This is a genomic window from Erythrobacter sp. A6_0 (assembly GCF_017744235.1).
In the GTDB taxonomy this organism is placed as follows: Bacteria; Pseudomonadota; Alphaproteobacteria; order Sphingomonadales; family Sphingomonadaceae; genus Qipengyuania.
In genome coordinates this window covers 905,271-1,135,956 of sequence record NZ_JAGHQR010000001.1, presented here as the reverse complement: position 1 = coordinate 1,135,956, position 230,686 = coordinate 905,271, and the positions used below count along the sequence as shown (strand labels likewise).

Below are 230,686 nucleotides of genomic sequence, written 5' to 3'. Positions count from 1 at the left end.
GTGACCGCGCGGGGGCGACGCTAATCACGCCCCACCCGCTTCCCCACAGCTTCCCACGCAGACCCCGTTGCAGCGCTCCGCCACACTTCCCATATTCGGGGCATGAACCAGACATTCCCGCTTCTCCCCCTTCGTGACATCGTCGTCTTTCCCGGCATGGTCGTCCCGCTCTTCGTCGGGCGTGACAAGTCCGTGGCCGCTCTGGAAGCGGCGATGGAAGGATCGAAGGATATCTTCCTGCTCGCCCAGCTCGATCCGGGCTGCGACGATCCCGCGCGTGAGGATCTGTACGATGTAGGCGTGGTCGCGCGGGTGCTTCAGCTTCTGAAGCTGCCCGATGGGACTGTGCGCGTGCTGGTCGAAGGGTCGGACCGCGCGAAGATCGAATCCTTCGAGGTCGAAGGCGATTACGTGGTCGCATCGGTCGAAGTGCGCGAGGAACGCACGGCATCGGGCAGTCAGGTCACTGCCACCATGCGGCAGGTAATCGAGCAGTTCGGCGAATATGCGAAGCTCAACAAGAAGCTGGGCGAGGGTGCCGGCGACGAGTTGGGCGATATCGACGATGCGGGCGAACTCGCCGACACCATCGCCGCCGCCGTGGCCGCTAAGGTCTCCGACAAGCAGAGCCTGCTGAGCGAGGAAGACCCGCTCAAGCGGCTGGAAATGGTTATGTCCTTCATGGAAGGCGAACTGTCGGTTCTCCAGGTCGAGAAGAAGATCCGCGGCCGCGTGAAGCGGCAGATGGAGAAGACCCAGCGCGAATATTACCTCAACGAACAGTTGAAGGCGATCCAGAACGAGCTGGGCGACGGGGACGAGGACGGCATCAACGAGATCGCCGAACTGACCGAGACGATCGCAAAGACCAAGCTGAGCAAGGAAGCGCGCGCCAAGGCGGAAAGCGAGCTCAAGAAGCTCAAGGGCATGCAGCCCATGAGCGCGGAGGCGACCGTCATCCGCAATTATCTGGACGTGTTGCTGGGCCTGCCGTGGGGCAAGAAATCGAAGCTCAAGAAGGATATCGGCGAGGCGCAGCGGGTGCTCGACGCGGATCACTACGCGCTCGAAAAGGTCAAGGACCGGATCGTCGAATATCTCGCAGTGCAGGCGCGCACCAACAAGCTCAAGGGCCCGATCCTGTGCCTCGTCGGCCCGCCCGGCGTCGGCAAGACCTCGCTCGGCAAGTCGATCGCGCGGGCGACGGGGCGTGAATTCATTCGCCAGTCGCTGGGCGGCGTGCGCGACGAGGCCGAGATTCGTGGCCACCGGCGCACCTATATCGGGTCGCTGCCGGGCAAGATCGTCACCAATCTCAAAAAGGCGGGCAAGAGCAATCCGCTCTTCCTGCTCGACGAGATCGACAAGCTCGGCCAGGACTTCCGCGGCGATCCGGCGTCGGCGCTGCTCGAAGTGCTCGACCCCGAACAGAATTCGAAGTTCCAGGACCATTACCTCGAACTCGATATCGACCTCAGCGACGTGATGTTCGTCTGCACGGCCAACTCGCTCAACCTGCCGCAGCCGCTGCTGGATCGGATGGAGATCATCCGGCTGGAAGGGTACACGGAAGACGAGAAGGTCGAGATCGCGCAGCGTCACCTGCTCGACAAGCAGGTCAAGCAGCATGGCCTCAAGGATGGCGAATTCGAGCTGACCGAAGAGGCTCTGCGCGATCTGATCCGCTATTACACGCGCGAGGCCGGGGTCCGCACGCTGGAGCGCGAGATCGCCAAGCTGGCCCGCAAGAGCCTGCGCCGCATTCTCGAAGGCAAGACGACAAGCGTAACAATCACGCCCGAAAACCTGGCCGATTTCGCCGGTGTCCGCCGCCACAAGCACGGCATGGGCGAGGAAGAGGCGCAGATCGGTGCGGTTACGGGCCTTGCCTGGACCGAAGTGGGCGGCGAATTGCTCACGATCGAGAGCGTCACCACGCCGGGCAAGGGCGAGGCGAAGACGACGGGCAAATTGGGCGAAGTGATGAACGAAAGCGTCGCCGCCGCCTTCAGCTTCGTGAAGGCCCGCGCGCCCGCCTATGGCATCAAGCCGAGCCTGTTCCAGCGCAAGAATATCCATATCCACCTGCCCGAAGGTGCCGTTCCCAAGGACGGGCCAAGTGCGGGGATCGGAATGGTGACGTCGATCGTGTCGACGCTCAGCGGCGTGGCCGTGCGGCCCGACGTCGCGATGACGGGCGAGGTCACTCTACGCGGCCGGGTGCTGGCGATCGGTGGGCTGAAGGAGAAACTGCTCGCCGCCCTTCGGGGGGGCATCAAGACGGTGCTCATCCCGGAAGAGAACGTGAAGGACCTCGCGGAGATTCCCGCCAATGTGAAGGAAGGGCTGGAGATCATTCCGGTCAGCCATGTCGATCAGGTGCTTGAGCGGGCGCTCGTAGCTCCGTTGGACGCGATCGAATGGACCGAGGCGGACGATCTGGCCAGCCAGCCGATCACGGCGGGAGGCGCTGCCTCTCCTCCCACGGCGCACTGACGTCCTGATAAGTTTGTAAATTCTGCAATTCTCGACCCGGCGCATCCCTGGTGCGCCGGGTTAACCATATTCGGCGTCGTTTCGACCGATTTGCAGGGCTTTGACGCCGATTTACCTTTGACAGGCCCCGCCGGATGCGCTCACTCTTCGCGCGCTCGAGCCGGTGATTCACCGGTTCAACGTCAAACCGATCAGTTCGTCATGAAGGCGAAATCTCAATCTTGGGGGATCCAACACAATGAACAAGAACGACCTTATCACCGCGGTTTCCGAATCCAGCGGCCTGTCCAAGAACGACGCGTCGAGCGCGGTCGAAGGCGTGTTCGATGCCATCACCAAGGCGCTGTCGAATGGCGACGAAGTGCGCCTGGTCGGCTTCGGAACCTTCTCGGTCGCCAAGCGCAAGGCATCGACCGGTCGCAATCCGCGAACCGGCGAACCGATGACGATCAAGGCTTCGAACCAGCCCAAGTTCAAGGCCGGCAAGGGTCTCAAGGATTCGGTCAACTAAGACCGGATCTTCGGAACACGAAACGCCGCGTCGATCCATTGGGGTCGGCGCGGCGTTTTCGTTTTATGGCGGCCTTATCGCGCGGCGATGGCGTACAATGCGATCGCAGCGGCGTTTGAGACGTTGAGGCTTTCAACCGAATCGCCGATCGGCAGGCGCGCCAGAGCGTCGCAATGCTGGCCGATATTGTGGCGCATGCCCGGCCCTTCGGCCCCGAGCACCAGTGCTACCGGCCCTTTCGGCAGGGCCTCGGCCAGAGTCGCCTCCGCTTCGCCCGCCAGGCCAAGGCGCCAATATCCCGCCTCCGCGATATCGTCGAGCGCGCGGGCCAGATTGACCACCCGCACCCAGGGCAGGATTTCCAGCGCCCCGGAAGCGGTCTTGGCGATCACGCCGCCTTCGGGCGGGGCGTGGCGATCCTGCGTGACGATCGCCGCCGCGCCGAAAGCTGCCGCGGAGCGCATGATCGCGCCGACATTGTGCGGATCGGTCACCTGATCCAGCAGCACGATGGGCCGCGTCGGATCGCCGTCCAGCACGTCGTCGAGGAACACGTCGTCGAGCGGAGCGCAGTCGAGCACCAGGCCCTGATGCGGCGCATCGCGCGACACCAGCCGGTCGAGATCGGAAGGCGCGGCGTATTCCACCGCGAAATCCTGCGGCAGCTCGCCGTCGAGTTCGGCGATCGCTTCGCGCGTCGCCCACAATTTGTGATGGCGCCGGGCGGGGTTCATCAGCGCAGCCTCGACCGCATGGTGGCCCCACAGGCGCACTTGGCCCGTGCTAGCGCGCCCGCTGCCGCGGCCACCCTTCATACGTCCGGCGCGGCCGCGCAGGGCTCGCTTGCGTTCCGGTTTGGCCATAGCGGTAAATCCTTCCTTGTGTCGGCGCGCCCTGTGCCAGCGGCCCCATTGACAGGCAAGCGCCGCTTCGCCAAAGGGGCGCCTCCCGGCGGCTCAGCCCGCCGCAGCCCGTCGCGTATTCCGCGATATCGGCAAGCCGATGGACAGGTGGCCGAGTGGTTAAAGGCAGCAGACTGTAAATCTGCCCGCGCAAGCGTACGCTGGTTCGAATCCAGCCCTGTCCACCAGTTTTCTCCCGATCTACCGCTTCGCTGTGCTTTCGGCGGGACGGCAGTCCCCATGACGTCGGTCTTGCCCGCGCGCTGCGCGAGGCCTAACCGGACGCGATGACTCACTCCAACGCGACCCATCATCCGGTCATTTCCGCCACCGGATTGTTTACGCCCGAACACAGCATTTCGAACGCCGAGCTGGTCGAAAGCTTCAACGCCTTCGTCGAGCGGCACAACACCGCGCACGCCGATGCAATCGCTGCGGGCGAGATGGATGCACTCCAGCCGAGCTCGGTCGAATTCATCGAGAAGGCGAGCGGTATCAAGGCTCGCCACGTCATGGCAAAAGACCCGGTTCTCGATCCCGAGACGATGGCGCCGCGGTGGAACGCGCGCGGGAATGACGAGCTTTCGATGATGGCCGAGATCGGTGTTTTGGCGTGTCGTCAGGCGCTGGAGCGGGCAGGGCGCGACGCGGCGGATGTCGATGCGGTGCTGTGCGCGGCGTCGAATATGGAGCGGCCCTATCCGGCGATGGCGATCGAAATCCAGCAGGCGCTGGGGATCGACGGGTTTGCCTTCGACATGAATGTCGCGTGCTCTTCCGCCACCTTCGGTATCCAGACTGCGGCGGACTATATCCGCGCGGGCAACGCGAAAAGCGTCCTGGTCGTCAGCCCGGAAATCACCAGCGGGCATCTCAACTGGCGCGACCGGGACAGCCACTTCATCTTCGGCGATGTCGCGACCGCCGTGCTGGTCGAGGATGCGAGTATCGCACCTGCCGGCCACTGGGACATTCTCGGCACGAAGCTCAAGACCGTGTTCTCGAACAATATCCGCAACAATTTCGGTTTCCTCAATCGCGCCACGCCCGACGACACGGACACGGCGGACAAATTGTTCGTCCAGGAAGGACGCAAGGTCTTCAAGGAGGTCGTCCCGATGGTGGCGGAGATGATCGTTGCCGAAGCGGAGCGGCTGGATATCGATCCGCAGGGGCTGCGCCGCCTGTGGCTCCATCAGGCCAATGCCGGGATGAACCGCCTGATCGCCCAGCGCGTTCTGGGCCACGAGGCGAGCGAGGATGAAAGTCCGACCGTGCTCGATACCTACGGGAATACGTCGAGCGCGGGGTCGATTATCGCGTTCCACCTGAACAGCGACGATCTGGAAAGCGGCGATAGCGGCCTGATCTGCAGCTTCGGCGCAGGATATTCCGCCGGGACTGTCTTCGTGCGCAAGATGGGATGAGATGGCCCCGGCGCTTGCCGGGTGCCCCGCGCGTCTCTAGACGCAGACTATGCCAGGTGAACTGCTAGACAATCACGGGCGGGGCGATGCCAGCTGGTCCTTGCCCTCGATCCATCCGGAAGGGCGCAAGTTCGGACTGATTGCCGTGGGCATCAGCCTGATATTCCTGTTGCTGCTGGACTGGGACTGGATCGGCTGGCCCCTGCTGGCTCTCGCAGGCGGCGTCTTCGCCTTCTTCCGCGATCCCGAGCGCGTTGTTCCGCAAAACGATGTAGCCATCGTATCGCCTGCGGACGGGCTCGTGACCCTGATCTCCCAGGTCGAGCCGCCCGAGGAATTGCGGATCGACGATGGCAGCGGGATCGAAGGCCTTCCGACAGGCCCGGTGACACGCGTTTCGATTTTCATGAGTGTGTTCGACGTCCACATCAATCGCGCCCCGATCGGCGGTGTCGTGCGGCGGCTGGTCTATCTGCCCGGCAAGTTCCTCAACGCCGATCTCGACAAGGCGAGCGAAGAGAACGAGCGCCAGCACATCATGATCGAACGGGCCGACGGAGTAAGGATCGGCTTCACACAGATCGCAGGTCTCGTCGCGCGGCGGATCGTGCCCTTCGTCAAGGTCGGCGACACCATGGGTGTGGGCCAGCGGGTCGGCCTGATCCGCTTCGGTAGCCGCGTGGATGTGTATCTGCCCGCGGGAACCGATTCGAAGGTCCTCCTGGGCCAGCGCGTAATCGCGGGCGAAACGGTTCTGGGCGAAGTCGGCACACGCAAGCTCATCGAAGGAATTGCGCAATGACGTCCCCCTCTCCCGAAGAACGCCCGCGTCTGGGCCCGAAAGCCACCGAGGACGAGCCGTTCGATGCTGCACCCGTTCCGGTGCGGCGCGGTCTTTCGCTGCGCGCTTTGTTGCCGAATGCGATTACGGCGGCGGCGCTGTGCTCTGGGCTTACGGGCGTTCGATTCGCCATTGCGGGCGATTGGGGCTTCGCCGTTCTGGCGATCATCTTCGCCGGCGTTCTCGACGGGATCGACGGGCGAATCGCGCGGCTCCTGAATGCGCAATCGCGATTCGGAGCCGAACTCGACAGTCTGGCCGATTCGCTCAGCTTCGGTACTGCGCCCGCGATCATCGTCTATCTGTGGTCGCTTCAGGATCTGTCGCGTTTCGGCTGGTTCGCAGCGCTCGCCTTCGCGGTGTGCTGCGCTCTGAGGCTCGCACGCTTCAACGCCCAGATCGATACCGACGTGCAACCGCACAAGTCGCTGGGTTTCCTGACCGGTATTCCGGCTCCCGTAGGAGCGGGCCTGGTCTTCCTGCCGTTCTATCTGTGGATTGCGACCGGTGAGGCGCTGTTCCGCTCGCCCTATCTGGTCGGGCCGTGGGTGGCGTTGATCGCGGCGCTGATGATTTCGAACCTTGCGACGCTCAGTTGGACGTCGCTTCGCCCACGTCGGAATGTTCGATTGGAATTGCTGGCGTTCGCCGGACTGTTCTTCGCGGCCTTGCTGTTGGAGCCGTGGTGGACGCTTGTCGGCATCTGCGCAATCTATCTCGCGCTCCTACCCTATGGATGGTTCCGTTACGCCAGGATCAGGCGGCAGCGCGCTTGACCGAAACGGCGAGCGGCTTACGGCAAGTCGCGGCACGAACGCGGCTTGTCTTGCGCGTGCGAATTCCGGTCGAATGAATGCGACCCTCTTTCGATCCCGCAAGTTCACTGCGCAGTCGCCCGAAAGCAGACCACCAGCGCAGTCCGCTATCGGCGAGGACCGCCGCACTGGCGAAGGCCAGAACGACAAAGGCGGCGACAAGAGCGAGTGCGAACATCGAAATATCTTTCTATCAAACCCGATCCGGAAATCTTGGGTTGTCGACAGACCGATTGACAGCCTGTGGACAGTATGTGGATAACATTGGTTGTCCGCTGGGGTTCCAGCGTTAAGGCCGGTGTTCTCTATTTGTTCCGTTCCGTCAAGCGTTTTTCGCGATGAAATGCTGCAATTGCACGATGAGTAGAGACTGGATTTTCGCTCCAGAACGCGCTAAGCGCCGCGCGTTCGTCATGAGCAGCCCCGTCCGGGGCCGGTTCGAAACGGGCAAAAATCCACATGGAAGGCACACATACCGGTGCCCGCCGCGGGACATGACCGCATACGGGTTCCAGCTTTCCAGAGGCACAACCGGAAAGGAATTATCTATGGCGGCTCCTACCGTCACGATGCAGCAATTGATCGAGGCCGGCGCGCATTTCGGCCACCAGACCCACCGTTGGAACCCGCGCATGAAGCCGTATATCTTCGGCGCGCGCAACGGCATCCACATCATCGACCTGTCGCAGACCGTGCCGCTGTTCGCGCGCGCGCTCGACTTCGTGCAGCAGACCGCGCGTTCGGGCGGCAAGGTGCTGTTCGTCGGCACCAAGCGCCAGGCGCAGGATGCGATTCGCGAAGCTGCGCTCTCTTCGGGCCAGCACTTTGTCAATCACCGCTGGCTGGGCGGCATGCTCACCAACTGGAAGACGATTTCGGGTTCGATCAAGGAACTCAAGTCGCTCGAAGAGCAGCTCGCCGGGGACACCAGCGGCCTGACCAAGAAAGAGGTGCTGAACCTCACCCGCAAGCGCGACAAGCTCGAACTGTCGCTCGGCGGCATTCGCGACATGGGCGGCATTCCCGACGTGATGTTCGTGATCGATGCCAACAAGGAAGACCTCGCCATCAAGGAAGCCAACGTGCTCGGCATTCCGGTGGTCGCGGTGCTCGACACCAATACCGATCCCTCGGGCATCGCCTTCCCGATCCCCGGCAATGACGACGCCAGCCGCGCCGTGCGCTTGTATTGCGATGCGATCGCCGACGCCGCCCGTTCGGGCAAGGGCGCAGGCGTCCAGGATTCGGGCCAGGATGTCGGCGCGATGGCCAATCCGCCGGAAGAAGCCGCGGCCTGATCCAGCGGATTTGCGCGGGCGTCACGCCTGCGTAACCCAATATTCCTAAGCGCCGGGCCGCCAGACGAGGCGGCCCGGCGCCGCAATTCTATCCAAGAGGAACACGAACCATGGCGAATTTCACCACCGCCGACATCAAGGCGCTGCGCGAACGCACCGGCGCGGGCATGATGGATGCCAAGAAGGCGCTCGTCGAAACCGATGGCGATCTGGAAGCAGCGGTCGACGCGCTTCGTGCCAAGGGTCTCGCCACCGCGCAGAAGAAGTCCAGCCGCACTGCGGCCGAGGGCCTGATCGGCGTTGCCGTGGAAGGTACCAAGGGCGTTGCCGTCGAAGTGAATTCCGAAACCGACTTCGTCGCCAAGAACGACAAGTTCCAGGATTTCGTCCGCTCGGTCACCGATGTCGCGATCACCACCGATAGCGACGATGTCGAGGCGCTGAAGGCCAAGGATTATCCCACCGGCGGCACCGTTTCGGACAAGCTGACCGACAATGTCGCCACCATCGGCGAAAACCAGCAGATCCGCCGCATGAAGACCGTCTCGGTCGAGAACGGCGTGGTCGTACCCTACATGCACAACGCGGTTGCGCCGAACCTCGGCAAGATCGGCGTGCTCGTCGCGCTCGAAAGCGAGGCGGACAAGGACACGCTGGAAGCTCTGGGCAAGCAGATCGCGATGCACATCGCCGCCGCTTTCCCGCAGGCGCTGAATGCCGACGGTCTCGACGCCGACCTGATCGAGCGCGAGCGCGCCATCGCCAAGGAAAAGGCTGCCGAAAGCGGCAAGCCCGAAAACGTGCAGGACAAGATGGTCGAAGGCGCCGTGGCGAAGTTCGCCAAGGAAAATGCGCTCCTCAGCCAGATCTTCGTGATGGACAACAAGACCCCGATCTCGGAAGTCGTCGCCAAGGCCGGCAAGGATGCGGGCAAGCCGATCGAACTGAAGGACTATGTTCGCTTCCAGCTCGGCGAAGGTATCGAGAAGGAAGAAACCGATTTCGCGGCGGAAGTCGCTGCGGCGGTCAAGGGCTGACCCTTCCGAACCTGAAAATGCGGACGGCCGCCGGACCTCTTGGGTTCGGCGGCCGTTTTCGTTTCGCGCCGCAACGGTCGAATTTTTAAGGCAATTTTGAGGATTTCATGCTCAAACTGCGAAAGGTGAAATGAGCGGACAAGTTGAGGGAGGAGATCATTGGCTGATGCATCAAGCGACGAACCCGTTCGTCAATCGCCCGACGCCGATTCGCTTTCGACTGTCCGTTCGGTCGGTCTAAACGGAGACGATCTGGCGCTGTGCCTGCTCGAACAGAGCGAGGATTGCGTCAAAATTCTCAGCATCGACGGCACGCTGGACTTCATGAGCTGCAACGGTTTGAGCGCGATGGAGATCGATGATCCCAGCAGGGTCCTGGGACAATTGTGGTGGACTCTCTGGCCCGATAACTCCCGCGCGATGGTGGAGGATAATTTCAAGAACGCGCTCGGTGGCCGCACGGTGACTTTCGAGGCATCCTGCCCGACGGCGAAGGGCAATCCGCGCCATTGGTCGGTCAATCTCAAGCCGATGATCGCGCGCGATGGGCTGGTGGTGTCGGTGCTGGCCACCTCGCGTGAGATCGGCTGATCTGACGGGGCATTGCGCCGCCATACCCTTTGCGCCGATCCGCCTTCGCGGTTAAGGAACCCCGTTCCAACCGCTTGACGAGATTGCCGCACCGATGCCCATGCCCCCGATGAAACGCGTCCTCCTGAAACTTTCGGGCGAGGTGCTGATGGGGGATGCGCCATACGGAATCGATCCCGATTTCGTGCTGGAGCTCGCCCACGAAGTGAAGCGCGCCAAGGAGACGGGGCTGGAAATCTGCCTCGTCATAGGCGGCGGCAACATCTTTCGCGGCATGGCGGGCGCGGCGCGCGGCATGGACCGGGCGCAGGCCGACTATATGGGCATGCTCGCCACCGTGATGAACGCGCTGGCGATGCAGAACGCGCTGGAACAGATTGGCGTGCCGACACGGGTGCAGTCCGCCATCCAGATGGATCAGGTGTGCGAGCCGGTGATCCGCCGCCGCGCGGAACGGCATCTGGAAAAGGGCCGCATCGTTATTTTCGCCGCTGGTGTCGGCGCGCCCTATTTCACCACCGATAGCGGGGCGGCGCTGAGAGCTGCGGAAATGCGCTGCGACGCGCTTCTGAAGGGCACCAGCGTCGACGGAGTCTACAGCGCCGATCCCAAGCAGGATCCGGACGCGCAGCGTTTCGATACCGTAACTTACGACCGCGTTTTGGCTGACAATCTCAAGGTCATGGACGCCAGCGCGGTGGCGCTGTGCCGCGACAACGACATTCCGATCGTGGTCTTCTCGATCCGCGAAAAGGGCAATCTGGCGCGTGTGCTTTCGGGCGAAGGTGTTCAGACCATCGTCCAGACCCGCCCTTAGACAGAATACGAAACAGAGGAAGCCGATCATGGCCAAATACGATAAATCCGATATCGACCGCCGCATGCAGGGTGCAGTCGAAAGCCTGAAAGGCGATCTTTCCGGCCTGCGCACCGGCCGCGCGAACACCAGCCTGCTCGATCCGGTCGTGGTCGAAGTCTACGGCGCGATGATGCCGCTGGCCCAGGTGGCGACGGTCAACGCGCCCGAGCCGCGCATGCTGTCGGTCCAGGTGTGGGACAAGGCGAATGTGACTGCTGTCGAGAAGGGGATCGCCAAGTCCAATCTCGGCCTCAATCCGATCGTCGACGGCCAGACCCTGCGCCTGCCGATGCCCGACCTCACCGAAGAGCGCCGCAAGGATCTCGCCAAGCTGGCGGGCGAATATGGCGAGAAGGCCAAGATCGCCATTCGGAACGTCCGGCGCGACGGGATGGAAGCGCTCAAGGAAGACGAGAAGAAGAAGGAAATCTCCGAGGACGACCGCAAGCGCAGCGAGGACGACGTCCAGAAGATGACCGACAAGCATGTCGGTGAAGTGGACGATGCAGTCGCGAAGAAGGAACAGGAAATCCTGACGCAGTGAGAACTGCGGCCGGCGCGTCCCTTCATGTCTGATTTCTCCGGATCACGCGCGCGCCATGTCGCCATCATCATGGATGGCAATGGCCGCTGGGCGAAGCGCCGCGGCCTGCCGCGCGCGCTCGGCCATCGGCGCGGGGTCGAGGCGGTCCGCAAGCTGGTCCGCGCGGTCGAGCCATTGGGGATCGACTGCCTGACGCTTTATGCCTTCAGCAGCGAGAACTGGAAACGACCCGAAGACGAGATCGACCATCTGATGGGGCTGCTGAGGCGCTTCATCGAGACCGATCTGCCGGAATTCATTGCCAACGATGTTCGGCTGAAAATAATCGGCGATTACCGGGCACTTGCGCCCGATATCGTCGAATCGATCGAGGATGCGATCGAGCGTACGTCAGAGGGTAAGCGCATTCTCGCCGTCGCGCTCAATTACGGATCGCAGCAGGAAATCGCGCGCGCCGCAGCGCTCGCCGCGCAGGAAGGCGAGGTCAGCGAGGCGAGCATTGCGCGCCATCTCTACACCGCCGATCTCCCCCCGCTCGACCTCCTAATCCGCACCAGCGGAGAAGTCCGCCTGTCCAATTTTCTCTTGTGGCAGGCCGCCTACGCGGAGATGGTGTTCACCGACGTGCTCTGGCCCGACTACACGCCCGAGCACTTGAAGGCTGCGCTCGATGCGTTCGCGGCACGGGAGAGACGTTTTGGCGGCAGGTGAGCTGGCGGACAACCGCAAGCGAGACAGAGTAAAGGCGCTCGCCATGCGCGCGATGGCCGTTCCGCTGTCGGTGCGGACCAGCGATCTGCCGAGGCGCGCCGCTTCCGCCGTGGTGATGCTGACGCTGGCGGGCGCGGCGCTCTGGCTGGGCGGGCTGTGGTTCGACGGCTTCGTGATTCTCGTTTCGGCGGCTTGTCTGTTCGAAGCTGTGCGCCTGATCCGCAGGGCCGGTCGCAACGCATCCGGCGCGCTGGTGGTGGCCGGGTGTGCGGCGGCGATCATCTATATCGGCGCGGCGGCGGGGATGTTGATCGAATTGCCGATCCCGGTGGTGCTGGGCGTGATCGCGGTCGTGGTTGCGACAGACACCGGCGCCTACTTCAGCGGGCGGACGATCGGCGGGCCCAAGATCGCGCCCCGGATCAGCCCGTCCAAGACCTGGGCCGGGCTTGGCGGCGGCATGGTGGCGGCGGGGCTCGTCTCGCTCGGCTTCTTCTATTCCAATGTCGGCGATCGTGCCTTTTCGGCAATGGGGGCAGGGGCCTTCGCCGTCGGCGCGGGGCTTGCCGTGCTGGCCCAGACGGGCGATTTCCTCGAAAGCTGGCTCAAGCGCAAGGCGGGCATGAAGGACAGCTCGAATCTGATCCCCGGCCATGGCGGCGTGTTCGACCGGGCGGACGGAATGCTGCCGGTGGCGATCGTCGCCGGGCTGCTGTGGTTCTTCGCCCACCCATGACCGATCGGCGATCCATTAGCATTTTGGGCGCGACCGGTTCGGTCGGCGGCTCGACGCTCGATCTGATCCGGCGCGATCGCGAGGCGTGGGATGTCGTCGCGCTGACCGCTCACACGAATGTGGACGATCTGGCTCGTCTGGCCCGCGAATTCGATGCGCGCCTGGCTGTGATCGGCGAGGAGCACCGGCTGGAGGCGCTGCGCGAGACGCTTGCAGGGACGAATATCGAAGCCGCTGCGGGTACGCAGGCACTGTGCGAGGCTGCGGCGCGGCCCGCCGATATCACCGTGGCTGCCATCGTCGGCTGTGCCGGGCTCGGCCCGGTCATGGCGGCGATCGAGCGCGGCGGCACAGTGGCGCTCGCCAACAAGGAAGCGCTGGTCAGCGCGGGCGACGTGATGACTCGCGCGGTCGAACGTCACGGGGCAAGACTGCTTCCGGTCGATTCCGAACACAACGCTATCTTTCAATGCCTTGCGGACAACAGTTTGGACGATGTCCGCTGGATTACTCTGACCGCGAGCGGGGGGCCGCTGCGGCTGGTTGAGGATCTGGATGCAGTCACCCCGGAACAGGCGGTCGCGCATCCGAACTGGGACATGGGCGCCAAGATCAGCGTCGATTCGGCGACCATGTTCAACAAGGGCCTCGAACTGATCGAGGCACATCACCTATTCCCCGTCGGGCTCGATAGATTGCGGATCGTGGTCCACCCGCAAAGCGTTATCCATTCGATGGTCGAATATCGCGACGGGTCGACTCTGGCGCAGCTCGGCCCGTCCGACATGCGCGTGCCGATCGCCTCCTGCCTTGCTTGGCCCGAACGCATGGACACGCCCTGCGAACCGCTCGATCTGGCGGCCATCGGCGAATTGTCCTTCTTCGCGCCGGACGAGACGCGCTTTCCGGCTACGCGTCTGGCACGCGAAGCGGCGGAGGCGGGCGGGGCGGCCCCGGCGGTTCTCAACGCCGCCAACGAAATCGCTGTTGCCGCTTTCCTCGCCGGTCAGATCAAGTTCAGCCGGATTTCCTTATTGGTCGCCGAGGTGCTGGACGGCGGCAATCTACCGCCTGCCCCGCAATCCCTCGAAGACGTGCTGATGGTGGACCGGGCCGCGCGGGCGCGGGCCGCCGAATTGCTGGAGACCGCCTGACTTGGAAAGTGCCATCCCTCTGTGGGTCTATTACGTGCTCGGCTTCCCCCTGCTGCTCGGGCCGCTGGTGACGCTGCATGAGCTCGGCCATTATCTGGTCGGGCGCTGGTTCGGGGTGGAGGCGGAAGCGTTCTCGGTCGGTTTCGGTAAGGAAATCACCGGCTTCACCGATAAACGTGGCACGCGCTGGAAACTGTGTGCGCTTCCCTTGGGTGGGTACGTCCAGTTCAAGGGCGATATGAACCCGGCCAGCATGCCGGACGGAGAGGCGGCGGCCCAGACAAGCGAGGAAGAGAAGCGCGGCAGCTTCCACCATGCGGCCTTGTGGAAGCGCGCGCTGATCGTCTTCGCAGGTCCGGCGACCAATATCCTGATAACGTTGGCGATCTTCGCGGCGTTCTTTGCCAGTTTCGGCCAGCCGGTCGCCGCCGATCCCGAACAGACCAATGTCATTCAGAGCTTCGCGCAGGACTCGGTTGCGGAGGAAGCAGGCATGCGCGAGGGCGACCGTGTCGTCGCCATCGACGGGGAGCCGGTGCGGCAATTCTCCGACATTACCGATCGCGTGATGATGTTCCCCGGCAGGGACGTCACCATCGATGTGGAACGCGCGGGCGATCGCATTTCCATTCCGCTGACGATTGGATCGACGGTGGAAGAGGACAGCTTCGGCAATGCATCGCGCATCGGGCGGCTCGGCATCTACTCCGCGCCCATCGCGTGGGAGCCGGTGGGCCTGCTTGCCGCAGGTCCGCTGGCGGTGGAGCACAGCCTCAAGCTGGTCGACATGATGGTGACCGGTATCGCGCAAATTTTCACCGGCGAACGGTCGGTCAGGGAACTGGGCGGACCGGTCAAGATCGCCAAATATTCCGGCGAACAATTGAGCCTCGGCCTGACCTCCTTCGTCAACTTCGCGGCGCTGATCTCGCTTAACTTGGCATTCATCAACCTGCTGCCAATTCCCGCCCTCGACGGCGGGCACCTGGCATTCTACGCGGCCGAAGCGGTCCGTCGGAAGCCGGTGGGTCCGCGCGGTCAGGAACTGGCGTTTCGCACCGGCATGGCCCTCGTGCTCATGCTGATGATATTCGTCACGATAAACGATCTGGTGAGCTTGCCGATTTTCGGTAGCTGACCGGGGACAGGACACGGCAGCGGACTTTATCAACCGCCACGGCGCTTGAAAGGTTCCGGTGCATCGGGCAAGGGGCGGCGCACTTCGTCGCCTCGTCGGGAAATCCCGATCGCCGGGCAGACGAAACGCCACCGGGTCCGACGTATGAATGGGACGGGTTTTCCTTGTCGAAGATGGGATATTTGATGGCCGCCGAGGGATCGAAACTGACCGGGCGGATGCCCGCACTATTGCTGGCCGGCTCTATGCTGGCAGGCGTTCCCGGGATCGCAGCGGCGCAGGAAGCCGCCGCCGAACCGGTGGCGCAGCCAGCCACGCAGCAGGCCCAGCAGATCGTGCGCACGATCTCCGTCTCGGGCGCACAGCGGCTCGAACCGCAGACGATCCTCTCCTACATCCAGCTGCGCCCTGGGCAGGAATGGAACCAGGTCGTGGGCGACCAGGTCCTGAAGGAACTCTACGCCACCGAATTGTTCGCCAATGCGAGCGTCAGCTACGATAATGGTACGGTGCTGATCGAGATCGTCGAGAATCCGGTCGTCAATCGCATCATCCTGGAAGGCAATGAGCGGATCAAGGACGACAAGATCGTCCCCGAAATCCGCCTCGCGCCGCGCCAGATCTTTACGCGCAGCAAGGTCCGGGCCGATGTCGCGCGCATCATCGAGCTCTACAAGCGCCAGGGCCGATTTGCCGCCACGGTCGAACCGAACATGGTGCAATTGGCGCAGAACCGCGTCGATGTCGTGTTCGAGATCAATGAAGGGCCCAAATCCAAGGTCCGTCAGATCAACATCATCGGCAACGAGGTGTTCTCGGACGGTGATCTCAAGGGCGAAATGGTAACGAAGGAGGCCCGTCTTCTTTCGATCCTCAGCTCCAACACCAGCTACGATCCGGATCGCCTCGCCTTCGACCAGGCGAAGCTGCGCGAATTCTACCTGACCGAAGGCTATGCCGATTTCCGCGTGGTGTCCGCGGTGGCGGAGCTGACGCCAGACCGGCGCGATTTCATCATCACTTATGTGGTGGAAGAGGGCGAGCGCTATAAATTCGGCGATGTCGCCGTGGATAGCCAACTGCGCGATTTCGACAGCGACGCGATGAGCCGCAATCTGCCGATGAAGACCGGCGAATTCTACAATGCCAAGCTGATCGAAGACACGGTCGAGCAGTTGACCGAGCTGGCCGGATCGTTCGGCTATGCCTTCGCGGACGTCTCGCCGCGCATTTCCCGCAATCCGGAAACGCGCACGATGGACGTGAACTTCATCATCCAGGAAGCGCCACGCGTCTATGTCGAGCGAGTCGACGTGAACGGCAATACGCTGACGCAGGACAAGGTCGTGCGCCGCGAATTCCGCCTGGTCGAAGGGGATGCCTTCAGCACGCTCCAGGTCGCCCGCTCCGCAGCGCGCATCAACTCGCTGGGTTTCTTCCAGGAAGGGCTTGAAATCAATCAGGTCGAAGGCAGCGCGCCCGACCGGATCGTACTCGAAGCCAATGTCGAGGAACAGGCGACCGGCGAATTGCAATTGTCCGCAGGCTTCTCCTCGATCGAGAACTTCATTCTCGCCGGCTCCATCCGCCAGCGCAATTTCCGCGGACGCGGCCAGACCGTGGGCCTCAGCGTCAATTACTCGCGCTACGCCCGATCGGCGGAAGCCAGCTTCTCCGAACCCTATCTGTTCGATCGCAACATTTCGGCGGGCGTCGATGTCTATCGGCGCGATTACAGCAGTTTCAATTTCAATCGCAGTGATCGCAACACCACCTACAAGCAGGCGACCACCGGATTCTCGCTGCGCGCGGGCGTTCCGTTGACCGAATACAGCTCGCTCATCGGCAGCTATACGCTCAATTACGACGACGTTACCCTTGATGAGAATCAGTTCTTCTCGGATCTCGATGGCGATGGCGTGCGTGAATGCGATCCCTTCCGCGCCGGACGCTATCTATGTGAAGCGATCGGCCAGCGGACGAGCTCGATCCTCGGCCTCAGCTTCAATCTGGATGCCACCGACAGCCGCCTGCGCCCGACGCGTGGCCGGAACCTGTCGCTGACCGCGCAATATGCGGGGCTCGGCGGGTCGGTCGAATATCTCAGCATTCGCGGGCGCGCAGGCCAGTACTGGCCGCTTGGCGGCGGCTTCGTCTTCTCGCTGACGGCGGAAGGCGGGGCGATCCGCGGTTTCCGTGACGAGGACGGCGACGGCACCAACGATGTCCGCCTGACGGACCGCTTCTTCCTCGGATCGCCGCAGATCCGCGGCTTCGACATTCGCGGCGTCGGCCCGCGCGTGCTGCGCCGCCCCATCATGGCGGGTGAAGACGGCAATCCGGTCGTGATCACCGAACGCGACCGGATTCAGGACGATGCGATCGGGGGCACGGCCTATTATCTCGGACGGGCGGAAATCGATATTCCGCTGGGTAGCGGCGCGCGTTCGCTGGGCCTGCGTCCGTCGGTGTTCGTCGATATCGGCGCGGTCTTCAATGTCGAGGATCCGGTGCTGATCCAGAATCCGTTCGGAGCGGAGCGGTTCTTCCCGGAGAGAAACGCGGGCGGCGTACCCCTGTATTTCAACAATCAGGGCACGCCGGAAAACCGAGAAGACGACGTTACCCTCGCAATTCCTGACGGTCAGGCCATTCCAGACGGTTTCGTTGCACTAGGCCAGGGTACCAACGCATTCGAAGAAGTCTTCCTCGGCGACACGCCGAGCCCGCGCATCTCCGTCGGTGTCGGGGTCAACTGGAACTCGCCCTTCGGCCCGTTCCGCATCGATCTCGCCTATGCCCTGAAGAAGGTCGAAGGCGATGACACCAAACTCTTTTCCTTCAACGTAGGAACGCAATTCTGATGAACACGATTTCGAAGATTCTCGCCGGCGCCAGCCTTGCCGCCGCTTCCTTGACCGCGCTGCCTGCCAGCGCGCAGGTGACGGGCTCCATCGGCGTCGTCGGTGCGCCGGGCGTGGTCGCTTCGACCAACGCCTTCCGCACAGCCTATCAGCAGATCGGCACCACCTTCCAAGCGCAGTCGACGCAGATCCAGCAGAAGAACCAGCAGGTGCAGACCCTGCTGCAGCAGCTCGACACGAACAATGACGGCAATCTGGACGAGGCCGAGCAGCGCGCCGCGCAGACCGCGCCGCAGGCCCAGCAGATCCAGACGCTGGAAACCGAAGTCGCTCAGCTGACCAATCAGATAGAAGCGGCGCGCGTCTATGCGATCGAGCAGATCCTGCGCCAGTACGGTGCTGCCATTCAGGACGTGCAGCAGCAGAACAATCTGCAGGTCATCCTGGACCGCGATGCGGTGGTGACGGCGCAGCCCGCCGCCTTCATCGACGAAAAGGTGGTCGCCGCGCTCAACACCCGCGCGCCCAGCGTTCAGATCACGCCTCCGCAGGGTTGGCAGCCGAGCCAGCAGGCAGTGAACATGTACCAGCAGATCACCCAGATCCTGATGGTGGCCAATGCTCGCCGTCAGGCCGAACAGCAGGGCCAGGCGCAGCCGGCCCAGCAGCAGCCGACCGGCCGCTAAGCGAATACGGGCAGGGGATAGCGATGAGCGACAGCGCGAACGACACGAGCGGGAACGGCGGGGCGACGAGCCTCGACATCGTGCAGGTGCTGAAAGCGCTGCCGCATCGCTATCCCATGCTGCTGGTCGACCGGGTCCAAAGCCTGGTTCGCGATGAGCAGATCCACGCGATCAAGGCGGTCAGCTTCAACGAGGATTTCTTCCAGGGCCATTTCCCCGGCGCGCCGATCATGCCCGGCGTGCTCCAGATCGAAGCGCTGGCGCAGGCCGCCGGCGTGCTCGCGGTCGAAAGCCTCGACCTCGCCGGATCGGGCAAGCTCGTCTATTTCATGGCGATCGAGAACGCCAAGTTCCGCAGCCCGGTAACGCCGGGCGTGTTGCTCGATCTCAAGGCTGAATTCGTCCAGAAGCGCGCGCGCGTGTGCAAATTCGCGGGCGAAGCGAGCGTCGACGGGAAAGTTACCTGCGAGGTCAATTTCACGGCCATGATTGCAGACGCGCCGGACGCCTAGCGTCCTGATTTCCGTCCGCGCGCTGCGGACCGGTTTTCGACGACGATACTTGCAAATTCGGCGCGTCGCTGTATGGGGCGCGTCTCTCTTACAAACAGCTGGACCGGTCGGAACCGTTCCGAAGCTCGAAGGACATATGCCATGAAGGCCGATGCGCACCCCCAGTACCACATGATCACCGTCAAGATGACCGACGGCACCGAGTTCCAGACCCGCTCCACTTGGGGCAAGGAAGGCGACACGCTGACGCTCGACATCGACCCGACGAGCCACCCGGCCTGGACCGGCGGCAAGCAGCAGCTTCAGGAAGGTGGCCGAGTCGCCGCGTTCAACAAGCGCTTCGGCGGTCTCAGCCTCAAGAAGTAAGCGCGGGCTTTCTCTGCGAGATCAGACAAGATCAAAAAAGGGCGGTCCTGCGGGGCCGCCCTTTTCTTATGCGTGATACCCTCACCAGCCCCACGGCTTCTCGCGATACCATTTGGTGATCACGTATTTGACGCCCTTGCGCACCTTCATGCCGTGATGGATCGTATTGGGGTTGGGGCGCAGATCGGGACGGCGGTTGTTCCAGCACACCAGCTTGCCGGTCTCGGGCTGGAAGCTTTTGCGGATCGCCTTGAACCGCGTCGCGCCGCCGGATTCGACTTCGTTCAGATAGACCATGAAGGTCCAGGTCCGCTGGCCCGCGACCGAGCAGTATTTCTCGTAATCCTGGCCGTCGGGATTGAACCAGTCGCAATGCGGCTTGAACTCCTGCCCGACATCGTAACGCTGGCCCTGCAGAGGTTCTCCGTAAGCGGGATCGATTCCGCTGAGCGCTGCAAGCTTCGCCTCCATCGCGATGGTCGCGGGATCGTCGGGCGGAAGGTCGCAGGTTTCGCTGGTGCGGAAATAATCGTCGCCATTGGGGTCGGCCAGAGTGGAAGGGCGCCGATTGGTCTCGATCCGAGCGATCAGATTCGCGCACAGATCCGGCTCCGCGAACCCGCGCAACTGGAACAGATCGAGTTTGTCGGTGGGGAAGCGCTGCGCCCCTTCATGGTCGAGAATGGTCTTCGCGCTAGAATCGCCTGGGCCCGTCATGACATGCGACCATATGCAAACGCCCGGGCGGGGCAAGCCGGTTGCAGTGCCCTTTCCAAGTGCTTGCAAGATAGTTGCGTTGGCATTGGCTTTGACGCGATTTTTCCTTTGCTTTCGAAGCATCGTGTGCAACAGGCGCGTGCGTGTCGTTCGGTCCCTTGACGGGCCGACGCGGCGCAGTATCAGCCCCGGTTCGCGGTTCGGATCCGTCCGGACCCAGGGTATGTGGCGATCGTAGCTCAGTTGGTCAGAGCGCCGGTTTGTGGTACCGGAGGTCGCGGGTTCAAACCCCGTCGATCGCCCCATTTCCCTCCTTTTTGCGTGTAACGGGGCATTGGCAGCATGACCGCATTCTGGACCGAGCCGGACTATGACGACCACGAATTGGTCGAAGTGGTGCGTGAACCGAAATCGGGCCTCACGGCGATCATCGCGGTCCATTCCAGCCATCTCGGCCCGGGCGCGGGCGGCACGCGGTTCTGGCACTATGCCGAACCCAAGAATGCCATGCGCGACGCGCTGCGCCTCAGCCGGGGCATGAGCTACAAGAACGCGATGGCGGGCCTGCCCATGGGCGGCGGCAAGGCCGTGATTCTGGCCGACGACAAGGGCACCAAGACACCCGAAATGCTCATTGCCTTCGCCGATGCGGTCGAGGCGCTGGGAGGGCGTTACGTTACGGCGGAAGATGTCGGCATCAGCGAAGCCGACATGGCCCGCGTTGCCGAGCGCACGCAATACGTCTCCGGCCTCCCTGTCGAGGGCAAGGATGCGGCAGGCGGCGATCCCGGCCCGTTCACTGCGATGGGAATCTATCACGGCATCAAGGCGGCGGTGCGCCACAAATTGGGCAAGGATTCGCTCGACGGCGTGCATGTCGCGATCCAGGGCACGGGCAGCGTCGGCGGCGGTGTCGCGCGTCTGCTTGCCAAGGACGGAGCCAGGCTCACGCTGGCCGATATCGACGCCGCGCGCGCCGAAGCGCTCGCCCGCGAACTGGGCGGCAAAGCGGTCGCATCAGACGCGATCATGAGCGTATCGTGCGACGTTTTCAGCCCCAACGCATTGGGCGCGATTCTCGACGACGAGGGCATCGCGCGGCTCGATTGCAAGATCGTGGCGGGCGGGGCGAATAACCAGCTCGCGCGCGCCCATCACGGGCCGATGCTGGCGGAGCGCGGCATCCTCTACGCGCCCGATTACGTTATCAACGCCGGCGGGATCATCTCGGTAACGCTCGAATATCTCGCGCGGACCGATGGACAGGCTTGCGACATCAACGACGTGCGAGAGCGCATCGCGACGATTCCCGGGCGGCTGGAGCAGATCTGGCAGGAAAGCGACCGATCCGGCGTTTCACCCGATCAGGTAGCCGACCGCATGGCTCAGGAGCTTATCGGACGGTAATCTCGGCGCAGGGGGCGCCGGCGCCGCCATCCGGCCTCGATTTAGCGACCCTCGGCGAAGTCTCGCCGCGCTTAGCAAACTGTGTGATGCACTGTGCCCAGCGCGTCGGCGACGAGACAGCATGACGATTTGTGCCGATCCCATGAAGCCGGACTTGCCCCCCGGCTCCGCGCCTGCCAAAGGCCTTGCGGATAAATCACCCATGCATGTCTTCGCCAATCCCAAGCGCTTCCTGTCGCTGGCGCAGTGGCTCACGCCGCTGTTGCTCGTGAGCGGCGTGGTATTGGCAGGCGGAGCGCTGGCATGGGGGCTGTTCGTGGTCCCGCCCGACCGATTGATGGGCGAGACGGTCCGCATTCTCTTTCTTCACGTACCCACCGCCTGGCTCGGCATGGGCGGGTGGAGCGCCATCGCGCTCTCCAGTCTCGTCTATCTCGTCTGGCGCCACCCTCTGGCCGCGCTTGCTGCGCGGGCGGCGGCGGTGCCGGGCCTTGTGTTCACTCTGATCTGTCTCATTACGGGTTCGATCTGGGGCAGGCCCACCTGGGGGACGTGGTGGGTTTGGGATGGTCGGCTGACCAGCATGCTGGTGCTGGCATTCCTCTACGTCGCCTATATCGCGCTGGCCCAGGCTGCCGAGCGCGAAGGTGTGAGCGCACGGATACCCGCCATTTTCGGCCTGCTGGGCGCAGTCAATATCCCGATCATCAATCGCAGCGTGGTGTGGTGGAATTCGCTGCACCAGCCGCCGAGCATTACGATGGGGCGCAGTTCCATCGATGCCGCCTTCCTCACGCCTTTGCTGGTCAGCGTGCTGGGCTTCTCGCTGCTGTTCGGCGCAGTCGTGTTGATGCGAATGCGCGCTCTGTTGGCGGACACGCAGGCCGAGGCCCGGTTGCGGCGCCGGGCGATGGAGTCGGCGTGATGCGCGAGGCGCTCGACCAGTGGGACTTCGTGATCGCGGCTTATGCCGTCGGGCTGCTGGGGACGGTCGCCATGCTCGTCTGGAGCTGGCTGGCGATGCGCCGGGCGGAACGGCGGCGGGACGAGGTGCGCCGCCGATGAGCGCGCGGTTCAAGCCCAAGCACCAACGGCTGGTGCTCGCTCTGATCGCGCTTGCCGTGCTGATCGCAGCGGGCCTGCTCGCGGCCTATGCGCTGCGCAGCCAGGCGAGCTATTTCTATCTGCCCGAGCAGATGCGCGACGATCCGCCGGAGATCGGGCAGGCAGTCCGCCTGGGCGGCATGGTGCAGCAGGGATCGCTCAGCACGCTTTCCGACGGTGTGACCGTGGCCTTTACCGTCACCGGACGGGAAGAATCCGCCATTCCCGTGCGCTTCACGGGCATCCTGCCCGATCTGTTCGTGGAAGGATCGGGTGTGGTCGCGGAAGGCAGGCTGGGGGCCGATGGGACATTCATCGCCGACAATCTCCTCGCCAAGCATGACGAGAACTACATGCCGCGCGAACTGGAAGGCATGAGCGAAGGGCAGGCCGCCGAAATGGCCGAGGAAACCACTGTGGGCCTGCAATGATCGCCGAACTCGGCCTTGCCGCCCTATGGCTTGCCGCTGCGCTGGCGGCGCTGCAATTGGTCACCGGCGCGCTTGCCGTGCGGCAGGATGCGCGCAAAGGCGAGGCCGCCATCGCCGACCTAACCCGGCCCGCCACGGTCGTGCAGGGTTTGCTGGCCGCGCTTTCCTTCGCGGCTTTGCTGTACGTCTTCGCCGTCACCGACCTGTCGGTGAAACTGGTCGCGGACAATTCCCATTCGCTTAAGCCGATGATCTACAAATTGTCGGGCGCGTGGGGCAATCACGAAGGCTCGATGCTGCTGTGGGTCACCGTGCTTGCCGCGTCGGGCGCGCTGATCGCGCTGGTCGAGCGGCGCCTGCCGGAACGCACCATGCAGGCGGTGCTGGCGTCGCAGGGCTTCGTGGCGCTGGGCTTCTATGCGTTTCTGCTCTTGAGCTCCAACCCCTTCGAAAGATTGCCGATTCCTGTCGAGGAAGGGGCAGGGCTCAATCCGCTGCTGCAGGATATCGGCCTCGCCTTCCATCCGCCGACGCTTTATCTCGGCTATGTCGGCCTGTCGGTCGCTTTCAGCTTCGCCGTGGGCGCGCTGGTGACGCGGCAGGTGACGCCAGATTTCGCCCGCGCGATGCGGCCCTGGGTGCTGGGCGCCTGGGTGTTCCTCACGCTCGGAATAACGGCGGGCAGCTATTGGGCCTATTACGAGCTGGGCTGGGGCGGCTGGTGGTTCTGGGATCCGGTCGAGAACGCATCCCTGATGCCGTGGCTCGCTGCGACTGCTCTGCTCCATTCCGCCAGCGTCCTTGCCGCGCGCGATGCGCTGCGCGCTTGGACGATCATGCTGGGCGTCGTCGCTTTCTCGATGAGCATGCTTGGCACGTTTCTGGTGCGGTCCGGCATCCTAACGAGCGTGCACGCCTTCGCAGTCGATCCCGAGCGGGGGACGTTCATCCTGTTCCTGCTCGCCATCTACATCGGCGGGGCTTTGTTGCTGTTCGCATTGAGAGCCGGCGCGGTGAGCGAAGGCGCGCGGTTTGCCGTCGCCAGCCGCGAAGGGGCGCTGGTGGTCAACAACGTGCTGCTCTCCGCGATCCTCGCGGTGGTATTGCTGGGCACGCTCTATCCGCTTCTAACCGAAGCGTTCGACGTGCGGGTGTCTGTCGGGCCGCCTTACTTCAATCCCGTCGGCGCGATCTTCGCTCTGCCGATGGTGGCGGTGATGGCGGTCGGACCGCTGCTGCGCTGGCGCAAGGACGGGTTCGGACGTATCCGCAAGGAATTGGCGCTGTTGGCGGCGCTTTTGCTGGCAGTGCTGATCCTGGTCTCGCTGCTCGGCGACGTCGCCTTGCTGCCGCTTCTGGGGCTTGCGCTTGCAGCGGTGCTTGCCGTGGGCAGCGTGATGCCGCTGAAGGGGCGCAATCTGCGCCGCGTGCCGATCGCGACATGGGGGATGGTGTTCGGCCATCTCGGCCTCGCGGTCGCTCTGTTCGGAATGGCGAGCGAAAGCGCCTTTACCAAGGAACGCCTCGCCGCGCTGGCGCCGGGCGAAGCGACCACGGTTGGCCCCTGGACGGTGGAGCTGGAACAGGTCGCTCCGGCAGCGGGCGCGAATTGGACGGCGATGGAAGCACAGCTGTCCGCGCGGCAGGAGGGCGGGGAACCTGTTTCGCTTAACCCGCAGCATCGCACCTTCTGGGCACCGCCGCAGCAGACCGCCGAAAGCGTTCTCGAAACGCGCTGGAACGGTCAGCTCTACGCCGTGATCGGCAATCAGGCCGAGGCAGGGGCGGACGGGCCCGCGCGCTGGCAGGTGCGGTTGTGGTGGAAACCGTTCGTGACCTGGATTTGGTATGGCGGCGTGCTGATCGCGATCGGCGGGGCTCTCGCTCTGATAGGCCATGTGCGTCACGATCTTCGCCGCCGCTTCGTGCGCCGCAAGGCTGCGGCCAGGCGCAAGGAGATCGCGGCATGAGCTGGCGCCTGTGGGTTCCCCTGCTTGCGTTCGCTGGCTTTCTCGGCCTTGCCGCCTATCAGTTGACGCAGCCGCGCGACGAGGTGGTGGAAAGCCGGATGGTGGGCAAGGCATTGCCCTATTTCGATCTGGAGCCCGCCACTTCTGGTCTGCCCGGCGCGGCGAGCGACGATTTCAAGGACGGCAAGCCGCGCCTTCTAAATATCTGGGCGAGCTGGTGCTTGCCCTGCATCGCCGAAGCACCGCAGCTGGAACGGCTTCGCGAGGAGGGTGCAACCATCGTCGGCGTCGCGATCCGCGACCGGCCGGAAGATGTCGCGCAATTCCTCGAGCGCCACGGCAATCCCTATGCCGCGATCGGATCGGACGATTTGTCGGAAGTCCAACTCGGCATCGGATCGTCGGGCGTGCCCGAAACCTTCGTTATCACCGGCACCGGCAAGATCGCCTATCAGCATATCGGCGACATTCGCGAGCGCGACGTTCCGATCCTGCTTGAGAAACTGCGCGAGGCGGCGGAATGAAGGCGCGCCTTCTTCCGATCGTCCTTGCGCTGGTCGCGGCCGGGCCGCTGGCGGCCCAGCAATCGCTGCCGCCTGCGCCCTTTGCCTATCGTCAGCTGGACGATGCCGCGCAGGAAGCGCAGGCGCAGGATCTGATGGAAACGCTGCGCTGCCTCACCTGCCAGTCGCAGTCCATCGCGGACAGCGACGCGCCGATGGCGGGCGATATGCGCCATCAGGTCCGCATTCGCATCGCAGCGGGGGAAACGCCGGAGGAAATCCGTAGCTGGCTCGTCGAACGATACGGCGATTACGTCAGCTATCGTCCGGAAGTCGGTGCGACCACCTGGCCGCTTTTCGCGGTGCCGGTGCTGATCCTGATCGCCGCGCTGGCGATTTTCCGTCGCCGGTTCGCGAGGCGGGGATGAGCTGGCTGGCCATCCTCGCGCTTGCGGTCGCAGGCTTTGCCTTCGCGGCATTCGTGCTCAAACTGCCGCGTTCGTCGTGGACGCTGTTTGCCGCCGCTCTCCTGTTCGGTCTCGCCGGTTACGCAACGCAGGGCGCGCCCGACCAGCCCGCCGCGCCGAAAACGGCGCAGGCGCTCGATCCGGGATCGGGCGAAGCGATGGTGGAAGCGCGCAAGGAATTTTACGACGAGGGCGTCCTGCCCTCCCGCTATGTCGTGACGGCGGACGGGTTTGCGCGGCGGGGCCAGTATCGCGACGCGATCGATTTCCTGCGCAATGCGGTCGCCGAGAACCCCAACGACTCGCAAGCCTGGGTGGCGATGGCGAACGTATTGGTCGAACACGCCAACGGCACGCTGAGCGAAGCGGCCGAATTCGCCTATGCCCGCGCCAGAGCGACCGATCCCGACAATGCCGCCGCCGATTACTTCCAGGGTATCGCCATGATCCGCAATTCCCGCTTCGAAGAAGCGCGCGAGCTGTGGGCCGCCGCCCTTCGAGCGGCACCCGAGGATGCCCGGTATCGCGCCGATCTCGCCGCCCGCCTTGCCGCGCTCGATCTGGCGATCGCGCGGATCGAGCAGGAACGGCGGGCCGAATGAGCGCGGCGCTGGCGTGTTGCGGGTGCGAAGCCGCAGTGCTAGACGCGCGCTCCTTGCGGCTCGGTCCGGCGATTTTGCCGTAGTGGCGGGCGTGAACGAGAGTTCGATTGCAGCATGAGCGACACCGTCCCAACCCAAACCTCCGCCGCGCCATCGTCCCTTCCGGGCGAACCGGCCTCGCTGGAAAGCGCACCGGGCTCCGCCGATCGCGGCCACGGCCATTCGGGTTCGAAGACGGCGCTTGCCGTCGGCGCGATCGGGATCGTGTTCGGCGATATCGGTACCAGCCCCCTCTACGCCTTTCGCGAGACATTCTCGCCGCAGAACAGCTTCCAGATCGCGATCGACCGGATGCATGTCCTGGGCGTCGTCAGCCTGATCTTCTGGTCGATGCTGCTGGTCGTCGCGATCCAGTATGTCACCATTCTGATGCGCGCCGACAATAAGGGGCAGGGCGGCAGTCTGGCCCTCGTCGCATTGCTTAGCCGCCATATCGGCAAGTCGAGCTATGGCTGGCTGGTCGTTCTGCTGGGCGTCTTCGCGACAGCGCTGTTCTACGGCGACAGCATGATTACGCCCGCAATCTCCGTGCTATCGGCGGTGGAGGGGCTCACCGTGGTCAATCACCGGCTCGATCCGCTGGTGATACCGATCGCGCTCGTCCTGCTGGTCGCGCTGTTCCTGTTGCAGAAGCGCGGCACGGCCAAGGTCGGCGCGCTGTTCGCGCCGGTGATGATCGTCTACTTCTTCACGATCGCCGGGCTGGGGATCAACCAGATTTGGCAGAATCCGGACATCCTGTGGGCGCTCAACCCCTATTACGCGGCGATGTTTTTCATCACCGATGGGACGATCGCCTTCCTCGCTCTGGGCGCGGTAGTGCTGGCGGTTACCGGATCGGAAGCGCTCTATTCCGACATGGGACATTTCGGGCGCGGGCCGATGCGCCTTTCCTGGTTCGGCTTCGTCATGCCGTGCCTGCTGCTCAATTATTTCGGCCAGGGTGCCATGATCGCAGGCCTGCCAGCGGATCAGGCGGCCGAAGTGGTGCGCAATCCCTTCTTCCTGCTGGCGAGCGAGGAGTGGCGGCTTCCGCTCGTGATCCTGGCCACGATGGCGACCTTCATTGCCAGCCAGGCGGTGATTTCGGGCGCGTTCTCGATCACGCATCAGGCGATGCAATTGGGCTTTATCCCGCGCCTGTCGATCCGCCACACCAGCGAGACCGAAGCGGGCCAGATCTACATTCCGGTGGTGAACTGGGCGCTGATGGTCGCAGTGATCGTGCTGGTGCTGACCTTCCAAACCTCGTCCAGCCTGGCGGCGGCTTATGGTATCGCGGTGACGGGCGCTGTGACGATCGACACGCTGTTGATGGGCGTATTGTTCATCGGGGTGTGGAAATGGAAGTGGTGGTACGCGCTACCGGTCGTGGTGCTGTTCCTCATCGTCGATGGGGCCTATTTCGCGGCAAATCTCGTCAAGATACCCGATGGGGGCTGGTTCCCGCTGGTGGTGGGCGTGGTCGCCTTCACGCTGCTGACTACCTGGGCGAAGGGCCGCACCCTGATGCGCGACCGGATGAGCGAGATCGCCCTGCCGATCGAGATCTTCGCCAAGAGCGCCAAGAACAGCGCCACGCGCGTACCCGGCACGGCGATCTTCATGGCCAGCCAGACCGCAGGCGTGCCATCTGCGCTGCTGCACAATATCAAGCACAACAAGGTGTTGCACGAACGCGTCGTGATCCTGACCGTGCTGATCGACGACACGCCCTATGTGGACGAGCACGAGCGGTGCGAAATGGTGGATCTGGGCGATGGCTTCTACCGCGCCGTCCTCCATTACGGCTTCATGCAGGAAACCAACGTGCCCGAAGGCCTGAAGCAGATGCAACGCTGCGGGGGCGAGTTCGACATGATGGATACGAGCTTTTTCCTCAGCCGCCAGACCCTGCTGCCGAGCGAGAAGCCAGGCATGCCGATCTGGCGCGAGAAGATCTTCGCCTGGATGCTCAGGAACGCGGCGACTGCGATGGATTTCTTCCGCCTGCCGACCAACCGCGTGGTGGAGCTTGGGAGCCAGGTGGAGATTTAGAACGGTCTTCGGGTTGTTGCCGTCCTGAGGTTCAGATGACGACTGTCGACTGCTCGGCCTGGCTGTCCCAGAGGCTGAACTGGTTCCTGCCCCGTCGCTTGGCGCTGTAAAGCGCGGCATCGGCGGCGTGCAGGAGATCCTGCGGTGATCCGGTGGCACCCCAGCTTGCGCGCGCGACGCCGATGCTCACTGTCACGATGCCCAGTCCGTCGCTGCGCGCGGGATGGACGATGGCCAAGTTCGTGACATCGCGCAGAATCAGTCGGGCCAGTCGCGCGGCGACGAGTTCGCCGCGATCCTGAAGGAGGAAGGTGAATTCCTCCCCACCGAAACGCGCGCAAAACGCACCGTCCGTATTCGCGGCGATCCGGGCGAAGCAATCCGCGACCCGGCGCAGGCAGTCGTCTCCAGCCGGGTTGCCCAGCGTGTCGTTATAGGACTTGAAGTGATCGATATCGATCATCAGCGCGGCCAATGGGCGACGCTGGCCGAAAGCCTTTTCGAGCTGATCGGTCAAGCTGCGGCGGTTGGGGAGCTGCGTGAGCGCATCGGTGAGCGAGAGATCCCGATAGGTTCGGGTCGCTTCATGCGCGCCGCTGGCTTCGAGCTTGGCGGACAGAGTCGCGAGATAGTCGAGCGAGCGCCGCCTTTCCTCGCGATAGTTCGCATACAGCGCGAAGGCACAGGCGGTGAGGACCTGGACGGTGAAGGCGAAGGCAAGCGGGGTGCCGAGGTCGCTTTTCGACGCGATCGCCAGCAGCGTGACCGCCAGAGCGCCGGACGTGAAGAGGATCGCGTAGAAAAACCGCAATGTCAGCAACATATTGGCGAAGATGATGGTCAACGACAATTCGCCGAAGGTGAACAGGCCCAGCGGCGAATGCGAATTCCAGAACAGGAATACCGGCACGACGTATGTGCCGAAAACCGCTGCTGCGACGAACCGCTCGGTCCAGAGCGGGGAAATGCGCCCAATCGCCCAGACCAGCGCCAGCGCCAGGGGAGTGACCATGCCGAGGCGAAGGATCAGCGAAAGGCCGATAGTGTCCGGCAACAGGGCGAAACTGGTGATATTGTAGAGATTGTAGAAGACGAGGCCGACCAGGATGGCGGAGCGCAGGTCGGCGACACGCTCCGCAGAATGCTCCGCATCGTAACGCGCCGCGATGGGCGCCTCGAAGCGCAGCAGGCGATCGAGCGCAGGGCGCCCCTTCAGATCGAAATGTTCCTCAAGCCCCGCCCGGTTCATGACAGTTTCTCAGTGGTCCCGAAGGGACTTTCACACAAATTCGTAAACGAGCCTTGAACGTCTTGATCGCTGCACCTTTTTGAAGGTCAGGGCGTCGCATCGGTCGGTAAAAGCGTCTTCGCCAGGTAATGCGAGGCGTGTCCCCTGGGCCTGCCTTCGAGCCTCGCCAGCAATTCGTATCCATTTCGCTCGTAGAACGGGCGCGCCTGCCAACTGGTTGTTTCGACCAGCGCCTTTTCACAGTCGTTCGCGACCGCGAAAGCTTCCGCGCTTTCGATCATCTGTCGACCGATTCCGGTTCCGCGTGCGTGATCAGCCAGCCACAGCAGTTCGATGTGAAGCGTGTTCCAGTAACATGCGCCGCGCAGGCCGCCGACAAGGTCGCCCGCTTCATCGGTAGCGATCGCGTGGAAGCGGATCTCGGCCTCGCTCGGTTCGAGATCGGGAATAGTGTGGCGGTTGAACCCGCGATGCCCTTGCTGAGCGCGGACCGGATGGCTTCGGGTGGATCGCGATCGATCGTGACGGGCATACGCCTCCTACCGTTCAGCCCCTAGGCCGTCGGCGGCTCGTCTTTCACCACGTCCTTTTCATCCTCCAGCGCCAAGCCGTGGCGCAGGAGCATCGGGATTTGCGAGAGGGTGAAGACGAAGCTCAGCGGCAGGAACACCCACAGCTTGGCCCATAGCCAGCTTTCGAAGCTCATCGTGCGCACCAGCACTTCGTTGAGCGCGGCCATGGCAAAGAAGTAGATGCCCCAATTGCGCGACAGTTTGAGCCAGCCTTCCCGGTCGACGCCTTCGAAAGCGGCTTCCAGCAGCACTTGCAGCATCGCCTTGCCGCGCAGCCAGCCTCCGATCAGCACGATGCCGAACAGGAGATAGATGGCGGTCGGTTTGAACTGGATAAAGCGTTCGTCGCGCAGCCAGATGGTCAGCGCGCCGAAGCCGACGATCAGCGCGGTCGAGAGCATCAGCATCGGGCTGATCTTGCCGAATTTCCATTTCGAGAAGGCGAGCGCCACGACGGCGGCGATCATGAAGGCGATCGTGCCGTAGATGACGGCCGCGATCTCGCCGAAGGTGGATGTTTCGGGCGGCTGGTAGAATTTGTAGACGCCAAGGAAGACGAGCAGCGGCCCGTAATCGACGAGAGTGTTGAGCCAGCCGGATTTGGGCTTGGTTTGCGGTTCGCTCATTTCAGGCCACTCCCGCAATCACGCGCGCGACCAGATCGGGATCGAAGGGGCGCAGATCGTCGATCTTCTCGCCCACGCCGATGGCATGGATGGGCAGACCGTATTGCTCAGCCGCGGCGACGAGGACACCACCGCGCGCCGTGCCGTCGAGCTTGGTCATGACGAGACCGGTCACGCCCGCGACTTCCTTGAAAACGTCGATTTGGTTGAGCGCGTTCTGGCCGTTGGTCGCATCGAGTACCAGGACGACATCGTGCGGCGCTTCGGGGTTCAAGCGCCCGAGCACCTTTCTGATCTTGGCCAGCTCGTCCATCAGCTCGCGCTTGTTCTGCAAGCGGCCTGCCGTGTCGACGATCAGGGCATCGGTGCCCTTGTCGGTGGCAAGTTTGACCGCGTCGAACACAATGCTGGCCGGATCGCCGCCTTCGGGGCCGCGCACCAGCGGTACGTCGATCCGTTCCGCCCAGGTGGCGAGCTGGCCGATGGCCGCGGCGCGGAACGTGTCGCCCGCCGCGAGCATGACCTCGTAATCGTCTTCCTGAAACAGGTGGGCGAGCTTGGCGATGGTGGTGGTCTTGCCGCTGCCGTTGACGCCGATCACCAGCACGACCTGGGGGCGCGGAAAGGCCGTAACTTCCAGAGGCTTTGCCACCGGACGCAGGATCGCGGCGATTTCCTCGGCCACGGCTTCCTGCAATTCGCGCTGGCTGATTTCGAGCCCGAAGCGTTTTTCGCGCAGGCGTTCGCGAATGCGGCGCGCGGCGGTGGGGCCGAGATCGGAGAGAATCAGGGCATCCTCGACATCGTCCAGCGTCGCTTCGTCCAGCCGCGCGGTGCCGACCACGTCGAGATTGGCGGCCAGCCGCTCCGACGTCTTGCGGAAGCCACCGAACAGGCGTTCGCTCCAGCTGGGTGAACTCATACGAGAAGTCTGCCTTCGATTGCGCGCGGGGTGAGGGTCGCGATGGTCCCGGCGGCCATGCCGTCGGGAAGCGCGATCCGGGCGAAGTTTTCCGCATAGCCGCTGCCGTCGCGTTCGGCGAGGACGCTGAGCGGTTTGTCGACGAGCGTCGCCAACCACTCGGCCTGCGTAGCGGCGGCCACCGCCCGCAGTTCGGCGGCGCGGGCCTTCACGATCGCGCGATCGACCTGCGGCATGCGCGCGGCAGGCGTGTTGTCGCGCGGGGAATAAGGAAAGACGTGGCAATGGACGATCTGGAGCTCGCGGACGATCGAGAGATTGGCCTCGTGATGCTCATCGCTTTCAGTCGGGAAGCCCGCGATGAGGTCCGCCCCGACTGCAAGGTCCGGACGTCTCGCACGCAGATCGGATACCAGCTTTACCGCTTGAGCGCGCGAATGGCGGCGCTTCATGCGCTTCAGGATCAGATCGTGCCCGTGCTGGAGCGAGAGGTGGAGATGCGGCATCAGCCGCTTTTCGCTCGCAAGCAGTTCGAAGAGCAGCGGATCGATCTCGATCCCGTCGAGCGAGGACATGCGCAGGCGGGCCAGGTCTGGAAAACCCTCGAGAATCGCATGGACCAGCGCGCCCAGCGGCGGGCGGTCGGGCAGATCGTGGCCCCAGCTCGTCACATCGACGCCGGTGAGGACGATTTCCGGCGCGCCTTCCATGAGATGCCTTTCCACCTCGCGCAGCACTTCGGCAATGGTCAGCGAACGGCTGGCCCCGCGTCCCTGCGGGATCACGCAGAAAGTGCAGGCGTGGTCGCACCCGTTCTGCACCGCCACGAAGGCGCGGGTGCGGTGCTTGGGCGCGGGCGGTGCAGTTTCGGGCAGGTTCCAGGCGCGCGGATCGAGCTTGGCCGCATTGGCGACGAGTCCGTCCACTTCGGGCATGGCGGCGATCGCCTCGCGCTCGGTCTCGGCAGCGCAACCGGTTACGATCAAACGTGCGGCGGGATTGGCGCGACGGGCGCGGCGGATCGCCTGCCTTGTCTGCCGCACCGCCTCGCGCGTGACGGCGCAGCTGTTGACCACCACGAGATCGCGCTCGCCCGCCATCATGGCGCGCATGCGCTCGCTCTCGGCGATGTTGAGACGGCAGCCCAGCGTTACGAGTTCGGCACCGCTCACGCGTAATCGTCCCACTCGAAGCTGCCGCGATAGCTTTCGGTCGCGGGGCCGGTCATGCGGATGCGGCCATCCTGCTGCCAGGCGATCGTGAGTTCGCCGCCGGGCAATTCCACCGCGACCTCACGCTCCACAAACCCTCGGCGCATGGCCACCACCGCTGTCGCGCAGGCGCCCGTGCCGCAGGCGCGAGTGAGACCGGCGCCCCGCTCCCAAACGCGGAGGCGTATCCGCGTCCGGTCAATTATGGTCGCAACATTCACGTTGACGCGTTCGGTAAACAGCGGATCGATCTCGATCTCCGGGCCGATCCGGTCGAGCGCGATGGCATCAATATCCTCGACGAAGAACACCACATGCGGATTGCCGACACTGGCGGCACCGGGATCGCGCAAATCGTCCCACCCGACCGGCATGGTCAACGTATCCATCGGATAATCGAGCGGGATCGCGTCCCATTCGAAGCGCGGCACGCCCATATCGACGCTTGCGCCCGTCTCGGTTGGCTCCAGCGCGATAGTTCCGCCTGCGGTTTCGACCGAGGCGGGCGCGCCGTGCAGGATGGCGACCGCACGCGAGGCATTGCCGCACGCGCCCACTTCGCCGCCATCGCTGTTAAATATCCGCATTAGGAAATCGGCGCTGTCGCTCGGTTCGAGCAGGATCAGCTGATCGCATCCGATCCCTTCCCGGCGGTCGGCCAGAGCCGCCGCCATGCGCGGTTCGATCGCGGGTAGGGCATCGCCGCGCGCATCGAGCACGACGAAGTCATTGCCCAAGCCGTGCATTTTGGTGAAAGGAACGCGCATAATCGCCACCGCGTCTAAATCGCTCGGCTACTCGGGTCCAGCCTCTCGCGTTTCCGGGCCTGCGGTATCAGGCTCCACCGCTCTTATTGTTTGGTGCGATCAGGCTCCGCCGATCGTGATCTTTGCTGCGATCAGGCTCCGCCGATCCGGCGGGTTTTCGCGATCAGGCTCCGCCGATCGCCATGCGGGGAGCGCTGCCCAGCTCATTATCCGGGGCTGCGAGCAGCCCATGCTCGCGCAGCCGGTCGATCACTGCGGAGGCCGTTTCGGGGCGACCGTAATGATACCCTTGGCCCTTGAGCCCGCTCATGGACCGCAGGGAGTTCAGGATATCCTCGTTCTCGATCCCTTCTGCGGTAATCGGCATTTTGAGCCCCGCACCCATCGCCACGATCGCATCCACCAGCTTGCTGCTGGCCTCGCCATTGTTGATCTCGCGGATGAAGCTGCGGTCGATCTTGATGCGATCGAATGGCAACGTGCGCAATTGCGAAAGGCTGGCATAGCCGGTGCCGAAATCGTCGAGGCTGACGCTGACGCCCTGATTGCGCAGCGAAGCGATCATCGTGCGGACCGACGATATGTTATCGTGCAGGCAGCTTTCGGTAATCTCGATTTCCAGGCGGGAGGCAGGGAAATTGTGCTGGATCAGGAGTTTGAGGAATTTCTGCGAGAACCACGGATCGCGAAGCTGGATGGGCGAGATATTCACCGAGAGCGTAAGGCTGGGATCCCATTCGCGAGCATCCTTGAATGCCTGGATTATGAGGCATTCGGACAATTCGTCGATCACGCCGATTTCCTCGGCGATGGGGATGAAGATATCCGGGCCGACCAGGCCGAGCGCAGGCGATTGCCAACGCGCCAGCATTTCGAAGCCGACCAGTCGGCCGCTTTCGATATCGACCTGCTGTTCATAGAAGGGAACGAACTCGCCTGCTGCGATCCCGGCGCGGATGCCGTTTTCGAGCTGGCTGCGGAATTTGAGTTCCTGCTCCATCACGGGTTCGAACCAGACATAGCGGTTCTTGCCGTGTTTCTTGGCGTGATACATGGCGATGTCCGCCTTGTGCATCATTTCGTTCGGCCACTCGTCCATAGAGAGGCCCGGCGCGACGTCGCGGCACCCGACGATACCGACCGACATGCTCGTCGCGATCGCGATATCGTCGCGCACGATCGGTTTGGCGACCGCTTCGATAAGCAGGGAGACCAGCCTTTCGACATCCTGGTTGGCGGAGCGATCATGGCTGAGAGCGATTGCGAATTCGTCACCACCAATGCGGGCAAGCAAAGCGTCCGCCGGCAGGAGATCGCGCATCCGCTGCGCCGCCTGCCGCAGCACGTCGTCGCCAAAGGCATGGCCGTGCACGTCGTTGATGTGCTTGAAACCGTCGAGATCGACCAGAACGACCGCAACGCGGCGATCCTGCGTCTCGGCACGACGATGCAAATCGCTCATGGCGGGGGCGATACTGCGGCGGTTGTGACAGCCGGTGAGTGGGTCGATAAGCGCCTCACGGCGCGCTTCGGCTTCGGAAAGGGTCCGATTTTTCAGTTCGTTCGACACCGTGTTGTAGCGCCGCCAACCAATCAGGATGATTGCGATGTTCAGAAGCATCGCGCTCGCCAGCGCTTTGTCCGGCGCATCGGTTAGCCCGCGCCACGCGCTCAGCAATTGGGGGATTACGGTTCCGCCGATCGCGGCGAACAGCATGACGGCGGCAAGCGCCACGCCAAGGGTGACGATCTCGCGCGTGGAACGGAAACGCGTTCCGTCGTGAACTGCATCATCGCGAAATGTCCCGGATCCAGGCGTCCGGCTGGGTTTTTCAGTCTGTGTGGGCATAGCCGCCGCTCGCTGCAAAATCTTGGCCGTATATTGCGCGATAGGTTGAAGAAGCGGTTAAAGGCCGCCGGTTTCCGATGGCTTCCACAGGGTAGCGGGCGGCGCGGCAAGGCTCTATCGCGGGCCGGACCCCCGCACTTTCTTAAGGATCGATTGAACGATGGCGCGATACTGGCTGATGAAATCCGAACCCTTCAAATACAGCTGGGACGATCTGGTCGCGGAAGGGGAAGGGACGTGGGACGGCGTGCGCAACCACCGCGCCAAGAACAATCTCGCCGCGATGGAAGTTGGCGATCAGGCTTTCTTCTATCACTCGCGCGAAGGGCTGGAGATCGTCGGCATCTGCGAGGTGAGCGTGGCCGGGATCACCGATCCGACCGATCCGGAAGGCAAATGGGCTGCGGTTAAGGTCAAACCGAAAACCAAGCTGGAGAATCCCGTGACCCTTAAGGCGATCAAGGCAAATCCCGATCTTGCAGAGTGCGAGCTGGTCAGGCTTTCCCGCCTGTCGGTGGCCGAAATCACGGAGCGGGAATGGGGTATTATTCTGGAGATGGCAGGAGCTTAAAAAGTCCCTCCGCCTTTTTTATTAGGGAACCGTCTGAATTACCGGATGTTTATCTTACTATAGCGCGAAACGATTTCGTGCGGCGATAAGGAGACATCCCGTGGGTGAACTGACCGACAAGATCAAAGGCAATGCCAACGAAGCCATCGGCAAGGGCAAGCAGGGCGTGGCGGATGCCACCGACAACGCATCGCTCGACGCCGAAGGCAAGAACCAGGAAACCAAGGGCAAGGCCCAGCAGTTCGAAGGTGAAGTCAAAGGCAAGCTCGGCGACGACATCTAAGTTGCCGCAGTGCTTAATCGAAGGGCCGTTCTCCGTCAGGAGAGCGGCCCTTCGTCGTGTCAGGCCTGCTCAAGTGCAGATCGCAGCGCGCTGACGCTCAGACCGCTTGCCGATAGCTGCTCGATATCGATCAGGCAGTGGATCAGCCGCAGCCCGCTGCGGCCCTTGGCATCCGTCAGCGCCTGTTTGAACGTTTCGGTGGTTTCTACCCGAACCGACCAGGCGCCATAGGCTTCCGCCAATTTTGCGAAGTCCGGATTGGTGAGTTCGGTGGCCGAAATCCGGGCGGGAAACTCGCGCTCCTGATGCATGCGGATCGTGCCGTAGGTTCCATTGTCGACCACGATCACGAGCAGGTCGACGCCGTATTGCGCGGCGGTCGCCAATTCCTGTCCGTTCATCATGAAGTCGCCATCGCCGGCAACTGCCACGACCATGCGATCGGAGTGGCGGCGTGCGGCGGCGATGGCCGCGGGCACGCCGTAACCCATTGCGCCCGCAGTAGGGGCCAATTGGGTGGGAAATCCTTCGTAGCGCCAATAGCGATGCCACCAGCCGGAAAAGTTACCGGCCCCGTTGCAGATAATCGTATCGACCGGATAGGTATCGCGCATGAACTGGACGCAGGCCGCCATGTCGAGCGCATGATCGCCGTCAGCACGGTCTGGATTCGCCGTGGCCCAGTCTTCCCATTCCGCGTGAGCCTCGGCCCCGGCGTCGAAATCGAGCGCGTCGTCATCGGCCCAGAGCGCTGCGGCTTCCGAAAACTCCGCCGGATCGGCGCAGATCGCCAGATCGGCGGGATAGACGCGGTTCAATTCCTCCGGATCGGGATGGACGTGGATCAGTTTGCGATCCTTGTCGATCAGCGGTGGCACCGTGTAGCCGTCCGTCGTCGCCTCGCCCAGCCGCGCGCCCACGGTCAGGATCAGGTCGGCATCCTTCACCCGCGCGACGAGTTTCGGATTGGGCCCGTAACCGAGATTGCCGGCATAGACCCGGCTGGAAGGGCTGATCGCATCCTGACGGCGGAAGGCGGTGGCCGTGGGGATGCCCAGCCGTTCGGCGAAGAGCTGAAAGAACTCGCGCGCCTTCGCATTCCAGCCTGCCCCGCCGATGATTGCGATGGGCGATGCCGCATCCTCGATCAGGGCGAACAGCGTCTGCATCGCGTCGGGGCAAGGGGCCTGCGCCGGCCGCTCTACCGAGGGGCGCGGAAGGGCCGAGGCGGCATCGTGCAGCATGTCTTCGGGCAGCGCGAGCACCACGGGGCCGGGCCGCCCGGCCATCGCAGTCGCATAGGCGCGCGCGACATATTCGGGGATGCGCTCCGCATCGTCGATCCGCGCCGCCCATTTGCACGCCGGGCCGAAGAAGGCTGCGAAGTCGAGCTCCTGAAAGCCTTCCCGATCGCGCATGCCGCGCGCCACATCGCCCACGAACAAGATCATCGGCTGCGAATCCTGCATGGCGACATGGACGCCGATGCTGGCATTGGTCGCACCCGGACCGCGCGTGACGAAGCAGATGCCGGGCCGCCCGGTCATCGCGCCATCGGCACAGGCCATGAAAGCCGCGCCGCCTTCCTGGCGACAGGTGACGACGTCGATCGCGGTCTGCCCGTGCAGCGCGTCGAGCACGGGGAGGAAGCTTTCCCCCGGAACGGTGAAGATCCGGTCGCAGCGCTGTTCGATCAGGCAATCGACGAGCAAACGTGCGGCGGCGGGCGTGGGAGCAGGCGTTTCGGTCATGGTGCGGCGTTACCGCGCCCGTTCGGCGCAGGCAATCGCTGGCGCGGTCGCCACGGTTTCCCTGTCGGGTAAAGCGCGATCTGAGATGGTTGTCGTCCCGAAACGAGGCGGCCTTGCGATTTCGGGGAGCGGAATGGTTACGATCGCGTTAAGGTCGCATCATGAGACGCTCCCTTGTCCTGACCGATGAAGCCGCCCGGCACCCGTTCCGCGCCTCGCTTCCCCCGCATGTCCGCACCGAGGACGCTTCCGCGCATGACGAATCGATCTGGCGCGTCACGGCAAGCGATGTGCGCGGGGTGGCGACGGCCTATTTCGCCTGCCTCGCCGCGACTCTCGCGTTCATTTTCTGACTTCGATCAGCTGACTTAGATCAGGCGGGCAGTTCCGCCGCCCGCTCTGCGCGCACGAGTCTGCGCGCCAGCCAGCAGCTTATCAGGCACATGCCCGCGCTCATCAGCACCTGATCGGTGATGCCTATTCCGATGGCGGTCAGCCCCATCGCCAGCACGGCGCCGCCCACCATTGCTCCCGAATTGACGATATTGTTCGCCGCGATCGTGCGCGAGGCCTGTTCGGGCGCGACACGCGTGGTCAGGAACGCATAGAGCGGGACGACGAACATGCCGCCCGCCACCGCGATCCCCAGCAGGGAGGCCAGCAGCGGATAGGCCATCGGGACGGACAGGAATTGCGGCACGTCCAGCAGTGGTCCTTCGGTCGGCACCGGCCAGATCCGCGCGACGAACCAGAACGCCACCACGAAACCCGCCATCACGATGACCGCGAAAGGGGCGAAGCGCGCCGAAACTGTGCCCTTCAGCAGATGGTTCACCGCGACCGATCCGATCGCCACTCCGACCGAGAAGATGACGAGGAAGAGGCTCGCCACTTCCTTACTTGCCGAAATGACGTTCTTGGCGAGCGGCGGGAACTGGATGAAGAGCACCGCTCCGATCGTCCAGAAGAAGCTGATCGCAAGGATCGCGTAATAGATCTGGCGATCGTGCATCGTCTTGCGGATCAGCGCGATGGAGGATCGCAGGATGTGCCGATCGATGCGCTCGATCTCGCCCAAGGGCGGCGCGCTGGGCACCTGTCGTGCGGAGGCGTATCCGACCAGCGAGGTCACGATGATCAATCCCGCAGCCCATTCGACCGGGATCCAGCCCGCCAGGATCGTGCCGGCCAGGATCGCCACGTAAGTCCCTGCCTCGACAAGGCCGGTGCCTGCCAGCACTTCTTCCTTGCGCAGATGCTGGGGAAGGATCGCGTATTTGATGGGGCCGAGGAAAGTCGACTGAACCCCTGTCAAAAACAGCGCGAACAGCATCAGCACGATGGGAAACGTCGTATCGATGGTGGTGAATCCCAGCGGAATCGACACCGGCAGATCGTACCCTCGCCAGGCGAGATAGAGCCCGCTCGCCCCGATCAGCATCAGTCCGATCTCGCAGAATTTCACGCGGCGGATGATCGCCGCCTTGTCGCGCATATCGGCCAATTGGCCTGCGAGCGCGGACAGGAGGAAGAAGGGAAGGATGAACAGACCCGAAGCGACCGCGCTGAACATCCCTTCCGCATCGGCGGAATCGTAGACCTGATAGACCACGAACAGGACCATCGCGGTCTTGTAGAGATTGTCGTTGAAGGCATTCAGCAGCTGGGTGCAGAACAGGGGCAGGAATCGCCGCGTCCGCATCAGATGGGTGGTGATCGTCAAAATCTGTCCCCTGCCGCTCCGGTGCGGCTCCGCCCGCTCCCTAGAACACGCTGAGCCGCGCTTCAAAGCCCTTTAGGCGGCGGAAATGACACAAGCGGGGCAAGACGCGGCTTTTGCTTCCCAGGACGAGGCGCTAGGGGAGGGACCGATGTTGAGCCTTCCCAATATCCTGACGCTCTCGCGCATTTTCGCGATTCCCTTGCTCGCCTGGTTCCTGTGGTGGCCGGACTGGGCGACGGGTTTTCTGGTGGCGTTCGGCCTTTACTGCCTGATGGGCATCACCGATTATTTCGACGGCTATCTGGCCCGCGCCAGCGGGGCGGTCTCGAAACTGGGCATCTTCCTCGATCCGATCGCGGACAAGATCATGGTCGCGGCGGTGATTCTGGTGCTGGCGGCCCAAGGCGTGCTGCGCGGGCCGTATGTGGGCGATGCGCATGTGATCGCGGGATTGATCATCCTTGTACGCGAAATCGCGGTATCGGGCCTGCGCGAATTTCTGGGCGGATTGCAGGTCTCGATGCCGGTCAGCCGCCTCGCCAAATGGAAGACGACCTTCCAGCTTGTGGCGCTGGGTTCGCTGATCCTCGGGCAGGGCCTGCCGGACTGGACCGTGATGCTGGGCGATCTGGAAGCGAACGTTCCGCACACCGTAGGGCTGGTGACGCTGTGGGCCGCAGCGGTGCTGACGCTGATTACCGGATGGGATTATTTGCGCGTCGGCTTGAAGCACATGGATTAGGGATCGGCCTGAATTACACGACTTCCGATATAGCCGCAGACAATATTGTGGCGGGGTCATCAGTGCCGCATGCTAAGACTTGGGCGCGATGTCGGCAACGGCGCTCGATCACCCCGCCTTCAATTCCTCGGCCAGAAGTTCGAAATCGCTGCGGCGGGGGGAATTCTTGCGCCAGATCAGGGCTATCTCGCGCGCGCCGCTGGCGCTTTCGAGCGGGCGGGCGACCACATTGGTGCCTTTGAGAATACCTGCATCGACCGCCATTTCGGGAATCATCGTCAGGCCGAGGCCGTTATCCACCAATTGCACCAGTGTGTGCAGGCTCGTCCCGATCATGGTGGCCGAGCCGCGCAATTCCGGGCGGTTGCAGGCGGCGAGCGCGTGATCCTTGAGGCAGTGGCCGTCTTCAAGCAGTAGGAGCCGTCCGCCCGCGCTCATCGCGTCGATCTCCTCGGCGGAGATGGTGGCGGGGGGATCGCGCGGATCGTCCTTTGGGAAGGCGACGAACAGCTTGTCGTCCGCGATATGCGCCTGTTCGACCTCGCCTGTCGCGAAGGGCAGGGCAAGAAGGACACAATCGACGCGCCCGTGCTGCAAGGATTCGACCGCATCCTGGCTGGTCTCTTCGCGCAGGAACAGTTCGAGATCGGGCCGCTCCTTGCGCAGGCGAGGCAGGAATCGGGGGAGCATGAAGGGCGCGATCGTGGGGATCACGCTCATACGCAACTGGCCTGCAAGCGGCTTGCCCGCCGCCTGCACCAAGTCCGAAAGCTCTTCCGCCTCTCGCAGGATGCGATGCGCCTTTTCCACCACCTGATTGCCCAGCGCCGTGAAGCGGACCACCCGGCGGCTGCGTTCGACCAGCGTCACGCCGAGCAGCGATTCCAGTTCGCGGATCCCCGCGCTCAATGTCGATTGCGACACGAAGCTCGCTTCCGCGGCGCGGCCGAAATGGCCGTGTTCGTGCAGCGCCACAAGATATTGCAGCTGCTTGATGGTCGGGAGGTAGGTGCTCACCGGTTCGCGCTCACTCCGCCGCGTCTTCGACCACCGGCTCGACATCGTCGGCGGCGGTATCGACGCGGGTCATCAGCAATCTGCCGTCCTTCACGGCAAAGGCCATCCGGCCTTCGACGAGTTCGAGCGCATCTTTTCCGAAGACCTCGTATCGCCAGCCGTTGAGGATCGGCAGATCGCGCGCCCCGGCGGCCAGCGCTTCCATCTCGTCCGAACGCGTGAGCAGCCGCGAGGCCACATCGATCTCGCGCGCACGGATCTTGAGCAGCAGCTTGAGCAAGTCCGCGACCAGTGCGCCTTCCTTGCCGAGCGGCGCGCCGCGCTTGGCCTTTTCGGGCATTTCGTCCTTGGGAAGCGGCTCGGCCTTTTCGAGCACCTTCATCAGCCTCTTGCCGATATCGTTGTCCTTCCAGGCGTTAGAAAGACCGCGCACCTTGGTGAGATCGCCTTGGCTCTTGGGCGGGTGGCTGGCGATGTCGGCCAGCGTCTCGTCGCGCATGATGCGGCCGCGCGGGATGTTCTTGTGCTGCGCCTCGCTCTCGCGCCAGGCGGCGAGCGCTTTCAGGCGGCCCAGCACCTGCGCGTTGCGACCCGGCGAGCGGATCCGGTGCCAGGCGGTATCGGCATCGTTGGCGTAATTCGCCGGATCGGCCAGCTTCTCCATTTCCGCATCGAGCCAGGCGCCGCGCCCGGTCTTGATGAGTTTTTTGAGAATGCGCGGGAAAATCTTGGCGAGATGGGTCACGTCGCCGATCGCATATTCGATCTGGCGGTCGGTCAGCGGGCGGCGGCTCCAGTCGGTAAAGCGCGCGCCCTTGTCGACCGTGAAGCCGAGCCAGCTTTCGACCAGATTGGCATAGCCGATCTGTTCGGACTGGCTGATCGCCATCATCGCGATCTGGGTGTCGAAGATCGGTTGGGGCGTCTTGCCGGTGAAATTATAGACGATTTCGACGTCCTGCCCGCCCGCGTGGAAGATCTTGAGCACGTCTTCATTGTCGCAGAGCAAGTCCCAGAGCGGTTGGAGATCGATCCCGTCGGCCAGCGGATCGACGGCGGCGGCTTCCTCCTCGTTCCCGATCTGCACCAGGCAGAGTTCGGGCCAATAGGTGTTCTCGCGCATGAATTCGGTATCGACGCAGACGAAATCGCCTTGCGCCAGCCTTTCGCACAATTCGGCGAGCGGTTCGGTGGTGGTGATGAGGTCGTGGATTTTCATATGTCTTTTCTGTCTGTCGGACGGAGTGCCGTCCGGCGGCGCACCTGCCTTGACAAAAAGGCAGGCTTGCCCTGTTAGCGCGCGCGTTTCCTGCTAGAGGGAGCGCAGCGCGGCCCGGCCGCGATCGGGGGCGATGCGGCCCCTAGCGCCATAGCACCGATTTTGGAAAGTTTTTCGATGCACGCCTATCGCACACACACCTGCGCCCAATTGACCAAGGACGATGTCGACCAGAGCGTCCGCCTGTCCGGCTGGGTCCACAACAAGCGCGATCATGGCGGCGTCCTGTTCGTCGACCTGCGCGACCATTACGGGATCACCCAGATCGTTGCCGACAGCGACAGCGAGGCGCTGCCGGTTCTAGAAAAGCTGAAGCTCGAATCCGTCGTGACGATCGACGGGACGGTGAAGGCGCGCGACGCAGCGGCTGTGAACGCCAATCTGCCGACCGGCGAGATCGAGGTCTTCGCCCGCTCCATCGAAGTGCAGAGCCGCGCGAGCGACCTCCCGCTGATCGTCAATTCGGCGGAAGACTATCCCGAGGATATCCGCCTCAAATATCGCTTCGTCGATCTGCGGCGCGAGCGGGTACATGCCAATATCATGCTGCGCAACCAGGTGATCCAGAGCCTGCGCCGCCGCATGACCGATCAGGGCTTCAGCGAATTCCAGACGCCGATCCTGGGCGCATCCAGCCCCGAAGGCGCGCGCGACTATCTGGTGCCGAGCCGCCTTCACGCCGGGCGCTTCTATGCGCTCCCGCAGGCGCCGCAGATGTTCAAGCAACTGCTGATGGTCGCGGGCTTCGACCGTTATTTCCAGATCGCGCCCTGTTTCCGCGACGAGGATCTGCGCGCCGATCGCTCACCCGAATTCTACCAGCTCGACTTCGAAATGAGCTTCGTGACTCAGGAAGACGTGTTCAACACGATCGAGCCGGTGCTGGCAGGCGTGTTCGAGGAATTTTCCGGCGGCAAGAGCGTGACGCCCGCAGGCGAATTCCCACGCATTCCCTACGCCGAAGCGATGCTGAAATACGGCAGCGACAAGCCCGATTTGCGCAATCCGCTGATCATCTCGGACGTCACCGAGCACTTCACCAGCTCGGGCTTCGGCCTGTTCGAAAAGATCGTCGGCGGCGGGGGCCGGGTGCGTGTGATCCCTGCGCCGAACACGCATGAGAAGAGCCGCAAGTTCTTCGACGAGATGAACGACTGGGCGCGCAAGGAAGGCTTTGCGGGCCTTGGCTATGTCACGCGCAAGCAGGGTGAGTTCGGCGGCCCGATCGCCAAGAACCACGGCACCGAAGGCATGGAGAAGCTCTATGCCGAGCTGGGCCTCGGCGAAAACGACGGGCTATTCTTTGCCGCGGGCAAGGAAAAGGACGCCGCCAAGCTGGCCGGGGCCGCGCGCACGCGTGTTGCGGAAGAGCTGGGCCTGATCGAGGAAGGCTGCTTCAAATTCTGCTGGATCGTCGATTTCCCGATGTTCGAATGGGACGAAGACCTCAAGAAGGTCGATTTCAGCCACAACCCGTTCTCGATGCCGCAGGGCGAGATGGAAGCGCTGGAGACGCAGGATCCGCTCGATATCAAGGCGTGGCAGTACGACATCGTCTGCAACGGCTACGAGCTGAGTTCGGGCGCGATCCGGAACCACAAGCCGGAAATCATGTACAAGGCCTTCGCGCTGGCCGGCTATTCGCAGGAAGAAGTCGATGCGAACTTCTCCGGCATGATCGAAGCGTTCAAGCTGGGCGCGCCGCCGCACGGTGGCTCCGCGCCGGGGATCGACCGTATCGTGATGCTGCTGGCCGACGAGCCAAACATCCGCGAAGTCATCGCTTTCCCGATGAACCAGCGTGCGCAGGATCTGATGATGGGCGCGCCGAGCGTGGTGAGCCCCAAGCAGCTGCGCGAACTGAACATCCAATTGTCGCCCAAGGCGCGCGAGGCGACCGAAGCCGCCCGCAGCGGCGAGAGCACGGATATGAACACGAACGCCACCGTTCGCGACGAAGATCCGTAGGCGCAGGACGGCTGACGGACGGCCGCTGATAGATACCTGATACGAAAAGGGCGCGGAACTCGATCCGCGCCCTTTCTTTTTGAATTGCTGTCCGACGGTCAGTCGTACTGTTTCTCGATCATGTCGCCGAAGCGTTCGCCTTCGCTGATTTCGGCCAGGCACTGCTGGACGATCGCGCGCTCATCGGCTTCGAGATCGTCGCCTTCCAGCGCCTTTTCGAACTTGTCCTTGATGTAATCCTCGCCTTCTTCGACACGCTCGGCAGCGGCTTCGTCGCCATTCTCGAACAGGTCGGTAATATCGACCCACAGGCGATGCAGGCCGCCCGTGGCCGTGCCCTTGGTCACGAGTTCGTCGCCCTGGCGCTCGAGCTGGGCGTTCAGAGTGCCGAGCGTCTGCTGGCGCTTCTCGAGCCGCTGCTGCAGGGCCTGTTTCAGCTGGGCGCTCTTGGCCTTTTCGTGCGCCTTGCGATAGCCTTCGACCGAATCGAAGGTGGTGTCGGTCAGGCTCTTGAATACGGTGGAAGTCATTGATTTGCGTCCCTTCACGAGGTTGGTAGTATGATGCCAATGCGCGGGACGTCGCATCGGTTCGGCGCTTGGTCTGACAACGGGGCGAGATGCCCTTGCGCTGCGCCGCCCCGTTCACTAGGGCGAAACCCAATTTTCAAACTCCCATTTTTCGAGAGGGAATAAAATGAGCGATACTGCCGAGCGCGTACAGAAGATCGTTGTCGAACATCTGGGCGTGGAAGCCGACAAGGTGACGCAGGATGCCAGCTTCATCGACGATCTGGGCGCCGACAGCCTCGACATCGTGGAACTGGTGATGGCCTTCGAAGAAGAATTCGGCGTGGAAATCCCCGACGATGCGGCCGAGAAGATCACCACCGTCGGCGACGCGACCAAGTATATCGAAGAGCACAAGGGCTGATCGCCCTTCTGGCTAACCCGCTCGTCATGGGCGGGATCGGACAGGCCCGAGCCCCTCGCCGGGTCGGGCCTGTTGCATTTTTCGGAGAGTTCCTATGCGCCGCGTCGTCGTAACCGGACTGGGCCTCGTCACCCCGTTGGGCGGCGATGTCGAAACCACCTGGACCAATCTTCTCGCCGGCGAAAGCGGGGCGGGGCCGATCACCCGCTTCGACACGACGGGCCAGAAATGCCTGATCGCCTGCGAGGTGAAGCCCAAGGATCACCCCTGGGGCTTCGATCCGGACAAGCGGGTGGATCACAAGGTCCAGCGCCAGGTCGATCCCTTCATCGTCTACGGCATCGACGCCGCAGGACAGGCGATCGAGGATGCGGGCCTCGAGAATATGGACCAGGCGACGAAGGAACGCGCGGGCGTTTCGATCGGATCGGGCATTGGTGGCCTTCCGGGTATCGAGAGCGAGAGCCTGGTTCTCGCCGAGCGCGGCCCCGGACGCGTCAGCCCGCATTTCGTCCACGGACGCCTGATCAATCTGATCGGCGGGCAGGTCTCGATCAAATACGGCCTGATGGGTCCGAACCATGCCGTCGTCACCGCCTGTTCGACCGGCGCGCACTCGATCGGCGACGCGGCAAGGATGATCGCGCTGGACGATGCCGACATCATGCTGGCGGGCGGGGCGGAATCCACCATCAACCCGCTCGGCGTGGCTGGCTTCGCGCAGGCGCGCGCGCTCAATATGAGCATGAACGATCGGCCCAAGGAAGCCAGCCGCCCCTACGACAAGGACCGCGACGGTTTCGTCATGGGCGAAGGCGCGGGCGTGGTGGTGCTCGAGGAATACGAGCACGCCAAGGCGCGCGGCGCGAAAATCTATGCCGAAGTGGTCGGTTACGGCCTGTCGGGCGATGCCTATCACGTCACCGCCCCGCACCCGGAAGGCAAGGGCGCGGAACTGGCGATGCGCATGGCGCTGAAGAAATCCGGGCTGGATGTCTGCGACATCGATTACGTCAACGCCCACGGCACATCGACCATGGCGGACACGATCGAACTTGCCGCGGTCAAGCGCGTGATGGGCGACGATCTGTGCGGCGCTTCGATGAGCAGTACGAAATCGGCCATCGGCCACTTGCTCGGCGGTGCGGGCGCGGTGGAGGCGATCTTCTGTATGCTGGCCATCCGCGACCAGATCGTGCCGCCCACGCTCAATCTCGACAATCCGGACGAGGGGACCGAAGGCGTCGATCTCGTCCCCCACACCGCCAAGAAGCGCGAGGTGAACGCCGCGCTCAACAACAGCTTCGGTTTCGGCGGGACCAACGCTTCGCTGGTGGTCAAGAAGGTCGACTGAGATGAAGCGGATCGGCCTGCTGGCGGGGAGCGTGGCCGTTCTGGTCGCGCTCATCGGCATCGTCTGGCTGGTGGCCGGTTGGTGGGGGACTTCGGAACTCGACGAGGATCGCGAATTCACCGTCGCCTCCGGCTCCACGCTGACGGCGGTCGCCGACAAGCTGGCGGCGGAAGGCGCGATCGATTCGGCGAACGGCTTCCTGCTGCGCGCCAAGCTGCTCGGCAGCGGCGATCCGGTGCAGGCGGGCGAATTCCTGCTGCCCGCAGGGACTAGCCCCGCCGGCATCCTCGATACGCTTCAGCATGGCCAGCCGATCCGCCGCTTCGTGACGATCCCCGAAGGTACGCCGTCGATTCTGGTGCATGAGCGCCTGATGGCCGAACCGCTCCTGACTGGCAAAATCCCGGTCCCGGTCGAAGGATCGATCCTTCCCGACACCTACGATTTCGAGCGCGGCGAACCGCGCGCCAAGGTGCTCGCGCGGATGCAGGCGGCGATGCAGAACTATCTCGCCGAAGCCTGGCCAAAGCGCGGGCCCGATATCGCGGTGGACACGATTCAGGAGGCAGTGACGCTTGCCTCGATCGTGGAAAAGGAAACCGGCGTCGCGAGAGAGCGGCGCATGGTGGCGGGGCTCTATTCCAACCGGTTGAAGGACGGGATGCTGCTGCAGGCCGATCCGACGATCATCTACCCGATCACGAAGGGCAAGCCTCTGGGCCGCCGCATCCGTCAGTCCGAAATCGCGGCGGTGAACGATTACAACACCTATTCGATGACGGGTCTGCCCAAGGCGCCGATCACCAATCCGGGGCGCGAAGCGATCGCCGCCGTGCTGAACCCCGCCAAGACCGATGCGCGTTACATGGTGGCGGACGGGACGGGCGGCCACGCTTTCGCCCAGACGCTCGACGAGCATAACCGCAACGTCGAAAAATGGTTCGCCCTGCGCCGCGAACGGGGCGAGATGTGAGCGATGCGCCGCTGATTCTGACGGCGCAATTGCCGCCCGATCTCCACAGCTGGGCGACCGGTCTGCGCGACGAGCATTTTCCGCCCGAGCGCAATTATCTCGAAGCGCATGTCACGCTCTTCCACGCCATTCCCGCCCAGTGCGAGCCAGAAGCGCGCAGCTTTTTGGCGCGTCTGGCGGGCGAGGTGGCTCCGGTGCCAGCGCGGCTCGAAGGGCTGATGTCGCTGGGCGGTGGGACCGCGCTTAAGCTGTCGAGCCCCGACATGCTCAGCCTGCGCGATCACATCGCCGACCATTTCCACGGCATGCTGACCGCGCAGGATCAGCATCGCCCCCGCCTGCATGTGACGATCCAGAACAAGGTTACATCGAAGGAAGCCAAGGCCCTGCAGGCGCGGATGGCAGGCACAGTCAGCGTGCGTGATTTCGCCTTTCCCGGCCTCTCGCTCTTCCATTACAAGGGCGGTCCGTGGGAGCTGGTGCGCAGCTTCACCTTTCGCGGCTGAGCCGCGTGGTTCGGTCTCTTTTTCCCGGTTGACCGAATCCGGCCATCGCCCTAAACGCGCCGCCTGCCCGGGGTCGGATAGGCTCACCGGGCACCCTTATCGCACACCCACTTTCTTGCGGTGTGCGCCGATGGGGCGGAGTAGCTCAGGTGGTTAGAGCAGCGGAATCATAATCCGCGTGTCGGGGGTTCGAGTCCCTCCTCCGCTACCATTTTTCAAAGACTTACGTGCCCGCCTGCGAATGGGTTTACACTTGGCTGTAAACTTTCGCTCCGCAGTCGTTGTTCCTCGATCCGTTTGGACCAGCCTCCTTGTTCACCGAAACAGGGGTGGGGGTGCGCCTATACGCCGAGAGTAACTAGCCTCTCCGTTGATGGGAGAGTGACATGAAGATCGATCCCGGCGCGTTCGAGCTGGTCTCGATCGATGGCGAAATGGCGCTCGTAATCCGACTAGGCCGACCCTCGACCGACCCGGTGCCTTCCTTCGAGCGCGTAAAGCGAACCTATCGCTATGCCGAGCCCGAACGCGATACGGTCTCACCGTTCCTCGCGCATTGTACCATTCGCGTGATCGGTGCGCGGTATCGGGTGACGCCGTTCTACAAAGCCTACTCCGATTGGTGCGCCGAGACCGGGGAGGAAAAGCTGACCAGGCGCGCTTTCCGGCAAGCCATGATCGCGAGGGGGTTCTCGACCATTCACTCAAATGGCTCGCACTGGCGGGACCTCGCGCCGGTTGGCGCACCGCAAGGCTCCCTGCTGTGATGTCGGGCAGCAAGTTTCCCCGACCTGTTTACGGCGTAGCGCAGCTGCTCGCCCCCGACCCCGCGTCGGGTTATGACGATTTCGCTCCAGCTGGACAGCGCACCGTGCGGAGGTTCGACAATGGGGAAAGGCGGCGATGTTGTCGCTTTTACGGGCCAGCGCACGCGCAAATCAGGTCCAGATGGCGCTGGTTTGCTCCAATGGAGCGAGATTTGGAGCGAATTAACGTCGGGTTTTCGGCAGAACTCTGCGCGTCTGGAGGAATGGAGCGGCGATCCGCACCGCCTCGTATGTGCGGGCGCGGGCGCGCGAGAGTGGTGTATATCTCTATTCCATTCCTCCATTTCTCTATTTCAAATGGGGAAGATGGAGAGCAAGTAACTGATAGCGCTCGGCTTATTGCTCGTTTCGAAATGGAGGCAAACGCGGCAAGTGGATTGTCAGGCGGCGATATGGAGCAAGATGCTCGATCGGTAGCGCCTCGCTCGCAGTCCAAGCCCAACAATCGCCACGCTCTCGGGACCGGATTGCAATTGATCGGCGCATCCCTCGCCAGCGCAGCGAACCGGTCCGGGGCGCGCACCGGGTGGGGGGTGGTCGAAAGTTCCAAAAGCGGCGGGCTCTTGAACCACCGCATCTCTCATCGGGAGACTTTTTTCTCGGAAAGAGGAATTTCAGACCTCGGGCGGGATACTCGCGCTCGCCAGAAGCCAGACGACTGCCGACGAGCGCGCGCGCTGTGACGGGTTCTGAAAAGACCAACCTCGTCGCGAGTGCATCGAGCGAGCGCCATGGGCCTGCCAGTGAACCGTGCGGAGGTGATCGAGCCGAGCCGTTCTCGAGCGGGAATAAATTGTCGTCCGTGGCGACCGACCTCTTTGGGGAGCCGGTCACCGCCTCGCGCGGACCCGGTCGTCCACGCTACGTGCCCACGGATCGGGACCGGGCGACGGTCGCTCTGCTCCACGCGGCGGGTCGGACGCACCTCGAAATCGCGGCAGCGATCGGGATCAGCCATCCGACGCTGCTGCTCAACTATCCGCTCGAGCTGGAGTCGTCGTCGCAGAGTGGGCGGCGGCGGGAACAGCGCGATCAAGCCAAAGGAGAATCGTGATGGAGCCGACCTGGAAATCGCAAGCGCGGGATATTCTGCCGCCGAGCGCCGCGCCGATGCGCGGGGCGCTGGGGCGCGAGGGGCGGGTGCGGTCGGCGCTGGAGGCGCTGCCTGCTCGCGAGCGGCGCGAGCTGGCCGAGGTGCTGGACGAAGTGACCCGCCCCATGAACGCACGCGAGCTGGACGACGCGTTGCTGGCGACCGGCCTTTCTCGTGGGGATCGGAAGCGGCTGACGCGGGCGTTGAAGGGCTTTCCGATCATCATGGTGGCGAACCCATGACCGGGCCGGATGACGATGCGAGCCTAGCGAGGATCGAGGCGACCAGACGAGTGCTGCGCAGCGCGTTGGCCAAATGTGCCGAGCGAGGCGGAGCGACGGCAGAAGAGCTTGCCATTGCGGCGCTGTATGCGGCTTTCGACATTGCCGAGCAGCACGCGGGGCCGGAAGCCGGGGCGGTCGAATGGCTACGCACCGGTTGCGACACGCTGGAGCGCGGTATCATGGAAGGCGTGCCGCGCCGTGGGTAGGGGGCTGCTCCGCGTCTATGCGATGGCACGGCCTGCGCGTTCCGCGATCGAGGGCGAACTGGTAGCGGCTGCCGCCGGAGAAATCGGTGTGAAGGGATCCAAGCTGGCGAAGGCAAGGGCCGTAGCGCGGCGCGTGGCGGTTCTGGCGCTGGCTGACCTGAGAGACCTGGGCAACGACCCTGTTCCAGCCTTGCGGCGGGTCGAGGTGTCGATTGCGACGCCGTGCCTGGCGAACCTCGCGGCGTGTCCCGACCTCGACGCAGCGGGCATGGTGCGCGCAGAAGCGGTGCGCAGGTTCGAGGCGAACGGGTGCCAATGGCTTGCGCCTGCCGATCGGGAAAATGCCGATCGCGAGGTTGTCGAAGCCGTCGCGGCGCGGCTGACTGAGCGCTTCCGAAGGCCCCAGAAATAATTTTTGAAAATTGGTAGAAACCGTATTCCTGCCAATCGGCACAGGTCAGACAGGCGCTCAGTTTCACGTTTGAGGGCTTGAAAAATGAACACTATCCCGCGCGCAATTTCCCACGGGTTCAGCATGGGGGCCGTCATGGCGGCAGCGCCCGATGCGCAGAACCGATCCGAAGCCGAGATCTTCGTTCGTAGTCTGGCGGACCGGTTCGATGAATTCAAAGCAACCCACAATTCGCGCCTGGATGAGATTGGGGCAGCGGTCGACGCGCTCGGACTTCGCAGCGCAACTGAAGCGCTGGGCAGCAATTCGGTGGGAGGTCCGCCGACCGATCCCGAATACAGCCGAACATTCGCCAGCTATTTTCGCAGCGGCGCAAGCGATGTTGAATCTGCGCTGCGCGAAGCGAATGCGACCGGTGACCGGCAGACGATCCAAGCGGCCATGTCGGTGGGTTCCAATTCGGACGGCGGATACATCGCGCCGGTCGAGTGGGACCGCAACATTCGCGCCAAGCTGCGCGACATTTCGCCCATGCGCTCGATCGCCCAGGTGCAGGAAACCTCGACTGGCGCGTTCACCACGTTGTGGAACGATGATAGCTGGGGATCGGGCTGGGTTGGCGAGACGGCAGCTCGACCGGAAACGACAGGCGCGAAGCTATCGCAGCTGACGTTCGAGAGCGGCGAGATTTACGCGATGCCCGCCGCCACGCAGCGGCTGCTGGATGATGCTTCGATCAATGTCGAGAACTGGCTGGCCAGCTCGATCGAGACCGAATTCGCGCGGCAGGAGGGTGTCGCCTTCATTTCGGGCAACGGCGTGAACAAGCCGCGCGGTTTGCTGACCTATGTCGAAGGTGGACTGTCGGCGGGGATCCATCCCGGAGGCGATCTGGCCACGATCGACAGTGGTGCGGCGGAAGACATTCCGAATGCCGATGCGCTCATTACCTTCAAATACGGCTTGGCCGCACCCTACCGGCAGAACGCTCGCTGGCTGATGAATTCGCAGACCGCCGCCGCCATCGCCAAGATGAAGGACGGCGATGGCAATTTCGTCTGGCGCGAAGGCCTGATCGAAAACGAGCCCGCCACGCTGCTCGGTCGCCCGGTAACGATCGATGAATCGATGCCGAATATTGCCGCGGGCAATCTGCCGATCGCTTTTGGCGACTTCAACGCCGGGTATCTCATCAACGATCGGATCGGCACCCGCGTGCTGCGCGATCCCTTCACAAACAAGCCATTCGTGCTGTTCTACACGACGAAGCGCGTGGGCGGCGGCGTCCTCGATCCCAACGCCATCATCCTCATGAAGATCGCGGCGGCGGCGTAATCGATCGCAGGGGCTTGCCTGTCGCGGCGGGCAGTGCAGCGGGCGCGGTGCTTTAGTCCTGGCATCGCGCCCGCTTTTGCTTTTCGCATAGGAGAATACGGTGGGATCAATCGCTAACTTGAGCGCGACGCTCGATTGGGACCTAGACGATTTCGAGCGTGGGACCCGATCGGTGCAGGCTGGTTTCACCAGCATCATCGGAGCAGCGAACCGGGTTGCCGACGCCGTGACGGCGGCAGGCAAAAAGATGACCGTCGGCATGACGTTGCCGATCACCGGCCTTGGTGTGCTTTTCACCAAAGTGGCGGCGGATGCAGCGGAGCTGCAATCGGCGTTCGACCATACGTTCGGCGGAATGCAGGGCAGCATGAACGCCTGGGCGGAGAACACCGGCGATGCGATGGGGCGCGCGACCAGCGAAATGCAGCAGGGTGCGCTCGCCTTCGGGCAATTGTTCAAGGGCGCGGCGGAGAACGAAGCGGCGGCAGCGCGGTTGTCGCAGCGGTTCACAGTCCTCGCCCAAGATGCCGCCAGCTTCTACAACACGGATTTCGACACCGCGATGGGCAAAATCCGATCCGGCCTGACCGGTGAGAGCGAGCCGCTGCGCGAATTCGGCGTATTCCTGACCGAGGCGGACGTAGCGGCCAAGGGGTTGGAACTCGGCCTCGTTCGCACGGGTCAGGAATTGAACGAGTACGGCAAGATCATGGCGCGATCGGCGCTGATCGCGGAGGGCTTGAGAGACGCACAAGGTGATGTCGAGCGGACCTCGGACAGCTTGGCGAACCGGGTGCGAAAGATCAAAGGCGACTTCCACGAGCTGGCGCTGGAGATTGGCGAGATCCTTGTGCCCTACGCGCAAAAGCTGGCGGGGGTGGTAGAGGGTGTCGTTGAAGTTTTTCGCGGCTTGCCGCCTTGGGTGAAGCAAGTCGCAGTCGGCTTTGGCGTGTTTCTCGCTGCGATCGGGCCGGTGGTAGTCGCGCTATCCGGTCTCGCCACTCTGGTGCTTCCGCTTCTCCTGGTCAGGTTCATGACCATGCGCGGGGTGATTCCTCCCTTGCTCGCCATACTGACCGCAATCGTGAACCCGATCGGGGCGCTGGTGATCGGGTTCGGCAAGCTGATCGGCGCAGCGACGATATTTCGCGGCGTTGCCATCGCAGCTGGCGCAGCTATGCGCGTTATGCTTGGCCCGCTCGGTCTGTTGATTACTGGTGTCGCGCTGCTCGCCAATAACGCGCAGACCTCCAGCGAGCGAACCGACGAACTGACGGAAAGCAATGCTGAGTTGGCGGCGAAGCTGCGCGCGGCGGGCGTCCAAGTCGATGATTTCGGAAATAAGAGCGCCGGGGCTGCGGGAGGGGTCAATTCGCTCGCCTCGTCCATGGACAACGCCAATGCGGCCGGAAAGCGGCTTATTCAGACGCTCGCCCGCGTAGCTGAAATCAAGGAGCTGAAGAAAGAACTGGAGTGGATCGACCGCGCCAAAGAGCGGAAGAAGGGCGTCGATCTTGGCGGAGGCTATGTTCAGGTCGAGACCGGTGGATACCTGGGTTATCGGGTTAAGAAGGCCAAGAATTACCGCCCATCGGCGCACCAAGAGGCCGAGATCGCGGAACTTGACGCTCGTAAAGAGAAAGTAGCGGCAAGGATGCGGTTGTTAGCTCTGGCGAACGAGAACAACATTGATACGGACACGCCCAGCGGCGGCACGAAAGACTACGCACAAGCCGCCGATATCAAACCAATAAAGACGCCCTCCGCACCCAAGGGTCCGACAGGCCCCAGCGCCTCCGAACTTGAATCCGAACGCCTGCGCATGGCGGAGCAGGCGCGCGCGGACCAGGCGCGGCAGGATCAGGAAGAACTGCGTGCCCGGATTCAGCTCTCCAAAACCGTGACCGAACGGGCCGACCTGGAGCGCGATCTGCTCGAGCTGGAGCGCGACGATCGCAACGCGCAGATCAAAGCCGAGGCCGAACAGGCCGCCCGAATGGTGGCGCAGGACAAGGACCTTAGCGCAACCGAGCGTGCGGCGCGTCTCGCGATCATCGAAGAACAGCGCGATGCGGCGCTGGCTTCGATCGAACGTCTCTACGGCGCCACCGGCGAATTGTTGGCGGACGGGACGATCATCGTGCGCGATGGGATGAAGTCGCTTTACGCGATGCAGGTGGAGCAGGATCGCGCGGTGCAGATCGCGCGTGAACAGGCTGAGCTTGCCGAGGCCCGCTTCCGCGCTTCGAGCGAGTCGCTCCAGCTGGAGTACGATCTCGCTGAAACCGACGCCGAACGGCAGGAAATTGCACTGCGCATTCTCGATGCCGAGGACGCTTTCCTTCGTGCCAAACTCAATGCGGTCGCTGCGAATGAGGCGCTTGCGGATGCCGAGCGTGAACAGGCTCGTATAGCTTTGCAATCGCTTGAGGCCACGGCCGACCAGCGGCGCGAGGTGACGCGGCGCCGAACCGAGACGCCGGTGCAGCGCTATCTGCGCGAGTTGGATCGATCGCCGGCGCAAATCAATGAAGCGATGGACCGTATAAAGCTCGACGGACTGGATGCGCTCAATGATGGGTTGGTAGATGCGATGACAGGCGTGAAATCCCTAGGCGACGTGTTCAGCAACATTGCCGACCAGATCGTCGCCGATCTGCTTCGCATCGCAGTGCAGCGGGCAATAATCGGCCCGCTTGCAGATGCGTTGTTCCCCGGCGCGGGCGCGTCGGAATCATCCGGCAGGGGGGGACTGCTTGGCGGTTTCGCTTCGTTTCTTTCCGCCGTCACCGGAAAGTCGGCAAGCGCTCCGGGGGCGGCAGGGGTCGGAATGCCTGGCTGGACGCCGATCGCAGGCGCGAGAGCTACCGCTTTGCCGCGCTGGAACAATGGGGGCGGCGGGATTATCAAGGGCTATCCCGGCGTCGATCGCAATCTGCTCGAACTCAACGGGGCTCCATTGGCGATGGTCAGCCGAGGTGAGCAGCTGAGCGTCACACCGGCAGGGGGCGCACCGGGCGGGAAGCTGCAAGTCGAGGTGGTCGCACATAGCGACGGGTTTGCCGCCATGGTTCGCGACCAAGCTGGGCGCGTTATTGCCGCTTCGGCGCCACACCTTGTGAACGCTGCATCCTCCTCGGCGCTCGCCAATATGTATCGGTCAAGCAAGCGGGGGATGACACCTGGAGGAATCACGGGATGACGAAAGCGACTGATTTCGAAAGCCAACTGTCAGCCGTCTCGATCGCGTTCGCTGCGCTTCACGAAGCTCTGCTTCGCAGAGGTGCGATCGAGGAAGGCGATGTCGAAAACTTGCTCAAGCGCTGCGGCACCGACGATCCGGTCCTGCGGACGGGGCTGAACAGCATAATCGCGAACATCGCCAATCGACCTTTCCATTCGGACCGCAATTTCACGGTGATCGACGGGGGCAAGTCATAGACGCGCAGAGAGACACCGCTCATTTTTGATCTAAATTTGGCGCAAATGGCTTGCAGTTTAATGCTTGATAAACTTCTGCAATTCGGGACGAGTTGTCATCCGCAAGGAGCATTTTTCTCTCTAATTCTTCACATTGTTCGGATACTCTACTGTATCGCAATTGGCCGATCGTCGTAAGCACGACAATTCCTATCAGACTCAGGAAGAATGTGAGCGCGAAAAAACGAAGCCACCATTTTGAATGCGAAGGGGTACTCAATTCTAGCCAAATAGTTCCTGCTGAGAAGCCGAGGGCCCCACCAAGAAGAGCGAGAAACCCAGGGTTCAACCAGTCGAGAACTGGCGCTGCAAAATAGGCGGTGATGGCCCCTGTCACCGCTATCCCTTGGATTATCGGTGTTCGTTTATCGTCCTGCAATTCAATCCCCTTTCGGGGAAGCTTGCACTCGAATCTGATGTAGGGCAAGATGTCCGGTGGGTGTGAGAACCCGGACTTAGGCGGCGATCCCGTTGGCGCGGTGATCGTCGAATGTGGAAGCGGAGCGTTGGCGCGCTCGGCTCGGCTAGGGTTCTAGCCGGGAGCGGCGCGCCATGTCCAGAGCGAAAGCTTAAAAGCCGTCGACCTGTCCTAAGCAGGTTCTCACCCCCGGCGATCGCCCGAAGCGGTCAGGCTGTGAGAAGCCAAGCTTAGGAAACCGAAATGATGCAAACGAAAATAGAGCGCGAAGCCTTCTCGATTGACGAGGAGGCCTTTCTCGCCGCGATGCTCGCAGTCCCCCAACTCTACGGCTCCGACCTCGCCAAGCGCGCGCGAGGTGCGTTGAAATCTGCGATAGAGTGGATGGAGGCTGGAACGCCCATACGAACGGAAGACCGCGACACGTTGGAGGCCGAGATCGCCGCCGCGTTCCCCACTGTCTGCGCGACCTGCCCGATGGTGCGAACCTCTATAAAAAAGTGATCGCTTGACATTCCGCATCGTTACCGAGATATGTTTCGGTAACGGTGCGGAGATAGTTGTGGAATTCGAAACGATCGATGATCCGGTTTTGACGATGCCGCAGCTCATTTCGGCTTCGCTCGCTGATCGGAACACGATCGAGAATTGGGTCAGGTACGGCCATCTTGTGCCAGCGCTAGACCTTCCCGGACGGAAGCGGCGGTTCAGTATCGCCGACTTGCTGCGCCTCGACATCACCTTCTTTCTTCGGAGCTTGGAGATGTCGATGGATATCGCACCGGAGATCGCGCAGCTATCCGTTGCGGCCTACGCGCCGCAGGCTCTCGCCGAAGCGCGTGAGGTAATTGAGGGGAGGGTGGATTCGCTGCGCGCGTTGTTCCGCTGGCAATTCAGTTTGATGCGGATGCCTGACGGCGAACTCAAGGTTATTAAGCCGGGCGATGTTCCGGTCGAACTGGGTGTGGATCTGGTGGTGCCAGTCGGTGCGATCGCAAACGGATGCTACGCACGCCTGTTCAACATGGTGCATCCGTCGGAGCTTGACGATTGAGCGCGAAGCGCCGTCTCGTGCCGCCTTCCGAGGTGGAGCAGCATATCCAGCTGCTAAGGCGATTGGGCGTGCCGATCGGCGCTATCGATATTCGTGCGGACGGTGTGACCGTCTCTCCGCCGCAGCAATCCGTGGGGAATGCTTTTGACCAGTGGCAAGCAACGGACCAAGGTGGTGACCGGATTGCACGTCGTTAGAAAGCGGCGGGCAGGGCTCGATCGCTTTTACGTGTATGCGTGGCGTGGTGGGCCCTGCATTCACGTTGCGGACGGGCTTCGCCCGACTATCGGGCCGGAGCTGCTCGACAAGGCCGCCGCCGAGCGGATCAAGGGCAGCGCGGGAGGCGCGCGCGACCTCGACAGCCTGATTGCAGCCTATCGCGCGAGCCCTGAATATATCCGCCTCGCCGATGCGACGAAGCGCGATTACCGCCTGTGGCTGGATCGCATAGCGGCGCGCTTCGGAACCGCACCGCTGGCGGCGTTCGCGGATAGCCGAATGCGTGAGCACGTGATCCTCTGGCGAGATACCTGGATCAACCAGCCACGCACTGCCGACAAGGCGGCCGTCATGATGGCGACCTTGCTGGGCTGGGGTGTCGATCGCGGCATCCTCGCGGTGAATGTCGCGGCGGGGATCAAGACGCTGCACCGGGTGAATCGTTCGAAAGAGGTATGGGAGCGCAAGCATATCCGCGCTTTCGCCAACAAGCCTCGCCACCTGCGCGAAGCGTTGATGCTGGCGGGCTTCACCGGCCTGCGCCTGGCGGACCTGGTGCGGGTGGCGTGGGAGAATGTCGGACCGCGCGCGATCGTGATCGAGCGGACGCGCAAGCGAGGTGGGCGAGCGGTGATTCCGCTCTTGCCCGAAACGCGCAAGCTGCTGGACCGGATCGGACGCGACAGTGGCGCCATCCTGCGCAACAGTCGCGGCGAGCCGTGGACGGAAAGCGGCCTCGGGAGCGTGTTCCAAAAGGCGAAGCCTGCCGGGTTCGATCGCACCATCCACGACCTGCGAGGCACGTTCGCTACGCGCCTGATCCTGTCCGGCGCGACCGATAGCGAGGCGGCGATGGTGCTGGGCTGGACCGCCAAAGAGATCGCGGCCGTTCGCGCTCGATACGTGGACGAAGAGCGGGTTGTGATCCAACTGGCAGACAGGCTGACAGCATGATGAAACGGTTTACACCGTGTCGGAAAGTGGCGGAATTCCAAGGGTCCAAAAGGGCGCAGTTTACACGCGCCCCATTGAAATCATTGGGTAACCCTAGGAATCATAATCCGCGTGTCGGGGGTTCGAGTCCCTCCTCCGCTACCAATCTTTGATCAAGCCGTTTGGACGTCCCGCCTGCATCGTTCAGGCTGCGCGGAGCTGCTCGATCGGCCGAATGTCCTGCGACCCTCCGATTTCGAACTGGAAGCCGGCCATCATGTCTGCCAGATCGGTCGCCTCTTCGGCCAGGCTGCGTGCGCCGGCTGTGGTCTGTTCGACCATGGCGGCATTCTGCTGCGTCACCTGATCCATTTCCGACAAACCGATATTGACCTGTTGCAGCGCGCGAGCCTGTTGCTGTGCGGATTCCGCGATGGTGCGGATCGCGCTGCTTGCTTCGGCCACGCTGGATATGATGCGTTCTAGGGAGTCGCCCGAACTCTTTACCAATTCGACACCGACGCCGATCTGTTCGGACGAAGCGTTGACTCTCTTCTTGACCTCGTTCGCAGCTTCGGCAGTGCGTTGCGCAAGGCTACGGACTTCGGCGGCGACTATTCCGAAGCCGCGTCCTGCATCGCCCGCTCTGGCCGCCTCCACGCCTGCATTGAGCGCGAGGATGTTGGTCTGGAAGGCGATCCCATCGATCATCGTGATGATCTCGGTAATTTCGGCGGAAGACCGTTCGATCGCGTCCATCGCGGTGACAGCTTCGGATACCACCGCGCCGCCGCTCACCGCCTCGTCGCGGGCGAGCGACACCGCTTCGTCCGCCTTGCTCGTATCGACGGCGCTATCCTGCACCGCTTGCGTAATCTCCGCCATCGCGGCCGCCGATTGTTCGAGATTGGCGGCCTGTTGTGCCGTGCGCTGGGACAGATCGTCGGCCGCTACGCTGATATCGGTGGATTCGGCCTGGATTTCGGTCGCCGTGTGTTTCACCTGTGCCAGCGTTTCGCAAACCCGCATGCGCATCGCTTCGAAATCGCGACTCAAGGCTTCGTAGCCCTCCGGAAGGTCAGCCATGCGCTGTGAAAAATTGCCGCTGGCGAGATGGTCGAGCGCCTTGCTGACACCGTCGATGACCTTGCGGCGCTTGGCTTCTTCGACGTCGAAATAGGCGGACAGCGCAATATCCATGTCCAGCAGGGAAGCCTTGATGAGCGCGTTCGCCGCCTTGCTGCGGTTTCCGAACGGATCCGTGACGCTTCGGCCGATCACCGCTGGAAGAGTGGCTTCGAGCATCCGGGCATAGCTGCTGATATACCAGGTAGGCGCCAATCCGATCGCGGCGTGAACCGTTCCGATACGATGGGCTGCTTTATTATAGTCCTCGCCCACGGGGCCGGCGAACAGATTCATCCAGTGGTTGAACTGTTTTTTGCGCGCTTCGCCCATCATCGCATCGGACCGGAACATCTTCGCAAGCATCGGCTTGGAGCGGATGAAATCGTAGAGATCGGCAAGGGCCGAGGCGCCGTGCTGCTTGATCGCCTTGCGTACTCTTGGAAACGCGCTGAAAGTCGTCTTCGTAAAATTGAACGCTGTCAGGCGATCTTCGAGGGTGAGTTCGGTCGAACCGGTGGCGTTTTCTGTGTCCATGACCAGAAGTTTTACGACGGGTTGGTGAAAAAAGCTTTTACACTAGGCACATAGCGCCAAGGAGGGCGCTTTTGAGCCGTTTTTTGCAAGTAGTCTGAGGATCGGCTGCTCGAATACGTTCGCCCGGCACGCAAAATTACGCAAATAGACGTGGAGGTTTTCGTGATTTCGGCTGGGCGGCAGTGAAGGCGGGCGCTTGATCGCTAGCGGAGGCGAAACAATTCCGCCTCCGCCATTGGTTTTCCCATCCGGCCAAGGGATCGGCAGAGCGATTCAGCCGAGGCTTTCCATTAGGAAAATCTTGCCTTCGAGCGTGTCGTCGGTGGCCGCCCGGGCGAGGATCGCGGCGACGTCGCCACGCGCAGCCTCACCCTTCGGGTCGACCTCGTCGCCCAGCCTGATATCGCGTGAGCCTTCTTCGTCGGTCAGCGTGACCGGTCGGACGATGGTGTAGGACAGGCCCGACGCCTTGAGATGTTCGTCGGCCTCGTGCTTCGCCTGTAGATAATGGGCGAGGTCGGATTCGGGATCGGGATTTTCCGCGCCGACGGAGCTCAGCATTACGAAATGGTCGATGTCGTTCTTTGCGGCGATGTCGATCAGCCTCTTCGCGCCGTCGCGATCGACCTTGTCGGTCATTTGGGCGCTCGTATCTCCTCCGGAACCGGCCGCGAATACGACCACGTCCGCGCCGTCGCAGACATCGTCGGTAAGCTGGGTCAGATCGGCCTCGCGCGTGGCAACGCCTTCGGGAAGCTTGGAGATATCGGAAGAGGCGCGGTGCATCGCGATGGGCTGATGTCCGGCCTCCTTGAGCTGTTGGGTCAGGCGGAGGCCGGTCTTGCCGGTGGAACCTGCGATGAGAATTTTCATGTCAAGCAACCTGTTATGTGAGGGACGGTAACGGCTCGTCTGGAGCCTCATGATTTCAACGCAGGGCATCGCCGATCGTTGCATGAACCCGTTGGGCGACCGGGCTTTGCGAACATCGCTTGATCGTGTGGGCCGCCGGTAGCTAAGGCGACCGGCATGAGCTCTTCCCACGCGCTGCCTTCGCCGCCTCCTCTCGACCGGCTAGCGGGCGATGCGCCACTGGCGCTCTTCCTCGATTTCGACGGAACTCTGGTGGAACTGGCCGACACGCCCGATGGCATCCATGTGCCCCCAACCCTGTGCGAACGGCTGAAGGCTCTCGCCGATCGGCTGGAAGGGCGTCTGGCGCTGGTTTCGGGCCGCGCGCTCGCGGATATCGAGGAGCATCTGCCCGGGATTGCGGTGGCGCGCGCGGGCTCGCATGGCGCGGCGCGCAAATATCCCGAAGGCCGCTGGCTGGGCGAAGAGCCGAAGGGCCTTCCCGCTGTGGTCACGGATGCCATGCGAGGGATCGCGGAGCGCGACGGCCTGCTTTACGAAACCAAGAGCCATGGCGGGGCGCTGCATTATCGCGCCGGGCCGGAAAAAGGCCCGGCGGTGCTGGCCTTCGCGCAGGATCTGGCGGACGAACATGGTCTTGCGGTCAAAACGGGTCGCGCGGTGGTCGAGCTGGTTCGGCCGGGGGCGGACAAGGGCGGGGCGGTGCGCGCTTTCCTCGCCACCCCGGTCTTCGCAGGTGCACAGCCCTGGTTCGTGGGCGACGATGTGACCGACGATGACGGGTTTTCGGCCTGTTCCGACTTGGGCGGCGGCGGCGTGCTGGTGGGCGACCGCGAAAACAGCACGGCCGATTTCGCACTTGCGAACGTGGCGCGAACCATCGAATGGTTGGGCCTATGACGGTTTCTCAGCGCATCTCCGATCCAGGCGAGGATTTCGACCAGGCCGATCTGGAATTATGGCCTATCGGCAATTGCCAGGTCAGCGGTCTGGTGGACCGGACGGGTGCGCTCGTCTGGGGCTGCGTTCCGCGGGTGGATGGCGATCCGATCTTCTGCGCGCTGCTCAACGGAGATCGGCGCGATGCGGGGATCTGGCGCTTCGAGCTCGAAGGGCAGACTTCGGTCGAACAGCGTTACGAGCGCAATACCGCGATTCTCGTCACCCGGATCGCGGCAGCGGATGGCAGCGCGATCGAAATCCGCGATTTCTGCCCGCGCTTCGAAAGCTCGGGCCGGATGTACCGGCCCAATGCCTGGGTTCGCAATGTCCGCCCGGTCGCCGGCAATCCGCGGCTTCGCGTCGTGCTGAACCCGATGCGCAATTACGGGGCGGAGATCGCGCCGACCACGAACGGGACCAATCACGTACGCTATCTCATCGGCCCGCAGGCGCTGCGGCTCAGCAGCGATGCGCCGATTGGATACGTGCTGGAAAACCGTTACTTCCGGGTCGAAAGCGATCTGCATTTCTTCCTCGGCCCGGACGAGCCCTTCGTCGGCAATCTGCGGTCAGAATTGCGGCGGATGGAATCGCTGACGCGGGATTACTGGAAGATCTGGACGCGCGGCCTGCATATCCCGCTGGAATGGCAGGACGAGGTGATCCGCTGCGCCATCGGCCTGAAACTGTGCCAGCACGAGGAAACGGGCGCCATCGTCGCCGCACTGACCACCTCGATCCCGGAAGCGCCGGGCAGCGAGCGGAACTGGGATTACCGGTTCTGCTGGATCCGCGATTCCTATTACACCGTGCAGGCCTTGAACCGGCTCGGCGCGCTCGACGTGCTGGAGAAATATCTCGGCTATCTGCGCAATATCGTCGATTCTGCCCAAGGCGGGCAGATTCAGCCGCTCTATTCCGTGATGGGCGAACACGAGCTGGAAGAGACCTTCGCCACCGATCTGGCAGGCTATCGCGGCATGGGGCCCGTGCGGCGGGGTAACGCAGCATACACGCAGGTACAGCACGATTGTTACGGACAGATCGTGATGCCGACCGCGCAGGGTTTCTTCGACCGGCGCCTGTTGCGCATGGCGGACGATCACGATTTCGAAAAACTGGAACAGGTCGGCGAAACGGCCTGGGCCATGCACGACCAGCCGGATGCGGGCCTGTGGGAATTCCGCACGCGGCAGGAAGTCCACACCTATTCCGCCGTCATGTGCTGGGCGGCCTGCGACCGGTTGGCCAATGTGGCCGATCATCTCGGCAAGGCGGACCGGTGCGATTTCTGGCGGCAGCGGGCCGACGCGATCCGCGAGCGCATCGAAACCGAAGCGTGGAAAGACAGCGAGCATGGCGGCCATTACGGCGCGAGCTTCCAGAGCGATTATCTCGACGCCAGCCTGTTGCAGATGATCGAACTGCGCTTCATCTCGCCCGATAACCCTCGCTTCACATCCACCTTCGCCGCGATCGAGCGGGAATTGCGGCGTGGGGACCACATGCTTCGCTATGCGGCCGAAGACGATTTCGGCGCGCCGGAAACCGCCTTCAACGTCTGCACATTCTGGCTGATCGAGGCGCTTCACATAGCGGGCAGGGACGCAGAAGCGCGCGCCCTGTTCGAGACGATGCTGGGCCACACCACCCGATCGGGCATGTTGAGCGAGGATTTGGATTACGAAAACAATGAGTTGTGGGGGAACTTCCCGCAGACCTACTCGCTGGTAGGGGTAATCAATTGCGCTGGTCTGTTGTCCAAACCCTGGAGTGAAGTCCGATAGCCAAACTCGTCGTCATTTCGAACCGTGTCGCAGTGCCCAAGGCCCGCGGCGCTGCCGGGGCACAGGGCGGGCTGGCAGGGGCGCTCAATTCCGCGCTGCGCAAGCATGGCGGCGTCTGGTTCGGCTGGTCGGGGCAGGAAAGCGAAGAGGGTGCCGGCGGCGGGATAAATACCCAGACCCATGATGGCGTGACGACCGCGACGGTCGACCTTTCGAAGCGCGATATCGACGAATATTACAACGGCTACGCCAATGCGACCCTGTGGCCGCTGTTCCATTACCGGCTGGACCTGACCGAATACGAGCGCGAGACCGGCAAGGGGTACGAGCGCGTCAACGAAGCCTTCGCCGAAGCGGTCACGCCGCTGATCGAGGAAGACGATCTCGTCTGGGTCCACGACTATCATCTGATGCCGCTCGGCGAACGATTGCGTTCGCGTGGGATTACGAACCGGATCGGGTTCTTCCTCCATATTCCCTGGCCGCCGACGCGCTTGTTCGTCTCCCTGCCGTATCACGAGCGCCTTGTGCGCACGATGCTGCAATACGATCTGGTCGGCTTTCAGACGCAGGAATGGCTCGACAGCTTCCTGCATTACTGCACCAAGGAACTGGGCGCAGAGGTGGACGAGGCGACCGGCTCGGTCACGCTCGACGGGCGCACCGTCACGGCGAAGGCCTATCCCATCGGGATCGACTGGGATCACTTCCATGCGCAGGGCGATAGCGGGGAATCGCGCCAGGCCGAACAGCGGCTCCTGTCCTCGACGCGCCACCGCATTGCGATGATCGGTGTCGATCGGCTCGATTATTCCAAGGGGCTGCCGGAACGTATCGACGGCATCGGCCGGTTCTTCGACCAGCATCCCGAACGCGTGCGCGATCTCGTCTATATCCAGGTCGCACCGCCCAGCCGCGAGGATGTCGAAAGCTATCAGCAGATCCGCGCGCTGCTGGAACAGAAGACCGGCCAGATCAACGGCGCGCGCTCCGAAGTGGATGTGGTGCCGATCCGTTACGTCAATCGCGGCTACACCCATCCGCAGCTCTACGGGTTCTTCCGCGCCGCCAAGATCGGGCTGGTCACGCCGCTGCGCGACGGGATGAATCTGGTCGCGAAGGAATATGTCGCGGCGCAGGATCCTGAGGATCCGGGCGTTCTGATCCTGTCCCGTTTCGCCGGGGCGGCGCATCAATTGGAGGATGCGGTGCTGGTCAATCCGCACAGCCCCGACGACGTCGCCCACGCGATCGGGCGCGCGCTCGACATGAAAATCGACGAAAGGCGCGAACGCTACGAGAAGATGGTGGGGACCGTGCGCGACGATAACGTCCAGAAATGGACCGCCGATTTCGTCCGCGACCTTACCGGTTAGGGATCAGACCGGCGCGCGCACGCTGCGCCGCTCGACCAGCCTGACGGGAACGCGGCGCTCGACCGGGCTGGCATCGAGCGCCACCGATACCAGCATTTCCCCCGCCAGCGCGAATTCGGGCTCCACAGTCGTGAGCGGGGGATGCGAATGCGCGCCGCTGCCGAGCCCGTCGAACCCGACCACGCCGAGATCGGACGGCACGTCGATTCCGCATTGCGCCAGATGATCGAGCGCGCCCAGCGCCATGGCATCGCAGGCGAAGAACAGACCATCGGGCCGGTCGCCGCTCAACAGATTTTCCATCGCCGAACGGCCCTGCGCGTCGCGCGTGCGGCCTTCACCGGTGGCTGCGGGCAGGGGCGTAAGGCCATGCGCCTCCATGGCGCGGCGATAGCCTTCGTATCGCTCTTCGAACTGGCGCTGATGGCCTTCCGTCTCGCCGACGAAGGCGATGCGGCGATGGCCTGCCGCGACGAGGCGCTGCACCGCCAGATGCGCGCCTTCCAGATTGTCGGACCGGACCCACTCCTCGTCCTCCGCTCCGGCGCCCCAGAACGCCATGTTGGGCTGATCGGAGGCGAGGGCACGGAAGTGGTCCCATGCCGGACGGTTGGCAGTGGTGCCGATCACGATGACGGCATCGGCGCGGCGTTCCTCGACGAAGCGCCCGAACAGATTATCCGGCTCGCTCTGGAAAGTGACGAGCGCCTGATAGCCGCGGGCGGCCGCCGCGGCGCAGGTGCTGCCAAGCAGGGTGTAATGGAAGGGATTCACCGCCCGCGCATCGCCGCCCTCGCGCGCGATCACGACCACTGCGACAGTGCGGGTCTCTCCGCTGCGCAGGCGCGCCGCGCGGGAATCGACGAAATAGCCAAGTTCGCGCGCCGCCTCTTCCACGCGGCGGCGGGTGGCTTCGGTAATGGTTTCCAGGCCGGCCAGCGCGCGGCTGACGGTCGATTGGCTAACGCCGGCACGCTCCGCCACGTCGAAGGAGGTTACCCGCCTGCGTTCCCCGCTCTCGCCACTTTCCCGATCGCTCTGCCGTGCCATGTCCGCTGGCTAGCGCGCCACATCGCAAGCGACAAGCGCGCTGCATTCGCTTGGAGCGGCTTCGCATCGCGGCTAGACCTGCCGACCATGCAGGATCGCCAGGCAGAAACCGTTCCCCCGCCGATGCAGGCGCGCCGCTATCTGCTGCTGTATGCTCTGGCCGTGGCGGGCGGATCGGCCGCCTACGCGCCTTTCCTGACCCTGTTCCTGCCGCTGCGCGCATCTGTCGTGTGGGGCGATGAGGCGATCGTGGTCCTGTCCTATGCCGCCTTCGTCGGCGCGATCGCAGCGAGCCTTTCGAACATCGCATTCGGTTGGCTGAGCGATATCACCCGGACGCGCCAGCCGTGGATTTTTGCCGGGACGATCCTGTCGGGCCTGCTGCTGACGGGTCTGTTCCGCATCGAGAGCGTGGGCCTGTTCCTGGTGGCGATTGCCGCATGGCAGATTGCGCTCAACATGATGCTGGGCCCTCTGATGGCCTGGGCGGGCGATTGCGTGCCGGATGGACAGAAGGGGACGCTGGGCGGCCTGATGGCGATCTCGCCTGCGGCAGGGGCGCTGGTCGGTATGCTGCTGACCCTGCCGGGATTGGCCGATGCCGAGACCCGGCTGGTGCTGAACGCTCTGGTGGTGGCGGCGATGGTTTTGCCGGTGCTGGTCTTCGGCAGGCCGCGCCCGATGCCGCATCTCGTCGAGGCAACGATCGACCGCGAGCGAGGTACCCCGAACGGGAACGACGATCCCGCCTTTCCCCGCCGCAGCGAGCCGGTCGTAAGGATGTGGCTGGCGCGCCTTCTGGTCCAGATCGCCGAAGCAGCGCTGTTCGCATTCCTGCTGCTCTGGCTGCGCTCGCTCGATCCGGCTGTGAGCGACAATCGCGCGGCCCGGCTCATCACTCTGATCGCGGTGGTCTGCATTCCTCTGGCGCTGCTGGCGGGGCGCTGGTCGGATCGGGCGCGACGCCCGCGTCTGCCGCTGACCCTGGCGGCGGGCGGCGCATCTTTAGGCCTCGCATTCATGGCGTTTTCGCAGGATCTACAAACGGGGACGGTCGGTTATATTCTGTTCGGCTTGATGGCGGGCGTGTTCCTCGCGCTCCATTCCAGCCAGACCCTGCGCGTGCTTCCGCGAACCCGCACAAGAGGGCGCGATCTCGGCATATTCAACCTGACCAATACCGTGCCGTCTCTCATCATGCCGTGGCTGGTGCTGCTGCTGATACCGCTGTTCGGTTTTTCCGCTTTTTTCGACCTTCTTGCCGGTTTGGCCGCACTGGCATGTCTGTTGCTAGCGACCATGCGCGAAAGCTGAGAATTTCGCTGTTCTCAGACTTGGCGGTTCGGGCATTCGGCGATAGATCAAGCTGGTGGGTGGGTCGATAACGATCAGACAAGTGGCAAAGGCCGCCGGAGTTTCGGTGGCGACGGCTTCGCGTGCGCTGAACGGATTGAGCAGTGTGACGGCGAAGACCCGCGCCAAGATTGAAGCGGCGGCGGCCGAGCTGAATTACGTTCCCCACAGCGGCGCGCGCAGCCTGACCCGGCAGCGGACCGACACGATCGGCGTGATCCTTCCCGACCTGTTCGGTGAATTCTTCTCCGAAATCGTGCGCGGGATCGATCAGGCGGTCCAGGGGGCGGGCAAGAACCTGCTGCTCGGCAACATGCATGGCAGCGTGGAGGAAACGGGCCAAGCGATCCGGGCGATGCGCGGACGTGTCGATGGCTTGCTGGTGATGCCGCCCAATTCCAGCGCCGAGATGCTGGATCGGGCTTTGACACAAGGAATCCCGGCGGTTTTGCTGAACGCGCAGGCCGCCGATGGCTCAACGCCATTCGTGGCGGTCGACAATTACGCCGGGGCGCGGATGGTTACCGAACATCTGATCGATCGGGGCGCGAAGCGGATCGTCCACATCGCCGGGCCGACCAACAATCGCGATGCCAGCGAGCGTGAGCGGGGCTTTCGCGATGCGCTGAAAGACGGGCTCGGAATTGCCGATCCCCTGATCCTGCCCGGCGATTTCCGCGAGGATGCGGGGCGCGATGCCGCGCGACATCTGATCGCCAGCGGCACGCGCTTCGATGCCGTTTTCGCAGGGAACGACATGATGGCGGTGGATTGCATGGCCGAGCTGAGCGAAGCGGGATTTGCGATCGGCAGCGAAATTCTCGTCGCGGGGTTCGACGATATTCCGCTGGCGCGTTACGTCACGCCGCAGCTTACCACCGTGCATTCGGACATCACCCGGCTGGGTTCCGCGGCGGCGCAGATGCTCCTTCGCATGCTGGCGGGCGGCGAGCCAAGCGGGGAGGCTTCGCTTGTGATACCCCCGACCCTGGCCGTGCGCGGATCGACGACGGGCTGAACGAAGTCTCGCTTTCGTTAGATATGCAGGTGTGGCGACGGACGATGTAACCGTATACATTGCGGATGATTCCGGAGCCGAAGACTTCGGATCGGGAGAACCGCATCATGTCATTCGCCGTCACTCGCTCCTTGCGTCCGCTCGCCGCGCTTTTGCTGTTGTCGGGCTGCGCATCCATGGGGCCGCTCGAAGCGGCGCCTCCTTCGCAGGCGGGCCAGCACGCGCAGCCCGCGCTCATGGCGGGCGGCTACGAATATCAGCTCTTCGTCCCCCAGGGTGCGCCGATTGCGAGCCTTGAGAAAGACGGCGCGAAATTCCCGCTCCTGCTGTTCCTTCACGGATCGGGAGAGCGGGGCAGCGATGTCGCGCGGGTCAAGGCGCACGGTCCGCCGAAGATCGCCGATCGCGATCCCGACTTCCCCTTCATCCTGATTTCGCCATTGCTCCCGGAGGAAGAGGATTGGGACATCGCCAAGCTCGACGCGATCCTCGACCATGCGATGGCTACGCTGCCGGTCGATCCGGACCGGGTCTATCTCACCGGGCTCAGCCGGGGTGGGCATGCCACCTGGCGCTGGGCCGCGCAGGAGCCGACGCGGTTTGCCGCCATCGCAGCGGTGGCGGGGCGGGGCGATCCCGCGACCGCGTGCGCGCTGAAGGACTTGCCCGTCTGGGCGCTGCACGGCGATCGCGACGATGTGGTGGTGCCCGAAGGCAGCTTCGCCATGGCGCGGGCGATCCGGGCATGCGGGGGGCGCAAGAGCCGCCTGACGATCTATCCCGATCTCGGCCACAATGCCTGGGATCCGGCCTATGCCGACCCGGCGCTGTATCTCTGGCTGCTGAGCCATCGGCGCGGGATCGAGGACTAAGCGCATGAGGTTCCGCTCCCTGATCGCAGGCCTTGGCCTTCTCGCCCTGCTTCCCGCTTGTGCCCATGTCCCCACCCAAAGCGCGGAGCCGTCGAGCATTCGAGCGATGACGTTCAATATCCGGCTCGACACGGGAGCGGACGGGGCGAATGCCTGGCCGTATCGCAAGGATCTGGTGAGCCAGACGATATCCTATCTGGCGCCCGACGTGCTCGGTATGCAGGAGGTTCTGCTCGGCCAGAAACGCGATCTGGAAGCGGACCTTCCCGGCTATGCCTTTGCCGGCGTCGCGCGAGACGATGGGGCAAGCAAGGGGGAATTCTCGCCGCTGGCGTGGAAGCGTGCGCGCTGGAAGGCCTTGGAAAGCGGCACTTTCTGGCTATCCCCCACGCCCTCAGTGCCGAGCAAGGGATGGGACGCTGCCCTGCCGCGCATCGCGACCTGGGCTCTCCTTCAGGATAGGGGCACCGGGGAATTGGTGCGCGTGCTCAACACCCATTTCGACCATGTGGGCGAGGAAGCGCGGCAAGAGAGCGCGGCGCAGATTGCCGCCTGGGCCGAGCGGCATCGCGGGGCGGGCGAGGCCGTCATCGTCATGGGCGATTTCAACGCCGCCCCGTCGAGCGCACCGATGCGGATCCTCGCCGATCGAAGACGCAGCGGGCTCGCCGATACGCGCACGATCGCACAGGCTCCCCCTTTCGGACCAACCGGAACCTTTACCGGGTTCGATATCGCCCGAAACGCCGCCGAACCGATCGACCACATCCTCGTCTCCGATCGCTTCGCGGTCCTGCGCCATGCGACGATCACGCAGCATTGGGGCGGGCGCCTGCCGTCCGATCATTATCCGGTGGTCGTGGACCTCAAATTGCGAGTGCGTTAGCGCGCGATCGGCCAGCGCGCTCGACGTTCACGGATCCGTGCGGTCGAGCCATCCCCCCGTGAAGCCCATCCGTTCGAGGCCGCGACGGATGTGCGGGTTCTTGCGCATGGTGCGCCAGACGAGGCCGCTGCGATGGTTCTCCATCATCGTCAGGATCGGCCCCTGATCGATGCCGAGATGATCGCGCGCGATCCAGCCGCTCTGCGCATCCACGGTGCCGCTGCGGCTGCCCGCATCGGTGAAGGTGTAACTGGGATTGAACGCATCCTTGAACCCGTAGCGGGTATAGAGCTTGTCCCCATAGGCATCGCGCATCGCCATGAGGGCGGGGATCGTGACTTCCGGCGCGAAGGCTATCGATCCGCCTGCCGCCGTGGGCACGATCGTGCCATCATCCACGACACGTTCGGCGCTGACCCCGCGTGCGGAATAGGCCTGGAACTGTCGCGGTTCTCCGTTGACGAGGCGGCCATTGGCGGCGCCGGTCGGCCCGTCGGACGCGGTCCAGCCCCACAGATCGCCCGAATAACCGATCCAATCGTTCGGATTGTCGATGCCGTAGGCGCGCTGGCTCAAAGTCGCGCGGCGGCTGTTCTCGAAATAGTCGATCCCCTTGGACGCCATATAGGCATCCCGAATGTCGCGGAAATCGACCCAGACATGGCTGTATTGGTGTCCGAACAGGGGCTCGAATTGGAGGTGCTCGTAGCCGTAATAGGTCCCCCAGTCCTTATCCAGATTGGCGGCCCAGCCCGTGTCCCACGCTTCCTTGGTGATCGCATGCGTCGGCGAGCCCGCAGCGAGGATATAGACCAGCATTCCCTCGTTATAGCCGACCCAGTCATGCGTACCGAAATCGCCGCCATTGCCTCTTTCGGGATACCAGCCCATCGCGATGGCCTTGCCGCTTCCGCCATTGGCGGACGGAATCGCGCTGTTTTCGCGCTGGGCGAAGGTCCAGTCCACGCGGGCGTAGATCTTCTCCGCAAGGTCGCGGATCGCGGCCTCGGTGCGATCGTCGGAATCGAAATAGCTTTGGGCGAAGAGCACTCCGCCGAGCAATAGCGCGGTGTCGACGGTCGAGAGTTCGGTATTACCGAACCGCGTGCCGTCCTCGTTCTTCAGGAAGTGGTAGAAGAAGCCTTTATGGCCCGACACGCCCGATACGGCGGGGCCTTGCGGCGCGTTCCAGTAGAATTCGAGGCAGTCGCGCGTGCGCTCCGCCGCGTCCTCACGGCTGACATAGCCCCGTTCCGCGCCGATCCCGTATGCAGTCAGTGCGAAACCGGTCGCGGCGATCGAGGAAAAGGGATTGGACGGCCACCGATCGGGCGCGAGGCAGCGATCGGTATCGGTGGTTTCCCAAAAATAGGCGAAAGTACGCCTGGTCAGATCTTCCGAGAAGACCGCTTGAGCCGAAGCGGGCGGCGCTTCCGATGCGGCCTGTGGAAGGGTGCTCGGGACGCTGGCGCATCCGGCGAGCAACAGGGCGGCTGATGTGGCGAGCGGTACGGTACGGAAGAGGATGGCGGTCACCTGCAGACAAGGAAAAGCCGCCGCCGCTTTCCGAAAGAAGCGGCGGCGCAGGGAGGAGACATCAGAATTCGAAGCCGGCGGAAACCTTCAGGGTCCGCGGCGGGCCGTCCGTGCTGAAGGACCGCAGATTGCGCTCACCCGTGGTGCCGAGGAAGCTGTTGTAGTTGCGATCGTTCAGCGCGTTGATGATGTCGGCGCGCACGTAGATGCGGCTGCGATCGGTCAGGAAACCGAGATCGATATTCTGCGTGATGGCAAGGTCGAGCTGGCGGAAGCCCCACCGATCGCCATTCCCCGCAGTCTTGATCGTATCGATAACCAGGGGCTCATCGCCGCCGATCGTGCGCACGAAATTGTTGAGATAGCGTGGGGAGGCGATCTGGAACTTGCCGGAGATCACCGTATTCGTCGGCAGATCGACCGATCCGGCCATCACCAGACGATGCTTGCGCAGGCCGCTGGAAGTCTTGACCGTGTAATCCTCAAGCGTCGGGAAATCGAACGAGAAATATTCGCCGAAAGCCCGGTTCTCGGTCGCATCGGTGTAGGTGTAGGTCGCGGTCAGGTTCCAGGGCGAGGCCTGGGTGTAGCGCTTCGCGATCTTGATATGCGCCGCATCCTCGTTGGTCTTCAGGCCGTTCGTTCCGATGATGATCGAACCGAAGCCGCGGGGCGCAAAGCCGAAGGGTGAGCCCGGAACGGCAGGCGGAGGCGTGAAGAATGTCCCGTCGGGACGACGGTTGCCGAGTAGATAGGCGAACCCGTCGCGGCTCTCGATATGGCGGAACCCGACTTCGACGTTCAGCGTGCTGGTCAGATCGCTGCGCAGGCCGATGCTGAACTGGTCGGAATAGGGCACCTTCAGGTCGTTGTTGATCAGTCGGATGCCCCGGCCACCGCCGAAACCGGCGCCGGCGATCAATTGCTGGCGACCCTCTTCCGTCAGATAGATCGGATCGAAGCGCACGCAAGTCGGGCTGGGATTGCAGTCGTCATTGTTCGGATCGCCAGTGAGGAAGTTGAAGGTCCGCGTGCTGTAGGCGTTGATGCTGACTTCCTGGGCGATAAAATCGAACTGGTTGCGGTCATAGGATCGCCCGTAACCACCGAACAGCACCAGACGCCCGCGATCAAGGAACTGGTAGGTGAAACCGAGGCGAGGCTGGAAGGCGCCCTTGAACGCTTCGCGTTGCGTTCCGTCGGTGATGTAATCGTTGATGTCGTACTCGACGCCCGGCTTATAGATATTGGGATAGTTCGCTTCTGATACAGCACCGACGATTTCCGGTGGCGTGACGAAATCGAGATAGGACGGCGTCTCCTCGTAATCCCAGCGGATGCCGAGATTCAACGTCAGACGATCGTTCACGTCCCAATCGTCCTGGATATAGATGCCGAATTGCCAGTTCTTCGAAATGACAGTCGGAGTCCCCTGGCCGGTCGCGGCACCGAACTGGACACGATAGGGGATGGTGGTGTTGAAGCCGTTTGGCGTCAGATTGACGTTATATGAATATTGCGGATTGAAAAAATTCTGCTCGTCCCGCGTCAGCTTGACCCACTTCGATTTCACGCCTGCCTTGATCGTATGCCGTTCGAAACCGATCCACGTGAAGTCGTTCTGGACGCTGTAGCCTTCCTGGCCCTTGTCCTGGAAGTTGGCGCTTCCACCTAGCCGCAGGATCTGCGCGTTGTCCAGAATATTGCCCGTGACGGGGCTGACACCGCTATATGTGTAGAGCGCGCCGGGAATGAAGTTTTGCGGGCGGGGCGACCAGAAAGCTTCTTCATAAGTGAGCTTGAAATCGTTGATGAAATTATCGGCGCTGTGTTCCCAGCGGAGCAGACCGCGCTTTTCGTCCACGTCCTGCGACGCGGCCGATTCCGCAGCGGTGCTGCCGCTGCTCAGGAAGATGCCGGTCTCTTTACGGTACTTGCCCGAAACCTCGATCAGGTCGCGGCTGGTCGGCTGAAAGCTCAGCTTGCCGAAATACAGGTCTTCGTTGAACTCGCGCTGCGTCGGCCCGAACAGGCCCTGAAGATCCGACGGGAAGAAGCTGACCGGGAAATTGGCGCCCGGCTCGATGGTGACGGGCAGGCGGCGGCGCTTACCTTCGTATGTCACGAAGAAATGCGCCACGTCCCTGACGATCGGCCCGCCGAGAGCGCCGCCGAACTGGATATCCTTGGTCTCCGCCTTTTCGCGCCCGCCGAACAGTTCCAGCGGGGTTTCCTGGCGCATGTCGGTATCGGTGTAATCGACGAAGGCGGTGCCGTGGAATTCGTTGGTCCCCGACTTCGTACCCGCGGTGATCGCGACCGAGCTGACCTGATCGAACTCCGCCTTGTAGTTGGAGCTGATCACGCGATATTCGCCGACCGCGAGCTGGGGGAAGGGGTTGCCTTCCGAGCTGTCCTGGCCGGTCACGCCGTTCTTGAGGACGTAATCCTTCTGGCCGATCCCGTCGATATAGACGTTCACTGTGCGGCTGTTCTGCGCGCCGCCCTGAATGCGCGACTGGCCATCGGGATTTTCGAATACCACCCCCGGCGCCAGATCGGCGAAGGCGAGGAAGTTGCGATTGTTCTGGGGCAGCGTCTCGATCTCACGCTGCGAAATGTTCGCGCCGACCTCGCCGCCTTCGAGCGTGACGATCCGCCCGCCGGTCACGATGATGAGATTGTCTTCGGCTCCCGGCGTGGCGGAGGCATCCGCCACGGTCGGTTCCTGCGCGATGTCGTCGAAGTCCAGAACCGCGTCCTGCGCGATCTGGAGCGTAAATTCATCGGTACGGCGAACCGTGCCGTCCACGCTGGTGATTTCGAGATAATAGGTCGCCGGGCGAAGTTGCGGGAAATTGTAACGACCGTCCTGCGTGACATCGATCGTGCGGCGGAAACCCGTCGCCACGTCAACGGCCGTGATCTGCGTCGCGCCGGTCACATTGCCCCGCAGGGACGCGTTCGATTCCTGCGCAAGAGCGGGCGCGGCGAGCGCGATGGCGAGGGCGCCGGTCGCGCTGGTGATGGCGAGGGCACCGGCCAGGCGGCCGGCAACGGACGTGCGCTTCGCATGCGAAAAGATCATGGCAATTCTCCTCCCCATTTTCCGCCCCTTTTCCAGAGGCTTGAATATCCGCCGCAGCATTCTCTGCAGATCGAATCATTGAATATGGAACGGGCTTGTAACCGGTTTCATTCCGGTTGTATAGAACCCCTGCAACGGACGATTCCGAAAATATGATCAAGGATGGCAGAGGCCCACTAGGAAGGGTCAGCCGTCAGGGAGCGGGAGATTACGATGAAGGGCCCTATAGCTCGCACAAGCACTTTGGCCGCCATGCTTCTGGCGACGACGGCCTGCGCCACCGCGCAGACCGCACCAGTGGAGCGGGCTCCTGCCGCCCAAGCCACGACTGCCACCGTCGGCACCGTGCCGATCCAGCCGGCGCAGCCCGAATGGGCGGCGCGCGATGCCGAGATGGATCGGTTTCTCGACGAGCTGATCGGCAAGATGACGCTGGAGGAAAAGGTCGGCCAGCTCACGCTGCTCACCAGCGACTGGGAATCCACCGGCCCCACCATGCGCGACAGCTATCAGGAGGATATTCGCGCGGGCAAGGTCGGCAATATCTTCAATGCCTATACGGCCGATTATACGCGCGAATTGCAGCGCCTCGCGGTCGAGAACACGCGGCTGAAAATCCCGCTGATGTTCGGATACGATGTGATCCACGGCCATCGAACGATCTTCCCGATCTCTCTGGGCGAGGCGGCGAGCTGGGACATGGATGCGGTGGAGAAATCCGCCCGCGTCTCCGCCGAAGAAGCGAGCGCGGAAGGGATCCACTGGACCTTTTCGCCCATGGTGGACATCGCCCGCGATGCGCGCTGGGGCCGCATATCGGAAGGGGCGGGCGAGGATGTCTATCTCGGCAGCCGCGTGGCGAAGGCTCGTGTAGAAGGCTATCAGGGCGACGATCTGGGGGCCACCGACACCGTGCTCGCTACGGTCAAGCATTTCGCCGGTTATGGCGCGGCGCAGGCCGGGCGGGACTATCACACGGTCGACATTTCGGAACGCACGCTACGCGACGTGTACCTGCCGCCCTTCAAGGCCGCCATCGATGCGGGCGTGGGCAGCATCATGACATCGTTCAACGAATATGACGGCGTGCCCGCCAGCGGCAGCAAATATCTCCTCACCGATGTGCTGCGCGATCAATGGGGCTTCGATGGTTTCGTCGTCACCGACTATACCTCGATCAACGAGATGGTGGCGCACGGCTATTCGAAGGATCTCGAACAGGCGGGCGAACAGGCGCTCGACGCCGGCGTCGATATGGACCTGCAGGGCGCGGTCTTCCTCGAAAACCTCGCCGGTTCGATCGCCGCGGGACGGGTAAGCATGGATCAGGTCGACACCGCCACGCGCCGTGTGCTCGAAATGAAATATCGCCTCGGCCTGTTCGAGGATCCCTATCGCTATGCCGATAACGCACGGCAGGAAGCCACGCTCTACAAGCCCGAATTCCTCGAAGCTGCGCGCGATGTCGCCCGCAAGTCCATGGTTCTGTTGAAGAACGAAGGTGACACCCTGCCGCTCGCCGCCGGGGCGCAGAGCATCGCGCTGATCGGTCCGCTCGCCGACAGCAAGCCCGACATGATCGGCAGCTGGGCCGCTGCGGGCGACCGCCAGACCCGCCCGGTCACCGTGCTCGAAGGTTTCAAGGCGCGTGCCGGACGCGGCGTGCGCGTCGAATACGCCAAGGGCGCAAGCTACGAATTCGACGCCGAAGGCAAAACCGACGGCTTCGCCGAAGCGCTCGCAGTGGCTGACCGATCCGACGTGATCGTGGCGGTCATGGGCGAGAAATGGGACATGACGGGCGAAGCGGCGAGCCGCACCTCGCTCGACCTGCCGGGCAACCAGCAGGCCCTCCTCGAACGGCTCGTCGCGACCGGCAAGCCGGTGGTGCTGGTGGTGATGAGCGGGCGGCCCAATTCCATCGGCTGGGCGGACGAAAACGTGCCCGCGATCCTCCACGCCTGGTATCCCGGAACGCAGGGCGGCCATGCGGTGGCCGATGTGGTGTTCGGCGATTACAATCCGTCGGGCAAACTGCCTGTCACTTTCCCGCGCAATGTCGGACAGGCGCCGATCCATTACGACATGAAGAACACCGGCCGCCCGATCGAACTGGGCGAGCCGGGGGCGAAATACGTCTCGCGTTATCTCAACACGCCCAATAGCCCGCTTTATCGGTTCGGTTACGGGCTGAGCTATACCGACTTCGCCTATTCGCCGGTCACGCTGAGTGCCCCGAGGATGGGGGCGGGCGGATCGATCACGGCCAGCGCCACCATCACCAATGCCGGCAGCCGCGCGGGCGAAGAGGTGGTGCAGCTCTACGTTCGCGACCTCGTCGGATCGGTGACGCGGCCGGTTCAGGAACTGAAGGGTTTCGAGAAGGTGATGCTGCAGCCGGGCGAAAGCCGCACGGTGAGCTTCACTCTCGAACCGGAGGACCTGGCCTTCACGCGCGGCGACATGTCGCATGGCTGGGAGCCGGGCGAGTTCCGCCTCTGGATCGCGCCCAGCTCGGGTGCGGAAGCGAGCACGCCGGTCACTTTCACGCTGACGGAGTGAGCGGGATGACGGGACGCAGCGCTTTCGCGGCTCTTGCCCTGGCCTTCGTCCTGCCGGGCTGCGCCACAGTTCCCGCCGCAACCGAGAGTGCGGGGGCGGTGGCGCAGACGAAGCCCGCACACGTCGAACAACGCCGCCCGAACATCATATTCATCATGTCGGACGATCACGCCCAGACCGCGATCTCCGCGTACGGAACCGAGATCGGCCGCCTGGCACCGACCCCCAATATCGATCGGATAGCTGCGAACGGCGCTCTGTTCGAAAACAGCTACGTCACCAATTCGCTGTGCGGACCGGCCCGCGCAACCATGCTCACGGGCCAGTTCAGCCACATGCACGGCTTCACCAGGAACGGGCAGAAATTCGACAATTCCCAGTGGAATTGGGTGCGCGAACTGGGCGCGTCGGGATATGACACGGCCCTGTTCGGCAAATGGCATCTGAATTACTCGCCCGAAGGTGCGGGGATCGACGATTGGGCCGTGCTCGACGATCAGGGCAAATACTATAATCCCGATATCATCACGCCCGACGGGCGAGAAGTGGTGGAAGGCTATGCCACCGATCTCGTCACCGATCGCAGCCTTGCATGGCTCGATGCGCGCGCGGGCAGCGACAAGCCGTTCGCGTTGCTGATCCACCACAAAGCGCCGCATCGCAATTTCATGCCCGCGCTGCGCCATGTGCAGAAATATATCGGCACCGAGTTTCCCGTGCCCACCAATTATTTCGACCATTACGACGGTCGCCCTGCGGCAGAGGCGCAGGAAATGAACATCTACCGCGACATGTATGAGGGCCACGACCTTAAGATGACGGTGGAGGAGGGGAGCCGCGAACTGCGCTTCAATCCGTGGACCGACGATTTCGCGCGCATGACGCCTGAACAGCGCGAGGCTTATTTCGGGGCGCTGCAGCCCGGCAACGACGCGATGAACGCGGCGAACATGACCGATCGCGAGATGGCGATCTGGAAATACCAGCGCTACATGCACGAATATCTCGGCACCGTGGCAGCGGTGGACGACAGCGTGGGCCGAGTGCTCGACTGGCTGGAGACAAGCGGCGAGGCCGATAACACGATCCTCGTCTACACCTCCGACCAGGGCTTCTATCTCGGTGAGCACGGCTGGTTCGACAAGCGCTTCATGTACGAGGAAAGCCTGCGTACGCCGCTGGTGATGCAATATCCTGGCCATATCGCGCCCGGCACCAGGATCGCGGCCCCCGTGCAGAACGTCGATTACGCGCCGAGCTTCCTCGACTATGCGGGACTGCCGGGGCGCGAGGCGATCCAGGGCCGTTCCCTGCGCGAGGTGGTCGATGGCACGCCGCCCGGCGACTGGCGCGACGCGGTCTATTACCACTATTACGAATATCCCGGCTTCCACGCGGTCCGCGCGCATTACGGCGTCAAGCAGGGCCGCTACAAACTGATGCGGTTTTACGGCGATATCGACGCGTGGGAGTTCTACGATCTCGAAACCGACCCGAACGAGATGCACAATCGCATCGACGATCCGAAGGTGCAGGACGAGGTCGCGCGGCTGAAGGTCAAGCTGGAAGCGCTCCGTCGCCAATATCGCGACAGCGACGGCCCGGCGGTCGATGCGCCCCTTTCGGATCGTCAGGCGAGCGCCAAGGGCCTGCGGGATGCGACGAGCGCGGCGGGGGCGGGGCACCACGCCCACCACTGAGGAATGAACGGCGATTCCTTTCCTTTTCCGGGGCTACTCCGCCGGTGAATCGATCCGGTTCCGCATAGGCCGGTACCTCACGTGCCAAAGCTCTGGCGCGCGGGGCTTGCGCTGCTAAAAGCGCGCGCATGACCGCGAACGATGCAGGAAAACCCGCCTTCATCCTTACCCTGTCCTGCGAGGACCGGGTGGGCATCGTCGCCGCGGTCAGCAGCCATCTGGCCGCGATTGAGGGCTTCATCCTCGACAGCCAGCAATATGCCGATCTCGATGCAGGGCGCTTCTTTCTCAGGATCGAATTTCGTGCGGAGGGCGCATCCTTCCCCAAATCGGTGGACGATCTGCGGACAGGCTTCGCCTCGATCGCCAGCCGATACGCAATGGACTGGGATCTGCTGCCCGCCGATCATCGGCCCCGTCTCCTGATCGCGGTGTCGCGGGGCAGCCATTGCCTCAACGATCTGCTGCATCGCTGGCAGACCGGCAATCTGCCGGTAGAGATCGTCGGTGTGGTTTCCAACCATGAAGGCCTGCGCGACCTGACCGAATGGCACGGCGTTCCCTATCACTACCTTCCCGTCGATGCGGAGCGGCGGCATGAGCAGGAAGCGCGCATTCTTGGCGTGTTCGAAGAGACGCGCGCCGATACGCTGGTGCTGGCGCGCTACATGCAGGTGCTATCGTCCGACATGGCGCAGCGGCTCGCGGGGCGTTGCATCATTATCCATCACAGCTTTCTGCCCAGCTTCAAGGGCGCGCGGCCCTATGGCAAGGCGCATGAACGCGGCGTCAAGCTGATCGGGGCGACCGCGTATTTCGTCACCGGCGATCTCGACGAAGGGCCGATCATCGAACAGGATATCGAGCGCGTGGACCACCGCGCGACCGAACAGGATCTGGTCCGCATCGGGCGCGATATCGAGACGCGGGTGCTGGCCCGCGCCGTGCGCTGGACGGCCGAGCGGCGCGCTTTCCTGAACGGTATCCGCACCGTCGTCTTTCGCTGAAGCTTCGGATCAGCACCCCGCAACGCCCACGCACGCTGCCGGAATAGCGCCTTTCCCCGCAGGCTTGAGTGCGATAGGAGCCGGACCATGGCGAAATCGATTTCCCACGCCTTCGCCGTTTGCTGTCTGATGTGGGCGGCTGCCTGTGCCGAAGCGGAACCCGAACGTGAACGCGATCCCGTTCCTGTGGTTGCCGAGGACATTCGCGTCCTTCCCGAAACGCTCGAAATCGAGGCGATCGGATCCGCGCGCGCTGCTGTATCGGCGGAAATCTACCCCGAAACGGCGGGTCGCGTCACGCGCGTCTTGTTCGAAGCGGGCGATTTCGTGCGCGACGGCGCCCCGCTGCTCCAGCTCGATGCGCGGGCCGAGCGGCTGGCGGTCGAAGCCGCGCGGGTTCAGGTGCGCGAGGCGGACCAGCTCCTCTCCCGCTATCGCCGGATCGAGGATACCGGAGCCCTGTCCGCCAGCCAGATCGAGGCGGGCGAAACCGCACTCGCCAGCGCGCGGGTGGCGCTGCAGCAGGCCCAGACCGATCTTGCCGACCGCACCGTGCGCGCGCCGTTCTCCGGCCATGTCGGCCTGACCGAGATCGATCCGGGCGACCGGGTGAGCGATGCGACACCCATCGCCCAGATCGACCAGCGCGGCACGCTCTATGTCGATTTTCCCGCGCCCGAAGCGGTCTTCAACGCGCTCAGCCCCGGCCAGGTCGTGCAGGTGACGCCCTTTTCCGACGGATCGCGCACGATCGATGCGCGCGTCGTCACCACCGACAGCAGGATTTCGCAGGACAGCCGCGACTTCATCGTGCGCGCCGCCATTCCCAACGAGGGTGACCGCCTGCGTCCCGGCATGAGTTTCCGCGTGGTGTTCGAACGGCAGGGAGAGCCGCGACCGGTCGTACCCGAACAGGCGATCGTGTGGGGCGGGGAGGGCTCGCACGTCTTCGTCGTCAGGGATCGCAAGGCGGTGCGCGTGCCCGTTACCATCACGGCGCGGCGCGAGGGGCTGGTGTTCGTCGACGGCGCGATCCGGCGCGGCGATCGGGTGATCGTCGAAGGGGTTCAGAAGGTGCGCGACGGGCAGGACATCCGCCTCGTCAGCGGCGGCGGCGCCGGTAGCCGGACGGTCCAGGTCCGCCCGACAGGATCGGAGACGCCCGCTCCAGCCCCGGCGGAGCAGTGAAGGACCGCAACGATCTTCCCATGCTGGCGGTCAAACGGCCGCTGCTGATCGGCGTGCTCAACCTGCTGATCGTGATCGCCGGGATCGCCGCGCTGATGGGCGTCGAAGTGCGCGAGCTGCCCAATGTCGATCGCCCGATCGTGTCCGTCACGGCCAGCCTTCCCGGCGCGGCGCCCGAAACGATGGATTCCGAAGTCACCAGCCGGCTAGAAAACGCGGTCGCGCGTGTTTCCGGCGTGCGCGAAATCCGGTCCTCCAGCGAGGAGAACAATTCGCGGATCCGGGTCGAATTCAATCCCGGCGTGGATCTCGACACTGCCGCTTCCGACGTTCGCGAGGCGGTCAGCCGCACCTCGCGCGATCTTCCCGACCGGGTCGAGCAGGTCACGGTGGTGAAGGCGGATCAGGACGCGCAGCCGATCATGACGCTGGCGGTCCAGTCGACACGATACGATCAGGCGGAGCTGACCCGCATCGTCGAAAACGACATCGTGCCCGAACTGCTCGCGGCGGAAGGCGTCGCCAGTATCGAGGAATTCGGCACGCGCGCGCGCCAGATGCGGGTCTCGGTCGATCCGGCGCGGCTCAATCGCTTCGGCCTGACGCTGGCCGACGTGGCCACGGCGCTGGAGAATGCGCCCTACGACGTGCCGGTCGGCTCGTTCCGGTCGAATGCGCAGGAGCTGATCGTGCGCGCCGAGGCGAGCGCGACCGATCCCGCGCGTATCGAAAACGTCGTGATCTCGGGCACGACCCGGATCGGAGATGTCGCGCAGGCCGATTTTGCGCCAGCCAATGCGACCAATTTCGTCCGGCTCGACGGACGGCCCATCGTCGGTCTGGGCGTGGTGCGGCAGGCGAGTTCGAACACGATCGAGATTTCGGATTCGATCCGCAGCGGGGTCGATCGCCTCAACGAACGGTTCGACGATCTCAGCATCGAAATCGTGTCGGACGATGCGGAATTCATTCGAATTTCGGTGCGTGAGGTGCTGATAACACTCGGCTTCACAGTGCTTGTGGTGGTCGGCACGATGCTGCTGTTCTTCCGCGCCTGGCGACCCACGATCGTGCCCAGCGCGACGATCCCGGTTGCGCTGGTCGGCGTGGTCGCGGGCATCTGGATGATGGGCTTTTCCATCAATCTGTTGACCCTGCTGGCACTGGTGCTGGCGACGGGCCTGATCGTGGACGATGCGATCGTCGTGCTCGAAAACGCGCAGCGCCTGCAGAACAAGGGGCTGGGCCGCCGGGCCGCCGCCGTCATCGGCACGCGGCAAGTGTTCTTCGCGGTTGTCGCGACCACGGCAGTCCTCGTCAGCGTGTTCGTCCCGATCAGCTTTCTGCCGTCCGAAGTCGGGCGGGTGTTCCGCGAATTCGGGTTCGTGCTCGCGGTGGCGGTGATTCTGTCGAGCTTCGTCGCGCTCTCGCTGGTGCCCGCGCTCGCCGCCCGCTTCGATCTGACGAGCGAGGAACAGTCACGCGGACGCCTTGCCCGGTGGGGCGGACAGGCGACCGAAGGGTACTCGAAGCTGCTGACCAAGTGCCTCGATCGTCCGCGCCTTGCCGGGATCGTCTCGGTCCTGCTCGCCGTGGCCGCAGGGCTTCTCTACACGCAGCTCGACAACGAATTGGTGCCGGACGAGGATCGCGGCGTCGTCACCGTGGATGCGACCGGGCCCGACGGGGTGGGCATCGATTTCATGGATGGCGAGCTGGACGAGGTCGAACGGGTGCTCCAGCCCTATCTTGACAGCGGCGAGATCGAGAGCACCTTCTCCATCGTCGGTCGCTACGATCCCAACCGCGTGCGGGTGACCGCCCAGCTCGCCGACTGGGACGATCGCGACCGATCGCAGACCGAGATTGTGGAGGAACTGAACGAACCGCTGCAGGAAATTCCCGGCTCTCGTACCAATGCGCGTGGGCGCGGCACGCTCAGCTTCGGGGGCGGGGGCGACGGGCTCGAAGTGGCGCTGACGGGCCCCGAATATGCAACGATTTTCGAATCCGCGACCGCGCTGGCGACGGCGATCGATACAGGTTCGGACATCCTTTCGAACCCCGACATCTCCTATCAGCCGACCCAGCCCCAGCTTTCGATCCGCATCGACCGGCAGCGCGCCGCCGATCTCGGCGTCGATCTGGACGATCTTGCCCAGACCCTGCGCGCAATGGTGGGTGGCGAGGATCTGGTCGATCTCAATGTCGGCGATCAGGCGGTCCCGATCTTCCTGACCGCACAGGCCGTGACTGTCACCAATCCGCAAGATCTGCGCAATCTCTACGTGAGGGGAACGAACGACACGCTGGTGCCGCTGTCGAGCGTGACCGAAATCGAGGAGCAAGGCATCGCCGCAGAGCTCGACCGCACTGAGCAGCGCCGCGCGATCGAGGTCAGCGCGGATATCGCGCCCGGAACGCCCCTGCGCGATGCGGTTCAGGAAATCGAGCGACTGGCCGAGGAAGCCGTCGAGCCGGGGATCGACATGATCCTTCAGGGCGAGGCGGAGAGTCTGGAGGAAACTTCGAACGATCTCTTGCTGACATACGCTTTCGCGCTGGTGATCGTCTTCCTCGTCCTGGTCGCGCAGTTCGAGAGCCTGACGAGCGCGGCGGTGGTGATCCTGACGGTGCCCTTCGCGCTGGCGGCGGCGGTGTTCGCGCTGTTTCTGTCGGGCGTCTCGCTCAACATCTATTCGCAGATCGGCCTCGTCATGCTGATCGGGCTGATGGCGAAGAACGGGATCCTGATCGTCGAATTCGCGGACCAGTTGCGCCATCAGGGCCGCAGCGTGCGCGAAGCGGTGGAGGAAGCTGCCGCCATCCGCCTGCGCCCGATCGCGATGACATTGATCTCGACCGTGGTCGGCGCATTGCCGCTGATCCTGGCGAGCGGAGCCGGATCGGAAGCGCGCCAGTCTATCGGGTGGGTGATCTTCGGCGGGCTGGGTCTTGCCGGACTGTTCACTCTGTTCCTGACGCCGGTTATCTATCTCGGGGTCGCCAGGCTTGGAAAGCCGCGCAAGCTGGACCTCGAGCGTCTGCGTGAAGAGATCGACGAGACCGATGAGGATATGACGATGGCGCCGGCATGATGCAGGGGCGTTGCAGAGGCATTGCACTGGCAGGTGCCGCAATGCTGGCAGGGTGCGCCACAGGGCCTGAGCCCGAGCTGGTCGCGGTGGTCGTTCCGCCTCCTATCTATGCCACCGATCTGCCACCCGCAGGCCTCGACGAGGCGTGGTGGCGAGGGTTCGGGGATCCGGCGCTGAACGACCTTGTCGCGCGCGGACTTGCGGCCAATCTCGATATCGATGCGGCTACGGACCGGCTCGATGCCGCCGCCGCACTGCTCGCCGCGGAACGGTCGGATCGGCTGCCCACACTCGATGCGACAGGCGAAGCGGGCGTCGATCTCGGCAGCGACAATCGCGTGCGGGCGAGTGCAGGCCTGTTCGGCCGGTTCGATCCCGATTTAAACGGAAGGCTCGCTGCGGAAATCCGTGCTGCCGCCGCCGATTACGCCGAGGCCGACTACATCCTCGCCGATCAACGCCGCCTCGTCGCCGCAGCGATCGCCAGCCAGTATATCGAATACCGCCGTACCGGCGCGCAACTCGACCTGCTCGAACAATCGACCGACTTGCAGGAGCGCACGCTCCGCATCGTGACCTTGCGTTTCGAAGCCGGTCTTGCCGCCAATCTCGACGTTCGCCGAGCTGCCGCCGATCTGGCGCAGACGCGCGCCCGGCGCGGCCTCGTCGCAATCGCGCGCGCTTCGGCGGCCAATGCGCTCGCCATATTGATCGCCGAACCGCCCGGCACCTTCGCGCCTCCGCCCGCACAAGATGCGAGTGCCATTCCCGACTATAGTCGCGGCCCGGCGGCAGGGACGCCGGCCGATCTGCTGCGCCGCCGTACCGACCTTCTCGCCGCCGAAGCGCGGCTGGCGCAGGCGGCGGCGCGGATCGGGATCGAGCAGGCCGATCTGAGACCTTCCCTTACGATTCCCGGCACGATCGGCCTCGGCGACGGGACGCTGGGTGGATTGTTCACGAATTTTCTGGCGGGCGTCGGAGCCGCGCTCGACCTGCCCCTGTTCGATGGGGGCAGGCGGCGCGCGGAAGTGGAGGCGGCTCAGGCCGAGGGCCGCGCAAGGCTCGCCGAATACCGCGCGACGTTTCTCGACGCGCTGGGTGAGGTCGAGAACGCGCTGGTCGCCATCGAAGCGTATGGGCAGCGCAACGATGACTTGGCGGAGGCGATCGAGCAGAGCGAAACCGCGCTCGGCCAGTCCGATGCTCTCTACCGCGAAGGGCTCGCTTCGCTGTTCGACGTCCTCGATGCGCAGCGCCAATTGATCGCCAGCCGCCAATCGCTGATCGACAGCGAAGCCGCGCTGGCGTCCTCCCATGTGGCCTTCCATGCGGCGGTCGGCTCGCAAGGATATTAAGCGCTCGCTTTAGGCGCGTTCAGCCCGGACGCTTCATCTTGAACAGCGCATCCTGCGTAATCGCGAAATAGTCCGCCGGGCCGCCGCCGCGCGTGATCGGGACGGGGCGCGCCGTCTGGTAGACCCCGTCTTCAAGCATGGCGGGTTCGATATGGATGCCGACCGCCTCGCCGATCACCAGCCATTGGTCGAGCGCGTCCCCCTGCCTGTTTTCGAGGCGCACGAGCTGCGTGAGCTTGCATTCGAAATGCACCGGGCTGCCCGCGACGCGCGGCGGTTTCACCATTTTGGAAGGCAGCGTTGCCAGATTGGCCAGCTCGAACTCGTCGACTCCTGCGTCGACATTGGCCGAACTCGCATTCATCGCCTCCGCCTGCCCCCGGGTCGCCAGATTCCAGACGAACTCGCCGGTGGCGTCGATATTGGCCACCGAATCCTTCCACCCAGCCGATGCGAAAGCGATCAGTGGCGGGCGGTAATTGATGAGATTGAAGAAGCTGTAAGGCGCCAGATTGCGGACGCCGCCGGCGCTCTGCGACGAGATCCAGCCGATCGGGCGCGGCGCGACGATGGCGTTCAACGGATCGTGCGGCAAGCGGTGGCCGTCTTCGGGTTCGTAGAAATGATAATCGGTCATCGGGCCGCTATGCCGCCACGGCACGTCGCATCAAAGCCAAATTGTTCTTGGCGTTTCGGACCTTTAGCGCGGCTTACCTGTTGAGTGGGCAAGGAGACCGTCTTGCCCGATACCATCACCATCAACGGAACCGATCACACGCTGCCGAGCGATCCGCGCGTTAGCCTGCTCGATTTCCTCCGCCACGATCTTGGCTTGTCCGGCACGAAGAAAGGCTGCGATCACGGCCAGTGCGGGGCCTGCACGGTCATCGTCAACGGCATGCGCATCAACAGCTGCCTGACGCTCGCCGCGCTCCACGATGGCGACGACGTAACGACGATCGAGGGGCTGGGTACGCCCGAAAATCCCTCGGCTCTGCAAACCGCCTTCGTCGAACACGATGGCTATCAATGCGGCTATTGTACGCCGGGCCAGATCTGTTCGGCGACTGCCATGCTGGACGAGATCAAGGCCGGTTTCGCCAGCGATGCGAGCGAGAGCCTCGACGGCGAGATGGAGGCCAGCGCCGATGAAATCCGCGAGCGGATGAGCGGCAATCTGTGCCGTTGTGGCGCCTATGCCAATATCGTCGCCGCGATCCGCGATGTGGCGAGCCAGGAGGGCGCGGTATGAGACCTTTCGACCTCCAACGCCCCGACAGCCTCGAACACGCGCGCAATCTTTCGACCGGCGAGACCGCCACGCTGATCGCGGGTGGAACGAACCTGCTCGACCTGATGAAGCTTCAGGTCGAAGTGCCCGAACGCCTGGTGGCGATCGATCGGCTCGGCATGAACGAAATTCAGGCCACCGAGGATGGTGGCCTGCGCATCGGCGCGCTCGTCACCAATACGGCGACGGCCAATGATGCGCGCATTCGCAGCGATTATCCGGTTCTGGCCCGAGCCATTCTGGCAGGCGCGACCCAGCAATTGCGCAACCGCGCGACGACCGGCGGCAATCTGTGCCAGCGCACGCGCTGCTATTACTTCACCAATATCGACCAGCCCTGCAACAAGCGCGAGCCGGGATCGGGCTGCGGCGCGATCGAGGGCATCGCGCGCCTGCACGGCGTTCTCGGCACCAGTTCGAGCTGCATCGCGACCTATCCCGGCGACATGGCGGTGGCGATGAGCGCGCTCGACGCGACAGTCGAGATCATGGGCGCGGACGGGTCCGAACGTAGCGTTCCGGTGCGCGACTTCCACCTTTTGCCGGGCGACACGCCTTGGCGCGACAATGTGCTGGAAACGGGCGAGATCATTACGGCGGTCACGCTGCCCGCGCCGGTCGAAGGCAAGCAGCTTTACCGCAAGGTACGCGAACGTTCATCCTATGCCTTCGCTCTGGTTTCGGTCGCGGCGATCATCGCGATGGACGGCGATACGATCGCCCGCGCCGATCTCGCTTTCGGCGGGCTGGCGCACAAGCCGTGGTACGATCCGCGCCTGTCCGACCTGCTGGTGGGCAAGGCGCCCGACGCCGCCCTGTTCGATTCCGCCGCCGATCTGCTGCTCGACAATGCGCAGGGCTATGGCGAGAACGATTTCAAGATACCGCTCGCCCGGCGCACGCTCGCTGCTGTGCTGGCCGAAGCGACGGAGACCGAATTATGACCGCCCATCTCAAGCAGGACGAGCCCGACACGGCCAACTTCCTCGACACCATGAAGCAGGGTGTGCTCGGCAAGCCCGTCTCCCGGATCGAAGGGCTTGCCAAGGTCACCGGTACTGCGCCCTATGCAGCCGAATATCCGGTCGAAAATGTGGCTGAAGGCGTGCTCGTCACTGCCACGATCGTGCGCGGCAAAGTCGTCTCTATCGACAAGGACGCCGCGCTCGCCATGCCGGGCGTGCTGGCGGTAATCGACGACAAGTGCCTTACCACGCGTGCGGCGCAAGGCACCGCCAACGAGGCCCCGCAGCAGAATCCCAGGAAGATCGATTATTGGGGCCAGCCCATCGCCGTGATCGTCGCCGAAAGTTTCGAGCAGGCGCGCGATGCGGCCAAGCACCTCTCCGTCGAATATCGCGAGGAGGAAGGGGCTCCGCTCGATCCTTCTGACGTCGAAGCCGAAGAGCAGGAGGACGAGACCGTCGATCAGGGCGATCTTGCGCATGCGATGGCGAGCGCCGATCATGCCGCCGACCTCGAAATTTCGACCGAAGGGCATGCGTCCGCCGCGATGGAGCCGCATGCAGCCATTGCCGAATGGAATGGCGACAAGGTCACCGTCTACGCCTCGCTGCAGATGCTGAACTACAACATCACCGAACTGGCCGACAGCCTCGGCTTGGACGAGGAAAAGGTACGGCTCGTCTCGCGCTATGTCGGCGGCGGGTTCGGCTCGAAGCTGGGCGTCAGCGAGGAGGTCGTCGCCGCGGCCATCGCTGCGAAGGCGGTCGGGCGTCCGGTGCGCGTCGTCATGAGCCGCCAGCAGGTGTTCCAATGCGTCATGCGGCGCAGTGAAACGAAGCAGCGCCTGCGGCTCGCCAGCGATGGCGAGGGCAGGCTCGACGGGTTCGGCCACGAGGCTCTAGTCTCCAATCTTCCCGAAGAAGACTTCGCGGAGCCGGTGCTGCAATCCTCTCATTTTCTTTACGGGGGAAAGAACCGCGCGCTGAAACTCGAAGTCGCGCGCATCCATCGCATGACCGCGGGATCGGTCCGTGCGCCAGGCGAGGCTGTCGGCATGCCGGCGCTGGAAGTCGCGATGGACGTGCTGGCGGAAAAGACCGGCGTCGATCCGGTCGAACTGCGGATCCGCAACATTCCCGACTGCAATCCCGAAGAGGATCTGCCGTTCTCCTCCCACAAGCTGGCCGAGTGCCTGCAACAGGGCGCGGAGAAATTCGGCTGGGATGCCGGTCCTCGTAAGCCGCGCCAGACGCGCGATGGCGAATGGTGGGTCGGCACCGGCATGGCGAGCGCCGCGCGCGTTCACAATGTCGGCGAGGCGCGGGCGAGGGTCACGCTGCGGCCCGACGGCACCGCCGAAGTGCGCACCGACATGACCGATATCGGCACCGGCACCTACACCATCGTCGCGCAGATAGTTGGAGAGATGCTGGGCCTCGGAGTGGAAGATGTGCTTGTTCAGCTGGGTGACACCGATTTCCCGCGCGGGTCGGGTTCTGGCGGTAGCTGGGGCGCGGCCTCGATCGGATCGGCGGTCTATCTGGCCTGCCGCGCCCTGCGCGAGAAGCTGGCGCAAAAGGCAGGCACCGACGAGTCCGATCTGGCGCTGCGCAACGGCGCTGTCGAAGGCGGTAAATCGCTGGCCGATCTGCTCGATGGACAGGAATTGTCGGAAGAGGGGCATTACGAGCCCGGCGAGATCGCCGATACGCACACCGCATCGGGTTTCGGAGCTTTCTTCGCTCAGGTCAGGGTCAATCGCTTTACCGGCGAGACGCGGGTGGATCGCATGCTCGGCGCGTTCGGTTTCGGCCGCGTGCTGAACGCCAAGACCGCGCGCTCGCAATGCCTCGGTGGCATTACCTGGAGTATCGGTGCCGCGCTGACCGAAGCGCTGCATTTCGATCCCAGGGATGGCCATCTCGTCAATTGCGATCTTGCCGAATACCACGTCCCGGTAAACCGCGACGTACCCGAGGTAGAGGTGCTGATGGTGGAGGAACGCGACCCGGTCGCCAGCCCGATCCAGGCCAAGGGGATCGGCGAACTCGGCATGTGCGGCGGAGCCGGTGCGATCGCGAACGCGATCTACAACGCTTGCGGCGCGCGGGTTCTGGACTTTCCGATGACGCCCGACCGGGTGCTGGCGGCGATGCCCGATTAGGCGATTGAAACCAGTTGGATTGGGTGCAGGGATCAGCCTTTCGGTTGATCCCTGACCGTACTTAGTCGCCGCGCAGCTTGAACGTCGTGTACCCCGACGTGCTTGCGCACCAGGACCCGCTCCCCTTTATGGTGCGGCAAGCAATGCGCTCGCAGGACGTTTATCGGCGCGTCATTCCGACAATATACGCTGTGCGATCTCGCGAACGCTGTCGGCCAGATCCTCGCGCTGCAGCGCCAGCGCCAGTGTCGCCTCCACGAAACCGAGCTTGCTGCCGCAATCGTAACGTTTGCCGTCGAAAGTGACTGCGTGGAACGGCTGGTCGCCGATCATCTTCGCCATCGCGTCGGTCAGCTGGATTTCGCCGCCTGCGCCCTTTTCCTGATCCTTAAGGATGCCCATGACTTCGGGCTGAAGGATGTAGCGACCCGACACGATCTTGTTCGAAGGCGCATCGGCCACAGCGGGTTTCTCCACCAGGCCCTTCACCTCAGTAAGATTGCCATCGACCGTGCCTGGATCGATGACGCCATAGCTCGATACCTCTTCATGCGGCACTTCCAGCACGCTCACCAGATTGCCGCCGGTCTTTTCATAGGCATCGACCATCTGCTTCATGCAACCAGCGCCGCCCGGCTCTCCGATCATCAATTCGTCGGGCAGGAAAATCGCGAAGGGCTCGTCGCCCACGATGGCGCGCGCGCACCATACCGCGTGGCCGAGACCCATCGGAACCTGCTGGCGAACCGTGATGATGCTTCCCGGCGTCGCCCGGGTCGAGTCGAGAACACCGAGATCCTTGCCCCGTTCGCTCATCGTCGTTTCAAGCTCGTAAGCCACGTCGAAATGTTCGACAATCGCGGTCTTGCCCCGGCCGGTGACGAAAATCATCTCCTCGATCCCCGCCTCGCGCGCTTCGTCTACCGCGTACTGGATCAGCGGGCGATCAACGATCGGAAGCAGTTCCTTGGGAACGGCCTTGGTTGCCGGAAGGAACCGCGTGCCCATGCCCGCGACTGGAAAAACGGCTTTCTTGATCGGCTTGAAACTCATGGAAAGGTCTCCGTGCATGTTCAGCTTCGAGGACGTTTAATCGATTGTGGATGCGGCGATGATGTGGAGACGCGCGCATCCCATTTTGGGACAGTCCGGTGCCCGCCCGCGGGCGTCCGGTAAAGGGACTTACGTGATTACGTCAGGTTGCTTGCGCCCGGTTCTGGCGACGAGATCGGTCAATTCGCCTGCCGCAGCGGCCAGTTCCGCCAGCATGGGCTGCACCTCCGCGTCGAGCTTACCGGTCGGCGGCTCGTACCGCTCGAGATAGATGCGCAGGGTCGCGCCTTCGGTTCCCGTACCCGACAGGCGGAAGACGATCCTTGCCCCGCCTTCGAAGAAGATGCGGACGCCCTGATTGCGGCTGACCGATCCATCGACGGGATCGGTATAGTCGAATTGGTCGGCGGCGCTGATGGTTAGGGTGCCGAAGGTCCGGCCCGAAAGATCGCCTAGCGACGCGACGAGATCGTGCATCATCGATTGCGCGATTTCGGTGTCGATTCCCTCGTAATCGTGGCGCGCGTAATAATTGCGCCCGAATTTCCGCCAATGGTCCTCAGCGATTTCGGCCACGCTCTTGCCCGTCACGGCCAAGATATTCAGCCACAATAGGACGGCCCATAATCCGTCCTTTTCCCTAACATGGTCGCTGCCCGTGCCGGCGCTTTCCTCGCCGCAGATCGTCGCCTTTCCGGCATCGAGGAGCGAGCCGAAGAACTTCCATCCGGTGGGCGTTTCCCAGGCCGGGATATCCAGCTCCTCGGCAACCCGGTCGGCTGCGGCGCTGGTCGGCATGGAGCGAGCTATACCGGAAAGCCCCCCGGCATAACCGGGCGCGCGATGGGCTTGGGCCGCGAGCATCGCCAGCGAATCGGACGGCGTTACGAAGATGCCGCGCCCGATGATGAGGTTCCGGTCCCCGTCCCCGTCGCTGGCGGCCCCGAAATCGGGTGCATCGTCCGCCATCATCCTGTCGTAGAGTTCGCGCGCATGGACGAGATTGGGATCGGGGTGATGGCCGCCGAAATCTTCCAGCGGGGTTCCGTTTCGCACCGTGCCGGGAGCAAAGCCGAGCCGTCCTTCGAGGATTTCAGCAGCGTAAGGGCCGGTCACCGCATGCATCGCATCGAAGGACATCGTCAGCCCGTTCGACACGGCCTCGCGGATCGCGGCGAAATCGAAGAGCTCTTCCATCAAATTCGCATAGTCGGCGACGGGATCGATTACCTCGACCTGCATTTCTCCCACCTGCGTCGAACCGATGGTGTCGAGATCGATATCCTCCGCTTCCACCGCCAGCCAGCGATCGATCGTCTGCGTGCGCGCATGGATGGCTTCGGTCACCGCTTCGGGCGCCGGCCCTCCATTGGCGACATTGTACTTGATCCCGAAATCCCCGTCCGGACCGCCAGGATTGTGGCTCGCAGACAGGATCAGACCACCGCTCGCGCCGTATTTGCGGATGACGTGACTGGCCGCTGGCGTAGAAAGGATGCCGCCGCGCCCGACCAGCGCCCGGCTGTAGCCGTTGGCGGCGGCGATCCGCAGCCCTTGCTGGATCACGGTGCGGTTATGAAACCGGCCGTCTCCACCTATCACGATCGTGCTGGCATCGGGACGCTCGACAGTATCGAAGATCGCCTGGATGAAGTTTTCCGAATAACCCGGCTGTGCGAACTCGCGCACCTTCTTTCGCAGGCCGGACGTTCCAGGCTTCTGGCCTGCGAATGGCTGGGAGGAGAAGCTTTTGATCATGGATTTCCTCTGGGTTGGCGGACGGGTATCGATCCCATGGAAGCCGAATGTGTCAATCGAACCTCGTGCTCGTACGATAAGCGAGGTGGCCCAGCGCCTTCGCACGCGAATTCTTCTCCGAATGAACGTGGTCGGGGGATGAAGCTTCATGCCCAGTCCCTGCCTGAAGGCTGAGGCGGGATTTCGGGAATTGTTTTAAGGACCGTATCGAATTCGTCATCTAAATGTCGCCTCCTCTTCCAGGGGACGAACGCATCGTAGCGTTGCGCTGTCAGACCAAAATGATATTCGCCCGACAATCAAGTGTTACGGCAAGAAGGGGCCATTCTATTATGACATCATCCCCTGCGGACAGAACCGTACCGGTTCTTGTCACCGGAGGCGCCGGTTATATCGGCAGCCACGCCGTCCTCGCCCTGCGCGATGCAGGCTGGCCCGTTGCCGTTATAGACAATCTTACGACGGGTTTCGAATTCGCCGTACCGGACGATGTCCCTTTCTATAAAGGCGATATAGAGGACACGAACCTGCTTGCGCGCATTTTTGCCGAGCAGGGCATACGCGCCGTCATGCATTTCGCTGGCTCGATCGTCGTACCCGAAAGCGTCGAGGATCCGCTCAAATATTACGGCAACAACACGGCTAAGAGCCGGTCCCTGCTGCAGGCGTGCATTGCGGCTGGCATTCCCCATTTCCTGTTTTCCAGCACCGCCGCGACCTATGGCGTGCCGGAAAGCTCGCCGGTCCGCGAAGAAGCGCCGACCGTGCCGATCAATCCTTACGGCTGGTCCAAGCTGATGACCGAACGGATGCTGGCGGACACCGCCGCCGCGCATCCGATCAATTACTGCGCGCTGCGCTATTTCAACGTCGCCGGGGCCGACCCTCAGGCGCGCAGCGGGCAGTCCACTGCGGGCGCGACGCATCTCATCAAGGTTGCCGTCGAAGCCGCATTGGGTCGGCGCGAGAGCGTCTCGGTGTTCGGTACGGACTACGATACGCCCGATGGCACCGGCGTGCGCGATTATATCCATGTCAGCGACCTCGCGGACGCTCACGTCCTGGCTTTGAAAGAGCTGATCGCCAAACCGCAGACATCCATGACCATGAATTGCGGCTATGGCCGGGGCTTCTCCGTCCTCGAGGTACTGGATGCGGTCGATGCAGTCACCGAAGGGAAGATCGACCGGATTTTCGCACCTCGCCGGGCGGGCGATCCCGCAGCGCTGGTGTCCGATCCCGGTCGGCTGAAAGCGACGCTTCCCTGGAAGCCTCGCCATGCCAATCTGGAAGAGATCATCGTCCACGCGCTAGCGTGGGAGCGCAAGCTTGCGACAATTCGTCAGATGCCCGCCGATCCGGACAATCGCGGCTAGCGTCTTCGAAAGCCCATTTGGGCGGCGATCGTCGCGGTCTCTACGGCGCGACCGTCTTGGGAAGCCACCGTGGTTTCGACCTATGCCATGGCGGCACGCCCGCGATTTCGCTCAGGCGAGCGGGATCGTGGATCACCATGCGCCGGTTCGCGACCGACACCACGCCCTCGACCCGCAATTGCTTGATCAGGCTGTTGGTGTGGACACTGCTGACACCGATCAGCTCGCCCATTTCGCGTTGAGTGAGCGGCATGAAGAAACCGCGCTCCGGATCCTCCTCGCTCAGGGCATGTCGCTCGTGCAATCGCAGGATCAGCGCGGCCAGGCGCGTCAGGGCATCGGCCTGCCCGGTAAGCGCCAGCCGTTCCATGAGGAGAGAGCGTTCTTCCTGTGATATCAGGAACATGATCGCTGCAATTCGCGGACTTGCCGTGAACAGCTCGCCAATCTGATCCTGCCCGATGCGGATGGTCTCGACCGGCGTAAGCGCCATCACGGCATCGATCGGTTCGCGCATCGCCAGGCCCGGGAGCCCCAGGATATCGCCGGGCAGATTGACCGAGACCAATTGACGCGACCCGTCTGCCAGGATCACCGCGCTCGCCGCCCATCCATCGACGAGAAGGTAGAGGTTATGCTCTGTTTCCGATCGGATGATGTCGCCACGCTCGAAATGGTTTCTCGAACCGCCCAGCTCTACAAGCCGCTGAATTTCCACAGGATCGAGATCTGCGAAACCGGTCAGGCGCGAAATGACTTTTCTATCCTTGACCTCGGCGGAACTTTCTTTCGGTCGAAAACTCATTCCACCCTTTCAATCGCGTCCTCAGACAGCGTCGGCTTCACAGACCTGATGGGCTGCCGTTATCGAGGCCGTGTCTGTCGACGGTATCGCCTGCTTGGCCGCTATGCGCGGCGTTTCGTACGACACCCCGGCATTGCGTTGCAAGCGCGCTCGGTCCGTCAGGCAGATTATCCCGCGACTGCATCGCAGGCACGCTTCACCTTCGAGAACATGCAGCGTGTCGGTCACGCTCGCGCGCCTGACGCCCAATTGCGCGGCCAGGCCCCCGTGGGTCACGCGTAAAAAGTCGCTATCCACCCGGTCATGCAACATCAGCAGCCAGGCGCACAGGCGCTCCTTCAAGCTTCCGCGATCGCGGGCGCGGATCATCCAGGCGAGCTGGCTGGTATAAGATCCCAAAAACCGGAGAAGGGAGAGCGACAATGTCGCGCTGGAAAGGCAGGCTTGCCGCATATCCTCGACCGAAATCGCAAGTGCGGTGCCACCATCCATCAGAACCGTGGCTTCCACCTCGTCCTGCGAATTGTCATCGAGGACGGCGGACCAGCCGAAAAACCCTTCGCGACCGACTAGGCCGAGCCCGCTGCGCTGCCGTGTGAACTGGAGGCAGGCGACAAGGTTCAGCGGGAAAAGTACGTGCGGTCCGTCAAGCGTGTCGTGCGCCAGACAATCGCCGTTCTTGAAGCGAACCGGTGAAAGTCGTGCCGCAAGCAGCTTCCAATCCTCTTCCGGCAGGCTGGCAAGAAAGCTGTTAACCGATCCAAGCGAACCGGTTCGCGATGTATCCTGCTGCATCCATGCCTCCCATACGCTCCGCGCCGAGACATGCTTGGCCCCGTTTTTATCGTAGCGTCAGCAAAGATGTACCGAACAATGTCGCCGCTGGAGATAAACTCTTTTAAGTTTCGCCCGTTTGACGCCACTTTTTTGTACGTTGCCGTACGCAGCGCTGTACGCCCGGCCATCCCGATTACCTTTCTGCCCGTTCAGCAAGAGCGAGTCTCGAGGAGTATCCGATGGCAGACGATCAGCAGATTATTGAGGCCTTCGAGGCGCGGGAGGGACGCAGGACCAACCGGCGCGACATGTTCCGTGGCTTCGCCGCCGCTTCGGCAGCAGCCGGCGGGTTCGTCCTCGCCAACAAGTCCAGTCCCGTCGCCGCGCAGAGCGTGTCGGACGGCGATATCCTGAATTTCGCGCTCAACCTCGAATATCTCGAAGCGCAGTTCTACGTCTATGCGGCCAGCGGGGCCGGCCTGCCGGAAAGCCTCCTTTCCGGTACCGGAACGCGCGGACAGGCGACCGGCGGACGCCGCGTCAACTTCACCGATCCGGCGGTGGCCGCTTATGCCCGCGAGATCGCGGCGGACGAGCAGGCCCACGTGGCATTCCTTCGCGGTGCGCTCGGCAGCGCAGCCGTCGCTCAGCCGGCGATCGACATCAGCGCCAGTCCGAATGGTGCCTTCTCGACTGCGGCGCGTGCCGCCGGTCTGATCGGCCCGGGCCAGTCGTTCGATCCCTATGCCAGCGACGAGAACTTCCTTCTCGCCGCCTATATCTTCGAAGATGTCGGCGTGACGGCCTACAAGGGCGCATCGCCCCTCATCAGCAACAAGACGTTCCTCGAAGCGGCGGCGGGTATCCTGGCAGTCGAAGCCTACCATGCCAGCCTGGTGCGCACGACGCTCTACGCCAAGGGGATGCAGGCGCCGTCTTTGATCGACGCTTCGATCGCGATTTCCAATGCGCGGGACAGCCTCGACGGGTCGAGCGACCTCGACCAGGGCCTGACGACCAGCCGGACATTCGGCGGCACGGCGAGCAACATCGCGCCGCTCGACGAGAACGGCCTCGCTTACAGCCGTTCCGCCGGACAGGTGCTCAACATCGTCTATCTCAACAATATGGCCGTCACCGGCGGGGGCTTCTTCCCCAACGGCGTCAACGGCACCCTGCGCATGAGCGCGGCGAACTAACGAAACCGAGAGGATAAGAGCATGAAAGATCGCGATATCATCCTTGAGGTTCTGCAGGCCGGAACCGATCGCCGCATCGAGCGCCGCCGCTTCCTGCATTTCGCCGGAGCCAGCACCGCAGCGTTCTCGCTGGCGGCCTGCGGCGGGGACGACAACAACAATCCCATCGGTGGGACGCCGCCCGGGCCGACGCCCACGCCGACACCCACACCGACGCCGCCATCGGCTTTGACCGATGCGGACGTTCTGAACTTCGCGCTGAATCTGGAATATCTGGAAGCCCAGTTCTATTCCTACGCTGCGATCGGGTCCGGATTGGCAAGCAACCTGCTCGACGGAACCGGTACTCGCGGTCAGGTGACCGGTGGGCGCCAGGTGAATTTCACCGACCCGCTGGTGGCACAATACGCTCGAGAAATCGCCTCGGACGAGCGCGCTCACGTCGCGTTCCTGCGCAGTGCGCTGGGTGGAGCGGCCGTGGCACAGCCCGCGATCGACATCGGAAGTTCGCCTAACGGCGCTTTCTCGTCCGCTGCGCGCGCCGCTGGCCTGGTCGGCCCGAACCAGAGCTTCGATCCTTACGCGAACGACAACAACTTCCTGCTCGCGGCGTATATCTTCGAGGATGTCGGGGTGACCGCCTATAAGGGCGCATCGCCGCTGATCAGCAACAAGACCTTCCTCGAAGCGGCTGCGGGCATCCTCGCAGCGGAAGCCTATCATGCTGGTCTCGTGCGCACGGTGCTCTATCGCAAGGGCCTGCAGGCGCCTGCCCTGATCGATGCGAGCGAGGCGATCTCGAACGCTCGCGACAGTCTCGACGGCTCGACCGATCTCGACCAGGGTTTGCGTCCGCGCAGCACGCAATTCGGCGAAGGCACGAACATCGTCCCGACCGATAATAACGCGATCGTCTTCAGCCGGACGACCGGCCAGGTTCTTAACATCGCCTATCTTACGGCCATGTCGACGACCGGCGGCGGGTTCTTCCCGAACGGAGTGAACGGCAACCTCAGGATGAGCGCCGCTTCGAGCTGAGGCACGAGTCAAGGAAACGTAGACCCATGGCCCATTCCCATGCGAGCTGCTTCAGGATCACCTGCTACAAGACCGGCAGCTATGCTCTGATGCACTTCATGGTGGCGATCACGGTCGCGTATCTGCTGACCCGAAGCTGGAAGGCGGCACTGGCCATCGGCATTGTCGAGCCGCTGGTGCAGACCGTCGCCTTCTATTTCCACGATCGGGCGTGGAACGGATCGGGCAGGGGAAAGGTGGCGAACGCCTCCGAATCCGTCGAACTGCGACGCGCCGACTGAGACGAAAACCGATGGCGAGGCTATCCGATCTGCCACCGCAGGTCGGATAGCGCCGTGCGCGGCTTCGGCGTAAATCCAGCCGACAGATGCCGCCGGGCATCACTCTTCATGCGAAAGTTCGAAGCGCCTTCGGTAGTGCGGCCCGCTTTCACAAAGCCCGGCGAGATCGCTCGCGTGATGCCGCGATGATCCGTCCTAGAATTCCGACCGAAGACTCGCTCGCTTCGAGCCATGATGGCCCTTGCACGCTAGCGTTAGTCGGCTGCTGAGGCAGTCAGTTCGGACAAGGGCCGCATCTTCCTGCGGGAGTGGCTGGGGTGGCAGGGACCCCAGCCAAAATCAGAACAGCACTAAGTCGTTGATTTCACTGGCTTACAGGCGGCGCCCGCACATGTTCTTGCTACAATCTGTTGCTACAGTAAGCAAGTGACGATTTAGGGTCGCTTCAAGCATCCTCCTGTTTGGCCTTAGCAAGCGTTTCAAGCCGCGACCCTCGCTGACGGGACCGAGAAAAGGGTGCGCTGAATTCCGAGGAAGGCAGCACGTATCTCGGAAGGCGTCCCGAGAATGCGCCGGGCATCGTTGGTGCTGCCATAACGACTGCGTATGAAGTGGCTTAACCGCTGCGGATCAAGTTCGCGGATCCCTTCTCTCGCGTATGAGCCGAGCACGTATTCAAGGAACTCGCGCATCTCTTTTTCATAACCGTCCAAACCGGTAGACTTGGCTGTCTCCACCCGATCGGTGCGGGCGAGGGGGGCGAGCGCGAATCGAATGAATGCCAGCACATCAAAGATATCTGAGTTCGGCGCATCGATCAGCCGGCGCATGTCGTCCCGGCGCTCGCGATCATATCCCATTTCTGTAAGCCGCTCTAAAAACGCCCGCCGGCGATCCGGATCGCTCCAGACCTCCCGAAGTTCGTTTTCGTCGGTGACCAGTGTTCCGAGGTCACCGAAGAGGTGCTCCATAAACTCTTGCGCGGTTATGGGGCGGCCATTGAACATGTAGGTCGTAACCCCATCGTAGCGTATTTTGCGCTCCTTGCCGTCGGCTAGCCGCACGATGACCTTCTCGGTCGGCTCCTTCGGGTCTTCGGGGTCTTGTGGATCGTCCGGCCCATCGGGTCCACCGGGTCGGGGACGCGGTGGTCGGGGATCTGCAGGGTCTTCCGGTTCGCCATCCCATTCGGGATCGTTGAAGTGCTCGTATGCTTTCACGAAGTCGTAAATCGTGAAGAAGTCCTTCCCGTCGAAAGTGCGAGTCCCGCGACCGATGATCTGCTTGAACTCGATCATCGACTTGATCGGCCGTAGCAGGACGATGTTCCGCACGTTGCGCGCATCCACCCCGGTCGACAGTTTCTGCGACGTCGTGAGGATGGTCGGCAGCGCCTTCTCGTTGTCCTGGAACTCGCGCAGGTGCTGCTCGCCCAGCTTGCCGTCGTCTGCCGTCACCCGCTCGCAATAATGCGGGTCCGGATTGTCCTTGATCTGGTTGATAAAATTGCGGACGCGGGCGGCGTGATCCTGCGTGGCGCAGAAGACCAGCGTCTTCTGGCGTTGGTCGGTTTGGTCCATGAATTCCTGCACGCGGCTCATCTCGCGCGCGTCGATGATAAGCTTGGTGTTGAAATCGGCTTCCTTGTATTCCTTGTCCGGATCGATCTCGCCCGCGATCACCTCGTCCTCGTCGCTGAAGGTGTAGGTGTCCATGGTGCTGGCCATCTGGCGCACCTTGAATGGCGTCAGGAAGCCGTCGCCGATGCCTTCTTTCAGCGCATAGGTGTAAACCGGCTCGCCGAAATACTTGTAGGTATCGGCGTTGGTGTCGCGCTTGGGCGTGGCGGTCAGGCCTAGTTGCACGGCGGGCGCGAAATATTCGAGGATCGCGCGCCAAGTGCTTTCGTCTCGCGCGCCGCCGCGGTGGCATTCGTCGATCACGATGAAATCGAAGAAGTCCGGCGCATAGCCTTCGAAGGTGAACTCGGTCTCGCCGTCCTTCCCGCCGGTCATGAAGGTCTGGAAGATCGTGAAGAAGATGTTGGCGTTGGTCGGCACGCCGCCGCGCTTACGCACTTCCTCCGGATCGATGCGGACAAGCGCGTCGGGCGGGAAGGCGCTGAAGGCGTTGTAGGCCTGATCGGCTAGGATGTTGCGATCGGCGAGGAACAGAATGCGCGGACGGCGCACCGGTTCGCGACTGAGGTTCCAGCTGGATTGGAAAAGCTTCCATGCGATCTGGAAGGCTATGCTGGTCTTGCCGGTGCCAGTCGCGAGCGTCAAGAGGATGCGCTTGTCGCCCTTGGCAATCGCTTCGAGCACTGCGGTGATGGCGTTGTGCTGGTAATAGCGTGGCTGCCACTTGCCGCCACCGGTCTCGAACGGGACCGCGCCGAACCGTTCGCGCCAGTCGTTGCCCTGCGGGAAGCAGCGATGCCACAGCTCGTCCGGCGTCGGGAAAGGAAGGTCGTGATCGCCCTCCTTCCCGGTGTTCATGTCTGTGCCATACCAGCCGAGCCCGTTGGTCGAATAGGCGAAGCGGGTTTCGAGGCGGCGGGCATAGTCCTTCGCCTGTCCGACGCCGGCAGTATGACCAAGCCCCGCGCGCTTGGCCTCAATCACCGCCATATGGCGGCCCTTGTAGGTTAAGACGTAGTCAGCAAAAAGGGTGTTGGCACGCTCGCCACCAGCGAGAATCCGTCCCGGCGCGATCGGGTAATTTCGAGATATGGACGAACCCTCAACCACTCCCCAGCCAGCGTCACGCAGGACCGGGTCGATACGATTGGCGCGGGTATCGTCTTCAGTTTCCTGCATAGCTCTACGTCAGTTCCCCAGCGAATGCCTTCGTAAGGATGGATCGGCGGAGGTCCTCAAGGTCCGTCAAAGTGTTTTCGTAGTAATCCTTCAGTAAGAGGACCTTTTCCTCAAGTGCCGACAGTGTCCGGACAGTCGCGTTCTGAATGTCCACTATCGGGATTGGAAGTTTCATCCCTTTCAGAGATTTATGGTAGATTGCGACAACGTTCGTGGTGCCACTCTTCATCTCCTCCAGCTGCCTCTGGCCTAGCGTCGAACGAAACCCAAAAGCAACGAACTGCGGATTAACTTCATCCGAGAAGCGAGCACGCATTAAGTTGTTATTGAAGACCGTCTTATCTGGTATTGCTGAATTCACAACGCAGCTTTTACCTACGAGCTCTCGACTGTTTCGTGTATTAAATAGAAAATCCCCAACGCGGATTTGGAACCTAGGAAACTCATTGGGTTCGCAATTCACTCGATCTAAGATCTCGTTTATAAATCTATTATCGTTAGAGATGTGGTTCATCTTCACATAGGCAAACTCACCAGTTTCAGGCTGTTCCCTCTTGCTCCGCACCAGCCCGATTAGGGTAGTCTTCGTAATGTCTTCGAATGAACGCTGGTCATACTGTTCGGCTAATTCTGCGAACGCACGGTCGATCTCGATCTGGACCATCCCATCCGCATCCGCAAGATTGGCCTCTGCGTTGGCGCGGGCGCGGTCGAGGGCGGAGAAGGCCTGATCAAGCACTGCGACAATCCGCTTCTGCTCTTCGAGCGGGGGAAGCGGGATTGGGATCAAGCCAAGGTTCTTTCGACTTATTCGCTTCCTCGTCGTGCCAGTGCAACGGCCTTCAATATCTCGCTGGTAGGTCTTGGACTGCGTGTAATAGACCAGAAACTCTCTATCCAACGTCCCCACGTCCGGGCGCACAATCGTGCAGTCCACGGCAGTGATCATTCTATCGCCGGTTTCAGGAACGAGGCAAGCGCGGCCAACAGGGTCAGGCAGCCGGGAAACCAGCACATCACCGGGCAGGACTTCTGTGCAATTTAAGCGGTGGAAGGTCTGAGAAGATATCCACCGTGCTTTATCACGCCTGTCCTTGAACCGCCCCACTCCGACGTTTCCAGTCTGAACAAGTCGAATGCCATCTTCCGCTTGATCCTTGCTTTCGACCCAATCTCCGTCAGCGAAGGTTTTCGAAACGCTCGAAAGCGGAGCAGCATCCCAACTCACAGCAACCCCCGGATGTCTTCTAGTATCTTGGCCGTTTCCTCCTCCCTCGCTCGCATGGCACCGATAATCTCTGCGGGTTCACGCAGCGGTTCTTCCTCAGGCGCGTTCGGGTTGCGGACCGACAAGTCCCACGTCGTGTGGTCAAGGTCGCCGACCTTCACCGTCCAGCTTTTGTCGCTGTCGGCCTCGCTCTCCTGCAGCTCGACAAATTCCTTCAGGTCATCGTCATTGAGCGGGTTGGTCTTGCCAAGCGAGCGACCGGGGTCGAGCTGGTAATACCAGATCTCCTTTGTTGGTGTGCCCTTGTCGAAGAACAGCACCACTGTCTTTACCCCAGCGCCCTGAAACGTGCCGCCGGGGCAATCGAGCACCGTGTGCAGATTGCAGGTCGCCAGCAATTCCTTGCGCAGCTCCACACTGGCATTGTCGGTGTTGCTGAGGAAGGTGTTCTTGATCACCACCGCGCCGCGCCCGTGCGAGAAGCGCCCCTCCGCCTTCAGCTTGCGGATGAAGTGCTGCAGGAACAGGTAGGCCGTCTCGCCTGACTTGATCGGGAAGTTCTGCTGCACCTCCCGCCTCTCGCCGCCGCCAAAGGGTGGATTGGCCAGCACGATGTCGTGACGATCAGCCTGCTGGATATCCATCACGTTCTCGGTGAGCGTGTTGGCATGGCGGATCGTCGGCGCCTCGATCCCGTGCAGGATCATGTTCATCACGCCCAGCACATAGGCGAGCGATTTCTTCTCCTGCCCGTAGAAGGTGCGGCGCTGGAGCGTTTCCCATTCCTCGCCGGACAGGTCCGGGCGGCGCAGGTAGTCCCACGCCTCGCACAGGAAGCCAGCCGATCCGCAGGCACCATCATAGATCGTCTCACCGATCTTCGGGTCGACCACCTTGATCATCGCACGGATTAGCGGGCGCGGCGTATAATACTCGCCGCCGTTGCGCCCGGCATTGCCCATCCGCTTGATGCGGGTTTCGTAAAGATCGGACAGCTCGTGCTTGGCATCGGTGCTGCCGAAATCGAGCGTGTCGACGATGTCGATCACCTCGCGCAGCGAATAGCCGGAGCGGAACCGGTTTGCGAGTTCGGAGAAAATCTCGCCGACCTTGTATTCAAGCGTATCCACATCGGCATCGCTGGCGTTGAAGGTCTTCAGGTAGGGGAACAGCTTTCCGTTGACGAAGTCGATCATATCCTGCCCGGTCTTGGCGGCATTGTGATCGAGCTCACCGTCCTCGTCTTTCGGCGCAGCCCAGGTCTGCCAGCGATACGCCTCGTCGAGGATAGGCGTGTAGTCGCGGCCTTCCAGTTCGGCCTGATCCTGCCGCTCTTGCTCCAGATCGTCGAGATACTTGAGGAACAGAAGCCAGCTGGTCTGCTCGGCGTAATCCAGCTCCGACGACAGGCCCTCGTCATTGCGCATGGCCCGGTCGATATTGTTGAAAGCGTTCTCGAACATACGCCCCTCCTATCGACCATAAATTATGATTGCATTCAAAATCCGGCGAGCGCCGGTGCCATCCGTGTCGGTCTAATCTCCCCAACCCTGGGCCTTGTCGTTGACATTGGCATCGTCGAACAAGCCACGAGGTTCCTCACTGGTCTTTGCAATAGCGACCACTCGCTTCATCTCTGGGCTATTGGAAGCCTCGATCGCCTCGGCACCACCGCTCGCCATTAGAGCCTTACGGACCGAGCCGACTGCCGCCCTGACCCGCGCAGCCATGTCTTGGATCGGCTGCGTTAAATTAACCAATTCGGCCAAGAGGTTTTGCACGAGGGTTCGCTCCTGTTTTGCCAATTTTCGCTCGCTTTCAGCTTCCATCAGAGCTTGGTTTGCCTCTTTCTTGGTCCGGAGCACCTGATCTTCCGCGTCCCTAAGTTCCCGGTCACGGGCTTCATTCCGGGCCATCTCTAGCGAAGCGATATTTTCCCGTTTGGCGGCAGACTTCAGCTTGTTTCGAAGAAGCACGCGCTCTTGATCGGCCTTTCGCCTCGCTTCCTCGGCTAGTTTGAGTTCCTCAGCCGCTTTCATGCGATCGATAACCGCGGCATTGGCGTCTGCCTCGATTTCTTCAGCGCGAGTATCAAGATCGGCAGACCTCTCCCGGACCAAATCCTCCTCGGTCCGGAGCCTCGTATCGCGATTGTCGAGATCGATCTCACGTTCCCGGGCGTGGGTTTCTCGCTTTTGAAGTTCGGCGATACGTTCGACGATGTCGTTCTCGTCGCTGAGGATCGACGCTGCGCGATCATCAAGCCCTCTTTCCCGAGAATCCAATTCTTGGGACCGATTGATATGCGTCTTCAATTGCTCTTGGATCAGTTCGAGACCCTCTCCTGCAGCTTCGCGGTCACGCTTGGCGCCATAGATTTCTGGAGAGACCCGGTCCGAGCCTTTGGCCGTCTTCGGCTTGCCCCTCAAAGCTTGGAATCCGTGATGCATGAGATAGTCGGCGAAAGCGTCTTGCAGCGCCTTACCTTGCGACTGCTTGGATTCCTTCGCGGACCGGGCCCCCTTCACATCGAAGCCATAGTTCTCGGCGAGCAGTTTCAAATGCCGCGTCATCGACACGGCTTTCTTGCTGCCGCCGGGAGCTTTCTTGTCGCTCTTGTCGTAAATCGGTGCGAGGAACAGATCGACATTGTTGGTGGATTTTTCGTCTCGGTCGATCCTGGCGGCGAAGACAGCCTGACCGCCGAACGTTTCCTGCGCGAAATACACAGCCAGCCTCATCGCGAAATAGGCATCGCCCTCTGTTTCGGTCGGTATGCTATCAGGCATCTTCACGATCATGTGTTGCGCGATCGTGGTTCCGCCCTTCGGTCGGAACGCGCCGGCGACATGCTCCTCAAGCCGATCGACAAGTGCCAGGGGATCCCCGGTCACTCCGTCCGGCACCCAAGTAAGGCTGTCGGCGTCGCGAACTTTGCGCGACTTCGCAACATCGTCGAGGCGCCGTCCATGAAGCTCTGCCTGACGCAGCAGCAAGGCGTTGAGCGGGACGAGACGGGCGCTTACAAAGTGGGACATGCATCTAGTTTAGGGCCCCGACCGAAGGGAGGGGAAGGCCCCCATGTCTCTTTTTGAAAAAAAGGACACCCGCTAGTCCTTTTTGCCGTTCACATATGGAGGCCATATTATGAACGTCAAAAAGGCGCGGGCGAGGGAGGCAGCTGCGCCCTCCCTTGCGAACCCACCAGCCTTGTTCGGGCTTTGCCCGAAGCTCGGTTCCCCAATGCCAGCCGATAGGCGGCTGCATTGTGGAAACGAGCAAGGAAAACGTGCGAGCGAATGATCGCATCGTGTGCTGCGCTGTGCACACGATCACGAGAACATGGATGTTCGGTCGCTCAGCATACCGAAGCGGAAGACCCGCTTCGGGGATTGCGCGGGCACAATCGTGAGGTCGGTCGCGCCCAGCGCAACCGAAGAAGAGTGTTTTGAAAGGGCGAAGCTGTCCTTCGGAGGAAATTTTGAAGGCAGCCTGACCCGCTCAAGTCGAGCGGTGACCCTTTAGAGAAAGCTCGAAATGAAAGAACTTAACAACAAACCCCTCGCGCCTTGCGAGCGCCTCTTGGCGCTGCCGCTGCTTTTAGTGGGAGCAACGAAGGTTGCCGAATGGCAGTTGCCAGGTATGCCGCAAGGATGCCTCGACCTACCGGAGTGCAATCTCGTCCTGGCCGGGACTGCGGACGCCGAGCGGTTCGACTTCGCGATGCTGAAAACGTCGACGGATCACGATCGTGACATCCTGCTGATGCGGATGACTGCCGGTCAATTCCCGGCGCTGGCCGACATCGTGCTTCGCTCGACCGCAGAGCCGATTCTACTGACGAACCTGATCCCGTGTCGGCAGAAGGAGAGGCTGTGGTTCGTGCCGAGCTCAAATGGAAGGAGCGTAGAGGTCACGGAAAAGGGACTCGCCATGCGTTGGAAAGCGCCCATCTCGCCAAAGAAATTGAAGGGGGGATGCGACCGCCTGGCCGACGAGATCTCGCGGTTCCTGCGGGGAGTCACGTTCTGATGGCTGCGACCAAATCCAAGCCGCGGGCTAAGAAAGCGAGTTCGCCCTCCAAAACGGATGAAAAGGATCCGCTCAGCTGGCTCTTTGTGAACCCTGAGAAGTCCTCGAACGGTCTCGTATTCGGAGTGTTGAGGAAGACTTTCAGGGGGCGGACGAATACCGCCCACGAGTTCGGTTTTCGGAAGTGCCATCCGGGAGCGTCATCCGTGAACGCGGACCGCACGCACTGGGCGCCCAATGCCGAGAAGGTAGAGGTTATCCTGCCATCCCAAGCAGACGACATGCTGAGCGACCCTGATCTGCTTCTGCACCAAGTAGATAAGTGCGCTCCGCTTAACGAACCCGGACTGCTCACCTACCTGACCCTACCGCTGTCCGATGCCGACCGGCTTCACGTCGGCTGGGAAAAAGCGCGCTCGTTTGCCGTGACACTCGCATCCGAGCGCGACCTCGCGTCAATCGTGATTCTGCATTCCCCAGGCTCCATCGGTGCGGCGTTTCCTCTGCATGCCCACCTGCTCGTCGTCCCGCGCGTGTTGAACGGTCTCGGACTTCGCCATGCTCCTTTCGATTGTGAATTGCTGCGTGACGAAGGGCAGGGGATTCTGTCCGAACTCTGGGACAAGCACCGCCGCCGAACTGCTTAGACGACAGATAGAGAGATGCCCGCGGGATGCTGTCCTCCCGCGGGCATTTCCGCGTGAGAATTCTTGAATCGAGGTAGAAATGTCCCCGGATCGGGGGAGGAAAAACGAGGAAGATTTAGATGATTAGCAACGTCGAAACCAAGGTGATGTCGGCCTACGCGAACGCAATCCACAAAATGTTGGTGGGGACCGATAGGCTTGAGCCAGGATTGGCGTTTAGTGCCGGGCATCGCCGCACCATGCAAGATACCGTCACAATTGCTGAGGTCGTTCAGACTACCCGGCATGACATGCTTCGCCTCGGGTTCGAATGGAGCGAGGACGAGTTCCAGATGACCGAACTGGCGCTATTCATCTGGCAAGATCGCGGCACGCTGACGGTCCCGAGTTGCCATCTATATCTGCCAGCCGGATCAGATCGCGCGTGGCTGGTGACTTCGGAGACGTCGCCGAGGATGTTCGGCTTGGAGGCAAAAGGTGTCGTTCGCTTTGATACGGTTCCGGAAGATCTCGAGGCCGGAAAGGGCAGGGCGGTATCGCGCCTTCAGTCTCTCCTGCCATGTCGCACATTGTCCTGATGAACCTCGGATCTGTTTGGAAACGTAGGCCGCCGCGACGCATCATCAAGCGGTAGCAGGACTACCTGACCGCTCAGCTGCCGTCCGGTCCCGACCGATTGGATGGCTGCTGAGCGCCCCAATCTTGGCCATTCAAGTGGATGCGACTTCTGCCCGAAAGCGGTCGTTCATTTATACTAGCGCGGATGGCAACAGTGCGCCCCAGAATTCGTCAGTCGAGCTGACTGCGGCGCGTCTCGAAAGCTGCCGTTCGTTCATGATAAAGAACACGGCAACAACGCGCCCCGTCGTGGTCGCCCATAAGTTGATCCGACACTCTAGAAGCGGTCCTTCGCTCGGCACGCCCTTGTTGCTGCTAGGCCAACATTCGTGCCGTCACGAACAATGTCGTTGCTCCGACGTATCTGCCGTCCCATCTTACGGACATGACGGCGATCCCATTAAGCACCACTGCATACGACAATGTCGTCCTGCTTGACTCGCAGGTTGTGCTGGAGGCCAAACCTCTCGATCAGCTGCCGTGGAGCGACCTATTTACGGGATCTGTCCTATTGCTCGTAGCCAGGCAGGTGCAGACCGAGATCGACCGACGTAAAAATGACGGTCGGTTGGGCAAGAGGGCACGGGCTTTCAACAAGCTGCTTGATGGCTACATCGTAGACCGAGTGCCGTCCGAGGTTCTCTCGAACCCAAAGGTGGACGTCGCCACCGTGGCTAATAGGCCGATCGACTGGGATGCTTTGGACGATCTCGACCGGGACGATCCTGACGACCGGATCGTGGCGCAAGCGCTGAACGCCATCCTGGATGATCCAAGCAGAATAGTCCTGCTCAGCCACGACATGCGGCCGCGTGACGCTGCGGCGACCCACGGTCTCAGCGCAGTGAAGCTGCCCGAAGGTTGGTTACGAGATCCTGAGCCCTCCCCTCACGAACGCCGCATCGTAGAGCTTGAGGCGAGGAACAAGCTTCTCAGCGCTGACCAGCCGCTGCTGAAGGTCCGGATTGAGGCGGTTACGCCGACGCCGTGGACCTATCGAGAGGTGGGCGAGGCGCCGGAAGATCAAGCGGCGGCGATTCTCGAAGCCAAATTGGCGACCGCGCCGACGCAGTCCCGTGGCGGTCCGTTCGGCGTCGGCATGGGATCCTACGACTATTCTCACGACGGCCGGATCAAGGCGTGGCAGGCGGTGATGCGCGAGGACGTGATGCTGATGCATCGTGGCCTGACGAAGCTGCATGCTCAGCATCGCGTCAGGGTGACCATTGAAAATGCGGGGTCGATTTCGGCCGAGGATCTTTCACTGGAGATCCGCTCTGGCAATGCCGTTCTGCACTCGATCCCTTACTGGGTGCTCGTCACTGGTCCGGGTGCCCCGCATCCGCGCTTGTTGCATGAGCGGCTTCCGCATCTGAATCCTGCCAATTTCGCTACGCCGCACCGGGAGGCTTTTTCGTTTTACTGGGAAGAGCGCGGCCCCGGCGATCATCTGATCCTTTCATGCAAGTCCTTTAGGCAGGAAAAAACGCACACGGCCGAGATCTCCCTCGAAATACTTGCAGGGACGCTGCCGAAGGCTCAAATCGAGGCAGTCGTCACGGCTGCCAACCTGAAGGGCGATGTCCGCGGAAAATTGCTTGTGGACGTCAATCGTGTCGTAACACCCTTCGACCAGGTTTACGACGTAGGTGGCAAATCGCTCGCAATCCGGCCACCTTTCGAACTTCCCGACGACAACTTAGATTTTCGGGACTATACTTGGTATCGCAATGGCGGGTCCGAACATGAAGTCGACTGAACGGCTCCTCAGCAGTTTACCCAGAGGGACGGAAGCGGACTTGGACGTCGGCATTAAGGCGAATTAGAACCTGATTACCATAGCGACCGAAAAATCGTCGGCCCGCCTCAGGGTCGAAAGAATATTCGTTGAATTCCTGGCCTTGAGCAACCACTTCTCCATGATGGCCAAACCAACTGATTTCGAAAAACGTGCCCGCGTCGAATTTGCAAAGCTAAGTAATGACGCCCTTTTTGAATACTTGATCTCGCAGAACCGCCATTATCCGATCGAGAAAATCGCACACCAAGATGTGGCTCTCTACGATTTCTGGCTGCGTGAAGAGTTGGCAAACCGCGCGGGGGACTTGCCGCAGGAACCGTTCGGGATTATGCGATTCCACCGCGGCAACCCGCTTGACAGTGATGCTGACGGCGTGATTATACCTGACGTATCAGCTATCACAGAAGAGGGACTTGGGAAGAGCCTCGTCGATCGCTTCAATGACACGAGCAAAAAAATCTCGAAGAGGCCCACAATGGCGGATCTCGTCGACAGGCGCGGGTGCCAGGTTTTCGCTCTTCGGATTCATACTGCCGGAAGCTACACCTCTATGCCGCTCCGTAATCCCTGATCGGTGAGCCAGTCGCGCACTACTTCCGTCGTCAGCGTCTGACGACTGCCCCAAGATCAGTTCTTGGGTGGTTCCAATGCTGGCCGGACAAAAACCTCGTAGATAAAGACCGCCTGCAGGTTGGGATCTTGGCCATAGGTTGTTTGGGCAATCACCGATCGTCATCTTTGTAACGTCGGAAGCTCTGAAGCGGCCGGTCGGAAACGCGCCCTAATCGCGGTCACTCGACTAATCGACCGGCGCTCTCGAAAGCCGTCGTTCGTTCAGCAGCCGTCGATTGGCGCAATGGGCGAGCGGAACGGCCACTATCCGAGATGGCGGAGGGCGGCATCGACTAAGAGTGTGACAATGGCTGAACTCGTCAGGACGATGCCGCGCGCAAGGGATTTACCGAACTCTTCGGCGAAACTCTCGCGGAAGGTGCGCGGTCGACTCATGGCTCCTGTTCTGCGAAGCGCTGCCATGCCCCTTGCAGCGACATAGATTTTTCTACCCAAAGTTGATCAACGAGCGCCGCCGCCGGATTGCGGGCCTTGCAACGTAGCGTCAGCAACCCGACCGGGACCGGGCCGTAGTCCGAGTCTTCGCACTCCGCCTCGTAGGTGCCCACCAGGCACACGGCATTATGCCGGCGCTCGATCACGTCTACATGCTCGAAAACATCGCCATAGAACTGGCGCGCGCGATACTCGCGTTCGCGACGCATTTTGAATACTCCGGTCTGCTGAGCTTTCATGAAGGCAGCGAGATCGATCCATTCGCGCAAACCCGCCAGATCGCCATAAGCGTCGGGGTCATCGATGTCGGTATCGACGATGGCGAAATGTGTCGCCGCAAGCGCGCGAAGTTGTGGCTCGGTGCGGAACGGGGCGACGATAGCGGGAATCTTGTGTCTGAAGATTGCCAGGCATTCAGTCATGTGTGCGACCATTTCGTCGTCGCTCAGTTGACGGCGAGGCCGGGTAAAGGCGTCCTGCTCCTGTCCGAGCGCAAGTGCGATCTTCTCAAGACTGCTCGCGCGGACCTGTTCGCCGCGTTCAACGCGTTCAATTGTGGAAAGCGAAACACTCGCCATGCTGGCGAGCGTGACCTGCTTCCAACGCAGTTGCGCGCGCTGGAAACGGATATATGCTCCAAGCCCTTAAGGGTCGGGTGGAAGGATCGCCTCGTCGGTCATGGAAGCGATCTAGCCGACCGCGCTGCATATTTGGATGGCGTAACAGCCTTCAGTTGAAACAGGAGCCTCTGTCGATCAGGCAAATAAGGCATTGCTCGATGGATCCCGACAGCTAGAGAGCAGGGGTCACTACAACTCCCGCAAGAGCATCGAAGTGGATGCACCGCGATATCGCTCAATCGTTTGGTCGAAAGCCTCTTCTGGATCGCCAGGCTCGAAGTAGGGAAGCAATTCGTCGTAGCGCGCGCGCGCTGCAACGCGCGAAACTGACCGCCCCATGCTCAGACGAACGGCCAAGCTTTCGGGGCTACTACAGCCTTCCCTTACGCAACTCCCGAAAGTCGCGAGCGTGATAGGTATCGGCGTGTCTTCTTCGTTTTGGGCCGCGAACAGGCGCGCGGGCAACCCCGCAACGAAGGCCATATCCGGCACGATCCGGAGCACGAAATGCCGCGAATATTCGCAGCGGTTTTTGTCGCCACCTTTGGGGTAGTTCGTTTCCATGACATTTAGCGGCGCTCCGTTCATCCAAGACGCCAGCATGGCTGCGATCACGGGCAGCGCGTAGTTTCCCCGGTCGTGATTTGAAGTCAGGTTTTTATATGGGGTGCCGAAAAGGCCTTCGACATTTTCCGGTCGGACAAGCTCCAAGAGCCAAGCCGGATTGGCTTTAAGCCAGTCGACCAAGGCGGCGATAGCCGCTTCGATCGTTGCGGCATTTTCAGGCTTTGCGAAAAGGTCGTTGAGATCGTTGAGGATCGCGACCGGCACGCCCGTCAGCCCGGAAACGCGATCGAGCCACTTCGCATCGTCTTCCGGTTCGGCTTTCTTTCGCGCAGCAAAGGCGGCGGCGATGCGGCTCTCAACCCAATCGGCATCGCCTTTTTGCCGAGCACGAAACGCGGCGAAAGAGCGCGACAGAAGAGATCTGATGGGAGTATCGGTCCCGTTCTCATCCGATGCGGGCAGCCGGCTCAGGAAATAGGCGGGCATTCCGTGGTCGAAAGTGCCCGCATGAATTCTGTCGAGAAGCGCGGTAGTCGGGTCGTCAATGATCAGGCATTGATCGCTCTGCGCGAAGATCGATTGCAGGGTCAGCCAGTGCGCGTTGATCAGGTTCGATTGATTGTCGAATTCGACGACGCGGCTTGGCACGACAAGCACGAAGCCCTGAGAGCTTTCACCCGCCCGTCCTGCCCGTCCAGCAGCATTGAGCAATTCATGGGCTTCCAGCTGTGCCATCTTATCTGCTTCAGGGTCGAAGCGGCTGTCGCCCGAAATAATAACTACCTCGCTCGGCAGGTTCATCCCTTGAGCGAGGGTCGAGGTCGCAAAAAGAACGTCGATGCCGTCTTTCCGCTTGAACAAGGATTCGTGAAGAAGTCGTTCTTCGCGCAATAAAAGCGCATGATGGCTGGCGGCGCCGCCGCGGTAATTGCCCTTCGCGGTCGGCGTCAGATAGCAATGATCCGCACCGCCCATCTCTTCGGCGGCAAGGCGATGAAGTTCGAGCTCGTCGTCGGTCAGCTTAACCTTCCGAGCGTCGACTAACTCGGGGAATTCCTTAACCGATGAATCGGCGAGGACGGTCGATTGCACAAAAACGAGCGTCTTCAACGCGCTCGAAGCAGCAGCTGCGGCGATCAACGCGCTCGTGTGATTTCCGTTAGGCGTTAGATACCACGCGCCGCCCTTCGATCTGCCGGTCGACAGATGGTGAGCATCGTCGAGCAGCGGTTGCAGGGTGTAGTCGTCGCGATCCTTGGTGGCCCAAGTCTGCAACAGACTGAAGAACCCGAAAGGCTGGGCGACCAACTCGCGCTTTACTGCGACGGGGGTGTTCTTATGATCGGGATAGTCCCGTCTCGCCTGCTGGAGCTTGGCCTTTAGGTCCTTGATGGCGTCGGCTTGATAGACGACGCTCCCGCGGACCTGACGAGTCGGCTTCCACGCCAAACTCAACGAAAGGCAGGCTCGGCCCGTCAGTTCTTCCACCCACTTTGCTATTTCGTCGGCGTTTTTCATCATCGCCGAAAGCAAAAGCAGGTCGGCTTCGGGCGCGGCGATGGTGAGATTGAGGATCGCCAACATCGAGTCGATGCTGCGACGGCTGCGATCGCTATCGCGGGGGTGAAGCAGATGGCATTCGTCGAAGACGATTAGCCCAAGATCTGCAAACGCTTCGGGCTGCGTCGTCAGCAACATCAGGCAGCGTTCGGGCGTCGTAACGATGACTTCCGGCAGAATGACGATTTCGGAGAGTGTAACGTCGTCCTCGACGTCGCCGACGATCTCGAAGGTGTTAAACGTGTCCTTCAATGCGCGTGTCGTTTGATCGACGAGAGCGTGGGTTGGGACGAGGAAGACGACTTTCTCGCCTCTGATAAGCGAGGCGGCAATTTTGAGCTCGGCGAGCGTCGACTTGCCGCCGCCGGTCGGGAAGCTGATTGCCGACGACTTTCCTTTTTCGAGGTAATCGCTCGCGATAGCATCGCGATGATTGCGCCAAAGGAATGGCCTCCTGCGGGCCATGCGGCGGATGATCTGCCACCACCCATCGCCGTCGACGCCGTGCGGCGGTGACACGCGGGCCAACGCGGATTCTACCAGATCGCGTTCCACCGCGATCAACAGGTTGGCTAAATGAAGCGGACCAGGGAAAAGGTTGAAGATGTGATCGCCGGCCGCGAACACGTCTTCGAGTTGGCCGACGCTTAGCGCCTTCACGCGCGCGAAGTGGGCAGACGCAGGCTCAATGCCGCGGCTGGCGGCAGTTTCGGCATCCACTGGCAATAGGAGCCGAGCCGCCAGTTTCTTGATGCCTCTGAGGAGTTCCAAAAAGAGGGCGTCGATAGCTTTTTCGGGTGCGGTCCGACCGGTGTCGATGTCCGGCAGTTCCAACTGTCCAATGTTGGCGAGCCGCCCAGTTGCGAGAAACTTTATCGAAGTAGCGAGCGCCTGTTCCACGACCGTCGCGTTGTCGGGATCGGCCGAGATACGTTTGGAGCATTCGGCGGCGTCAGCATGCGCTTCCGCCACCATAAAGAGTAAAGTCGCGCAAATCTCGGGTGCGACGGTCGCTCCATCCAGATAGGAAAACCCGTCGTCGCCGGATTTCGAGGCCGCAAGGCACACTTGATGCGCAGATGCCGCGACAAACGCGGCCGCTGCGCGATTTTCACGCTCCGGCAGCAGCGCGACAAAGGCCTCGTGCGCAGCAGCCAATCGGCGCACCTCAAGTAACGTGTCTCGAAGCGTCTCCGAGGCTTCTTCACCCTGCTCACCGCGAAGCCTTATCCTGGCGGCGACTATGTCGGCGAATGCCTCAGTAAGGCGCTTGGGCAATGCTTCGAGGTCGAGCCCGTCAAGTGGTGGCGACGCTGCGATTAGCGCGGATGTAATGGGGTCAAACATGCGCAATCGCCTTAATCTTGGCGGCGACTAAATCGGCAAAGTCGGCCATCCACTGCCGGACATCATCAAAATGCATGGTTTCGGCACGACGGCGGGACACTTCTCCGTTTGCCGACACGTCGTAATGCTTAAACAGCTTCTGCCGCTTCCCGGTGGGTTTGTGCTTATCGTCGATACTGATGCTCACGCGATAGCGGCGTGACTGCTGCCAGAGGATGCGATCGATAGCGTCATCGACATCTAGCTCAGGATAGAGGTGTTGCTGCCGCTCGAGAATTGCAGATGCCTCGTGGGTAAGCTCGGCGATGCGCTCGCCAGCTTCCATCTTTACGATATCGGGCCAGACAAGCTGCTTGATTGTCTTCCGCGCGTTTTCGGTCGCCTTGTCCTCGAAAATGACAATGGCAGTGACCGACTTTCCATCACCCGAAAGCTCCAGCTGCATTCCGTCAAAGCCCTTGTGAGCATGGAAGATGTGAGGTGGCGCGAGCGTCGCGCCGTGTTTCTTCTGGTTGGCGGCAATCCAGGATATGATTTGGAACAACCAGCCGTCACGGTGCCAAGGATCGCCGTTTTTGGCGACCTTTAGCTTTTTGAGCGCATCCGCCGCGTGCTGTGCCGATCCAGCCGGGGCTGTGCCAGCGAGCCCTTCAAGTATCTGAGCAACATGACGATACTGTCCGAGCACCACACGAGCGACGCGTTCCGCGAGCAGGTCGATATCTTCGACCTCCCATTCCCAGCCGTGGCAAAGATTATCATGATCGATTTGCTTTAAGACTAACGTCATTGTTCATCCTGGGGCCGGAAGCTCACGACGAAAATCGATAAACGACATATGCAGGCACACAACGTGAATTCTGGCTTGCCGCGGCATCCGAGCCAGCTGGTCCATATTGAACGAACTTCCGCTTACCCCTACTTCGCGGTCAACAGATGCCAGTCAGTTTCCGGCCCAGAACTTGACGGACAACACTCCCGGCGAAACGTAGCTCAAAACCTGAAACGCTCGAATTCGTCTGAATTTTATTTCGACCTGCCGGGCCTCGGGCATCGCAGCGACTTGGAAAGCAGCTGTATCCGAGTTTGCTCCGGCAAATGACCTGTCACAATCGGAATTCTGTTGACCAGCTTGAGTAACTTTTCGAGCGAGGCAGCCGAGGGATATCGAGTTTCGCCTTCGCCTCCCTTACCAGTATGTCCTAGATGGTCGTTGCGAAACTCCAGTGACACTTCTTGCTGCTTTAACTCATCGCTGACCATGTGCCGGGCTGCGTGCATGGCCTGACCGCGTTTAAGGTCCAGCATATGAGGGGCGAGGTATATCCACCAAATCTTATAGAAAACGTCGCCCAGAGTCCTCTTGGTGCTGCTTGCGGGCATGAGTTCCGGAAATAGCAGGCGCTCACCATCCGCTCTCAAGGCTTCTACGTATCGGACAAACCCTAAACGGATCAGCTCGTCAGCTATCGCGATGACGCGATCCGCAGCCTTGTTCTTAACACGACCTATTTCGGTGGCCCGGATATGTATCGAAGGAATTGAAGCGTCGGTCTTGACGTCATCCACCATGAGTTTGCAAATTTCTTCGCGACGCGCTCCGGTATACCAGACGAGCAAAGGCACGAAGAATAGTCCGTCGTGGCATAAGTGGTCGCCTTCTTTAAGGCGATCACCTTTGCGTTCGCTCTTGCAGCCGGTCCATGGGGCTAGGCTGAATAGCGCTTTGCCTTGCTCATTGGTCAGACGGTCCCGGTCGTCGCGGGCGTTCCGTGGGACATCGATCATAAACTTGCCGAAATCGATATTCGCCTTCGACCCGGTGGTCTCCCACATGTATCGAAATATTTGTGCGAGCTTCCCAAAATGCTTGTTCGAGGTTCGCGTGGAGAAGCCTACATCCTCGGATGGTAAGGTGCCTTCAGCAACTTCATCGATGGCGCGTTTTGCTGCGTTTTCTAGCGTATCGGAGAGAACTCGATCTACGGGAGATTTGCCATAACGACTGGATAGCTTGTCGAAAAAGACATCCAAACGTGCGATGTCGGCTTCGGTGACCTTGTATAGGGGTGTTCCGGTAGGTAGGGATTTCTGAAGAAGGGTCGCGGCCCAGCGTATCTGCCGAAGGGTTTGCTCCTCGACCGTCGACGACTGACGCTTCCCTTTTTTTCGATGGCCAGAAAGCTTTGGAGTGGCTGCAATCATGGCCTCGGCTACTTCGATAGGGGTCCGAGCTAGCCATTTCTTACCGATGGGAGTTTTGAATAATTCAACGTTCGGTTCAGGACTGCCGGTAACGTCGAGATCATCGTCTTCGAGATCGTCGAGTTCCAAGTCCTGATAGCCATCCTGCAAGGCGGTCTCTGCATCTGCATAAGCATTACGGTAGGCTAAGTAGAGCAGGAGCTCCAACTGCCATCTCAGCTTGTCATTGGGTGTGAACCCCGCTCGGGTGAGATGGTGGTCGATCTCCTCGCGCCGAATAGGGCTAACGCCCTTATTCTCTCGCATCGCGATGATGGTCTTTAGATCGGCGACCCGCTGCGGATCGCAACCACGTTCAAGCCATGATTGCTCTTCGCCTGGCAAGAAGGAGGCGTGCCCGCCGAGAGACCTCAACCTCTCGAAATAAACAACGAACGCGAGGTTCGCAGCGGAGTGAAGTTCCGCTTCTCCCGGCTCGGCACGTTGCATGGTGCAGACTTCAAGAAGCCGGGCATGATACATTTCCTTGGCGATGGCACGCAGTTCGCCTTCGGTGACCTCGCTATTGTTCCTGATTTCTTGTTCCAGCATCGACCGCACTCCGGGAAGGGCGGCGGAAAGCGCCGCCCCCCTGTTGCGCGCCTCGAACCGATCGGTGGTGCCGAGAGAAAGACGCACGTCAACACGTCTAGTATAGAACAGATCATGAACCCTGCGCCACCAGAAAATATGGCCGCGGCGATACACGTGCTGGAGAGAAGCCATTGGACTGATCTTTCCCGGACAGCCCGTTGGCACACTCGGGTGCACAACTGGACTTTCCGAACTGGGGTGATCCAGTAAAATCAATCACTTGACTGGGATTTGGCTGGGGTGGCAGGGATCGAACCTGCGAATGCCGGTACCAAAAACCGGTGCCTTACCACTTGGCTACACCCCAGCAGTGGGCGCTCCTATAGCGGTTCGCGCACGGATGTGAAGGGCCTCTCAGATGGCTTTGCCGTCGAAATCTTCGGCGGAGTGGCGTTCGCGCAATTGCGTGTCGTCATCGCCCCACACCTTGGTGACGATACGGCCGCGGCGCACGGCAGGGCGCTCGGCGATCGTTTTCGCCCAGCGCGCGACGTTTTCGTATTCGTGGATCGAGAGGAAAGTCTTCGCGTCGTTATAGATCGTGCCTTCCACGAAGGGGGCCATCCAGGGAAATGCGGCGATGTCGGCCACGGTGTAGTCGTCGCCGCCAAGATATTGGCTTTCGGCAAGGCGGCGGTCCGCTACGTCGAACAGGCGCTTGGTCTCCATCGCATAACGGTTGATCGGATATTCGTATTTTTCGGGCGCATAGGCATAGAAATGTCCGAAGCCGCCGCCGATGAAAGGCGCGCTGCCGATCTGCCAGAACAGCCAGCTCAGAACCTCCGGGCGTGATCCGTCGCTCGGCAGGAAGCTCCCGAATTTTTCCGCAAGATACATCAGGATCGCGCCGCTTTCGAACACGCGAACCGGCTCTGCTCCGCTACGGTCGAGCAGGGCGGGGATCTTGGAGTTCGGATTGACGTCGACGAAGCCCGACCCGAACTGCGCGCCGCTGGAAATGTCGATGGTCCAGGCATCGTATTCCGCCGCCTTATGTCCTGCCTCAAGCAGCTCTTCGAGCATGATCGATGCCTTCACGCCATTGGGCGTGGCGAGCGAATAGAGCTGGAAATCGTGATTGCCGACCGGCAATTCGCTATCTTCGCGCGCACCGGCGGTGGGTTTGTTGATGCTGGCGAATTTTCCGCCGTTCTCGGTATCGTTGGTCCATACGGCGGGCGGGGTATAGGTGGGGTCGGCCAAGATCGGTCTCCTGTTGGGGAAGTCCCGGCAAGCTGGGGTGCTGGCGGAGCGAGCGCAAGTGGAACCGCGACAAGGCTGGAGCGTCCAGCAGGTGCAACCATCGGGCACGCACCATGACCAAGCTTATCTACGTCGACGACGATCTACCCGGCATAACCCGCAAGGGTGCGGGCAGGGGCTGGGCCTATTACGATCCCGACGGAACGCTGATCCGCGATGCGCAGGAGAAGCGACGGTTGAACGCGATCGCGCTGCCCCCCGCCTATAACGATGCGTGGTTCTGTCCCGCATCGAACGGCCATATTCTCGCCACCGGGATCGATGCCAAGGGGCGCAAGCAATATCGCTATCACCCCGAATTCCGCGCCCGGCGCGAAGGGGAGAAGTTCGACAATTGTCTCGTCTTCGGTGGGCTTCTGCCGCTGGTGCGCAAGCGGGTCGAACAGGATCTGCGCGGCCGCAAGATCACGTGGGATCGCTCCGTGGCGAGCGTCGTGCGCTTGCTCGATCTGGGCGCGATCCGCGTGGGTAACGAGGGGTACGCGCAGAACAATAAAAGCTTCGGCGCCACGACGCTGCGCCGCCGCCACGCCGAACTGACGGGCAAGACACTGCGCCTCAGATACAAGGGCAAGGCGGGCAAGCTGCAGGAGGTCGTCCTGTCCGACAGCAGCCTGTCGCGCATGGTCCGCAACATGCAGGATTTGCCTGGCCAGCATATCTTCAAATATGTCGACGACGATGGCGACGTGCAGGCGGTAGGGTCGAGCGACGTCAACGAATACCTTTCCGAAACGATGGGTGAGCGTTTCACGGCCAAGAATTTTCGCACCTGGCATGCCAGCGTCATGGGCTACGAATGCCTTCTGAACGGAGAGGGCCTCGTTCCGATCAAGGAATTGCTGGACTGCGTGGCCAGCAAACTGGGCAACACGCCTGCCGTCACGCGCAAGAGCTATATCCATCCCGCCGTGATCGACCTCGTCGATCGCCAACAAGAATGGCGCGCCGATCTCAAGTTGCCGCGCGCGACAAAATGGCTGACCCGCGAAGAGCGCGGCCTGGCCGAGCTGATCAAGGACAGCCCCGGCGCCCACGAACTGCTCGCCGCTTCGCGCGGCTGACGTAGCTATCTGCCAAAACGATTGAGTTTTCAGACCGATCGGTATATGCTGTCGTAATCGCGGGGTGTGATATCGCGCGACTGTCGCGGGATTTGGCAGCCTGCGGAATCGGTTTCCGTCCGGGGTGGGGTCATGCAGAGACTAGCGCAATTCGACGTTAGCAGGCAGTTCGTCACCCGACCGGGGCAGATTGCAGCCCAGACCGTGTTCGGCGCAGTATGCGCGGCTGCGATGATCGGTGTCCGCGCTGCGGTCGATCTGTTCGCTCCCGTGTCAGGGCCTTTCGCGCTCATCTATCCGACGGTTCTTCTTGCCACCCTGTATGGGCATTGGCGCGCGGGTGTGATTGCCTTCGTCGTGACGTTCCTGTGGGCTTGGTATTTCGTTCTGCCCGCACAGGGATCGTTTCTTTTTACCGAGGCTTCGGACCCGGCGCGCGTCGTTATCAACGCGATCGCCGCTCTTATCGTGCTGATCTTTGCCGAAGCGTTTCGCCGCGTCGCGCGTAGCACGGTCGAGGAAATCAGGCAGTCAGCGGACCGACGGCTCGCGCAACTCGCCGAACTCGAACATCGCACCAAGAACAATTTCGCGCTCGTCGCCAGCCTGCTGGAAATCCAGAAGCGGCGGGTCAGCGATACGGCTCTGCATCCGATGCTGGACGATGCCGCCGGTCGCGTGCGCACCTTTGCGGACGCCTATTCGAGCCTCTCTATCGAACATTCCGATGGGGAGGATGTCGATATGAGGCCTTATCTCGACCAATTGCTCGATCGGATCGAGCGGGCTGCTGTGCCCGATCACGTTTCGCTTTTTCGCGAAATAGACGCCGTCCAATTGTCGAGAGAGACTGCCGTCGCGATCGGCCTCTATCTCAACGAGGCGATCTCAAACAGTTTGAAATACGCCTTCCCCGACGAACGGCCCGGCAAAATCGGCGTGTTCTTCCAACACCGGCCCGAAGGCTGGCGGTTGACGATCGATGACAATGGCGTCGGGATCGAAGGCGAACCGTCGAAAGGCGGTGGATTGGGTTCGAATCTTCTTCAGGCCTTTTCGGCACAGGCCGGTGCGCGCCACAGCGCCGGCCCGACGCTGGGTGGATTCCGAACCGAAATGAACGCACTTCGCGAAGCGGTTGCCTAATCGGCCTCTAAGCGGTTACCGCCATCGACAGACGCGGGCCGGACTTTCCCTTCCGAACCGGCGCCGGATTGCGCCGACGCGCTGACCGGCTTCCACCGCACGGAGATGCCGACAGATATGGCCGACAGCACCAGCCACGCCTTTTTCGACCTGCACACTCACGGTTTCGTGCGAGTGGCGACTAGCACGCCGCAAGTACGAACGGCGGACGTCGCCTATAATGCGCGCGGTATTCTCGACGAGGCAAAGCGCGCGGCGGCCCGTCATGTCGATGTGTTGCTCTATCCCGAACTGTGCCTGTCTTCCTACGCGCTCGACGATCTTCACCTGCAGAACGCGCTGCTCGACGCGGTCGACGCCGAAATCGCGGCCATAACGAAGGCAAGCCGCGACATTCCGACAGTGCTCGTGATCGGCGCGCCGCTGCGGCGCAATGGCCGCATCTACAATTGTGCGCTCGCGATCTGTCGCGGCAAAGTGCTCGGCGTGGTGCCCAAGAGCTTTCTGCCCAATTACCGGGAATATTACGAGAAGCGCTGGTTCGCGCATGGCCGCGATTGCATCGGCCTCACCATCCGCGCCGGCGGAGAGGAGGTTCCGTTCGGGACCGATCTTCTCTTCGCGCATCCGACCATCCCCGGTTTCGTTTTCGGCATGGAGATCTGCGAGGATTTCTGGTCTCCGACCCAACCCGGAACCATGGCGGCGCTGGCGGGCGCGACGCTCGTCCTTAACCTCTCCGCGTCCAATATCGTCATCGGCAAATCGGACGAGCGCCATTTGCTCAGCCGCGCCAGTTCCGCGCGCTCGGTCTGTGCCTACGCCTATTCGGCGAGCGGGCATGGCGAGAGCACCACGGACCTCGCCTGGGATGGGCAGGGGATGATCTACGAACTCGGCGAACTGATGGTGGAAAGCGTTCGCTTCGACCGCGAGCCGGAATTGTGCGTCGCCGATATCGATTGCCAGCGCATCCTCAACGAACGGATGCGGATGCAGACCTTCAACGACGCCGCCGAAGCCGCCGGCCGGCCCGAAGACTGGTATCGCACCATCGCCTTCGATCACGAACCGGCGGGCGGAGACATCGGCCTCGATCGTCCGATCCGCCGCTTCCCCTTCGTGCCCAACCGGCAGGGCAAGCTGAACGAGGATTGTTACGAGGCGTTCAACATTCAGGTTTCGGCCCTCGTCCGCCGGATCGAAGCGACTAATCCCCAATCGCTGGTCATCGGCATTTCGGGCGGGCTCGACAGCACGCATGCGCTGCTGGTGGCGGCGCGCGCCTGCGACACGCTCAGCCTGCCGCGCAGTACCATCCGCGGCTATACCATGCCCGGTTTCGGCACCTCCGAAGGAACCCGATCGAACGCCTGGAAGCTGATGGAAGCGATCGGCGTCACCGCCGAAGAGATCGATATCAAGCCGACCGCGCGGCTGATGCTGGAAAATATCGGCCATGCCTTCGCCGATGGCGAGCCGGTCTACGACGTCACGTTCGAGAACGTGCAGGCGGGCCTGCGCACGGATTATCTGTTCCGCCTGGCCGGGCAGCATGGGGGCTGGGTGATCGGCACAGGCGACCTGTCCGAACTGGCGCTGGGCTGGTGCACTTACGGCGTCGGCGACCAGATGAGCCATTACAACGTCAATGCGGGCGTCCCCAAGACCTTGATCCAGTATCTGATCCGCTGGACCACCACGACCGGACAGTTCGACGAGGAGACGGACGGCGTGCTCCTCTCCATCCTCGATACCGAGATCTCGCCCGAACTCGTACCTGCGGGCGAGGACGGCGCGATCCAGAGTACCGAGAGCAAGATCGGCCCCTACGAGCTGAACGACTTCTTCCTCCACCACATCCTACGCTGGGGCCAGACGCCGAGCCATGTGGCGTTTCTGGCCTGGCACGCCTGGCACGATGCGCGTGGCGGCGTGTGGCCTGCCGGTTTCCCCGAAGAGCGCAAGAACGAATACGATTTGGACACGATTGCGGGATGGCTGGAAAAGTTCATCCGCCGTTTCTTCGCGTTCAGCCAGTTCAAGCGCAGCGCGCTGCCCAACGGCCCCAAGGTCAGTTCCGGCGGCGCCTTGAGCCCGCGCGGCGATTGGCGCGCGCCGAGCGATGCGGTGGCCGATGTCTGGCTCGCCGAACTGCACGAGGGACTTCCCGAAGACAAGAGCGACTGACCCGTGCCCGCAAGAACGGTATTTCTTCTGGTCCTCGCCAATCTCGCTTGGGCCCTAAATGTGATCGTCAGCAAGCTGGCGGTCGAGGATCTGGGGCTGCCCCCATTGTTCTATGCCGCGTTGCGCGCGCTGGTCACAATTGTCGTGCTCGCGCCCCTGTTGCGTCCGCTTCCCAAGGATTGGCTACGCACTGCGCTGGTGGGCCTTTCGATCGGTGGCGGCAGTTTCGCCCTGTTCGCTCTCGGTCTCGAAACGGCTAGTCCATCGGCGGCCGGTATCGTCGGTCTGTCGGGCGCGCCGATGACCGTGCTACTGGCTATCGTTCTGTTAGGTGAAAAAGTCCGCTGGCGTCGCGGGATCGGTATCGCTCTCGCCGTGATCGGCGTGGTGATCGCAATCGCCTCCCCATCCGGCTGGGAGAGCTCGGGAGGGGTCGCCTGGATCCTCGTCTCCTGCCTCTTCGGGGCGTTGGGCTCGGTCTTCGTCAAGCGGATAGAAGTTGGCGGCCGGCAATTGCAGGCGTGGTCGGCGCTGGCATCCTTCACAGTGCTGATGCCGCTCGCCTTGGTCACCGAAGACAATTTCGTCGCCCCGATCCTGGCCGACCCGCTGGCCGTGATCGGATGCCTGATCTTCGCCGGGCTGATCGTTTCGGTCTATGCCCACACGATCTATTTCAGCGCGCTCAAGTCGCATGACGCCAATCTGGTCGTCCCGTTCACGCTGTTGCATCCGCTGATGACCGTGGGGCTGGGCGCCTGGCTTACGGGAGACCGCGTGGGCTGGCCGCTGCTGATCGGCGGGGGCATCGCCGTGACCGGAGTGGCCATTCTGGTCATCCGCCCCAGCACCACCTTCACGCGACGCCTGCTGGTGCGTTCGCGGCTTTAGGCGCGGGATCGGTTTGCCCGGGCACGCTTTTTGCTCCATCGCGTTGACAGACCACTGCCATTTTCACCCAGGATCCGAATGACCGCCATTAACCGGATCGCCACCGCGGTTCCCGATCTCGATTTCGAAGCCGATTATCGCCGCTGGGCGATGCGCCGGTTGGATGGCACGCGCGAGGCACGCCTGTACGAACGCATGGCCGACCGATCGGGGATCGAACATCGCTGGTCCGTGCTGACGGCGGAAGACGCCAAGCTTGAAGAAGGCGTCGGCCTTTACGGCGGCGCGCAGGCGCCGGGCACGGCGGAACGTATGGCGATCTATGCCGAAGAAGCGCCGAAGCTGGCGTTGAAGGCGATCGAGGGGCTGGGCGAGCTTGGCGTCATCACGCATCTGGTGGTCGCCAGCTGCACCGGTTTCGTCGCGCCGGGGATCGACCAGATCATCGCGCGTCGCTTGGGGCTGGCCGACGATATCGAGCGCGTCCTGATCGGTTTTATGGGGTGCTATGCCGCCGTCACCGCGCTGCGCACCGCGCGGCACATCACGCGCTCGCAGGAAAGCGCGCGGGTGCTTGTCGTGACGGTGGAATTGTCGACGCTGCATCACCAGGAACAGATGGATATCGAGCCGCTGCTGATGGGCGCCCAATTCGGCGATGGAGCCGCCGCAGCAATTGTCAGCTCGCAAGGAGAGGGGCTTCGGCTCAGCGAGGGCATCTCCGCCGCGCTTCCCGACAGCGGAGACCTCATCACCTGGCATATCGGAGATACCGGGTTCAACATGCGCCTTTCGGGCGAGGTTCCGGGCCGCATCGTCGCCGCGCTGGCGGATCCGGACGTTCGCGACCGCGTGCTGGACGGGGCAGAAGTGGAGGCGTTCGACGCGTGGGCCGTCCATGCCGGGGGGCGAAGCATCCTCGATGCGGTGGAGAAGGGCTTTTCGCTTGCGCCCGACGCGCTCGACGCGTCGCGCGAGGTGTTGCGCAATTGCGGAAACATGTCTTCGTCGACTCTGATGTTCGTGCTCGCCCGGCTGATCCGCGAAAAGCCGAAAAAGGGCGTGGCGCTCGCCTTCGGGCCGGGCCTTGCGATGGAGGGCTTCCGCTTCGGCTGGTCCGATGCTTGAGGCCCGCGCCACGCAAGACGAGCTGATGGACGATCCTGCGTTGGATGCGGCGACCTATACGGACGTTCTTCACGATCTGGCGCAGGTCAATACGATCACGCTGGCGCGGCGGCCGACGCTGAATTTTCTGGAGCGGGCTGTCGGTAAAAGAGACCGCTTTCGCCTGCTCGATGTCGGCTTCGGGGATGGCGATATGCTGCGCGCGATCGCGAAATGGGCCGACAGGCGCGGGATCATGGCCGAACTCGTCGGCATCGATCTCAATGCCCGCAGCGTGGCTGCGGCGGGGGAGCGCACGCCTGCAACCATGCCGATCGACTACCGCACCGGCGATTACGCCGATCTGGCGGGCGAGGGATGGGATTGCGTCGTCTCCAGCCTCGTGGCCCACCACATGACGCGCGATCAGCTCGTCGCATTCCTGCGCTTCATGGACCACGAAGCGCGGGCGGGCTGGTTCGTCAACGATCTCAGGCGCAGCCGCTTCGCATGGCTCGGCTATCCGCTGCTCGCGCGGCTGATGAACTGGCATCCGATCGTGCGACACGACGGACGCCTCTCGATCGCGCGGTCTTACCGGAAAGAGGAATGGGCGCCGCTGCTGGCTTCGGCTGGCGTGGAGGGCGCTGCGGTCGAACGAGTCTTTCCCTTCCGCCTCTGTGTCGGGAAGATCCGCTGAGCCCGCCGCTGATTCTCGGCGCGGGGCCGGCGGGCTGTGCGGCAGCGATCGTGCTTGCCGAGGCGGGACGTGCGCCGATCCTGATCGACCGCGATGCGAGCGTGGGCGATGCGCTGTGCGGCGGTCTCATGAGCTGGCAGACGGTCGCCAATCTGCGTGCGCTGGGTGTCGATGCGGAAGGGCTGGGCGCCCATCGGGTCGAACGACTGGCCCTGTTCGCGGACTATCGCAGCGCGCAAGCCCGCTTGCCCGATGCGGCGTGGGGCCTTTCGCGCCACGCTCTCGACACGGGGTTGCGCGAGCGGGCACTTGCCGTCGGCGCCCAGCTCGAAATCGACCGTGCCCGCTCGCTCGCGCCCGGCATGATCGAAGGGGAGCGACGCGAATGGCGGTCGGACTCGATTTTTCTTGCTACCGGCAAGCATGACGTGCGCGGTGAAAGCCGCCCGCGAGAGGCCGCTGATCCCGCGCTCGGCCTGCGTGTCCGCTTGCCCGCCCACCCGGACCTCGCGCGCCTGATCGGTGACGCGATCGAACTGCACCTTTTCGATGGCGCTTATGCCGGGATCGTCTTGCAGGAAGACGGATCGGCGAATGTCTGTCTGGCGTTGCGCAAATCGCGCCTGGCGCGCGAAGGCGGCCCTCTGGACCTGCTGAACGCTTTGGCGGAGCGGCATCCCGCCTTCGCGGAGCGCTGGCGGCATGCATCGGAAAGCCCCGTCATCGATACGATCGGATCGGTCCCCTATGGCTGGATCGCGGACGGCACCGATCCGGGCCTCTATCGCCTCGGCGATCAGGCCGCGGTGATTCCGTCGCTCGCGGGCGAGGGGATGGGGATCGCCATCGCCAGCGGGCAGTCGGCGGCCCAAGCCTATCTTGCAGGGAAAGGCGCCACCGATTGGCAGCGCGAATTTTCGCGCCGCGCGGCTCGCCCCGTCAAGATTGCCGAAGCGATCTGGAAGGCGGCGGAAACGCCTGCGTTGGCGAAATTCGGCCTGAGCGCTGCCGCCTTGCTTCCCGCGCTCGCCACGATGGCGATGCGCGCCAGCCGGATCTAGAGCTTCACCACCCAATTGTGTGGATCGGCGACCGCGCCGGTCTGAATGCCGACGAGCTTTTCGCGCAGCTTGTGCGTGATCTGTCCGGTGCCTCCCGAACCGATCGAGAATTCCCCATCCGGCCCGACCACCGAACCCACCGGGGTCACCACCGCCGCGGTACCGCAGGCCATGGTTTCGACCAGATTGCCCTTCACCGCATCGGCGCGCCATTGGTCGATGCTGTAGGGCTCTTCGCGCACATTGAGCCCTTCCTCGCGCAGCAAGTGAACCAGGCTGTCGCGCGTGATGCCGGGCAGGATGGTGCCGGTCAGCGGAGGCGTAATCACCGTCCCGTCGTCGAAGACGAAGAACAGGTTCATGCCGCCCAACTCCTCGATCCACTTCTTTTCGACCGCGTCGAGGAAGACGACCTGATCGCAGCCATTCTCGATACCCTCGGACTGGGGGACAAGGCTGGCGGCGTAATTGCCGCCCGTCTTGGCGGCACCGGTGCCGCCGGGCGCCGCGCGGGTATAGTTGCGGCTGACCCAGATCTTCACCGGCTTGGCCCCGCCCTTGAAATAGCCGCCCACGGGCGAGGCGATGAGAATATATTTGTACTGCCGCGCAGGCCGCACGCCGAGGAAAGCCTCGCTCGCGAACATGAAGGGGCGCAGATAGAGGGCGCCGCCATCGATCGTGGGAGTCCAACCGCCATCCACGCCGACAAGGCGCTTTATGCTTTCGAGGAACAGCTCTTCGGGCAGTTCGGGCATCGCCATGCGGCGGGCGCTGGCGTTGAAGCGCCGGGCGTTCTGCTCGGGCCGGAACAGGCCGAGCGATCCGTCGGGATGGCGATAGGCCTTCATCCCTTCGAAGATTTCCTGCGCATAATGCAGCACCGCCGCCGCCGGATCGAGCGCGATCGGCTCGCGCGCCTGAAGGGTCGCGCTGTGCCAGCCGCCTTTGTCGGCGTCGTAATCGATCACCACCATGTGATCGGTGAAGATCTTGCCGAAACCGGGATCGGCGATCGCCTCGGCACGGGTTTCGCCGGGGACCGGAGCGGGGTGGGGAATGTGCTTGAAATCCATGTCCGGCGGGTAATCCGCGCGCCGAAAAAGGGCAAGAGTGTGGGCGGTGAATGGCGGAGACTTCCGGCTGGGAGAGTTTCGCTGTCCTACGGTCACCGGGCCGGAATGGCCGCGACGATAGCAGAAATGTGAAGGGCGGCCCTCGCCCGTAGGAGGTACCGCCCTTCGCATGGTCAGCGGCCGGAAGTGCCGCTCACGTCGCCTTACTTGGCAAGTGTCTTACCGAGTATGCTCCGTAGGGATCTTCACCGACCTCGCTACTGAACCATGAGACATCGGATCACCTCCTTTCGCGCTAGTGAGCTAGAAGCCCGTTTCACGGGGCCACAAGACCTGCGTTCGCCGCTGATCTTGCACCCATTTTCATGCTTCGCAGTGCTCAATTCAAGGCTTGAAAAAAACTTTTCCCACGTCAGTATCGACGGTTCCCGCTGGTTCAGCGGCAATCCTCGATCACGCGCGTCACTTCGGCCCACGCGGGCAGATAGAGCGTGGGGTAGCCGGGCGTTTCGACTGCAAAACGTCCCTTGGTGAGCGCCATCGCATCGAGCAGCGGGTCTCGCGCCGCAACGTTCGCGACCGTCGATGGCGGCGAGGCAATTTCACCCGATCCGGCATTCAGGCTGCGGCTCGCGGTTTCGGTCCTGATCGTAATCTGGTTCGCGGTCCGTCCGGGCCTGCCGAATTCGATCGTCCGCTCCGCTCTCCGGCAGGTTATGGCAAACGCGGTCTGTGGATTGGAGGCCGAGCCGAAATAGGCCAGCGTGTCGGCACCGAGTGTACGATAGCTCCAATCCCCCCGCGTCTGCGGCGCATCCATCCAATTGTCGTAGGTGGGCGCGGGCGCAGGCACAGGGGCAGGCGCGCGCGAAACGGGTGTCGGCGTCGGTGTGGGAGCGGGCGTCGAATCGGGAGCGGGCACGCAGGCCGCGATCCCGAAGGTGAGAGCGAGCGCCGCGCCCGCATAGGCGAGCGACGAGGCGAAGAGAGGGCGGCGGTTGTGGCGAGCGATCGGTTCCATCCCCTCTCAATGCGCGCTAGGCGGCATGTTTCCAAGCGGGACCGGAGATTATGAGCAGGAAACAGCGCCTCGACCAGATGCTCGTGGATCGCGGCCTCGTCGAAAGCCGCACGCGGGCGCAGGCCCTGGTGATGGCCGGAATGGTGTTTTCGGGCGAGCGCAAGCTGGAAAAGCCCGGTCAGCAGATGCCTGCAGACGCCCCGCTGGACGTGCGGGGGCGCGACCACCCCTGGGTTTCGCGCGGCGGCATCAAGCTGGCCCACGCGATCGATCATTTCGGGCTCGACCCGGCGGGTGCGACCGCGATGGATATCGGCAGTTCGACCGGGGGCTTCACCGATGTTCTGCTCCAGAAGGGCGCGGCGCATGTCTTCGCAGTCGATAGCGGGACCAATCAACTCGCCTGGAAATTGCGGCAGGACGCACGCGTCACCGTGCTCGAACAGACCAGCGCGCGCATTCTGACGCCCGCGATGATCGATCGCCCGTGCGACTGGGTGGTCTGCGATGCGAGCTTCATCGGCCTTGCCAAGGTGCTGGAACGCCCGCTTGAATTGGCGGCGCCCGCCTGCCGCCTGGTCGCGCTGATCAAGCCGCAATTCGAGGTCGGGCGCGAGGAAGTGGGCAAGAAAGGCGTCGTCAGCGATCCGGCCCTCCACGCCCGCGTCTGTAGCGAGGTGCGCGAATGGGTCGAAGGGCGTGGCTTCGTGGTCGACGGGATCGTGGAAAGCCCGATCACCGGCCCGGAAGGCAATGTCGAATTCCTGATCGCCGCGGCAAGAAACGACAGCGGCAATTGACGCTGCGGCGCTCTGCGCTCTAGGCGCTTACGCAACAAGATTTCACGGGAAGAGAGCATGTCCGCCAACATCGCCGAAATGAAACGTCGCCGCGCCGCCGCCTATATGGGTGGCGGGCAGAAGCGCATCGACGCGCAGCATGCCAAGGGCAAGCTGACCGCGCGCGAGCGGTTGGACGTGCTGCTGGACGAAGGCAGCTTCGAAGAGCTCGACACCTATGTCGAACACGATTGCATCGATTTCGGCATGGAGGAACAGCGCATTCCGGGCGACGGCGTCGTCACCGGATCGGGCACGATCAACGGGCGATTGGTGTTCGTGTTCAGCCAGGATTTCACCGTGTTCGGCGGATCGCTTTCGAAGCGGCATGCGGAAAAGATCTGCAAGGTAATGGATATGGCGCTGAAGGTCGGCGCGCCCGTCATCGGCCTCAACGATTCGGGCGGTGCGCGCATTCAGGAAGGCGTCGCATCGCTCGGCGGTTATGCCGAAGTGTTCCAGCGCAACGTGCTGGCATCGGGCGTGGTGCCGCAGATCAGCCTCATCATGGGGCCGTGCGCGGGCGGGGCGGTCTATTCGCCGGCGATGACCGACTTCATCTTCATGGTGAAGGATTCCAGCTATATGTTCGTGACCGGCCCTGACGTGGTGAAAACGGTGACGAACGAGGTCGTGACGCAGGAGGAACTGGGCGGCGCGGTGACGCACACCACCAAGACCAGCGTCGCCGATGTGGCGTTCGAGAACGATATCGAGACCCTGCTCGCGACGCGCAATTTCGTCGATTTTCTCCCGCTGTCCAACCGCGAGGACGTGCCCGAGCGCCCGACCAGCGATCCGTGGGACCGTGAGGAGCCCAGCCTCGACACCATCATCCCAGACAATGCCAACCAGCCTTACGACATGCACGAAGTCATCCGTAAGACGCTGGACGAAGGCGAATTCTTCGAAATCCAGCCTGCCCATGCGGCGAATATCCTGTGCGGGTTCGGCCGGGTGGAAGGGCGCACGGTGGGCGTGGTCGCGAACCAGCCGATGGTGCTGGCCGGCGTGCTCGACATCAATTCATCGAAGAAGGCCGCGCGTTTCGTGCGCTTCTGCGATGCCTTCGACATTCCGATCCTGACCTTCGTGGACGTGCCCGGCTTCCTGCCCGGCACCGCCCAGGAGCATAACGGCATCATCAAGCACGGCGCGAAGCTGCTCTTCGCCTATGCCGAGGCGACCGTGCCCAAGATCACCGTCATCACCCGCAAGGCCTATGGCGGCGCGTACGACGTGATGAGCTCCAAGCATTTGCGCGGCGACCTCAATTACGCCTGGCCCACCGCCGAAATCGCCGTGATGGGCGCCAAGGGCGCAGTGGAGATCATCTTCCGCCAGGACCGCGACAATCCCGAAAAAATCGCCGAGAAAACCAAGGAATACGAAGACCGCTTCGCCAATCCCTTCGTGGCCGCCTCGCGTGGGTATATCGACGAGGTGATTCACCCGCATGCAACGCGGCGTCGGATCGCGCTGGGGCTGAGGAAGCTGCGCGGCAAGCAGCTCGAAAACCCTTGGAAGAAGCACGATAACATTCCGCTGTGACGCCTTCGCACATCTTTTTCGACGTCAATGAGACGCTGATCGATATCGCGCCCCTGCGCTCTGCCGTGGCCGAGCGACTCGGTGGCGGTGAGGGGCAGGCGGATCGCTGGTTCAACGGCCTGATCGAGTATTCGCTGGCCGAAACTCTGGCGGGTGAAGCGTCTGAATTCGCCGATATAGCGGCGGCGGTGCTTGCGATGCAGGTGGCCGAAAACGGCGGTTCGATCGCTTTGGACGACGCGAAGGCGATCGTTTCGGACGGGCTCGGACAGTCCGAAGCGTATCGCGATGTTCCGGCGGGATTGTCGCGTCTCAAGGACGCAGGATTTTCTTTGGTCGCTCTGACCAATTCCGGCGGCGACGGTCTGCAGGAACGGCTGGAAAAAGCGGGCATCGGAGAATTTTTCGATCACGCGCTGAGCGTCCAACCGTCAGGTGGCTACAAGCCCGACCGGCGCTGTTACGAGTATGGTCTGTCCGAGACGGGAGCCTCTGCCGATCGCGCGCTAATGGTCGCCTGTCACCCTTGGGACCTGATCGGTGCACAAGCAGCAGGTTGGCAGACCGCCTTCGTCGCCCGGCCCGGCAAGGCGTGGTATCCGCTGGCCGACGAAGCGGAGTTCGTGGTGGACGATATCGAAGATCTGGCGCGGCATATTCTCGAAGCGAGGCAAAGCGTATGAAACTGGGCCGTCTCAATCACATCGGCGTCGCCACGCCTTCGATCGCGGACAGCGTCGCCTATTACCGCGACACGATGGGCGCGACCCGTATCGGCGAGCCTTTCGATCTGCCCGAGCAGGGCGTGAAGGTCTGCTTCGTCGACACGCCCGGCCATGACGGGACCGAAGGCACGCAGATCGAGCTGATCGAGCCGCTGGGCGAACAATCGACGCTCAGGACCTTCATGGAGAAGAACCCGCTCGGTGGTCAGCATCACGTCTGCTACGAAGTGCCCGATATCGCAGCGGCGCGGGAATGGTTCGAAGGGAAGGGCAAGCGTATCCTCGGCCCGACGCGGATCGGCGCGCATGGGACGCCGATCTTCTTCCTCCACCCCAAGGACATGATGGGCCAGCTGACCGAAATCATGGAAACGCCGAAAGAGGCGCATTGAGATGACCGACAAACCCACTTTTTCCGACTGGAAAGCCCTCGCCGACAAGGAAGTGAAGGGCCGCGATCTGACCTGGCACACTGCCGAGGGGATCGACGTCAAACCGCTCTACACGAGTGAGGATACGCAGAATCTCGCCCCCGGCGTGCCCGGCATCGCGCCGTTCACGCGCGGCCCCTATGCCTCGATGTATACCGGGCGTCCGTGGACGATCCGGCAATATGCGGGCTTCTCCACTGCCGAGGAATCCAACGCTTTCTATCGCCGCAATCTCGCCGCCGGGCAGAAGGGCCTGTCGGTCGCCTTCGATCTCGCGACCCATCGCGGATACGACAGCGATCACCCGCGCGTGGTCGGCGATGTCGGCAAGGCGGGCGTCGCGATCGACACCGTGCGCGACATGGAAATCCTATTCGACCAGATCCCGCTCGAAAGCATGAGCGTGTCGATGACCATGAACGGTGCGGTGATCCCCGTGCTGGCGTTCTATATCGTCGCGGCGGAGCGGCAGGGCGTCAGCCAGGACAAGCTCGCCGGGACCATCCAGAACGACATCCTCAAGGAGTTCATGGTCCGCAACACCTATATCTATCCGCCCGAGCCATCGATGCGGATCGTTTCGGACATCATCGCCTATACCTCGGCCAACATGCCGAAATTCAACTCCATTTCGATCTCGGGCTATCACATGCACGAGGCCGGGGCGACGGCGGTGCAGGAACTCGCCTTCACCATCGCGGACGGCAAGGAATACGCCAAGCGCGCGATGGAAGCGGGCCTCGATATCGATGCCTTCGCGCCGCGCCTGTCCTTCTTCTGGGGCATCGGCATGAACTTCTTCATGGAGATCGCCAAGATGCGCGCGGGCCGCCAATTGTGGCACGACGTGATGTCGGATCTGGGCGCGAAGAGCGACAAGTCCAAGATGCTGCGAACGCATTGCCAGACCAGTGGCGTTTCGTTGCAGGAGCAGGACCCTTACAACAACGTCATCCGCACCACGATCGAAGCGATGGCGGCAGTGCTGGGCGGCACGCAGTCGCTCCACACGAATGCGCTGGACGAAGCGATCGCGCTGCCGACGGATTTCAGCGCCCGGATCGCGCGCAACACGCAGCTGGTGCTGCAGCACGAAGCGGGCCTGACCAATGTCGCCGATCCCCTCGGCGGATCGTATTATATCGAAAGCCTCACCGCCGAATTGGTCGAAAAGGCCAAGGCCATGCTCGACGAGGTCGAGGCGGCGGGCGGGATGACCCAATACGTCGCCAGCGGCGAGCCCAAGGCCCAGATCGAACGCGCTGCCGCCGCCAAGCAGGCGAGCGTCGATCGCGGCGAGACGGTGATCGTGGGCGTCAACAAGTATCGGCGCGAGAAGGAAGACGAGATCGACACGCTCGATGTCGACAACCACGCCGTGCGTCGCAGCCAGATCGCACGGCTCGAAGATGTGCGGGCGGCCCGGGACGACTTCGCCTGCAAGGCCGCGCTCGACGCGCTGGCGCGGGGCGCGGCGCAGAAAGAGGGCAATCTCCTCGCCCTCGCCGTGGAAGCGGCCCGGCACGATGCGACGCTGGGCGAAATCAGCGAGGCGATGGAGGATGCCTTCGGGCGCTACGACACGCTGCCGACTCCGGTGAAGGGGGTCTATGCCGAAGCCTATGCGGACGACGATCGCTACGCCCAAGTGGTCGAGGGCGTGAAGGCGGTGGAGCGCAGGCTCGGCCACAAACCCAAGCTGATGGTTGCCAAGATGGGGCAGGACGGCCACGATCGCGGGGCGAACGTGATCGCCAGCGCTTTTGCGGATATGGGCTTCGAAGTGCTCAGCGGCCCGCTGTTCCAGACGCCGCAGGAAACCCGCGATATGGCGCTTGCCGAAAACGTCGACGCCATCGGCGCGAGCAGCCTTGCTGCAGGTCACAAGACGCTCATCCCCGAACTGATCGGGCTGCTGAAAGAGGCCGGGCGCCCCGACATCAAGGTGATCGCCGGTGGCGTGATCCCGCAGAAGGATTACGACTTCCTGCGCGATGCCGGGGTTCAGGGTATTTACGGCCCGGGCAGCAATGTCGTCGAATGCGCGGCGGATGTGCTGCGCCTGCTCGGCCACAACATGCCGCCGGCGGGTGAGAATATGGACGAGGCGGCTGAGTGACAGGGCGCTTAATCTTGTTTGGCATCATCGGCTTGGTTGTCATTTTTGCGCTAATGTTTTGGAATGGCATGTTCATGCACGGCGATCCGATTGAGTCGCTTCAAGAAACGGAAAATAACCAGTGACCCAAACCCGCACCGACTGGACCCGCGACGAAATAGCGGAACTCTTCGACCTTCCCTTCACCGAGCTGCTTTTCCAAGCCGCGACCGTCCATCGCGAGTATCATCCGCCCGAGCAAATCCAGCTCTGCACGCTGCTCTCGATCAAGACCGGCGGGTGTCCGGAGGATTGTGGCTATTGCTCGCAGTCGGTGAAGGCCGATAGCGGGGTCGAGGCGACCAAGCTGATGGATGTGCGAGCCGTTCTGCAATCCGCCGCGCAGGCTAAGGATGCAGGTTCGCAGCGCTTCTGCATGGGCGCGGCCTGGCGCAACCCCAAGGACCGCGACATGCCCGCCATCGTCGAGATCGTGAAGGGCGTGCGCGAAATGGGGCTGGAGACCTGCATGACGCTGGGCATGCTGACGCCGAAGCAGGCGGATATGCTGAGAGAAGCGGGCCTCGATTACTACAATCACAATGTCGATACCGGGCCGGAATATTACGAGCGCGTGATCTCGACCCGCAACTACCAGGACCGGCTCGACACGCTGCAGAACGTGCGCGATGCGGGCATCAATGTGTGCAGCGGCGGCATCGTCGGCATGGGCGAAACGCGCGAGGACCGCGTCGGCTTCGTCCACACGCTCGCCACGCTGGAGCGCCATCCCGAAAGCGTGCCGGTCAACGCGCTGGTGCCGGTCAAGGGCACGGTGCTGGGCGACATGCTGGCCGACACCCCTCTCGCCAAGATCGACGATATCGAATTCGTCCGCACCGTCGCGGTCGCGAGGATCACTATGCCGATGAGCATGGTGCGGCTCTCCGCTGGCCGAGAGAGCATGAGCGAGGCGACGCAGGCGCTGTGCTTCCTCGCCGGCGCGAACTCGATCTTCACCGGCGACAAGCTGCTGACCGCGCCCAATGCGGGCGACGACAGCGACGGCGCGCTGTTCGCAAAGCTGGGGCTGACGCCGCTGGTGCAGGAAGAGCCGATGCGGGCGTGCAAGGTAGCGGAGGCGGCAGAATGAGGCGTTACTCCGTCCCGAATACAATGGGATGGCTCCTCATTCTGATCGGCTTGCTTTCATCACCGATCAAGCCTCGTGTAATCCGCTGCTGGTCGAATCCGGCGGGTTGGCTTGAGACGCAGTGCGCGAATTTCAAAGAGCTCCACTCGTCGTGGGGTTACGTGTTCCTCGTTGCAGGGGTGGCTCTGGTCCTAGCCAGCTTCCTGCACCCAAAGCAGAGCGAAAGCTGACATGTTCAAGAAAATCCTCATCGCCAATCGCGGCGAGATCGCTTGCCGGGTCATCAAGACTGCGCGCCGCATGGGCATCCAGACCGTCGCGGTCTATTCCGATGCCGATGCGCGCGCGCCGTTCGTGGAAATGGCCGACGAGGCGGTTCACATCGGCCCGGCGCCTGCCGCCGAGAGCTATCTGCTGGCCGACAAGATCATCGCCGCCTGCAAACAGACCGGGGCCGAGGCGGTGCATCCGGGCTACGGATTCCTGTCCGAGCGAGCGAGCTTCGTGGAAGCCTTGGCGAAGGAGAACATCGCCTTCATCGGTCCGCCCGCCAATGCCATCGCGGCGATGGGCGACAAGATCGAGTCGAAGAAGCTGGCGCGCGATGCGGGGGTGAACACCGTGCCCGGCTCCGAAGGCGCGATCGAAAATACCGAAGACGCGCTGACATGGGCCAACAAGATCGGCTATCCGGTCATGATGAAGGCCAGCGCGGGCGGCGGCGGCAAGGGCATGCGACTCGCCTGGAACGATCAGGACGTGAAGGACGGCTTCGAAGCGACCCAGCGCGAGGGGCTCAACAGCTTTGGCGACGATCGCGTCTTCATCGAGAAATTCATCGAAGACCCGCGCCATATCGAGATCCAGATCCTGGGCGATAAGCACGGCACTATTCTCTACCTCAACGAGCGCGAATGCTCGATCCAGCGCCGCCACCAGAAGGTGGTCGAAGAAGCGCCGTCCCCCTTCGTCACGCCCAAGATGCGCAAGGCGATGGGCGAGCAGTGTGTGGCTCTGGCCCGCGCGGTGGATTACCATTCGGCGGGCACGGTCGAACTTATCGTGAGCGGCGCGGACGAGACGGGAGAGAGCTTCTACTTCCTCGAAATGAACACCCGCCTCCAGGTCGAACATCCCGTGACCGAAGCGATCACCGGCATCGACCTCGTCGAGCAGATGATCCGCGTTGCGGCGGGCGAAAAGCTCGAAATGACGCAGGACGATATCGGGATCGACGGTTGGTCGATCGAGAACCGCGTCTATGCCGAAGATCCCTATCGCGGGTTCTTGCCCAGCATCGGTCGCCTGGTGCGCTACGATCCGCCGGTGGAGGGCTGGACCGACGATGGCCCAGATAATCCCAAGAACCCGAACGGCAGGCGCGGTGTGGACGGCGTGCGTGTGGACGACGGCGTCTATGAAGGCGGCGAGGTCTCCATGTTCTACGATCCCATGATCGCCAAGCTGGTGACCTGGAGCGAAACGCGTGACGAGGCGGCGGATTTGCAGGTCCAGGCACTCGATGCGTTTCGGATCGAAGGCCTCGGCCACAATGTCGATTTCCTCAGCGCCATCATGCAGCATCCGCGCTTCCGCTCGGGCGAACTGACTACCGGCTTCATCGCCGAGGAATATCCCGAAGGGTTCGAAGGCGCTGCCGTGTCGGACGATCTGAAGCGCGGCCTCGCCGCCGTGGCGGGCGTGATCGCCACCGCCGATGCCGATCGCGCGCGCCGGATCGAAGGCCAGCTTTCGGACGATCTCTACGCTCCCGGCGACTGGACCGTGCACTTGGGCGATACCGATTATCGCGTCACGCTGGAGGAAGAGGCGATCACCGTCGACGATGCGCCGGTTGCGCTCCAGATGGAGTACACGCCGGGCGAGCGGATGGTGGAAGTCGAACTGGACGATGAGACTCTGACGCTCCAGCTCGAACCGACGCGCACCGGCTATGCCATCACCACGCGGGGAGCGAAGCATACGGTGCGTATCCTTCAGACCCGGATCGCGCATCTTGCCGATCACATGATCGAGAAGATCCCGCCGGACCTTTCGAAGATGCTGATCTGTCCGATGCCCGGCCTGCTGGTGAAGCTGCATGTCGAGGAAGGCGAGGAGGTCCAGCCGGGCCAGCCGCTGGCCACCGTCGAGGCGATGAAGATGGAGAACATCCTGCGCGCCGAGAAGAAAGGCACCATCGCCAAGATCAACGCCGAAGAGGGCGAGAGCCTAGCGGTCGACGCGGTGATTCTGGAGCTGGAATAAATGCATCTGGCGCATGACCCTGCGGCCCCCGCAGCGGAGGAAACCCGGTTCGAAGAGTTTCTGAAGACCGATATCCGCGTGGGGACCGTGGTGGCCGCGCACGATTTTCCCGAAGCGCGCAAGCCAGCCTACAGGCTCGAAATCGATTTCGGGCCGACGATCGGGATCAGGAAAACGAGCGCACAGATCGTCGCCAATTACACGCGCGAGGAACTGGTCGGGCGGCAGGTCGCGGCGGTTGTCAATTTCCCGCCGCGCCAGATCGGCCCGGCGATGTCGGAAGTGCTGACACTGGGTTTCGCGGACGAGAAAGGCGAGGTCGTCCTGTTCGCGCCCGACACGCCCGTGCCCAATGGATCGCGGCTTTTCTAGAAGCGCACGCCGATCAAGACGCGCTGGCTAATGCGCCTGCAATTCCTCGTCGAGGAACAGCGCCACATCGTCGAGAGCGACGTCCTTGGCCAGAAATGCTGCACCTATGCTGCGCAGCAAAAGGAAGGGCAGGGTGCCCGCATCCATCTTCTTGTCGTGCAGCATGTGGTCGGCGAGATCGCGGCCCGAACAGGAGAGCCCCAGGGCGGCGATCTCGGAGGGAAGGCCGGCGGCGTCCACCGCGCGGGTGAGTCGCTGGGCCGCGTCCTCGCTCAATAGGCCGCGCCGAGCCGAATAGCGTGCGGCCAGGATCATTCCCAGGGCCACCGCTTCGCCATGCAGCAAGCGGTCGGAGAATCCCGTTTCTGCTTCGAGTGCATGCCCGAATGTGTGGCCGAGATTGAGAAGCGCGCGCGCGCCCGTCGTCTCGCGCTCGTCTTCGGCCACGATCCGGGCCTTGGCGGAGACGCTGGTCGCGACTGCCTGTTCCAGCGCCGCAGGATCGCGCGCCAGCACCGCACTGCCATTGTCTTCCAGCCAAGCAAAGAATTCCGCATCGCCGAGGACGCCGTATTTCAGAACCTCGGCGTAACCGGCGCGCATTTCGCGATCGGGCAGCGTGTCGAGTGTCGCCAGATCGGCAAGCACCAGCGAGGGTTGGTGAAAGGCACCGATGAGATTCTTGCCCGCCGCGCTGTTGATTGCGGTCTTGCCGCCGACCGAACTGTCCACCTGAGCCAGCAGGGTGGTCGGCACCTGGATGAAGCCGCACCCGCGTTTCAGGATGGCGCAGGCAAAGCCGGTGAGATCGCCCACCACGCCGCCACCCAGGGCCACCACATGATCGCCGCGCTCGACACCCTGTTCGAGCAGCCAGTCGGTCAGCCGCTCCAATTCGCGCCAGCTCTTGGAACCTTCGCCCGGTGCAACATCGTACCAGCGCGCGGTCTTGCCGCCCACGCCGAGCGCCTTTTCCACGCTCGTGCCCCAAAATTCGCGGGCATTGCGGTCGGCCACCACGGGAATGTCCGTCCTGCGAAGGAAGGGTGCCGCATGTTCCGACAGGTCGTGCACCAGGCCGTGCCCGACGCGGACCTCGTAGCTGCGGCCTGCCAGTTCGACCGGGATTACAGCCATGCGTCGATCGCCTCGAGAATGCGACCCACGGTCCGGTGATGCGGCCCGTCATCGGTCACGATGTGGATATGCGCCTGTGCGTAGCTGTCGCTGCGCTGCTCTTTCAGTTCGGCCAAAATCGTATGCGGATCGCCGCCACGCAGAAGGGGCCGCGTGTTGCGCCGTGCGGTGCGCTCCACCAGCGTTTCGAGGTCGCAATCCAGCCAGACCGCAACGCCTTTTTCGAGGATCAGCGCGCGCGTATCGGCATCGATGAAAGCGCCGCCCCCGGTCGCGATCACGCCGGGCGCCTCGCCCATCAGGCGCGCGACCACGCGGCGCTCCCCCTCACGAAAATACGCCTCGCCATGGCTGGCGAATATTTCGGACACCGAGCGGTCGGCAGCGCGCTCGATCTCGTGGTCGACATCGACGAAGGACCGGCCGAGCGCATCGGCGAGCCGCCGCCCCACCGTCGTTTTCCCGACGCCCATCAGCCCAACCAGCACCACCGGACGATCGAGCCGTGCGGCGATCCGGGCAGGGGAAGCGGGGGGAGAAGGCGATGATTGCGACTGGGTCATTGAAGGGTGGCTTAGATATGGGCTATCGGGCAGGCAAGCATGGCAAGTCTTGCATGGGTCAAAGCATAGATAATGAAGGGACAGCGGATCGGAATGGTCGCCGCGCTCATTCTCCTGGCGGTTCTCGTCCTCGCATGGTTCGATGGCGGGGAAGAACCGCTGCGCCCGATCGAGACGGCAGTGCCCGTGCCCGATTTCGCGCCGCCTGCACGCTCCGCGCCCACAGCATCGGACACGGCGCGATGACGCGCGGCTGGTGGGCCGCTGGCTCCGCGCTGGCGGCGCTTGCGCTCGGATCGACGCTGGCGCTGGCACAGGGTCAGCCGGAGGATTTGCTTCCGCCCGGCTTCGAGCAACCGACGCCCGGCCCAACGCCTGCGCCAAGTCCGGCACCCGCGCCGCGTCCGGCGCCGAGTCCCTCTGCGACCCAATCGGGCGAGATCGTTCAGCCGATCCCGCAAGCGAGGCCCGCACCCGCGCCGAGCGCGAGCGAGCTCGACCGGCTCCCGACATTGCGCGAGCTCGAAAACCTCTCGACCGACGAACTGGACCAATTGCTCGGACTGCGGCCCAGCGTCGATATTCCCGCCGCCGCGCAGCGCTCGACAGAGCGGGTCGGCGTGTTGTCCTCCCAAGAGGGGGGCATACCGTCGGGCTCGTTCGCTCGCCAGCCCGCCGGACTGGTCCGCGCGGCGCTTGCTGCGATGGACGGGCCAGTGGTGTCGCGCTGGGGCCATATTCTGCTGCGCCGTGTGCTCGCGAGCCGACTGGCCGCGCCCGATGGGATGGAGCCGGTCGAATTTGCCGCGCTTCGTGCGCAGGCGCTTAATGCTCTGGGCGAACACGCGGCGGCGCGCGCTTTGGTACAGGACGTCGACACCGCCAATTACACCGCCGGTCTGACCGATGCCGCGCTCGCCTCCTATATCGGCACGGCGGACATCGTCGGCGCCTGTCCGGTCGTAAGGATCGGACGCTTCGACCGCGACGATCCACAATGGCGGATGCTGGCGGGTATCTGCAACGCCTATGCAGGCGAAAGCACGCGCGCCGGCAACGATCTGCGTCGCCTGCTCAATAGCGGGGCGGCCGCGCGCATCGATGCCCTGTTGGCGCAGCGTTTCGCCGGCGCGGCGGGCAATGGCAGGCGCGGCGTCACCATCGAATGGGACGGGGTGGAGGAGTTGACGCCGCTGCGCTTCGCTCTGGCGAATGCGGTGGGCGAGGAGATTCCCGAAACTCTGAGCGACGCGATGGGCCCGTATTACCGCTTGTCGGCGGCAACTGCGCCGATGATCCCGCTGCCGCAACGCGCACAAAGCGCCGGGTTTGCGGCCAGCCAGGGCGTGCTGTCCTCGCGCGCGATTATCGATCTTTATTCCCAGATCTACGCGATCGAAGGGCTCGACGGCGAACCCGCTACCAGAGCCGCGCGCCTGCGCCAGGCCTATGTCGACAACGATCCCGCCGCCCGTCTCGCCGCGATCCGCGATATCTGGAGCGGATCGCCCGAGGGCGATGCCTATGGCAGCTATGTCCTCACGGCCTATGCCGCGGCCCGCATGCCTTCCGACGAAGCCTTTGCCGACGACGCGGCTGGCCTGGTGACGGCCATGCTGACCGCTGGGCTCGACCGCGACGCCCAACGCTGGCTCGGAGCGGTGGATGGCGGCTCGCTCGCCTGGGGTATTCTGGCTGCCGGTGTCCCCCAACTCGAAGGGACGGTGAGCGGAGGCGACCTGTCCGACTTCTTCGATGGAGACGGCAGCACACGGCAGGCGAAATCGCGCCTGCTGGTGGCCGGGCTCGCCGGGCTGGGCCGGATCGATGCGGGCGATACTGCGGATTACAGCGAGGAGTTTGCGCTGGGTCTGGAACGCGAAACCCGCTGGTCGCAGATGATCTCGCGCGCGGCGCAGGTCGGCAATCCCGGTCTCGTGGCCGTTCTTGCCGGGCTCGGCATGCAGGGTAGCGGGTGGGAACGGATGACGCCGCGTCATCTCTACCATATCGTGCGCGCGCTCGATGCCGTCGGCATGAATGCCGAAGCCCGCATGATCGCTGCCGAAGCGGTCGCGCGGGCCTGACGCGGCCGGGGCGTTGGCGCAGGATTCGGTCGAAGATTTCCTCGCCATGCTGGCCGCAGAGCGCGGCGCGGCGGCGAACACGCTGGCTGCCTATCGCCGCGATCTGGAGCAGGCACGCGCTTCGATCGGCCCGCTGGACGAGGCGGGGAAGGACGATCTCACGAAGCTCGCCTCGGTCTGGTCCGACCTCGCTCCGGCGAGCATTGCGCGCAAGGCATCGGCGCTGCGCCAGTTCTATGGATTCCTGATCGAGGAAGGCGTGAGGGCCGACGATCCCAGCACGGCGTTGCCGAAACCTGCGACCCGTCGCCCTTTGCCGAAAATCCTGTCGCACGCTCAGATCGAGGCGCTGTTCGCACGGGCGGAGCTGGAGGCGGAGGCCGACGCGCCCCCAACTATCCGCCTGCTCCTGCTGCTCGAACTGCTCTACGGTTCGGGCCTGCGCGCGACAGAGCTGGTCGCGCTGCCCCTGGCGGCTGTGCCGCGCGATGCCCCCTTCCTGACCGTCACTGGAAAGGGCGGGCAGGCGCGCATGGTCCCCGTCAGCGGCAGGGCGAAGCAGGCGATGGCGCGCTGGCTGGACGTGCGCGCGACAGGGACGCGCCACCTCTTCCCTTCGCGCGGCGGCAAGCATTTGAGCCGGGTGCGGCTGTTCCAGCTTCTCAAGGAACTTGCCGTGCGCGCCGATATTTCGCCCGATGCAATCAGTCCGCACGTGCTCCGCCACGCCTTTGCAACGCATCTGCTGGAGGGAGGGGCGGATCTGCGCGTTTTGCAGACGATGCTGGGCCATGCGGATATCGCGACCACGCAAATCTATACCCATGTCGATGCCGCGCGGCTGGTGAAGCTGGTCAATATGCGCCACCCGCTTGGGCAGGGAAGCGGGCGGGCGCCGCTTGCACGCGCGCGAGGGGGCGAGTAACGCGCCTGCGATGATCTCCTACCTCGAATTCGAAAAGCCCGTCGCGCAACTCGAAACCCGTCTCGCGGACCTTAGGCAAGCCGCGCAGGGCGACGGTGTCGATATCGCCTCCGAACTGAAGAAGCTCGAAGGCAAGAGCGCCGACATGCTGGCGGAAATCTACGGCTCGCTGACGCCGTGGCAGAAGACGCAGGTCGCGCGCCACCCGATGCGTCCGCATTTCCGCGACTATATCGAGCACACCTTCGATGAATTCGTGCCCTTGGGCGGCGATCGTTCCTATGGGGACGATCAGGCCATTCTGGGCGGTTTCGCCATGTTGAACGGACGGCGCATCGTCCTGATCGGGCACGAAAAGGGCCACGACACGACCAGCCGCATCAAGCACAATTTCGGCATGGGCAAGCCCGAAGGCTATCGCAAGGCGATCCGCCTGATGGATCTGGCCGGTCGTTTCGGGCTCCCGGTCGTGACGCTGGTCGACACCTCCGGCGCCTTTCCCGGCGTCGAGGCGGAAGAGCGCGGCCAGGCCGAAGCGATCGCGCGCGCGACTGAAGCATGCCTCGCTCTGCCCGTCCCCATGGTGGCAACGATCGTGGGCGAGGGCGGCTCCGGCGGCGCAGTGGCTCTGGCGAGTGCGGAGCGCGTCCTGATGCTGGAGCATGCGGTCTATTCCGTAATCTCGCCGGAAGGCTGCGCTTCCATCCTGTGGCGCACCGCCGAAAAGGCTCCCGACGCCGCCGAAGCGATGCGCGTGACGGCGCAGCAATTGGCGCAGCTCAACGTAATTGATCGGATCGTACCCGAACCTCTGGGCGGCGCGCATCGCGATGTCCGCAAGGCCGCCGAAACGCTTGGCCAGGCGATCGGCGAGGAACTCGACATGCTCGGGGCCAAGTCGCCGGAAGACCTGCGCAAGATGCGTGAGGATCGCTTCCTGACCATGGCAAGCTGACGATAAGCTTACGATTTCGCAACGGGAACAAGCCAGCCCGTTCAGATTTCTCCTTCCATAGATAAGTGCCGCGGCAATGTGCCGTGGACGAATTTTTGCGGGGAGATCCCATGAAGACTATCAAGGCCCTGGCCGTTTCGACCACCGCCACGCTCGCGCTCGCCCTTGGCGGCTGCGCGACGACCGGAAATATTCCGAGCGCATCGGCACCGATCACGCAGAGCGAAGCGCAAATGGGCGCCGAGGCGCACCCGCAGCTGTTGCAGGAATTCGGCGGCGCGATGACGGGGCCGCAGGCGCAATATGTCGAACAAGTGGGCAAGAACATCGCGGTCCAGTCGGGCCTCGGCAATGCGCGCGATTCGTTCACCATTTCGATGCTCAACAGCCCGGTGAACAACGCTTTCGCGATCCCCGGCGGGTACGTCTACACCACGCGCCAGCTCGTCGCGCTAATGGATAACGAAGCGGAACTGGCCGCGGTGCTGGGCCACGAAGTTGGCCACGTCGCCGCCCGCCACTCGCAGCGGCGCCAGGCCAATGCGCAGCGCAACTCCATACTTGGTGTGCTTGGTGCGGTTGTCGGCTCGGTCGTCGGTGGCGGCATCGGCCAGCAGCTCGGCCAGGTTGCTATGCAAGGTTCGCAGCTGCTGACCCTCAAATTCTCGCGCAGCCAGGAAACCGAGGCCGACCGGCTCGGCATCCGGTATCTGCAAGGTGCCGGTTACGATCCCAACGCCATGTCGACAGTTCTTGCCAGCCTCGCGGCGCAAAATTCGCTCGATGCGCAATTGCAGGGCCGCGGCGATGCACGCCTTCCGGAATGGGCATCGACTCACCCCGATCCCGCAAGCCGCGTCCGCGAAGCCGCCAGCCTGACGCAGGGCATGACCGGCGTGACCAATACCGACACGTTCCTGACCCGGATCGACGGCCTGCTATACGGCGACGATCCCGCGCAGGGCGTGATCGAAGGGCGACAGTTCATCCATCCGGAATTGCGCCTGTCCTTCACCGCGCCGCAGGGCTTTTACATGATCAACGGCACATCTGCGGTGAGCATTCAGGGGCAGGGCGGTCAGGCTCAGCTTTCGCTCGCCCAGTATGGCGGCAATCTCGATAGCTATGTCCGCAACGTGTTCGCAAAGCTCGGCGGCAATCAGCAGCGGCTGGCACCGCAGGCGATCCAGCGCACCACGATCAACGGCATTCCGGCCGCTTACGGAACGGCGCGCGTCAATAGCGGCAACGGCCAGGTCGATGTGGCGGTCTTCGCCTATGAATTCGCGCCCGATCGAGCCTATCATTTCCAGGCGATCGCGCCGGCGGGCCGGATGGGCACCTTCACCCCGATGTTCAATTCGATGCGCCGCGTCACGGCGAGCGAAGCCGCCAATGTCGTGCCGCGTCGCCTCGAAGTCGTGACCGTGCGCAGTGGCGATACGGTCCAGTCGCTGTCGCGCCGCATGGCGTATACCAACGGTCAGGAAGCGCGCTTCCGCGTGCTGAACTCGCTCGACAGCAATGCGCAGCTGCGGGCGGGCCAGAAGGTGAAGCTGGTGGTGCGCGGTAGCTGAGGGTTCGACCTAAATCGCACGCACATACGAGAAAGGCGGCGGGATTGCTCCCGCCGCCTTTTTCTAATTTTCGGTTCCGAAGGGCTTACGAGCCGCTCATCGCCGTGGTCACGTCGTTGAACGTGGTCGAAAGCTGGTCGCCCAGGCTCGACATCGCGGTGATCGCGGCAACCGCGATGAGAGCGGCAATCAGGCCGTATTCGATGGCGGTGGCGCCTTCTTCGTCCTTGCGGAACTTCTTGATGAACTTCATTGGTCGTCTCCTGGTTTGGTCTTCGGTAACCCGACCCGTCCCGTCGCAAACCGGGAGCAGGTTTCTTCGTTATCGGCGTCGTAGGTTGATATTTTCCTAAGAAGCCCTTTAATGACCGCTCGCCTCGACAATCGTCGTGGCCATGGTGGTCCACATCTCGACCGCATTGATGCCGAAGGCCTGCACCGCCCCGATCATCGCGAGGAAAATCATCGCCAGGATCATGCCGTATTCGACGGCCGTGGCTCCCGTTTGGTCATTCAGGAAGTTGGGCTTCGCGTTTTGCATCGGCAGGCATCCCATCGCTTGTCGCCACGCGCGGTCGACCCGGCGCACCTAAGAGCGAGAGATTTAAGAAAATGTTGAAAGGGCCCGCTTCGTTGGAAAGAAATCCGACATGGCTCTGCGTGGTCGCTGGCCTTCTCGTCGACAGGGGAGGGCGCTGGCTGATGCATCGCCGTCCAATCGGAAAAGCCCATGGCGGCCAGTGGGAATTTCCGGGCGGCAAGGTCGAGGAGGGCGAGGTGCCCGAAGCGGCGCTGGCGCGTGAACTGGCCGAAGAACTGGGAGTCGGCATCGAGCCCGATAACCTCGAACCGCTCGTCTTCGCATCCGACGGCCCGATTTCCACCGGGAAGCCCATCACTCTCCTGCTGTATCGCGTGACCCGATGGAGCGGAACGCCACAAGCGCTCGAAGGAGGGGCGATCGACTGGATGCTCCCTGACGAGATCGCTCGCCTCGACAAGCCACCGCTCGATATTGCTCTGTTTGCGAAGGCCAGCGCTCTTCTCGGCGCCGCGCCGGACGGTGCGGAGCTGTGCTAGTTCGGCTTCCTGCAAAAAAGCACCGGTTTACGGTTGCCATGCGCGAAAGCCCTGCTATGTGACGCCGCTCCAGCGCGCCCGTAGCTCAGCTGGATAGAGTACCTGACTACGAATCAGGTGGTCGGAGGTTCGAATCCTTCCGGGCGCGCCAACAGGTTTAAGACAGCGCATCGGTGCCGAAAGGTTCCGGTGCGCTGTTCGTTTGGGCGGTAGCGATGGTGGCGGATGCCTGGCCGAACGGTCTCGGACCGGAACGCTCAAGCCCGTACTTCTAGGCTTCGTCCTCCAGCCTGTGCATGTCGTCGTCGCTGAAGCCGAAATGATGGCCCGCTTCGTGGATCACCACATGGCGGACCAGCTCTTCCAGACCCACGCCGGTCTCTTCCATCTCCGCGATCAATGGCTGACGGAACAGCCAGATGCGGGGCGGCATGCCCCCGCTCTCCCAGATCGATTTGTCAGGCAGTGGCCGCCCTTCGTAGAGGCCGGACAGATGCCATTTCTCGTCCATGTCGACCGAGGCGAGCTGTTCGGGCGTCGCGAAATCGGTGACCCGCATCACCACCCGGCCAAGCTGTTCGCGAAAGGGGGCGGGCAGATTGGCGAGAACGCTCTCGGCGATGCGCTGCATCGTCTCTTCGCTGGGGTGTTCGGTACGGTCCATCAGGCAGATATGTGGCGCGCGTAGTCGCTCCGCAAGCTCGCCTGACGAGGCGAGGTTTTATCCCATCGGAACATCGTGCGGGTTCGCCTGTTTGACTTGCGACACAAGCCATCCCGAAAGAGGAAGCCCGATAATGGCCCAGAACGACGAAATCTTCGCCACGCTCGAACGCGATCACGATCGCCATCGCGAACTGCTCGACAAGCTGCTCGAAACCAGCGGCGACAGCGACACGCGCGAAAGCCTGTTCACCGAACTGACCCGCGAGCTGAAATCGCACGCGGCGGCGGAAGAGCAGGCGCTCTATTCGACCATGCTGCGCAAGCCTCCCACCACCGGCGAAACCCGCCACTCGGTCGCCGAGCATCACGAGATCGAGGAAGCGCTCAACGATCTGGCCGCGACGGATATGGGCAGCAGCGCGTGGTTGCAGAAATTCAAGGATTTCGACCACCAGTATCGCCATCACATCAACGAGGAAGAGGAAGACCACTTCCCCGACTTCGCCAAATATCTTGACGAGGACGATCGCGAACACATGCGGCAGGTCTTCGACCGTCGCAAGGAAGAGGAAAAGGCCGAGGCCGAGGTGACGCCCGAAAAGAAGGAAGACGCCAAGGAATAAATTCGTGGCGGGGGACGACGCGGACAAAGCGACCAAGGCCGAACCCACGATCCCCGGTATCGACGACAGCGTCGAGCCGGGGGTCTGGCGTTATGTCCGTGCCCGGCGCGCGCGAGTCATCGTCGATGCGGCGGATTATTTCGCCATCATGCAGGCTGCGATGCTTGCCGCGCGGTTCCGCATCTTCCTGATCGGTTGGGATTTCGATACGCGCATCCACTTGGCCGAAGGGCGATTTTGGTGGCAGCGCGCCTGGAAGAAGAAATATCCCGCCAGGCTCGGCAGTTTCATCGCCTGGATGATCCGCCACCGCCCCACTCTCGAAGTGCGCATCCTGAAATGGAGCTTCGGCGTCTTCAAGTTCACGTATCGTGGATCGATGTGGATCGATCTGGTGCGCTGGATCAGGCATCGCCGGATCGATTTCAAGTTCGACAGCGCGCATCCGGTCGGATCAAGCCATCACCAGAAGATCGCCGTGCTCGACAGCTCGCTGGCGGTATGCGGTGGTATCGACATGACGGGGCAGCGCTGGGACACGCGCGATCACGAGGAAAACGACAAGCGCCGCAAAACGCCTAACGGGCGCCGCTACGATCCCTGGCACGATGCCTCGATGATGATGGAAGGCGAAGTGGCCGAAGCGCTCAGCGATCTGGGCCGCGACCGCTGGATCAAAGCAGGCGGCAAACCTCTGATGCCGATCCGCGCACCCGAAAAAAGCCTCTGGCCAGAAGGCCTCGACGCGACCTTCGAGAATGTCGAAGTGGGAATCGCCCGGACACGATCGAAGCATCGCGACTGGAAGGCGATCCGCGAGATCGAAGCCCTGTTCGTCCAGCATATCGAGCGCGCGCAGCGCTTTATCTATGCCGAAAGCCAGTACTTCGCCTCACGCACCGTCGGGGAAGCGATTCTGAAGCGCATGGAGGAAGACGATCCGCCCGAAATCCTGATCGTCCATCCGGAACATGCCGATGGCTGGCTGGAACAGCAGGCGATGGATCATGCACGCGCCGAATTGGTGCGCTGTATCGAGCAGGTGGACCACAAGGGGCACTTTTCCATCTGGACTCCGTTCAGCGGCGAAACGCCGATTTACGTCCACGCCAAGATCATGATTGTGGACGATGAAATCTTTCGCATCGGTTCGGCGAACCTCAACAACCGGTCGATGGGCCTCGACAGCGAATGCGACGTCTTCGTCGATTCCAAGCGTCCGGGGAACGAGCATGCGGCCGATGCGATCGCGGCCTTGCGCCATTCGCTGCTGGCCGAACATACCGGACTGGACGAGGCGGAGATCGGCGAGCTGCATGCGCGTCACGGATCGATGGCGGCATTGATCGATCACGCGCAGGAGCCGGGTGGGCGAACCCTGCAGCGCTATCACCCGCCGGAATTGAACGGGGTGGAAGAAGGGCTTGCCGAAAGCGGCCTGCTCGATCCGGACGATCCCGACGATCTGTTCGAACCCTTTGCAAAGGGCGGTCTGTTCCGCAAAGGAAGCCGGCTCGAGCGCATCCGCTCGAAAGTGAAAAGGATCAGGGGAAAATGAGCAGTCTGGTCGGTCCCGACGAAGACGATCCGCGCGGGAAACCACCCGTGCCAGAGGCGGTTCAAGACGCCATCCGGACGCTGATCGAATGGACGGGCGACGATCCCACGCGCGAGGGGTTGCTGGAAACCCCGGCACGGGTCGCGCGCGCCTGGAAGGAATATTGTCAGGGCTACGCCGAGGATCCCGCCATCCATCTCGATCGCGTGTTCGAAGAAGTCGGCGGTTATAACGAGATCGTGCTGCTGAAGGACATTCCGTTTCAGTCTCACTGCGAACACCACATGGCACCGATCATCGGCAAGGCGGCGATCGCCTATCTGCCGACCGATCGCGTGGTCGGCATCTCGAAACTCGCCCGCGTGCTCCATGGGTTCGCGCGTCGGCTACAGGTGCAGGAGCGCCTGACCGCCGAGGTCGCCGACTGCATCTGGGAGAACCTTCAGCCGCAGGGCGTGGCGGTCGTTATCGAGGCGAGCCATGCCTGCATGACCGCGCGCGGCGTGCGTACGCCCGGCGTCGGCATGGTCACCAGCCGAATGATGGGCACTTTCCTCGATGATCATCGCAGCCGCGAAGAAGTCATGAAGCTGATGGGATACGGCTGAAACAACGAAAAAGGGCGCCGCTACGAACTTGCGGCGCCCCTTTCGTTTCGGTCGACGTTTTGGTCGACGGGTATGCTCAGAGCTGGCCGAGCATGTGCTCCGCGCTCGAAACCGAGAAATCGCCCGGCTGTTCGACGTTGAGTTCCTTCACCACGCCGTCTTCCACGATCATCGAATAGCGCTGGCCGCGCTGGCCCATGCCGAAGCCGCTGCCATCCATGGTGAGACCGATCGCCTGCGCGAAATCGGCGTTGCCATCGGCGAGCATGGTGACGCTCGCCGCATCGTTCGCGCCCTGCCAAGCGCTCAGCACGAAGGCATCGTTCACGGCGGTGCAGGCGATCTCGTCGACACCCTTGGCCTTCAGATCGTCGGCTTTTTCGACATAGCCGGGCAGGTGGCGCGCCGAGCAGGTCGGCGTGAAGGCGCCGGGAACGGAAAACAGGGCCACCTTGCGTCCGGCGAAGAATTCGCCCGACTGAATTTTTTCGGGCCCGTTCTCGGTCGGCTTGACCAGCGTCACGTCGGGCAGCTTGTCGCCTACGGAAATCGTCATGTTCGGTTTACTCCTGTTTGGTGATCCTTGCCTGCGGCACTTAGGCGCGCGCCCCGGTCTTGCAAGGCTCCAGCCGTTAAAGGCGGTTTACCAATACCTTTATTCACCGAGAAATCGCGGAGCGCGACAAACGGTCGGACAGGGGAGATAACTATGACCGCATCGAAAGCCATCCGATTCAAAACCGCCGCCATCCGCGCCGGAGCTGCAGCATTGGCCTGCCTGATCGTGCCGACCGCCGCGCAGGCCGAATATCGCGACACCTATCCCTATGACAGCGTTTCGAACGAGATCGACGAAATCGAAGCGAATGCGGGAAACATTCGTAAACTCGATATCATGCTGATGGTGACTTCGCTGCGTTGCAGAACCGGAGCAAGCGACTTCCAGGCCGATTACGACGCCTTTGCAAACACGCATCTCGCCACGCTCAACCGCGCCAATTCGATCCTGAAAGCCGAACTCGCCTATATGTACGGCGAACTGGGTGCGGTCCGCGAGATGGACCGCAGCGACGTTTCGATGGCCAACGAGTATGGTGAGGGCCATCCCTGGCTGAGCTGTCACGAGCTTGGCAGCATCGCCCGCCAGCTGGCCGACGATGGCGATCCGATCCGCCTGTCCTTTGCGGCTGACGAATTGCTGGCGACAAATCCCGTCTATGCTTCCGTTCAACACCCACGACAGGCCTCGCGCCGCTGATCCGGGGATTCTGATCAGGGCATTCTGGGCGGGGAAGTTGTACTGGCCGATTTAAGCGGTTAGGAGCGGGGCCGTTTCATGGCGCCGCTTCCTCTATCGTATTTCGTTGCGGCGCTTTCTTCCGAACTCCCTATTTCGAGGATGCCCGTGGCCCAATTCAACGATTACGTCATCAAGGACATTTCGCTCGCCGATTACGGCCGTGCCGAGATCAATATCGCCGAGACCGAAATGCCGGGCCTGATGGCCACGCGCGAGGAATACGGCGAAGCGCAGCCGCTGAAGGGCGCGCGCATCGTCGGTTCGCTTCATATGACCATCCAGACCGCAGTGCTGATCGAGACTCTAGTGGCGCTCGGTGCCGAAGTGCGTTGGGCGACATGCAACATTTTCTCGACCCAGGATCACGCCGCCGCCGCCATCGCGGCGCAGGACATTCCCGTTTTCGCGGTAAAGGGCGAAAGCCTGGCCGATTACTGGGATTATGTCGGGCGGATCTTCGACTGGTCGAGCGAGGCGGATCAGGATCTGACCGCCAATCTCATCCTCGACGATGGCGGCGATGCCACGATGTTCGCCCTGTGGGGCGCGCGGATCGAAGCGGGCGAGACCATGCCCGAACCGCAGAACGCCGAAGAGATCGAGATGCAGCGCGCGCTTAAGGAATTTTTGAAGCGCAAGCCCGGCTATCTCACCGCCAGCGTCAAGGCGATCAAGGGCGTTTCGGAAGAGACCACCACCGGCGTCCACCGCCTCTATCACCTCGCCAAGCAGGGCAAGCTTCCCTTCCCGGCGATCAACGTCAACGACAGCGTGACCAAGTCGAAGTTCGACAACCTCTATGGTTGCCGCGAATCGCTGGTCGACGCGATCCGCCGCGCGACCGACGTGATGCTGTCCGGCAAGGTCGCCTGCGTCGCAGGCTATGGCGATGTCGGCAAGGGTTCGGCCCAGTCGCTCCGCAATGGCGGCGCGCGCGTGCTCGTGACCGAAATCGATCCGATCTGCGCGCTTCAGGCGGCGATGGAAGGCTTCGAAGTCGTCACGATGGAAGACGCGGTGACCCGCGCCGATATCTTCGTGACCACGACCGGAAACGAGGACGTCATTACCGCCGAACATATGAAGGCGATGAAGCCGATGAGCATCGTTGCCAATATCGGCCACTTCGACAGCGAGATCCAGATCGGCGCGCTCGACAATTACGAGTGGAACGAGCTGAAGCCGGGTACCGACCTGGTCAAATTTCCCGACGGCAAGGAGATCATCGTTCTCGCCAAGGGCCGTCTCGTCAATCTCGCCTGCGCCACCGGACATCCCAGCTTCGTGATGAGCTGTTCCTTTACCAATCAGGTGCTGGCCCAGATCGAATTGTGGAAGAACGCGGGCAGCTACGAGAACGACGTCTATGTCCTTCCCAAGCATCTCGACGAGAAGGTCGCCGCGCTTCACCTCGACAAGCTGGGCGTGAAACTGACGCAGCTCAGCAAGAAGCAGGCGGACTATATCGGCGTGCCGGTCGAAGGGCCGTTCAAGCCGGAACATTATCGCTATTGATCGGGCGCTTATGGAATGGGGCCGTGTCGTGCGCGGCCCCATTGCATCACCGGAGCTGGCGGCATAGCTGATCGGTGATGACGGAATCGCCCGCTCTTTTGGTCATGATCGGCCTGCTGCTCGCCGCGTGGACGGCGATGGCAGGCTGGTTCATGCTGAAGGCAAGCGCGCGAACCAAGGGAACTGACCTGACACGCCGTTCGCTCCGGCGGCTGTCGCGCATGATCGAGGAATCGCCTGCCGTCCCCTTGCTGGTGCGCGCGGATGGGCGGATCGAAGCGCCGGACCGTCTGGCGGGGTGGCTCGGCCTCGACCGGATGCCCGAATATCTGAGCGAGCTGAGCGGGCAGGCCGATGGCGGACTGGACGATGCGCAGCTCGAAACGCTGACGGCACATGTCCGCCGCACCCAGAAAAGCGCGGCGCCCTTCGCCATGACCCTTGTCCCGCCCGATTCGCGCAAGGCTCTGACCTTGCGGGGTACGCTCGCGGATCCAAGCGTTTCTCCGGCTGGAGCGGCGTTGATTTGGGTCTTCGACTTCAGCGACAGCGAAGAGGAATTGTCCAGGCTGCGCGAACAGGCCGAGAGCGCGCGCGAGGATTTCGGGGCTCTGGTCGGTCTGATCGAAGCGGCGCCGATGCCGATGTGGTTTCGCGGGGCCGACATGAGGCTGCGCCTCGTCAACCGCGCCTATGTAGCCGCAGTGGGATCCGATAGTCCGGACACGGTCGTCGAAGAACAGATCGAGCTTGTCGAACAGGTCGACGGCGTCAGCGCGGGCCAGATCGCCCAGCAGGCTGGCGAGAGGTGCAAGGCGATCGAACGTGTTGTGACCGCGACCATCAATGGCGAGCGCCGGTCCCTGCGCGTGACCGATCTGCCGCTGATCGGTGACGGGGTCGCCGGATACGCCGTCGATATCGAGGAGATGGAGGAACAGGCGCGCGAATTTCGTGCTTTCCGCGAAGCCCAGCGCTCCATCCTCGACCAGCTGTCCATCGGCGTCGCGCAGTTCGATTCGAACCGGCGGATGACCTTCGCGAATCAGCCATTCCACCGCGTATTCAGCCTGCCGCCTGGTATCGTGAACGACCGGACTGGCTTCGAGCAGGTGCTGATGGTGGCGCGCGAGAACGGACGCATACCCGAGGTCCGCGATTTTCCCGCCTGGCGCAAGGAGCTGGCGGGATGGTTCCTGTCCGACGAAACGCATGAGGAAAACTGGCCGCTTCCTGATTCGACTCATCTGCGCATTCTCGCTCAGCCCATGCCCGATGGCGGCCTCGTCCTGATCGCGGAGGATCGGACCGAACAGCTCGCGCTTTCCGCCACTCGCGACACCTTGCTGCGCACGCGCACTGCCACCTTCGACAATCTGTTCGAAGCGCTCGCCGTGTTCGCGCCCGATGGGCACCTCGAATTGTGGAACCGCAGCTTCGCGGGCGCCTGGGGCCTGGAAGAGGAGGCCCTGGACGGGCATCCGCAGGCCGAGGACCTGCTTGCCGCGATCGCGAAGAAGCTTGCCGATCCCAAGGAAGTCGCGGCGATTAATCACGTCATCCGCGCCGCTACGCTCGACCGGCGCAAGCAGCGCGGTGCAGTGAAGCTCGCCGATGGACGCACGCTCGATTTCGCGAGCGTTCCGCTCCCCGATGGCAATGGCCTTATCACCGTGCTCGATGTCACCGCATCCCGCCAGGCCGAAGAAGCGCTGCGCGAACGTAATCGCGCGCTGGAAGAGGCCGACGCGGTGACCACACGTTTCCTTGCCAATATGAGCTACGAATTCCGCACGCCCCTGACTTCGATCGGAGGTTTCGCCGAACTTCTGACCAGCGGCGTCGCGGGCGAACTCGGTCCGCAGGCCCAGGAATATGCCGAAGCGATTGCCCAGTCGGTCGGCAAGCTGACCGAACAGGTCGAAAACGTCCTCGACCTGTCCCAGAGCGAAGCGGGCCTGATGCCGTTGTCCAAACGTCCGATCCCGCTTTTGCCTTTCGTGACCGAAATCGTGCGCAAGCGCGAAAATGCGATCGTGGAGGGCGGGCTCACGCTCGATCTGCGCAGCGATCCGGACAAGTCGGTCACGGCCGATCCGCAGCAATTGCGCCGCGCAATCGCTCACCTGCTCGACAACGCCATTCGGGCGACGCCGCGCGGCGGCCGGATCATGGTGGAAATCCGCCAGAAGAAGGACGGCACGCGGATCGCAATCAGCGATAGCGGACCGGGAATGACGCATCATGAGATAGCGCGCGCTCTCGACGGCATTCGCCCGACATCGGACGGCCGCGGGATCGAGCGCCGCCAGGGGCTTGGAATCCCGCTCGCCAGGCAATTGATCGAATCGCATGGCGGGACGCTCGAATTGCAGAGCCGTCGTGGGGCGGGAACCACCGCTACGATTGTCTTGCCGTGATTTTGACGCTTCCCGATCTCAACGCCGTCGCTGCGCTCGGCCGCCGGATCGCGGCGAAGCTTCAGCCGGGGGACGTGGTCGCGCTGTCGGGCGATCTGGGTGCGGGCAAGACGACCCTGTCGCGCGCCATCCTGGCGGCAGCGGGGCATGCGGGCGAAGTTCCGTCCCCCACCTTCACCATCATCGAGACTTACGCGCGGACCGATCCTCCGATGGTCCACGCGGATTTCTACCGACTCGATGATCCGTCGGAGCTGGAAGAGATCGGTCTCGACGATTACCGCGAGGGAGCCGCACTGCTCGCCGAATGGCCCGATCGGGCAGGCGGCTTCGCGCACGAGCCCGCCTGCCTCTCGGTCGAACTCGAAAACGGTGGGGAAGGGCGCCGTGCCATTGTCGAAGGCGGTTCGGCTTGGCATGGCCGGATGCCATGAACGCAGCACTACCCGAAGGTCTCGACAGTTTTCTCGGCGATACGCGATGGGACGGGGCGGAGATCGTCCCGCTCGTCGGCGACGCCTCTTTCCGCCGGTATTTCCGGCTTCGCATGGGGGATCGCAGCGCCATGCTGATGCACGCTCCACCGCCCGAGGAAGATACTGGTCCCTTCCTGCATGTGGCGCGCTGGCTGAATGAAAACGGTATGCGCGGACCGGAGATTCTCGGGGCACGGCCCGAAGAAGGCCTGGTCCTCATCGAAGATTTCGGCGATCAGCGGATGAAGGAGTGGATCGACGATCACCCCCAGGACGAAAGCGCCGTCTATGCGCGGGCGATCGATGCCCTGGTGAAGCTTCAATCGCTCCCCGCCGGGCCCTTCGATCCATACGACATGGCGGTCTATCAGCGCGAGGCAGCCCTGTTCGTCGAATGGTATTGCCCGGCGGTCGGGCTCGATGTGGACGAAGAGGGCTGGCGAACGGCCTGGGATAAGGCGCTCGCTCCCCTTATCGAGCGGCAACAGCCCGGCGTGACCGTGCTGCGCGATTACCACGCCGAGAATGTCATGCTGCTCGAACCGGGCAAGCCGCACGGGGAACAGGGGCTCATCGATTTTCAGGACGCCCTGGTGGGTCACCCTGCCTACGATCTCGTCAGCCTTTTGCAGGATGCCCGGCGCGACGTGCCGGAAATCCTCGAACAGGAGATGCTGGCTCGATATCGGTCCGCCTGCGATCCTGGCGAACATTTCGAGGCCGATTACGCTCGCCTCGGCGCGCAGCGGAACGCCAAGATCGTCGGCATTTTCACGCGGCTCTACAAGCGCGATGCCAAGCCGCGCTATCTGCGCATGATCCCGCGTGTGTGGAAGGCGATGGAGAGCGATCTGGAGCATGAAGCGCTGGCTCCGGTGGCGGAATGGTTCGCGGCCAATATCCCGCAGGATCTGCGCGCTGCATACGGGGGCGAAATCGCATGAACGAGGCCGCACTCGTGACAGATACCGCGATGTTGATGGCCGCAGGGCTTGGCAAGCGGATGCGTCCGCTGACGGCCAGCCAGCCCAAGCCGATGGTTCGCGTCGCGGGAAAACCCTTGATCGATCACGCGCTGGACCGGCTGGAAGATGCGGGCGTCGCGAAGGCGGTCGTCAACGTGCACTACCTCGCCGATACGCTGGAAGCGCATATTCGCAACCGGACCTGCCCAGCGATCGTCTTCTCGGACGAACGCGATCAGCTTCTCGAAACGGGTGGCGGGATGGTGAAGGCGCGGGACGAAGGGATGCTGCCCGACCCGTTCTTCGCCTGCAATGCGGACAGTATCTGGCTCGATGGCCCGCTGAACGCCTTTCGCGACCTGTCGCGGCACTGGGATCCAGACCTGATGGACGCCCTTTTGCTGCTGGTGCCGCACTCGCGCGCGACCAATTTCGACGGGACGGGCGATTTCTACATGGATGCGCGCGGGCAGTTGAAGCGCAAACTGCCCGGCCGCATCGCGCCCTTCATTTATACCGGTATTCAGCTCGTCTCGCATCGCCTCCTGCGCGAGGCTCCGGAGGGTAAGTTCTCGACCAACATCCTCTGGGATCGCGCCATCGCGGAAGGGCGGCTTTACGGCCTCGCCTTCAGCGGCCAGTGGATCGAGGTCGGGCGGCCCGAACATATCGCCGTGTGCGAGGAGGCGCTCGGGCGTGGCTGATCGCCGCGCGCCCGAAATCTACTCCATCGCCGCCCATCGCGGTTTCGCGGATGCGCTGGTTGCGGGACTGGTCCCGCGCTATTCCGAAGCGGGGCTGGGGCTCGCACGGCTGACCCTGCTGCTCCCCAGTTCGCGCGCGGTTCGCACCGTCAGCGAGGCGTTCATCCGCCATGCCGGAGAAGCGGACGGGCCCGTAGGCTTGCTGATGCCACGCATGGTCGTGGTCGGCGATCTCGATCTCGACGAGGCGCTGGGGCCGCTGCTCGATCCCTTGGGGGCGAGCGCAATTCCGTCAGCGATCGACCCGCAGCGGCGCCTGTTCGCTCTGGCGCGATTGATCGCCGATACGATGGGAGACGACGCGCCCGGCGGAGCGACTTTGTTGCGGCTGGCGCGCGAGACCGGAGCGACGATGGACCGATTGCTGGTCGAGGATGTCGACCCTGCGGATCTGCTCGACGATAGCGTGGTCGACATCGTGCCCGACCTGTCCGCGCATTGGCAGAAGAGCCTGCACCTCTTCGCTACCGTCCAGGTCAAATGGCGGGCGTTTCTTCAGGAAAGCGGCGCGCTCGATGCGGCGGCGCGGCGCAATCGCCTGTTCGACCATGCCGCCGCGCGGTTTGCGAAACATCCGCCGGAAACGCCCATCGTTGCCGCAGGCGTCACGAGCCCGGCACCGGCTCTGGCGCGGCTGCTGAAAACGGTCAGTGAACTGCCGCAGGGCGCCGTGATCCTGCCCGATTTCGACCTGACGCTGGCCGACGAAGTGTGGGACGAGTTAGGCCGCGCCGGAGCCGCGCCCGGTCCGGGGGAGACCCCGTTCGCGCGCGACGATGCGGTGACGCATCCGCAATATCACCTCAAACTGCTGCTCAACCGCATGGGCGTCGCGCGTGAGGAGGTGCGGCCCTGGCATCGCAAGGGACTCGCCGCCGCGCCGCCGGAACGCAGCCACGCGATCGGATCGCTGTTTCTCCCGCCCGAAGCGAGCAAAGCGTGGGTCGATCTGCCGACTGACAAGCGCCGCCTGGCAGGCGTCAGGATCATGCGCAGCGCCAATCCCGAAGAGGAAGCGCAGGCTATCGCCCTGCTAGTGCGCGAGGCTTTGGAGACTCCGCGCAAGCGGATCGCCGTGGTCACGCCCGATCGCGGGCTGGCGCGGCGCGTGGTGCATCATCTGGCCCGATGGGACATCCTTGCTGACGATTCCGCCGGTCGTCCCTTGTCGCAGACGGCTGCCGGGCGGCTCATGCTGCTGCTCGCCGAAGTCATGGCGGAGCGCGCTGCGCCGGTTCCTTTGATGGCGCTGCTCGGCCATCCGCTGGTCGATGGCGGGATGGAGCGCGGCATCTGGCTGTCGCAATTGCGGCGGATCGAGCGGTCCCTGCGCGGACCGCGCAAAGCCGAGGGGCTGGAGCCGGTCGAGCGAATTGTAGCGAAGCATGCCGAGCCGGGATCGCCCATGGCCGAATGGTGGCGAACGGTAAGCGATACGCTGGCACCCCTTCTCGATATGGCCGATCGCGAGGCCGTCCCGCTGGCCGACTGCCTCGATGTGCTGGCCGCAGCGGGCGAAGCCCTGTGCGGCGAGAAATTGTGGGCGCGCGAAGACGGACGGGCGCTGGCGCGTTTCGTCGAGGAATTGCGTCTCAATTCCGGGGAGGCCGCCTTCGCACTCGCCCCGCGCGACGTGGAAGTCGCGCTGCGCGATGCGATGGAACAGATCGCGGTGCGCCCGCCCTATGGCGGCCATGCGCGCGTCCAGGTCCTGGGCCTGCTCGAATCGCGCATGAACCGCGCCGATCTCGTCATCTGTGCCGGGCTGAACGAAGGGGTCTGGCCCGCAAGGGGGACCACGGATGCGCTGCTTGCGCCACCGGTCCTGCGGGCGCTGGGCGTGCCTGGATCGGATTACCGGATCGGCCTCGCCGCGCACGATCTCGCCGGAGCGCTGGGCGCGCCCGAAGTCGTGCTGAGCCGGGCGGAGCGCGACGAGAGCGGCCCGGCCATTCCTTCGCGCTTCCTGCTGCGCGTTCAGGCGCTGCTGGGCGATCTGCTGCCCCGGCACGAGGAAACCCGCGCTGTCGAGCTTGCCCGCGCCATCGCCCGCGCTCCGCGTGCCGCAATCTACCCAAGGCCGCGCCCGAAGCCCGCGGCAGAGCAGCGCAAGGTGGCGATCTCCGCCACGGCTCTCGATCGCCTGTTGGGCGATCCGTACCAATTCTACGCCGCGCAGATCATGGGGCTGAAGGATCTCGACGCGTTGGACGCCGATCCCACGCCCGCCTGGCAGGGCAATGTCGCCCACACCATCCTCCAGCGCTGGCACGAGCAGCGGGCAGGCGGCGCCGATCCCGATATTGCGCCTATCATGGCGGCGGTGCTGGACGAGGAGAACGCCGATCCGCTGACGCGCGGCCTGTGGCAACCGCGCCTGCTCGCCGCGCTCGAATGGATCGCCGGTGAAGTGCGAGCCGCCACCGATCGCGAAGTGCTGCGAGTCGAGGAGAAGGGGGCGATGGAGGTCGAAGGCATCCGCGTCCACGGACGGGCGGACAGGATCGATCGCCTTCCCGACGGCACACTCGCCATCGTCGATTACAAGACCGGCAAGCCGCCGAGCGCCGCGATGGTCGCGGATGGTTTCGCGCTTCAGCTCGGCATTTTGGGCCTGATCGCGGAGCGCGACGGTTTCGAGAAAGCGCGCGGAGAGCCGGGCGCGTATGAATACTGGTCGCTGGGCAAATCGAAGAGCGAGGCCAATCCCTATGGCTTCGGCTATGTCGAAACGCCGCTGAAAATCCCGCCCAAGCGGACGGGAATTGAGCTGGAAGACTTGCTGCCGCTCACCTCCGGTTTCCTGCTGAAGGGTATCACCAGATACATCACCGGCGACGCGCCCTTCACCGCGCGCGAAAATCCGGATTATCCAGCCTACGACACGTACGACCAATTGATGCGCCTGGACGAATGGCTGCCGCGCATGGATGAAGAGGAGGGCCCGGCATGAGCGGCAAGGTCTATCCCCTTCAGGGCACGCAGCGCGATGCGGTCGATCCGAAGGAAAGCGTCTGGCTGTCCGCCAGCGCGGGCACGGGCAAGACGCAGGTCCTGTCTGCGCGCGTGCTTCGCCTGTTGCTGGAGCCCAAGGGCGATCCTTCGCAGATCCTGTGCCTCACGTTCACGAAGGCGGGCGCGGCGGAGATGGCCGTGCGCGTCAACGAGGTTCTGGCGCGGTGGGTGCGGCTCGACGATGAGAGGCTGGCGCGCGAACTGAGCAATCTCGGCGCGCCCACCGATCCCGAAACGCGCTCGCGCGCCCGTTCGCTGTTCGCGCGAGTGCTCGATTGTCCGGGCGGTGGCCTGCGGATAGATACGATCCACGCTTTCGCTCAATATCTGCTCGCCGCCTTTCCAACCGAAGCGGAAATCCTGCCCGGTTCGCGCCCTATGGAGGATCGCGAGCGCGACCTGTTGAGCCGCGAGGTTCTGGCCGCGATGCTGTCGGAAGGCGATCCCGCTATCGATGCGGCGATTGCCGAGATGAGCCGCCGCAAGGGCCCCGATGCGGTGCGCGGCTGGCTGATGCGTTGCGCCCGGCACCAGCATCTTTGGACCGGTCCCGATGGGTGGCAACCGCCGATGAAATCGCGCGTCCACCGCCTGCTCGGCATTCCGGCGGACGCCGATGAGGCCTGGGTGGGACAGGCGTGTTCGGACGCCGATTTCCCGGTTCAGGCGGTGCGCGCTTGTGCTGCTGCCACACGCGAATGGAAAGCGTCGACGGGCCAGAAAGCCGCCGATTTCGCCGAAGCATGGCTGCGCGGCGACGAGCAGGCGCGGCTGGACACGCTGGACGGGTTCTTCGACACGCTTCTGAAAAAGGACGGGACGCCTCGCAAGATGGCGGGCGCAGAAAAGATCGATCCATCCTTCGTCCAGCATCAGGAAATCGTCGCCGAGGCGGTAGGGCAGGTGAACGAACGGCGCGCGCTGATCGATCTGGCGGATTTTCTCGCCCCGCAACTCGAAGCCGGGCGCGCCTTCGCCTTGCGCTGGGAAGCGGCGAAGGCGCGCGAGGGATTGGTCGATTTCGACGATTTGATCGCCCGTGCCGCGCAGCTTCTGTCCAACAGCGCGATGGCGGACTGGATCCGCTATAAGCTCGACCGCAGTTTCGACCATATCCTGGTGGACGAGGCGCAGGACACCAACGAAGCCCAGTGGAGCATCGTGAAGGCCCTGACCGACGATTTCTTCGACGGGCTGGGCGCGCGGGGCGATGCGGTGCGGACCATCTTCACGGTCGGCGATTACAAACAGGCAATCTTCGGCTTTCAAGGGACCAGCCCGCGCAATTTCCGGCAGGCCCGCGATTTCTTCGCGCGGAAGATGGACGCTTCGGCGGATGCGGCCCGCGAAATGCGCGGCGCGCCGGAGATGCGGCGGCTCAAGGGCTACGATCTTGAGCGCTCCTATCGGACCAGCGCGCCGGTGTTGTCCTTCGTGGACGATGCGCTCGACGCGATCGGCCATTCCGGACTGGGGCTAGACCGGGCCGACGGCCAGCATGTCGGCAGCGAAGGGCCGGGGCTGGTGACTTTGTGGAACACCGTCACCGCCGGGACCGATGGTGAGGAGGGAGAGGAAACCGAAGGCTGGCTTGCGCGCCATGATCGCCTGATGGCAGACAATATCGCCCGCCAGGTTCGCCGCTGGATGGACGAGGGTTTCCCGCTCGCCAAGGGCGAGGCGCGCAATGCGAGCCCTGGCGACGTCATGGTGCTGGTGCGGAAGCGGCGCGAACTTGCCTCGCTGATCGTCGCGAGGCTTTATCGCCATGGCGTTCCAGTGGCGGGTGTGGACCGATTGCGGCTCGGCAATCCGCTGGCGGTGAAGGATCTGATGGCGGCACTACGCTTTGCCGCCCAGCCGCTGGACGATCTGACGCTGGCGAGCCTTCTGGTGTCGCCGCTGATCGGGTGGAGCCAGGAGGATCTGCTCGAACACGGTTATCGCGCGAAAGACCGGCGCTTGTGGGAGCATTTGCGCAAGAGCGAGCATGGCTTCGTTGCTGGTACCGTGGACGCCTTGCGCGAAATTCTCCGGCGCGCGGATTACGACAGCCCGCAGCAATTGCTGCACTGGATGCTGATCGGCCCGATGGACGGGCGGCGCAAGCTGGTCGCGCGTCTGGGGCGCGAGGCGAACGATCCGATCGACGAATTGCTCAACGCCGCCAATGCCTATGCTTCCGCGCACACCGCCAGCCTGCAAGGCTTCATCCGCTGGTTCGACGCGGGCGAGGGAGAGCTGAAGCGCGAGGCGGGCGAGGGTGGCGATCAGGTGCGGGTGATGACGGTGCACGGTTCCAAAGGCCTCCAGGCGCCCATCGTGATTCTGGCCGATGCGGCCATAGGCCCCGATGCACCGGGCGATCTGGAACTGGTCGAGCAACCGATCGACGGCGGGGCCGGAAAGGCCGTGCCGCTACCTGGATTGAGCAAGGATCAGCGGGTCGGCCCGGTCGCTCTGGCCGAAGCCGAAGCGGCTCGCGCCGATGGAGAGGAGCACTGGCGGCTGCTCTATGTCGCGATGACGCGGGCGGAGGAGGCACTGTTCATCGGCGGATCGCTTGGGCCCCGCGATGCGAAGAACGGCCCGCACGAGGATAGCTGGTATGCGCGGCTGAAGCCGGTCTTTCCCGACGAGGCGCTGGAGGACGATATCTGGGGCGCGCGGTGGGAGCGGGGCGAGCCTGCTCCGCCCGTGCCTCTCACCGATACCGGGAAGCCGGGCGAGAGCGAACCGGACCTGCCCGATTGGGCGCAGCGTAACGCGCCCGAAGAGCCGCGGCCGCCACGGCCGCTCGCGCCTTCGGGCTTGGGTGAGCAGGAGGGGAGCGATCCGCCTCTGCCGCCCGATCACGCAGCTGGCGCGGCACGGCGCGGCGTCCTGATCCACGCACTGCTCGAACGCCTGCCCGCCGTCGCGCCCGAAGAACGCCGTGAAAGAGCGACGGATTGGCTGGCCAAGCAGGCGCCCGATCTCGCCGAAGCGGATCGTTCGGAGATGCTCGACAATGCGCTTGCGGTTATCGAAAGGCCCGACTTCGCCGCCGTTTTCGGCCCCGATGCGCTGGCCGAAGTGCCGCTGGCCGCTCTCGTCGAAGGTCGGGTCGTCACGGGGATCGCCGACAGATTGCTCGTCACCGAAGCCGCAGTGACGGTCATCGATTTCAAGACCGCGCGGCGTCCGCCGAACGCGCTGGAGGATGTGCCGGATCACACTTTGCGGCAGATGGCGGCCTATGTCGCCGCGCTCGAGGCGATCTATCCGGGGCGGGCGGTTCGCGCCGCATTGCTCTATACGCAGACCCCGCAACTGATCGAATTGCCGCCCGCCACGCTGGCCGCGTACAAAACCCGATTTGCCGATCCGCAGGAAAGCTTTGCCCTGCCACCCGTTGAGTAGGTGCAGAAGCGCCCCAGATAGGGCGCGACAGATACAGGAGAATAGTCATGGCCACCGTCGCCGTAACCGATAGCAGCTTCCAGTCCGACGTTCTGGAATCCGACAAGCCCGTCCTCGTCGATTTCTGGGCCGATTGGTGCGGGCCGTGCAAGATGATTGCACCGGCTCTGGAAGAGCTCAGCGACGAGATGAAAGAGCAGGTAACGATCGCTAAAATGGACATCATGGAAAACCCGGACGTGCCGGGTAAGATGGGCGTCCAGTCGATCCCCTATCTCGTCCTGTTCAAGAACGGGGAAGCGGCCGCCAATATGCGCGGTGCCGCGCCCAAGGGCCAGCTCAAGCAGTGGCTCGAAAGCGAGCTTTAAGCTTCAAAGACTGCATAGCGCGCGGCCAGATCGTCCCATAGGGCGGGACTGGCCGCGCCGATCAGCCCGGTGCGATCGGGTTCGTCCACGCGATAGGGCGATCCGTCGGGCCGGGCGACCCTTCCGCCCGCTTCGTTGAGCCACAGGGCGCCTGCGGCATGATCCCAGGCGAGGGTGCGTTCGAATATCGACACGTCGTTTTCGCCCAGAGCCAGCCGCGGATATTGTTCTGCGGCGCAGCGCGGGATGTCGACCAGGCGGTAATGCGGCGCGATATGCTCCATCGCGGCGGCGCGGCGCTCCTGATCCATGAAGACTGTCGAGATGGCGGCCACGGGAGGCGTTTCGCCCGAAGTCTGCGCCGTGATCCGCTCGCCATCGACATAGGCGCCGTCGCCGCGATGCGCGGCGCAGAAACGACCCGACTGGCAATCGTAGATCCAACCGCTCTGAGCGAGGCCACCATCGGCCAGCGCGATCAGGATCCCAAAGGGTCCGGTACCGCCTGCGTAGTTGTTGGTGCCGTCGATCGGATCGATGATCCAGCATGGGCCGGACAGCAGATCGAGGACGGCGGGATTCGCATGCGCGTTCTCTTCGCCGACGATGCCGATCCCCGGATTGAGCTTGCTCAGCCCGGCAGCGAGCAGTTCTTCCGCCTCGCGATCGGCCACGGTGACGACATCGTCCGCCGCCTTGTTCTCGATCTGCGAGGCGGAGAGCGAACGGAAATGCGGCAGGATCGCCGTTTCGGTGACGTCGCGCATCAGCGCGAGGATCTCACGGTCCAGCATGCTCATGATCTGTAGTCCGCGTTGATGGCGATGTAGCCATGCGTCAGGTCGCAGGTCCAGACGGTGGCGCGTCCGTCTCCGATGCCGAGATCGACATCCATGCGAATGTCCTGCCCTTTGAGATGTTCTGCAACCGGTGCCTCGTCGTAATCCGCCACGGGTTGCCCGTCGCGCGCCGTCCAGATGCCGCCGAACCCGATCGAAAGCCGGTCGCGATCTGCCGGTTCGCCTGCCTTGCCGACTGCCATGACGACGCGGCCCCAATTGGCATCCTCGCCCGCAATGGCAGTCTTCACCAGCGGCGAATTCGCGATCGACAGGCCGACGCGCCGGGCGCTGTCGTCGCTCTTAGCACCGGTTACCGCGATCTCGATGAATTTCTGCGCCCCTTCGCCATCGCGCACCACCAGATGGGCGAGGCGCTGGCAGACATCGGCGATGGCGGCGTAAAGCGCATCGGCGCCCGGATCGTCCCACGATGCGATCAGCGTGTTATCCGCAAGCCCCGTCGCGGCGAGCAGGACCGTGTCGCTGGTCGAGGTATCGCCATCGACTGTGATGCAGGAAAAGCTCGCCGCATTGGCGCGGTCGAGCATTTGCTGGAGGAAGTCCGGCGTAACCTTCGCGTCGGTGAAGATGTATCCGAGCATCGTCGCCATGTCCGGCGCGATCATGCCGCTGCCCTTGATGATCCCGCAGACCTCCACCCGCGTCCCGCCCAGCATGGCGGAGGCATGCGCGCCCTTCGTGAAGGTATCAGTAGTGCCGATCGTTTCCGCCGCCTCGCGCCAGCTGCAGGGGCTGGCCGTCAGCGCCTGTTCGACACCCGCCTTCGCGCGATCTTTCGGCAGGGGGACGCCGATCACACCGGTCGAGGAAACGAGCACTTCGCTGGCCGGGCATCCCAGATGCGCCGCGACCTGATGCGACACCTGCTGCACCGCCTCGCGCCCGCGATAGCCGGTGAAGGCATTCGAATTGCCCGCATTCACCACGATGGCTCGCGCGCGCCCTTGCTTAACGCTCTCGCGGCCTAGTTCGACTTCGGTCGAGCAGCAGACATTGCGCGTGAAGGCGCCTGCGATCGCGGTTCCCTCAGCCAGCTCGACATAGGTCAGATCGGCCCGATCCCAGTCCTTGTAGCGCGCCCGCGCCACGCGCAGAGTGACGCCGGAGATCGCTGGCATGTCGGGGAAGGGGGCGGCGAGGGGAGAGGGGGCGAGGTCCATCCTCGCGCGATAGGAAGTTTCAACTGAGAGGTAAACGCGCTTCAGGGGTGGACGCGAGCAACGCCAGTTTCTATCTACAAGCCTTCATGCTTCGTCGCCTGCTCGCCTGTTTTGCCATTCTGACCGGCCTTGCCGCCGCGAATGCGCCTGCGCATGCGACGATGATCAGCGCGCTCGAAGCGCAGCTGGAAGACCAGCGCAAGGCTGACGATCCGGTCCGCAGCGCGGAAAGCGCCTGCGTCGAGAAACAGCGCAAGCAGCGCTTGCGCGGAGAGCGGATCACGCCCTGCCGTGCACCCGAAACGGTGACGGTCTACGTGCCGACGATCCAGTTCGGGCCCGATCGCGCCTACGAATAGCGCGACCCTTAAAGCTTCCGATTCGCTTTTCGGCCCGCGGCTTCGCATGCGCGCGGGCGCTCTTCCTATTTCCGATTTCAGAGACCCGTCATGCTCAAAGCCCTTACCAAGTCGCTCTTCGGCTCGTCCAATGATCGTTACGTCAAGTCGATGGACAAGATCGTCAATCAGATCAACGCATTGGAGGAGCAGCTTCAGGCTCTTTCCGATGAAGAGCTGCAGGCCCAGACGGACAAGTTCCGCGAGCAGCTGGAAAACGGCAAGACGCTGGACGACATCCTGCCCGAAGCGTTCGCGACCGTGCGCGAAGCCTCGGTCCGCGTGCTCGGCATGCGGCATTTCGACGTGCAGATGGTGGGCGGTATCGTTCTCCATCGCGGCGAGATCGCCGAAATGCGCACGGGCGAGGGCAAGACGCTGGTCGCCACGCTCGCGACCTATCTCAACGCGATCGAGGGCAAGGGCGTCCACGTCGTCACCGTGAACGACTATCTCGCCCGCCGCGACGCGGAGTGGATGGGGCAGCTGCACCGTTTCCTCGGCCTGACGGTCGGCGTGATCGTGCCGAATTTGAACGAGTTCGAGCGGCGTGACGCGTACAACTCGGACATCACCTACGGGACGAACAACGAGTTCGGCTTCGATTATCTGCGCGACAACATGAAGCACGATCGCAACCAGATGGTGCATCGGCCCTTCAATTACGCGATCGTCGACGAGGTCGATTCGATCCTGATCGACGAAGCGCGCACGCCATTGATCATTTCCGGCCCGACCGAGGACAAGAGCGAGCTCTATATCTCGGTCGATGCGATCGTGAAGGATCTCGATCCCGAATGGTACGAGGCGGACGAGAAGACCAAGAACATCAGCTGGACCGAGGAAGGCACCGACGCGATCGAGGCCAAGCTGGCCGAGGCCGGCCTGCTCGAAGGCGAAAATCTCTACGACGTCGAGAACACGCTGGTCGTGCATCACCTCGACCAGGCGCTTCGCGCGAACATCATGTTCAAGAAGGACACCGACTACATCGTCAAGGACGACAAGGTCGTGATCATCGACGAATTCACCGGACGCATGATGGATGGGCGCCGCTGGTCGAACGGTCTGCACCAAGCGGTGGAAGCCAAGGAAGGCGTCAAGATCGAGCCGGAAAACCAGACGCTCGCCTCGATCACCTTCCAGAACTATTTCCGCATGTATCCCAAACTGTCCGGCATGACCGGCACCGCCGCCACCGAAGCGAGCGAGTTCTGGGACATCTACAAGCTGAACGTCGCCGAGATCCCGACCCATCGCCCGGTCGCCCGCATCGACGAGGACGATCAGTTCTACAAGAACACGATGGACAAGTTCGCGGCCATCGCGAAGGCGATCAAGGAGAAGAACGAGCTGGGCCAGCCGGTCCTCGTCGGCACGGTCTCGATCGAGAAGTCGGAACTTTTGAGCCAGTTCCTTGAGAAGGAAGGCGTCAAGCACGAGGTGCTGAACGCCCGCCAGCACGAGCGCGAGGCGCATATCGTGGCGCAGGCGGGCCGCATCGGCGCCGTCACCATCGCGACCAACATGGCCGGGCGCGGGACCGACATTCAGCTCGGCGGCAATCTCGAATTCCGCACCGAGGACGAGCTTTCCGAAATGCCGGAAGGCCCCGAGCGTGACGCCGCGATCGAGCGGATCAAGCAGGAAATTGCGGAAGAAAAGCAGCGCGTGAAGGATGCGGGCGGGCTGTTCGTGCTCGGCACCGAACGCCACGAATCGCGCCGGATCGACAACCAGCTGCGCGGCCGTTCGGGCCGTCAGGGCGATCCGGGTCTGTCGCGCTTCTACCTCTGTCTGGAAGACGATCTCCTGCGCATCTTCGGGCCGGACACGCTGTTCTCGCGTATGATGAACAGCAATCTGGAGGATGGCGAGGCGATCGGGTCGAAATGGCTCAGCAAGGCCATCGAAACCGCGCAGAAGAAGGTCGAGGGGCGCAATTACGAGATGCGCAAGCAGGTCGTCCAGTACGACGACGTGATGAACGACCAGCGCAAGGTCATCTACGAACAGCGCGCCGAGATCATGGACAGCGAGGCGGTGGACGATGTCGTGCTCGAAATGCGGCACGACACGATCAACAATATCGTCGGCGAAGCCTGCCCGCCGGGTTCCTATCCCGAACAGTGGAACGTGACGCAGCTGAAGGAGCGGGTCGAGGAAGTGCTCGGCATGACGCCGCCAATCGACGACTGGTTGCAGGAAGACGCGGTGGAGCCCGCCATCATCGAGGAACGCCTGCAAAAGGCCACCGACGAAGCGATGGACGCCAAGATCGCGCGGGTCGATCCGTCGATGTGGCGCAATGTCGAAAAGAGCCTGCTGCTCCAGTCGCTGGATCATCACTGGAAGGAACACCTCTCCACGCTCGACGCGTTGCGCCAGGTGGTGTGGCTGCGCGCCCATGCGCAAAAGCAGCCGATCAACGAATACAAGCAGGAAGCCTTCAGCCTGTTCGAAAGCATGCTCGACACGCTGCGCGAGGATACGACATCGAAGCTGATCAAGCTCGACGTGCGCGAGCCCGAACCCACGCCTTCTGCGAGCCTGCCCGAACTGCCGGATTTCCTCACCGGACATATCGAACCGCTGAGCGGGATCGACAATTCCGACGATGGCGACGGATCGGAACGGCGCGCGGCGCTGTTCGGATCGCTGGCGGGTAGTCCGCAGGCGGCCGCCGGGCCGGGGGGCGTTTCGGACAATCCCTATGCCGGCAAGCAAATCAGCCGCAATGCCCCGTGCCCTTGTGGATCGGGCAACAAGTACAAGCATTGCCACGGGGCGATCGGCGCTCGTGCGTAACCGGTTCGGGCCGGGTCGGACCTAGATGATCTGGCTCGCTATCGCCTTCTTCGCGACCGCGCTGTTATATGCGTCGGTCGGGTTCGGAGGCGGATCGACCTATAGCGCGCTGCTGGCGCTGGCGGGGCTCGACTATCGCGTGCTGCCGCTGGTCAGCCTTGCCTGCAATATCGTTGTCGTCGCGGGCAGCACGATACGCTTCTCGCGTGCAGGCATCCTGCCCTGGCGGCGGGCCTTGGTCCTGACCGGTCTGGCAGCTCCTGCGGCACTTCTGGGCGGGCTGACGCCCATCGGTGAGCGCAACTTTCTGCTGCTGCTGGGCGCCAGCCTGGTCATGACCGGCCTTACCCTTCTCATCCCGGTCGCGAAGTCGAGCGAGGAGCATGCGACCAAGGCCGCTCGGTTCGCACCCTTGGCTGCGCCGCCGCTCGGCTATTTGGCCGGACTGGTCGGGATCGGGGGCGGCATATTCCTGGCGCCGCTTCTCCATCTGGTACGCTGGGCCGAGGCGAAGAGCATCGCGGCGACGGCTGCGCTGTTCATCCTCGTCAATTCGCTGTTCGGTCTGGTCGGCCAGATCCTGAAGGGCGGGGAGGGCCGGTTCGAAGCGGCGGTGGGCTTCGGCTTGCCGCTTCTCGTGGCAGTCGCGATCGGCGGCCAGATCGGCAGCTATCTGGTGGTCCGCTTCCTGCCGCAACGCTGGATTCGCTGGATCACCGCCGGGCTGACGTTGTTCGTCGGCGTCCGACTGGTTCTCGATCACATCTGAACGGAAAGCCGCATCCCTAGATGCGGCGACGCCATCGGCTGCTGGCGAAAAGTGGCTCCCCGAGTTGGATTCGAACCAACGACCAAGTGATTAACAGTCACCTACTCTACCGCTGAGCTATCGGGGAGCAGCCGTACGGCAGGGGTGCGCCTATATGGGCGGGGCAAAGGTTTGGCAAGCGGGTGTTTCGCTAAATTTCACTCTTCGCTTCAGATTACACCACGAATTGTTCGGCCACGATGCGCTCGTCGAGCGTATGGCCGGGATCGAACAGGAGCTTCAGCTCCTGCTCGCGCGCTATGGCCAGCGAGACTTCGGCGATATCGCGCACCTCTTTCTGGTCGGCCACGACGGATACGGGGCGCTTGTCCGATTCGAGCACGCGGAATCGGATATGACTGCGATCGGGCAGGATCGCACCACGCCAGCGGCGCGGGCGAAAGGCGCTGATCGGGGTCAGCGCCAGCAATTGCGAATCGAGTGGCAGGATAGGCCCGTCTGCGGAAAGGTTGTAGGCGGTGGAGCCGGCGGGCGTCGCCACCAGCACACCGTCGCACACCAGTTCCTTGATTCGCACCTTGGTATCGACAGTCACTTCGATCTTGGCGGTCTGGCGCGTCTCGCGCAGCAGGGAGACTTCGTTGATGGCGCAGAAGCGGTGCGTCTCGCCTTCCTGCGTAATCGCTTCCATGCACAGCGGCGCCACCGCCAGCCCGCGTGCCTTTTCGAGGCGCTGCATCAGTTTGTCGGGGCCGCGATATTTGTTCATCAGAAAGCCGACCGTGCCCAGATTGACGCCGTAGACCGGTTTCAGATTACCGTGATCGAGCATGGCGTGAAGCGTCTGGAGCATGAACCCGTCGCCGCCGACCACGACGACGATGTCCGCCTCGCCCGGAGACACCCAATCGGTGAGCGACTGAAATTCCTGCGCGACTTCCTGCGCCTTCGCGCTGTCGGACACCATCAGGGCCAGCTTTGCGAACTCGGCCATACTTATCCTCTTCCCGGCGAAAGCCCTTCATCCACACCTATGGAGGCATGTCCCGTTTGGCAACGCGCCGCTTTTTGTGTCACACCGAAGGACCGGAGCGCTTAGGGAGGTTCGATGGCAAGCTTGGCCGACACTTCTCACCGCGATTATCCCGCTCAGGACGGGCGCGATGCCCTGACGGGGCTCGCCGATCTGGCGCATGCCCGCCTCACGATGCAGCGCTGGCAGCGCGACTGGCCCGACGGAGGGCCGGCCTTTCCCATGCGCGCCATGCTGATCGCCATCGGCCGGATCGATCGCGTGAATGTGGCCTATGGTGAAACCACGGGCGACGGTGTTTTGATCGAGATCGCCCAGCGTATCCGCCACTTCGCCGAAGATGAGCTGGAAAGCGGCGTCTGGCTGGCGGCGCGCATTTCCGGCGATAGCTTCCTGCTCGCCGCGCGCGAGGATTGTTCGCGCGAGCGGTGGCAGTGGCTGGCCGAAGCGCTGGCCGATGCCATCGCCATGCCGATCGTCGATCCCTCTACCAGCCACAGCCTGCGCCTCTGGCCGCGGCTCGCGCTGATGCGAGCGCGCGCGGGCGACGATGCCGATTCGGTGCTCGATACGCTGGCGGAAACCGCTGTGCGCATGCGCGGCAGCAATGGCGAACGCATCGCCTGGGCAAGCGAGGATCTGGACCAGCAGGGCCTGTCGAACCAGCAATTGGAAGCCGATCTTTTGGCCGCGATCGATCGCGACGAAATCGAGGTGCTGTTCCAACCGCAATATCGCGTCGGCGATGATCGACTTGTGGGGGCCGAGGCGCTGGCACGCTGGCAGCATCCGACCCTGGGGCGCATCGGCGCGGGCCTGCTCTTCACGATCGCCGAACGCGCCGATCACGTCGCGCAATTGTCCCGCCATATCGCGCGCCGTGCGCTGCATGACGCTGGCGGTTGGCCTTCGGATTTGTGCCTGTCCATCAACATAACCTCCGCCGATCTTGCGGCAGGCAGCTTCGCGCGCGACTTCATCGCGCTGGTCGATCAAAGCCTGCTGGAGCCCGAACAGGTCACGCTGGAGATTACCGAGCAGGTCCTTCTGGCCGATCTCGACCGGACGCGGGAGATACTCGACGAGCTGAAAGCGGTCGGCATCAATCTCTCGCTCGACGATTTCGGAGCGGGTTACTGCAATTTCCGCTATCTCAAGGTCCTGCCGCTCGACTGCCTCAAGCTCGACCGCGCGATGATCGATGGCGTGCTGGACGACGAGCGCGATCTTGCGGTTCTGCGCGCGATCGTGGCCATGGCCAAAGCGCTCGATCTCAGCGTGGTGGCGGAAGGGGTGGAGAAAGACGAGCAGCTGGCGTTGATCGCGCGCGAAGGCGTCGAAACCTATCAGGGTTTCCTGCGCGCCGAACCGATGAGCGCGGACGACTTCATCAGGCTGGCGCGCGGCTGAGGGCCGATCGCTTCGCGGTAATGCCGCCGATCAGCCTTTCTTCTTCGCCTTCCTCGCGATTGCGGAAAGCCCCTTGGTCAGCTGATAGAGCCCGTTCAAGCGGCTCTGCGGATCGTTCCAGGCGCGGCTGATCACGAGCTTCATGTCGGGACGCAGTTTGGCGGTTCCCTTCAAGCGATCGACATAGGCGATCAGCCCCGGACCGTCGGGGAAATCGTCGTTGTGGAAGGTGACCAGCGTGCCTGCCGCACCGACATCGATTTTGGCGATATTGGCGGCGATCGCCTGGTGCTTGATCTCGATCAGCTTCACCAGATTTGCAGTCGCGCTGGGAAGATCGCCGAACCGATCGATCATTTCGGCGGCGAGCGCTTCGATCTCGCCCTTGTTCTCAGCATCGTTGAGGCGGCGATACAGCGCCATGCGGACGGCGAGGTCGGGGACGTAATCCTCCGGAATCATGATCGGCGCATCGACGGTGATCTGTGGGCTGACCTTTTCGGGCTTCGCTTCCAGCCCCATCTCGCCCGCCTTTGCGGCCAGGATCGCGTCTTCGAGCATGGACTGATAGAGTTCGAAGCCGACTTCGCGGATATGGCCGGACTGTTCGTCGCCCAGAAGATTGCCCGCGCCGCGAATGTCGAGATCGTGGCTGGCGAGCTGGAACCCGGCGCCGAGCGAATCGAGATCGCCGAGCACTTTCAGGCGCTTTTCAGCGACTTCCGAAAGCTGCGTGTCCTTGGCGTAGGTCAGATAGGCGTAAGCGCGCAGCTTGGAACGCCCGACGCGGCCGCGCAGCTGATAGAGCTGGGCGAGGCCGAAAATGTCCGCGCGGTGGATGATGATCGTGTTGGCGCTCGGCAGGTCGAGACCGCTTTCGACGATCGTGGTCGCGAGCAGGACGTCGTATTTGCGCTCGTAGAAAGCGCTCATCCGCTCCTCGATCTCGCCCGCACCCATCTGGCCGTGCGCCGCGACAAATTTCACTTCGGGCACGTTTTCGTGCAGCCAGTCCGATATCGCATCCATGTCGGAGATGCGCGGCACGACGATGAAGCTTTGCCCGCCGCGATGATGTTCGCGCAGCAGCGCCTCGCGCATCACCATGTCGTCCCATTCCATCACATAGGTGCGCACCGCCAGGCGGTCGACCGGCGGGGTCTGGATGGTGGAGAGTTCGCGCAGGCCCGTCATCGCCATCTGCAAAGTGCGCGGGATCGGCGTGGCCGTGAGGGTCAGCATGTGCACGTCGGCGCGCAGCTGCTTGAGCTTTTCCTTGTGCGTGACGCCGAAGCGCTGTTCCTCGTCCACGATGACGAGGCCCAGATCCTTGAACTCGGTCTGCTTCGACAGGATCGCATGCGTGCCGACGACGATGTCGATGTCGCCCTTGCGGAGCCCCTCGCGCGTCTCCTTGGTCTCCTTCGCCGAGACAAGGCGCGAAAGGCGCCCGACATTCAGGGGGAAGCCTTCGAAACGGGCGGAAAAATTCTCGTAATGCTGGCGGGCGAGCAGGGTTGTCGGCGCAACCACCGCGACCTGCTGGCCGTTCATCGCCGCGACGAAGGCGGCGCGCAGCGCAACCTCGGTCTTGCCGAAGCCGACATCGCCGCAGACGAGGCGATCCATCGGCTTGCCGCTTTCGAGGTCGGACAGGACATCGGCGATGGCGCGATCCTGATCATCGGTTTCCTCGTACTGGAATCGGTCGAGGAACTGATTGTAGGGGCCTTCCTCGACTTCAAGGACCGGCGCTTTCCTCAAGGCGCGGGCGGCAGCGACCTGCATCAGCTCGCCCGCGATCGCCTGAATGCGCTCCTTAAGGCGCGCGCGTCGCTTCTGCCACGCCTCACCGCCCAGTCTGTCGAGCTGGACCGCTTCCTCGCTCGATCCATAGCGGCTGAGGACGTCGATATTCTCGACCGGGATGAACAGCTTGTCCCCGCCGCGATATTCCAGCTGCACGCAATCGTGCTTCGATTTGCCCACCGCGATCGGTTCGAGGCCGAGATATTTGCCGATCCCGTGTTCGGTATGGACAATCAGATCGCCGACGCTGAGCGCCTGCAATTCGGCGAGAAAGGCATCGGCATCGCGGCGCTTCTTCTTGCGACGCACCAGCCTGTCGCCGAGAATATCCTGCTCGGTCAGCAGTTCCAGCTCGTCATTGGCGAAGCTCGCCTCGAGCGGGACGATCATCGCGGACGGCTTGCCTTTGGCCGACTGGCCCAGCGCTTCCTGCCAGCTTTCGGCGGTCTGCACTGCGATGCCCGCTTCGTCGAGAATCGACACGATGCGCGAGCGGCTGCCCTTCGAATAGGCGGCGATCAGCGGCCGCCGGCCCGATTTGGCGATGGCCTTGAGATGGTCGGCCAGCACCGGATAGACATTGTCGCCCCGCGCGCGCTCAGGCGCGAAATCCCGGCCCGACCGGAAGCCGAAATCGAGCACGCTGTCGCTTTCCGGTTCGTCGAATGCGGTCGCGCGATGGGCGGGCACATCGGCGAGCGCGGTCTCGAACTCGCCTTGAGTCAGATAAAGCGCGTCGGGCTTCAAGGGACGGTAACTGCCCTTGGCCTGTCCGCTCGCCGCCTTGCGCTGTTCGTAATAGTCGCCGACATCCTTGGTCCGCTCTTCAGCGGCGGCCAGCGCGGCCTGATCGATCACGACAAGATCGTCCTTGCCCAAATGATCGAACAGCGTCGTCAGACGGTCTTCGAACAGGGGCAGCCAATGCTCCATCCCTGCCAGGCGACGCCCTTCGCTGACCGCTTCGTAAAGCGGATCCTGCGTGGCATTGGCGCCGAACATTTCGCGATACCGCGTGCGGAAGCGCTTGATGCTGTCTTCGTCCAGCAATGCCTCGCTGGCCGGAAGCAGCAGATGCCTGTCGAGCCGACCCGTCGTCAGCTGGGTGTTGGGATCGAAGCTGCGCAGGCTTTCCAGCTCGTCGCCGAAGAAATCGAGCCGCAGCGCTTCGTCCATCCCGCTTGGGAACACATCCACGATCGATCCACGGATCGCGTATTCGCCCTTGTCGATCACCGTATCGGTGCGGGAATAGCCCTGACGCTGGAGCAGGGCGGACAGGCTTTCGCGCCCGATCTCCATGCCCGGCGCGAATTCGCGCACGCTTTCGCGGATGCGGAACGGCGTGAGAACGCGCTGCAGCGCGGCGTTGGCCGTCGTCACCAGCAATTGCGCGCCGGGCTTGCCCGCCTGCAGGCGGTGTAGCGCGGCAAGGCGGCGGGCGCTGATCGAGAGCGCAGGGCTGGCGCGATCGTAAGGGAGCGAATCCCACGCCGGGAACTCGATCACTTCCAGTTCCGACGCGAAGAACCGTGCCGCTTCGGACACCGCGTGCATCGCCGTATCGTCGGGCACGATGAAGACCGCGCGGCCTTTGGCGGCTCTGGCGAGGTCGGACAGGACCAAAGGCTGTGCCCCGCGCGCCACCCGGGCGAGCGTGAGCGGACGGTCGGCTTTCAGAATGCGAGCGATATCGGGCATGATCAGATCAGGAGCGCTAGACGCCCGCCTCGGTTCCGTTGCGGTCGCGCAAACGACGATAAAGGGCCAGGATGACGGCGCCGACGAGGAGGCCGACGAAGGATGCGAACGCGTCGACCTGCAAATCGCGCACATCCATCTCGCGCATGGTGTTGAGGATTCCCTGCGCCAGTTCGATCGCCCCGCCGAACACGATCAGAAGGACCCAGAGAAGTAGGAAGGAAATGCGCGAGAATGTGAGCCGCGAAAGCACGCCAAGCGTCACGAAGGCCACCCAGTGCCAGAAATCGCCGCCCTGGCCGCCCACGTTGCCCGGGATCAAAGCGAAGACCGTTGTCGCACCGGCGGATATCGCCAAAGCGAGGAGCAACACTCGCAAGATCCATTTTCTCATCGCAGGCGCCCAGATTCAGATCGCGACGTAATCGAGGCGCTGCATCGCCTCCATACGCTCTCCGAGGAAGGCGGGCGGAACGGGCTGAGTCTTGAGGGCCCATGCCATCACATCGACATCATCTTGCTCGAGCAGCGCTTCGAACCAGGCGAGGCCTGCCTCGTCCCACTCCGCGTGATAGCGATCGAAGAAGCCGCCGAACATGTAGTCCGCTTCGCGCGTGCCGCGATGCCATGCTCGGAACCGGGCGCGCTGGATGCGGCCTTCGAAAGTGAGGAGATCGGGCATGGACGCCAAGTAGGTTCCTCCTCCCTTCAGCGCAAGCCGGGATCGGCCCCTGCTGGCTCGGCATTGACGATACGAGATCCCGGCTTTCGCTGCCGGGCCGAGTGGGTTTAAGGGGAGGCGATGCGGCCCGATATCCTCAATCCCCTCTTCGCCGAGGTCGAGACGCTCGACGGCGTGGGGCCGAAGCTGAAGAAACCGCTCGACCGGCTCGGCCTGACGCGGGTGCGCGATGTCGCCTATCATCTGCCGGAACGCTTCGTGACGCGCCGTGCGGTTCAAAATCTGGACGAGGCGGGGGAGGGCGAGCAGATCGTCCTCAAACTGACGGTTACGGAGCATCGCGGCGGGCGCAATCCGCGCGCTCCCTACAGGGTGCTGGCGCAGGATGCGGTCGGAAATATCCTCGCGCTCACCTATTTCGGACGAGCCTCCTATACGGCCAAGAAGCAATTACCGGTCGGCGAGACGCGCTGGGTCGCTGGCAAGCTCGAGCGCTATGGCGACATGCTCCAGATCGTCCATCCCGATCACGTGCTCGAAGAAGGGGGCGACACGCTTCAGCGCCTGTGCGAGCCGGTCTATGCGCTGGCCGAGGGGCTGACCCAGCCCAAAATGACACATCTGGTCGAACAGGCGCTGACACGCGCGCCCGAACTGCCCGAATGGAGCGAGCCGGGCCAGGTCGAGCGCGAAGGCTGGCCCGTATGGCGCGATGCGCTGGTACTGGCGCACAAAGGCGAACATTCTAAGGCCCGCGACCGGTTGGCCTATGACGAATTGCTGGCGAACGGCCTTGCGCTGATGCTGGTGCGCGCGGACAATCGCCGCCGCAAGGGCCAGGCTTTGGTGGGCGATGGCAGTTATCGCGGAAAACTGGCGCTCCCGTTTCCGCTGACCGGCGCGCAGAAGCGGTCGATTGCTGAGATCGAGGGGGATCTGGCGCAAGAGGCCCCGATGCTGCGCCTGCTTCAGGGCGATGTCGGAGCTGGCAAGACGGTGGTGGCGCTGGAAGCCATGCTGATTGCGGTGGAGGCAGGCGCGCAGGCGGCGCTTCTCGCGCCCACCGAACTGCTCGCACGCCAGCATTTCGAAACCTTGCGAAGAATGGCCGCGCCGACCGGGGCCGAAGTCGTGCTGTTCACCGGTCGCGACAAGGGGAAGGCGCGCGAGAGCATTCTGATGGGGCTGCTCGACGGATCGATCGACATCGTGGTCGGCACGCACGCGATCTTTCAGGACACGGTCGCTTACCGCAACCTCGCCATGGTTGTGATCGACGAGCAGCACCGCTTCGGGGTCGGCCAGCGTCTGATGCTGGCGGGCAAGGGCAAGCGTGCCCCGCACGTCCTTGCCATGACCGCGACGCCGATCCCGCGCACGCTGACGCTGGCGCAATATGGCGAGCTGGACGTCAGCAAGCTGGACGAGCTTCCGCCGGGTCGCCAGGCGATCGACACGGTGGTGATGGGGCAGGACAAGTTGGCTCTGCTGGTTGATCGCCTAGCCGCGCAGATCGCGAAGGGGCGCCAGGCCTATTGGGTGTGCCCGATGGTGCGCGAGAGCGAGGGACCGGAAGACATCGCCGCCGCCGAAGCGCGCTATGCGGCCCTCCATGAACGGTTCGGCACGGACGTGGTGATGGTCCACGGTCAGCTCGCGCCCGAGATGAAGGACGCGGCCATGGAACGCTTCGCCAGCGGAGATGCCAAGCTGCTGGTCGCGACGACCGTTATTGAGGTCGGTGTCGACGTGCCGAATGCCACGCTGATGGTGATCGAACAGGCCGAACGCTTCGGCCTGGCACAATTGCACCAGCTGCGCGGCCGGGTGGGGCGGGGCAGCGCGAAATCCATCTGTATCCTGCTGCGCGGCGATACCCTTTCCGAAACGGCGCGCGAACGGCTGGCGCTGATGCGCGCGACGCAGGACGGATTCGAGCTTGCCGAAGAGGATCTGAGATTGCGGGGCGGCGGCGAATTGCTGGGTACGCGCCAGTCGGGCGAGGCGGCCTTTCGCATCGCGGATCTCGATCAGATCACGCGTCTCCTGCCTGCCGCCCACGACGATGCGCGCCTGCTGATGGAGCGCGACGGCGGGCTCGACGGGAAGCGCGGCGAGGCGGCTCGCATTCTGCTCTACCTGTTCGAACGCGATTTCGGAGTCAGAACCCTGCGCGGAGGATAGGGGAGATGGGCTAGCGCCCTTCTTTCTCGCGCCGGACCATCGCTTTCAGCTTCGCGCTCTGCATGTGGCGCTTCACCGCGCGGCGCTCGGTCTTTTCCATCCACTGGCCGAGCGTCAGGCCGCCTTCCGAAATATCCGCGAGCACCGCGCCACGCTCGCCCAGCGGCTTTTCGGGGCCGACGGTGGTATCGGTGGTCGTCTGGCGCTCGATCTCGGCATTGAGCAACGCCCCTGCAAGCACCCCGTAAGCCGACAGGAACAGCCACATAAGGAACACGACGATCGCCGACAGCGAACCGTAGGTCGCGTTGTAGTCGCTGACGTAAGCGACATAGAGCGAAAAGCCGAACGAGATCGCGATCCACAGTACCGTCGCCAACAGAGCGCCGGGGGCGAGCCATTTCCATTGCGCGGGTGCGCGGTCGGGGCCGTAGCGCATGATCAGGGCGAAGCCCGCGCTTCCCAGCGCAATCGAGGCGGTCCAGGTCAGAAGCTTGATCGCCCATTCCACGCCTGCGCCGATCATCCCCTCGGCCTGGGTCTGGAGCCAGGCGAAAAGGCCTGCGCTTAGAATACCAGTCAGCGCCACGAAAATGCCCGCCAGAGTCAGCGCGGCGATGCGGAGCGTTCGTGGGATAATGCCGCGCGTTTCGTGTTCTTCGTTGACGATGTTGAGCGCCCCGACCAACCCGTTGGCCGCGCGCATTCCGCCATAGATGGCGAAGAACAACGCCACGATCAGCGCGAAGCCGGTGACGCCCGAATTGGCAGTCACCACGCCGAGCAGCTGATCCTCGATCACTGCGGCAGCTTCGGCCGGTACCACCTGGATGATCGCGCGCATCTGCTGCTGCACCGTCTCGACATTGCCGATCAGGCCGTAAACCATGACGGTGGCCGCGATCAGCGGGGTCAGAGCGAGAAAGGTGAAGAACGCCACGCCCGCGCCCAGCAGCGACAGATTGTGAAATCCCCACATCGTATAGACGCGCTTCAGGATCTCCTTCCAGGCTGCCCAAGGCATGGAAAGAGGACTCTTTGCGGTTGCACCGGGCGCGCCTTTAGGAGAAGACCCGGGCTCTTGGGCGGGATTTGCCACATCTCCGGGCGCATGGTCCCCGGATCGCGCCGATGCGGTATGTCCTTCATTGTCCACGGTGGATCGCTTTCTATGCTCGCTTCGGCTTCGTCTGTCCTTCATCCCGCGCCGCTTGGCAACCGTGCCGCCCGCGCGGAATGGGCCGTGGGCGGGATAATCCGGACGGCGGCCTCCGTTCTGGCGCTGGGCGTCGCGCTGGCGGCATTTCCCGTTTCCGCACAGAACACGGCTGATCCCGAGGACGCCGAAGCGGACCTGTCGATCCCCGCTCCTCCGGCAGACGCGAACCTGCCGGACGTAGAGCTGATTATTACCGACGAGGAATTCGAGACCGCGATTCCCTCGCTCGACGAGGATGACGCGCTCGAAGGGCCGCTCGAATCGATTGCCGATTTCGAAAGACGGATCGCCGCCGAACAGGCCGATGCCGATCCCGAAGAGGGGCAGGAGGCGCTGCTCGGCGATCCGGCGCTTGCGGATGGCGATCCGGTCGAGGTGATCGGCGATGCACCGATTCGCGACGCCGAACTGGTCGCGCCGCTTCCGCCGCTCGACCAGTTCGAGGTCGCGCCGGTCGAATTTGCAGAGGCGGAGCCGGACGAGGAAGTGGTCGAGGTCGCCTATAATGTCACCGTCAACGGTCTCGACGAGGCGGACGAGGTGGCGCAAACCGATATTCGCGCCATGTTCGAGGATTTGTCCGCGCTCGAAGACGGCGACGGCGAGGCCGCCAATGTAGCGCAGGTCGCCGCGCGGCTGACCGAAGACAGCGCCCTGATGCAGCGCCTGCTGGCTTCCGAAGGCTGGTACGAAGCCAGCGCGACGACGCGGATCGACCGCTCGGCGGATGCGACCGGGCAGCCGCTCACCGCGGTGATCGATGTCGCCACCGGTCCGCGCTACACATTCTCGGACATCGTGATCGACGCTCCGCCGGTCGAACCGGAAAATCTGATCCGCGACAATCTTCCGCTGCAGGTCGGCGAACCGATCGTGGCGGCGCGGGTCCAGGGGGCCGAAGCGCGCGTGGCGATCGAATTGCCGCAGAACGGCTATCCATTTGCCGAGATCGGCCAGCGCGACATCCTGCTCGATCCCGAAACGCAGGATGGCGTCTATACCCTGCCGATCATGACCGGGCCGCGCTCGCGCTTCGGCGGTTTCCGCACGACCGGCAATCTCGCCTTCGATGCCGACCATGTCGAAACCCTGGCCCGCTTCGAACGCGGCGAACTCTACGACAGCCGGATGGTCGACGATCTGCGCCAGGCGCTTGTCGCCACCGGCCTTTTCAACACCGTATCGGTGGTGCCCGAACAGACCGGCGAGCCGGCGGGCGATGGCACCGAATACGCCACGATCCTTGTGGAGCAGGATGCCGGGCCGCCGCGCACGCTGGCGGCGAGCGCGGGCTATGGCACGGGTCAGGGCTTCCGCGTCGAAGGCAGCTGGACCCATCGCAATCTCTTCCCGCCGGAAGGCGCGCTGATCGGGCGCGGCGTGATCGGTACGCGCGAACAGGGCGCCAGCGGCACATTCCGCCGGTCCAATGCCGGGCGCAGGGACCGCACGTTCCAGGCCAGTATCGAAGCGCTGCGGGCCGATTACGAAGCCTATGAGGCCTTTACCGGTCGGATCGCGGCGCTGGTCAGCTACGATTCGACCAGCATCTGGCAGAAGCCTTTCACCTACGCCTACGGCGCGCAGATCATCGCCACCAACGAGCAGGATTTCGATCTGACGACCCGCGAGCTGGTGCGGCGGACATTTTTCATCGGCGGGCTGACCGGGCAGATCGGGATCGATCGCACGGATAGCCTGCTGAATGCGACCAAAGGTTTCCGCGTCACCGCACTGGTGGAACCCGAGGGATCCCTGCAGGACGGTTTCAGCCCCTATGTCCGCGTGCGGGTGGATGGATCGGGCTATTACAGCCCCACCGATTCGATCACGCTGGCGGGCCGCATCAGGGTCGGCACGATCCAGGGGATCGACCGGTTCGACCTTGCGCCCTCGCGCCGGTTCTATGCGGGCGGCGGTGGCTCGGTGCGCGGTTACGGCTTCCAGCAATTGGGTCCGCGCGCGGTTTATCCCGATCCCGGTTTCGAATTCGATCCGGAAGAGCCCGACAAGGTTGCGGATACGATCTATCGCCCGCTCGGCGGACGCAGCTTGAACGAAGCGGCGGCGGAAGTGCGCTATCGCTTCGGCAATTTTGGCGTGGTCGGGTTCGTCGATGCGGGCCAAGTCTATGAAGGCACGACGCCCGACTTCAGCGATCTGCGCTACGGTGTCGGCATCGGCGGACGCTATTACACCAATTTCGGCCCGCTGCGTTTCGACGTCGCCATGCCGCTCGACAAGCGCGAAGGCGAAAGCAGCTTCGCGGTCTATGTCTCGATCGGGCAGGCGTTCTGATGGCCGAGGATACACGTATCGAAGAGCAGGGCGTCGAAGAGCAGAGCGCTGCCGACCCCGTCATGGTCGAGGAGACGACCGAGACGAGCGAGCCGGTAGAGACGCCACGCCGCGCGCGCCACGTCGGTCGCACGATCGCCAAATGGACTGCCATCGTGCTGGGCGGCATCGTCCTTCTGGTCGGTGCGCTGATTCTCGGGCTCGATACCGGGCCGGGCAAGCGCTTCGTCGCCGACCAGATCGCCGGGCTCGAATTCGAGAACGGAATGGAGATCGATGTTGGGCGCATCGAAGGCTCGCTTTATGGCGAGATGGTCCTCCACGATGTCGCCGTGTCCGACCTGAAGGGCGTGTTCCTCACCTCGCCCGAAATGCGCGTCGATTGGCGGCCGTTCAAATTCCTGCGCAGTCACATCGACATCCGCTCGCTGATCGCGCCGCGCGTGACGCTGCAGCGCCTGCCGGAATTTGCCGAGACTCCGCCGAGCGACGATCCGCTGCTGCCGAATTACGACATCGATATCGGCGAATTCCGGATCGGCAATTTCGTCGCCGAGGCTCCCGTCAGCGGAGAGCGCCGGGTCGCCTCGATCAGCGGCGGGGCGAATATCGCGGACGGGCGCGCGCAGGTCACGCTCGATGCGGCGACGATCGCGGGGCAGGGCCGTTCGGGCGGCGATCGGATCGCGCTCGAACTCGATGCGGTGCCGGACGATAATCGCTTCGACGTGTCGCTCGATCTGAACGCGCCCGGCGACGGCGTGATCGGGGCGCTGGCCGGGCTGACCGAACCCTTGCGCGTTCAAGTCGCGGGCAAGGGCACCTGGGATCGCTGGACCGGACGGCTCGATGCGAACCTCGCGGGCAGCGAGTTCGCGCGTCTGAAGATTGCCGGGAACGACGGCACGTTCCAAGTGCGCGGGCCGACGCGCGTGGCGCGCCTGTTCGAAGGGCCGACCGCGACGCTGCTCGGCCCGATCCTGAATGTCGATATGACGGCCGCTCTCGAAGAGCGCCGGGCGACGCTGGCGGGCAATCTCAACAGCGACGCGTTCCGCCTCAACACCAACGGCCTTGTCGATCTGTCGGACAACAGCTTCGAGGATCTGAAGCTTGCTTTCGTGCTGCTCAAACCGTCCGCCATGGCCGAGAATCTGAGCGGTAGCGGCCTGCGCGCGCTGCTTACGCTGAATGGCGAATTCGCCACTCCGCGCGTCCAGTATCAGGTCAACGCCAACCGGCTCGCCATGAACGACATGGGGCTGGAAAACCTGCGCGCCAGCGGCGAGGCGACGGTCGATGCCGATCGGATCATGATCCCCATCGAAGCCAGCGTTGCGCGCATTACCGGGCTCGACACCGTTGCCGGCGGGCAGCTGCGCGATGTGCGCCTAGCGGGCGATCTCGCCATCGACGGGCCGCGCATCCTGTCCGACAATATGCGGATTCGCTCGGACCGGATCGATGCCGGGCTGATCCTCCTCGCCGACACCTCGACGGGGCTCTATACCGGCGCGATCGACGGGCGGATCGACGATTACCGGATCGAGAGCGTCGGCATCTTCGATATCGAAACCGATGTCGATTTGCAGACCGAAGGCGACGGGTTTGCGCTGGAGGGCCGGGTGCGCGTGCGCTCGACCAGCCTTTTCAACGAAGGCGTGCGCGATTTTCTGGGCGGGAATGCCGTTGCGGCCACCGATGTGCGGTACTGGTCGGACGGGATCGTCCGCTTCCGCAATCTCATGCTGCGTGCCCCGGCGGCGCAGATCACGGGCGGCAGCGGGTTCTATGCGCCGGACGGGCGGCTCGCGATCCAGGCGGATGGCGTGACCGATGCCTATGGCCGTGTCGGCGTGCGGGTTGCTGGTACGCTCACCAATCCGCAGGCAGTCGTCACGGCGGAGCGGCCCGATCTCGGCATCGGCCTCGCCAATCTGCGCGCCAACATCACAGGCGCGCGCAATGGGTATCGCCTCGATGCGACGGCGGACACCGATTACGGCGCGCTGACCGCCGACGTGGTGCTGGGCACGGGCGATGTGCTGACGCTCGACATCAACAGCGCCAATCTCGCCGGAATCGATTTCAGCGGCTCGCTGCGCGAGACGCCCGCCGGGCCTTTTGCCGGGCGGCTCGACGCGAATGGACGCGGGCTCGCAGGCGTGGTCCGCCTCGACGCACAGGGCCAGTATCAGCAGGCGCTCGTCAATCTGAGAGCGCGCGATACCGTGCTGCCCGGACCGGCCAATCTCACGATCGGTTCGGCGATCGTCGATGCGCGGGTGGTGCTTTACGACCAGCCCTATGTGGTTGCCGACGCGCAGCTGGCGCAGACCAATATCGGCAGCCTCAATCTCAACGCGGCGCGCGCAAAGATCGATTATCGCAACGGCAACGGGACTGCGCGCGTGCTCGCCGAAGGGGTCAGCGGCGTGCCCTTCCGCGTCGCCGCCAATGCCGAACTGACGCCCGATCTCTGGCGCGCGCAGATGAAGGGCAGGGTTCGCGGCATCGATTTCGCAACGACCAGCCCGGCGCGGATCGTTCCGGGTGCAGGCGAATACGAACTGCTGCCCACCCGCATCGATTTCGGTCGCGGCAATATCCGCCTCGCCGGGAAATACGGAGACGGTATCGAAATCCAGAGCCGGCTCGATTCGCTTGACCTTGCCATGATCGAAGCCGTCGTGCCCGGCCTCGGCATCAATGGCCGCGCCACCGGAAGCCTCGATTTCGCCCAGGCCAGCAGCACTGCGTTCCCGCGTGCCGATGCCCGCCTCCAGATCGCCAATTTCAGCCGCACCACTGCGGTCTCCGTCAGCCAGCCGCTCGACATCAATTTCGTCGGCAAGCTGCTGCCCGATGGGGGCGAAGCGCGCGCAGTTATGCGGCGGCGCGGCGCGGTGATCGGGCGGATGGTCGCCTCGCTCAATCCGCTTCCGCCCGGATCGGGCAGCTGGACGACCCGCCTTCTCTCCGCGCCCCTGGGCGGCGGGATTCGCTATAACGGCCCGGCGGACACGCTGTTCTCCTTCGCCGGTCAGCCCGATCAGCGCCTGTCGGGGCCGATCGGCGTGGCGGCGGATTTCTCGGGCCGGGTCCAGAGCCCCGAATTGTCGGGCATCATCCGCGCCAACAATCTGACCTATGAAAACCAGACCTACGGTACGCGGCTTTCCAACATGGCGATCGCCGGGCGCTTCAGCGGCGATCGGCTTGAAATCGAGCGCCTGACCGCCACGGCGGGTGACGGCAAGCTCAGCGCCAATGGTTTCGTCAGTCTTGCGGAAGCCAGCGGCTATCCGATGAATGTCGAAATCACGATGGACGATGCGCGCCTGGCTCGCAGCGACGCCTTGTCGGCGACCGCGACCGGCAATCTTCGCCTGACCAAGGCGGCCCGGCAGACTGCGGTGGTGAGCGGACGGATCGTGCTGCCCGAGACGCGCTACGAGATCATCCGCCAGGGCGCCGCCGAAGTGCCCGAGCTGACCGGCGTTCGGTTCAAGCCGCCCCGCGGCCCCCAGCGCATCACCGGTGACGAGCCTTCGCAGCCGCAGCCGGGCCTGTTCGATCAATTGCGCCTCGATATCGCGCTCGCCGCGCCGGAGCGGCTGTATGTTTCGGGCATGGGTCTGGAATCCGAATGGAGCGCCGATCTGCGCTTGTCGGGCACCAGCACCGCGCCGCGTGTCTCCGGCGATGTCGAGCTGGTGCGCGGCACGCTTGGCTTTGCCGGGCGCTCCTTCGAACTCACCGAAGGGCGCGTGGATTTCACCGGCGGCCGCACGATCGATCCGGTCATCCGTCTGACCGCGACCGAGGATATCGAGGACGTGACCGTCAATGTGAACGTCACGGGCCGCGCCTACGATCCGCAGATCGCCTTCTCCAGCACGCCCGGCCTTCCGCAGGACGAGATCGTCTCGCGCATCCTGTTTGGCAGCTCGGTCGGCAATCTTTCCGCCATCCAGGCGGTTCAGCTGGCCGCCTCGCTCAATTCGCTGCGCGGCAGCAGCGGCGGTCTCAATCCGCTCGGCAAGCTGCGCTCGGCGACAGGTGTCGACCGCTTGCGTATCCTCGGCGCCGACGAGACAAGCGGGCGCGGCACCGCACTCGCGGCGGGCCAGTACATTACGGACGATATCTACATCGAATTCATCACCGACGCCCGCGGCTTCACGGCGACGCAGCTCGAAGTCAGCCTGACGCCGTTCCTGTCGATCCTGAGCCAGGCAGGCGGATCGGGCGCGACCAATGTCAACGTCCGCTATCGCCGGAACTATTGATGCGAAGCGCGATCATCCTCGCGGCGATCGCGCTGAGCGCCTGCCAGAGCGAGCCGAGCTTCGACGAGCGCTACGACACCGCGCAAGAAACGATCGAGGCGAAGGCTGAGGAACTGGACGCGGAATTGCAGGAAGCACCGACGCAGGGCGATGAGCCGCCGGCAAAACCCGCCGCGGAATAGCGCACTGCTCAATCGGGGTCCCCAAACGGGGTGGCGTATGGTGCTGAAAAATGCTGCGAAGCGATTTTCGCGTCGCAAACAGAAAGTTGGTCGGGGAGAGAGGATTCGAACCTCCGGCCCCTGCCTCCCGAAGACAGTGCTCTACCAGGCTGAGCTACTCCCCGACCGGATCGGCCCCGCGGAAAAACAAGCCCCGCGGGTCGAGGCAAGGCGCGCCCTATAGGTGGGGATGGCGTGACGTGCAAGCGGGCAATTCGGGGAAACTTGCCCTATTGGGAAATTTCAACGGAGAGCCGCATCGTGACAGACCCCCACCGCGAACCATCCCACTACGAAACCGCCTATCTCGATCTCATGCGCCGCATCTGGGCGGAAGGGGATGAGCGCGTCGATCGCACTGGCATCGGCACGCGCTCTGTCTTCGGGGCGACCTTGCGATTCGATCTGTCCGACGGAGCGATGCCGCTGATCACCACCAAACGTGTCTATTGGAAAACGGCGACGCGCGAATTGCTGTGGTTCCTGACCGGCGAAACCAATATCCGGCCCCTGGTGCTCCAGGGCGTGAAGATATGGAACGAGTGGCCGCATGCCCGCTATGTCAGGGAGACCGGCGAGTATCTGTCGCTCGACGCTTTCGTGCAGCGGATCGCCGAGGACGAGACGTTTGCGGAGAACTGGGGCGATCTCGGCCCGGTCTATGGCAAGCAGTGGGTCGACTGGCCGACCTATCGCTATCGCAAGGACGGGACTTACGAAAAGGGGCCGGGCATCAATCAGGTCGCCGAGCTCGTCGAAAGCCTGCGCACGAATCCCGGCAGCCGGCGCCATATCCTCGAAGGATGGAACGTCGCCGAGCTCGACCGGATGGCGCTGCCGCCCTGCCACAAGACCTATCAGTTCCACGTCGCGGACGGGAAGCTGAACGGGCTGCTCTATCAGCGTAGCTGCGACGTGGCGTTGGGCCTGCCGTTCAATCTCTGGTCCGCCGCGCTTCTTCAGCGCATGCTTGCGCAGCAGGCCGATCTCGAACCGGGCGAATTCGTCTGGATGGGCGGCGATACTCATCTTTATCTCAACCACGCGCATCTGATCGAGGAGCAGCTGGCGAGGGAACCGCAAGGGCATCCGCGGCTTGAGATCATGCGGCGTCCGACGACGATCTTCGATTATCGCATTGAGGATTTCGAGGTTCGAAACTACACGCCGCACGGGGCCATCAAGGCTCCGGTGGCGGTGTAAGCCAACGATCGAGCCACTCGGCTTGACCCGGCGAACGCGCTGAAATAAAATAACGCAATCAAGCAAGATTGCTTTCAAGCGTCTCGATACCGAGGGGAGAGCGCATAATGGCCGATAGGCCCGATCCGCAGGCGCAAGCCGGGCACAACGCGCCTGGACTGTCGCTGCATGTTCCCGAACCCAAATTCCGCCCCGGCGACGCGGTGGATTTCAGCCATGTCGATGTGGGCGAGCCCGGCAAGCAGCCCCGCCCGGACGAGACCTGCGCGCCCGAAACGATGCGCGATTTCGCCTATGGCCTGGTCCGCGTGCTGGGCGACGACAATCGCGCGCATGGGCCCTGGGATCCCAAGCTCGATCCCGAAACGCTGCGCACGATGCTCGGCCACATGGCCATGACCCGCGCTTTCGACGAGCGGATGTTCCGCGGGCAGCGGCAGGGCAAGACCAGCTTCTACATGAAGTGCACCGGCGAGGAGGCGACCAGCGTGGCGGCCTCCATGGCGCTGGCGAGCGACGACATGGTCTTCCCCAGCTACCGCCAGCAGGGCATCCTGATCCAGCGCGGCTATCCCCTGATCGAGATGATCAACCAGATCTATTCGAACCGGGGCGATAAGCTGAAGGGCCGCCAGCTCCCGATCATGTATTCGAGCAGGGAGCACAGCTTCTTCACGATCAGCGGTAATCTCGCCACGCAGACGCCGCAGGCGGTGGGCTGGGCGATGGCGAGCGCGATCAAGGGCGATACGCGCATCGCCGCGACCTGGGTGGGCGAAGGCAGCACGGCGGAGGGCGACTTCCATTCGGCCTGCCTGTTCGCGACCGTCTATAATGCACCGGTTATCCTCAACGTTATCAACAATCAGTGGGCGATTTCCAGCTTCAGTGGATTCGCCGGGGCGGAGCGGACGACCTTTGCCGCGCGCGCTCTGGGCTATGGGCTTGCGGGCCTGCGCGTGGACGGGAACGACCCGCTTGCGTGCTACGCCGCCGAGCAGTGGGCCGCCAACCGCGCCCGCGCCAATGCCGGGCCGACGCTGATCGAGTTCTTCACCTATCGCGCGGAAGGCCATTCCACCTCCGACGATCCCAGCGGCTATCGCAGCGCGCAGGAGCGCGAGGAGTGGCCCCTGGGCGATCCGGTCATGCGCCTTAAGAACCACCTCATCGAGCTGGGCGAGTGGGACGAAGAGCGGCAGGAGAAGATGGATCTCGAAGCTGCAGAACACGTCAAGAAAGTGACCAAGGAAGCCGAAGCGAACGGTATCCTTGGCCACGGCCTGCACCATCCGTTCCGCACCATGTTCGAAGATGTGTTCGAGGAATTGCCCTGGCACCTCAAGGAACAGGCCGAACAGGCGATCCATGAGCGCGAGACCAAGTTCCCCGGCGGACTGCCCAACGAAGGGAAGGGCGCATGAGCGAGACCGAGACGATGAGCGCGCCGGAGCAGACCCCCGATCAGGCCCCCAATCAGGCCGAGGCGAAGCCCGAACGCCGCCTCAACATGATCGAGGCGATCAACGACGCGCTCGATATCTCCATGCAGCGCGACGAGAACGTCGTCGTGATGGGCGAGGATGTCGGCTATTTCGGCGGCGTCTTCCGTTGCACGGCGGGCCTCCAGGAAAAGCACGGCAAGAATCGCGTGTTCGATACGCCGATCAGCGAATGCGGCATCATCGCAGCGGCAGTGGGGATGGGCGCCTATGGCCTTCGCCCGGTGCCGGAAATCCAGTTCGCCGATTACATCTATCCCGGTCTCGACCAGCTCATCAGCGAAGCGGCGCGCCTGCGCTATCGCTCGGCGGCGGAATATATCGCGCCGATGACGGTGCGCAGTCCGTTCGGCGGCGGCATCTTCGGCGGCCAGACCCACAGTCAGAGCCCGGAAGCGATCTTCGCTCATGTCTCGGGCCTCAAGACGGTGATCCCGGCGACACCCTATGACGCGAAGGGGCTTTTGATCAGCGCGATTGAGGATAACGATCCGGTGATCTTCTTCGAGCCGAAGCGCATCTATAACGGCCCGTTTTCCGGCTATTACGACAAGCCGGTGCAGCCCTGGAAGAAGTTCGACCAGAGCGTGGTGCCGGAAGGGTATTACAAGATTCCGCTCGGCAAGGCGCGGCTTGCGACGGAGGGTGAGCAGGTCACGATCCTTGCCTATGGCACCATGGTCCATGTGGTCGAGGCGGTTTGCAAGGAGAAGGGCATCGAAGCCGACGTGCTCGATTTGCGCACCATCGTCCCGCTCGATATCGAGGCGATCGAAGCGTCGGTGAAGAAGACCGGACGCTGCCTGATCGTCCACGAGGCGACCCGCACGGCGGGCTTCGGCGCGGAACTGTCCGCGCTCGTCACCGAACGCTGCTTCTATCACCTCGAAGCCCCGGTCGAACGTGTGACCGGCTTCGACACGCCTTATCCGCACAGCCTCGAATGGGCCTATTTCCCTGGCCCCATCCGCATCGGCGAAGCGCTCGACAAGATTTTGAAGGACTGAACGAAATGGCCAAATTCACCTTCAACATGCCCGATATCGGCGAAGGCATCGCCGAGGCCGAGATCGTGCAATGGCACAAGCAGGTCGGCGATACGGTCAGCGAAGACGAAGAATTCGTCGACATGATGACCGACAAGGCGACCGTGCCGATGGAAAGCCCGGTCAACGGCAAGATCCTCGAAATCGCGGGCGGCGAGGGCGACATGGTCTCGATTGGCTCGATGCTGGTCGTGATCGAGGTGGAGGGGGAAGTGCCCGACGATGTCGCCGAGGAAAACGAGGCGTCCGCGGATGCCGCGCCCGCGCCGAAGGACGAGGAAGTCGAAGAGCGGATCGAGGTCGAGAACCCCGATCCCAGCGACGCCGACGATGCGATGGCGGCCGATCCGTCGCCGCCGCCCGCACCGACACCTGCTCCGGCTCCCGCTCCGGCACCTTCACCGGCACCGGCCGCATCTTCGGCAAAGGTTCTCGCCAGCCCCGCGGTGCGCAAGCGCGCGAAGGAATTGGGCGTCGATCTGGGGCAGGTGAAGCCTTCGGAAGAAGGCCGCGTGCGCCACGGCGATCTCGACCAGTTCCTGTCCTACAGCGACGGCTTCGGTGCGGCTGCACCGACCCGTGCGGACGAGGAGAAAAAGGTCATCGGGATGCGCCGCCGCATCGCCGAAAACATGTCCGCGTCCAAGCGCAACATTCCGCATTTCTCTTATGTCGAGGAAGTGGACGTCACCGAACTTGAAGCGCTGCGCGCACAGCTCAATGCCAACAAAGGCGACAAGCCCAAGCTCACGATTCTGCCGCTGCTGATCACGGCGATCTGCAAGACTCTCCCCGATTTCCCCATGATCAACGCCCGCTATGACGACGAGGCGGGTGTGGTGACGCGGCATGGTTCGGTCAATCTCGGCATGGCGGCGCAGACCGATGCCGGGCTGATGGTGCCGGTGATCAAGAACGCACAGGCGAAGAACCTGTGGCAGCTCGCCAACGAGATCTCGCGTCTGGCGGAAGCAGCCCGCAGCGGTACGGCCAAGAGCGACGAAATGCAGGGCGGGACGCTGACCGTGACATCGCTCGGTCCGCTTGGCGGGGTGGCGACGACGCCGGTCATCAACCGTCCCGAAGTGGCGATCATCGGCCCGAACCGCATTATCGAACGCCCGATGTATGTTTCGGACGGCAATGGCGGCGAGCGGATCGAGAAGCGCAAGCTGATGAATATCTCGATCAGCTGCGACCATCGCGTGGTCGACGGATGGGATGCTGCGAGCTTTGTCCAGGCGCTGAAGAAACTGCTCGAAGCGCCCGCGCTGATCCTGGTGAATTAACGCACGATCGCGCTGTAGCTTCTGAGCCGCCGGTCTTCACCGGCGGCGATGCGCCAGCGCAGATGCGTGACGTCTTCGGGCGAAGCGAGCCGCTGGCCGCTCCGCAGATCGCCGAGACGCCCCCAGCGGCGACCGCCGTCGATGGATACTTCGACTGCCGCGTCGCCGCTGCGCTGGAAAGCCAATTCCTCGGGCACGCGACTGGCGAGCGTGAAGGGGCGCTGGGCGTTCTCCCGGTCCCACTGCATGACCAGCACCACCTTGTCGCCGCTTTCCAGGCGATGGGCGGGTTCCAGAGCGATTCCGTCATCCGATCGCGTTTCGACGAAGACCGAGCGCGTGATCGACAGAGAAGATCCCACAGCGCCCGCGGCCGTTGCCAAGGCGAGCGCACTCAAACCCACTACAATGCTGCGCATAGAAATCCCCCCGATTGCCCTTGGCTTCGGCGTATCGGGGCGCGGTCAAAATAGGGTTAACGCGGCTTCACCATCCTGCCGCCAGACCCCATGCAAATTTTCGCAGGAAATCGCATTGACAGCGTTTCGACCCTGCCCTAGTTGCGCGGCTCCCAAGAGGCGCTGCAGCGTTTTAATGCGCGGGTGTAGCTCAGTTGGTTAGAGTATCGGCCTGTCACGCCGAGGGTCGCGGGTTCGAGTCCCGTCACTCGCGCCACTTGGGACATTACCTTATTTTTGATGCGAGCTACAGAAATAGGCGGTTCGTCCGCCGACCTTCGCGCTCGTGATCTCACCGCCGCAGCGGCGGCATTCGGCTCCCTTTTCGCGGTGGCGGATCAGATAGTCGTGCGGCAGCTCCTTATAGTCGGCTTCGACCTTCACGCCCTGGTGAAGGACGCGGCGCATCGTGGTGCGCAGATCGGCGAGGCAATCTTCAGATAAGTCGTTCGCGCGCCGCTCGGGATGGAGCCCCGCCTGGAACAGAGTCTCATCCGACCAGAGATTGCCGACGCCCGCCATCTTGTCCTGCTTCATCAATGCCGATTTGATGGCACTGCGGGTATTCCCGAATGTTGCGATGAAACCGTCTCGCGCCAGATCCAGCGCGTCGGGGCCAAGCCCTTCGTTCTCGATATAGCCGTCCGGATCGTCGATTATACGGACATGCCCCAGTTTGCGCGGACAGCGAAAGGCGAGCCGCCGATCGCCTTCGAAGGTGATGAGCAATTTGGTGTGGTCGGGTGGATCGTCCGGCGCATCGAACGGGATCAGCCAGCCCGTCATGCCGAGATGGACCGTCATCCACGGGCCGGTCTTCGATCCTGCGAAGATGTTCTTCCCGTGGCGCCGCGTCTGCGTGAATTGGTGCCCGACCAGCCGCTGGCGCTCATTGTCGCCCGGCAATTCGATATAGCTGGTGTCGTCGCCCAGCTCGACCTTCTCGATCGTGCGATTCAAACACTCGCGCTCAATCGTTAGGCGCTGCGCTTCGTTTTCGGGTAACTCCGGCATGAGAGGATAACGGCACGCACAATCCTGCGGTTCCGCGCCTCTTATTCGGAAGGCGCGCTCCAGCGGCCGGTTTCCATCCAGATCAGGAAGCGTTTCAGAGGCAGCAGCCAGATAACGCCGAACACGAGATAGACGACCATTTGAAGGATCGTCGGCCAGCTTTCCATCAGCGGCGGTACGAAGGTCACCACCAGCACGCCGTAAACGGTCAGGCCCACCAGCAGTGCAAGGATGCCGAGCGGGATGCGCAGGGTGGGCTCGTCACGCATCAGAACGGACCGTAAAGCCGCGTGGGTGTCACCACGGCGGACAGGGGCTTGTCGTGCGCTTCCATCGGCAGCTCGTCGCATACTTGCGCGTCCCACGCCATGCCGATCGCGACCGTGTCGGGATGATCGGCCAGCCAGCGATCGTAATGCCCGCCGCCCTGGCCGATCCGTGCGCCTTCGGCTGTGAAGCCGAGCAGCGGAACGAAAAGCACCGAGGGGTTTGCACTATCCGCATCGCCCACCGGCTGCGGAATGCCGAAGGGGCCGGCCTCGCAATCGCTTTCCTCGTAGGGATCGGCATGGACGGCGAAGTCCATCGCCCGATCCTTCGCCCAGAACCGGGGCAGGGCGATGGTGCGCCCCTGTTCGAAGAAGAAGCGCGCATAGGATGCAGTCGGCGCTTCGAGCGGAGCGGCGCGGTAAAGGCCGATCACGCCATCGTCCGGCACCAGATCGAGCAGCGGCGCAGGCGGGCGATGAAACATCAGCGCGCGCATATTCTCCGGCAACGCCGCGACATGATCGCGCCGCTTGGCTCTCAATGTCTTTCTTATCGCGGCCTTATCCAAGATATCCGTCCTGCAATTCGTCTGGAGTGGCGTTCGAAGATTTAAGGGAGAAACCCCCGCGCTCAAGCAGTGAAGCGCTAGCGCAAAAACATGACGGGACCACCATGGGTCGTTGCCTTGAAATCCTCTGACGCCTTCACGTCAGGTGGGCGCCGTTTACCCCGGTTCCCGGGACGAACCCGGTCCCCAGGGAAGGGACAGCTCCCTTGGATTGCTTATAGCCTCAGGGATGTTCGATCGGTCGTACCGGGCAGCCCCGCCGATCCCTATCTAGGCGTCCGGGCCCGCACCCTCAAGCGCGGCGGCCGATTTTTCCAGCCGTTCGGCCAGCGTTTCGAGCGTTTCGGCGAGCGAGGTATCTACTTCCCCTTCTGCCTGAGCGCGCTTCTTCGTTTCGTGGACTTCGTCCGCCAGGATGAGCGCTGCAATAAGCAGATTTTTCGCCTCGGTCTGCCCCATCAGATCCGCACCGATCGCGGACAGGCGCTGGTCCACCATGCTGCCGAGATGGCGCAGGTGATCCTCTTCCCCTTCTGCGCAGGCGATGGTGTAGGTGCGCTTGCCGAGCGACAGCTTGACGTCGTTCATCGCTCCAGCCTTTCGATCAGGGCATCGAGTTCCGTGAGACTTCCCGACACGCTTTCGCGCAGATTTTCGTGCCGCGCGACTAGAGCGGCCATTGCGGGCTTGTCCGGCGCGGCGATTGCCGGCCGGTTGGACGAAGCGGCTTCGATCCGGTCGAGCGCGGCGTCGATCCGCGCGAGGGCTTGAGTGATGCGTTCGTCAGCCATGGCCGCTTTTTAGCGCGTTCTGCAAATACGGCAAAGGCTTGGCGACACCTGTTGATAAGTCTCCTGAAGCCGCCATAGGGGCCTTTACGCTCAGCGCTCGGCTTGACCTCGGCAGGGCAGTCCGCAAAGGCTTCGCGCGCGCCGAATCACGTATTCGCACGGCGCGTCGTAACGCTTTCGATCCCACCCCCAGGAGTGTTTCCCGCATGAGCCTCGATACCGCAAACATGGTCCGGATGGCCAATGCCATCAGGGCGCTTTCGATGGATGCGGTACAGGCGGCGAATTCGGGCCACCCCGGCATGCCGATGGGTATGGCCGATGTCGCGACCGTGCTGTGGAGCGAATATCTCAAGCACGATCCCAAGGCGCCCGACTGGGCCGACCGCGATCGCTTCGTGCTGAGCGCAGGCCACGGTTCGATGCTGATCTACAGCCTGCTGCATCTGGCCGGATATGCGTCGCCCACGATGGAAGACATCCGCAATTTCCGAAAGCTCGGCAGCCCGTGCGCGGGTCACCCCGAAAACTTCCTTCTCGATGGCGTCGAATGCACCACCGGCCCGCTGGGCCAGGGCCTGGCGATGGCGGTGGGCATGGCGATTGCCGAGCGCAGCCTGAACGCCGATTTCGGTAACGATCTGGTCGATCACCGCACCTGGGTGATCGCGGGCGACGGATGCCTGATGGAGGGCATCAACCACGAAGCGATCGGCCTTGCCGGGCATTTGAAGCTCGGCCGGATGAACGTGCTGTGGGACGATAACAACATCACCATCGACGGTTCGACTGACCTCTCGACCAGCGAGAATATCAAGGCGCGCTACGAAGCGACCGGGTGGCATGTGGTCGAATGCGACGGCCACGATTTCGCCGACATCCGCCGCGCGCTGGACGAGGCGGTCGAATCCGAACGCCCTTCGCTCGTCGCCTGCAAGACGGTGATCGGCAAGGGCGCGCCCAATAAGCAGGGAACCAGCGCGACGCACGGCGCACCGCTCGGCAGCGACGAGATCGCAGCTGCGCGCGACCTGCTGGGCTGGGATGCGGAGCCGTTCGAGATTCCTGCCGAGGTTCTCGATGACTGGCGCAGCACCGGCCAGCGCGGCGCGTCGGCGCGTTCGGAATGGAACGAGCGGATCGAAAACCACGACGAACGCGCCGAATTCGAACGGCGCATGGCGGGCGACCTGCCGCAGGATTTCAGCCTCGATGGTTATATCCAATCGCTGATGGCCGAACCGCAGAAGGTCGCCACCCGCAAGGCGAGCGAGATGGCGCTCGGCCAGATCAACGCCATGCTGCCCGATACGATCGGCGGCAGCGCGGACCTGACCGGATCGAACAATACCAAGGCGGGCGGCATCGGTCCGTTCACGGCGGACGATCGTTCGGGCCGCTACATCTATTACGGCATCCGCGAATTCGGCATGGCTGCGGCGATGAACGGCATGGCGCTGCATGGCGGCGTGATCCCCTATGGCGGCACGTTCCTGGTCTTCACCGATTACTGCCGCGGTGCGATCCGCCTGTCCGCGCTGCAACAGGCGCGCGCCATCTATGTGATGACGCATGACAGCATCGGTCTGGGCGAGGACGGGCCGACGCACCAGCCGATCGAGCATGTGCAGTCGCTGCGGATGATTCCGAACCTGCTCGTCATGCGGCCTGCCGACACGGTCGAAACGGCCGAGTGCTGGGAAATCGCCCTTCGTGAGAAGACCCGGCCGACCGTGCTTGCGCTGACTCGCCAGAACCTTCCGCAGGTCCGCACCGATGCGAGCGTCACGGGCCAGAGCGCGAAGGGCGCCTATCGCCTCAAATCTGCGGAGAATGCCCGCAAGGTCATCCTGATCGCGACCGGCTCCGAAGTGCATCTCGCGCTGGAATGCGCCGCCGAGCTGGAGAAGGAGGGCGTGGGCGCGGACGTCGTTTCGATGGTGTGCACCCAATTGTTCGACGAGCAGGACGAGGCGTACAAGGCGGACCTTCTGCCGAACGTTTCGCCCGGCGAGATCCTGCGCGTCAGCGTGGAAGCGGGGACGACTTTCGGCTGGGATCGCTACACCATGACGAACGGGCTCAGGATCGGGATCGACCGCTTCGGCGCAAGCGCCCCGGCAGAGGATCTGTTCGCCAAATTCGGCCTCACCGTGGACGCGATCGTCCCGCAAATCATGAACAAATTGAACGGTTAAGCAGGAGCTTCTATCATGGCTACCAAGGTTGCAATCAACGGTTTCGGACGTATCGGCCGCCTCGTGGCGCGCGCCATTCTCGAGCGGGACGATCACGATCTCGAACTGGTCAGCATCAACGATCTGGCCGACACGAAGTCGAACGCGCTTCTGTTCCAGTATGACAGCACGCATGGCCGCTTCCCCGGCACGGTCGAAACCGGCGAGAACACGATCACCGTCAACGGCAAGACCATCCAGGTCACCTCGGAGCGCGATCCCGGCAACCTCCCGCATGGCGATCAGGGCATCGACATCGTGCTCGAATGCACCGGTTTCTTCCAGAGCCACGAACAGGCCGAACCGCATCTGAAGGCGGGCGCAAAGCGCGTGCTGATCTCCGCGCCTGCCAAGAATGTCAGCGCGACGATCGTCTACGGCGTCAACCACGACACGCTGACGAAGGACGATGTCATCGTCTCGAACGCCAGCTGCACCACCAACTGCCTCGCCCCGATCGCGAAGGTCTTGCATGACACGGTGGGGATCGAGCGCGGTTTCATGACCACGATCCACAGCTACACCAATGACCAGCGCATGCTCGACCAGATGCATTCCGACATGCGCCGGGCGCGCGGCGGGGCGCAGAATATGATCCCGACCACCACCGGCGCGGCGCGCGCGGTCGGCTTGGTCCTGCCCGATCTGAACGGCAAGCTCGACGGCAGCTCGGTCCGCGTGCCGACGGCCAATGTCAGCCTCGTCGATCTGGTCTTCACGCCCAATCGCGACACCAGCGTCGAGGAACTGAACGGCGCGTTGAAGGCGGCGGCGGAAGGCGCGCTCAAGGGCGTGCTCGATTACACCGACCAGCCGCTGGTCTCGAGCGACTTCAACCATCAGCCGGCCAGCTCCACGGTGGACAGCCTGGAAACCAGCGTGATGGAAGGCAAGCTCGCCCGCGTCGTCAGCTGGTACGACAATGAATGGGGCTTCTCGAACCGCATGCTCGACACTGCGGGCGCAATGGCGAAGTTCCTGTAAGCGCAACCCGTCCGTTCGTGTCGGGTCGTTCGTGTCGGGCGAAGTCGAGACACGCGCGTGCATTGGTTCTCGACTTCGCTCGAACCGAACGGATAGGTTTACCCGATGAGCAGCTTCAAGACCCTCGACGATCTCCCCGCCGACCTTACCGGCCAGGTCGCGCTCGTGCGCGTGGACCTGAACCTGCCGATGAAGGACGGGGCCGCCACCGATGTCACGCGCGTCGAAGCGGCCAAGCCCACCATTCTGGAATTGACCGATAAGGGCGCGAAAGTGCTCCTGCTCGCGCATTTCGGACGGCCCAAGGGGCAGCGCAATTCGACCATGACCACCAGCTTCGTGCAGGGCGATGTCGACGCGGTGCTGGGCAAGGAGATCATGTTCATCCCCGAAGTGATGGGCCCGGTGGTCGAACAGTCGATCGGCATCCTGCGAGCGGGCGATATCGGCCTGCTGGAAAACGTCCGCTTCTGGCCGGGCGAGGAATCGAACGATCCCGATTTCGCCAAGGGAATCGCGGCGCATGGCGATTTCTACGTCAACGACGCGTTCAGCGCCGCCCACCGCGCCCATGCCAGCACCGAAGGCCTTGCGCGCCTGCTACCCGCCTATGCCGGGCGGGCAATGGAAGAGGAATTGAAGGCGCTCGACGCCGCTCTCGGCGCGCCCGAACAGCCGGTGGCTGCCGTGGTCGGCGGAGCAAAGGTTTCGTCCAAGCTCGACGTGCTCACCAACCTCGTCGGCAAGGTGCAGCACCTGATCATCGGCGGCGGGATGGCCAACACCTTTCTGGCTGCGAAGGGGGTCGATGTCGGTAAATCACTGTGCGAGCACGACCTCACCGACACTGCGAACCGCATCATGGACGAGGCGGATCATGCCGGTTGCACCGTCCATCTCCCCTACGACGTGGTGGTGGCGAAGGAATTTGCTGCCAATCCGGACAGCTTGCGCACCTGCAACGTCCACGAGGTCGCTTCTGACGAGATGATCCTCGATGTCGGGCCGCAGGCGGTCGAAGCCTTGGGCGACGTGCTCAAGACCTGCCGGACGCTGGTCTGGAACGGCCCGCTCGGCGCGTTCGAGACCGAGCCGTTCGATGCCGCCACGGTTGCGCTCGCGCGCACTGCCGCTGCGCTGACGGAGAGCGGATCGCTAATCTCGGTCGCGGGTGGGGGCGATACCGTCGCCGCACTCGCCCATGCCGGCGTGAAGGAGGATTTTACCTTCGTCTCGGCGGCGGGCGGCGCGTTCCTCGAATGGATGGAAGGCAAGGATCTGCCCGGCGTCGCGGCTCTGCGCGGTTAAGCGGAATCGCTTTCGCGCAGGCGACGCCACAAGAGGACGATCGCCACACCCACCAGAAGCGCGATGGCGACCGCAAAACCGACCGCCGTCGCCTTCAGGCTGAAGAATTGCTGCACCACGCCTGCCAGCAGGATCGGTAGAGCCAGTGCACTGTAGGCGAGCATGAAGAACAGCGTGACCGCCTCGGTCTCGTTCTCCTGCTGCGACTCGCGCTTGATGGCGTTGAGCCCCGATTGGAGGGCGATGCCGTTGCCCTGTCCCGCAATCAAAGCGCCCACGGCAAGGATCGTGAGCGAGGCGGTGGCAAGGCCCGTCCCGAGAATGCAGGCGCCCACGAACAGGACGACCGCTCCGATCAGGGGCGCTAAACGCTCCGGCAATTTCGTGGCGACGACATTTCCGATCACCGTCGAAGCGAATACCAGCGCAGCGATGATCCCGATGGCCAGAGCGTCGTCGATCCCCAGCTCCTCGCTGGCGAAGGACGGAATGAACGCTCCGAAGAAGCCGCCCACTGCAAAAGCGGCGAATGCAGCGATCGCCGCCGGAATGAATACGGCGCGCGCCTCATCGGGAATGCGCGGGAAGGAATAATCGATCGCGCGGCTGCGATCGCTCGCGATGGTCCGGGCGCTCAGCATCAGGACACCAAAAGCCGCCGCGATCAGGGCGAGATGGACTAGGAACGGGGTGTGCAGCGGGCGCGTCGCCAATTCCCCGACGAATCCGGCCAGAACCGATCCGAAGGCCAGGCCGCCCACATTCGCGCAAGCCGCCAGCAGCGAGCCTGCCTCCTCGTGTTCTTCGGAAAGCTGATCGATGAGAGCGAGCGATCCGATGGCCACGAACACGCCGACGCCCGCGCCCGAAAGAAATCGCCCCAGCATCAGCAGTGGCAGACCGCTCGCGAAATAGAATGCGATGTCGGCCAGAAGGATCGCGGCGAGCGCCGCGCCGAGCAGCAATTTCCGTCCGTATTTGCGCGACAGAGACCCGCCCAGCCACATCATCCCAAGCGCGCCGAAGACATAGATCGCGAAGACCAGCGTGAGCGTGAAGGGCGAAAGGATCCGCTGTTCGATATAGGTCGGGAAAAGCGGCGTCAGCTGAGTGGCACCCGAAAGAGCCGCCATCAGCACGACGGCAAGCGCGATCGCGCCGCGCCAGCCGCCGCTACCGCGTAATTCGTTACCGGATCTATCGGGGATGAACTGTCTCCGCCTGCGAGCCCCACTCGGCCCGCTTCGTTTTGCGTATTACGCTCAGCGAAGCGTTTGGTTCGCTGCCTAGCGACGACCCGCTCGAATCTGGACGAACCCGCCCACCGCCTTGCCGCTGGGAAACGGTATGGCTAAGGACTTCTGCATACGAATGCATCCACGGATCGTGAGGACGGATTTATGAATTTCGAAGAGATGACCGCGCGCATGCGTGACGGGCAGGGCTTTATCGCAGCGCTGGACCAGTCCGGCGGTTCCACCCCTAAGGCACTGCAATCCTATGGTGTCGAGGATAGCGAGTGGGACGGCGACGAGGAGATGTTCGCCAGGATTCACGAGATGCGCTGCCGCATCGTCGAATCGCCCAGCTTTTCCGACGGGCGGGTCATCGGCGCGATCCTGTTCGAAAAGACGATGGAGGGTTGTTCGAAAGACGGCTCGCCCATTCCCGCCCTGCTGTCGCGCCGCGGCATCGTGCCGTTTCTGAAGGTCGACAAGGGCATGCACGACACCGAAAACGGCGTGCAGCTGATGAAAGAGATGCCGACGCTGGCGAAAGACTGCGCGCGGGCCAAGGAACTGGGCGTGTTCGGCACGAAGATGCGCTCGGTCATCCACGAAGCCGATCAGAAGGGCATCGCCGACAATATCCGCCAGCAGATGGATTTCGGCCTCGAAATTCTGGATCAGGGCCTCGTCCCGATCCTGGAACCCGAAGTGAGCCTGAAGAGCGACAGCCGCGTCCAGGCCGAAGCGCTGGTGCTGTCCAACGCGCTCGACCAGATGGAGCGCGTGCCCGAAGGCAAGCAGGTGATGTGGAAGCTCACGATTCCGAGCGAGCCGAACCTCTACAAGCCGCTGATCGATCATCCGCAGGTGCTGCGTGTCGCCGCGCTTTCGGGCGGGTACAGCCGTGAAGACGCCTGCCGCGAGCTGGCCAAGAACGACGGCATGATCGCAAGCTTCAGCCGTGCGCTGCTCGAAGTTCTGCAGGCCAAGATGGACGATCAGCAATTCGACCAGGCGCTCGGCAATGCGATCGAAGAGATCGCTTGCGCCAGTACCGGGGACAGCTCAGGGGCCAGCACCGGCGCCTGAATTCAGCGCGCCGCATAAGTGAAGCGATAGGCGCCGGGCGGGATGGCCTGCCCGGCGACCTGTCCCGGCGTGGCTTCGCCCAGCACATAGGTCCGGTTCATGACCGTGTAGGGCTCGCCCAAGGTCATCGGCACGGTCTGCTTCCAATGCGTGGCCGTGATCCGCGTCGACACGATAAGCCTGCCCGCATGGACGCAGCGTGCGTTTTGCGGGCAGCGACTGTCTTCGACCACGCTCAGCGGCGTGAGGATTGTGTCACCCTGCCAGACCGATTCTCCCAGAGCGACGGCAGTCCCCTGCGCCTGCGCTTCCCTGCCGACCATGGGCGTGTCCGGCACGATGGCGCATCCCGATGCGGCCAGAGGGATCAGGAGAGCGAGCGGGGCGAGGGTGCGGATCATCGGGCTGTCTGGCGCTCGCGTCGCTTTCGACAGGCTGAATATCGACGCGCGCCCCCGTCGGGGCTAGGGGCGTGGCGATGACCGATCCCAACGCAGAACTTTCGACCCAGCTTTACCTGATCTCGCCGCTCGACGTGTCCGGCGAATTTCCGCAGCGGCTCGAACGCGCGCTCGACGCGGTGCCGGGGCTGGTGACTGCGTTTCAGTTTCGCGTGAAGGACATCGACCAGCACGAGGCCGCACGCCTTGCCGAACCCCTGCAGGAAATCTGCGCCGCGCGCGAGGTCGCGTTCATCGTCAACGATTCGATCCCGCTCGCCAAGCGCCTCGGCGCGGACGGTGTCCATCTCGGCCAGAAGGACGGCACGGTCGAAGAAGCGCGCGAGGAACTGGGGCGCGGGGCGCAGATCGGCGTCACCTGCCATGCCAGCCGTCACCTCGCACTGGAAGCGGGCGAAGCGGGCGCGGATTACGTCGCCTTCGGAGCGTTCTTCCCCAGCACGACCAAGCAGAGCGAGCATCGCCCCGAGCCCGAACTCGTGGAATGGTGGACGGGCCTCATCGAAATACCCTGCGTCGCCATCGGCGGCATCACGCCGGAAAACTGCAGGCCGCTGATCGAGGCGGGGGCGGATTTCCTTGCCGTGTCCGGTGCGGTCTGGAACGGGGACGAAGTGGCGAGCGTGAAAGCCTTTGCGGAGCAAATCGCGGCTTCGTGAGTAATCATCCCCGAAGAGGACCTTCAATTCGTGTGTCCGTTCAGGAGATTACCATGCGCCACCTCGTTTTCGCCGCCGTATCCTCGCTGGCCCTCGCCGCATGCAGCATGAGCGGGCAGGATAACGAGACCGGTGAGGAAACCACCGCCAGCGCGGATACCGGATCCGATTACGGATACGACACCTATAGCGACGACAATCTGGCGGACTCGATGGCGTCCGACGATCAGGCGATGACGCGCACCAGCGCGCAGGCCGACGGTAATTCGAGCAATATGGGCTCTGCCGACGCGATTCCCGATCCCGAAGACCGCCCGATCATGCAGGCGCAGGTCGTGCTGGACCGCATCGGCTTCGGTCCCGGCGTGATCGACGGCAAGATGGGCATGAGCACCGAGAACGCGCTGATGGGTTTTCAGGAAGCGAACGATCTCGACACGACTGGCGAACTCGACGAAGCGACGAAACAGGCGCTGTCCGAATGGGAGCGGATTCCGGCCACGCGCGTCGTCACCATTCCCGAGAATTGGGGCGAGGTCGACTACGTCTCAATCCCCGAAGATACCGCCGCGAAGGCTAAGATGGAACGCCTCGGCTACACCTCGCTCGACGAGAAGCTTGCCGAACGCTTTCACACGACGATCGATGTGCTGAAGCAGCTCAATCCCAATGGCCGACCGGCTGGGATGCAGGGGCAGGGCACGGCCTCGCCGACGCCCAGTCCGACTGCCACTGCGACTCCGACCCCGACTCCTACTTCGAGCGCTTCCGGCTCCGGCTCCGTCGCGCAGACTGCCCAAGCAGCGCCGGAAAGCTTCTTCCGCCCCGGCCAGCGTATCCGCGTCCCCAATATCGGCGGTGACCGGATCGAACCTGGCGCGATCGCCGATCGCGGCTGGCAGAGAACGCTCGCCGCGCTGGGCGTCGGTAGCGACCAGCCCGAAGTGGACCGCATCGTGGTCAGCAAGGCAGGCAAAACCTTGAAGGCCTATCAGGGCGACAAGCTCGTCGCGCTTTTCACGGTCAGTTCCGGGTCCAGTCAGTTTCCGCTGCCCATCGGCGAGTGGGATATCGAGGGCGAAGCCTATAACCCGACCTACAGCTACGATCCGGAAGTCCTCGGCGACGGGGAAGGCGAAACCTATCAATTGCCGCCGGGCCCCAACGGACCGGTCGGCGTCGTCTGGATCGATCTCAGCAAGGAACATTACGGGATTCACGGCACGCCGGATCCCGAAACCATCGGCCGTGCGCAATCGAGCGGCTGCGTCCGCCTGACCAATTGGGATGCGGCGCGGTTGGCTGGCATGGTCTCGCAATCGACGCGGGTGATATTCGAAGCGTGACGGCATCGCCGGTGCAGGCTATCGTCATATGATGAAGTTCGCCGATCGCATACTTACTGTCATCATCACCGCCACGGTCACCAGCATGGTCTGGATCGTGGCGGGTGGTAGCCTGATCGAGAATGCGAGCAGCGACAGCCAGCTCGAAAAGACCAGCCCCGCCAAGGCTGCGCCGAGCCCCAGTCCCGATCCCGGCCCGAGCGATCCTGCCTCGTCAGAGCAGGCAGGTCTCGAAACCCCGATTTCGGATCAGGCGCGCAACGCCGCGGCACTCAACACCAGAGTCGCGCGCGCACCGGCCGAGGGATCGACCTCCGGCCTGTTGATCCCGGTACTGAACGTGAAGCCGAGCGATCTGAGCGATACGTTCACCGATTCGCGCGGTGGAGGCACGCGCCTGCACGAGGCAATCGACATCATGGCTCCGCGCGGCACCAGCGTGGTGGCCGCCGCTCCCGGCACGATCGAACGCCTGTTCCGGTCCGATGCGGGCGGCAACACGATCTATGTCCGCTCGTCAGATGGCGAAACGATCCATTATTACGCCCACATGGACGAATATGCCGAGGGTCTGCGCGAAGGGCAGCGCGTGCGGCGCGGGCAGCGGCTGGGCACGGTCGGCAGCTCCGGCAACGCTTCGCCCGAAGCGCCGCATCTCCATTTCGCCATCCTCCAGACGACGCCCGACGCCGAATGGTGGGAGCCGGCCAATGCGATCAATCCGTACCCGATCCTCTCGCAGCGATAGGTTTCAGCGCGTCGCCCGATTGCAGCGCACGCGGCCCAGCGTCCCGTCTGACTTCAGCTGCTGCAAGAGCCCGCCGGACACGCGCCGCAATCGCATGTCCTTGAGCGGGCCGCGCGTGAAGACCAGCGTATTGCCGTCCAGCAGGTAGATCCCCTTGCCGGACTTGTGGACATAGCGTGAGGCGCTGGTGATACGGAAAGACAGGTCCGGCACCGGAACGTAAGCGCGGCCCTGGGCATCGCCGGGAAGGGCGCATTGATAGCGGCCCTGCGGCAGGACGCCGATATCGCGTGCCGCCAGACTGCCACCGACCGGAACGAGCGTGGCGAAAAAGGCCATGATGATTGGGATGGGGCGAACCGTCATCCATCCGATATAGGCCATCGCGCCGCCCCATGCCACCTATCCGGCGCTCGCCAGGATGACCCATACGGCGCGCAGGGTTTCGCCAGCCTTGTTGTTCGACGCATGCTCGGCTAAGCGCGCGCCATACCTGCACGGCCATTCCATCGGCCCGGCACAGACGAAGGCATATCCCATGAAGATCAGCGGCGTGGACATCCGTCCCGGCAACATCCTCGAATATGAAGGCGGCATCTGGAAAGTCGCCAAGATCCAGCACACCCAGCCGGGCAAGGGCGGGGCCTATATGCAGGTCGAGATGAAGAACCTGCAGGACGGGCGCAAGACGAACGTCCGCTTCCGCAGTGCCGACACGGTCGAGAAGGTCCGGCTCGACACCAAGGACTACCAGTTCCTCTACGAAGACGGCGACATGCTCGTGTTCATGGACCAGGAAACCTACGAGCAGATCATGCTGCCGAGCGATCTCCTCGGCGATGCGCGCCCGTTCCTGCAGGACGGAATGCAGGCGAAGCTCGAATTGTGGGAAGAAAAGCCCATCAGCGTCGAACTGCCTTCGCAGGTCGAGGCCACCATCGTGGAGGCCGATGCGGTGGTGAAGGGGCAGACCGCTTCGTCCAGCTACAAGCCCGCCGTGCTCGACAATGGCGTGCGCATCATGGTCCCGCCGCATATCGAAAGCGGCACGCGGATCGTGGTCGACGTGTACGAACAGAGCTACGTCGGCAAGGCGAGCTAGGACTTTATCATGGCAGCGATTTCCGGTCTCATCCGGGTAATGGAAAAGGCCGCGCGCAAGGCGGGTGGCCGGATGCGGCGTGACTTCGGCGAGGTCGAGCACCTTCAGGTCAGCCAGAAGGGCCCGGCCGATTTCGTCAGCAAGGCGGATATGCGTGCCGAACGCACTTTGTACGACGAATTGCTGGCCGCGCGTCCCGATTGGGGCTTCGTGCTGGAAGAAGCGGGCGTCATCGAAGGCGATCCCGACAAGCCGCGCTGGATCATCGATCCGCTCGACGGGACCAGCAATTTCATCCACGGCATTCCCCATTTCGCGATCTCCATCGCGGTGCAGGAACCCAAATTGGGCGGCGGCGGATGGGGCGATGTAACCGCCGGCGTGGTCTATCAGCCGATCACTGACGAGACATTCTGGGCGGAAAAGAGCCGGGGCGCCTGGCTCCACGATGCGCGCCTGCGCGTGTCCGGCCGTCGCAATCTCAGCGAATCGCTGGTCGCCACCGGGATGCCGTTTCAGGGCCACGGCGATTTTTCCGAATGGACCAAGATCTTCGCCGCGATCGGCCCGCAGGTTGCGGGCATTCGCCGCTTCGGTGCCGCATCCCTCGATCTCGCCTGGCTTGCCGCCGGGCGTTTCGACGGGTTCTGGGAAAGCGGCCTCAACGATTGGGATACGGCGGCGGGCTGCCTGATCGTGCGCGAGGCGGGCGGTTTCGTCAGCGATTTCCGTGGGCGATCCATGCCGATCCATTCCGATCAGGTTCTGGCCGCAAACGATGCGCTGCATTCCAAACTGCACAAGCTGCTGGTCGGCGCGCTCAAGAAGTAAGTCTTCGCGCAAAGGGGAGGATTGTGTTCCTCCCTCCTCTTCGCTATCCGCGCCGCTTCCGTGCCTCCGTGGCGGAATTGGTAGACGCGCTCGACTCAAAATCGAGTTTCTAACGAAGTGCCGGTTCGAGTCCGGCCGGGGGTACCATCTTTTCGCGCTATCGCTTCGCTGCTTGAGCGCTAAATTTAGGCCCTATCGCTGAGCTGCTTGAGCGCCGGATTTAAGCCGCTATCGCCTCGCTGCTTGAGCGGGTTTTTTCTGCGCTACCGCGCTGCGCGCTACTTGAGCGCGGTGATGCGCCACCGCGCTGCGCGGAACTTCCGCACCACCGAAGCTTAATCTCTTGCAATCGCTGCGCGCGCCTGTGATCCACCGTCGCGAGCAATGCCGGGTATCCCTTCCTTCCATGCCATCGCCGCCATGGCGGTCACCATCGCGATGTTCGTCGGCTTCGCGCGCGGACGGCTGTCGGTAGAAATCGTGTCTCTGCTCACCATCGCGGCGATCGCGGTGGGCCTGTATTTCTTCCCGCTCGACGGGACCAGCCCGACCGACGGGCTCGCGCTCGCCTTCGGCGGCTTCGGCCATTACGCGCTGATAACGATCTGCGCCCTTATGATCATGGGGCGGGGTCTCGTCGTCACCGGCGCGCTGGAGCCGGCGGCGCGCTTTCTCGAACGCCTTTTCAAGATCAATCTTCAGCTCGGTCTCCTGTTTTCGCTGGTGGTCACCTTCTTCCTGTCGATGGGCGTCAACAACACGCCGGTTCTGGTGCTGTTGCTGCCGATTTTCGTGGCGCTGGCGCAGCGCGGTGCGCTTCCCGCCTCCAAGACTCTGATCCCGCTCAACGCTGCATCGCTGATGGGCGGGCTGGCGACGACGATCGGAACCTCGACCAATATTCTCGTCGTCTCGATCGCGGTCGATCTCGGCATGCCGCAGATGGGCGTGTTCCATTTCACGCCTATCGTGCTGGCGGCCTCGCTCGTGGCGCTGCCCTATGTCTGGCTGGTGATGCCGCGCATGCTGGGGGACAATCGCGTGATCGAGGCCGCTGCCCTGCGCCGGTTCGAAACGCGGCTGCGCGTATCGGAGGATTCCCCCCTCAACGGCCGCCCGCTCGCCGAAATCGCGTCGCGCCTGCCTGCCGATATCGAATTTCACGATGTGCCGCGCGGCTTGCTGCGTCCGCAATCGCGCCTGCGCATGACGGGGACGCATGCCGCGATCGAGGAAGCGATGCGCGTGCTGCGCGGCGATGCGGCGCCCAGCTGGGTGATCGACCGCATCCGCCGCAAAGCGAGCGATACGCGCGAGGATATCTCGGTGGTCGAAATGACCGTCACGGCGGATTCGCGGCTTATCAATCGCACCTTGCCGAGTTCCGGCATTGCCGACCTTTATGGCGTGGCGGTGATCGGCATCCATCGCCCCGATCGCCTACTGGGCGAGAAGGACCGTTTCACCGATGCGGGCGATCTGCGCATCGCGGAAGGCGATGTCCTGCTCGTGATGGGCATGTCGGAGGAATTGCAGGCCTTTGCGAGCGGGGACAGCCTGCTGACGCTGGAAGGCAAGCGCGAGCTGCCGCGCCGTTCGAAAAGGATCCTGGCGGCAGGGATCATGGGCGTTTCGGTCGGCGCGGCCTCGATCGGATTGCTCCCGATCGCGATTTCGGCCCTGGCCGGTGCGATCGCCATGTTCCTGACCGGTTGCGTCAAGTTCGACCGGGTGGGCCGGGCCCTGTCGGCGCAGGTCATCGTCCTGATCGCGGCCAGCATCGCGCTCGGCCGCCTGATCGACGACAGCGGAGCGGCTTTGTGGCTGGGGCAGGTGCTGTCCTACGGGCTGCAATATCTCTCGCCCGCCATGACGCTCGCCGCGATCATGCTGTTCGTGACCGTGCTGACCAATTTCGCCAGCAACGCGACCGCCGCCACCGTCGGCACGCCCATCGCCTTCGCCATCGCCAGCCAGTTGGGCCTGCCTGCCGAACCGCTGGTGCTGGCCGTGCTGTTCGGCTGCAATCTGTGTTACGCCACGCCTATCGCCTATCAGACCAACATGCTGATTATGGCCGAAGGGGGTTATGCTTTCGGCGATTACGTCAAGACGGGGGTGCCGCTGGTGCTCATCATGGTGACGGCATTGTCGGTCGGTTTGCAGGTGGTCTACGGATTGTAGGACGCGCGTCTGTAGGGAGGCGAGGTTTTCGGCACCGGTTTTGCTTTCCTACACCCACGGTTTCGGCATAGGATCGGGCATCGGCTTCCGCTCGCTTCGTCCAATTTTTACGGGGCACGAGCGGGCGTGGAAAGTCACGGAAAATCGAGATTAGCGGTTAATTTGAACAGGTTGAAAAAGTGTGCGCGGGCCAAACCGTGTCAACAGGCCGAATTGCAAGCGAAAGGAACAGGGGCATGAAACTGAACGGAACACTCTTCGCCGGGATCGCCGCGCTCGCGCTGGTCGCGCCCGGTGCGGCTGCGGCGCAGGACCTTCGCGCCGGAGTGGCCGAGGACATGCCCGAACTGATGGAGCTCTACCGCGATCTCCACGCCAACCCGGAATTGAGCTTCGAAGAGCACAAGACCGCCGCCAAGCTTGCCAAGCGAATGCGCGATCTCGGCTTCGAGGTTACTGAAGGCGTAGGCCGGACCGGGGTCGTATCCGTCATGAAGAATGGCGACGGGCCGACCGTGTTGCTGCGCGCCGATATGGACGGGCTTCCCGTGGTCGAACAGACCGGGTTGCCGTTCGCGTCGAAGGTCACGGCGACGCCCGCCAGCGGCGTCACCACCGGTGTGATGCATGCCTGCGGGCACGACACCCACATGGCCGGTTTCATCGGCGCGGCGCAGCAATTGGTCGATCACAAGGATCAGTGGCAGGGCACGCTCGTGATGGTTTTGCAGCCCGCCGAGGAGCTGGGGCTGGGCGCGCTCGCCATGCTGGAGGACGGGCTATACACCCGCTTCCCCAAGCCCGATTACGCGCTGGCTTTTCATGACGCCGCCGCCCCGGCTCCTGCCGGGACGATCGGCTATACGCCGGGCTATGCGCTCGCCAATGTGGACAGCGTCGATATCACCGTGAAGGGGGTGGGCGGCCATGGCGCCTATCCGCACACCACCGTCGATCCGATCGTGCTGGCCAGCAATATGGTCATGCAGTTCCAGACCATCGTCAGCCGCAACAGCTCGCCGCTCGATCCGGCGGTGATTACCGTCGGCAGCTTTCATTCCGGCGCCAAGCACAACATCATTTCCGATGAGGCGAAGCTGCAGCTGACGGTGCGCAGCTATTCGGACGAAAGCCGCACGCTGCTGCTCGACGGTATCCGGCGCGTGGCACGCGGCGCCGCGATGACGGCAGGTCTCCCGGAAGAGCTGATACCGGTGGTGACGGTGGAGGATCCTTACACCCCATCCACCTTCAACGATCCCGATTTCACGCAAGCGCGCGCCGCAGCTTTTCGCGAACGGTTTGGCGAGGAGCGGGTGATGGAGTGGCCAGCCGTGATGGGGGGCGAGGATTTCAGCCAGTTCCGCCGCGCCGCGCCGGACGATGTCGAATCGATGATCTTCTGGATCAGCGGCACGCCCGCGCCCATGCTTCAGGCGTTGAGGGAAGACGGCACGCCGCTGCCTTCGCTGCATTCGCCCTATTGGGCACCCGATGCGGAAGCCGTGATCGCCACCGGGGCCGAAGCGCTGGCAGGCGCCGCGATGGACCTGATGCCGCGCGGATAAAGTAACGGCCGCCGGAGCGCTTGGGGTCGCTCCGACGGCCGCTTTCTCCTCCCCAGGAGAAATTTTGAAAGGGACTTACCCGGCGTCGGGCACGTAGGTGCCGAGACGGTGGTGGAGGGCGTTGATCTTCGCCAGTTCCTCACGATCCTCGGTCTGGCGGGCATGGCTCGTAAGCGCGGCACGCAGCAGGCGGAAATCGGCTGTCGAGAACAGGGCGCGGGCGCGGCCTGGTTCCGTCTTGGGCGCTTCTTGTGTCATAGTGGTCATCCTTTCGCTCCCCGGCTTATGCAGCCTCGAACTGGTCCTCCGAGGCTGCCGGTCAGGCAGCCTCGAATTGGTTCCCCGGGTCTGCCTGTCAGGCAGCCTCGAACTGGTTCATCGTATTGTCCTTGCCGCCGGCCTTCAGGGCCGCTTCGCCGGCAAAGTATTCCTTGTGATCGTCCCCGATGTCGGAGCCGGCCATGTTCTGGTGCTTCACGCAGGCGATACCCTGGCGGATTTCCTCGCGCTGCACCTGCTTGACGTAGCCGAGCATGCCTTCCTCGCCGAAATAGCGCTTGGCGAGGTTGTCGGTGCTGAGCGCCGCCGTGTGGTAGGTCGGCAGAGTGATCAGGTGATGGAAGATTCCCGCCTCGCGCGCCGCGTCCTTCTGGAAGGTGCGGATGCGCTCGTCGGCTTCCTGGGCCAGATCGGTGCCATCGTAATCCACGCTCATCAGGCGATCGCGATCATAGGCGGAGAGATCCTTACCTTCCTCGGCCCAGGCATCGTAGACCTGCTGGCGGAAGTTCAGCGTCCAGTTGAAGCTGGGCGAGTTGTTGTACACCAGCTTCGCATTCGGGATCACTTCGCGGATGCGGTTCACCATGCCGCCGATCTGGCCGATATGCGGCTTCTCGGTTTCGATCCACAGCAGGTCGGCCCCATTCTGGAGCGCGGTGATGCAGTCGAGCACGCAGCGGTCCTCGCCCGTTCCGGAGCGGAACTGGTAGAGATTGCTGGGCAGGCGCTTGGGCGTCATCAGCTTGCCATCGCGGCTGATGAAGACCTGGCCGTTGGTGATGTTGGCGGGATCGACCTCATCGCAATCGAGGAAGGCGTTGTACTGGTCGCCCAGATCGCCCGGCTCGGTGCTGTAGGCGATCTGCTTGGTCAGCCCGGCACCGAGCGAGTCGGTACGCGCCACGATGATCCCGTCCTCGACGCCCATTTCCAGGAAGGCGTAGCGGATGGCGCGGATCTTCTGGAGGAAGTCCTCGTGCGGCACGGTGACCTTGCCGTCCTGGTGGCCGCACTGCTTTTCGTCGGACACCTGGTTCTCGATCTGGAGCGCGCAGGCGCCTGCCTCGATCATCTTCTTGGCGAGGAGGTAGGTCGCCTCGGCATTGCCGAACCCGGCATCGATATCGGCGATGATCGGCACGACATGCGTCTCGTAATTGTCAATCGCGTGCTGGATGCGCTGCGCTTCGACCTCGTCCCCCTTTTCGCGCGCCGCATCGAGTTCGCGGAACAGGCCGCCCAGTTCGCGCGCATCGGCCTGCTTGAGGAAGGTGTAAAGTTCCTCGATCAGGGCAGGCACGCTGGTCTTCTCGTGCATCGACTGGTCGGGCAGGGGCCCGAATTCGCTGCGCAGAGCGGCGACCATCCAGCCCGAAAGATAGAGGTAACGCTGCTTCGTGCTGCCGAAATGCTTCTTGATCGAGATCATCTTCTGCTGCGCGATGAACCCGTGCCAGCAACCCAGCGATTGGGTGTAGGCGGCCGGATCGGCATCATATGCTTCCATGTCCTGGCGCATGATCTTCGCGGTGTAACGTGCGATGTCGAGCCCGGTGGGGAAGCGGTTCTGCTGGCGCATACGAGCAACGCTCTCGCTGTCGATGGCATTCCAGGGCGCGCCGTTCTGCTGAATGGTCTTGTCGATGGACTGGATCGAATTCTGGTAGGTCATGGTCTGCTCCGGTGTCTGTGAGGATCGAGATGCCATCCCTGCGGCGGGAAAACGAGAAAAACTTACAAACTATCTTGTGATGGTGAGCGCGTTCAGCCATGATCGCCTGTAAAGTTGTAAGGTATTTTACAAATGGCCGATCAGTCTTTGTTTGCCGGACCCGCCCTCCGCCGCCTGCGCAAGCGCGAAGGATTGACACAAGGGGCCATGGCGACCCGCCTCGATATCTCGGCAAGCTATCTCAATCTGCTTGAGCGCAACCGGCGGCCCGTCAGCGCGCGCGTGATGGTGAAACTGGTCGAAGTGTTCGCCTTCGATCCGCGATCCCTGCGCGAAGATGAAAGCATCGGCGGAGTCGATGGCCTGATGCGGCGTCTAGCCGACGAGCGTTTCTCGGACCTCGCGATCGATCGCGAAGAGGTCGACGAATTGCTCTCCGCCGCGCCGCACGCCGCTGCTGCGCTCGCTCGTCTTTACGACAACGCACCGCGCGCCGCAGCCGAGCGCGACGATCCATTGGTCGCCTCGCGCCGCGAGATCGAGCGCTGGCGCAACCATTTCGCCGATCTCGACAGCGCGGCCGAACATCTCGCCGACGAGATGCGTCTCAGCCGAGGCGATATCGGGACCGCGCTGACGGAGCGCCTGCGCGAACGGCATCAGCTTTCGGTCCGCATCCTGCCGCGCGAAGTCCTTCCCGATGCCCGCCGCCGCCTCGATCTGCATGCGCGCCAGATACAGCTGTCGGAAATGCTCGGCCCGGAATCGCGCGTCTTCCAGCTGGCTCTCCAACTCGCCCGGCTTGAAATGCGCCAAGACATCGACGCGCTTGCCAAGGGCGCGTCGTTCGAGGACGAGACGGCGCGCCGCTTCTTCGCGCGCCATCTCGATGCCTATGTCGCCGCAGCGCTGATCATGCCCTATGGCCGCTTCCTGCGTGCCTGCGATGCGACAGGGTACGATCTGCCTGTCCTCCAGCGCCGGTTCGGCGTAAGCTTCGAACAGCTGGCCCATCGGCTGACGACGTTGCAACGGGTCGGTCAGCGCGGGCTGCCTTTCTTCATGGCGCGGATCGACCGGGCGGGCCAGATTTCGAAGCGTTTCGCGGGCGCGAGCGTTGCGACCTTTCTCGAAGGCGAACATTCATGCCCTCTCTGGATCGCGGCCCGCGCGTTCGAACGGCCTTCGGAACTCCTGTGCCAATCGGTAAGGTTGCAACCCGGTGGCGCAGGCGGGGCAGGCCCATCCCACTGGTTTACGATGGCCCGGATCGTCGGTGCCAGCGGCGGACAGGGTGAGTCGCGCTTTTCCATTGTGCTGGGCATCGATGCGGGACTGGCCGGAGAACTGGCGCAGGCGCGCGGTCATTCGCTCCGACAGGAAGAAGCGGACTGGATAGGTCCGGGCTGTCGCGGCTGCTTCGTCGCCGATTGCCGTCAGCGCTCTTTTCCTCCGCGCGGGCGCGCGTTGGCGTTCGACCCACTGCAGCACAGCGCGACCCCGTTCGAATTCGCGCGCAGCGGGGAACCCGGTTCAGAAAACGACGTTAGAGGCTGAATAATTCAGGGCTCAATTGCTTCAGGGAATAAGACATGGCCGATGACCGTATCACTGAAACCCGCACCACCGATCCGCAGGGCAACACCCATACGACTGTGACCCACGACACGCGCGGCGGGGGCGGCGGGGGTGGCAAGATCGCGCTTCTGCTCGTGCTCGTGCTGCTCGTCGCGGTCGGCGTGTGGTTCTTCACGCAGCAAAGCGGCGCGGAAATCGCCAAGGACAACGCAGTCGCTGATGCGGCGAACCAGGTGGGCGAAGCCGCGAACCAGGTGGGCGATGCGGCACAGGATGCCGTCAACGGCGAGTAAACTTCGCCGATCCTGATCCGAACGGGGCTGTCGGGGCGACCGGCGGCCCCGTTCTGCGTTTCAGGCGTCGGGAGGTCGAGGGCTGGAGTTCGGTGTAAAGTTTACCGACAGTTCATCGCTTCGATCTATAGGACAGCCCCAGGCACGGGGCCCAAGCCGGAGCGACCTTCGCGATCGAACGATGATCAGAGTTTTTAAACACTACGTATCCCATGCCGTAATCCTGCTCGGCATCGTCGATTTCGCCCTGTTGATTCTGGCGGGCGAATTGGCGTGGGATTTGCGCATCTATCAGATCGGCGCGGGCAGCCAGCCTTTCGCTGAACGGGCGGTCGCCATACTCGTTTTCGCAGCGATCGTGATGACGGCGCTGATCGGGGTTGGAAGCTACGGTGCCGAAGCGCTCCGTTCGATGCGCTTCGCCGTTGCACGGCTTCTCGTCGCAGTCAGCCTAGGCGTCATTGGGGTGTCGTTGCTCGATTTCGTGATGCAGGGGGAGACCTTCTGGCGCTCGGTTCTGCTCTACGCGATGGCGATCGCAATTCTGCTTCTGGTTCTCAACCGGCTGATCCTGGGGCCGATGCTGGGGACTTCGACCTTCCAGCGAAGCGTTCTCGTGCTCGGCGCGGGAACGCGGGCGGAGCGGATCAGGGCGCTGGCACGCCGCAAGGGCGGGAGCTTTCGCGTGGCAGGCTTTATCGCCATGAATGACGCCGAGCCGGTGGTGCCCGACGCTCGCCCACGTGGCTCCATCACCGATTTCGGCCGCTTCGTCGATGATATCGGCGCCAGCGAGGTCGTTCTGGCGCTGGAGGAGCGGCGAAATTCCCTGCCGGTCAAAGACCTACTGCGCGTCAAGACACGCGGTCTCCATGTGATCGATTTCAGCGGTTTCATCGAACGCGAGACCGGACGGGTGGATCTCGACACGCTCAATCCCAGCTGGCTGATCTTTTCCGACGGATTCTCCTCGACCCAGTTCCTGTCCTCGATTTCGAAGCGCATTTTCGATGTCGTCGTGAGCCTCCTCCTGCTCGTGCTGGCCTTCCCGGTGCTGGTGCTGTTCGCAATCCTCATCAAGCTCGAAAGCCCGGGCCCGGTGTTCTACCGCCAGACGCGGGTCGGGCTTTACGGGCAGCATTTCGACGTCGTGAAGCTGCGATCGATGCGGCAGGATGCTGAAAAGGACGGGCCTAAATGGGCCAGTGAGAACGATCCCCGAGTAACCCGTATCGGGCGCATCATCCGCACGGTGCGGATCGACGAGATCCCCCAGGCCTGGAGCGTCCTGAAAGGGGAGATGAGCTTCGTCGGCCCGCGCCCGGAGCGTCCGCAATTCGTCTCGCAACTGGAAGATCTGCTGCCCTATTACGCCGAAAGGCACATGGTGAAGCCGGGCATTACCGGTTGGGCGCAGATCAACTACCCCTATGGCGCGTCGACCGAGGATGCTCGCCAGAAGCTCGAATATGATCTCTATTACGCCAAGAACTACTCCCCCTTCCTCGATCTCCTGATCCTCCTCCAGACCGTTCGCGTGGTCCTGTGGCCGGACGGGGCGCGTTAAATGCTGGAGGGGGTGCTGTTCTTCCTCGCTTATGCGATCGCTGCCCTCGGATGTGCGATGGCAGCTGTCGCTGTCGCGCGGATCGGGTCTCTTCGCCGCCCCGATCGCACGGCCAGCATCGCTGCACTGACAATCACGGCCATCTGGTGCGGAGCCTCGGCCGCGCTCGGATCCTCTTATCCCGCGGTGCAGGGGATCGGCATAATCCGCAATCTTCTTTGGATCTTCGTCCTCTACCGCCTTTTCGCGATCGACAGGCGCAACGCAGGGCTGCTTTCGGTACGAACGGTCGTGACCGTGCTGGCCTTCGTCGAGCTGCTGCAGGCCCCGCTACTGCTGCTTCGCTTCGACGACGTTTTTGGTGGATCGGCCACACATACGGTCGCTATCCTTCGCGTTCTGTTGTCTCTGGGTACGCTGGTTCTGTTGCACGATCTCGTTGCCAAGACGAATTCAGCGCATCGCGGAGTCATCGCCTGGAGTGCTGGTGGCCTTGTCCTGTGGTGGGGCTTCGCGCTGAATTACCATCTCGCGAGATGGTTGACGTCGGATACACATGCGGTGCTCGAAGGTCTGCGTCCGCTTGTGGCTCTGTCGCTTGCCTTGATGGTTGCGATCGGTTTCGCCCGTTCGGCATCGACGGCCACGACCGCTCTGCGCTTGCGTCCTTCGCGCGAATTTACGCTGCAATGCATCGTTTTGATGGCCTTTGGCGCTTTCGTCGTCGTCCTGGTTTTCGCATCGCGCCAATTCCTGGCGATGCCGGGCGATGTGAGCCGCGTCGTGCAAGTCGCCTTCCTGCTCGCCGCTGCGGCTCTGGCCATTCTGTGGCTTCCCTCGCAAGCGTGGCGACGCAAGGTGCGGGTTCTGGTGCTGAAGCATCTTTTCCGTCATCGCTACGATTATCGCAGCGAATGGATTCGTTTCACCGAGACGATCGGGCGAGAACGCGATTCAGGGCAGGGATTGAAGCAGCGAGCGATCCAGTCATTGGCCGACATCGCCGATAGTCCCGGTGGCTTGCTGTTTACTCCGGATGCGGACGGCGTTCTGCGCCTGGAAAGCGAGTGGAACTGGCCCGACGCCGATATTCCCACGCCAGCCGCTCCGCTCGCGCTGGTGCGTATTCTCGAACAGACTCGGTTCATTCTCGAATTCGACGAGGTGCGACACGGTATTTCCCATGGCGGGGAAGCGGAGCATGTGCCGCAATGGCTTGTCGAGGATGTGCGCGCCTGGGCGGGTATTCCGCTCGTTCTTCGCAATCGGCTCGTCGGCCTCGTCGTTCTGGCTCGCCCGGCGCAGAATCGTGGGCTCGATTGGGAGGATTACGATCTTCTCGGCATCGCGGGCTGCCAGGTGGCCAGTTATCTTGCGGAGCAAGCCGGGCAGGAAGCCCTGGAGGAAGTGGGCCGGTTCGATGAATTCAATCGCCGCATCGCCTTCGTGATGCACGACGTAAAAAATCTCTCGAGCCAGATGGGCCTGCTGGTCCGCAACGCCGAACGCCACGCCGACAACCCCGAATTCCGCAAGGATATGTTGACGACGTTGCGCAACAGCACCGACAAGCTCGACGCTCTGATCGCGAGGCTGGGCCGTTATGGCGCGCGAACGGCCAGCGCCAGCGAGCGGATCGACCTTGCCAAACTGACGCGCAGGATAGCCCAACGTCTGCGTGCCCAGCACACCATCCAGCTCTCGGATAACGGCCCCTGCCCGGTCATGGGCGATCTCGAAACGCTCGAACAGGCGGTCGCCCATCTAGCGCAGAATGCCATCGATGCGAGCGCATCAGGAACTCCGGTTCGGATCGAGACCCGCAATGACGGGCTTCGCTGTTCGGTCTCGATCGCGGATTCGGGCGAAGGGATGAGCGCGCAGTTCATCCGCAACGAATTGTTCCGTCCCTTCTTCTCGACGAAATCCGGCGGCTTCGGCATTGGCGCGCATGAGGCGCAGGCAGCCATACGCGGCATGGGCGGCAGGCTCGATGTCGAAAGCCGCGAAGGCGTCGGCACCCGTTTCACCATGGATTTCCCGATCGCGGATCTGGAAACCCTGATGAACGATGCCGACCGACTGCACGAGAGTGCGGCATGACAATACCGCAGAAACCCAAATTGCTCGTCGTCGAGGACGATAGCGGTCTGCAGGCTCAGCTCAAATGGGCTTACGAAGATTTCGAGGTCGTTCAAGCGACCGATCGCGAGGAAGCGCTCGCAGCCCTGCGACTGCACTCGCCGGCGGTGGTGACCCTGGATCTCGGTCTTCCGCCGGATCCGGATGGAACCAGCGAAGGCTTCGCCGTGCTCGATGCGATCATGGCCATGAAGCCCGATACCAAGGTCATCGTCGCCAGCGGCCACGATGCGCGCGAAAGCGCGCTGCAGGCGATCGAGCGCGGAGCCTACGATTTCTACGCCAAGCCGGTCGATATCGACGAATTGGGCCTGATCGTAAGGCGCGCTTTCGGTCTGCATCGGATCGAGGCCGAGAACCGCCGCCTGGCGGCAAGCGTCGGAGCGGATCGCACCGTGCTCGGCACCATGATCACCGCCGCACCCGAAATGCTCAAAGTGGTGCGCATGATCGAACGCGTCGCGTCCACCAGTGCATCGGTCATGCTGCTCGGCGCCAGCGGAACGGGCAAGGAATTGCTTGCAAAGGGTCTGCACGAACGCAGCAATCGCGCTGCAAGGCCCTTCATCGCCATAAACTGCGCGGCCATCCCCGAAACGTTGTTGGAAAGCGAATTGTTCGGTCACGAGAAGGGCGCGTTCACCGGCGCGATCCGAACCGTTGAGGGCAAGATCGAGCAGGCCGATGGCGGCACGCTCTTCCTCGACGAGGTCGGCGACATTCCGCGCGTCCTGCAAGTCAAACTGCTGCGGTTCCTGCAGGAACGCACGATCGAGCGCATCGGTGGCCGCAAGGCGATTGCCGTCGACACGCGGATCGTGTGCGCGACGCACCAGGATCTCGATCGGATGATCGCGGACGGCACGTTTCGCGAAGACCTGTTCTATCGTCTGGCCGAAATCGTGGTGAAAATTCCGGCGCTGGCCGAACGGACCGGCGACGCGGTGCTGCTGGCGAAGGCTTTTCTGGCTCGCTTTGCTGCGGAGATGAATCCGGCTGTCAAAGGGTTCGCGACCGATGCGCTGGCTGCGATCGACGAATGGGCCTGGCCGGGCAATGTTCGCGAACTCGAAAACCGCGTGAAGCGCGCAGTCATCATGGCGGATGCGAAATTGGTCACTGCCGAGGATCTCGATCTCGACGGAGCCGATGGCGACAGCTCCGAATTGCCGCTCAATCTCAAATCCGCGCGTGAGCGAGCCGATCGCAAGGTCATCCGCCGCGCTCTGGCGCGCAGCGAAGGCAATATTTCCAGCAGTGCAAAGCTGCTTGGGATCAGTCGCCCCACGCTCTACGATCTCCTCAAGCATTATGATCTTCAGCCCTGACATCCGGCGGCGCCTGCTGGCCGTTTTCTGCACCTTCGGGATTCTGGGCGCGCTGGCTGGATGCGCCGATCCGGCCCCTGCGCCATCCGGCTTCGAGCGGGCGCAACAGGCGCTTGCCCGGGGCGATGGAATAGCCGCCGAGGAGGATTTGCGCGCTTTGCTGGAAACGCAGAGCGCGCCCGAAGATCTGGCCGCCTATCTGGGAGAAGCCGCACTCATCCAGGGAGATCTCGCGAAGGCACGGCGCTGGTTGCAACCGGATGGCTTCTCGCCTGCAACGGCTTTGCACGGCTATCGCATGCTGGGGCGCCTGGAAATCCGCGATGGCAATCTGCCATCCGCCGGAGCCGCGTTCGATCGCGCCCTGGCGGTCGCGCCGGACAATTCGGATCTATGGGTCGATATCGGCCATTTGCGCTATCGCGGCGGCGAGCAGGTGCAGGCCATCGAAGCAGCGGATCGCGCGCTTTCGCTTGACCCGCAAAATGCCGCCGCCCTGCAATTCCGCGCCCAGCTCGTTCGCGACGCGTTCGGCCCGTCCGCCGCTCTGCCCTGGCTAGAACGGGCGCTCGAGGTGAGACCTGGCGATCCTGCCCTGATGACGGATTATGCGGCTGCTCTGGGCGAAATCGGCCGCGCCAAGGAGGCGCTCGCCATTCTGAGGGACGTCGCGCAGATCGCGCCGAAGGCACCGCGCCTGCTCTACCTTCAGGCAGTGATCGCGGCGCGCGGAGGCGATTTTCCGCTGGCCCGCGACCTTTATCTGCGGGCTCCCGAACAGGATCGCGATACGCCCGCAGGCCAGATGCTGGGTGGTATCCTCGATCTGGAGGTCGGTCATTACGCCAGTGCGGCGCAAACGTTCGATCGGCTCGCCGCGATCCAGCCGGACAATCGCCAGGTCGCCCAACTTCTCGCCAAGGCGCTTTCGATGAGCGGAGGAGAGCGCGAGCTGGTGGCCAGGTTCAAGCAGCAGGCCGCGCGATCCGATCCGTATATCAAGACCTTGGTAGGCCAGGCGCTCGAAACGCTCGATCGGCGTGAGGAGGCGGCGATATATCTCGACGCCGCTGCCCGGCCGACCAATCTCGCGCTAACTCCACTGCCCGGCGTGCGGCCTCTCGAAGCGGTCCGCTATGCCGATGTGCGTACGGGTCGGATGCTGCGCGATCATCTGAGGGCGGTGCTGCCGACCGGTCAGGCGGAGGATGCTGCGCAAAAGGCTCGCCTTTTCGCACGCCGGATGCCGGGATCGAGCGACGCGCAGAACCTGCTGGGTGATGCGCTGCTCGCCAATGGCGAGACCCACGCGGCCATCGCTGCCTATCGTCAGGCCGCTCAGGTGCGGATGGACTGGCCGCTCGTGAAGCGGCTGATCGCGGCCTATCAGCGGATCGGCGACCAGGCAGCAGCGCGCGCCACTCTCCGCGCGTTCCTGGCGGGCGGTACGCGCGAACCGATGGCGGCGGCGCTGTATGGCGATTGGCTGGTGCGCGACGGCGATCTGGAGGATGCAGCCGCGATGATCGACAGCGCGCTGGCGCACGGGGCCGGGCGCGATTCGGCGGTGCTGACGCTGCGTAGCGAGATTGCCCGACGATCCGGCGAAGATGAGAATGCGCGCATTTTCGCGTTGCAGGCCTATAGCGTGCAACCGCTTTACGCGCCTGCGATCAGGGCCGTTATCGCCACGACGGACGACGACGCGGTGCGCCAGCGGCTTCAGGCCCGGCTTGCACGACTTCGCTGACGCTGCGGCTCGACAAGCGATGCGGCGCGAGGCAGGGGCCTCCCCATGGCTCTGCGCTCCGTCTTGTCCGATCCGATGCTCAAACTGCTGGCCGGGGCCGTTGCGCTCGCCGCGTTCCTGCCGGTGGGAGAAGCGGGCCAGCCAATCGCGACAGGCGTGGCCAATGCGGCGGTGTTCGTGCTGTTCCTGCTCAACGGCATGCGGATCGCGCGTAGCGAGATCGCGCGCGGCCTGCGCAATTGGCGCTTCCTCATCCCGCTGATCCTGTGGGTCTTCGTCGGTATGGCGGTGGTCGGATGGGGCATGGAAAAACTGGGTGCCGGGCTTTTGCCGCCGATGATTGCGGTCGGCTTTCTCTATCTCGGCGCCCTTCCATCCACCGTCCAGTCGGCGACATCCTACACCTCGATCGCGCATGGCAATGTCGGCATGTCGGTCATCTCGGCGGCCCTGCTCAACATCCTCGGCGTGTTCGTGACCGTGCCGATCTTCATCCTGTTGGGGGGATCGGGCGAAGGCGCCATCGGGTGGGAGACGGCGGAGCGGATCGCGCTGATCCTGCTGCTTCCGTTTGCGATCGGGCAATTGGTACAGGGGTGGACCAAGCAGTTCATCGCGCGCCATCAGCCCAAGATTATATGGATCGACCGCTTCGTGATCGCGCTGGCCGTCTATGTCGCGTTTTCCGGCGCGGTCGAACAGAATATCTGGGGCCGGGTCGATTCTTTGGGCTGGGTTGTGCTGGCAGGACTCGTCGCCGCGTTTCTGCTCGCCGCCAATATCGGCGCCTGGGTTTTGGGCGGGGCCCTCCACCTGCCGCACAAGGACCGCGTCTCCTTCCTGTTCGCGGGCGCGCAGAAGAGCGCGGCGGTCGGCGTTCCACTCGCGACGATCCTGTTCGCACCCGACATCGCCGGCTTCGTGGTCGTGCCGCTGCTACTCTACCACCTGTTCCAGCTGGTGGTCGCGGCGCCGGTGGCGGAGCGGCTCAGGCGGACGGAGGCAGAGTGACGGCTTCGGCCTCGCTATCGCCATATTTGCGATTGTGCCGGATCGACCAGTAGAGCGAGATGCCGATCAGCGTAGCGCCCAAGAGGCCAGTAATCGTTTCGGGGATGTGGAACACCGCGCTCAGCAGCATGATAGCACCCAGCACGATGATCGCCCAGAACGCACCGTTTTCGAGATAACGGTACTGGGCCAGCGTGCCCGCGCGCACCAGATGGATCGTCATCGATCGCACGAACATCGCCCCGATCGACAGACCCAATGCGATGACGAGCATGTTGTTGGTGAGCGCGAAGGCCCCGATCACCCCGTCGAACGAGAAGCTCGCATCGAGCACTTCGAGATAGAGGAAGCCGCCCAGACCCGAACGCACCGCGCCTTCGGCCATCTTCTTCTGGTCCGCGCGGTCGAGCAGAGTGCCGATCGCGTCGACGACCAGGTACGTCACGAGCCCGAGAATGCCCGCGACGAGGAAGGTCAGGGCATCGGCATCGTTCAGCATCAGCGAGATGAGATAGAGCGCCAGCAGAAGGAGGCCGATTTCAGCCGCCTTCACCACCGAAACCTTGACCAGGAATCGCTCGATCACTGCGATCCAGTGAACGTCCTTGTCGGCGTCGAAAAAGAAGTTGAGGCCCACCATCGTCAGGAAGGCACCGCCGAATCCGGCAATGCCGATATGGGCGCCGCTGACGATCGCCTCGTAGCGTTCGGGATCGTTCAGCGAGAGGTTCAGCGCGTCGATCGGCCCCAGATTGGCCGCGATCGCCACGATGGCGAGCGGGAAGACGATCCGCATGCCGAACACCGCGATTGCGATACCCCAGGTGAGGAAGCGCCACTGCCACTTCTCGCTCATGTCGCGCAGCACCGTGGCGTTGACGACCGCATTGTCGAAGGACAGCGAGATTTCGAGGATCGAGAGGACCACCACGATCCACATCAGTTCCAGCATGCCGACCCAGCCCTGGCCCTGCTCGAAGCCGAGCCAGACGCCGAGTGCCAGACAGATGGCCGTGAAGATCAGCGAACCGCGATAATGCTGCATCAGTGTTTGCATCGAAGGGGTAGTCCTGAAGGGGCCGCTCAGGCCTTGGGCTGATAGGTCTGGTCTTCGCTCGGGAAGCGGCGCGCGCGCACTTCCTCGGCGTATTTCGCGGCCGTCTTCTCGATGATGCCGGCCAGATCCTCGTATTTCTTCACGAAGCGCGGCACGCGTTCGAACATGCCCAGCATGTCTTCGGCCACCAGCACCTGACCGTCGCAGCGGGCCGAGGCGCCGATGCCGATCGTGGGGCAGGATACCGCTTCGGTCGCGGCGATGGCGATGGGCTCGACCACGCCCTCGATCACGATGGCGAAGGCACCCGCATCGTCCAGCGCCTTTGCATCGCCGACGATCTTGTCGGCCTCCGCATCGCTGCGCCCGCGCGCGGCATAGCCGCCCAGCACGTTCACCGCCTGGGGCGTCAGGCCGACATGGCCCATCACCGGAATGCCGCGCTGGGTCAGGAAGGCGACCGTTTCGGCCATCTGTGCCCCGCCTTCCAGCTTCACTGCCGCCGCGCCGCTTTGCTTCAGCAACATCGCCGCGCTTTCGAAGGCCTGTTCCTTCGACGCTTCGTAGGAGCCGAACGGCATGTCGACCACGACCACCGCGTGATAGCTGCCGCGCACCACGGCGGCGGCATGATTGGCCATCATGTCGAGCGTGACGGGAATGGTGGAGGGCAGGCCGTAAATCACCTGCGCGAGCGAATCCCCCACCAGCAAGAGGTCGCAATGGCTGTCGAGCAGCTGCGCCTGCCGCGCGGTATAGGCGGTCAGCATCACCAGCGGCTCGCCACTCTCGCCATCGGTCTTGCGTGCGCGGATCTTCGGCACGGTCAGCCGCTTCATCGGCGCGGGCGTGGGATTGGCGCGGCTGGTGGAGGTGTCGATCTGAAAGGTGGTGGACATGACGCGCCCCTAAACCGCGCGGGGCGATAAGGCAAAATATCACGATAATGTCACGGTCCGGCGCGCATCGAATTTGGACATCGGCGCATTTCCGTGCAAATGCAGCCGAAGGACAGCGCATTCGACGCACATAGCAATAGTTCCGGGGAGAAATGATACATGGTCGCCAACACCACGGGCGAGGGTTGGTCCTCACGCCGAGCATTCGTTTTGGCTGCGGTGGGTTCGGCTGTCGGGCTCGGCAACATGTGGCGTTTTCCGGCCGAAGCCGGGGCCAATGGCGGCGGTGCCTTCGTGATGTTCTACTTGCTGTGCGTGCTGCTGATCGGCTTGCCGGTCCTGCTGTCCGAAGTGTTGATCGGCAGACACGGTCAGTCCAACGCGCCCGAGAGCGTGCGCAGGGTCGCGGCTGAAAGCGGCAAATCGACGCGCTGGGCCTTCCTGGCCGATATCGGTGTGCTCGGTGCGTTTCTGGTCCTCAGCTTCTACTGCGTCGTAGGGGGCTGGGTGCTGTATTACATCGGCGTTTTCCTCAGCGACATATTCACCAGCGGCCTGATCGGCGGTGCTTTCGAAGGGCGCGATCCCGCCGAAGTCGAAGCCTTGCTGCCGAATCTGTTCGGCAATGGCGCGCTCATGCTCGGCCTTCACGTCGCCTTTCTGGCGATAACGCTCTATTTCGTCGCGCGCGGCGTTTCGGGGGGAATTGAATGGGTGGCGACATGGTTGATGCCCGCCTTCTTTATCCTGTTCGTCGCGATCACGATCTACGGTTCCTTCACCGGCGGATTTGAAGAAGCGGTATCCTATCTCTTCACAGTGAACTTCTCCGCGCTGACCGGGCCGGTCATGCTTGCCGCAGTGGGCCAGGCGTTCTTCTCGCTCTCGCTCGGCGTCGCGGGCATGATGACGTATGGCGCCTATGTCGGGCGCGACGTCAATCTGGCCGGTACTTCGGGCATTATCGCCGGAGCCGATTCGGCGGTAGCCCTGCTGGCCGGGCTGTGCATCTTCCCGATCGTGTTCGCCGCCGGGCTGGAAGCCAATGCCGGTCCGGGCCTCATGTTTCAGAGCCTGCCGCGGGCGTTTCAGGACATTCCTTTCGGTTCGGTCATCGGGCTGCTTTTCTTCATCATGGTGTTCTTCGCCGCCCTGACCAGTTCGATCTCCCTGCTTGAAGCTCCGACGGCGTGGTTCAAGGACCGTTTCCGTATGCCGCGCCCGATCGCAACCGGCATCGTCTCCGGCGGCGCCCTGGTCCTGGGCGGATTCGCGGCCTGGTTCTGGGGCCGGCCGGTGCCGGTCCTGTCCGATATCGCCCTGTTCGACGGGCAGGATACGTTTTCGATCCTCGACACGCTGACCAGCCGCATCCTGATGCCGGTAGGCGCGATCCTGACCTCCCTGTTCGTCGGCTGGGTCGCCTCGCGCCGCCTGATCGATAGCGAGAACGGCCTGTCCGGCGGGTTGCACCATTTCTGGCTGTTCCTGGTGCGCTGGGCGTGCCCGCTGGCCTTGATCGTGATCCTGATCGTAGGAATCTTCCCATCGATTATCGGCGAGTGACAGATTTCGCTTTTGCGAACGTCATTTCGGGAATAAATCGCGCGCTTCCGGCTGGCTGAGTGGGATTGTCCTGCTGCGGGCCTGGGGGGCTTAGCGGTCCATATGATTTTCGACAGAGTGAAACCGCTCGACGCCATTCTGGCGACGGCGGAGAAGAAGGCGCTGCACCGGACACTGGGCGGCCTGCAATTGATGCTGTTCGGCATCGGGTGCATTATCGGCACGGGAATTTTCGTGCTGACGGCGGCAGGCGCTCAAAAGGCGGGGCCGGGCCTGATGCTCGCTTTCGCCATTGCAGGCGCGGTCTGCATCGTGGCGGCGCTGTGCTATGCCGAGGTCGCCTCGATGATCCCGGTGGCGGGATCGGCCTATACCTATAGCTATGCTTCGGTCGGCGAATTCCTCGCCTGGACGGTGGGCTGGGCGCTGATCCTCGAATACGCCGTCGCGGCGAGCGCGGTTTCGGTGGGCTGGTCGGGCTATTTCTCGGGCACGATCCTCAATGAATTTCTCGGCATAACCTTGCCGCCCTGGCTGGCGGCAGGGCCGCTGGCCTTGGGCGGTGCGCCGGGCGGGTTCATCAACCTGCCTGCCCTGGTGATCGCGATGCTGGTCACCTGGCTCCTGATGGTGGGCACGAGCGAAAGCGCCAAGGTCAATGCGATCCTAGTCGCGATCAAGGTGACGGCGCTGACCCTGTTCATCGCCCTGACGCTGACCAGCCCCGAATTCGACGTCGCGCGCTTCAATCCGTTTTTGCCCGCCGGCGTGTTCGGCGGGTTCGGCTCAGGGCTCGGCGCGGTGGGCGCGGCGGCGACGATCTTCTTCGCTTACGTGGGCTTCGATGCAGTCTCGACCGCGGCGGAAGAGACCAAGAACCCGCAAAGGAACGTGCCGATCGGCCTGATCGGTTCGCTGCTGTTCTGCACCGTGTTCTACATCCTCGTCGCGGCGGGGGCGATCGGGACGATCGGCGGACAGCCGATCATGGGGCCGGGTGGTATTCCCTTCCCGGCGGGATCGGAAGAGCTGGCGCGGCAATGCGCCCTGCCGGCCTATTCCGGCGCGCTGGTCTGTTCGGACGAGGCGCTGGCCCATGTCCTGCGTCAGATCGGCTTTTCGGGGATCGGCAACGTGCTCGGCATCGCGGCCTTCCTCGCCCTGCCTTCGGTCATCCTGGTGCTGATCTTTGCGCAGACCCGCATCTTCTTCGTGATGAGCCGCGACGGGCTGCTGCCCGAACGGTTGAGCAAGGTGCATCCCAAATGGAAGACGCCCCATGTCGTCACCATGATCACCGGGCTGATCGTGGCGCTGGGCGCGGCGTTCATGCCGGTGGGTCTGTTGGCGGATTACGCCAATGCGGGCACGCTCTACGCCTTCTTCATGGTGGCGGTTGCCGCCATGGTTCTGCGCGTGAAGGATCCCCATCGCCACCGCAGTTTCCGCATGCCTGCGGTCTGGGTGGTGGCGCCGCTGACGCTGATCGGGTGCCTGTTCCTCTATCTCAACCTGCCGCTGATCGCGATCCTGGTGCTGCCGGTATGGGGCGCCATCGGGCTGGTGGTCTATTTCGGTTACAGCCGGTCGCGCAGCCAGATGGGACAGGGCGTGGTCGAGGTGGTGGACGAGATCGGGGGTGAGGAGAAGATCGTCCCGATCGACGCGCCGAAAGCCTGAGAGGGCCGAAGCCATAACGAAAAAGGGCCGCCCGGTGGGCGGCCCTTATCATATCTAAGCTATGTATCAGGCGTTCAGAGCGAAGCCTGCTTGACGTGCTTTTCTTCAGCCTCGTCATGGACATACATGCCCAGTGCCATTTTGGCGGTGTTGAGCAGGCTCATATCGCCATCCCAGATTTCCGCCGTGCCGAGATCCATGCGCAGGAAAACGATGTGCGGATCGTCCTTGCCACCTTCATACCAGGCTTCGACGAAATTGCTCCAGAACTGGTCGAAGCGTTCCTTGCTGGTTTCGCGGACCAGATGGCCGTCGAACCGGGCGAACATGTCGTGCCCCTTGCTCTGGAACGTCGCGACTGCGGGGCCGCCATCCTTGAAGTCGCTCTTGTCGTGGGTGAAGAACCAGATCGAGCTGTTGGCGTCCTTGTCGAGCTGCGGAGCCATCGGCACCGCGCTGCTGCTGTCGTTGCGGTTCTGCAAAAACAGGAAGGAGGAATCGGCCAGGGCCTTCCAGAATTTGGTCTTGAGCTCGTCGGGATTGCCTTCTGCGTGCTTCATATCGATGCGCTCCTTGTCGCGTTGAGAGTGTGCCGCGCCTTTTGGAAAGCGGGCGGTTGCTGGGGCAACGGTCGAGCGGCGGGATGGTGCCCGCATGGTTGTGGAGAGGTGTCGGGGGCGGATTGCGAATCCGTGCAGTATGGAACATAAAGAGAACGAACGAGTCGTTTCCCCGTCCATGCCCTGTTTTCACTGGTGCCCTCTATGTCCACCGAACCCCGATCGAAAACCGATACCCGGCCGACCATGCCGCTCGATGTCACGCGTGTCGGCTGTACCGTCGGCGCGGCGGCGCTGGGGCACGAGCGTTCGTCGCGCTGGCGGCCGGGATTGACGGCGCAAGGGGGTGCGGCCCCCTGCCATAGCGAGATTTTCGCTCCGTCGGGGGATGGCAGCGGGGCCGCCGCCGCGCTCGCTCTCGCGCTCGACGACTGGCGCAACACGCCGCGGCCCGAAGGGTGCGAGGCGGAGGATCGCCGCGCGGTCCTGTGGGTGCAGATGCGTGAGGCGGCGCGGCTCGTGGGCCGACCCTATCGCCCCGGCCTGCCCGAAGACGTGCGCCGCCGGGTGATCCATGTCCTTGCCGACACGCCCGAAGATGCGCTGTTCGCGTTGGAGGAAGGGGTGCGGTGCCGCGACATCGCGTTCGTTATCGGAGAGATGCTGGGTAATCCGCGCGCGCTCGATTTCACCGCCTCGCGCCGCCTCACTCTGGCGGCGGAGCGCCATGGCGTGCCGCTGTATCTCGTCCGGCTCGACGCCCGGCGCGATCTGTCTTCTGCCCGGATGCGCTGGAATGTCGCCTCCGCACCTTCTCCCGAGCCACGCTGGAACCCCCAGGCCCCCGGCACGCCTGCCTGGCATGCGGAATTGTTCCGTGCGCGCGGACACCGGCCGGGCGAATGGGTGCTGGGCGATGGCGGGCGGCATCTGGCTGCCCGGCAGTTCGAGGCAGCTTCGAAGCAGCACGCGCCTTTCGAGCAGGCGTCCCGCAAGGCCCCGGCCTTCCCAGCATGAGCGATGCGAATGGCCCGTCGCATCCTGTCCCTCTG

General features: G+C 63.2%; 205 protein-coding genes, 9 tRNA genes and 1 other RNA gene (2 of these 215 only partly in view). 146 read left to right on the top strand and 69 right to left on the bottom strand.

All coding sequences use genetic code 11. The annotated features are described in order from the left end of the window. The 3 genes from J7347_RS05595 to J7347_RS05585 form a co-directional block, all read left to right on the top strand. A protein-coding gene (locus J7347_RS05595; RefSeq protein ID WP_209161135.1) for a hypothetical protein crosses the window boundary here: on the top strand, nt 1–4 show its 3' portion. The gene continues 320 nt to the left of window position 1, outside the view; only the last 4 of its 324 coding nucleotides appear in the window; its start codon lies off the left edge, out of view; its stop codon occupies nt 2–4. A gap of 98 nt (nt 5–102) precedes the next feature. After that, nucleotides 103–2,496 carry an endopeptidase La gene (gene lon / locus J7347_RS05590; RefSeq protein ID WP_209161134.1) on the top strand — a complete coding sequence of 798 codons (2,394 nt, stop codon included), beginning with the start codon at nt 103–105 and terminating at the stop codon, nt 2,494–2,496. 238 nt (nt 2,497–2,734) lie between these two features. Next, nucleotides 2,735–3,007 carry an HU family DNA-binding protein gene (locus J7347_RS05585; RefSeq protein WP_067681041.1) on the top strand — a complete coding sequence of 91 codons (273 nt, stop codon included), beginning with the start codon at nt 2,735–2,737 and terminating at the stop codon, nt 3,005–3,007. A 74-nt stretch (nt 3,008–3,081) separates the two neighbouring features. On the opposite strand, the gene rlmB is transcribed toward J7347_RS05585, so the two are convergent. Further along, nucleotides 3,082–3,870 carry a 23S rRNA (guanosine(2251)-2'-O)-methyltransferase RlmB gene (gene rlmB, locus J7347_RS05580; RefSeq protein WP_209161133.1) on the bottom strand — a complete coding sequence of 263 codons (789 nt, stop codon included), beginning with the start codon at nt 3,868–3,870 and terminating at the stop codon, nt 3,082–3,084. 141 nt (nt 3,871–4,011) lie between these two features. Between rlmB and J7347_RS05575 the strand changes: the two genes are divergently transcribed. The 4 genes from J7347_RS05575 to J7347_RS05560 all read left to right on the top strand — a co-directional run bounded on the left by J7347_RS05575 (nt 4,012) and on the right by J7347_RS05560 (nt 6,953). Continuing rightward, nucleotides 4,012–4,097, top strand: a tRNA-Tyr gene (locus J7347_RS05575). 99 nt (nt 4,098–4,196) lie between these two features. Continuing rightward, on the top strand, nt 4,197–5,336 hold the full coding sequence (locus tag J7347_RS05570) for a beta-ketoacyl-ACP synthase III (RefSeq protein ID WP_209161132.1): 1,140 nt from the start codon (nt 4,197–4,199) through the stop codon (nt 5,334–5,336). A gap of 49 nt (nt 5,337–5,385) precedes the next feature. Beyond that, nucleotides 5,386–6,138 carry a phosphatidylserine decarboxylase gene (locus tag J7347_RS05565; RefSeq protein ID WP_067681050.1) on the top strand — a complete coding sequence of 251 codons (753 nt, stop codon included), beginning with the start codon at nt 5,386–5,388 and terminating at the stop codon, nt 6,136–6,138. Then, nucleotides 6,135–6,953: a phosphatidylcholine/phosphatidylserine synthase gene (locus J7347_RS05560; RefSeq protein ID WP_209161131.1), complete on the top strand. Its 819-nt coding sequence runs from the start codon at nt 6,135–6,137 to the stop codon at nt 6,951–6,953. Before J7347_RS05565 ends, J7347_RS05560 begins: the two co-directional genes overlap by 4 nt. Here J7347_RS05560 and J7347_RS05555 read toward each other — a convergent pair. Next, complete coding sequence (locus J7347_RS05555; protein WP_209161130.1) at nt 6,934–7,170, bottom strand: hypothetical protein; 237 nt, start codon at nt 7,168–7,170, stop codon at nt 6,934–6,936. The genes J7347_RS05560 and J7347_RS05555 overlap by 20 nt on opposite strands. Before the next feature lie 370 nt (nt 7,171–7,540). On the opposite strand from J7347_RS05555, the gene rpsB reads away from it, so the two are divergent. From rpsB to rpmE, 13 genes are all read left to right on the top strand, one after another. Beyond that, complete coding sequence (gene rpsB / locus J7347_RS05550; RefSeq protein WP_067681055.1) at nt 7,541–8,290, top strand: 30S ribosomal protein S2; 750 nt, start codon at nt 7,541–7,543, stop codon at nt 8,288–8,290. Nucleotides 8,291–8,400: 110 nt separating this feature from the next. Then, nucleotides 8,401–9,327 carry a translation elongation factor Ts gene (gene tsf, locus J7347_RS05545; protein ID WP_067681058.1) on the top strand — a complete coding sequence of 309 codons (927 nt, stop codon included), beginning with the start codon at nt 8,401–8,403 and terminating at the stop codon, nt 9,325–9,327. A 159-nt stretch (nt 9,328–9,486) separates the two neighbouring features. After that, on the top strand, nt 9,487–9,918 hold the full coding sequence (locus J7347_RS05540) for a PAS domain-containing protein (RefSeq protein WP_209161129.1): 432 nt from the start codon (nt 9,487–9,489) through the stop codon (nt 9,916–9,918). Between the two features lie 94 nt (nt 9,919–10,012). After that, nucleotides 10,013–10,735, top strand: coding sequence for a UMP kinase (pyrH, locus tag J7347_RS05535; RefSeq protein WP_209161128.1), 723 nt, complete (start codon nt 10,013–10,015; stop codon nt 10,733–10,735). Nucleotides 10,736–10,763: 28 nt separating this feature from the next. Continuing rightward, nucleotides 10,764–11,321: a ribosome recycling factor gene (frr, locus tag J7347_RS05530; protein ID WP_067681067.1), complete on the top strand. Its 558-nt coding sequence runs from the start codon at nt 10,764–10,766 to the stop codon at nt 11,319–11,321. A gap of 24 nt (nt 11,322–11,345) precedes the next feature. Next, nucleotides 11,346–12,032, top strand: a complete 687-nt coding sequence (gene uppS, locus J7347_RS05525) for a polyprenyl diphosphate synthase (protein WP_209161127.1) — start codon at nt 11,346–11,348, stop codon at nt 12,030–12,032. Next, nucleotides 11,992–12,768 (top strand): phosphatidate cytidylyltransferase, encoded by a 777-nt coding sequence (locus J7347_RS05520; RefSeq protein WP_245173794.1) that lies wholly within the window; start codon nt 11,992–11,994, stop codon nt 12,766–12,768. Before uppS ends, J7347_RS05520 begins: the two co-directional genes overlap by 41 nt. Continuing rightward, nucleotides 12,765–13,922: a 1-deoxy-D-xylulose-5-phosphate reductoisomerase gene (dxr, locus tag J7347_RS05515; RefSeq protein WP_209161126.1), complete on the top strand. Its 1,158-nt coding sequence runs from the start codon at nt 12,765–12,767 to the stop codon at nt 13,920–13,922. The genes J7347_RS05520 and dxr overlap by 4 nt, the downstream gene beginning before the upstream one ends. Before the next feature lies 1 nt (nt 13,923). Continuing rightward, a complete protein-coding gene (gene rseP, locus J7347_RS05510) occupies nt 13,924–15,060 on the top strand; it encodes an RIP metalloprotease RseP (protein ID WP_245173793.1) in 1,137 nt (378 codons plus the stop codon). A 185-nt stretch (nt 15,061–15,245) separates the two neighbouring features. Beyond that, nucleotides 15,246–17,924 carry an outer membrane protein assembly factor BamA gene (gene bamA, locus J7347_RS05505; RefSeq protein ID WP_209161125.1) on the top strand — a complete coding sequence of 893 codons (2,679 nt, stop codon included), beginning with the start codon at nt 15,246–15,248 and terminating at the stop codon, nt 17,922–17,924. Continuing rightward, nucleotides 17,924–18,610, top strand: coding sequence for an OmpH family outer membrane protein (locus J7347_RS05500; RefSeq protein ID WP_067681079.1), 687 nt, complete (start codon nt 17,924–17,926; stop codon nt 18,608–18,610). The genes bamA and J7347_RS05500 overlap by 1 nt, the downstream gene beginning before the upstream one ends. A gap of 23 nt (nt 18,611–18,633) precedes the next feature. Next, on the top strand, nt 18,634–19,122 hold the full coding sequence (gene fabZ, locus J7347_RS05495) for a 3-hydroxyacyl-ACP dehydratase FabZ (RefSeq protein ID WP_209161124.1): 489 nt from the start codon (nt 18,634–18,636) through the stop codon (nt 19,120–19,122). A 141-nt stretch (nt 19,123–19,263) separates the two neighbouring features. Continuing rightward, the gene (rpmE, locus tag J7347_RS05490; RefSeq protein ID WP_067681085.1) at nt 19,264–19,488 is read left to right on the top strand and encodes a 50S ribosomal protein L31; all 225 of its coding nucleotides are present in this window, start codon (nt 19,264–19,266) and stop codon (nt 19,486–19,488) included. 81 nt (nt 19,489–19,569) lie between these two features. Here rpmE and J7347_RS05485 read toward each other — a convergent pair whose 3' ends face one another. Beyond that, nucleotides 19,570–20,205: a 2OG-Fe(II) oxygenase gene (locus J7347_RS05485; RefSeq protein ID WP_209161123.1), complete on the bottom strand. Its 636-nt coding sequence runs from the start codon at nt 20,203–20,205 to the stop codon at nt 19,570–19,572. Between the two features lie 228 nt (nt 20,206–20,433). Between J7347_RS05485 and J7347_RS05480 the strand changes: the two genes are divergently transcribed. From J7347_RS05480 to J7347_RS05435, 10 genes are all read left to right on the top strand, one after another. Then, a tRNA-His gene (locus J7347_RS05480) sits at nt 20,434–20,510 on the top strand. 37 nt (nt 20,511–20,547) lie between these two features. Then, nucleotides 20,548–21,612, top strand: a complete 1,065-nt coding sequence (locus tag J7347_RS05475; RefSeq protein ID WP_209161122.1) for a Glu/Leu/Phe/Val dehydrogenase — start codon at nt 20,548–20,550, stop codon at nt 21,610–21,612. Between the two features lie 202 nt (nt 21,613–21,814). After that, nucleotides 21,815–22,537, top strand: a complete 723-nt coding sequence (gene ccmC, locus J7347_RS05470) for a heme ABC transporter permease CcmC (protein WP_209161276.1) — start codon at nt 21,815–21,817, stop codon at nt 22,535–22,537. Further along, on the top strand, nt 22,534–22,677 hold the full coding sequence (locus tag J7347_RS05465) for a hypothetical protein (protein WP_156502032.1): 144 nt from the start codon (nt 22,534–22,536) through the stop codon (nt 22,675–22,677). The genes ccmC and J7347_RS05465 overlap by 4 nt, the downstream gene beginning before the upstream one ends. Beyond that, entirely contained in the window at nt 22,674–23,147 is a 474-nt protein-coding gene (gene ccmE, locus J7347_RS05460) for a cytochrome c maturation protein CcmE (protein WP_209161121.1), read from the top strand. The genes J7347_RS05465 and ccmE overlap by 4 nt, the downstream gene beginning before the upstream one ends. Next, entirely contained in the window at nt 23,144–25,117 is a 1,974-nt protein-coding gene (locus J7347_RS05455; protein WP_209161120.1) for a heme lyase CcmF/NrfE family subunit, read from the top strand. The genes ccmE and J7347_RS05455 overlap by 4 nt, the downstream gene beginning before the upstream one ends. After that, nucleotides 25,114–25,641 carry a redoxin family protein gene (locus J7347_RS05450; protein WP_209161119.1) on the top strand — a complete coding sequence of 176 codons (528 nt, stop codon included), beginning with the start codon at nt 25,114–25,116 and terminating at the stop codon, nt 25,639–25,641. Before J7347_RS05455 ends, J7347_RS05450 begins: the two co-directional genes overlap by 4 nt. Further along, a complete protein-coding gene (locus tag J7347_RS05445) occupies nt 25,638–26,048 on the top strand; it encodes a cytochrome c-type biogenesis protein (RefSeq protein WP_209161118.1) in 411 nt (136 codons plus the stop codon). The genes J7347_RS05450 and J7347_RS05445 overlap by 4 nt, the downstream gene beginning before the upstream one ends. Next, nucleotides 26,045–26,689: a tetratricopeptide repeat protein gene (locus J7347_RS05440; RefSeq protein WP_209161117.1), complete on the top strand. Its 645-nt coding sequence runs from the start codon at nt 26,045–26,047 to the stop codon at nt 26,687–26,689. Before J7347_RS05445 ends, J7347_RS05440 begins: the two co-directional genes overlap by 4 nt. Before the next feature lie 114 nt (nt 26,690–26,803). Continuing rightward, nucleotides 26,804–28,786: a potassium transporter Kup gene (locus J7347_RS05435; RefSeq protein WP_209161116.1), complete on the top strand. Its 1,983-nt coding sequence runs from the start codon at nt 26,804–26,806 to the stop codon at nt 28,784–28,786. A gap of 31 nt (nt 28,787–28,817) precedes the next feature. Here the strand turns inward: J7347_RS05435 and J7347_RS05430 are convergent, their stop codons facing one another. The 7 genes from J7347_RS05430 to J7347_RS05400 all read right to left on the bottom strand — a co-directional run bounded on the left by J7347_RS05430 (nt 28,818) and on the right by J7347_RS05400 (nt 35,982). Continuing rightward, nucleotides 28,818–30,035, bottom strand: a complete 1,218-nt coding sequence (locus J7347_RS05430; RefSeq protein ID WP_209161115.1) for a diguanylate cyclase — start codon at nt 30,033–30,035, stop codon at nt 28,818–28,820. Nucleotides 30,036–30,121: 86 nt separating this feature from the next. Beyond that, complete coding sequence (locus J7347_RS05425) at nt 30,122–30,484, bottom strand: GNAT family N-acetyltransferase (RefSeq protein ID WP_209161271.1); 363 nt, start codon at nt 30,482–30,484, stop codon at nt 30,122–30,124. Between the two features lie 104 nt (nt 30,485–30,588). After that, nucleotides 30,589–31,233, bottom strand: coding sequence for an inner membrane-spanning protein YciB (locus tag J7347_RS05420; RefSeq protein ID WP_067681125.1), 645 nt, complete (start codon nt 31,231–31,233; stop codon nt 30,589–30,591). 1 nt (nt 31,234) lies between these two features. Next, a complete protein-coding gene (gene ftsY / locus J7347_RS05415; RefSeq protein ID WP_209161114.1) occupies nt 31,235–32,155 on the bottom strand; it encodes a signal recognition particle-docking protein FtsY in 921 nt (306 codons plus the stop codon). Next, nucleotides 32,152–33,327 (bottom strand): MiaB/RimO family radical SAM methylthiotransferase, encoded by a 1,176-nt coding sequence (locus J7347_RS05410; RefSeq protein WP_209161113.1) that lies wholly within the window; start codon nt 33,325–33,327, stop codon nt 32,152–32,154. The genes ftsY and J7347_RS05410 overlap by 4 nt, the downstream gene beginning before the upstream one ends. Next, nucleotides 33,324–34,133, bottom strand: a complete 810-nt coding sequence (gene dapF / locus J7347_RS05405; RefSeq protein ID WP_209161112.1) for a diaminopimelate epimerase — start codon at nt 34,131–34,133, stop codon at nt 33,324–33,326. The genes J7347_RS05410 and dapF overlap by 4 nt, the downstream gene beginning before the upstream one ends. A gap of 163 nt (nt 34,134–34,296) precedes the next feature. After that, a complete protein-coding gene (locus J7347_RS05400) occupies nt 34,297–35,982 on the bottom strand; it encodes an EAL domain-containing protein (protein ID WP_209161111.1) in 1,686 nt (561 codons plus the stop codon). 160 nt (nt 35,983–36,142) lie between these two features. On the opposite strand from J7347_RS05400, the gene J7347_RS05395 reads away from it, so the two are divergent. Together J7347_RS05395 and J7347_RS05390 are read left to right on the top strand one after the other, a co-directional pair. After that, complete coding sequence (locus tag J7347_RS05395) at nt 36,143–36,553, top strand: EVE domain-containing protein (protein ID WP_067684015.1); 411 nt, start codon at nt 36,143–36,145, stop codon at nt 36,551–36,553. Nucleotides 36,554–36,653: 100 nt separating this feature from the next. Further along, nucleotides 36,654–36,836, top strand: coding sequence for a CsbD family protein (locus J7347_RS05390; protein WP_209161110.1), 183 nt, complete (start codon nt 36,654–36,656; stop codon nt 36,834–36,836). A 59-nt stretch (nt 36,837–36,895) separates the two neighbouring features. Here J7347_RS05390 and J7347_RS05385 read toward each other — a convergent pair whose 3' ends face one another. Further along, nucleotides 36,896–38,587, bottom strand: coding sequence for a thiamine pyrophosphate-binding protein (locus J7347_RS05385; protein ID WP_209161109.1), 1,692 nt, complete (start codon nt 38,585–38,587; stop codon nt 36,896–36,898). Between the two features lie 161 nt (nt 38,588–38,748). Here J7347_RS05385 and J7347_RS05380 point away from each other — a divergent pair, with 161 nt between their 5' ends. Then, nucleotides 38,749–38,940 carry a hypothetical protein gene (locus J7347_RS05380; protein ID WP_067684008.1) on the top strand — a complete coding sequence of 64 codons (192 nt, stop codon included), beginning with the start codon at nt 38,749–38,751 and terminating at the stop codon, nt 38,938–38,940. 20 nt (nt 38,941–38,960) lie between these two features. On the opposite strand, the gene J7347_RS05375 is transcribed toward J7347_RS05380, so the two are convergent. After that, nucleotides 38,961–40,310, bottom strand: a complete 1,350-nt coding sequence (locus tag J7347_RS05375; protein WP_209161108.1) for an MFS transporter — start codon at nt 40,308–40,310, stop codon at nt 38,961–38,963. A gap of 148 nt (nt 40,311–40,458) precedes the next feature. Between J7347_RS05375 and pgsA the strand changes: the two genes are divergently transcribed. Further along, nucleotides 40,459–41,052, top strand: coding sequence for a CDP-diacylglycerol--glycerol-3-phosphate 3-phosphatidyltransferase (pgsA, locus tag J7347_RS05370; RefSeq protein WP_067684003.1), 594 nt, complete (start codon nt 40,459–40,461; stop codon nt 41,050–41,052). A gap of 108 nt (nt 41,053–41,160) precedes the next feature. Here the strand turns inward: pgsA and J7347_RS05365 are convergent, their stop codons facing one another. Together J7347_RS05365 and rnd are read right to left on the bottom strand one after the other, a co-directional pair. Next, a complete protein-coding gene (locus J7347_RS05365; protein ID WP_209161107.1) occupies nt 41,161–42,069 on the bottom strand; it encodes a hydrogen peroxide-inducible genes activator in 909 nt (302 codons plus the stop codon). A gap of 10 nt (nt 42,070–42,079) precedes the next feature. Beyond that, a complete protein-coding gene (gene rnd, locus J7347_RS05360) occupies nt 42,080–43,288 on the bottom strand; it encodes a ribonuclease D (RefSeq protein ID WP_209161106.1) in 1,209 nt (402 codons plus the stop codon). Between the two features lie 177 nt (nt 43,289–43,465). On the opposite strand from rnd, the gene aspS reads away from it, so the two are divergent. Then, nucleotides 43,466–45,316, top strand: a complete 1,851-nt coding sequence (aspS, locus tag J7347_RS05355; RefSeq protein WP_209161105.1) for an aspartate--tRNA ligase — start codon at nt 43,466–43,468, stop codon at nt 45,314–45,316. A 98-nt stretch (nt 45,317–45,414) separates the two neighbouring features. On the opposite strand, the gene J7347_RS05350 is transcribed toward aspS, so the two are convergent. Beyond that, entirely contained in the window at nt 45,415–45,846 is a 432-nt protein-coding gene (locus tag J7347_RS05350) for a PA2169 family four-helix-bundle protein (protein WP_209161104.1), read from the bottom strand. A 166-nt stretch (nt 45,847–46,012) separates the two neighbouring features. On the opposite strand from J7347_RS05350, the gene J7347_RS05345 reads away from it, so the two are divergent. From J7347_RS05345 to J7347_RS05285, 13 genes are all read left to right on the top strand, one after another. Further along, complete coding sequence (locus tag J7347_RS05345; protein WP_067683987.1) at nt 46,013–46,249, top strand: acyl carrier protein; 237 nt, start codon at nt 46,013–46,015, stop codon at nt 46,247–46,249. Nucleotides 46,250–46,343: 94 nt separating this feature from the next. After that, on the top strand, nt 46,344–47,603 hold the full coding sequence (gene fabF, locus J7347_RS05340) for a beta-ketoacyl-ACP synthase II (protein ID WP_067683985.1): 1,260 nt from the start codon (nt 46,344–46,346) through the stop codon (nt 47,601–47,603). A gap of 1 nt (nt 47,604) precedes the next feature. Then, nucleotides 47,605–48,576: an endolytic transglycosylase MltG gene (gene mltG / locus J7347_RS05335; protein WP_209161103.1), complete on the top strand. Its 972-nt coding sequence runs from the start codon at nt 47,605–47,607 to the stop codon at nt 48,574–48,576. Next, nucleotides 48,573–49,082 carry a 2'-5' RNA ligase family protein gene (locus J7347_RS05330; protein WP_348521566.1) on the top strand — a complete coding sequence of 170 codons (510 nt, stop codon included), beginning with the start codon at nt 48,573–48,575 and terminating at the stop codon, nt 49,080–49,082. The genes mltG and J7347_RS05330 overlap by 4 nt, the downstream gene beginning before the upstream one ends. 134 nt (nt 49,083–49,216) lie before the next feature. Further along, nucleotides 49,217–49,293, top strand: a tRNA-Met gene (locus J7347_RS05325). Between the two features lie 175 nt (nt 49,294–49,468). Next, nucleotides 49,469–49,849, top strand: a complete 381-nt coding sequence (locus J7347_RS05320; RefSeq protein WP_209161101.1) for a primase-like DNA-binding domain-containing protein — start codon at nt 49,469–49,471, stop codon at nt 49,847–49,849. An 862-nt stretch (nt 49,850–50,711) separates the two neighbouring features. After that, nucleotides 50,712–50,963, top strand: coding sequence for a helix-turn-helix domain-containing protein (locus J7347_RS05315; RefSeq protein WP_209161100.1), 252 nt, complete (start codon nt 50,712–50,714; stop codon nt 50,961–50,963). Further along, nucleotides 50,963–51,244, top strand: coding sequence for a hypothetical protein (locus J7347_RS05310; protein WP_209161099.1), 282 nt, complete (start codon nt 50,963–50,965; stop codon nt 51,242–51,244). The genes J7347_RS05315 and J7347_RS05310 overlap by 1 nt, the downstream gene beginning before the upstream one ends. Beyond that, nucleotides 51,241–51,492, top strand: a complete 252-nt coding sequence (locus J7347_RS05305; protein ID WP_209161098.1) for a hypothetical protein — start codon at nt 51,241–51,243, stop codon at nt 51,490–51,492. The genes J7347_RS05310 and J7347_RS05305 overlap by 4 nt, the downstream gene beginning before the upstream one ends. Beyond that, nucleotides 51,485–51,904, top strand: coding sequence for a hypothetical protein (locus tag J7347_RS05300; protein ID WP_209161097.1), 420 nt, complete (start codon nt 51,485–51,487; stop codon nt 51,902–51,904). The genes J7347_RS05305 and J7347_RS05300 overlap by 8 nt, the downstream gene beginning before the upstream one ends. A gap of 84 nt (nt 51,905–51,988) precedes the next feature. Further along, nucleotides 51,989–53,239 carry a phage major capsid protein gene (locus tag J7347_RS05295; protein ID WP_209161096.1) on the top strand — a complete coding sequence of 417 codons (1,251 nt, stop codon included), beginning with the start codon at nt 51,989–51,991 and terminating at the stop codon, nt 53,237–53,239. 100 nt (nt 53,240–53,339) lie between these two features. After that, on the top strand, nt 53,340–56,441 hold the full coding sequence (locus J7347_RS05290) for a hypothetical protein (protein WP_209161095.1): 3,102 nt from the start codon (nt 53,340–53,342) through the stop codon (nt 56,439–56,441). Continuing rightward, a complete protein-coding gene (locus J7347_RS05285) occupies nt 56,438–56,680 on the top strand; it encodes a hypothetical protein (protein ID WP_209161094.1) in 243 nt (80 codons plus the stop codon). Before J7347_RS05290 ends, J7347_RS05285 begins: the two co-directional genes overlap by 4 nt. A 19-nt stretch (nt 56,681–56,699) precedes the next feature. On the opposite strand, the gene J7347_RS05280 is transcribed toward J7347_RS05285, so the two are convergent. Continuing rightward, nucleotides 56,700–57,098, bottom strand: coding sequence for a hypothetical protein (locus J7347_RS05280; protein WP_209161093.1), 399 nt, complete (start codon nt 57,096–57,098; stop codon nt 56,700–56,702). Between the two features lie 282 nt (nt 57,099–57,380). On the opposite strand from J7347_RS05280, the gene J7347_RS05275 reads away from it, so the two are divergent. The 3 genes from J7347_RS05275 to J7347_RS05265 all read left to right on the top strand — a co-directional run bounded on the left by J7347_RS05275 (nt 57,381) and on the right by J7347_RS05265 (nt 59,364). Continuing rightward, nucleotides 57,381–57,641: a hypothetical protein gene (locus tag J7347_RS05275; protein ID WP_209161092.1), complete on the top strand. Its 261-nt coding sequence runs from the start codon at nt 57,381–57,383 to the stop codon at nt 57,639–57,641. A 4-nt stretch (nt 57,642–57,645) separates the two neighbouring features. After that, nucleotides 57,646–58,191: a MerR family transcriptional regulator gene (locus J7347_RS05270; protein ID WP_209161091.1), complete on the top strand. Its 546-nt coding sequence runs from the start codon at nt 57,646–57,648 to the stop codon at nt 58,189–58,191. A gap of 174 nt (nt 58,192–58,365) precedes the next feature. Then, nucleotides 58,366–59,364: a tyrosine-type recombinase/integrase gene (locus tag J7347_RS05265; protein WP_348521565.1), complete on the top strand. Its 999-nt coding sequence runs from the start codon at nt 58,366–58,368 to the stop codon at nt 59,362–59,364. Nucleotides 59,365–59,547: 183 nt separating this feature from the next. Here the strand turns inward: J7347_RS05265 and J7347_RS05260 are convergent, their stop codons facing one another. Next, nucleotides 59,548–61,005 (bottom strand): globin-coupled sensor protein, encoded by a 1,458-nt coding sequence (locus tag J7347_RS05260; protein WP_209161089.1) that lies wholly within the window; start codon nt 61,003–61,005, stop codon nt 59,548–59,550. A 273-nt stretch (nt 61,006–61,278) separates the two neighbouring features. Beyond that, the gene (locus tag J7347_RS05255; protein ID WP_209161088.1) at nt 61,279–61,878 is read right to left on the bottom strand and encodes an SDR family oxidoreductase; all 600 of its coding nucleotides are present in this window, start codon (nt 61,876–61,878) and stop codon (nt 61,279–61,281) included. 156 nt (nt 61,879–62,034) lie between these two features. Between J7347_RS05255 and otsB the strand changes: the two genes are divergently transcribed. The 3 genes from otsB to J7347_RS05240 are packed head-to-tail and all read left to right on the top strand — an operon-like array spanning nt 62,035 to nt 65,983. Continuing rightward, on the top strand, nt 62,035–62,778 hold the full coding sequence (gene otsB, locus J7347_RS05250; RefSeq protein WP_209161087.1) for a trehalose-phosphatase: 744 nt from the start codon (nt 62,035–62,037) through the stop codon (nt 62,776–62,778). After that, entirely contained in the window at nt 62,775–64,607 is a 1,833-nt protein-coding gene (locus J7347_RS05245; protein ID WP_209161086.1) for a glycoside hydrolase family 15 protein, read from the top strand. The genes otsB and J7347_RS05245 overlap by 4 nt, the downstream gene beginning before the upstream one ends. Beyond that, nucleotides 64,604–65,983: a trehalose-6-phosphate synthase gene (locus J7347_RS05240; protein WP_209161269.1), complete on the top strand. Its 1,380-nt coding sequence runs from the start codon at nt 64,604–64,606 to the stop codon at nt 65,981–65,983. Before J7347_RS05245 ends, J7347_RS05240 begins: the two co-directional genes overlap by 4 nt. Nucleotides 65,984–65,986: 3 nt before the next feature. Here the strand turns inward: J7347_RS05240 and J7347_RS05235 are convergent, their stop codons facing one another. Next, on the bottom strand, nt 65,987–67,033 hold the full coding sequence (locus J7347_RS05235) for a LacI family DNA-binding transcriptional regulator (protein ID WP_209161085.1): 1,047 nt from the start codon (nt 67,031–67,033) through the stop codon (nt 65,987–65,989). Nucleotides 67,034–67,120: 87 nt separating this feature from the next. On the opposite strand from J7347_RS05235, the gene J7347_RS05230 reads away from it, so the two are divergent. The 4 genes from J7347_RS05230 (at nt 67,121) to J7347_RS05215 (ending at nt 71,162) form a co-directional block, all read left to right on the top strand. Then, nucleotides 67,121–68,347 (top strand): MFS transporter, encoded by a 1,227-nt coding sequence (locus J7347_RS05230; RefSeq protein ID WP_245173791.1) that lies wholly within the window; start codon nt 67,121–67,123, stop codon nt 68,345–68,347. Between the two features lie 82 nt (nt 68,348–68,429). Beyond that, nucleotides 68,430–69,404, top strand: coding sequence for a LacI family DNA-binding transcriptional regulator (locus tag J7347_RS05225; RefSeq protein WP_233999366.1), 975 nt, complete (start codon nt 68,430–68,432; stop codon nt 69,402–69,404). A 107-nt stretch (nt 69,405–69,511) separates the two neighbouring features. Further along, on the top strand, nt 69,512–70,276 hold the full coding sequence (locus tag J7347_RS05220) for a dienelactone hydrolase family protein (RefSeq protein WP_209161084.1): 765 nt from the start codon (nt 69,512–69,514) through the stop codon (nt 70,274–70,276). A 4-nt stretch (nt 70,277–70,280) separates the two neighbouring features. Then, nucleotides 70,281–71,162, top strand: a complete 882-nt coding sequence (locus J7347_RS05215; protein WP_209161083.1) for an endonuclease/exonuclease/phosphatase family protein — start codon at nt 70,281–70,283, stop codon at nt 71,160–71,162. A gap of 27 nt (nt 71,163–71,189) precedes the next feature. Here J7347_RS05215 and J7347_RS05210 read toward each other — a convergent pair whose 3' ends face one another. Next, complete coding sequence (locus J7347_RS05210; protein ID WP_348521564.1) at nt 71,190–72,698, bottom strand: glucoamylase family protein; 1,509 nt, start codon at nt 72,696–72,698, stop codon at nt 71,190–71,192. A gap of 61 nt (nt 72,699–72,759) precedes the next feature. Continuing rightward, entirely contained in the window at nt 72,760–75,786 is a 3,027-nt protein-coding gene (locus J7347_RS05205) for a TonB-dependent receptor (RefSeq protein ID WP_209161082.1), read from the bottom strand. A gap of 213 nt (nt 75,787–75,999) precedes the next feature. Between J7347_RS05205 and bglX the strand changes: the two genes are divergently transcribed. The 6 genes from bglX to J7347_RS05175 all read left to right on the top strand — a co-directional run bounded on the left by bglX (nt 76,000) and on the right by J7347_RS05175 (nt 86,699). Next, entirely contained in the window at nt 76,000–78,348 is a 2,349-nt protein-coding gene (gene bglX / locus J7347_RS05200) for a beta-glucosidase BglX (RefSeq protein ID WP_209161081.1), read from the top strand. 5 nt (nt 78,349–78,353) lie between these two features. Then, nucleotides 78,354–80,048, top strand: coding sequence for a sulfatase (locus J7347_RS05195; RefSeq protein WP_209161080.1), 1,695 nt, complete (start codon nt 78,354–78,356; stop codon nt 80,046–80,048). A gap of 128 nt (nt 80,049–80,176) precedes the next feature. Further along, nucleotides 80,177–81,055, top strand: coding sequence for a formyltetrahydrofolate deformylase (purU, locus tag J7347_RS05190; RefSeq protein ID WP_209161079.1), 879 nt, complete (start codon nt 80,177–80,179; stop codon nt 81,053–81,055). A gap of 87 nt (nt 81,056–81,142) precedes the next feature. Next, nucleotides 81,143–82,243 carry an efflux RND transporter periplasmic adaptor subunit gene (locus tag J7347_RS05185; protein ID WP_245173790.1) on the top strand — a complete coding sequence of 367 codons (1,101 nt, stop codon included), beginning with the start codon at nt 81,143–81,145 and terminating at the stop codon, nt 82,241–82,243. Next, the gene (locus tag J7347_RS05180; protein ID WP_209161078.1) at nt 82,240–85,341 is read left to right on the top strand and encodes an efflux RND transporter permease subunit; all 3,102 of its coding nucleotides are present in this window, start codon (nt 82,240–82,242) and stop codon (nt 85,339–85,341) included. Before J7347_RS05185 ends, J7347_RS05180 begins: the two co-directional genes overlap by 4 nt. Then, complete coding sequence (locus J7347_RS05175) at nt 85,338–86,699, top strand: efflux transporter outer membrane subunit (RefSeq protein ID WP_245173789.1); 1,362 nt, start codon at nt 85,338–85,340, stop codon at nt 86,697–86,699. Before J7347_RS05180 ends, J7347_RS05175 begins: the two co-directional genes overlap by 4 nt. A gap of 19 nt (nt 86,700–86,718) precedes the next feature. Here the strand turns inward: J7347_RS05175 and J7347_RS05170 are convergent, their stop codons facing one another. Further along, nucleotides 86,719–87,336 (bottom strand): flavin reductase family protein, encoded by a 618-nt coding sequence (locus J7347_RS05170; protein ID WP_209161077.1) that lies wholly within the window; start codon nt 87,334–87,336, stop codon nt 86,719–86,721. Between the two features lie 102 nt (nt 87,337–87,438). Between J7347_RS05170 and J7347_RS05165 the strand changes: the two genes are divergently transcribed. The 3 genes from J7347_RS05165 to J7347_RS05155 are packed head-to-tail and all read left to right on the top strand — an operon-like array spanning nt 87,439 to nt 91,120. Further along, nucleotides 87,439–87,951, top strand: a complete 513-nt coding sequence (locus tag J7347_RS05165) for a 2Fe-2S iron-sulfur cluster-binding protein (protein WP_209161076.1) — start codon at nt 87,439–87,441, stop codon at nt 87,949–87,951. After that, on the top strand, nt 87,948–88,934 hold the full coding sequence (locus J7347_RS05160) for a xanthine dehydrogenase family protein subunit M (RefSeq protein ID WP_209161075.1): 987 nt from the start codon (nt 87,948–87,950) through the stop codon (nt 88,932–88,934). Before J7347_RS05165 ends, J7347_RS05160 begins: the two co-directional genes overlap by 4 nt. Then, nucleotides 88,931–91,120, top strand: coding sequence for a xanthine dehydrogenase family protein molybdopterin-binding subunit (locus J7347_RS05155; RefSeq protein WP_209161074.1), 2,190 nt, complete (start codon nt 88,931–88,933; stop codon nt 91,118–91,120). Before J7347_RS05160 ends, J7347_RS05155 begins: the two co-directional genes overlap by 4 nt. Nucleotides 91,121–91,291: 171 nt before the next feature. On the opposite strand, the gene galU is transcribed toward J7347_RS05155, so the two are convergent. Further along, a complete protein-coding gene (gene galU, locus J7347_RS05150; protein WP_067683204.1) occupies nt 91,292–92,173 on the bottom strand; it encodes a UTP--glucose-1-phosphate uridylyltransferase GalU in 882 nt (293 codons plus the stop codon). 129 nt (nt 92,174–92,302) lie between these two features. Further along, the gene (locus J7347_RS05145; protein ID WP_209161073.1) at nt 92,303–93,931 is read right to left on the bottom strand and encodes an alpha-D-glucose phosphate-specific phosphoglucomutase; all 1,629 of its coding nucleotides are present in this window, start codon (nt 93,929–93,931) and stop codon (nt 92,303–92,305) included. A gap of 332 nt (nt 93,932–94,263) precedes the next feature. Between J7347_RS05145 and galE the strand changes: the two genes are divergently transcribed. After that, complete coding sequence (gene galE, locus J7347_RS05140) at nt 94,264–95,307, top strand: UDP-glucose 4-epimerase GalE (RefSeq protein WP_209161072.1); 1,044 nt, start codon at nt 94,264–94,266, stop codon at nt 95,305–95,307. A 40-nt stretch (nt 95,308–95,347) separates the two neighbouring features. Here the strand turns inward: galE and J7347_RS05135 are convergent, their stop codons facing one another. Both J7347_RS05135 and J7347_RS05130 read right to left on the bottom strand, forming a co-directional pair. After that, complete coding sequence (locus J7347_RS05135) at nt 95,348–96,112, bottom strand: Crp/Fnr family transcriptional regulator (RefSeq protein ID WP_067683201.1); 765 nt, start codon at nt 96,110–96,112, stop codon at nt 95,348–95,350. A gap of 21 nt (nt 96,113–96,133) precedes the next feature. Then, nucleotides 96,134–96,907 carry a Crp/Fnr family transcriptional regulator gene (locus tag J7347_RS05130; RefSeq protein WP_209161071.1) on the bottom strand — a complete coding sequence of 258 codons (774 nt, stop codon included), beginning with the start codon at nt 96,905–96,907 and terminating at the stop codon, nt 96,134–96,136. A gap of 221 nt (nt 96,908–97,128) precedes the next feature. On the opposite strand from J7347_RS05130, the gene J7347_RS05125 reads away from it, so the two are divergent. Genes J7347_RS05125 through J7347_RS05115 form a run of 3 tightly spaced genes read left to right on the top strand, consistent with a single transcriptional unit; the run spans nt 97,129 to nt 99,407 of the window. Further along, a complete protein-coding gene (locus J7347_RS05125) occupies nt 97,129–98,088 on the top strand; it encodes a ferritin-like domain-containing protein (RefSeq protein ID WP_067683198.1) in 960 nt (319 codons plus the stop codon). Between the two features lie 21 nt (nt 98,089–98,109). Continuing rightward, on the top strand, nt 98,110–99,126 hold the full coding sequence (locus J7347_RS05120) for a ferritin-like domain-containing protein (protein ID WP_067683195.1): 1,017 nt from the start codon (nt 98,110–98,112) through the stop codon (nt 99,124–99,126). Between the two features lie 26 nt (nt 99,127–99,152). Further along, nucleotides 99,153–99,407 carry a DUF2061 domain-containing protein gene (locus tag J7347_RS05115; RefSeq protein WP_067683194.1) on the top strand — a complete coding sequence of 85 codons (255 nt, stop codon included), beginning with the start codon at nt 99,153–99,155 and terminating at the stop codon, nt 99,405–99,407. A gap of 479 nt (nt 99,408–99,886) precedes the next feature. On the opposite strand, the gene J7347_RS05110 is transcribed toward J7347_RS05115, so the two are convergent. From J7347_RS05110 to J7347_RS05095, 4 genes are all read right to left on the bottom strand, one after another. Continuing rightward, on the bottom strand, nt 99,887–102,226 hold the full coding sequence (locus tag J7347_RS05110; RefSeq protein ID WP_209161070.1) for a type I restriction endonuclease subunit R: 2,340 nt from the start codon (nt 102,224–102,226) through the stop codon (nt 99,887–99,889). Nucleotides 102,227–102,230: 4 nt separating this feature from the next. Next, on the bottom strand, nt 102,231–103,454 hold the full coding sequence (locus J7347_RS05105; RefSeq protein ID WP_209161069.1) for a restriction endonuclease subunit S: 1,224 nt from the start codon (nt 103,452–103,454) through the stop codon (nt 102,231–102,233). Continuing rightward, the gene (locus tag J7347_RS05100; protein ID WP_209161068.1) at nt 103,451–104,917 is read right to left on the bottom strand and encodes an N-6 DNA methylase; all 1,467 of its coding nucleotides are present in this window, start codon (nt 104,915–104,917) and stop codon (nt 103,451–103,453) included. Before J7347_RS05100 ends, J7347_RS05105 begins: the two co-directional genes overlap by 4 nt. 72 nt (nt 104,918–104,989) lie before the next feature. Further along, nucleotides 104,990–106,492, bottom strand: a complete 1,503-nt coding sequence (locus J7347_RS05095) for a hypothetical protein (protein WP_209161067.1) — start codon at nt 106,490–106,492, stop codon at nt 104,990–104,992. A gap of 499 nt (nt 106,493–106,991) precedes the next feature. On the opposite strand from J7347_RS05095, the gene J7347_RS05090 reads away from it, so the two are divergent. The 5 genes from J7347_RS05090 (at nt 106,992) to J7347_RS05070 (ending at nt 111,123) form a co-directional block, all read left to right on the top strand. Further along, nucleotides 106,992–107,486 carry a hypothetical protein gene (locus J7347_RS05090; RefSeq protein ID WP_209161066.1) on the top strand — a complete coding sequence of 165 codons (495 nt, stop codon included), beginning with the start codon at nt 106,992–106,994 and terminating at the stop codon, nt 107,484–107,486. Then, complete coding sequence (locus tag J7347_RS05085; RefSeq protein ID WP_209161065.1) at nt 107,486–108,133, top strand: hypothetical protein; 648 nt, start codon at nt 107,486–107,488, stop codon at nt 108,131–108,133. Before J7347_RS05090 ends, J7347_RS05085 begins: the two co-directional genes overlap by 1 nt. A gap of 119 nt (nt 108,134–108,252) precedes the next feature. Then, entirely contained in the window at nt 108,253–108,711 is a 459-nt protein-coding gene (locus tag J7347_RS05080; protein ID WP_209161064.1) for a hypothetical protein, read from the top strand. Between the two features lie 425 nt (nt 108,712–109,136). Beyond that, nucleotides 109,137–110,510: a PIN domain-containing protein gene (locus J7347_RS05075; protein ID WP_209161063.1), complete on the top strand. Its 1,374-nt coding sequence runs from the start codon at nt 109,137–109,139 to the stop codon at nt 110,508–110,510. A gap of 160 nt (nt 110,511–110,670) precedes the next feature. Then, nucleotides 110,671–111,123, top strand: a complete 453-nt coding sequence (locus J7347_RS05070) for a hypothetical protein (RefSeq protein ID WP_209161062.1) — start codon at nt 110,671–110,673, stop codon at nt 111,121–111,123. 433 nt (nt 111,124–111,556) lie between these two features. Here J7347_RS05070 and J7347_RS05065 read toward each other — a convergent pair whose 3' ends face one another. From J7347_RS05065 to yghU, 6 genes are all read right to left on the bottom strand, one after another. Further along, nucleotides 111,557–112,198 (bottom strand): XRE family transcriptional regulator, encoded by a 642-nt coding sequence (locus J7347_RS05065; protein ID WP_209161061.1) that lies wholly within the window; start codon nt 112,196–112,198, stop codon nt 111,557–111,559. A 231-nt stretch (nt 112,199–112,429) separates the two neighbouring features. After that, complete coding sequence (locus J7347_RS05060; protein WP_209161060.1) at nt 112,430–115,714, bottom strand: DEAD/DEAH box helicase; 3,285 nt, start codon at nt 115,712–115,714, stop codon at nt 112,430–112,432. Further along, complete coding sequence (locus J7347_RS05055; RefSeq protein WP_209161059.1) at nt 115,707–116,504, bottom strand: hypothetical protein; 798 nt, start codon at nt 116,502–116,504, stop codon at nt 115,707–115,709. Before J7347_RS05055 ends, J7347_RS05060 begins: the two co-directional genes overlap by 8 nt. 236 nt (nt 116,505–116,740) lie before the next feature. After that, entirely contained in the window at nt 116,741–118,684 is a 1,944-nt protein-coding gene (locus tag J7347_RS05050) for a tyrosine-type recombinase/integrase (protein ID WP_209161058.1), read from the bottom strand. 100 nt (nt 118,685–118,784) lie between these two features. Then, nucleotides 118,785–118,859: transfer RNA gene (locus J7347_RS05045), tRNA-Gln, on the bottom strand. 47 nt (nt 118,860–118,906) lie between these two features. Further along, entirely contained in the window at nt 118,907–119,758 is an 852-nt protein-coding gene (yghU, locus tag J7347_RS05040) for a glutathione-dependent disulfide-bond oxidoreductase (protein WP_209161057.1), read from the bottom strand. Between the two features lie 113 nt (nt 119,759–119,871). On the opposite strand from yghU, the gene J7347_RS05035 reads away from it, so the two are divergent. The 7 genes from J7347_RS05035 to J7347_RS05005 all read left to right on the top strand — a co-directional run bounded on the left by J7347_RS05035 (nt 119,872) and on the right by J7347_RS05005 (nt 127,977). Then, nucleotides 119,872–120,882 (top strand): DNA topoisomerase IB, encoded by a 1,011-nt coding sequence (locus tag J7347_RS05035; protein WP_209161056.1) that lies wholly within the window; start codon nt 119,872–119,874, stop codon nt 120,880–120,882. 132 nt (nt 120,883–121,014) lie between these two features. After that, the gene (locus J7347_RS05030) at nt 121,015–122,028 is read left to right on the top strand and encodes a histidine kinase dimerization/phosphoacceptor domain -containing protein (protein ID WP_209161055.1); all 1,014 of its coding nucleotides are present in this window, start codon (nt 121,015–121,017) and stop codon (nt 122,026–122,028) included. 117 nt (nt 122,029–122,145) lie between these two features. Then, a complete protein-coding gene (locus J7347_RS05025) occupies nt 122,146–124,218 on the top strand; it encodes an NAD(+) synthase (RefSeq protein ID WP_209161260.1) in 2,073 nt (690 codons plus the stop codon). A gap of 3 nt (nt 124,219–124,221) precedes the next feature. Then, nucleotides 124,222–125,109: a DMT family transporter gene (locus tag J7347_RS05020; RefSeq protein ID WP_209161054.1), complete on the top strand. Its 888-nt coding sequence runs from the start codon at nt 124,222–124,224 to the stop codon at nt 125,107–125,109. 78 nt (nt 125,110–125,187) lie between these two features. Beyond that, nucleotides 125,188–126,237: a type III polyketide synthase gene (locus tag J7347_RS05015; protein ID WP_209161053.1), complete on the top strand. Its 1,050-nt coding sequence runs from the start codon at nt 125,188–125,190 to the stop codon at nt 126,235–126,237. After that, a complete protein-coding gene (locus J7347_RS05010) occupies nt 126,230–126,916 on the top strand; it encodes a methyltransferase domain-containing protein (protein WP_209161052.1) in 687 nt (228 codons plus the stop codon). The genes J7347_RS05015 and J7347_RS05010 overlap by 8 nt, the downstream gene beginning before the upstream one ends. Next, a complete protein-coding gene (locus J7347_RS05005) occupies nt 126,895–127,977 on the top strand; it encodes an FAD-dependent monooxygenase (RefSeq protein ID WP_348521577.1) in 1,083 nt (360 codons plus the stop codon). Before J7347_RS05010 ends, J7347_RS05005 begins: the two co-directional genes overlap by 22 nt. Here the strand turns inward: J7347_RS05005 and J7347_RS05000 are convergent. Together J7347_RS05000 and J7347_RS04995 are read right to left on the bottom strand one after the other, a co-directional pair. After that, the gene (locus J7347_RS05000) at nt 127,974–129,053 is read right to left on the bottom strand and encodes a branched-chain amino acid aminotransferase (RefSeq protein WP_209161050.1); all 1,080 of its coding nucleotides are present in this window, start codon (nt 129,051–129,053) and stop codon (nt 127,974–127,976) included. The genes J7347_RS05005 and J7347_RS05000 overlap by 4 nt on opposite strands. Nucleotides 129,054–129,489: 436 nt before the next feature. Continuing rightward, the gene (locus tag J7347_RS04995; RefSeq protein WP_209161049.1) at nt 129,490–130,074 is read right to left on the bottom strand and encodes a hypothetical protein; all 585 of its coding nucleotides are present in this window, start codon (nt 130,072–130,074) and stop codon (nt 129,490–129,492) included. A gap of 50 nt (nt 130,075–130,124) precedes the next feature. Between J7347_RS04995 and J7347_RS04990 the strand changes: the two genes are divergently transcribed. The 8 genes from J7347_RS04990 to J7347_RS04955 all read left to right on the top strand — a co-directional run bounded on the left by J7347_RS04990 (nt 130,125) and on the right by J7347_RS04955 (nt 139,511). Beyond that, a complete protein-coding gene (locus J7347_RS04990; RefSeq protein ID WP_209161048.1) occupies nt 130,125–130,874 on the top strand; it encodes a TlyA family RNA methyltransferase in 750 nt (249 codons plus the stop codon). A 57-nt stretch (nt 130,875–130,931) separates the two neighbouring features. Next, nucleotides 130,932–132,464 carry an acyl-CoA carboxylase subunit beta gene (locus J7347_RS04985; RefSeq protein ID WP_209161047.1) on the top strand — a complete coding sequence of 511 codons (1,533 nt, stop codon included), beginning with the start codon at nt 130,932–130,934 and terminating at the stop codon, nt 132,462–132,464. After that, nucleotides 132,461–133,147 carry a haloacid dehalogenase type II gene (locus J7347_RS04980; RefSeq protein ID WP_067683171.1) on the top strand — a complete coding sequence of 229 codons (687 nt, stop codon included), beginning with the start codon at nt 132,461–132,463 and terminating at the stop codon, nt 133,145–133,147. The genes J7347_RS04985 and J7347_RS04980 overlap by 4 nt, the downstream gene beginning before the upstream one ends. Beyond that, entirely contained in the window at nt 133,144–133,581 is a 438-nt protein-coding gene (mce, locus tag J7347_RS04975) for a methylmalonyl-CoA epimerase (RefSeq protein WP_067683169.1), read from the top strand. Before J7347_RS04980 ends, mce begins: the two co-directional genes overlap by 4 nt. A 1-nt stretch (nt 133,582) precedes the next feature. Further along, nucleotides 133,583–135,739: a methylmalonyl-CoA mutase gene (gene scpA, locus J7347_RS04970; RefSeq protein ID WP_209161046.1), complete on the top strand. Its 2,157-nt coding sequence runs from the start codon at nt 133,583–133,585 to the stop codon at nt 135,737–135,739. Between the two features lie 121 nt (nt 135,740–135,860). Then, nucleotides 135,861–136,871 carry a biotin synthase BioB gene (gene bioB / locus J7347_RS04965; RefSeq protein ID WP_209161045.1) on the top strand — a complete coding sequence of 337 codons (1,011 nt, stop codon included), beginning with the start codon at nt 135,861–135,863 and terminating at the stop codon, nt 136,869–136,871. A gap of 231 nt (nt 136,872–137,102) precedes the next feature. Next, nucleotides 137,103–139,139 (top strand): acetyl/propionyl/methylcrotonyl-CoA carboxylase subunit alpha, encoded by a 2,037-nt coding sequence (locus J7347_RS04960; RefSeq protein ID WP_209161044.1) that lies wholly within the window; start codon nt 137,103–137,105, stop codon nt 139,137–139,139. Continuing rightward, nucleotides 139,140–139,511, top strand: coding sequence for a tRNA-binding protein (locus J7347_RS04955; protein WP_209161043.1), 372 nt, complete (start codon nt 139,140–139,142; stop codon nt 139,509–139,511). A 27-nt stretch (nt 139,512–139,538) separates the two neighbouring features. Here the strand turns inward: J7347_RS04955 and aroB are convergent, their stop codons facing one another. Together aroB and J7347_RS04945 are read right to left on the bottom strand one after the other, a co-directional pair. Then, nucleotides 139,539–140,648: a 3-dehydroquinate synthase gene (aroB, locus tag J7347_RS04950; protein WP_209161042.1), complete on the bottom strand. Its 1,110-nt coding sequence runs from the start codon at nt 140,646–140,648 to the stop codon at nt 139,539–139,541. Continuing rightward, a complete protein-coding gene (locus tag J7347_RS04945) occupies nt 140,639–141,211 on the bottom strand; it encodes a shikimate kinase (protein ID WP_209161041.1) in 573 nt (190 codons plus the stop codon). The genes aroB and J7347_RS04945 overlap by 10 nt, the downstream gene beginning before the upstream one ends. Before the next feature lie 72 nt (nt 141,212–141,283). On the opposite strand from J7347_RS04945, the gene J7347_RS04940 reads away from it, so the two are divergent. From J7347_RS04940 to J7347_RS04920, 5 genes are all read left to right on the top strand, one after another. Further along, on the top strand, nt 141,284–141,457 hold the full coding sequence (locus tag J7347_RS04940; RefSeq protein ID WP_197465590.1) for a hypothetical protein: 174 nt from the start codon (nt 141,284–141,286) through the stop codon (nt 141,455–141,457). Continuing rightward, on the top strand, nt 141,454–143,298 hold the full coding sequence (locus J7347_RS04935) for a hypothetical protein (RefSeq protein ID WP_209161040.1): 1,845 nt from the start codon (nt 141,454–141,456) through the stop codon (nt 143,296–143,298). The genes J7347_RS04940 and J7347_RS04935 overlap by 4 nt, the downstream gene beginning before the upstream one ends. A gap of 13 nt (nt 143,299–143,311) precedes the next feature. Next, on the top strand, nt 143,312–144,223 hold the full coding sequence (locus J7347_RS04930) for a tyrosine recombinase (protein ID WP_209161039.1): 912 nt from the start codon (nt 143,312–143,314) through the stop codon (nt 144,221–144,223). Between the two features lie 10 nt (nt 144,224–144,233). Then, the gene (locus tag J7347_RS04925; RefSeq protein WP_209161038.1) at nt 144,234–145,178 is read left to right on the top strand and encodes an acetyl-CoA carboxylase carboxyltransferase subunit alpha; all 945 of its coding nucleotides are present in this window, start codon (nt 144,234–144,236) and stop codon (nt 145,176–145,178) included. A gap of 110 nt (nt 145,179–145,288) precedes the next feature. Continuing rightward, nucleotides 145,289–146,755 (top strand): M48 family metalloprotease, encoded by a 1,467-nt coding sequence (locus tag J7347_RS04920; protein ID WP_209161037.1) that lies wholly within the window; start codon nt 145,289–145,291, stop codon nt 146,753–146,755. 85 nt (nt 146,756–146,840) lie between these two features. Here J7347_RS04920 and J7347_RS04915 read toward each other — a convergent pair whose 3' ends face one another. Together J7347_RS04915 and J7347_RS04910 are read right to left on the bottom strand one after the other, a co-directional pair. Further along, nucleotides 146,841–147,008 carry a Flp family type IVb pilin gene (locus J7347_RS04915; RefSeq protein WP_082851290.1) on the bottom strand — a complete coding sequence of 56 codons (168 nt, stop codon included), beginning with the start codon at nt 147,006–147,008 and terminating at the stop codon, nt 146,841–146,843. 108 nt (nt 147,009–147,116) lie between these two features. Beyond that, nucleotides 147,117–147,296, bottom strand: coding sequence for a Flp family type IVb pilin (locus tag J7347_RS04910; protein WP_067679467.1), 180 nt, complete (start codon nt 147,294–147,296; stop codon nt 147,117–147,119). A gap of 71 nt (nt 147,297–147,367) precedes the next feature. Here J7347_RS04910 and J7347_RS04905 point away from each other — a divergent pair, with 71 nt between their 5' ends. Together J7347_RS04905 and J7347_RS04900 are read left to right on the top strand one after the other, a co-directional pair. Next, nucleotides 147,368–147,835 (top strand): (deoxy)nucleoside triphosphate pyrophosphohydrolase, encoded by a 468-nt coding sequence (locus J7347_RS04905; protein WP_209161036.1) that lies wholly within the window; start codon nt 147,368–147,370, stop codon nt 147,833–147,835. A 74-nt stretch (nt 147,836–147,909) separates the two neighbouring features. Beyond that, a tRNA-Arg gene (locus J7347_RS04900) sits at nt 147,910–147,986 on the top strand. Nucleotides 147,987–148,106: 120 nt separating this feature from the next. On the opposite strand, the gene J7347_RS04895 is transcribed toward J7347_RS04900, so the two are convergent. Beyond that, complete coding sequence (locus tag J7347_RS04895) at nt 148,107–148,499, bottom strand: metallopeptidase family protein (protein ID WP_067679452.1); 393 nt, start codon at nt 148,497–148,499, stop codon at nt 148,107–148,109. 133 nt (nt 148,500–148,632) lie between these two features. Here J7347_RS04895 and J7347_RS04890 point away from each other — a divergent pair, with 133 nt between their 5' ends. From J7347_RS04890 to folE, 3 genes are read left to right on the top strand one after another with little or no spacing between them, the layout of a single operon-like run. Next, entirely contained in the window at nt 148,633–149,124 is a 492-nt protein-coding gene (locus J7347_RS04890) for a hemerythrin domain-containing protein (RefSeq protein ID WP_209161035.1), read from the top strand. A gap of 4 nt (nt 149,125–149,128) precedes the next feature. Beyond that, entirely contained in the window at nt 149,129–150,682 is a 1,554-nt protein-coding gene (locus J7347_RS04885) for a phospholipase D-like domain-containing protein (RefSeq protein ID WP_348521562.1), read from the top strand. Further along, entirely contained in the window at nt 150,679–151,290 is a 612-nt protein-coding gene (folE, locus tag J7347_RS04880; RefSeq protein ID WP_209161034.1) for a GTP cyclohydrolase I FolE, read from the top strand. The genes J7347_RS04885 and folE overlap by 4 nt, the downstream gene beginning before the upstream one ends. A 76-nt stretch (nt 151,291–151,366) precedes the next feature. Here the strand turns inward: folE and J7347_RS04875 are convergent, their stop codons facing one another. Then, on the bottom strand, nt 151,367–151,846 hold the full coding sequence (locus J7347_RS04875; RefSeq protein WP_209161033.1) for a peroxiredoxin: 480 nt from the start codon (nt 151,844–151,846) through the stop codon (nt 151,367–151,369). A gap of 153 nt (nt 151,847–151,999) precedes the next feature. On the opposite strand from J7347_RS04875, the gene J7347_RS04870 reads away from it, so the two are divergent. The 9 genes from J7347_RS04870 (at nt 152,000) to trxA (ending at nt 165,515) form a co-directional block, all read left to right on the top strand. Continuing rightward, on the top strand, nt 152,000–152,548 hold the full coding sequence (locus tag J7347_RS04870; RefSeq protein WP_209161032.1) for an S-adenosyl-L-homocysteine hydrolase: 549 nt from the start codon (nt 152,000–152,002) through the stop codon (nt 152,546–152,548). 141 nt (nt 152,549–152,689) lie between these two features. Next, nucleotides 152,690–154,105 (top strand): adenosylhomocysteinase, encoded by a 1,416-nt coding sequence (gene ahcY / locus J7347_RS04865; RefSeq protein WP_067679437.1) that lies wholly within the window; start codon nt 152,690–152,692, stop codon nt 154,103–154,105. Between the two features lie 77 nt (nt 154,106–154,182). Next, on the top strand, nt 154,183–156,525 hold the full coding sequence (locus J7347_RS04860; protein WP_209161031.1) for a PAS-domain containing protein: 2,343 nt from the start codon (nt 154,183–154,185) through the stop codon (nt 156,523–156,525). After that, nucleotides 156,522–156,959, top strand: coding sequence for a tRNA (adenosine(37)-N6)-threonylcarbamoyltransferase complex ATPase subunit type 1 TsaE (gene tsaE / locus J7347_RS04855; RefSeq protein ID WP_209161030.1), 438 nt, complete (start codon nt 156,522–156,524; stop codon nt 156,957–156,959). The genes J7347_RS04860 and tsaE overlap by 4 nt, the downstream gene beginning before the upstream one ends. Next, nucleotides 156,956–157,945 (top strand): phosphotransferase, encoded by a 990-nt coding sequence (locus J7347_RS04850; protein ID WP_209161029.1) that lies wholly within the window; start codon nt 156,956–156,958, stop codon nt 157,943–157,945. Before tsaE ends, J7347_RS04850 begins: the two co-directional genes overlap by 4 nt. Next, a complete protein-coding gene (locus J7347_RS04845) occupies nt 157,942–158,670 on the top strand; it encodes a nucleotidyltransferase family protein (protein WP_209161028.1) in 729 nt (242 codons plus the stop codon). Before J7347_RS04850 ends, J7347_RS04845 begins: the two co-directional genes overlap by 4 nt. Beyond that, on the top strand, nt 158,663–161,683 hold the full coding sequence (addB, locus tag J7347_RS04840) for a double-strand break repair protein AddB (RefSeq protein WP_209161027.1): 3,021 nt from the start codon (nt 158,663–158,665) through the stop codon (nt 161,681–161,683). Before J7347_RS04845 ends, addB begins: the two co-directional genes overlap by 8 nt. Then, a complete protein-coding gene (gene addA, locus J7347_RS04835) occupies nt 161,680–165,147 on the top strand; it encodes a double-strand break repair helicase AddA (RefSeq protein ID WP_209161026.1) in 3,468 nt (1,155 codons plus the stop codon). Before addB ends, addA begins: the two co-directional genes overlap by 4 nt. Before the next feature lie 47 nt (nt 165,148–165,194). Continuing rightward, nucleotides 165,195–165,515, top strand: coding sequence for a thioredoxin (gene trxA / locus J7347_RS04830; RefSeq protein ID WP_067679415.1), 321 nt, complete (start codon nt 165,195–165,197; stop codon nt 165,513–165,515). Here trxA and J7347_RS04825 read toward each other — a convergent pair. Together J7347_RS04825 and argJ are read right to left on the bottom strand one after the other, a co-directional pair. Beyond that, entirely contained in the window at nt 165,512–166,315 is an 804-nt protein-coding gene (locus J7347_RS04825; protein ID WP_209161025.1) for an inositol monophosphatase family protein, read from the bottom strand. The genes trxA and J7347_RS04825 overlap by 4 nt on opposite strands. Next, the gene (gene argJ, locus J7347_RS04820) at nt 166,312–167,538 is read right to left on the bottom strand and encodes a bifunctional glutamate N-acetyltransferase/amino-acid acetyltransferase ArgJ (RefSeq protein WP_209161024.1); all 1,227 of its coding nucleotides are present in this window, start codon (nt 167,536–167,538) and stop codon (nt 166,312–166,314) included. Before argJ ends, J7347_RS04825 begins: the two co-directional genes overlap by 4 nt. A gap of 86 nt (nt 167,539–167,624) precedes the next feature. Between argJ and J7347_RS04815 the strand changes: the two genes are divergently transcribed. The 3 genes from J7347_RS04815 to J7347_RS04805 all read left to right on the top strand — a co-directional run bounded on the left by J7347_RS04815 (nt 167,625) and on the right by J7347_RS04805 (nt 171,513). Further along, complete coding sequence (locus J7347_RS04815; protein ID WP_209161023.1) at nt 167,625–167,897, top strand: hypothetical protein; 273 nt, start codon at nt 167,625–167,627, stop codon at nt 167,895–167,897. Nucleotides 167,898–167,987: 90 nt separating this feature from the next. Further along, complete coding sequence (gene secA / locus J7347_RS04810) at nt 167,988–170,744, top strand: preprotein translocase subunit SecA (protein WP_209161022.1); 2,757 nt, start codon at nt 167,988–167,990, stop codon at nt 170,742–170,744. A gap of 25 nt (nt 170,745–170,769) precedes the next feature. Further along, entirely contained in the window at nt 170,770–171,513 is a 744-nt protein-coding gene (locus J7347_RS04805) for a sulfite exporter TauE/SafE family protein (RefSeq protein ID WP_209161021.1), read from the top strand. 52 nt (nt 171,514–171,565) lie between these two features. On the opposite strand, the gene J7347_RS04800 is transcribed toward J7347_RS04805, so the two are convergent. After that, a tRNA-Asn gene (locus J7347_RS04800) sits at nt 171,566–171,640 on the bottom strand. An 87-nt stretch (nt 171,641–171,727) separates the two neighbouring features. Next, nucleotides 171,728–172,507, bottom strand: coding sequence for an NAD kinase (locus J7347_RS04795; RefSeq protein ID WP_067677557.1), 780 nt, complete (start codon nt 172,505–172,507; stop codon nt 171,728–171,730). A gap of 123 nt (nt 172,508–172,630) precedes the next feature. Between J7347_RS04795 and J7347_RS04790 the strand changes: the two genes are divergently transcribed. Then, nucleotides 172,631–173,956: a bifunctional diguanylate cyclase/phosphodiesterase gene (locus tag J7347_RS04790; RefSeq protein ID WP_245173787.1), complete on the top strand. Its 1,326-nt coding sequence runs from the start codon at nt 172,631–172,633 to the stop codon at nt 173,954–173,956. A 30-nt stretch (nt 173,957–173,986) separates the two neighbouring features. Here the strand turns inward: J7347_RS04790 and mfd are convergent, their stop codons facing one another. The 3 genes from mfd to J7347_RS04775 are packed head-to-tail and all read right to left on the bottom strand — an operon-like array spanning nt 173,987 to nt 178,148. Next, a complete protein-coding gene (gene mfd, locus J7347_RS04785; protein ID WP_209161019.1) occupies nt 173,987–177,466 on the bottom strand; it encodes a transcription-repair coupling factor in 3,480 nt (1,159 codons plus the stop codon). Nucleotides 177,467–177,482: 16 nt separating this feature from the next. Beyond that, complete coding sequence (locus tag J7347_RS04780) at nt 177,483–177,860, bottom strand: hypothetical protein (RefSeq protein ID WP_209161018.1); 378 nt, start codon at nt 177,858–177,860, stop codon at nt 177,483–177,485. Nucleotides 177,861–177,875: 15 nt separating this feature from the next. Next, nucleotides 177,876–178,148: a succinate dehydrogenase assembly factor 2 gene (locus tag J7347_RS04775; protein ID WP_067677567.1), complete on the bottom strand. Its 273-nt coding sequence runs from the start codon at nt 178,146–178,148 to the stop codon at nt 177,876–177,878. Between the two features lie 120 nt (nt 178,149–178,268). On the opposite strand from J7347_RS04775, the gene recG reads away from it, so the two are divergent. Beyond that, nucleotides 178,269–180,332 carry an ATP-dependent DNA helicase RecG gene (recG, locus tag J7347_RS04770; protein ID WP_209161017.1) on the top strand — a complete coding sequence of 688 codons (2,064 nt, stop codon included), beginning with the start codon at nt 178,269–178,271 and terminating at the stop codon, nt 180,330–180,332. Nucleotides 180,333–180,342: 10 nt separating this feature from the next. Here recG and J7347_RS04765 read toward each other — a convergent pair whose 3' ends face one another. Next, nucleotides 180,343–181,356 (bottom strand): YihY/virulence factor BrkB family protein, encoded by a 1,014-nt coding sequence (locus J7347_RS04765; RefSeq protein ID WP_233999118.1) that lies wholly within the window; start codon nt 181,354–181,356, stop codon nt 180,343–180,345. 114 nt (nt 181,357–181,470) lie between these two features. On the opposite strand from J7347_RS04765, the gene J7347_RS04760 reads away from it, so the two are divergent. Genes J7347_RS04760 through J7347_RS04750 form a run of 3 tightly spaced genes read left to right on the top strand, consistent with a single transcriptional unit; the run spans nt 181,471 to nt 188,323 of the window. Further along, complete coding sequence (locus J7347_RS04760) at nt 181,471–183,849, top strand: BamA/TamA family outer membrane protein (RefSeq protein ID WP_245173786.1); 2,379 nt, start codon at nt 181,471–181,473, stop codon at nt 183,847–183,849. Then, a complete protein-coding gene (locus tag J7347_RS04755) occupies nt 183,849–188,141 on the top strand; it encodes a translocation/assembly module TamB domain-containing protein (protein WP_245173785.1) in 4,293 nt (1,430 codons plus the stop codon). The genes J7347_RS04760 and J7347_RS04755 overlap by 1 nt, the downstream gene beginning before the upstream one ends. Continuing rightward, nucleotides 188,141–188,323, top strand: a complete 183-nt coding sequence (locus J7347_RS04750; protein ID WP_209161016.1) for a hypothetical protein — start codon at nt 188,141–188,143, stop codon at nt 188,321–188,323. The genes J7347_RS04755 and J7347_RS04750 overlap by 1 nt, the downstream gene beginning before the upstream one ends. Nucleotides 188,324–188,410: 87 nt before the next feature. Here the strand turns inward: J7347_RS04750 and J7347_RS04745 are convergent. Further along, nucleotides 188,411–188,487: transfer RNA gene (locus J7347_RS04745), tRNA-Pro, on the bottom strand. A gap of 136 nt (nt 188,488–188,623) precedes the next feature. On the opposite strand from J7347_RS04745, the gene thyA reads away from it, so the two are divergent. From thyA to J7347_RS04725, 4 genes are all read left to right on the top strand, one after another. Next, nucleotides 188,624–189,565 (top strand): thymidylate synthase, encoded by a 942-nt coding sequence (gene thyA / locus J7347_RS04740; protein WP_348521561.1) that lies wholly within the window; start codon nt 188,624–188,626, stop codon nt 189,563–189,565. Between the two features lie 107 nt (nt 189,566–189,672). Then, nucleotides 189,673–190,989 (top strand): 3-methyl-2-oxobutanoate dehydrogenase (2-methylpropanoyl-transferring) subunit alpha, encoded by a 1,317-nt coding sequence (locus J7347_RS04735; RefSeq protein ID WP_209161015.1) that lies wholly within the window; start codon nt 189,673–189,675, stop codon nt 190,987–190,989. A 14-nt stretch (nt 190,990–191,003) separates the two neighbouring features. Then, nucleotides 191,004–192,074 carry an alpha-ketoacid dehydrogenase subunit beta gene (locus tag J7347_RS04730; protein ID WP_280635677.1) on the top strand — a complete coding sequence of 357 codons (1,071 nt, stop codon included), beginning with the start codon at nt 191,004–191,006 and terminating at the stop codon, nt 192,072–192,074. A 5-nt stretch (nt 192,075–192,079) separates the two neighbouring features. After that, a complete protein-coding gene (locus tag J7347_RS04725) occupies nt 192,080–193,402 on the top strand; it encodes a dihydrolipoamide acetyltransferase family protein (protein ID WP_209161014.1) in 1,323 nt (440 codons plus the stop codon). On the opposite strand, the gene J7347_RS04720 is transcribed toward J7347_RS04725, so the two are convergent. Continuing rightward, a complete protein-coding gene (locus J7347_RS04720) occupies nt 193,399–193,764 on the bottom strand; it encodes a hypothetical protein (protein ID WP_348521560.1) in 366 nt (121 codons plus the stop codon). The two genes, J7347_RS04725 and J7347_RS04720, sit on opposite strands and share 4 nt — an antisense overlap. A 236-nt stretch (nt 193,765–194,000) precedes the next feature. Here J7347_RS04720 and J7347_RS04715 point away from each other — a divergent pair. Then, nucleotides 194,001–194,077 (top strand) — tRNA-Asp (locus J7347_RS04715). 14 nt (nt 194,078–194,091) lie between these two features. Here J7347_RS04715 and J7347_RS04710 read toward each other — a convergent pair. The 6 genes from J7347_RS04710 to J7347_RS04685 form a co-directional block, all read right to left on the bottom strand. Next, nucleotides 194,092–194,874 carry a DNA-formamidopyrimidine glycosylase family protein gene (locus J7347_RS04710; protein WP_209161012.1) on the bottom strand — a complete coding sequence of 261 codons (783 nt, stop codon included), beginning with the start codon at nt 194,872–194,874 and terminating at the stop codon, nt 194,092–194,094. 41 nt (nt 194,875–194,915) lie between these two features. After that, nucleotides 194,916–195,143 (bottom strand): DUF2842 domain-containing protein, encoded by a 228-nt coding sequence (locus J7347_RS04705; protein ID WP_067682560.1) that lies wholly within the window; start codon nt 195,141–195,143, stop codon nt 194,916–194,918. Beyond that, nucleotides 195,143–195,712 carry a 5-formyltetrahydrofolate cyclo-ligase gene (locus tag J7347_RS04700; protein WP_209161011.1) on the bottom strand — a complete coding sequence of 190 codons (570 nt, stop codon included), beginning with the start codon at nt 195,710–195,712 and terminating at the stop codon, nt 195,143–195,145. Before J7347_RS04700 ends, J7347_RS04705 begins: the two co-directional genes overlap by 1 nt. 92 nt (nt 195,713–195,804) lie before the next feature. Beyond that, a non-coding RNA gene (gene ssrS, locus J7347_RS04695) (6S RNA) lies at nt 195,805–195,972 on the bottom strand. Between the two features lie 10 nt (nt 195,973–195,982). Then, nucleotides 195,983–196,300 (bottom strand): cell division protein ZapA, encoded by a 318-nt coding sequence (locus J7347_RS04690; protein ID WP_209161010.1) that lies wholly within the window; start codon nt 196,298–196,300, stop codon nt 195,983–195,985. Further along, on the bottom strand, nt 196,297–196,503 hold the full coding sequence (locus J7347_RS04685; RefSeq protein ID WP_209161009.1) for a hypothetical protein: 207 nt from the start codon (nt 196,501–196,503) through the stop codon (nt 196,297–196,299). Before J7347_RS04685 ends, J7347_RS04690 begins: the two co-directional genes overlap by 4 nt. Nucleotides 196,504–196,709: 206 nt before the next feature. On the opposite strand from J7347_RS04685, the gene tkt reads away from it, so the two are divergent. The 3 genes from tkt (at nt 196,710) to J7347_RS04670 (ending at nt 201,032) form a co-directional block, all read left to right on the top strand. Then, entirely contained in the window at nt 196,710–198,701 is a 1,992-nt protein-coding gene (tkt, locus tag J7347_RS04680) for a transketolase (protein ID WP_209161008.1), read from the top strand. Between the two features lie 15 nt (nt 198,702–198,716). Further along, nucleotides 198,717–199,724 (top strand): type I glyceraldehyde-3-phosphate dehydrogenase, encoded by a 1,008-nt coding sequence (gene gap / locus J7347_RS04675; protein ID WP_067685067.1) that lies wholly within the window; start codon nt 198,717–198,719, stop codon nt 199,722–199,724. Nucleotides 199,725–199,829: 105 nt separating this feature from the next. Continuing rightward, complete coding sequence (locus tag J7347_RS04670; protein WP_209161007.1) at nt 199,830–201,032, top strand: phosphoglycerate kinase; 1,203 nt, start codon at nt 199,830–199,832, stop codon at nt 201,030–201,032. On the opposite strand, the gene J7347_RS04665 is transcribed toward J7347_RS04670, so the two are convergent. Next, nucleotides 201,029–202,165: an MFS transporter gene (locus J7347_RS04665; protein WP_209161006.1), complete on the bottom strand. Its 1,137-nt coding sequence runs from the start codon at nt 202,163–202,165 to the stop codon at nt 201,029–201,031. The two genes, J7347_RS04670 and J7347_RS04665, sit on opposite strands and share 4 nt — an antisense overlap. Nucleotides 202,166–202,432: 267 nt before the next feature. Between J7347_RS04665 and J7347_RS04660 the strand changes: the two genes are divergently transcribed. Then, nucleotides 202,433–203,350, top strand: coding sequence for a fructose bisphosphate aldolase (locus J7347_RS04660; RefSeq protein ID WP_209161005.1), 918 nt, complete (start codon nt 202,433–202,435; stop codon nt 203,348–203,350). A gap of 2 nt (nt 203,351–203,352) precedes the next feature. Here J7347_RS04660 and J7347_RS04655 read toward each other — a convergent pair whose 3' ends face one another. Next, nucleotides 203,353–203,751, bottom strand: coding sequence for a hypothetical protein (locus J7347_RS04655; protein WP_209161004.1), 399 nt, complete (start codon nt 203,749–203,751; stop codon nt 203,353–203,355). Nucleotides 203,752–203,828: 77 nt separating this feature from the next. Between J7347_RS04655 and thiE the strand changes: the two genes are divergently transcribed. The 3 genes from thiE to J7347_RS04640 are packed head-to-tail and all read left to right on the top strand — an operon-like array spanning nt 203,829 to nt 206,564. Next, nucleotides 203,829–204,470 carry a thiamine phosphate synthase gene (thiE, locus tag J7347_RS04650; RefSeq protein WP_209161003.1) on the top strand — a complete coding sequence of 214 codons (642 nt, stop codon included), beginning with the start codon at nt 203,829–203,831 and terminating at the stop codon, nt 204,468–204,470. Between the two features lie 53 nt (nt 204,471–204,523). Further along, entirely contained in the window at nt 204,524–205,816 is a 1,293-nt protein-coding gene (locus tag J7347_RS13410) for a L,D-transpeptidase family protein (protein ID WP_209161002.1), read from the top strand. Between the two features lie 28 nt (nt 205,817–205,844). Further along, nucleotides 205,845–206,564, top strand: coding sequence for a M23 family metallopeptidase (locus J7347_RS04640; protein WP_348521559.1), 720 nt, complete (start codon nt 205,845–205,847; stop codon nt 206,562–206,564). 3 nt (nt 206,565–206,567) lie between these two features. Here J7347_RS04640 and J7347_RS04635 read toward each other — a convergent pair whose 3' ends face one another. Next, nucleotides 206,568–206,903, bottom strand: a complete 336-nt coding sequence (locus J7347_RS04635; RefSeq protein WP_209161001.1) for an elongation factor P — start codon at nt 206,901–206,903, stop codon at nt 206,568–206,570. 63 nt (nt 206,904–206,966) lie between these two features. Further along, nucleotides 206,967–207,125: a hypothetical protein gene (locus J7347_RS04630; protein ID WP_209161000.1), complete on the bottom strand. Its 159-nt coding sequence runs from the start codon at nt 207,123–207,125 to the stop codon at nt 206,967–206,969. On the opposite strand from J7347_RS04630, the gene efp reads away from it, so the two are divergent. The 5 genes from efp to J7347_RS04605 all read left to right on the top strand — a co-directional run bounded on the left by efp (nt 207,103) and on the right by J7347_RS04605 (nt 212,249). Then, entirely contained in the window at nt 207,103–207,666 is a 564-nt protein-coding gene (gene efp / locus J7347_RS04625) for an elongation factor P (RefSeq protein WP_209160999.1), read from the top strand. The two genes, J7347_RS04630 and efp, sit on opposite strands and share 23 nt — an antisense overlap. Before the next feature lie 9 nt (nt 207,667–207,675). Continuing rightward, nucleotides 207,676–208,497: an inositol monophosphatase family protein gene (locus J7347_RS04620; protein ID WP_067682875.1), complete on the top strand. Its 822-nt coding sequence runs from the start codon at nt 207,676–207,678 to the stop codon at nt 208,495–208,497. A gap of 62 nt (nt 208,498–208,559) precedes the next feature. Then, nucleotides 208,560–208,644 (top strand) — tRNA-Leu (locus tag J7347_RS04615). Between the two features lie 237 nt (nt 208,645–208,881). Further along, nucleotides 208,882–210,681 (top strand): SLC13 family permease, encoded by a 1,800-nt coding sequence (locus J7347_RS04610; RefSeq protein WP_209160998.1) that lies wholly within the window; start codon nt 208,882–208,884, stop codon nt 210,679–210,681. 236 nt (nt 210,682–210,917) lie between these two features. Beyond that, nucleotides 210,918–212,249 (top strand): amidohydrolase, encoded by a 1,332-nt coding sequence (locus tag J7347_RS04605; protein WP_209160997.1) that lies wholly within the window; start codon nt 210,918–210,920, stop codon nt 212,247–212,249. 75 nt (nt 212,250–212,324) lie between these two features. On the opposite strand, the gene J7347_RS04600 is transcribed toward J7347_RS04605, so the two are convergent. Both J7347_RS04600 and J7347_RS04595 read right to left on the bottom strand, forming a co-directional pair. Further along, nucleotides 212,325–212,507 (bottom strand): hypothetical protein, encoded by a 183-nt coding sequence (locus J7347_RS04600; protein WP_067679186.1) that lies wholly within the window; start codon nt 212,505–212,507, stop codon nt 212,325–212,327. A 97-nt stretch (nt 212,508–212,604) separates the two neighbouring features. Then, nucleotides 212,605–214,203, bottom strand: a complete 1,599-nt coding sequence (locus J7347_RS04595) for an isocitrate lyase (RefSeq protein WP_209160996.1) — start codon at nt 214,201–214,203, stop codon at nt 212,605–212,607. Nucleotides 214,204–214,335: 132 nt separating this feature from the next. Here J7347_RS04595 and J7347_RS04590 point away from each other — a divergent pair, with 132 nt between their 5' ends. The 7 genes from J7347_RS04590 to J7347_RS04560 all read left to right on the top strand — a co-directional run bounded on the left by J7347_RS04590 (nt 214,336) and on the right by J7347_RS04560 (nt 223,872). Beyond that, complete coding sequence (locus J7347_RS04590) at nt 214,336–215,760, top strand: short-chain fatty acyl-CoA regulator family protein (RefSeq protein WP_209160995.1); 1,425 nt, start codon at nt 214,336–214,338, stop codon at nt 215,758–215,760. A gap of 35 nt (nt 215,761–215,795) precedes the next feature. Next, nucleotides 215,796–216,074: a hypothetical protein gene (locus tag J7347_RS04585; protein WP_067679195.1), complete on the top strand. Its 279-nt coding sequence runs from the start codon at nt 215,796–215,798 to the stop codon at nt 216,072–216,074. A 181-nt stretch (nt 216,075–216,255) separates the two neighbouring features. Further along, nucleotides 216,256–217,641, top strand: coding sequence for a TIGR03013 family XrtA/PEP-CTERM system glycosyltransferase (locus tag J7347_RS04580; RefSeq protein ID WP_209160994.1), 1,386 nt, complete (start codon nt 216,256–216,258; stop codon nt 217,639–217,641). Further along, on the top strand, nt 217,642–219,744 hold the full coding sequence (prsK, locus tag J7347_RS04575; protein WP_280635660.1) for an XrtA/PEP-CTERM system histidine kinase PrsK: 2,103 nt from the start codon (nt 217,642–217,644) through the stop codon (nt 219,742–219,744). It abuts the gene before it with no gap. Further along, entirely contained in the window at nt 219,741–221,111 is a 1,371-nt protein-coding gene (gene prsR, locus J7347_RS04570; protein WP_209160992.1) for a PEP-CTERM-box response regulator transcription factor, read from the top strand. Before prsK ends, prsR begins: the two co-directional genes overlap by 4 nt. Further along, complete coding sequence (locus J7347_RS04565; protein WP_209160991.1) at nt 221,095–222,861, top strand: tetratricopeptide repeat protein; 1,767 nt, start codon at nt 221,095–221,097, stop codon at nt 222,859–222,861. Before prsR ends, J7347_RS04565 begins: the two co-directional genes overlap by 17 nt. Before the next feature lie 45 nt (nt 222,862–222,906). Continuing rightward, on the top strand, nt 222,907–223,872 hold the full coding sequence (locus J7347_RS04560) for a bile acid:sodium symporter family protein (protein WP_209160990.1): 966 nt from the start codon (nt 222,907–222,909) through the stop codon (nt 223,870–223,872). Here the strand turns inward: J7347_RS04560 and J7347_RS04555 are convergent. Both J7347_RS04555 and panB read right to left on the bottom strand, forming a co-directional pair. Then, a complete protein-coding gene (locus J7347_RS04555; RefSeq protein WP_067679222.1) occupies nt 223,850–224,929 on the bottom strand; it encodes a DUF475 domain-containing protein in 1,080 nt (359 codons plus the stop codon). The two genes, J7347_RS04560 and J7347_RS04555, sit on opposite strands and share 23 nt — an antisense overlap. Before the next feature lie 26 nt (nt 224,930–224,955). Further along, nucleotides 224,956–225,828: a 3-methyl-2-oxobutanoate hydroxymethyltransferase gene (gene panB, locus J7347_RS04550; protein WP_067679225.1), complete on the bottom strand. Its 873-nt coding sequence runs from the start codon at nt 225,826–225,828 to the stop codon at nt 224,956–224,958. A gap of 159 nt (nt 225,829–225,987) precedes the next feature. On the opposite strand from panB, the gene J7347_RS04545 reads away from it, so the two are divergent. Both J7347_RS04545 and J7347_RS04540 read left to right on the top strand, forming a co-directional pair. After that, complete coding sequence (locus J7347_RS04545) at nt 225,988–227,394, top strand: sodium-dependent transporter (protein WP_209160989.1); 1,407 nt, start codon at nt 225,988–225,990, stop codon at nt 227,392–227,394. A gap of 102 nt (nt 227,395–227,496) precedes the next feature. After that, the gene (locus J7347_RS04540) at nt 227,497–229,074 is read left to right on the top strand and encodes an amino acid permease (RefSeq protein ID WP_209160988.1); all 1,578 of its coding nucleotides are present in this window, start codon (nt 227,497–227,499) and stop codon (nt 229,072–229,074) included. 74 nt (nt 229,075–229,148) lie between these two features. On the opposite strand, the gene J7347_RS04535 is transcribed toward J7347_RS04540, so the two are convergent. After that, complete coding sequence (locus J7347_RS04535; protein ID WP_209160987.1) at nt 229,149–229,634, bottom strand: pyridoxamine 5'-phosphate oxidase family protein; 486 nt, start codon at nt 229,632–229,634, stop codon at nt 229,149–229,151. A gap of 246 nt (nt 229,635–229,880) precedes the next feature. Here J7347_RS04535 and J7347_RS13250 point away from each other — a divergent pair, with 246 nt between their 5' ends. Together J7347_RS13250 and J7347_RS04525 are read left to right on the top strand one after the other, a co-directional pair. Further along, nucleotides 229,881–230,651: a hypothetical protein gene (locus J7347_RS13250; RefSeq protein WP_245173862.1), complete on the top strand. Its 771-nt coding sequence runs from the start codon at nt 229,881–229,883 to the stop codon at nt 230,649–230,651. Between the two features lie 9 nt (nt 230,652–230,660). Next, on the top strand, nt 230,661–230,686 hold the beginning of the coding sequence (locus J7347_RS04525; RefSeq protein ID WP_209160986.1) for a DUF6504 family protein. It continues 1,540 nt past the right edge of the window; 26 of the gene's 1,566 nt are visible here — the first part of the coding sequence; its start codon is at nt 230,661–230,663; the stop codon falls past the right edge of the window.

Coding starts and splice junctions, on each gene's coding strand:
- folE (WP_209161034.1), top strand. CDS start 150,679: ATGAGCAGTCTGGTCGGTCCCGACGAAGACGATCCGCGCGGGAAACCA.
- J7347_RS05345 (WP_067683987.1), top strand. CDS start 46,013: ATGAGCGATACTGCCGAGCGCGTACAGAAGATCGTTGTCGAACATCTG.
- aroB (WP_209161042.1), bottom strand. CDS start 140,648: ATGGCTGTAATCCCGGTCGAACTGGCAGGCCGCAGCTACGAGGTCCGC.
- J7347_RS05565 (WP_067681050.1), top strand. CDS start 5,386: ATGCCAGGTGAACTGCTAGACAATCACGGGCGGGGCGATGCCAGCTGG.
- J7347_RS04585 (WP_067679195.1), top strand. CDS start 215,796: ATGGCCGATGACCGTATCACTGAAACCCGCACCACCGATCCGCAGGGC.
- J7347_RS05310 (WP_209161099.1), top strand. CDS start 50,963: ATGGAGCCGACCTGGAAATCGCAAGCGCGGGATATTCTGCCGCCGAGC.
- J7347_RS04705 (WP_067682560.1), bottom strand. CDS start 195,143: ATGCGTGACGAGCCCACCCTGCGCATCCCGCTCGGCATCCTTGCACTG.
- J7347_RS05230 (WP_245173791.1), top strand. CDS start 67,121: ATGCAGGATCGCCAGGCAGAAACCGTTCCCCCGCCGATGCAGGCGCGC.
- J7347_RS04765 (WP_233999118.1), bottom strand. CDS start 181,356: ATGCCTTGGGCAGCCTGGAAGGAGATCCTGAAGCGCGTCTATACGATG.
- J7347_RS05050 (WP_209161058.1), bottom strand. CDS start 118,684: ATGGCTTCTCTCCAGCACGTGTATCGCCGCGGCCATATTTTCTGGTGG.
- J7347_RS05145 (WP_209161073.1), bottom strand. CDS start 93,931: ATGATCAAAAGCTTCTCCTCCCAGCCATTCGCAGGCCAGAAGCCTGGA.
- J7347_RS04825 (WP_209161025.1), bottom strand. CDS start 166,315: ATGAGCATGCTGGACCGTGAGATCCTCGCGCTGATGCGCGACGTCACC.
- J7347_RS05130 (WP_209161071.1), bottom strand. CDS start 96,907: ATGCAGCAGGATACATCGCGAACCGGTTCGCTTGGATCGGTTAACAGC.
- J7347_RS04590 (WP_209160995.1), top strand. CDS start 214,336: ATGGCCGATCAGTCTTTGTTTGCCGGACCCGCCCTCCGCCGCCTGCGC.
- J7347_RS04540 (WP_209160988.1), top strand. CDS start 227,497: ATGATTTTCGACAGAGTGAAACCGCTCGACGCCATTCTGGCGACGGCG.
- J7347_RS04545 (WP_209160989.1), top strand. CDS start 225,988: ATGGTCGCCAACACCACGGGCGAGGGTTGGTCCTCACGCCGAGCATTC.
- J7347_RS04630 (WP_209161000.1), bottom strand. CDS start 207,125: ATGTCCACGCCGCTGATCTTCATGGGATATGCCTTCGTCTGTGCCGGG.
- J7347_RS04620 (WP_067682875.1), top strand. CDS start 207,676: ATGGCAGCGATTTCCGGTCTCATCCGGGTAATGGAAAAGGCCGCGCGC.
- J7347_RS04655 (WP_209161004.1), bottom strand. CDS start 203,751: ATGATCCGCACCCTCGCCCCGCTCGCTCTCCTGATCCCTCTGGCCGCA.
- mltG (WP_209161103.1), top strand. CDS start 47,605: ATGAAGCGGATCGGCCTGCTGGCGGGGAGCGTGGCCGTTCTGGTCGCG.
- pgsA (WP_067684003.1), top strand. CDS start 40,459: ATGTTGAGCCTTCCCAATATCCTGACGCTCTCGCGCATTTTCGCGATT.
- recG (WP_209161017.1), top strand. CDS start 178,269: ATGCGGCCCGATATCCTCAATCCCCTCTTCGCCGAGGTCGAGACGCTC.
- J7347_RS05475 (WP_209161122.1), top strand. CDS start 20,548: ATGACCGCATTCTGGACCGAGCCGGACTATGACGACCACGAATTGGTC.
- J7347_RS05030 (WP_209161055.1), top strand. CDS start 121,015: ATGCAGAGACTAGCGCAATTCGACGTTAGCAGGCAGTTCGTCACCCGA.
- J7347_RS05320 (WP_209161101.1), top strand. CDS start 49,469: ATGAAGATCGATCCCGGCGCGTTCGAGCTGGTCTCGATCGATGGCGAA.
- J7347_RS05035 (WP_209161056.1), top strand. CDS start 119,872: ATGACCAAGCTTATCTACGTCGACGACGATCTACCCGGCATAACCCGC.
- J7347_RS05125 (WP_067683198.1), top strand. CDS start 97,129: ATGGCAGACGATCAGCAGATTATTGAGGCCTTCGAGGCGCGGGAGGGA.
- J7347_RS05135 (WP_067683201.1), bottom strand. CDS start 96,112: ATGAGTTTTCGACCGAAAGAAAGTTCCGCCGAGGTCAAGGATAGAAAA.
- J7347_RS04560 (WP_209160990.1), top strand. CDS start 222,907: ATGGCTCTGCGCTCCGTCTTGTCCGATCCGATGCTCAAACTGCTGGCC.
- ftsY (WP_209161114.1), bottom strand. CDS start 32,155: ATGAGTTCACCCAGCTGGAGCGAACGCCTGTTCGGTGGCTTCCGCAAG.
- J7347_RS04580 (WP_209160994.1), top strand. CDS start 216,256: ATGATCAGAGTTTTTAAACACTACGTATCCCATGCCGTAATCCTGCTC.
- J7347_RS04730 (WP_280635677.1), top strand. CDS start 191,004: ATGAGCGCGCCGGAGCAGACCCCCGATCAGGCCCCCAATCAGGCCGAG.
- J7347_RS04905 (WP_209161036.1), top strand. CDS start 147,368: ATGTTGAAAGGGCCCGCTTCGTTGGAAAGAAATCCGACATGGCTCTGC.
- J7347_RS04600 (WP_067679186.1), bottom strand. CDS start 212,507: ATGACACAAGAAGCGCCCAAGACGGAACCAGGCCGCGCCCGCGCCCTG.
- J7347_RS04565 (WP_209160991.1), top strand. CDS start 221,095: ATGATCTTCAGCCCTGACATCCGGCGGCGCCTGCTGGCCGTTTTCTGC.
- ccmC (WP_209161276.1), top strand. CDS start 21,815: ATGCATGTCTTCGCCAATCCCAAGCGCTTCCTGTCGCTGGCGCAGTGG.
- J7347_RS04995 (WP_209161049.1), bottom strand. CDS start 130,074: ATGGAACCGATCGCTCGCCACAACCGCCGCCCTCTCTTCGCCTCGTCG.
- J7347_RS04935 (WP_209161040.1), top strand. CDS start 141,454: ATGACGCGCGGCTGGTGGGCCGCTGGCTCCGCGCTGGCGGCGCTTGCG.
- J7347_RS05420 (WP_067681125.1), bottom strand. CDS start 31,233: ATGAGCGAACCGCAAACCAAGCCCAAATCCGGCTGGCTCAACACTCTC.
- J7347_RS04940 (WP_197465590.1), top strand. CDS start 141,284: ATGAAGGGACAGCGGATCGGAATGGTCGCCGCGCTCATTCTCCTGGCG.
- J7347_RS04960 (WP_209161044.1), top strand. CDS start 137,103: ATGTTCAAGAAAATCCTCATCGCCAATCGCGGCGAGATCGCTTGCCGG.
- J7347_RS05055 (WP_209161059.1), bottom strand. CDS start 116,504: ATGACGTTAGTCTTAAAGCAAATCGATCATGATAATCTTTGCCACGGC.
- J7347_RS05025 (WP_209161260.1), top strand. CDS start 122,146: ATGGCCGACAGCACCAGCCACGCCTTTTTCGACCTGCACACTCACGGT.
- J7347_RS05245 (WP_209161086.1), top strand. CDS start 62,775: ATGACGGTTTCTCAGCGCATCTCCGATCCAGGCGAGGATTTCGACCAG.
- J7347_RS04815 (WP_209161023.1), top strand. CDS start 167,625: ATGCTTCGTCGCCTGCTCGCCTGTTTTGCCATTCTGACCGGCCTTGCC.
- J7347_RS04735 (WP_209161015.1), top strand. CDS start 189,673: ATGGCCGATAGGCCCGATCCGCAGGCGCAAGCCGGGCACAACGCGCCT.
- J7347_RS04610 (WP_209160998.1), top strand. CDS start 208,882: ATGCCGGGTATCCCTTCCTTCCATGCCATCGCCGCCATGGCGGTCACC.
- J7347_RS05570 (WP_209161132.1), top strand. CDS start 4,197: ATGACTCACTCCAACGCGACCCATCATCCGGTCATTTCCGCCACCGGA.
- J7347_RS04895 (WP_067679452.1), bottom strand. CDS start 148,499: ATGGACCGTACCGAACACCCCAGCGAAGAGACGATGCAGCGCATCGCC.
- J7347_RS04890 (WP_209161035.1), top strand. CDS start 148,633: ATGGCCCAGAACGACGAAATCTTCGCCACGCTCGAACGCGATCACGAT.
- J7347_RS05500 (WP_067681079.1), top strand. CDS start 17,924: ATGAACACGATTTCGAAGATTCTCGCCGGCGCCAGCCTTGCCGCCGCT.
- J7347_RS05380 (WP_067684008.1), top strand. CDS start 38,749: ATGAGACGCTCCCTTGTCCTGACCGATGAAGCCGCCCGGCACCCGTTC.
- J7347_RS04780 (WP_209161018.1), bottom strand. CDS start 177,860: ATGAGAAAATGGATCTTGCGAGTGTTGCTCCTCGCTTTGGCGATATCC.
- J7347_RS13250 (WP_245173862.1), top strand. CDS start 229,881: ATGCCGCTCGATGTCACGCGTGTCGGCTGTACCGTCGGCGCGGCGGCG.
- J7347_RS04710 (WP_209161012.1), bottom strand. CDS start 194,874: ATGCCGGAGTTACCCGAAAACGAAGCGCAGCGCCTAACGATTGAGCGC.
- dxr (WP_209161126.1), top strand. CDS start 12,765: ATGACCGATCGGCGATCCATTAGCATTTTGGGCGCGACCGGTTCGGTC.
- J7347_RS05305 (WP_209161098.1), top strand. CDS start 51,241: ATGACCGGGCCGGATGACGATGCGAGCCTAGCGAGGATCGAGGCGACC.
- J7347_RS05260 (WP_209161089.1), bottom strand. CDS start 61,005: ATGGACACAGAAAACGCCACCGGTTCGACCGAACTCACCCTCGAAGAT.
- pyrH (WP_209161128.1), top strand. CDS start 10,013: ATGCCCATGCCCCCGATGAAACGCGTCCTCCTGAAACTTTCGGGCGAG.
- J7347_RS05095 (WP_209161067.1), bottom strand. CDS start 106,492: ATGTCCCACTTTGTAAGCGCCCGTCTCGTCCCGCTCAACGCCTTGCTG.
- J7347_RS04945 (WP_209161041.1), bottom strand. CDS start 141,211: ATGACCCAGTCGCAATCATCGCCTTCTCCCCCCGCTTCCCCTGCCCGG.
- J7347_RS05170 (WP_209161077.1), bottom strand. CDS start 87,336: ATGACCGATTATCATTTCTACGAACCCGAAGACGGCCACCGCTTGCCG.
- J7347_RS05395 (WP_067684015.1), top strand. CDS start 36,143: ATGGCGCGATACTGGCTGATGAAATCCGAACCCTTCAAATACAGCTGG.
- J7347_RS05060 (WP_209161060.1), bottom strand. CDS start 115,714: ATGTTTGACCCCATTACATCCGCGCTAATCGCAGCGTCGCCACCACTT.
- J7347_RS04755 (WP_245173785.1), top strand. CDS start 183,849: ATGGCCGAGGATACACGTATCGAAGAGCAGGGCGTCGAAGAGCAGAGC.
- ahcY (WP_067679437.1), top strand. CDS start 152,690: ATGCCCGTGGCCCAATTCAACGATTACGTCATCAAGGACATTTCGCTC.
- J7347_RS13410 (WP_209161002.1), top strand. CDS start 204,524: ATGCGCCACCTCGTTTTCGCCGCCGTATCCTCGCTGGCCCTCGCCGCA.
- J7347_RS04690 (WP_209161010.1), bottom strand. CDS start 196,300: ATGAACGACGTCAAGCTGTCGCTCGGCAAGCGCACCTACACCATCGCC.
- bglX (WP_209161081.1), top strand. CDS start 76,000: ATGAAGGGCCCTATAGCTCGCACAAGCACTTTGGCCGCCATGCTTCTG.
- J7347_RS04845 (WP_209161028.1), top strand. CDS start 157,942: ATGAACGAGGCCGCACTCGTGACAGATACCGCGATGTTGATGGCCGCA.
- frr (WP_067681067.1), top strand. CDS start 10,764: ATGGCCAAATACGATAAATCCGATATCGACCGCCGCATGCAGGGTGCA.
- J7347_RS05555 (WP_209161130.1), bottom strand. CDS start 7,170: ATGTTCGCACTCGCTCTTGTCGCCGCCTTTGTCGTTCTGGCCTTCGCC.
- J7347_RS04640 (WP_348521559.1), top strand. CDS start 205,845: ATGATGAAGTTCGCCGATCGCATACTTACTGTCATCATCACCGCCACG.
- galU (WP_067683204.1), bottom strand. CDS start 92,173: ATGAGTTTCAAGCCGATCAAGAAAGCCGTTTTTCCAGTCGCGGGCATG.
- J7347_RS05275 (WP_209161092.1), top strand. CDS start 57,381: ATGATGCAAACGAAAATAGAGCGCGAAGCCTTCTCGATTGACGAGGAG.
- J7347_RS05385 (WP_209161109.1), bottom strand. CDS start 38,587: ATGACCGAAACGCCTGCTCCCACGCCCGCCGCCGCACGTTTGCTCGTC.
- J7347_RS05010 (WP_209161052.1), top strand. CDS start 126,230: ATGCTTGAGGCCCGCGCCACGCAAGACGAGCTGATGGACGATCCTGCG.
- J7347_RS05455 (WP_209161120.1), top strand. CDS start 23,144: ATGATCGCCGAACTCGGCCTTGCCGCCCTATGGCTTGCCGCTGCGCTG.
- argJ (WP_209161024.1), bottom strand. CDS start 167,538: ATGGACCTCGCCCCCTCTCCCCTCGCCGCCCCCTTCCCCGACATGCCA.
- fabF (WP_067683985.1), top strand. CDS start 46,344: ATGCGCCGCGTCGTCGTAACCGGACTGGGCCTCGTCACCCCGTTGGGC.
- lon (WP_209161134.1), top strand. CDS start 103: ATGAACCAGACATTCCCGCTTCTCCCCCTTCGTGACATCGTCGTCTTT.
- prsK (WP_280635660.1), top strand. CDS start 217,642: ATGCTGGAGGGGGTGCTGTTCTTCCTCGCTTATGCGATCGCTGCCCTC.
- J7347_RS05205 (WP_209161082.1), bottom strand. CDS start 75,786: ATGATCTTTTCGCATGCGAAGCGCACGTCCGTTGCCGGCCGCCTGGCC.
- J7347_RS04665 (WP_209161006.1), bottom strand. CDS start 202,165: ATGGCGGCTCTTTCGGGTGCCACTCAGCTGACGCCGCTTTTCCCGACC.
- tkt (WP_209161008.1), top strand. CDS start 196,710: ATGAGCCTCGATACCGCAAACATGGTCCGGATGGCCAATGCCATCAGG.
- rpmE (WP_067681085.1), top strand. CDS start 19,264: ATGAAGGCCGATGCGCACCCCCAGTACCACATGATCACCGTCAAGATG.
- fabZ (WP_209161124.1), top strand. CDS start 18,634: ATGAGCGACAGCGCGAACGACACGAGCGGGAACGGCGGGGCGACGAGC.
- scpA (WP_209161046.1), top strand. CDS start 133,583: ATGACCGACAAACCCACTTTTTCCGACTGGAAAGCCCTCGCCGACAAG.
- J7347_RS05070 (WP_209161062.1), top strand. CDS start 110,671: ATGATGGCCAAACCAACTGATTTCGAAAAACGTGCCCGCGTCGAATTT.
- aspS (WP_209161105.1), top strand. CDS start 43,466: ATGCACGCCTATCGCACACACACCTGCGCCCAATTGACCAAGGACGAT.
- J7347_RS05185 (WP_245173790.1), top strand. CDS start 81,143: ATGGCGAAATCGATTTCCCACGCCTTCGCCGTTTGCTGTCTGATGTGG.
- J7347_RS05195 (WP_209161080.1), top strand. CDS start 78,354: ATGACGGGACGCAGCGCTTTCGCGGCTCTTGCCCTGGCCTTCGTCCTG.
- mce (WP_067683169.1), top strand. CDS start 133,144: ATGAAACTGGGCCGTCTCAATCACATCGGCGTCGCCACGCCTTCGATC.
- J7347_RS05120 (WP_067683195.1), top strand. CDS start 98,110: ATGAAAGATCGCGATATCATCCTTGAGGTTCTGCAGGCCGGAACCGAT.
- tsf (WP_067681058.1), top strand. CDS start 8,401: ATGGCGAATTTCACCACCGCCGACATCAAGGCGCTGCGCGAACGCACC.
- J7347_RS04875 (WP_209161033.1), bottom strand. CDS start 151,846: ATGACGATTTCCGTAGGCGACAAGCTGCCCGACGTGACGCTGGTCAAG.
- purU (WP_209161079.1), top strand. CDS start 80,177: ATGACCGCGAACGATGCAGGAAAACCCGCCTTCATCCTTACCCTGTCC.
- J7347_RS05400 (WP_209161111.1), bottom strand. CDS start 35,982: ATGCCCACACAGACTGAAAAACCCAGCCGGACGCCTGGATCCGGGACA.
- mfd (WP_209161019.1), bottom strand. CDS start 177,466: ATGCCCGATATCGCTCGCATTCTGAAAGCCGACCGTCCGCTCACGCTC.
- J7347_RS05085 (WP_209161065.1), top strand. CDS start 107,486: ATGGCTGCGACCAAATCCAAGCCGCGGGCTAAGAAAGCGAGTTCGCCC.
- J7347_RS05435 (WP_209161116.1), top strand. CDS start 26,804: ATGAGCGACACCGTCCCAACCCAAACCTCCGCCGCGCCATCGTCCCTT.
- J7347_RS04920 (WP_209161037.1), top strand. CDS start 145,289: ATGAAGACTATCAAGGCCCTGGCCGTTTCGACCACCGCCACGCTCGCG.
- J7347_RS05110 (WP_209161070.1), bottom strand. CDS start 102,226: ATGCAGGAAACTGAAGACGATACCCGCGCCAATCGTATCGACCCGGTC.
- J7347_RS04635 (WP_209161001.1), bottom strand. CDS start 206,903: ATGGCCTTTTTCGCCACGCTCGTTCCGGTCGGTGGCAGTCTGGCGGCA.
- J7347_RS05350 (WP_209161104.1), bottom strand. CDS start 45,846: ATGACTTCCACCGTATTCAAGAGCCTGACCGACACCACCTTCGATTCG.
- J7347_RS04595 (WP_209160996.1), bottom strand. CDS start 214,203: ATGACCTACCAGAATTCGATCCAGTCCATCGACAAGACCATTCAGCAG.
- J7347_RS04535 (WP_209160987.1), bottom strand. CDS start 229,634: ATGAAGCACGCAGAAGGCAATCCCGACGAGCTCAAGACCAAATTCTGG.
- J7347_RS04985 (WP_209161047.1), top strand. CDS start 130,932: ATGTCCGCCAACATCGCCGAAATGAAACGTCGCCGCGCCGCCGCCTAT.
- J7347_RS05445 (WP_209161118.1), top strand. CDS start 25,638: ATGAAGGCGCGCCTTCTTCCGATCGTCCTTGCGCTGGTCGCGGCCGGG.
- galE (WP_209161072.1), top strand. CDS start 94,264: ATGACATCATCCCCTGCGGACAGAACCGTACCGGTTCTTGTCACCGGA.
- J7347_RS04760 (WP_245173786.1), top strand. CDS start 181,471: ATGTCCTTCATTGTCCACGGTGGATCGCTTTCTATGCTCGCTTCGGCT.
- rpsB (WP_067681055.1), top strand. CDS start 7,541: ATGGCGGCTCCTACCGTCACGATGCAGCAATTGATCGAGGCCGGCGCG.
- J7347_RS05215 (WP_209161083.1), top strand. CDS start 70,281: ATGAGGTTCCGCTCCCTGATCGCAGGCCTTGGCCTTCTCGCCCTGCTT.
- J7347_RS05075 (WP_209161063.1), top strand. CDS start 109,137: ATGACGGCGATCCCATTAAGCACCACTGCATACGACAATGTCGTCCTG.
- J7347_RS04915 (WP_082851290.1), bottom strand. CDS start 147,008: ATGAAGTTCATCAAGAAGTTCCGCAAGGACGAAGAAGGCGCCACCGCC.
- J7347_RS05560 (WP_209161131.1), top strand. CDS start 6,135: ATGACGTCCCCCTCTCCCGAAGAACGCCCGCGTCTGGGCCCGAAAGCC.
- uppS (WP_209161127.1), top strand. CDS start 11,346: ATGTCTGATTTCTCCGGATCACGCGCGCGCCATGTCGCCATCATCATG.
- panB (WP_067679225.1), bottom strand. CDS start 225,828: ATGTCCACCACCTTTCAGATCGACACCTCCACCAGCCGCGCCAATCCC.
- J7347_RS05160 (WP_209161075.1), top strand. CDS start 87,948: ATGAGACCTTTCGACCTCCAACGCCCCGACAGCCTCGAACACGCGCGC.
- J7347_RS05255 (WP_209161088.1), bottom strand. CDS start 61,878: ATGAAAATTCTCATCGCAGGTTCCACCGGCAAGACCGGCCTCCGCCTG.
- J7347_RS05520 (WP_245173794.1), top strand. CDS start 11,992: ATGCGTTCGCGGCACGGGAGAGACGTTTTGGCGGCAGGTGAGCTGGCG.
- J7347_RS04725 (WP_209161014.1), top strand. CDS start 192,080: ATGGCCAAATTCACCTTCAACATGCCCGATATCGGCGAAGGCATCGCC.
- addA (WP_209161026.1), top strand. CDS start 161,680: ATGAGCGGCAAGGTCTATCCCCTTCAGGGCACGCAGCGCGATGCGGTC.
- ccmE (WP_209161121.1), top strand. CDS start 22,674: ATGAGCGCGCGGTTCAAGCCCAAGCACCAACGGCTGGTGCTCGCTCTG.
- J7347_RS04990 (WP_209161048.1), top strand. CDS start 130,125: ATGAGCAGGAAACAGCGCCTCGACCAGATGCTCGTGGATCGCGGCCTC.
- otsB (WP_209161087.1), top strand. CDS start 62,035: ATGAGCTCTTCCCACGCGCTGCCTTCGCCGCCTCCTCTCGACCGGCTA.
- gap (WP_067685067.1), top strand. CDS start 198,717: ATGGCTACCAAGGTTGCAATCAACGGTTTCGGACGTATCGGCCGCCTC.
- J7347_RS05065 (WP_209161061.1), bottom strand. CDS start 112,198: ATGGCGAGTGTTTCGCTTTCCACAATTGAACGCGTTGAACGCGGCGAA.
- J7347_RS05015 (WP_209161053.1), top strand. CDS start 125,188: ATGACCGCCATTAACCGGATCGCCACCGCGGTTCCCGATCTCGATTTC.
- J7347_RS05450 (WP_209161119.1), top strand. CDS start 25,114: ATGAGCTGGCGCCTGTGGGTTCCCCTGCTTGCGTTCGCTGGCTTTCTC.
- dapF (WP_209161112.1), bottom strand. CDS start 34,133: ATGCGCGTTCCTTTCACCAAAATGCACGGCTTGGGCAATGACTTCGTC.
- secA (WP_209161022.1), top strand. CDS start 167,988: ATGCTCAAAGCCCTTACCAAGTCGCTCTTCGGCTCGTCCAATGATCGT.
- J7347_RS05235 (WP_209161085.1), bottom strand. CDS start 67,033: ATGGCACGGCAGAGCGATCGGGAAAGTGGCGAGAGCGGGGAACGCAGG.
- J7347_RS04750 (WP_209161016.1), top strand. CDS start 188,141: ATGCGAAGCGCGATCATCCTCGCGGCGATCGCGCTGAGCGCCTGCCAG.
- J7347_RS04660 (WP_209161005.1), top strand. CDS start 202,433: ATGAATTTCGAAGAGATGACCGCGCGCATGCGTGACGGGCAGGGCTTT.
- J7347_RS05155 (WP_209161074.1), top strand. CDS start 88,931: ATGACCGCCCATCTCAAGCAGGACGAGCCCGACACGGCCAACTTCCTC.
- J7347_RS04910 (WP_067679467.1), bottom strand. CDS start 147,296: ATGCAAAACGCGAAGCCCAACTTCCTGAATGACCAAACGGGAGCCACG.
- J7347_RS05000 (WP_209161050.1), bottom strand. CDS start 129,053: ATGGATTTCAAGCACATTCCCCACCCCGCTCCGGTCCCCGGCGAAACC.
- J7347_RS04850 (WP_209161029.1), top strand. CDS start 156,956: ATGAACGCAGCACTACCCGAAGGTCTCGACAGTTTTCTCGGCGATACG.
- bamA (WP_209161125.1), top strand. CDS start 15,246: ATGGCCGCCGAGGGATCGAAACTGACCGGGCGGATGCCCGCACTATTG.
- J7347_RS04555 (WP_067679222.1), bottom strand. CDS start 224,929: ATGCAAACACTGATGCAGCATTATCGCGGTTCGCTGATCTTCACGGCC.
- J7347_RS05440 (WP_209161117.1), top strand. CDS start 26,045: ATGAGCTGGCTGGCCATCCTCGCGCTTGCGGTCGCAGGCTTTGCCTTC.
- J7347_RS05115 (WP_067683194.1), top strand. CDS start 99,153: ATGGCCCATTCCCATGCGAGCTGCTTCAGGATCACCTGCTACAAGACC.
- efp (WP_209160999.1), top strand. CDS start 207,103: ATGAAGATCAGCGGCGTGGACATCCGTCCCGGCAACATCCTCGAATAT.
- J7347_RS04795 (WP_067677557.1), bottom strand. CDS start 172,507: ATGGCCGAGTTCGCAAAGCTGGCCCTGATGGTGTCCGACAGCGCGAAG.
- rnd (WP_209161106.1), bottom strand. CDS start 43,288: ATGAAAATCCACGACCTCATCACCACCACCGAACCGCTCGCCGAATTG.
- J7347_RS05485 (WP_209161123.1), bottom strand. CDS start 20,205: ATGACGGGCCCAGGCGATTCTAGCGCGAAGACCATTCTCGACCATGAA.
- J7347_RS04605 (WP_209160997.1), top strand. CDS start 210,918: ATGAAACTGAACGGAACACTCTTCGCCGGGATCGCCGCGCTCGCGCTG.
- rlmB (WP_209161133.1), bottom strand. CDS start 3,870: ATGGCCAAACCGGAACGCAAGCGAGCCCTGCGCGGCCGCGCCGGACGT.
- J7347_RS04860 (WP_209161031.1), top strand. CDS start 154,183: ATGACGGAATCGCCCGCTCTTTTGGTCATGATCGGCCTGCTGCTCGCC.
- J7347_RS05080 (WP_209161064.1), top strand. CDS start 108,253: ATGATTAGCAACGTCGAAACCAAGGTGATGTCGGCCTACGCGAACGCA.
- J7347_RS04955 (WP_209161043.1), top strand. CDS start 139,140: ATGCATCTGGCGCATGACCCTGCGGCCCCCGCAGCGGAGGAAACCCGG.
- J7347_RS04805 (WP_209161021.1), top strand. CDS start 170,770: ATGATCTGGCTCGCTATCGCCTTCTTCGCGACCGCGCTGTTATATGCG.
- J7347_RS04870 (WP_209161032.1), top strand. CDS start 152,000: ATGACCGCATCGAAAGCCATCCGATTCAAAACCGCCGCCATCCGCGCC.
- J7347_RS05220 (WP_209161084.1), top strand. CDS start 69,512: ATGTCATTCGCCGTCACTCGCTCCTTGCGTCCGCTCGCCGCGCTTTTG.
- trxA (WP_067679415.1), top strand. CDS start 165,195: ATGGCCACCGTCGCCGTAACCGATAGCAGCTTCCAGTCCGACGTTCTG.
- J7347_RS04670 (WP_209161007.1), top strand. CDS start 199,830: ATGAGCAGCTTCAAGACCCTCGACGATCTCCCCGCCGACCTTACCGGC.
- J7347_RS04775 (WP_067677567.1), bottom strand. CDS start 178,148: ATGCCCGATCTCCTCACTTTCGAAGGCCGCATCCAGCGCGCCCGGTTC.
- J7347_RS05090 (WP_209161066.1), top strand. CDS start 106,992: ATGAAAGAACTTAACAACAAACCCCTCGCGCCTTGCGAGCGCCTCTTG.
- J7347_RS05430 (WP_209161115.1), bottom strand. CDS start 30,035: ATGAACCGGGCGGGGCTTGAGGAACATTTCGATCTGAAGGGGCGCCCT.
- J7347_RS05175 (WP_245173789.1), top strand. CDS start 85,338: ATGATGCAGGGGCGTTGCAGAGGCATTGCACTGGCAGGTGCCGCAATG.
- J7347_RS05295 (WP_209161096.1), top strand. CDS start 51,989: ATGAACACTATCCCGCGCGCAATTTCCCACGGGTTCAGCATGGGGGCC.
- J7347_RS05285 (WP_209161094.1), top strand. CDS start 56,438: ATGACGAAAGCGACTGATTTCGAAAGCCAACTGTCAGCCGTCTCGATC.
- J7347_RS05585 (WP_067681041.1), top strand. CDS start 2,735: ATGAACAAGAACGACCTTATCACCGCGGTTTCCGAATCCAGCGGCCTG.
- thiE (WP_209161003.1), top strand. CDS start 203,829: ATGACCGATCCCAACGCAGAACTTTCGACCCAGCTTTACCTGATCTCG.
- prsR (WP_209160992.1), top strand. CDS start 219,741: ATGACAATACCGCAGAAACCCAAATTGCTCGTCGTCGAGGACGATAGC.
- J7347_RS04925 (WP_209161038.1), top strand. CDS start 144,234: ATGATCTCCTACCTCGAATTCGAAAAGCCCGTCGCGCAACTCGAAACC.
- J7347_RS04685 (WP_209161009.1), bottom strand. CDS start 196,503: ATGGCTGACGAACGCATCACTCAAGCCCTCGCGCGGATCGACGCCGCG.
- J7347_RS05100 (WP_209161068.1), bottom strand. CDS start 104,917: ATGTTCGAGAACGCTTTCAACAATATCGACCGGGCCATGCGCAATGAC.